The sequence below is a fragment of the Kitasatospora sp. NPDC089509 genome (assembly GCF_044749365.1).
GTDB lineage: Bacteria > Actinomycetota > Actinomycetes > Streptomycetales > Streptomycetaceae > Kitasatospora.
Window position 1 is genome coordinate 429,867 of record NZ_JBIVHS010000001.1, and the last position, 229,936, is coordinate 659,802.

A 229,936-nucleotide genomic window follows, 5' to 3' on the forward strand; every position below is an offset into this window, starting at 1 on the left:
TTGAGGGCGGCCATGTCGACGCCCAGCGGGCACTCGCTCTTGCACGCCTTGCACATCAGGCAGAGGTCGAGGATCCCGTGCAGGCGCTCGTCCCCCAGGGCCCGCCGGGGGTCCGGCTCGGAGAGCGCCTTCACCAGGGCGTTGGCGCGGCCGCGGGTGGAGTGCTCCTCCTCCCGGGTGGCCATGTACGAGGGGCACATGGTGCCGGTGCCGCTCTTGCGGCACAGCCCGATGTTCATGCACCGGTCGGCGGCCCCGCGCATGCCGCCGAGGACCTCGAAGGAGAGCCGGGTGCGCAGTCCGGGCGCGGGGGGCAGGGCGGGGTCGCGCAGGTGGTCGGTCATGGCGGGGGCGTCGACGATCTTGCCGGGGTTGAGCAGGTTGCGGGGGTCGAAGAGTCGTTTCGTCCCGCGCATCGCCTGGTAGAGGTCCCGCCCGAAGAGCAGCGGGTTGAACTCGCTGCGGGCCAGACCGTCGCCGTGCTCGCTGGAGTTGACGCCGCCGTACTCGGTGACCAGGTCGCGGATCTCCTCCGCGACCGCCCGCATGGTGGCCACCTGGGCGGGGTCGGTGAGGTCCACGAAGGGGCGGATGTGCAGGCAGCCGACCGAGCAGTGGCCGTAGAAGCCCGCTGTCAGGCCGTGGCGTTCCAGCACCTGTTGGAAGCGGCGGGTGTAGGCGGCGAGGTGGACCGGGTCGACGGCGGTGTCCTCGACGAAGGCGAGCGGCCGGCGGGTGCCCTCGCCCGCCGCCATCAGCAGGCCGAGGCCGGCCGAGCGGACCTTGAGCAGGGCCTGCTGCTGGTGCGGGGTCACCGCGTGCAGGGTGTGGTAGCCGTGGCCGTGGCGGGCCCAGCGGGTGGTCAACTGCTGGAGTCGGCTGCGTAGTTCGCCCTCGTCGTCGCCGCTGAAGCTGACGAACAGCAGCGCGCCGGGGTCGCCCGTCAGGATGGTGCCGAGCGGGGCGTACTCGATCTTGCGCCGGGACAGCTCCAGGATCGTCCGGTCCATCAGCTCCACCGCGGCGGGGTCGCAGGCGAGGGCGTCCTCGGTGGCGTCCACGGCGTGGGCGACGGAGGTGAAGTGGCCGACGGCGATGACCGTGTGGGCGGGCCGGGGCACCAGGTCGACCAGGGCCCGGGTGGTGATGACCAGGGTGCCCTCCGAGCCGACGACGAACTTGGCGAGGTCGAAGGGGGCGTCCGTGCGGGCGAGCCGTTCGAGGCGGTAGCCGCCGGAGCGGCGCCAGAACTCCGGGGTTCCCTCGGCGATGGCCTGGGCGTTCGCCCGGACGATCCGCGGGAGTTCGCGGTAGACGGCGCCTTCGAGGGTCGGCAGGGCGGCCCGGCGGCGGTGCTCGGCCTCGTCGACGGGGGCGAGGCGGGCCCGGGAGGCGTCGGAGAGCACGACGTCGAGTTCCCGGACGTGGTCGATGGTCATCCCGTGGCGCAGGGATCCGCTGCCGCCCGAGTTGTTGCCGATCATGCCGCCGATGGTGGCCCGGTTGGCGGTGGAGGTGTCGGGGCCGAAGACCAGGCCCAACGGGGCCGCGGCGCGGTTGAGTTGGGCCTGGACCACGCCGGGTTCCACCAGGGCGGTGCGGGCCTCGCGGTCCAGTGCCACGATCCGGTTCAGGTGCCGGGAGAGGTCCAGGACCAGGCCGGGGCCCACGGTCTGCCCGGCGAGGCTGGTGCCCGCGCCGCGCGGCACCAGCGGGACGCCGTGCTCGGCCGCGGCGGCGACCGCGGCCTGGACGTCCTCCTCGTGCCGGGGCAGGACCACGCCGACCGGGGTGATCGCGTACATGCTGGCGTCGCGGGAGTAGAGGTGGCGGGTGTAGTCGTCGAAGCGGACCTCGCCGTCGAGGTCGCGGCGGAGGCGCTGTTCCAGCGCGCGGGTGTCGGGGGTGGGGCGGTCGTCGGGGCCGGGGGGCGGGGTGTCGGGGGTGCTCGCGGTCATGTCCGGTCGGCTCCAAGGGCGGGGAGGAGGACGGGGTGTCGCGGTGCGGGGGAGCGGGAGGTGCGGGGAGCGGGGGTTACGGCCGCCGGAGCACGTCGAGTGCCGCGCCGAGGCCGGCCGGGTCGATCGGCACCCCGGCGAGCTCCAGGCCCAGCTGCACCCCGCCGAGGGTGCCGATGAGCGTCAGGTCGTTGAGGTGGCCGAGGTGGCCGATCCGGAATACCCGGCCGGCGAGCCGGCCGAGACCGGCGCCGAGGGACATGTCGAAGCGCTCCAGGACGAGTTCGCGGAACCGGTCGGCGTCGTGGCCCGGGGGCAGCAGGACGGCGGTGAGCGAGCCGGAGTACTCGCGCTCGTCCGCGCACAGGACCTCCAGGCCCCAGCCTCGGACGGCGGCGCGGGTGGCGGCGCCGTGCCGGGCGTGCCGGGCGTGGACGCGGGCGTGGCCCTCGGCGTCGAGGATGCGCAGCGCCTCGTCCAGGCCGTAGAGCAGGTTGGTGGCGGGGGTGTACGGGAAGGAGCCGGTCCGGTTCGCCTCGATGACGGGTTCCCAGCTCCAGAAGGAGCGGGGGAGTCCGGCGGTGCGCGAGGCGACCAGGGCCTTGCGGCTGACCGCGTTGAAGCCCAGTCCGGGCGGCAGCATCAGGCCCTTCTGCGAGCCGGAGACCGTGACGTCCACGCCCCAGTCGTCGTGGCGGTACTCGAGGCAGCCGAGTGAGGAGACCGCGTCGACCAGCAGCAGGGCCGGATGGCCGGCCTCGTCCAGGGCGCGGCGCAGCTCCGGGATCCGGCTGGTCACGCCGGTGGACGTCTCGTTGTGGACGACGCAGACCGCCTTGATGCTCCGGTCGGTGTCCGCGGCGAGCCGCCGGGCGAGCTCCTCGGGGTCGGCGCCGTGCCGCCAGTCGCCGGGGACCAGGTCCACGGCGAGGCCGAGGGCCCGGGCCATCTCCTGCCAGAGCGTGGCGAACTGCCCGGTCTCGAAGCAGAGCACCCGGTCGCCGGGGCTGAGGGTGTTGACCAGGGCGGCCTCCCAGGCGCCGGTGCCCGAGGCGGGGTAGATCACGACCGGGCCCGAGGTGCCGAACACCGGGCCGATCGCCTTCAGCAGACGGAACGTCAGTGCGGCGAACTCCGGGCCGCGGTGGTCCGTGGTGGGCGCGGCCATCGCCCGCAGCACGGGGTCGGGCACGTTGGTGGGGCCGGGGATCTGGAGGAAGTGGCGGCCGGTGCGGAAGGACATGGGCGTCGAACCTCCTGGAGGCTTGTGCCGTCTGACGGCACGCCGTATCGTGATGCGGCATAGCGGAGCGTAGGCGTCACCCTCGGAGGGGGTCAAGGATGCAGAGCGTGCTGAATGCGCTGCGGGTGCTGGAGGAGGTCGCCGCGCGGCAGCCGATCGGGGTCGCGGAACTGGCGCGGGTCATGGAACTTCCGAAGAGCTCCGTGCAGCGGGCGTTGCAGACCCTGCACGCCGCGGGGTGGTTGGGCCCGGCGGACGGGACGCCCACCCGGTGGCAGGTCACCGCCAAGGCGCTGCAGATCGGCCGGCAGGCCACCGGTGAACTGGGCCTGCGGGACGCCGCCGTGCCGGTGATGGAGGAACTGCGCCGGGAGACCGGCGAGACGATCCACCTGGCCGTGCCGGAGGGCGGCCGGGTGATCCTGGTGGAGCGGCTGGAGACCAGCCAGCCGGTGCGGATCGTCCTCCCGCTCGGGCAGGACCTGCCCGCCCACGCCTCGGCCAACGGCAAGGCGGTGCTCGCCGCGAGCCCGCCCGAGGTCCTGGAGCGCTACCTGGCCGACGGGCTGGCCCGGTACACCGACACCACGATCACCGAACCCCGGTCGCTGCTGGAGGAGTTGGCGGAGGTCCGGCGCCGCGGCTACGCCACCAACGGCGGCGAGTGGCGCTCCGACGTCTCGGCCGTCGCCGCCGCGGTCATCGGGCGGCTCGGTGTGCCGGTCGCCAGCCTCAGCGTCAACGTGCCCGCCAGCCGGGCCACCGACGCCTCGCGGGCGGCGCACGGGGTGCTGGTCAGCGCGGCGGCGAAGCGGCTCGGCACGGTGCTGGGGGCACGGGGTTGAAGGCCGATTCATCACTCCTGCAAGGAATGTGACGAAGCATCAGAAGTATTGCTCTCGCTTCCGGGGGTGCCCCCGACCTCTTGACGGAGGTGTCGACGCCTCCCATGCTTGGCGGCTGATGGAACTCTGATTCCATGATGCGAAAACATGCGTGCGCCGATCGTCCGCGCCCGGATGGATCGTGCGTTCTTGCCTTCGCAGTCATCGCCGACTGGAGAGAGCGAGACCCACCCGTGTACCGCCAAGTCTCCGACCCGCTCGGGCACCCCGCGCTCGCCGCCCTGCTCGCCTCGACCCCCCTGCTCGTCCTGCTGGCCCTGCTCGGCGTGCTGCGCCTGAAGTCGCACTGGGCCGCCCTCGCCGGGCTCGCCACCGCCTTCCTGATCGCCACCGCCGGCTACGGCATGCCGCTCGGCCAGGCCGCCGACGGCGCACTGGAGGGGGCCGCCTTCGGGCTCTTCCCGATCGTCTGGATCATCCTCGGCGCGGTGTGGATCAACCGCCTGCAACGCGCCTCCGGGCACTTCGACCTGATCGGACGGACCTTCTCCGCGCTGTCCGACGACGTCCGGGTCCAGGCCGTCCTGATCGCCTTCTGCTTCGGGGCGATGATCGAATCCCTCTCGGGCTTCGGCACCCCCATCGCGGTCACCTCGCTGATCCTGCTCGGCCTGGGCCTGGACCCGCTGAAGGCCGCCGCCGTCGCCGCCTTCGCCAACACGGCCCCGGCGGCCTTCGGTTCGGTGGGCAATCCGATCCAGACCCTGGCTAAGGTCACCTCCCTGCCGGGGGCCGACCTCGGCGCCATGGTCGGCCGCCAGTCCGCCGTCATCGCGGCGCTGGTGCCGTTCGTCCTGCTGCTCCTCCTCGACGGGCGTCGCGGGCTGCGGGAGGCGTGGCCGGTGGCCCTGGTCGCCGGACTCGGCTTCGCCGTCGGCCAGTTCCTCTGCTCGAACTACCTCACCTACCAACTCACCGACCTGGCGGCGTCGTTGACCTCGCTCGCTGCGGTGGTCCTGCTGCTCCGGGTGCGGGCGCGAGGGCGTGGCAGGGGTGGGCGTGGCGGGGTCGGGCGCGGTACGGGTGGGAGCGGCACGGGTGCTTCCGGTGCGGAGCGCGCCCCGCGGCGGGAGGTGCTGCTGGCCTTCCTCCCGTACGCGGTCATCACCGCGCTGTTCGCCCTGGTGTCCTACGGCGGCCCGATCGCCCGCTTTGTGAAGGGCCGGGACGTCTCCTTCCCCTGGCCCGGCCTCCACGTGGTCAGCGCCACCGGCCGGCCCGTGGCGGTCACCACCTTCGACTTCGGCTGGCTCGGCGCGGCCGGGACGCTGCTCCTGGCCACCGGCGTGCTGACCGCCCTCGCCCTCCGCGTGCCACCCCGGCGGGCCCTGCGCTGCTACCTGGACGCGCTGCACCAGATCCGCTGGGCGGCGTTGACCATCGCCTGCGTCCTCGCCCTCTCCTACCTGATGAACCTCTCCGGGATGGCCTTCTCGATCGGCGCCTGGCTGGCGGGACTCGGCGGCGCCTTCGCCCTGTTCTCCGGCTTCACCGGCTGGTTCGGCGTGGCCCTCACCGGCTCCGACACCTCCTCCAACGCGCTGTTCGGGGCGATGCAGGTCTCGGCGGCCCAGCACATCGGACTGTCCCCGCTGCTGGCCGCCGCGACCACCAGTACCGGCGGCGTCCAGGGCAAGGCCGTCGCCATGCAGAACCTGGTGATCGCCGCGAGCGCGGTGGGGACCTACGGCCGGGAGGGGGAGGTGCTGCGCAGGATCATCGGCTGGAGCCTGGCCGTCCTCACGGTGCTCTGCCTCCTCGCCTGGCTCCAGTCCACCCCGGTCCTCGGCTGGATGGTCCCCTGACCGGACACGGCCGTCGACGGGACGTTGCGATTGGTTTGCCTGCACTTTGCGAACCCTTTAACCTTCTGGTGTTGCCGACCACGGGTCACGCCCCGCCGTGCGGGTCCGACCCAGAACCCGAGGACACCAGTTGTCATGAACGACCGTGAGCGCGTAAGGGTGTCGGACCTTCTGGGCCTGACCGGTGCACCGAGGGCCGGCGGCCGGTGGGCCGGCGTCGTGGACGTCCTGGCGATCCTGGTCGCACTGGTCGTCACCTCCTCGGTCTGCCGGGCCCTGGGACTCGGCACCTGGCTCGCTGCCCTGATCGGCGGCTGCGCGGGAGCGCTCACCCTCCGGTTGGACCTCGGTGCGCGCATCGTCCGGGGTCGGCGGGACTGACCTGCCTGGCGAGCGGCGTGGGCGGGGCCGGGAAAATCGGGTGCCCGAGGTGCTTATGGCGGGCAGAATCGGCGGCGATGCCTCAGTTGACTGCCGACCGGCTGCTCGCCGCCGTCGAACCGCTGCCCCATTCGCTCCGCCTGCGCGAGGTGGCCCGGACCGCCGCCGCCCTCGCCCCTGCCGAACTCCGTACGCTGCTCGCGGAGTTGGACGCCCGTGGCCCGTACGAACGTCGGCTCGGCGTGCTGGCCGCCTTCGCCGGGCGGCAGGGGCGGTACCTGCTGGAGCGGATCGACGATCCCGACCCGGTGGTGCGGCGCTACGCGCACCGGGCGATCGGGCAGCTGCCCGATCCGGACGCGGAGATCGAGGCCGTGCTGCTCACCGCCTCGAAGGCGGTCCGGGACGAGCTGGCCCGCGCCGTCCTGCGGGGCGGGCGGGCGGCGGTGGCCGAGCGGCTGGTGCCCGCCGTCCGCGAGCGGTGGGGTGCGGCCGAGGCGGCCCGGCTGCTGCCGGTCTGCTCGGCCGAGGTGGTCGCCGCCGAACTGCCCGGGCTGGCGCAGGCGATCACCTTCTCCGCCTCGCTGGGCCACCGCCACCCGGCGGCCGTACTGGACCAGGCCGAACGCCAACTCGCCGACCTGCCCTACGGGTTGCGGCAGGGCTACTGGGAGCGTCAGGCCCGCGGCCTGGCGGCAGCCGCCATCCGCGAACCGGCCCGGCTGCTGGAGCTGCTGGAACGCCACCCCGTGCACGCCCTGCCCGCCCCGCTGTGCGACCGGCTCGCCGACCTCGCCGCCGTCTCCGCGGCCGCCGCCGCGCGGACCGTCCGGCTGCTGCTCGCGATCGAGCGGCACCGCCACGACCCGCCGCTGCGGGCCGACCTGGCCCGGCGGCTGGTCGCGGCGCGGCCGCTGCCGCCGAGCCTCGCCGAGCTGGCGCGCCGCCACCGACCCGACCACCTGCTCCTGCTGCGGACGCTGCCCCCGGCCCGGCGCGCCGCCTTCTACGACGAGGTGGCGGCGCTGCCCGGCTCGGACCGGGCCTGGGACGGCACCGACGTGCTCGCCGCGCTGCCGCTGCCGGAGCGGCAGCTGCGGGCGCGGGCCCGGCTGGCGGAGGACGGCGAGGAGGTCGACTGGCTGGTCCTGCTGCCGGTCGCCGAGGCCCGGCCGAGGCTGCTGGCCGAGACCCGGGCGGCCGACGTCTGGGACCGGGGCTGGGCCTGGTCGCGGCTGGTGTCGCAGGCGGTACTGTCCGGGGAGCCGGGCGCCCTGTCCGGGGCGCTCGACCTGCTCGGCCGGCTGCGCAACGAGCAGGACCTGGTCCGGATGGATGCGCTGCGCGCCGTCGCGGAGGTGCCGCCGGGGCTGTTCGACGACACGGCCGCCGGGGCGCTGGAGCGGCTCACCGAGGACGCCCTGACGGCCCGGGACTGCTCGCCGGCCAGCCGCGCCGCGCTGGTCCGGCTCGCCGGGGCCGTCCTCGGCGAGCACGCGGGCGGGCCGGCCCGCGAACTGCTCGGCTGGGCCGTCCGTACGGTCGAACACACCGGCGGAGTGGACCTGGTCGTGCCGCGGGGGCGGGAGGACGCGGTGGTCGGGGAGCTGCGGGCCGCGCTGGAACGCTCTTCACACTCCCCGGACGCCGCCCTGCTGCTCGCCGTGGCCGGGGCGCTCGGCGACCGGGCCCGACGGGCCCCCGCGCTCGCCGAGCTGCTGGAACGGGTGCTGCACACGGGCGGCGAGGCCGCCGTCGGACGGGCCGTCGCCCTGCTGCTGGGCGATCCGGCCACCGCGCCCGAGCGGGTGGTCCAGGTGCTCGCGCTCAAGCCCTCGGCCATCGCGCTGGCCCCGGTACGGGCCGTCCTGACCGGGGTCCGGACCGACCTGCTCGACCCGCTGCTCGACCCGCTGCTCGGCACCGCCCTGACCGTTGCCGACCTCGTCAGGGCCGACCGCTGGCACCCCGCCCAGCAGCGGGCCGCCGCCGAGCGGCTCGCCCGGACGGCCGGCGACCCCGACCGGCCGTGGCGCGAGCGCGTCGCCGCCCTGCACGCCGCCGCCCGGATCCCCGGCCACGGTGCGGCCCTGCTGCGCCGGTACGTCGACGCCGCCGAGCCGGGCGAGCCCGTCGAGGCCGCGGCCCAGCCCGCCCAGCCCGCCGAGCCCGCCCAGCCCGCCGAGCGCGTCGGCGGCGCCGGGACCGTTCTCGCCGAGGCCGCGCTCGGCGCCCTGCCCTGGACCGAGCACCCCGCCGAGGCCCTGCCCGTCCTGCTCGCGCACGCCGGCGACGACCGGGCCCGGGTCGCCCTCTACGCGGCCGGCCGGGCCGCCCGGTACGCGCCGAGCGGCGAACTCGGGCCGCGGCTGCGCCGGATCGCCCTCGACACGGGGGCGCCGGGGGTGCCGGGGACTCCGGGGACTCCGGGGACGTCGGGGACGTCGGGGACGCCCGAGGTGAAGGGCGCGCCGGGCGCGAAGGTGACCAGCCGCAAGCAGGCCGTCCGGCTGGCCGCCGAGCACCTGCCGCTCGCCGAGGCCGCCGAGCTGCTGCGGGCGGCGTACACCGCGCCCGAGCAGCACCCGGACGTCCGTGCCGCCGTGCTGACGGTGATCGGCGGGCGGATCGCCGACCTGCCGCTGTGGGACGTGCTCACCGATGCCGCCGAGGACCCGTCGGGGCTGGCGGCCGGGCTCCTGCCGCACCTGCGCGTGCACCAGGTCCCGGCCGGGCAACGCCCCGCGCTCGGCGAGCTGATGGCCCGGCTGGCGGTCGCCGACGACCACCTCACCGCCGTATCCGCCCGAGGACAGCTGATCGCCTGGGGCCGGTACGCGCCGGAGGCCGTCCGGGCACTCGTCCCCCTGGCGACCGACCTCGCCGAGCGGGAACGCGGGGAGGGCGCAGCCCAGGTGTTGACCGGAGTGGCGCTGACCGACGCCCCGCACCCGCTCGGCGGTTGCGCGCCCGGCAGCGTCCTGGCGGACGCCCTGACCGCGCTGATCGAGGCCGTGCGGGCCGGGGATCCGGCGCTGCCCGGCCGGGACCAGCCGGCCCGACGGCGGATCGACGTGCTCACCCGCTGGATGTGGAGCCGGAACGCCTCCTCGGAATCCGTCCGGAGCACCCAACGGGCGGTCGGCACGCTCCTGTTGACCGAACCGGCGCTGCTGCCCGAGGCCACCCGCCGACTGGTCGCGGCCCTCGACCCGGACGCCCCCGAGTTCGGTGAACGCCTCACGGAGCTGACCGCCCTGCTGGCCGAGCGGCCGGTGCTGGCGGTGGCCACCGCCGAGACCCTGCGCCAGAAGGGCAACGGACGACGGGAGGCCCCCGAACACACCCTGACCGCCGCCCGCCGGCTGGCCGCCGAGGACGGACTCGCCCCGGGCCTGTTCGCCGTCGCGCTCATCACGGCCGGGGCCGAGCTCGAATGGCCCGCCGCCTGGCGGGAGGTGCTGGACACGCTCCGCCGCCATCCGCTGCCGGACGTCCGGGACGCCGCGCTGGCGGTGTACACCGACCCGGCGTGAGAGCCGGGCCGCCCACGGACCGGCTCTCCTGACGCGGACCAGCTCTCTTGATCATGACTCGCCGAGCGTCCTAGGGTGATCGACATGGAGCTCACCCCGCGCCTGCTCGAACAGTTCGTGGTGCTCGCCGAGGAGCGGCACTTCGGCCACGCGGCCCAACGGCTGTCGATGAGCCAGCCCCCGCTCAGCCAGGCGATCCAGCGGCTGGAGCGCGGCCTCGGCGTGCTGCTGCTGGAACGCACCAGCAGGGGAGTGCGGTTGACGGCGGCCGGGGCGGCGTTCGCGGCGGACGCCAAGCGGCTGCTGGAGGCGCAGGAGTCGGCCGTGGCCCGGGTGCGCCGGATCGCCCGGGGTGCGGAGGGGACGGTCCGGCTCGGCTACGTGAGCAGCCTCGGCTACTGGCACCTGCCCCAACTGCTCGCGCTGGCCGCCCGGGAGGCGCCCGGCCTCGACCTGGTGGTCCGTCAGCGTGGCTCCGCCGAACTCGCCGAGCAGGTCCGGCAGGGGGCGGTGGACCTGGCGCTGGTGCGGCTGCCGGTCTCCGACCGTACGGAGTTGGAGGTGCGGGAGGTGGCCGAGGAGCGCACCGTGCTGGCCGTCCCGGTCGGCCACCCGCTCGCCGGTGCCGCCTCGGTGCCGCTCGCCCGGCTCCGCGACGAGGAGTTCGCGACCGCCGACGAGGCCGCCGTGCCCCGGATCCGCGAACTGATCGGGGCGGCCTGCCGGGAGGCCGGCTTCGAGCCGCGGATCCGGGCCCGGGCGGAGGACCTGACGAGCATGCTGGGCCACACCGCGGCCGGCGTCTGCGTCGCCTTCGTGCCCGAGCGGGTCGCGGCGCCGGGCCACGCCCTGGTGCGCTTCGTCCCGGTCGAGGGCGGGGAGCGGCTGGTCACCACGGTCGCGGCGCTGAGCCGACCGGACGCCGACCCGGCCGTCGCCACCCTGCTGGAGCTGCTGCGGCGGCACCGCGCCGAGTTCGAGGGCCCCGAGTTGGAGGGTCCCGAGTTGGAGGGTCCCGAGTTGGAGGGTCCCGAGTTGGAGGGTCCCGAGTTCGAGAGCCCTGGGGCCGGCGCCCCGCAGGACGGTCACCAGGCGAACGGGGAGGCGCCCAGCGGCTCCGCGGTGCGGGTCAGCCGGGGCAGCAGCGAGGAGTAGCCGACCTGGGTCGGCAGATAGCACACCTCGCCGAACGGCCCGTGCACGGTGGCCAGTTCGACCGCCGCGAGGGCCGGGTCGGGGGCCGGTAGCTCGACCACCTCGGCGCGGGGGAGCAGGCCGAGGTCCTGGACCCACATGCAGACCCTCGCCAGATCGACGTGGACCCGGTAGCTGCCGCCCTCCCGGGCCCGGCGGCGCAGCGCCTCCAACGCCCCGGCGGTGCCGAGCACGGCGGCGAGGTAGTCGTTCAGCAGATAGGTCGGGGGCAGCCGGGGCGCGTCGAAGGAGCCCTCCTCGGCGGCGAAACCGGTGGCGGCGGAGGCCAGTTGGTCGAAGCCACCGCGCCCGGCCCACGGACCCTCGGCACCCCAGCCCAGGAAGTCCAGCACGACCAGACCGGGCCGCTGTTCGACCAGCTCGGCCGGGCCGAAGCCCTTGGCCTCCAGGTTCAGGTAGTTGCAGACGTAGAGGTCGGCGCGGGACAGCACGGACCGGAAGGCGGCGGCCTGCTCCGGGTCGATCAGGTCGCAGAAGGCGGCCCGCTTGCCGATGCCGGTCTCGACGATCATCCCGACCGGGTCCGGATGCCCGGGGGCGGACACGTGCAGGACGTCGGCGCCCAGTTCGGCGGTGATCCGCGCGGCGATCGGGCCCGCGATCACATGGGTGTTGTCCAGCACCCGCACCCCGGCGAGCGGCAGGTCGGGCCCGGCCGCCGGGAACGGCTCCGGCGCGCTGTCACCGATCCGCTCGATCCGGATCAGCGGCCCGTCCGCCAGCAGCCGGCCCTGCGGGTGCCGTCGCCACTCCTCCTGGGTGCGCACCGCGATGGCGGTGCCGCCGCGCCCGCAGATCGCCTCCTCCAGCTGCAGCGCGTTCCACCGGGCGACGGCGGCGGCGATCCGCTCGCGGTCCGGCGGGCAGTCCAGCACCCGGCAGGCGATGTCCCGCAACTGCGGGTAGGAGAAGAGCAGGTAGACGAAGCGGCCGTCGGCGGCGCGGTAGAAGTCGTTGTGGCCCAGGAGGTTGGGGTCGTCCATCAACCGCCCGACCGGAACGCCCCGCATCCGGGTGAAGAAGACCGCCATCAGCTGGCTCACCGCCGCCTCGACCGAGACCGTGACGTCCTGCGCCGCACCGCCGCGCTCCCGGTGGACGGCCGCGACCTCGGTGCCCAGCGCCGCCAGCGCGGCGGCCGCGGCCTCGCCGATCCGGTGCACCGAGGGCGTCACCGGGTCGGCCCCGGAGATCGTCACGGAGCCGCCGGTCTCCGCCGCCGTGATCCCCAACTCGCGGTACAGGCCCGCCAGGGCGTCGTACCCGGTGCCGGTCTGCTCGATGTCCATGTCCGGTTCTCCTCGGAGGACGTGGTGAGCCGCGCGGTGCGCGGCGGTCGGCCCGATCGGGACGGCCTCGACCAGCACAACCGATGTCGGGCGACACCGTCCAATACCGATTGCCCTCAGCACCGATATCCCCTGTCATATACGGCGATTCGGAGGGCCGACATATCCTCCGCCCTATCGTTCCGGCGCCCGATTCATATTGGACGGAGCCGATTCCACCGGGGTTTTCTGGATGGCGGAACGAGGGCCGCGACACCGGCCCCGACCCGCACCGCGACTTTCAGGAGGTACCGGCAGATGACCGGTCAGCCGAACACCCCGTCCGGGCACGGGCTCCTCGCCGGAGTCCGCGTCGTCGAACTGGCCAGCGTGATCATGGGCCCCTACGCCGCCCAGCAACTCGGCGACCTCGGCGCCGACGTGATCAAGGTCGAACCGCCGACCGGCGACATGACCCGCCACTACCCGCCGCGCCGCCACCCCGGCATGGGCGGCGCCACGCTCAACCTCAACCGCAACAAACGCAGCGTCGCCATCGACCTCAAGGCCCCGCACGGCCGCGACGCCCTGCTCGCCCTGCTGCGCACCGCCGACGTCTTCATCACCAACCTGCGCCCCCAGGCGCTGGAACGGCTGCGGCTGGACCACGACTCGGTCGCCGCCGTCAACCCCGGACTGATCTACGCCAGCGCCCAGGGCTACCGCAGCGACAGCGCCTACGGCACCCGGGCCGCCTACGACGACATCGTCCAGGCCGCCAGCGGACTGGTCTGGCTCAACCACCAGGTCTCTGGCCGCCCGCACTACGTGCCCACCGTGCTCGCCGACAAGATCTGCGGGATGCAGATCGCCCAGTCGGTACTGGCCGCCCTGCACTACCGGGAGCACGGCGGCACCGGCCAGCACATCGAGGTCCCGATGGTCGACACCATGCTCGCCTTCAACCTGGTCGAACACCTGGGCGCGGCCGCCCTGGAGCCGGACGGCGCCTTCGGCTCGACCCGCTCGCTCAGCCCCGAGCGCCGCGCCCAGCGCACCGCGGACGGCTGGATGTGCATCCTGCCGCAGAGCGACCGCAACTGGCGGGACTTCACCGCCTTCGTCGACCGCCCCGAACTGGCCGACGACCCCCGCTTCACCAGCGGCCCCGACCGGGCCCGGCACGCCGACGAGCTCTACCGGGTGATGGCCGAACTGACCCCGCTGCACACCAGCGCCCGGTGGCAGGAGTTCTGCGACCGGACCGGCATCGCCGCGGCCCCGGTGCTCGACCTGGCGGCCGCCGCCACCACCGCCTACGCCCGCGAGGGCGGCCTGCTGCGCGAGGCCGACCACCCGAGCGAGGGCCGCTACCGGGTGATCGGCCGCCCGGTGCGCTACTCGGCCGACCCCGAACCGCCGCTGCGGCCCTGCCCGACGATCGGCCAGCACACCGACGAGGTGCTGCGCGAGGTCGGCTTCGACCCCGCGCTGCTCCGCCCGGTCGGCTGACCGGCGAGCGGCACCGCCTTTTCATATGGCCCATTCCGTCCCCGCCTCTTCCGTACTCGCCTCTTCCGTACCGAATTTCCGTACCGGCTTTCTCGGAAGCCCGCCGCAGTCCAGTAATTCACCGAATCCTGGAGCGAATGAACCATGTCCACCGCCACGCTTTCACCGACCGCCGTCCCCGAAGCCGCGCTGCCCGCATCGGCCCGCCGGCTCCGCGCCGAGGTCCGAGCCTTCCTCGACGAGGAACGCGCCCGCGGCACCGTGCTCGGCCGCCCCGATTCCTGGCTGGCCGGCTGGGACCCGGACTTCAGCCACCGCCTGGCCGAACGCGGTTGGGTCGGCATGGCCCTGCCCGCGGAGTACGGCGGTGCCGGCCGGGGCTTCCTGGAGCGCTACGTGGTGATCGAGGAACTGCTCGCCGCCGGCGCCCCGGTCAGCGCGCACTGGGTCTCCGACCGGCAGGCCGGCCCGTCGATCCTCCAGCACGGCACCGAGGAGCAGCGCCGCTTCTTCCTGCCCCGGATCGCCGCCGGGGAGTGCTTCTTCTCGATCGGGATGAGCGAGAAGAGCAGTGGCTCCGACCTCGCCTCGGTTCGCACCCGGGCCGAACGCATCGACGGCGGTTGGACGTTGACCGGCACCAAGATGTGGACCGGCGGCGCCCACGCCAACGACTACGCCATCGTGCTGGCCCGCACCGACGAGGCCGAGGACCGGCACGCCGGACTCAGCCAGTTCATCGTCGACCTGCGCGCCCCCGGGGTGCGGATCGAGCCGATCCACCTGATGAGCGGCGAACACCGCTTCAACGCCTTCCACCTGGCGGGCGTCGAGGTCCCGGACGACCGGCTGCTCGGCCGGCAGGGCGACGGCTGGCGGCAGGTCACCGGCGAGCTGGCCTTCGAACGCAGCGGCCCCGAGCGCTACCTCTCCACCTTCCCGCTGCTGGTCTCCCTCCTCCGGGAACTCGACCGGCGCGCCGTGACCACCGAACAGCTCACCCGGGTCGGCCTGTTGACGGCCCGGCTGCACGGCATCCGCCGGCTGTCCCTCGGCGTGGCGGCGGCCCTGGACGCCGGAGCCGCCCCCGACACCCAGGCGGCCCTGGTCAAGGACCTCGGCACCCGGCTGGAGGGCACCCTGGTCGACACCGTCCGCGGCATCCTGCCGACCCCGGCCGACCCGGAGGCCACCCCCGGCAGCCACGCCGAACTCCTCGCCTTCGCCCTGCTGCACAGCCCGGGGTACACCCTGCGCGGCGGCACCAACGAGATCCTGCGCGGCATCATCACGCGCGGTCTGGAGCAGAACCGATGAACACCACCCACCGCACCGACGCCCACACCATCGTCACGGACACCCCCGTGATCCCGGCCGACGCGTACGACACCGAGGCCTTCTTCGCCGACCCGGACGCCATCGCCGTCGTCGCCAACGCCACCGCTCCGGACGCCGTCGCCCTCCCCGGTCCCGACGCCACCACCGCCGAACTCCTCACCGCCGTACGGGAGGTGGGGCGCCGGGCGGTGCCCGGACCGTTCGCCGAGACCGCGCTGGTCGCCCGCCCGCTGCTGGGCCGCGTCGGACTGCCCGTCCCGGACGGCCCGCTCAGTTACGCCGTCGCCCCCGAGCTGACCGTGCGGTACGCCCACCCGGCCGCCTCGGCCGTCGGCTCGGCGGGCAGTCTGGGCGAGGACGACACCCTGCTGGTCGCCGGCACCCTGCGCCGGGTGCCCTGGGCCCGTACCGCCGAGGCCGTGGTCGTGCTCGCCACCGCGCCCTTCGGGCCCGTGCTGTTCACCCTCGCCCCGACGGAGGCCGCCTTCGCGCCCGGCGCCAACCTCGCGGGGGAGCCGCGCGACGACCTGTACCTGGCCGGGCTGGAGATCCCCGCCACTCGGGTCCGCCGGATCCCCCGGGAGCTGCTGGAGGAGGCCGGGCTGCGCGCGGCGCTGGCCCGGGCGGCCCTGATCGCCGGCGCCGCCGAGCGCTGCGTGGAGCTGACCGTCGCCCACACCACCGCCCGCACCCAGTTCGGCCGTTCGCTCAGCCACTTCCAGGCCGTCAAGCAGGAGGAGGCGCGGCTGATCGAGGAGACCGCCCTGGTCGGCGCCGCCGTCCGGGCCGCCGCCGAGCCGCTGGACGCCGGTGGCCCGGCCGCCCGGTTCGCCGTCGTCGCCGCCAAGACCCAGGCCTCCGCCTCGGTGGCCGAAATCGCCCGGATCGCCCACCAGTTGCACGGAGCCATCGGCATCACCCGGCTGCACCCGCTCCACCTCGCCACCACCCGGCTCTGGTCCTGGCGCGACGAGGACGGCGACGAGACCGTCTGGGCCGCCCGGTTGGGCCGGGAGGTCACCGCCGACACCCTGTGGCCGGCCCTCACCGCCACCCCCTGACCGCGGGACCGTCCTCTCCGCAGACGTCCGCCCCGCCGACCCGGCCCCCGCCCGGTCGGCGAGGCGGACCCGGTTCGTCAGGCAGGGAACGGGCCCGCTACGGTGAGGACTTCGCGGCCGGTGGCGCCGACCTGGGCGAACGCGCAGGGGCGTCCCGCGTTGATAGTTTGTCTACCAGTGCGATTTAGCGTCCCTTCCCGAAGCGGCCCGAATCCCGGGCCGTCGCCGAAGGGAGAACACGCGTGCTCCGCAAGACCCGCGCTCTGCTGGCCGGTTCGGCCGTCGCCCTGGCACTCACCCTCACCTCCACCAGCTTCACCGCCCAAGCCGCCGGGGACCAGAGCGGCATCGACGCCTGTGCCCACGAGGCGCAGTGGGCCGGCTTCGCGAAGGACAAGTCCGGCGAGGGCCGCAACGACGACGCGATCTACGCCGTCGCGATCGCCATGGCCGAGTCCGGCTGCAACCGCCTGGCCGTCCACACCAACCAGCCCAACGACCCCGACCCGGGCACCAAGGACCTCGGCGCCTGGCAGATCAACGAGCACTGGTACCCCGAGGTCCACGGCCACGACGCCGGGGTGGTCACCCCCGAGAACTGGCAGGACATGGGCTGGTCGGCCCGCAAGGCCTTCGCCATCGACAACGACGGCACCGGCCGCGGCTGGGCCTCCTGGGCGGCCTGGCACCTGGGCACCTACCAGCAGTACCTGGGCCAGGCCCGCGACGCGGTCTACCGCAACTGGCAGTGACGTCACACCGCGGGTGACCTCCCCGGACACCCGCTCCGCCGCCCCCGGTGCGCTGTCCGGCACCGGGGGCGGCGGCACGCGGCTAGGCTGCCGGGAGTTGCGCGGCAGGCGGAGGGGGCTCACTGTGAACGGTCCGGTCAGGCTTTCCGGTGGGCGATCGAGCGGCCGACCGGTGTCCGCGCCGCTGCGCGGCTGGTTCGGCGTGGTGGCCGCCCTCGCCGCACTGGTGGTCCTCGGGCTCGCCGTCCGCTACGCCGGCGCGAGCGAGCCCGGCCGGCTGGACGACCGGATCGGCACGGCGCTGTACGGCGTGGGGTCGCCGTGGCACGAGGTCGCGCGGACCCTGGACGCCCTGGGGGAGCCCGCCGGCTCGGGGGCGCTGATGACGGGCATCGTGGTGGCCTGCCTGGCGGCCCGGCGCGTCCGCGCGGCGGTGTTCGCCGTCGCCGGGGTCGGCCTGGCCGTGGGGGCGGCGACGCTGCTCAAGCACCTGGTGGGACGCACCATCCACGGCGACAACCTGTCCTACCCGAGCGGGCACACCGCCTTCGCCACCGCGCTCGCCCTCGTGGTGGCACTGCTGGCGACCCGGGGCCGAGGCCGCGAAGGCCTCGGCCCGGTACTCGGCGCGGCACTCCTCGCCGGTGCGGCCATGGGCTGGGCCCAGATCGCACTGGGCGCCCACTACCCGACCGATGTCCTCGGCGGCTGGTGCACCGCACTGGCCGTGGTCCCGGCCACCGCCTGGCTGGTCGACCGCTCCTTCGACACCGTCCGGCGCAAACGAATCTGACGAACTATCAGGTGGCGCATCACCGGCCGTCTACCCACCCACGGAGTGGGTTCCCCGGCGCCAAGCGTCCCATCACGGCTGTCACTCATCGGCCCTCCCCGTGTAGCGGTGGAGCAGAGCGTCGAGGTAGTCCGCGCGAGGGCCCTCCAACTCGGTGGCCGGATCACCGTCCACGACGGTGATCCGGTCCAACTCGGGTGTGCGGCCGGCGGTCTTCTCCGCCTGGACCAGTTCCTCGTATCGCTCGCGCACGGTCCGTTGCGGCAGCGGCGGTGCCTCGAAATGCACGCCGATGTTGCCGTTCTCGCCTCGGGTGATCGCCCACAGCGTCAGGTCCTTCGGCGCCGCGTGCACGCCGACCTCCTCGGCCAGCTCCCGGCACGCCTGACTGCGCAGTTCGGCCTCGTCCAGGACACCGGTGCCGGCGGGCGGTTCCACGTTCCCGCCGGGCAACTGCCAGCGTCCGGGCGCCGCAGTCGAAGCGGACATCCGGCCCACGACCAGACCGCCCGTGTCGGTCGGCTGCGCGACGGTCACGAACACCGACGACACCCGGGGCGCCCCCGGCACGCGGCGCAGCACGAAGCGCCGGTATGTCACCGGGGCCCAGGACAGGACGAGGGCGTCGCCGTCGTACCCGGTGGCGGTGCACACCACCGCCGGGCCGTCGAACAGGTCGGGGTTCGCGTGAACGGCCTTCGTCCACTGCTGGTCCATGGCGGCGCGGTGCTCCGGTGAGAGCGTCGGCGAGGGCGTCTCGACCAAGCGCAGGGTGTCGACTTCGAGGACTTCGAGACGGTTGGAGGGAGCGGGAAGCGAACTGGTCACAGCTGTGGGGTCCTTCCGGGGATGGTGTGCATCTGAACCTTCGTCGTGCTCAACGTGCTCGTCTGGAGGAAGTTGTCGGGTACGGGAGTCAACCGGTCAGGCCGGGGACCGTGCGCGGGAAAGTCAGCAGTTCCAGCGGGGTGAATCGACGGGTTGCTATCAGATGGCGGGAACGAGGGCCGGGGCGACGATGACCCAGACGAACTTCCCGATACCGCCGGCTCGGGGGCAACAGCCCCAGTGCTCGGCGAGTTCGTTGACAAGGAAGAGGCCGCGCCCACGCTCGTCGTCGGCACTGGAATGGCGGAGAGAGGGACGTCCGCTGCCGGCGTCGTGGACCTCAAGGCGCAGGCGGTCGCCGGTGAGGGCGAAACGGATCTCGATGAGACGGTCGGTGGGGGCGTCGGAGTGCTGGACGGCGTTGGCGAACAGCTCTCCGAGGAGGAGTTCCGCAACATCGCGGTAGCGATCACCCGCGGGGAGACCGGCGAGGTAGGCCCGGAGGAGGTGCCGGGCGAGGGGCGTCGACTCCGTGCGGGAGTTCAGGCGCACGGCGAACGAGCGGGGGAGGCGGGCCGCAGAGCAGGTTTTGAGCATGGTGAAGTACCTCAGGACGGCATCTCGGTGGGGTGCTCGGGCGCCACTGCCACTGCCCTGCACTGACGTGAACTCAGGCAGGCGTGGACGGGCCTGGTGCACGCCGGGGTCGACGCTCCAGATCCGGGCGACCAGACGGCAACGACTGCGATCTGTACGGAACCGATCACACACCGCCAGCGTCGTGGAGACAATGCTGTGGCGCGATCCAAAAGCGATCCCATCTGCGAGGAGCGCCTTGATGCCCGATCAACTGCGCGACGATATGAGGCAAGCCCGTCGCGCTTCCGGCATGAAATGGGCCGAGTTCGCTCGTGCGAGCGGGTTCGGCGTGGCGTACCTGCGTAACGTGGAGAACGGCAACCGCCGAGTGACCGAGCCGGTGGCTGCCGCCTACGACAGGCTCCTCGATACGGGCGGGGGCTTCACCGCCGCGCTTGCGGATACCGCAGTTGTGGACGTTCCTTGGAACCAGGCCGGGGCGACCCTGGCGGTTCTCACGAGCCTGATGGAAGGAAGACGAGTGGATCGCCGAGGGTTCCTCGCTGCCGGCGTTGCCCTGACAGCGTCAATGAACAACTGGGCCACAGCCATCGGGCGCACTCTCCTCGAACCGCGGGTCACGTCGGTGGACGGTTCGTCCCTGATGGCAGGTTTGGAGGGTCGGCTCAATCTTCTGCGCCGTGTGGATGACGAGCTCGGCAGCGGAGAGGTCTTCACGGCCGCGCGCAGCGATCTCGCTCTGGCAGTGGCAGCGATCAAGTCCGGGCGCTTCAAGGGCGATCACCTGTCGCGCTTGTATGCGATCACCACCGAGGCGACCCGCCAGGTCGGCTGGGCGGCCTTCGATCAGGGCCGCGTCGGCCTCGCCCAGTCCTACTTCGACGCCTCCTTGCGGGCCTCCGCCCAGTGCGGCGATGTGATCGCCGGCGCCTACACGCTGTCCTTCGCCGCGATTCAGTGCTACTCCTCCCCAGGCCTGGCGGGCCGGGCGGTGTCGTTCGTGGACACGGCTCGGACCCAGGTGCGTGGCCGTAGCACCCCGCGGATGGAGGCGATGCTCGCCGCCCGCGCTGCCCGTGCGTGGTCGAAGGGCGGAGCAAAGGAGGAGACCAAGCACCAGCTTCACCTGGCACGAGCTGCTCTGGACAAGGGACGGCATGAGGACGATCCCGGTTTCCTCTACTGGGTGGACTACGGCGAGATCGAGATGATCGCCGGCTCCTCCGCGCTGGAACTGGGGGACCCTGCGGAGGCGTTGCGGCGGTTCGAGGCCGGCATGCAGGCGTACCCCGGTGACGAGCAGTACCCCCGCAGCCACGCCATCTACCTCGCCCGCGCCGCCGAGGCGCACCTCGCACTGCACGACCTTGACGCGGCCGTCGCAACGGGTCGGCACGCGGCGGTCTGCCTCGGAGCGGTCGACTCCGCGCGTTCCGCATCCCAACTGCGCGGCCTGCGCGAGAAACTGGCTCCGCACACCGCCCACGCGGGGGTCCGCGATTTCCTAGAGGCCGGGAAGCCTCAGAAGTTCGCGTAGCCGCCGGACGACCACGTCCTCGTCAAGCCCCAGCACAGGGGTGAAGCCGAGCCGGTGGGCGGCGGCGAGGTTCTCCTCGCTGTCGTCCACGAACAGGCTCTCCTCGGCAGTGACGCCTAGGCGCTCCAGCACGACCCTGAATGCCTCGGGTTCGGGTTTGCGGACACCGAGTTCCGTCGACAGCACCACCGCATCGAAGGTGTGGTGCAGGTCGAAACCTGCGTACGGGTCGTAGGGCTGCCGCCCGAGGCTGTTGGACAGCACCGCCGTCCGCACGCCCGCTGCACGGATCTGCCGCGCGACCTGGAGAACCTGGTACGCCGGGAACGCATCGTGCAGGTACCTGGCCAGCAGGTTGTCCGGCTTCACGCCCATCAGAGCCGCGAACCCGGTGTTCCAGTCCTCCTGGCTGATCCGGCCGAGTTCGAGACTCCGGAACAGGTCCTGACCCCGGGGGTCGGACCAGGCACGCAGGAACGTCCCCGGGGCGATCCGCTCCCGGTTCTCGAACCACGTGATGACCTCGACCATGTTCGAGGTCAGGACGCCGAAGAAGTCGAAGACCACCGCACGAAACGAAGTCACTGAAGCTCGCTCCATCCGCACAGCGTACGGCCACTCGTGGCCGGTTGCGCCGAGGTTCAGTCAGGTCCGGCGACGCCGAGCGCGCACTACCCGATCGACGCGCTGGGCGGCTGGCGTGCCGTGTTGGCGGTCGATCGGGTAGTGGGGAACAGATGGTTCAGGCGTAGCGCCGGAACACAGGTTTCACGGGCCGGCCGCCCAGCCAGGGGGTGGGGTCGCCGGCGTCGAGGGCCTTGCGGTAGACGGTGCAGGCGGCGGCCACCGCGTCGACGGTGTGGGCGATGTCGGCCTCCGTCAGTGCGCTGCTGACCACGAAGGAGGGGGCCAGCACCCCGCCCGCCAGCAGCTGGCGGAGGAACAGGGTGCGGTACTCCTGGGAGGGTTGTCCGGTGGCGTCGAGGGTGGCGAAGACCAGGTTGCTGGCCCGGCCCCGGACCAGCACGTGCTTGTCGGTGCCCATCCCGGCGGAGGCCTCGCGGACCCCGGCGGCCAACTGCTCCCCGAGGGCGTGCAGGCGGGCGGTGATGCCCTCCTCGACGTAGGTGGTCTGCACGGCCATGGCGGCGGCCAGTGCGTGGGTCTCCGCGCCGTGGGTGGTGGAGAGCAGGAAGACCCGGTCCTCGGAGTGCCGCAGCCCGCCGAGTTCCATCAGGTCGCGGCGTCCGGCCAGGGCGGAGACGGCGAAGCCGTTGCCCAGTGCCTTGCCGAAGGTGGAGAGGTCGGGGACGACGCCGTAGAGGCCCTGGGCGCCGGCCTCGGACCAGCGTAGGCCGGTGATCATCTCGTCGAAGACCAGCAGGCAGCCGTGCCGGTCGGCCAGTTCGCGCAGCCCGGCCAGGTAGCCGGGCGGCGGCTCGGTGTGCCCGGCGGGTTCGAGGATCAGGCAGGCGATCTCGTCCCGGTGCCGGGTGAGCAGTTCCTCGGTGGCGGAGAGGTCCCCGTACGGGAACGCCACGGTGAGGTCGGTGATCGCCGCCGGGATGCCCGCGTCCATCGGGGTGGTGCCGATGAACCAGTCGTCGACGGAGAAGAACGGGTGGTCCGCGCAGACGGCCACCAGGGTGCGCCCGGTGGCGGCGCGGGCGAGGCGGACGGCGGCGGTGGTGACGTCGGAGCCGTTCTTGGCGAACTTCACCATCTCGGCGGTGGGCACGGTGGCCAGGAAGCGTTCGGCGGCCTCCAGTTCGAGGACGGACGGCCGGACGAAGTTGCTGCCCCGGTCGAGTTCGTGGCGCACCGCCTCGACCACGCGCGGGTGGGCGTGGCCGAGGCTGACCGAGCGCAGCCCGGAGCCGTACTCGACGTAGCGGTTGCCGTCGACGTCCCACACGTGGGCGCCGCGGCCGTGGCTGATGACCGGGGCGAGGCCCTCGGGGTACTGGTCGTCGCCCTTGGCGTAGGTGTGGGCGCCGCCGGGGATCAGGGCGTGCAGCCGCTCGTTGGCTGCCCGGGACTTGGGGAGCCGGAAGTCGTCAACGGCCATGGGGATCAGTTCTCCTCGGAGCGCAGGGCCTCGGCGAGGCTCGGCGCCTCCCGGTCCCGCTTGGACATCGACACGGCCGGCAGCGGCCAGGGGATGGCGAGTTCGGGGTCGTCGTGGGCGATCGTCACGTCCTCGGCCGGGTCGTGCGGTCGGTCGATCCGGTACGAGACGTCGGCGTCGGTGAGCGCCTGGAAGCCGTGGGCGCAGCCCGCCGGGATGTAGACGCTGGTCTGGGTCTCGCCGGAGAGTTCGAAGGTGGCCACGTTGCGGTAGGTCGGCGAGTCGGGGCGCAGGTCGACGACGACGTCGAAGACCTCGCCGTGCGAGCAGCGCACGATCTTGGCCTCCCCGGCGCCGGAGCGCAGGTGCATTCCGCGCAGCACGCCCCGCAGCGAGCGGGAGACGCTGTGCTGGACGAAGGCGTCCGGGTCGATGCCCACGGACCGGAGCACCTCGGCGTCGAAGGTGCGGCAGAAGAAGCCGCGTTCGTCGGCGTACGGCGTCGGGTCGAAGCGGAACGCGCCGGCGATCGCCGGCACTTCGGTCACCTTCAAGGGGATTCCTTCGGGAAGAGGGCCGTGGTCAGGGCGGTGAACTGGTGCTCAAGGCGTCGGCGGGCGGCCAGGTTCCGTTCGGTCAGGGTCTGCCGCAGCTCCGCCGCCCGCTTCTCCAACTCCCGGAACTGCTCGATCAGTCGGTCGGCGTCGACCTCGCGGGCCGGGTGGCGGAATTCGCCCAGCCCCATCAGCTCCATCAGGGCGTCGCTCTTGGCCGCGTAGCTGAGGGCGAGGGTCGGGGTGCCGGACTTCAGCGCGCAGACCAGGTTGTGGTACCTGGTCGCCACCACGGCGTCGGCGGCGGCGGTCTCCGCCATCAGCTCGGCCAGCGAGGACGCGTCGGAGGCGGTGACCAGCGGGGAGTCGACGGCCTCGATGATCGCCCCGACCACGGCGAAGTCGGCGCCGTCGCCGGTGAGAAGCCGCACCGGCCGGCCGTCCTCGACCAGCGCGCGGACGAACCGGGTGGTGCCGTCGACGTAGCGCCGGTGGATCTCCTCGGCCCGGTCCCGGTCGTCGTTGCCGCCGTGGAAGTCCATGACGCCCACGCAGACCCGCCCGGGCGCGGGCTCCTCGACGACCGGCGTCGGCAGCGAGAAGGCGAGGTCCGGGTAGACCTCGTCCCGCGTGGTGTCCACGCCCATCTCCCGCATCGCCGCGCGGGACAGCTCGTCCCGGTACGAGCGGTACGCGGCCAGCCGGGCCGACCGGCGCACCAGGGCCCGGACCGCCCGGTCGGCGATCGGGGCGGCGCCGACGCCGGCCAGCGCCACCCTGGTGCCGAACAGCCGCCCGGAGGCGCAGAGCAGGAACAGCGCGTACGGGAAGCCCCACGGCCGCAGCGGCAGGGTGGCCTCCAGGACGCCCATGCCGGGCACGATCACCACGTCGTGCCGGCGCACCCAGGCGGCGGTGCGCACGACGTCGACGAGTTTGCCCACCGCCTTGCCCGCGATCGAGCCCGCCCGGGAGGCCGTGCGGTACTCGCCGCGGTACCAGTGCAGCCGGGTCGCCGGGATCCGGTACCGGGCCCGCACCGCCTCGGGCCCGCCGCACAGCGCGTCCACGACCGCCGCCGGGTGCTCGGTCCGCAGGTAGCCGAGCACGGCCTCCAGCGACCCGTCGTTGCCGAGGTTGCCGGAGCCGAGCAGGCCGAACACCCCGACGCGCAGCGGGCGTCGGGCGGTCACGACCGCCTCCCTTCGCGCCCGGCCACCAGGTCGTCCACGGAGACGGCGAGCTCGGGCGGCACGACCGGTGCGCGGTCCTCGACCCGCTCGCCGGCGCCGGAGCGGCGGCGGCTGGTCAGCCAGGAGCGCAGGGCGCGGTAGCACTCGCGGCGGTCCTGCGGGGACAGCGGCGCCCGCTGGATCGCCTCGACGAAGCCCCAGACGTACTCGACGAGCAGCCGCGGCGTCGGGTGCAGCAGCCCGGCCCGGCGCGGGTCCAGGTTGACGCAGCGCGAGCGCTTGGAGGGGTTGGCCCGCTCGGCCCGGGTGGGGTGGTCGCGGCGGAAGTAGAGCAGCTCGGGCACCTGGTGGAACGGCCCGTGCAGGGTGATCTCGGCGACGAAGGTGCGGTCGGCGTGGTGGTAGCTGTCGTGCGGCTTGACGCGGCGCAGCACGTCGGCCCGCATCACCCCGTAGAAGTCGTCCCCGCCGGGCTCGAACAGCAGGCTGCGGAAGCGGACGGGGGCGGACGGCGAGTCGGTGGCCAGCCCGTACTCGTACGGCACCTTGACCTTGCCGGTCTCGTCGATGACGGCCTGGTCGGAGTGGGCGAGGATGACGTCGGGCCGTTCGTCCAGCGCCTCGACGCAGCGCAGCAGCAGGTCCCGGGCGTACAGGTCGTCGTGCGAGGCCCACTTGAACAGCTCGCCGCGGCACTGGGTGAACACGTAGTTGTGGTTGGGCGCCGCGCCGACGTTCACGGGCAGCCGGAGGTAGCGGATCCGGGAGTCCTTCGCGGCGTAGTCGCGGCAGATCTCCTCGGTGGTGTCGGTCGAGGCGTTGTCGGAGATGACCAGCTCGAAGTCCGCGTAGGTCTGGCCGAGCAGGGCGTCGAGGGACTCGGCGAGGTACTCCTCGCCGTTGTAGACGGGCAGCCCGATGCTCAACCGGGGAACGGCGGTCATTGCGTCCTCACATGGGAGTTGCCTTCACGTGCTTCGGAAGAGGTGCCGCGGTGGTGCTCGCGCAGGGCGGCCCGCAGTTGCAGCCACCACACGGCCGAGCCGCAGGCGGTCGCGGTGGCGACGCCCCAGGCCGAGCCGACGGTGCCGGCCGCGGCCGCCCCGCCGAGCCCGCCGGCCAGGTAGCAGGCGGAGGCGAACAGTTGGCAGCGCAGGCTGCGCCGGGCGGCGGCGAGCGCGCGCAGCCCGGCGGCGGCGCCGCTGCCGAGGCCGGCGCCGGCGACGCCGAGGGTGGCGGGCACGATGAGCGGGGCGGCGGAGTGCCAGACGTCGCCGAGCACCAGCTCGCCGGCCCGGTCCGGCAGCAGCAGCAGGGTCGCGCCCCACAGCAGGGCGGCGCCGGCCTGGCCGCCGCCCAGCAGGAGGCAGAACCGGCCGAGCCGCCGCGGTTCCTGCCGCAGCACCCGGGCCGCCTCCGCGACGGTGACCAGGGACAGTCCCATCAGCAGGGCCAGGAACGGCCCCTGCAGCAGTTCGGCGCCTCGGACGGCGCCCACCGCGGCGACCCCGACGATGGCGCCGAGCCCGTACGCCCGCAGCTGGCCGGCGCCGCTCAGGCTGACGTTCTCGACCAGGTAGCGGGAGCCGAGGTCGCGCTGCTCGCGCAGCCAGCCGCGGGCCTGGGTGACCCGGGGCCGGATGCCGGACTGGAGGAAGCCGTACCCGGCGGCGGCCGCGGCCGCCGCGCCCCAGGCCAGGACGAAGGCGGCCACGGTGCCGACCCGGGCCGCCACCACCATGGCCGGGATCAGCGCGACGCCCTGCACCAGGTCGTTGGCGAAGGCCTTCTGGCCGGTGCCGGCGGCGAAGAAGGCGAACCGCCGGGAGTCCTGCAGCAGCAGGAACGGCAGGGCGAGGCCGAGCGAGGCGAAGGCGGGCCCGACCTCGCCGCCGATGCCGAGCCCGACCAGCAGGCAGGCCGTCCCGAGGGTGCCGCCGACGGCGAGCGCGGCCCCCGAGGCCCGGCCCGCGGCGGCCCGCCAGACGGCCTCCGGTACCCCGCTGAACCGCACCATCAGCGGGTCGGTGGCCACCCCGCGGGAGACGTTGAGCACCACGCCGTAGGTGAGCCAGGCCAGGCTGAACACGCCGAAGGCGTGCACGCCCAGTTCCCGGGCGACGTAGGCGCCCACCACGAAGTTGATCATGCTGTTGACCGCCTGGTCGGCCAGCCCCCAGGACAGCCGCCCGAGCACACCCCGCTTGGCACTCCGCCCGGCCTGCGCGGGCGGGGCCGCCGTCCGCACCCCCTCGGTGGCCATCGGCGTCACTCCTTGATCAGTCCGGCGCCCCGGAGGGCGTCGGCCGCGACGGCGACGGTGTCGAAGGGCAGTGCGGCGCGCTCGGCGACGTCCAGCAGGCTGTGCTCCCCGTCGGACAGGCTGAGCACCCAGAGCATCGCCAGCTGCGCCTGCTTGGCGTCGCTGCGGCCGCCGAGCGAGTCGTACAGCCCGCGCCGGCCCAACTGCGGTTCGCCGTACGGGCTGAGGTTGCGGTAGCGGCGGTTGCGGTCGAGCACGGCGAAGGCCTCGCGGCAGACCGCCAGGGTGTCCGCCAGCGCCTCCGGGGTGACGAAGTCCGGGTTGTCCCCCGAGGTGTGGTACTCGGGGTACCCGGCGTACGGGGTGCGGCTGAGCGAGCCGACGCCGAGGTCGAAGCCGGGCGAGCAGTACTGCCGCTCGTCGTAGCCGTACGGGGTGAACTCGCGGATCTCGTGCGGCCGTTCGGAGCCGGCGAGGACGTGCCGGAGCACCCGGTCGATCTCCGCGTCGCCGCGCCGGCTCTGCTTGTACGTGAGCCGGCCCCGGTCGCCGGCGCAGGCCAGCACCAGGCCGTGCTGGACCTGTTCGATCCGCTCGGCGTTGCGGGCCAGCCAGGTGATCGCCCCGATGGTGCCGGGGGCGAAGACGAACCGGTAGGTGTACCGGTTGTCGCGCTTCGCCAGCTCCTTGGCCAGGAAGACCGCCACCGCCACGCCCGCCATGTTGTCGTTGGCGAGCGCGGGGTGGCAGACGTGGGTGGAGACGATGACCTCGTCGGCGACCCGGCCGGGCACCACGTGCTCGGCGTAGGTGAGGTGGCCGTCGGCGAGGGTGGAGTCGATCCGCACCTCGTAGTCGCCCTCGGGCAGGGCGTCCAGGGTCTCCTGCGCCAGGCAGAAGCCCCACTGGGGCTGGTAGTAGCTGGTGCGGTACGGCACCAGCGAGGGCTGGTCGGGCAGGGTGTACAGGTGCGGCCGCAGCTCGCTCAGCGGCATGGTCGCCGCCACCGGCACGCTGTAGCCCAGCACGTGCAGGCTGGAGGCGGCGAAGTCAACGACCCGCCGCCCGGAGGCGTCCGCCACGTACGCGTCGCGGATGTTCCACTCCTGCGGCACCGTCCAGTCCAGCACCTGGGTGCCGGTGGGCACCTCGTGGACCTGGAGCGGGAGGTGCTCGCCGACGATGTCGAGGGTCGCGCGCACGCCGTCGCCGGTGATGCTGCGGCAGATCGGGTAGAGCCGCTCCACCAGGGCGTGCATCTGCGCGCCGACCGCAGCCGCGGCCGTCTCCGCCCCGAACCCGTCCCCGACCACGTCGTCCCCGACCTCGGCCGTGCTCATCGGCGCCACCGCAGGGTGTCGTCGACGGTGCCGGCCTCGGACGCCGCGCGGAGCACCGCGAGCCGGGTGAAGCGCCGCTCGAAGTCCTCCCGGGTCAGCCCGAAGTTCCGGTAGGCCTCGGCGAGTTCGAGCGCGCCCCGCTTGACCGTCCACTCGCAGTCGAAGCCCGGCAGCGCGGCCCGGAAGCGGGCGAAGTCCACCCGGTAGGAGCGCGGGTCGGCGCCGTTCTCCCCGGTGATCCGCACCTTCGCGCCGTCCACCGCCTCGGCGACCTGCTCGGCGATCTCGGCGACCGTGACGTTGTTGGCCTCGCTGCCGATGTTGAACGCCCGGTCGTGCACCGCCTCGCGCGGCGCGCTCAGCGCGGCCGTGAAGGCCCGGGCGATGTCGGCGGCGTGCACCAGCGGGCGCCACGGGGTGCCGTCGGAGAGCACCAGCACCTCGCCGGACAGCAGCGCGTGGCCGACCAGGTTGTTCAGCACGATGTCGGCGCGCAGCCGGGGCGAGTAGCCGAAGGCGGTGGCGTTGCGCATGTACACCGGGCTGAAGTCGCCGTCGGCCAGCTCGTGCAGGTCGTCCTCCACCCGCACCTTGGACTCCGCGTACGGCGTCACCGGGCGCAGCGGCGCGTCCTCGGTGACCAGGTCGTCGCCGCCGGCGGCGCCGTAGACGGAGCAGGTGGAGGCGTACAGGAAGCGCCGCACCCCGGCCTCGCGGGCCAGCCGGGCCAGCCGCACCGAGGCGTGGTGGTTGATGTCGTAGGTGAGGTCCGGTGCCAGCGAGCCCAGCGGGTCGTTGGAGAGCGCGGCCAGGTGGATCACGGCGTCCACCCCGGCCACGTGCTCGGCCGTCACGTCGCGCAGGTCCACCCGGTGGCCGGGCGGGTCGGCGGGCGCCGGGCCGAGCAGGCAGTCGGCGAACAGGCCGGCGTCCAGGCCGACGACTTCGTGCCCGGCGGCGGCGAGGACCGGGGCCATCACGGTGCCCAGGTAGCCCTGGTGTCCGGTCAGCAGTACGCGCATGGGTCAGCCCTCCAGATCAAGAGTCAGTTTGGTGACGGCGAACGCCTCGGCGTAGCGGGTGTGGCATTCGATGCCGCGGATCCGCGCCAGTCCGAGGAAGGCCTCCCGGTCGTACCAGGGCCGGTGCCGCTGGGAGGGGTAGTGCTCCAGCAGCAGCCGGACCTTCTCCTCGGCGACCTCGGGGTCGAGCGGCTGGTAGGCGGTCGGGCGGCCGAGGTCGCCGTCCCACTTGACGATCTCGTAGCCGAGCACCAGGTGGTCGCGGAAGGCGGTGGTCATCAGCGTCGCCAGGCCGCGGTGGTCCTGGTGGGCGTCCTCGGTGCGCGGGGCGAGCACCAGGTCCGGTTCGGTCCGGGCGCGCAGCTCCTCGACCGCGGCCTTGGCCTCGTCCCAGTGCGCGGGCAGCCGGCCGTCCGGCAGCTTGAGGACGGTCAGCCGCAGGTCGGCGCCCGGGCAGAAGGCGGCCAGCGCGGCCTGCTCCTCCTGCTCGCGCTCACCGCCGCCGCCGGAGAGCACCAGCGCGTCCACCCGCAGCCCGGGACGCGCCAGGCACATCGTCAGCAGGGTGCCGCCGGCGCCGATGGCGAGGTCGTCGCAGTGCGCGCCGACGGCGACGACCCCGCTCAGGCCTGCGGCTCCGAGGCGGATCACGCGGTCCTCACGCCGGAGCCGTCCTTCTCCCACACGGCCCACGGCCGGTCGCCCCGGGCGTAGGCGGCGTCCAGCGCGGCCCGCTCCTTGACGGTGTCGGTCGGCTTCCAGAAGCCGCGGTGCCGGTGGGCCACCAGCCGGCCCTGCTTGGCCAGTCCGGCGCAGCCGTCGGCGACCAGGTCCCCGTTCTCCGGGATGTGGTCGAAGACCTCCTGGCGGAGCACGAAGTAGCCGCCGTTCTCCCACAGCGGCATGTCGCTCACCGCGGTGATCCCGCCGACCAGGTTGTCCTCGCCCAACTCCACGCAGTGGAAGGAGGACTGCGGCGGCACCACCATCATCGAGGCGCCCGCGTCGCGCCGGGAGAACTTCTCGATCATCTCCGGCAGCGGGGCGTCGGTGAGCACGTCGGCGTAGTTGGCGAGGAACATCTCGTCGCCGTCCAGGTGGTGGCGCACCCGGCGCAGCCGCTCGCCGATCGGCGACTCGATGCCGGTCTGGGCGAAGGTGATCGTCCAGGAGGAGATGTCGGTGGAGAGCAGTTCGGTCCGCCCGCCGCGCAGCACGAAGTCGTTGGACGCCGTCTCCTGGTAGTTGAGGAAGAAGTCCTTGATGTGCCGGGCCCCGTAGCCCAGGCACAGGATGAACTCGGTGTGCCCGTAGTACGCGTAGTAGCGCATCACGTGCCAGATCAGCGGCCGCGGCCCGACCATCGCCATCGGCTTGGGCACGTCGTCGGAGGCCCCGCTGCGCATCCGCAGCCCGTAACCGCCGCAGAACAGGACGACCTTCACCGCTGCACCTCGACAATGCTGAGTTCCGGGATGGGGAAGACCAGACGGCCGCCCCACTCGTGCACGAAGGACAGCTGCTCGGTCAGTTCGGCCCGCAGGTTCCAGGGGAGGACCAGGACGTAGTCCGGCCGGTCGGTCCTGATCTGCTCGGGCGGCAGGATCGGGATGCGGGTGCCCGGGGTGAACCGGCCGTGCTTGTAGGGGTTGCGGTCGACCGTGTAGGGGAGCAGGTCGGGCCGGATGCCGCAGTGGTTGAGCAGGGTGTTGCCCTTGCCGGGGGCGCCGTAGCCGACGACCGTCTCGCCGCGCTCGGCCGCCTCGATCAGGAAGCGCAGCAGGTCCCGGCGGACCTTGGCGACCCGGGCGGAGAACTCGGTGTACCCGGAGGTCTCCTGGAGCCCGGCGGCCTTCTCCCGGTCCAGCACCTCGGCCACCCGCCGGGTCGGCTCGCCGGCCACCGCGTCCGGGCGGGCCCAGAGCCGGATCGAGCCGCCGTGGGTGGGCAGCAGCTCGACGTCGACCAGGGTGAGGCCGCCGCTGGCCAGCGCCCGGGCGGCGGAGGCGACCGTGTAGTACTGGAAGTGCTCGTGGTAGATGGTGTCGTACTGGTTCTCCTCGATCAGGGTGAGCAGGTGCTGCACCTCGATCGAGACCCAGCCGTCGTCGGCGACCAGGGCGCGCAGGCCCCGGGTGAAGCCGACCACGTCGGGGATGTGGGCGTACACGTTGTTGGCCACCACCAGGTCCGCCGGGCCGTGTTCGGCCCGGACGGCCTCGCCGGTGGCCGGGTCCAGGAACTCGGTGAGGGTGGGCACCCCGGCCTCCCGGGCGGCGGCGCCGACGTTCACCGACGGTTCGATGCCCAGGCAGCGGATCCCCCGGTCCACCACGTGCCGCAGCAGGTAGCCGTCGTTGCTCGCCACCTCGACCACGAAGGAGTGCGGACCGAGTTCCAGCCGCCGCGCGGCGCCCTCGACGAAGTCGCGGGCGTGCTCCACCCAGGAGGTCGAGTAGGAGGAGAAGTAGGCGTACTCGGAGAAGGTCTCCTCCGGCGTGATCAGCGGGGGGATCTGCGCCAGCCAGCAGTCCGTGCAGACCCGCAGGTGCAGCGGGTACGCCGGTTCCGGCCGGTCCAGTTGGTCGGCGGCGAGGAAGCTCTCGCACGGCGGGGTCGCCCCCAGGTCGACGACGCTCCCCATCGCCGTCGAGCCGCACAGCCGGCATCGTGTCATCTACTGCTCCCGATTCCCGCCCGCGCGGGTGTCCCGCCGCGGGCCAGCGTGTCCGTTCCCTACCGGCGGCGCGCCGTTCGCGCCGCCGGCCCGCCGCGCGATCGCGCCGCGGTACCCCTCCACCAGGTGCTCCAGCCCGACGTCCGGGCTGAAGCCCTGCTCGTAGCGGAGCCGGGCCGCGCGGCCCAGCTCCCGGTTGAACTCCGGTTCGGCGGTGAGCCGTCGGACGCCCGCGGCCAGCGAGGCCGGGTCGCCCGGCCGGTGCAGCAGCCCGGTCACCCCGTCCTCGACCAGTTCGACGAAGGCGCCGTGACCGGCGGCGACGACCGGCACGCCGGCCGCCATCGCCTCCACCACCACCAGGCCGAAGGCCTCCAGCCAGGTCGACGGCGCCAGTACGGCCACCGACCGGGCGACGGCCTCCCGGCACTGCGCCGGGTCGTACAGGCCGACGTAGCGCACGTCCGCGCGCCCCGCCGCCCAGTCCGCGACCTCCCGCTCCAGCGGCCCGGTGCCGGCCACCACCAGCGGTACGCCCACCCCGCCCTCGGCGGCGAGCGCGTCCCAGGCGGTCATCAGCAGCCGTACGCCCTTGGCCTCCGCGAGCCGGCCGAGGTAGAGCACGTGCTCCCCGGCGCCGGTCCGCCGCACGTCCGGCTCGGGCACGAAGTTGTGCTTCACCGCCAGCCGGTCGGCCGGCAGCCCGGCCCGCGCCAGCACGTCGCGCTGCGCCGCGGAGATGCAGAAGAACCGCTCCACGCCGGACCACCAGCGCCGCCGGTTGACCGCCAGGCTGACCGCCAGCGGCACCGTCGCCAGCCGCGAGTTCCGGTAGCAGCCGTGCCGCACGGCGGGCAGCGGTGAGCCCCCGACGCACTCGGTGCACGGCCGGCCGTCCCGCTGCAGGGTGCCCGGCGGGCAGATCTGGGTGTAGTTGTGCAGCGTGGCGACCACCGGCACCCCGGCGTCGGCGCAGCCGGCCAGTACCGCGGGCGACAGCAGCGGGAACACGTTGTGGACGTGCACCACGTCCGGCCGTTCGCGGCGCAGCCGGGCGGCGAGCTCCGCGCGCACCGCCGGGTTCCACGGCACCAGCAGCGGCACCGCGGCCTTGGCCGGCAGGGACTTGGCGGCGATGGAGTCGCTGCGCCGCTCGAACAGGTCGACCCGGTGGCCGGCCCCGCGCAGCAGCGCGACCTCCTGGTCGACCACCCTGTTCTCCCCGCTGGGCTGCGCCGAGGCGTAGCGGTTGTGCACCACGAGGACGTGCATGGTCAGGTTCCCTCCGGTGTGCGGGCCCGGTGCGCGGTGCGCGGCCGGGGGACGTCGGGCGCCGGGAGGGGAGCCGCCGGGGCGGGCACCACCAGGAGAGAGGCGGCCACGGTCAGGTGCAGCAGGTACGGCGAGGCGTCGCCCAGCCCGGCCTCGGTGTAGGAGGCGATCGCGCAGTAGCTGATCAGGAAGATCGCGCAGGCCCGGGCCAGTGACGGCGGCCGGAGCAGGGCGACGCCGCCGAGCACCAGGAAGACCACCGCGACGATGGCGACCCCGGCCAGGCCCTGTTCGTTGTAGACGGCCAGCCAGCTGTTGTCGATCGGCAGCCCGCCGAAGGACTTGTCGCCCAGGCCCACGCCGAACAGCTGCTCGACGGTGGTCCGGGGGGCGGCCAGCAGGGCGTCCCAGACCTTGGCCCGGCCGGTGAGGTTGGAGAAGTTCTCCTGGCTCTGGCCGCGCAGGAACCAGGCCTGGAGCAGTGAACTGAGGCCCACCGCGGCCACCGTGGCGCAGACCACCGACCAGGTGAAGAACCGGCGGGCGGAGGCGCTGGTCAGCAGCAGCGAGCCGACCGCCAGCACCAGCCCGATGAGCAGGCCGAGGGTGGCCGTCCGGGTGTGGGTCAGCGCGAGCAGGAGGAGCGAGGGCACGATGACCAGCGCCGCGTCCCGCCCGGTGGTCCGGCGGCCCAGCAGGAGCAGCGCGGTCAGCCCGATGATCACCGCGGCGTACTGGCCGATCTGCGGCGGGGTGAGCGGCCACAGCGCGCCGACCAGCCGTCCGCCGTACACGTCGGGGAAGGCCAGGCCGGGGGAGGCGACCAGACCGGCCGCCACGGTGACCAGCACCAGGAAGTACGCCCGGATGTGGTGCCGGACGAACTCCTCCCCGCCGTCCCACCAGCGGCTGAGCAGCCACAGCGTGCCGACGAACAGGGCCAGCCGGAAGCAGCGGAACAGCGCGCCGAACCCGGACTCCAGGTTGGCGCTGGAGATCACGCTGAACACCAGCAGCAGGGTGAGCAGGAACAGGTAGGAGCTGGGCCGCAGGTGCAGCCGCAGGTTGACCAGCAGCGCCAGCACGAAGGCGGAGACCAGCGCGCCCATGGTGGCCATCTGGATCAGCGAGCGCGGCAGCGGCACGACGGTCACCGCCCCGGCGGAGCCCAGGGTGTTGAGGATCAGCAGCCCCCAGATCAGCCCGACGACCTTCGGGGTGGCGGCCGGCCGTGCTTCGTTCACCTCAACCACCGGCCCCGGGCCGCAGGGTGCTGCCCGCGTCCTGCTGGTAGGGCGCGCCCTGCCACTGACCGAAGTCGAGGGTGCGGCTGGGGTCGTGGGCGACGAAGCTCCACGGCCCGACGTAGGTGTTGTCGTGCCAGCGGTTCTGCTGCTTGCCGGTGATCGCGTCGGCCACCGGCTGGCCCTTGTACGGCGACCAGTCCGGGTAGCTGCCGTAGTTGGACAGCACCGCCATCCGTCCGCAGTCCACCGTGCAGCCGACCACCGACGGGTCGAAGGCGAAGCGGTTGTCGTGGATGTCCACCCGCTGGGTCTTCCAGCGGCAGTCGGCGTACAGCGGTGCGCTGGCGATCGTCGGCTGGGCGCAGCGGGAGGTGTCCTTCACCAGCAGGGTGCAGTCGCCGGAGGAGGTGTTGGCCGGGCTGTTGCAGAACCGGTCGGCGTTCTCCCACAGGGTGATCCCGGACCAGTTGTCCTCCAGCTGGTTGTGGTCGATCTCCAGCTTGTCGGTGCGGGCCGGGACCCTCGGCTCGCCGCCGGACTCGGAGATGTAGACGGTCGCGTACGGGAAGGTGTCGCCGCGGTCGGCGGAGCGGCGGCCCTCGACCCAGTCGTTGTGCCGGATGGTGTTGCCGCGGATGACGGCGTTGTAGCTGGTCTCGTAGATCAGCGCGGCACCGTCGTTGGCCTCCAGCAGGTTGTCCTCGATGCGGAAGTCGTTGTCGTTGGTGTCCGCCCACAGTCCGGGGCCGCGGTTGTCGTGCACCCAGTTGCCGCGCACGTCGGCGGTGTTGACGGCCCAGAACTTGACCCCGCCGGTGCAGCCGCAGCCCGGCTGGCGCTGCTCCCAGCCGTCGGTGTCGTTGCCGGTGATCTCGTTGCCCTCGACCACCAGGTTGGTGACCGGGGCCCCGGTCTTGTAGGCGTTCATCCCGTACTGCCCGTTGTCCCGCAGGCAGTTGGCGCGGACCTGCTGGTGGGCGCCGGCCATCAGCCCGGCGCCGGAGTTGCGCTGGATCGTGTTGTGCTCGATCACCCAGCCGTCGGCCGAGTCGTGGTTGACCACGCCCTCGTTCTGCGGGGCGACGAAGCCCTGCACGGTCAGGTAGCGGATGGTGACGCCGGTGGCGGAGCCGGTGAAGGCGTACTGGTTGGTCTTCCCGCCGTCGAGCACCGCGCCGGGCGCGCCGAGGTAGCTGTCGCCCTCCTTGGGGGCGACCTGGGCGTACTGGTCCGCTTCGAGCCGGTGGGTGCCCGGGGCCAGCCAGAACACGGTGTTCGGCGGGCTGTTCCTGGTCTTGACGGTGAGGTCGCCGACCACGGACGGGTCGACCGTGACCGCGCCCGCCGGGGCGGCCGACGGCCCGGCCGCGGGTTGGTCGCAGACCCGGGCCACGGCCACCGGCGCGGGCGGCGGGGTGGTCGGCGCCGGGCGGGCGCCGTCCGAGCCGCCGGAGCAGCCGGTCGCCAGCAGCGCCAGCGCCAGCACCGCCGCCGCCGTCGCCGGGAGCCGCCTTCTGATCCGCACCTCCGCCCCCTAGCCCCGGAACCTGAGCACGGTGGTGAACCCCTGCGCGCCGTCGGCGAAGCCGGTGCCGACCAGCGTGGTGGCGGGCTCCCGGCGGCCGAAGCCCTCCGAGTACCAGCCGAGCGGGGGCTCGTCCTCGCCGCGGTGCGCCCGCCAGGTCAGCTGTCCGGGCAGCTCCAGCACCGCGGAGCACAGCTCGCCGTCCCTGGTCCAGCTGAGCTCGACCCGGTTGCCGGTCAGCTCGGCGGTGACCGCCGGGCCGAGGTGGAAGGCCAGTCGGGCGGCCGCCCGGCGCGGGCCGCGCACCTCGTCGAGTACGCGCAACTCCCGTTCGGCGGAGTGTAGTTCGACCCGGCGGCGGTGCACCGCGGGCCGGTAGCCGTCGTGCTCGGCGCACCAGCGGGACACCTTGGGATCGGAGGTGTCGGCGACCAGGACCCGGCTGCGGGCGTGCCTGGTCCACAGGAACGGCCCGCCGGAGACGGACTGGTCCGCGCCGTCCAGCTCCAGGGTGTTGTGGCCCAGGGTGGAGCGGAAGTACCGCCGCCACTCGGGCTGGCCGTGGTAGCAGTACGTGCCCGGGTCGGCGAGCAGGTCGACGCCGTCCTGCCGGACCTCCAGGGAGAGCGCGTCGGCGTGGCCGTGCGCGGCGATGGACAGGAAGCCGTGCGGGCCGCCGTCGCAGCGGGCCCAGATCCCGGCCGGGCCGCGCAGGACGGTCATCCCCGCGTCGGGGAAGTGCACCGGGCGCTCCTTCGGGCGGCTCACCCCCCGGCCGTACGGGCGCAGCAGCGCGGCCAGCAGCGGGGTGCGCACATCGGTGCCGGTGACCTCCGGCCACCAGGGGAGCCGGCCGAACACGGCCGCGCCGGTGGCCAGCAGCGAGGCCCAGCGGTCGGTGCCCGCGCCGTCCAGGACCAGTCCGTGGCCGTCGTCGGCGTCGCCCTGGCGCGGCGGCCGCAGCCGGTCGTCCACCACGGCCGCGAGCGCGTCGCTCATCCGCAGCAGCACCAGCCGGACGGTCCGGGGGACGGGCACGGCGGCGGCGTCCGCCTCGGCCAGCGCGGCCAGGCCGAGTTCCAGGACCAGCCCGTGGTACTCGGTGGCCAGTTCGCGGTTGAGGCCGGAGGGGAAGGTGTTGCCGCGCAGGTGCCGCTCCAGCGAGCGCAGCGCGCCGGAGCGCCAGCGCGCCGAGGCGGGGAACCAGTCGAAGGCGCAGGCCGCGGCGAACTGCCCGGCCGCCTCGGCGATCACGTGGTTGTTCGCCGAGGAGCCCCGGCTGGGGAAGGCGGCCAGCCAGCGCTGGTGGTGCCAGATCTGCCGCACCGCCACCGGGTTGGACTCGAACAGGGCGGCCGCGCCCGGCCAGCCGTCCAGCAGCCGACGCACCCACACCCAGGACAGCAGCCGGATGCCCAGCTCGATGCCGCTGATCCAGTGCACCCCGCGCAGCGGCGGGTTGGCCTCCCACCAGGACCGCAGCTGCCCGGCGACCCGCTCGGCGTAGCGCTCGTCACCGGTGAGCGCGTAGGCGGCGGCGAGCACGGTCAGGTGCTGGTGCCGGGACGGCTCCCAGATCTGCTTGATGTCGCCGACCGCGTCCTCGTCCCGGTACGGCAGGTCGAAGGCGTAGCCGTCGGGGGCCCGGCGGCCGGTCTTCGGGTCGAGCGACCAGTCCGGGTCGGCCAGGTCCGTGCGGGCCACCCCGAAGTACTCGGCGTGCCCGGCCATCAGCCGGTCCGCGGCGGCGACCAGGCGCTCGGCGGCGTCGGCCGGGACCGCGGCGAGCGCCCCGGCGGGCAGCACGGCGGTGAACCGGGCGCCGGACACCGCCGGGCCGTGCGGCTGCGCCGAGCGCCAGCGCCGCCGGCGCAGCGCGTCGCCCGCCCGGCCGCCGACCTCGCCCGGCCCCATCCGGGACAGCCGTCGCAGGTACCAGCCCGCACTCATGGTCATCGCGGCCCCGCCAGCGTCACCGGCGCGCCGGCGGCCAGGCCGGCCCGCACCGCGAGGGTGGCCGCCGTGGTGGCCGCCAGCGACTCCAGCGGCACCGGCATCGGCCCGCCGGTGCGCACCGCCTTGACGAACGCGGCCAGTTGGGCGGACTGGCCCTTGTCCCGGGCCTTGGGCAGCCGCGAGCTGACCCAGCGCTTGTTCCCGTACACCGAGGCGCGGACGAAGTCGTCCAGCTTGAGCACCTTGCCGTCGGCGACCAGGTCCAGGGTCTCCTTGGGGAAGCCGGGGGCGCCGGTGGTGACGTAGCTGAGGGTGGCGGTGGAGCCGTCGGGGTAGCGCAGCACGATCTGGAGGTCCTCGTTGCCGGAGGGCGCGACCGCGTACACCGAGACCGGGTCGGCGCCGAGCAGCCAGCTCGCGGTGTCGATGAAGTGCCCGCCCTCGCCGGCGAACCGGGAGCCCTCGGTGCCCTGCTGGAGGTACCAGCTGCCGTGCTGCAGCCGGCCGGCGTTGACCAGGTAGCGCAGGCTGGCCGGGCCGGTGCGGGCGCCGAAGCGGGCCCGGGCCTCGCGCAGCAGCGGGGCGAAGCGGCGGTTGAAGCCGACCTGGAGGCGGTCGTTGCCGGACTCCTCCACCACCGCGAGCACCCCGGCGAGCTCCTCCTCGGTGAGGGCCAGCGGCTTCTCCACGAACACCGCCTTGCCGGCCAGCAGAGCCCGCTTGGTCAGTTCGGCGTGCGAGCTGTGCCGGGTGACCACGAACACCGCGTCGACGGAGTCGTCGCCGAGCACGGCGTCCAGGTCGGTGGTGGCCTGCGCGAAGCCGAACTTGCGCTGGGCGTTGGCGGCGGACAGCGCGGTGGTGGTGACGACGGTGGAGAGCGCGACGCCCTCGCGCTGGGCCAGGTGCGGCAGCAGCATCGAGCTGGCGTAGTTCCCGGCGCCGACGAACGCCAGCCGCACCGGGGTCCGGCCCGGCCGGCCCGGCCGGACCGGAACGGTCCGCTCGCCGCGGAGCACGGCGGGCACCGCCACCTTCGGGGCCTCCGTCGTCCCCGCGCCCTCCGGCTCCGGGTACCGGAACAGCACCGCGACGGCCTTCAACTCGCCCTCCTTCAGCCGCCGGTAGGTCTCGACGGCGTCCTCGAACTCGGCGACGTGGGAGACCAACGGCTCCACGTCGACCCGGCCGCGGGCCATCAGGTCGAGGAAGCAGGCCAGGTTGCGGCGCTCGGTCCAGCGCACGTAGCCGATCGGGTAGTCCCGGCCCTCCAGTTCGTACGAGGGGTCGTAGCGCCCGGGGCCGTAGGAGCGGGAGAACCGGACGTCCAACTCCTTCTCGTAGTAGGCGTTCCACGGCAGGTCGAGGCGGCACTTGCCGATGTCGACCACCCGGCCGCGGTCCCGGGCCAGGTGGGCGGCCAGCTCCACCGGCTGGTTGCTCGCGCCGCCGGCGGCCAGGTACACCTGGTCCACGCCGTGGCCGTCGGTGAGCTCGGCGACGGCCGTCTCCACGGCCGCGGAGCCGGGGTCGCCGCAGGCCACCGCGCCCAGCCGCTCGGCCAGTTCGCAGCGTGCCGGGTCGGGGTCGGCGCCGACCACCCGCACCCCCGCCGCCGTCAGCAGCTGCACCACCAGCTGCCCGATCAGCCCGAGGCCGATCACCAACGCCACCTCGCCGAGCTGAGGTTCGCCCTGGCGGACGCCCTGGAGGGCGATCGACCCGACGGTGCCGAAGGCCGCGTGCCGCGGCGCGAGGCCGTCCGGCACCGGGGTGTAGAGGTTCCGCGGCACCCAGTTCAGCTCGGCGTGCAGCGCGTGCTCGTTGCCCGCGCAGGCCACCAGGTCGCCGACCTTCACGTCGTCGATCCCGGCGCCGACCTGCTCGACCACCCCGCACAGCGAGTAGCCCAGCGGGGTGTACGAGTCCAGCTTGCCCATCACCTTGCGGTAGGTGGCGGGCAGCCCGTTGACGGCCACGCTCTGCATCACCTTGGCCACCTGGTCCGGCCGGGAGCGGGCCTTGCCCAGCATCGACATCCCGGCCTCGGAGACCTTCATCAGCTCGGTCCCGGTGGAGATCAGCGAGAAGGCGGTGCGCACCAGCACCCCGCCGGGCTTGCACCCGGGCACCGGCACGTCCAGCACCGACAGCTCGCCGCTCTTGTAGTTCTGCACAACCTGTTTCACCGAAGTCCCCTTGCTGCTGAGCCGTCATGTCGAGCGGTTGGATCGAGCCGTCGTGTCGGGCCCGTCAGTTCGAGCCGTCGTGTCGAGCCGTCGGTTCGAGCCGTCAGGTGGGCCGGCCGGAGCCGGAGGTCACGCCGCGGTACCAGTACTCCAGGGTGAGCACGTGCCAGAGGTGCTTGGAGTAGTCCTGCTGCCCGGCCGCGTCCTCGGCGACCAGCCGGGCCAGCGCCTCGCGGCGCAGGAACCCGGAGCGCACCAGCTCGCCGTCGTTGATCACCTCGCGCACCAGCGGCGCCAGGTCCCGGCTCATCCAGGCCCGCAGCGGGGCGCTGAACAGGCCCTTGGGCCGGTAGACGATCTCCCGGGGCAGCACCGAGGTGGCCGCCTCCTTGAGGACGGCCTTGCCCTGGCGGCCGACGATCTTGCGGTCGCCGGGCACCGTGAAGGCCGCCCGGACCACCTCGACGTCCACGTACGGCACCCGCACCTCGGTGGACGCGGCCATGCTGGAGCGGTCGGTGTAGGCGAGGTTGAGGCCCGGCAGGAACATCCGGGCGTCGCCCAGGCACATCCGGTTGACGAAGTCGTCCAGGTCGTTGTCCTGGTAGACGTCCGCGTGCTCGGTCAGCACGTCCTGGACCGTCCCGGCCAGGTCCGGATCGACCAGGCCGAGCAGTTCCTCCCGGTCGTACATGGTGTAGCTGCGCCGGAACGCGGTCTCCTCCGGCAGGTCGGCGAAGGACAGGAAGCGCTTGGCGAAGCGCACCGACCGCAACCCCCGGCGGGAGGTGGCCACCGGCAGCCGGTCCACCGCCGCGGACAGGCCGCGGCGCAGCGGCCGCGGGACGCGCTGGTAGCGCAGCGCCAGCCGGTTGGCCAGGTGCTTGCGGTAGCCGGCGAACAGCTCGTCGGCGCCCATCCCGGACAGCAGCACCTTGACCCCGGCCTCCCGGGCGGCCGTGCAGATCAGGAAGGTGTTGATCGCGGCCGGGTCGCCGATCGGCTCGTCCAGGTGGTACGTCATCCGCGGCAGCAGGTCCAGCACGTCCGGGGCGATCTCGATCTCGTGCAGGTCGACGCCGAACTGCCCGGCCACCTGCCGGGCGTAGCGCAGGTCGTCCGGCATCGCCTCGAACCTGGCGTCCTCGGCCCGGAAGCCGATCGTGTAGGCGGAGATCCCGGGGCGGTCGCGGGCCGCCAGCGCGGTCAGGTAGCTGGAGTCCAGCCCGCCGGAGAGGAAGGTCGCGACCGGGACGTCGGAGAGCAGGTGACGCCGGGTCGACTCCTCGACGATCGCGGCGAGGTCGGGCAGTTCGCCGGCCCGGGCCCGCTCCCGGCCCTCCGCGGCGACCTCCCGCAGGTGCCAGTACCGGCCGCGCTCCACCCGGCCGTCCGGTCGGCAGCGCAGCCAGCTGCCCGGCGGCAGCTTCTCCGCCCCGCGCAGCGCGCACCGGGAGTCCGGCACCCAGTAGTACAGCAGCGAGGCCACCATCGCCCCGTGGTCCACCTCCAGCGACCCGCCGGTGGCGGCGGCCAGCGCCTTGAGCTCGGAGGCGAACACCAGGCCCCCGCCGCGCCGGACCAGGAACAGCGGCTTGATGCCGAGCTGGTCGCGGGCCAGCACCAGTTCACCGGTGCGCTCGTCGAAGATCCCGAACGCGAACATCCCGCGCAGCCGGGGCAGGCAGTCGGTGCCCCAGCGCCGCCAGGCCTCCAGCAGCACCTCGGTGTCCGAGGTGCCGCGGAAGCGCACCCCGGCGGCCGCCAGTTCGGCCCGCAGTTCGGGCGCGTTGTACAGCTCGCCGTTGTAGGTCAGCACCAGGCCGTCGGAGACCATCGGCTGGGCGCCGGTCTCGGACAGGTCGATGATGGCCAGCCGGCGGTGCCCCAGCTGCACCTCGCCGTCGCCGACGGGGTGGCTGTACCGGCCCGACCCGTCCGGGCCGCGGTGGGCGAGGGTCTCGGTGAGCAGGTCGGTGACGGCCTTCCCGTCCGGCCATCGGTACGTGCCTGCGATGCCGCACATGGGCTACCTCGCCTCCTGATCGCTGTCCGGGACCCGTGCGGTCCACATCGGTAGTCGTTCCGTCCGCCGCCTGGCCGGGCCGAGGATCCGGGCCGGCCGTTCGCCCCGGCCGCGCGGCGCGGGGCGCGGGCCGTCCCACAGGGTGCCGTCGGTCCGGTCGCGCGGATCGGGGTCGATCAGCACCACACCGAGCACCGGGATGCGCTGTTCGGCGAGCTGCCGGGCCACGGTGTGCAGCCAGGCGGCGCTGCCGTGCCCGGCCCGGACCACCAGCACCGTGCGGGTGCCGAGGTGCTGGAGGTCGGTCCACGCCGTGCCGGGGGAGACCGAGCCGACGCCGATCCGGCGTTGGTGCCCGGGTACGGCCGCGGCGGGTTCGCCGCCGATCACGGTCGGGTCGCCCGGCCGGGCGCGGCGCTTGGCGAGCTGCGGGCCGGGCAGGCCGTCCACCAGCACCACCGGGCCGCCGGCCGAAGGCTCCCCGGCCACCGGCTCCCGGCCCGGCGACTCCAGGTCCGCCGATGCCCCGTCCGTCAGTTCCCGGGCGAGGTCCAGCGCGATCTCCACCGCGCTGTGCGCACAGCCCAGCTCCAGCACCGAGACCGCCTCCGTCGAACCGCGCACGGTACGGGCCAGGGTGGTGGCGAGCCTGGTCCGGGCCGCCCTGGTCCGCCGCCCCCGCCACCGTCCGGGCGGACGGCGGGGCACCCGGCGCAGCTCCGCGAGGACCGAGGCCCCGAGGTCGGCGGCGATCTCCCGGCGCAGTACCGGGCGGTCCGCCACCACCGCGCCGATCGCGGCCACCGCGAGGCCGAGCACCAGCCCGAGCACCAGTCCGAGCCCGCCGTCGGTGGCGGCCGTGGTGGGCAGCGACTGGCGCACCGCGCGCGGGGCGTCCACGATCTGGGTGCCGGCCACCAGCGCGGGCGTGCCGACCTGCGCCTCGGCCGCGCGCTGGCCGAAGTCGGTGATCCGGGAGGTGAGTTCGGCCCGGCTGGCGTAGAGCGACTCCAGGTTGGCGGAGGCGTTCGGCCCGGTCTGCTGCGCCCCGGAACCGATCGACTGGTTGACCTGGGCGAGTTCCTCGCGCATCCGGTCCCGCTCGTCGGTCAGGGCCTTGGCCTGGGCGTCCGCGGCCTCCTTGATCCGCCGGACGTGGTCCGCGACGAAGGCGTCGGCCAGCGCCTTGGCCCGGGACTGCGCCTCGGTGTCGGTGCGGCCGGTCGCGGTGATCTGCAGCAGGTTGTTGGTCAGCCCGGCGCCGGAGTACTCCTTCATGAAGTCCTCCGGTTTCTGGGGGGAGTTGAGGGTCTTCAGGGCCTGGTCGGCGATCCCGGTGGTCTGCAGCAGGGCGACGTCGGTGCGGATCAGCGTGCCGGGGTCGTTGGGCTGGTCCGCCTGGTGCGCGACCAGCACCTTGGCCACCGCGGTCGGCGGCGGCGGCTTCAGGACGGCCAGCGCCGCGCCGAGCAGCAGCCCGAGCAGCGCCGTGGTGCACCACAGCCGGCGGCGCCGACGCACCGCGACCACCAGCGCCTGGAGGTCAAGCAGCGGGGCGGGGGCCGGATCCGAGGCCGTACGGGTCGTCACCCCGCACCTCGCCCGGGGTCCTCGCCGCCCGCGAGTGCGGGCACCTCGCCGCCTACGAGCGCGGGGACGGGGGCGTCCGGGGCGGTGCCGGCGGAGCGTCCCGGACGGTCCCGGACCGGGCCGGCCACCAGGACGCCGACCAGCTCGTGCCCGCCGTCCGCACAGGCCTCGGCGAGCCCGGCCAGCTCCGCGGTGGTCCAGCCGCCGGGGCTGAGCACGACCAGGGCGCCGGACTCGTCCGTACGGTCCGGCAGCAGCGGCCGCTGCGCCGAGACCTCGACCACCCGCGGCTCCGGACCGTCCACCGCCTCGGCGGCGAGCAGTCCGGCGGCCCGGCGGGCCGGTTCGTCGCCGTCCGGGACGACCACCAACAGCGGCCGGAAGGACGGTAGTTGCTCCTGGAGCCGGGCGCACACCCGCCGGTAGCGCAGCTGCCGGCCGGCCTCGTCGCCGGAGGCCCGCGGCGGCGGGACGTCCCAGCGGACGTCGGTGCCCAGCAGCCGGGCGGCCAGCGCCCGCGGGCCCCGGCCGGTCGGCCGCCTGGCGGCCCGCACGCCGGGGACGTCGACGGTGCCGAGCAGCTCCGCGCCCAGCGCCGAGGCGATCTCCGGCCCGGTGCGCGGCCGGCGGCTCACCCGGGCCGCGGTGAGATGGCCGACGACCGCCAGCACCAGGGACAACAGCGCCCCGGCGGCGATGAGTTGGGTCCGGGTCGGCGGCGCCTCGCCGGTCGGCCGGGCCGCCGACCCCATCACCACCATGTTGGCCTTGTTGGCCGCCGGATCGACCTGGTCCAGCTTCTTGACGGCGTCCTGCAGCGTGGTGCGCAGCTTCTCCAGTTCGGTGCGGGTCTGCACGCTCTCCACGGACTTCCCCGGGTCGGCGGCCGCGGCCAGGTCGGTGATCCGCCGGCTGGCCTGCACCACCAGCTGCCGCAGCGCCTCGGGCTGCGCCGCCTCCGGGGCGGTGCTGTCGCCCGCGATCCGGGCGGCGAAGGAGACGAACTGGTGGGCCACCTGGTCGGAGAGCTGCTGGGCGCGCTCCGGGGTCTCCGCGGTGCCCGAGATCTTGATGATGTTGCCGTCCGCGGCCGAGGCGCTCACCCGGCTCTGCAGCTTGGTGCCGTCGACGCCGGACCAGTTGAGCGCGGCGGCGGCCCGGTCGACCACCACCGAACTGGTCGCGATCTCCGCCTGGGTCAGCAACTCGCGGTCCTGCCACACCCCGGGCAGCAGCACCGACGTCGAGGTGGTGTAGCTCGGCGGGAACAGCAGCGAGGCGCCGAAGCCGACCAGCGCACCCAGCGCGGCGAGGACGGCGAGCAGCCGCCACCGCCGGCGCAGGATCCGGCCGATCGTGACCAGGCGTATCGTGTCGTCGCTCAAGGGTGCGGCCTACTCCCGGCCCGGTCCGGGTCGCCGTCCGGCGCCGCGCCGCCCTCCCGGCAGGCGGCGGCGTAGGCGGCGAGCAGCGACCGCTGGGAGTTCCGCCAGGCGAGCGGACCGTTGATCCGCTCCTGGCCGACCTTGCCCATCAGGGCCCGCTTCTCCGGATCGTCCAGCAGCTCCGCGACGAGCCGCGCGAACGCGGACTCGTCGTTCGCGGGCGCGTACACGGCGGCGTCCCCGGCGGAGACCCGGGCCTCCCTCAGGTCGAAGGAGACGATCGGGCGGCCCATGACCATGTACTCCAGGACCTTGTTCATGGTCGACACGTCGTTGAGCGGGTTGCGCGGGTCGGGGGAGAGGCAGACGTCCGCGCTGGACAGGTAGCGCACCAGGTCGGCGTCCGGCACCCGCCCGGTGAACTCCACCTGCTCGGCGAGGCCGAGCGTCCGGGACAGCTCCACCATCGCGTCGAAGGTGTCGCCGCCGCCGACGAACACCGCGTGCCAGTCGGTCCGGCCGACCTCGTCGCGCAGCTTCGCCAGCGCCCGCAGGGCGTAGTCGACGCCGTCCTGCGGGCCCATCACACCGAGGTAGCACAGCAGATGGGGCTTGCCGCGCTTCAAATCCGGCTCCGCCGGCACCGGTTTGAAGCGTTCGGTGTCGGGCGCGCTGCGCACCACGAAGACGTCCTCGGGCCGCTTGCCGCCGCGGCGCAGCGCGACGTCCCGGTAGCTCTCGTTGGTGGCGAGCACCACGTCGGCGGCCCGGTAGGTCCGCCGCTCCAGGGCGCACACGGCCCGGTAGAGCAGGTCCTCGCCGCGGTCGAACCGGGACAGGTACAGCTCGGGCACCAGGTCGTGCTGGTCGAAGACGAACCGCGCGCCGCGCCGCTTCAGCCACAGGGCGGGCAGGAACAGCAGGTCGGGCGGGTTGCAGGCGTGCACCACGTCGACCGGGCCGACCTTCCGGGCCAGCCGCATGGTGTGCCACAGCGCCGAGCCGTACTCCTGGAGGTAGCCGGCCGGCCCGCCGGTGGCCGCGCGCAGCGGGTAGCGGTGGATCCGCACCCCGTCGATCACCGCCTCCGGCTCGGTGTCCCGCTTGGTGCCCTGCGGGCAGATGACGTCCACCGTCCAGCCCGCGTCGCGCAGCGTGGTGCACTCCTGCCACACCCGCCGGTCGAAGGGCACCGAGAGGTTCTCCACCAGGATCAGCGCGCGGCGGGTGCGCCCGCCGCCGCTCCTGTGCTTGGACGACGCGTCACCAGGCAAGGCCCGCATACCCCGGTTCGGTCCGACGCAGCTCGGCGTCGGGAAGGCGGACGAGATCGACGATCGCCGGGCCCGTGCCGTGCGGCAGCGCCGCCAGCACGGCCGGGTCCTTGGTCCCGACCACGCACACCTCGGCGTGGTCGAGCACCTCGGTGACCGAGTCGGTGAGCAGCTGGGCGAGGTGCGGGAGCCGGGTCTCGATGTACTCGCGGTTGGCCCCGAGCAGCCGGGAGAGGTGCACATTGGGGTCGTGGATCCGCAGGTCGTAGCCCTTGCCGAAGAGCCGCTCGGCGAGCTCGACCAGCGGGCTCTCCCGCAGGTCGTCGGTGCCGGGCTTGAAGGACAGCCCGAACAGGCCGACCCGGCGCTTGCCGGTGCGCTCGACCAGCTCCACCGCGCGCGCCAGGTGGTCGGCGTTGGACGGCAGCACGTGCGAGAGGATCGGCACCGAGACGTCGGCCCGCTTCGCCGCGTGCACCAGGCTGCGCAGGTCCTTGGGCAGGCAGGAGCCGCCGAAGGCGAAGCCGGGCCGCAGGTAGGCGGGGCTGATGTTGAGCTTGCGGTCGGCCAGGAAGACGTCGATCACCTGGTGCGAGTCCACCCCGAGCGCCTGGCAGACCGCGCCCAGCTCGTTGGCGAAGCCGATTTTGAGGCCGTGGAAGGCGTTGTCCGCGTACTTGATCGCCTCGGCCACCGGGACCGGCACCCGGAACACCTCGCCGGGCAGTCCCCCGTACAGCGCCGCCACCACGTCACCGCTGGCCGCGTCGAGTTGGCCGATGACGGTCTTGGGCGGGTCGAAGAAGTCCCGCACGCTGGTGCCCTCGCGCAGGAACTCCGGGTTGACCGCGACCCCGAAGTCCACCCCGGCGGTGCCGCCGGCGTGCTTCTCCAGGATCGGCACCAGCAGGTCCAGGCAGGTGCCCGGGAGCATGGTGCTGCGGAACACCACGGTCTGCCGCCCGCCCCGCTCGGCCACCGCGGCACCGATCTGCTCGGTGACCCGCTCCAGATAGGTGGTGCACAGGCTGCCGTTGGGCTCCGAGGGCGTGCCCACGCAGACCAGCGACACCTCGCTGCCCAGGATGGCCTCCCGGACGTCGGTGGTGGCGCGCAGCGCCCCGCTCGCCACCATCTCGGCGATCAGCTCGCCGATCCGCTCCTCGACCACCGGGGCCTTGCCGTCGTTGACCAGGTCGACCTTCACCTGGTTGACGTCCACCCCGATGACCTCGTGCCCCAGGCTCGCCAGGCACGCGGCCGACACGCAGCCCACGTAGCCGAGCCCTAAGACGCTGACCCGCATGACCCGTTCCTCCCCTCGGCCAGGCCGTTCCGGCCGGCCATCCGCGCGCCGATCGGACGGCGCACCCCACCCATCAGTAGGCCCCCTGCCCCTGGAGCACCGCGCGCAGCGTCTTCCAGAGGATCACCGCGTCCAGGGCCAGCGACCAGTCCTCCACGTACCGCAGGTCCAGTCGGACCGCCTCCTCCCACGGCAGGTCGCTGCGTCCGCTGATCTGCCACAGGCCGGTGAGCCCGGGCTTGACCAGCAGTCGGCGCCGGATGTCCGGGCCGTACGCCGCGGACTCCTCCGGCAGCGGCGGCCGCGGGCCGACCAGCGACATCGAGCCGGTGAGGACGTTGAGCAGCTGCGGTAGCTCGTCGAGCGAGTACCGGCGCAGCACCCCGCCGACCCGGGTCACCCGCGGGTCCCGGCGGAGCTTGAACAGCAGGCCGGCGCCCTCGTTGCGCTCGGCCAGGCCGGCCTTGGCCCGGTCGGCCCCGACCACCATGGTGCGGAACTTGACCAGGGTGAACGCGCGGCCGTCCTTGCCGATCCGGTGCTGCCGGTAGAACGCCCCGCCCCGGCTGTCCGCCAGCACGAGCAGTCCGACGGCCAGCATCAGCGGCGAGAACAGCACCAGCAGCACGGCGGCGCCCAGCCGGTCGACGACCTCCTTGACGGCCCGGGGGCCGCCGGTGAAGGTCGGCATGCTGACCCGCAGCATCGGGATGCCGAGCACCGCGTCGACGTGCAGCCGCGGGCCGGCCACCTCCATCAGCACCGGGGCGACCACCATCTCGGCGTCGCCGCCCTCCAGGTTCCAGGCCAGCCGCTGCAGCCGGTCCGGAGTCCAGTGCGGGTCCGGGGTGACCGCGACGACCCGGTAGCCGTCCCGGTGCACGTGGTTGGCCACGTCCGCCAGCCGGCCGACCACCGGCACGCCGTCCAGCCGGTCGGCACCCCGGCCGAGGGTGTACGGCGTGCACACCGCGTCCACCCGCCAGCCCAGGTGCGGGAACTTGCGGGTCCGGGTGATCAGGTCGCGCACCGTGGCCGGGCTCCCGGCGGCGAGCACCGGGCGCAGGCAGCGCCCCGCGTTGCGCTGCTTGTGCAGCCACAGGCGCAGCAGGTACCGCTCGGTCATGGTGACGGCCGTGATCGCCGGGATCGCGACGAAGATCCAGAGCCTGATGTTGTGCGAGCCCAGGGCGATCCCGCCGAGCGCCAGCACGACGGCCGCCGTGAACAGTGCCCGGCCGAGCCGGCGGAACTCCTCGGCGCCCTGGCCGAGTACCGGCGCGGCCCAGGAGCGGGTCATCGCCAGCGCCCCCAGCACCAGCAGTTCGGTGCCGAAGGCGAGGATGCCCCACTTCTCGTGCCAGTTGGCGGCGTCCCGCACGCCGAAGAAGCCGCCGATCGCCGCCACCACCAGGGCGGTGGCCGCGGTGTCGCTGACCATCACGGCCCGGCGGTACTGCTGTTCCCAGTCGATCGTGGACCGGCGCAGTCGTCGGTCCGCCGAACGCCCCCGCGTCGACGGGGACTGGGACCGGGACGGGGACCGGCCGACTAACTCCCCCTCCCCGTGCTCAACCGCTCCTTCCAAGTCGCCAGTGGGTTCGACGTGTTCGCTCCACACGGTTCCTCCCCCCGGGAGGCCGGGGCCTCCCGCACTGTTCCTCCCCTCGGGAGGCACCGCCTCCCGGTACCGCGCTGTTCCTACCTCCGGGAGGCCCCCGCCCCCGGCGCATGGCGAATCCACCTGTTGCAGCGCTACTCGAAAGAACCCCCATCGGGCGTCGGGGAACGACCGATCCCCACGCCTGCCGCCGGGGGCGCCACCGGTCGCTCGCAGCGTCGACCGGTGGATCACTTGAATGCCGCCTTGCGCCCATCCCTGCGGGGCGAAAATCAATGTAGAGCATCCGGGTCGCCCAAAGAGCTGGATGTGTGAAACACGTGCTCGACATTTGAAGAACGATCTTCGGAAGAAGATCGCCGAAGCCCGTTCCGAAAGCGCCCGCATCCCCGGTGACCTGCGGAATCGACGCTCACCGGGTGGCCGTGACGGTGTGAAGAAACGGACTGGTGGTGGGTGATTTACCGCTGGGGCCACTGTGAATCGTGAATTCCGGTGTGACGGAAGGGGAAGCGGAACACCCATGAGGTCCGGACCATCTCATTCCGGCCAGGGCCCGTTCGGTTCGCGTCGCCGTGCCCGGATCCGGCCTCCCCGGCGCCGTTGATCAGCCGTCTACCGGCGGCTCCTACGGTCGGTCCCATCGGCAAGTTCCGCACTGCTCAGAAGGACTCTCATGATCGACCCCGCCGTGTCGTCGCGCCGCGACACGTCCTGGATCGGCGACGATCCACGCTTCGGCGAGTTGCGCGCCGCGTACCGCCGGTTCGTGTTCCCGGTGACCGCAGCGTTCCTGCTCTGGTTCCTGACGTACGTGCTCTGCTCGGCCTACGCCCGTGACCTGATGGCGACCAAGGTCGTCGGCCACGTCAACGTGGCCCTGGTCTTCGGACTGCTGCAGTTCGTCTCGACCTTCGGCATCGCCCTGGCCTACGGCCGGTACGCCGCCCGGCGGTTGGACCCGCTGGCCGAGGCGCTGCGCAGTGCGGACGCGGCCCGTACCGACGCGGGCCGTTCCGACGCGGCCCATTCCGACCCCGCGGGCCGGACCGGCCGGGGCGGCGACCAGGAACCGACGGAGATCCCGGCATGACCCAGCACCTGCAACTCGCCGCCGAGGCGGCGAAGTCGAACTCCACCAAGGGCCTGACCATCGGCCTCTTCGTCGCCCTGGTGGCGGTGACCCTGGTCATCACCCTCTGGGCCCGGCGGAGCACCCGGGGCACCGGCGGCTTCTACACCGGCGGCGGCGAGTTCTCCGCACTGCAGAACGGCATCGCCATCTCGGGCGACTACCTCTCCGCGGCGTCCTTCCTCGGCATCGCCGGGATCATCGCGCTTGCCGGGTACGACGGCTTCCTCTACTCGATCGGCTTCCTGGTCGCCTGGCTGGTCGCCCTGCTGCTGGTCGCCGAACTGCTGCGCAACACCGGCCGGTTCACCATGGCCGACGTGCTGGCCGCGCGACTGCGCAGCGGGCCGATGCGGACCGCCGCCGGGGTGTCGACCATCGTGGTCTCGATCTTCTACCTGATCGCCCAGATGGTCGGCGCCGCCACCATCGTGGGGCAGCTGCTGGACGTCAAGGGCGCCGCCGCACAGGTCTGGACCATCGTCGGGGTCGGCGCCCTGATGATCGTCTACGTGGTGGTCGGCGGGATGAAGGGCACCACCTGGGTGCAGATCGTCAAGGCGGTGCTGCTGATCGCCGGCGCGGCCACCATGACCGTGTGGGTGCTGGCGAAGTACGGCTTCAACCTCAGCCACCTGCTCGGGGACGCCGCGGCGGCTTCCAAGAAGGGCGACGCCTTCCTCGAACCCGGCCTGAAGTACGGGGCGACCGACGGCTGGTCGAAGCTCGACCTGGTCAGCCTCGGCACCGCGCTGGTGCTCGGCACCGCCGCGCTGCCGCACGTGCTGGTCCGCTTCTACACCGTCCCGACCGGCCGGGACGCCCGCAAGTCGGTCAACTGGTCGATCGGCATCATCGGGGTCTTCTACCTGATGACCCTGGTGCTCGGCTTCGGCGCGGCCGCCCTGGTCGGCACGGCGACGATCAAGGCGAAGGACCCGTCCGGCAACACCGCCGCCACCCTGCTGGCCGAGCACCTCGGCGGCGGCGCGGGCACCACCGGCGGCTCCCTGATGCTCGCCTTCATCGCGGCGGTCGCCTTCGCCACCATCCTCGCGGTGGTCGCCGGACTCACCCTCACCTCCTCGTCCTCCTTCGCCCACGACCTCTACGCCAACGTGATCCGCAAGGGCCGGGCCACCGAACGGCAGGAACTGGTCACCGCGAAGATCGCCGCCGTGGTGATCGGCGCCGTCGCGGTCGCCCTGTCGATCTTCGCCCGGGACCTCAACGTGGCGTTCCTGGTCGCCCTGGCCTTCGCCATCGCCGCCTCGGCCAACCTGCCCGCCATCCTGCTGACCCTGTTCTGGAAGCGCTTCACCACCTTCGGCGCCAAGTGCGGCATCTACGCCGGCCTGGTCAGCGCGATCGGCCTGGTGCTGCTCTCCCCGATCTGCTGGGGCGGCGCGAGCGCCACCGTGCCCGCGGTGAAGCTGACCGCCGCCCAGGCGAAGGACTGCGGGGTGCCCGCCGCCAGCAAGGAGGTCGGCAACGCCACCGCACTGATCTCCTGCACCACCACCGCACCGGTCCCGCTGCAGAACCCGGGCATCGTCTCGATCCCGATCGGGTTCGCGGCCGCGATCGTCGGCTCGCTGGTCGGCGGTCGCCGCCGCCGCGACGAGGACCCGGACGGCCGTGGCTTCGAGCAGCTCGAAGTCCGCGCGCTCACCGGCGTGGGGCGGTAGACCATGACGACGGGATCCAACCTCGACGAGTTCCTCTCCGACCTCGCCCGCTACGCCGCCGCCGAGGTGCTGACCGCCCAGCTCACCGCGGACACCCTGCGCAAGTACCTGCGCGCCGGGCTGATCGTCCCGGACGACCTGTGCGCCGGCGACACCGACGGCTACTCCCAGCGGGTGCTGCACGCCGGGCGGACGTTCTCCGTGGTCGCGCTGACCTGGCTGCCCGGGCAGTCCACCCCGATCCACGACCACGTCGCCTGGTGCGTCTCCGGCGTGGTCGAGGGCGTGGAGGTGGACGAGGCCTTCCGGCTCTGGCGGCTGCCCCGCTCCGGGCGCCGGGTCCTGGTGCCGGCCGGCCGGACCACCTGCTCGCCCGGCCGGGTCCAGCTGCTGGTGCCGCCCGACGAGGACGTCCACCGGGTCTCCAACGGCGGCACCGGCCGCGCGGTCTCGCTGCACGTCTACGGCGCCGACATCACGCTGAACGGGAACAGCTCGATCAACCGGGTCTTCGGCCAGGAGGTGGTGCCCGTCCCGCCGGACGGCGCCCGCCTCGTGAGCTGGCGCCACCCGGACGAGCTGGGCCGCTGACCGGTCGACGGGCCGTCCGCTCCGGACGGCCCGTCCGCCGCGTCCCGGGCCCGGCGAGCGGTCGAGGCAACCACCCTCGGGCGTACGGCAGTTCGACCGCTTGCCGGGCCCCTTGCGCGGGACGGCCGATCGCGTACAGTCGATGGCGGTGTGCCGGGAAGCCTGGTCGGCGTGAAGGTCGCGTGCGCCTCCTCGCGGTCGGGAGGTGCCGTGGACACGGTTCCGACCGCTGGAGCGCGCCATGGACGTCGTCGTCCCCCTCGTGGTCTTCCTCGCCTTCGTCACGCTGGTGCTCACCGCGCCGCGCTTCGACGCGTTCCGCGGGCGACGCCGGTCCGCCGAGCTGGCCGGTGAACTGACGGAACGTCATGACTTCAGGCCCAGGCCGGAGTTCACCGCATCCCGGTTGCCGGTGGCCGGTCCGCCGTTCCACTACGGCGCCGCCCAGCGGCTCACCGACCAGGTGGGCGGCGTGCTCGACGGGCTGCCGCTCACCGTGGCCGGGTACAGCTGCCGGTACAACGGCGAGACCCACGTCTACGGCCTCGCGGTGCTGTCGCTGCCCTCCCCGGTGGACCGGGTCGAGGTCCGGCACGAACGGCCCTTCCACTCCGTCCTGGTCACCGAGCCGGTGCCCGAGGGGCGGGTCACCAGCGGGGAGAGCGACTTCGACGCCCGGTACCGCAGCTACGCCGCCGATCCGGATCAGGCCCGGCGGGTGCTGTCCGCCCCGCGGGTGCGCGAACTGGCCGCCGCACCGCAGCCGTTCAGCTGGCGGGTGGACGGCACCGACCTGCTGCTCTGGCGCTCCGGCGGCTGGGACTCGGCGGACGCGCTGCTCGGCTGCGTCCGGGTGGTGACCTCGGTGCTCCGGCCGGTGGACGCGTAGCGGGCCCCGGGGTCGGCGCCCCTACCCGCCCCCGTGCCCGTTCCCGCCCCTACCCGCCCGTCAGCGCCCGGCGAGGTGCCGGAAGCCCGGGTGCCCGTCCAGGAGTTCGGCGTACCGGCCGCTCGCGGTGGCCGTCCCGTCGGAGAGCATCACGACGGTGTCCGCCGCCTCGATGGTGGACATCCGGTGGGCGATGACCAGCAGGGCGCACTCCTTGCGGAGCCGGTTGAGGTTCACCGTCAGCGCGACCTCGTTGGCCGGGTCGAGGTGGGCGGTGGGTTCGTCCAGCAGCAGCAGCCGGGGCCGGGCCAGCAGCGCACGGGCGATGGCCAGCCGCTGGCGCTCACCGCTGGACAGGCCCAGCCCGCGGTCGCCGACCTCGGTGTCCAGCCCGGCCGGCAGGCCGTGCACCTTCTCGGCGAGGTTGACCAGGTCGAGGACCTCCCACAGCCGGTCCTCGGGCGCGTCCGGGGCGGCGTAGCAGAGGTTGTCGCGCAGGGTCCCGTGCAGGATCGGGCAGTCCTGCTCGACCCAGCCGATGTGCGCGCGCCAGTCCTGGAGGCTGAGCTCCTCGGCCGGCCGCCCGGCGAGGCTGATGCTGCCGCTCCACGGCTCGTAGAAGCGGTTGATCAGGGCGAAGGTGGTCGACTTGCCGGCCCCGGACGGGCCGACCAGGGCGACCAGCCCGTGCGGCGGGACGGTCAGCGACAGCCCCCGGAGGATCGGCGTGTCCGGGCGGTAGCCGAACCGGAGGTCGCGGATCTCCAACGACGGTGCCGCAGCCGGTGGTTCGCGGCCGTCGAGGGCGGCGGCGGTGCCGTCCTCGACCGGGAGGGCGTGCACCTCCTGGATCCGGTCGATGGAGCCCTTGGCCCGGTTCACCGAGGCGATGCCCTCCATCAGCTCGGTGACCGGCCCGGTCAGCTGGGTGGCGTACAGCAGCATCGCCACCAGCGCGCCGAGCGACAGGGCGCCCCGGTCGACCCGGGCCGCGCCGAGCAGCAGGACCAGCACGAAGGCGGCGTTGATGGCGAGTTGGGCGACCGGGGCGATCAGGGCGGTCAGCCGGGCGCCGCGCAGCGCCGCGTCGTAGGCGCCGTGGGAGAGCGCGTCGAGCCGGTCGATCTCGCGCTGCTCGGCCCGGTTGGCCCGGACCGTGCGCAGCGCCGACAGGGCCCGTTCCAGTCCGGCCGAGATCGCGCCGACGGTGCCCTGCAGCTCGGTCGAGGAGCGGCCGATCTCCGCCGACAGCCGGTGCACCACCAGGCCGCAGCCGAGCAGCACCCCCAGGATGAGCAGCATCAGGACCGGGTCCAGCACGAACATCGCCGCCACGCTGCCCAGGGCGACGCACAGGTTGGTGGAGATCTGGACCGACACGTGCGTCAGCGCCTCGCGCAGGACGACCACGTCCGTCGAGGCGCGGGCCATCAGGTCGCCGACCCGCAGCCGGTCGAAGGCCTCCATCCGGACCCGTAACAGCCGCGCGATCAGCCCGGTCCGCAGGCCCAGCACGAAGCGCTCGCCGGTGCGTTCCAGCAGGAACACGGCGACGGCGCCGATCAGGGCCTGGGCCAGCAGCAGCAGGACGAGGACGGTGACCGGGAGCAGCAGCGGCCGGTGCGCGGTGAGCGCGTCGACCACCCCCTTGGCGGCCAGGGGCTGGGCCACGCCCACGGTGGCTGCGATGAGGGTGAACACCAGGGCGGCGGCCAGGGCGGGTCGTTGCCCCTTGGTCAGGTTCCACAGCTGTCGAAGCATGGTGTGCTCGGCTCCCCTCTCGTGTGCCCGGCTCCCCCCGGAGGTGCGACGGCCGGCGGTGCGACGGCCGGGGGTCAGCGGGCCTCCACCAGCCCGGAGGACCGGAGTTGGTCGGTCATGGCGGTGAGGTCCTGCTGCGCCTCGCCCGCTTCGATGCCGAAGTGGGCGGCGAACTCCGCGGCCACCTCGTCCAGGCTGTGGCCGTCCAGCAGGCGCTGCAGGGCGTAGGCACCGGTCTGGTTGAGCTGCCAGTAGGCTCCGGTGCGCCGGCTGAGCAGCACGGCGCCGTCCTCGGTGTCGGTGGAGACCGTGTGGGTGGTCAGGCGGAGCGTCATGCGGCCCTCCCGGGCGTGGTCGTGGCGCGGGGCCGGTTGTCGTGGGTGCGGGTCCGGTGGTCAGGCGGTCGGCGCAGGCTGCTGTTCGGGGCCGTGCGACCCGCGCCTGCCCCGCTTGGGGGCGACGGTGACCATCGGCCGGAAGTAGCCGTCGGGGTAGGGCTCGTCGATGATCCGGCCCTCGGCCTCGACCCAGGCGTGGGCGCCGAACGGCGTGGTCCGCACCCCGGCCTGCCAGGTGGGCCAGGTGCCCCTGAACCGGCACAGCACGGCGGTGGCGATCGAGCGCTGGAGGCAGTTGTGGACGGCGCAGCGCAGGCTGACCGCGACGACCGCGCCGCGCGCATCGGAGGCCCCGGCGGCGGTGACCGGCCGGGCGCCGGTGCTCAGCACCCCGAGCACGGTGCTCAGGTGCCGGGGCGACAGCCTGGCCAGCGGACGGGCGATCGCCACGGCGGCGAGCGGGAGCAGGCGCCGGTGCAGGGGCAGTCGGGTGCGTGACTGGAGTGCGACGGGCGGGCTGGTCACGGCGTCTCCTCGGGGTCGGTGCCGGGGTGCGGGCGGTCGGCGCCACCGGCCGGGCCGACCAGGGCGGGCTGGGTGGCGGGGCGGGCCGCGATCTCCCGCAGCCACAGCTCGGCGCCGATGGTCGCCTCCAACTGGGCGGACCAGACGTCCCCGGAGCGCGGCGGGGTGACCAGGGTGGTGCGCAGCCGCCGCACGTCGATCAGGCCGCGACGGCCCAGTTCGGAGTCCGCGAAGAGGTCCAGCAGGTCGGGGACGTGCTCCTGGAGGGCACGGTCGACGGGCTCCTCGCAGTCGCCCTTGGTGGTCCGGTTGAGGATCACCTCGGGCACCAGGCCCTGCATCGCGGTGGCCAGCACCGGCTTGAACTGCCAGGGGCTGTAGCGCTCGTGGGTGCGGATCGACAGCACGGCCTCGACCACCCGGTCGTCCAGGTAGGGCAGTTCGAGCGGCAGCCCGGCGGCGGCGTACTCGCGGACGATCAGCCGGAGCACCGGGCCCGCGCTGCGCAGGGCGGTGAGCGCCTCGTGCTGGCCGCGGTCGGGCGCCAGCGGTGCGACCTGGCCGGCCACCTCGCGGAAGATCCGCTGGGTGGTCCGCACCGCGTCCGCGCTGGCCCACGGTGTCGCCGGGATGCGCTCGCCCCAGCCGAGCGAGGGGGTGCGGGGCGGCGGCGCGCCGCGGCCGAGGTCGTCGGCGGACTGCCGCCACCAGCCGCCGAGGTCGCCGCCGCGCAGCAGCCCGGCCACACTGGGCAGCAACGGCCAGTCGTTGAGCGCCTGGTGGGCACGCAGTTGCCGCCAGGCGTCCAGGGGGCTGCGGCGCAGCAGGGTGTGCAGGTAGGCCGCGCCGCCGGTGAACAGCTCGTCCGCCCCGTGCCCGGCCAGGTGCCGGGTGGCGCCGTGGTCGACCAGGTGCCGGATCCCGTAGCGGACCGCGTTCATCCCCCGGGTGGCCGCGCGCGGGGCCTCGGTGTCGATCGTCCAGTACGGCGGGGCGAACACCGGCGGGGCGTCGGTGTCCGGCACGGTCAGGTGCTCACCGTGCTCCAGCAGCCGGGCGGCCTGGCCGGCGTACAGGGGGTCGTCGTTGATCGCGCTGCCGCCGGTCCAGCAGAAGGTCAGCAGGTCGGGGGTGTGCTCGGCGGCGAGGAAGCAGAGCGAGGTGGAGTCCATCCCGCCGGACAGGTCGGCCGACAGCCGCCCCTCCTCCTGGCGGCGCAGGGCGACCGCGGCGCGCAGCCGCTCGCGCACCGCCTCGGCGCCCCGGGCCAGCGGGAGGTCCGGCTCGGGCGGCTGCCACCAGCGCACCGACCGGGCGGCCCCGTCGCCGGGGAGCACCAGGCAGGAGTCCGAGGGTACTTGGCGCACACCGCGCCACCAGCTGCGCTCGCTCAGCGGGGTGAAGAGCATCCCGTACGTCACGCTGGCGGCGATCAGGTCCTCGTCCGGTTCGGCACCGGTCAGCTCGGCCAGCACGTCGGCCCGGTCGGCGGCGACCGGCACACCGTCCAGCCGGGCGGTGAACACGAGGCGCGTCCCGGTGACGGTGCCCTGGAACCGCACCTGTCCGTGCACGGAGGCCACTACATGGGTGTTGCCGGGCAGGCTGCGGGCCAGCGCGTCCAGGTCCGAGAGCTCGCGCACGGAGGAGACCAGCGCGTCCAGCCGGGCCCGGTCGACCGGGCTGGGCCCGAACACCGCGACCCGGACCGGGCCGGCCTCCGCGACCACCAGTTCCTCGGGCGCCCAGGAGCCGGCCAGCCACGGTCGTCCGGAGGCGTGGTTCACCAGTCGCGGCGCCTCGCGCCGTGCCTCGTCGGCGATCTGACGGTGGGCCCGGGCGCCGCCCGGGGAATCCGGAAAGACCACGAGGTGGTCGTTCGGAGACTTCACCTCTCTCACCCCCCAGGTATCACGGTTATCAGGTCTTAATCAGCACCACAGGTGCTTCGCCCCAGAACCGTGCACCACTGGTGGAGGTCGCACAACCGGCTGAATCCGGCCCGGTTGCTGATCGCGCCATTTGATCGGGGGGTGGTTCACGCCATCGCGCGTCGATAATATGCCGATCATGGCGAAACTGAGCCCTGTTCTGATCGATTTTGATCGAGCTGAGTGCTGTCATGTCCACAACGCAGGATGATTCGATCACCCAATGATTTGGTGACGATCCACTCGTATGAATATCGAAGTCGCGGTGCAATGGCCGGATTCCCATCGTCCGTGTAGACACCATGGTCGGTTGACGGCTCAATGAATCCGAGGCCACGCCAGGCCTCGATCTCGATGGATTGGAGAGCACCGTGACCAAGAACCAGAAGCTCCCCGTGCGCTACACCCCGCCGGCGGCCGCCAAGGTCGGCGACTTCACCAAGGACACGGACGGCACCATCTACACCAAGAAGGACGCGACGACGTTCGGTTTCAAGAAGCCGCGTTGATGTCGGTCCTGCCTCGATAGACCCGCATGACCGGACGGCCCGCCAGCCCAGCTGGCGGGCCGTCCGCCCTTTTCGTCGCCCCGGCCACTCCCGCTCCGCCTGCGGCGTGCGCCGAGGTGTCGCGCCCCCTCGGCGCCGCGATCCACCATCGGAACGGCGGCCGTTCAGCGCCTCGCGTCAACTCACCCTACGGATAGGTAGGATGACCGACGGTCATCGCCCGTGCGCTGGAGGAGCCGTGCCAGAGCTGCAATTCACCGTCCTGGGACCACTGCGGGCCTGGCGCGCGGGCCGGGAACTGCGGTTCAACCGGGCCCGGGACCGCGCGGTGCTCGCCGTGCTCCTCGCCGCCGCCGGGCGGCCCGTCCCGGTGGGGGAGATCGTCGACGGGGTCTGGGGCGAGGAGGGCGACGAGGCGCCGGACCGGGTCGGCGCGCTGCCCGGCCATGTGTACCGGCTGCGCAAGGAGTTGGACGGTCCGGCCGCGGAGCGGTCCGGCGCGAGCGTCCTGCGGCACGAGGGCAAGGGGTACCGGCTGGACGTCGACCCCGACCTCGTCGACCGGACGGCCTTCCTGGCCGGGATCGCCGAGGCCGCCACCGCCCGCCGCAACTGGCAGCCGGAGCGGGCCCGTTCACTGCTCACCGACGCCCTCGCGCTCTGGACGGGCCGCGCCCTGGACGACGTCCCCGGACCGTTCGCGGCGCACGAACGACGCCTGCTGGACGGCCGACGGGAGGAGGCGCTGCGGCACCGCCGGGACCTCGACCTGGAGCTGTCCGGCCCGTCCGGCCCTGCGCCGGGTGCCCGGGCGGTCCACCGACCGTTCCAACTGCCGCCCGACCTGGCCGACTTCACCGGCCGGCAAGCGCAACTGGCCGAGATCGCCGAGGTGCTGACCGGGCCGCCCGGGGCGACGGCTCCGCTGATCCGTGTCACCGGCCCGGCCGGGACCGGCAAGAGCGCCCTGGCGGTGCACGCCGCCCACCGGGCCGAAGCCTCCTACCCGGACGGGCAGTTGTACGCGGACCTGCGCGGCGTGGGCTCGGAGGGGGTGCCCGGGATCCTGGCCGCCTTCGTCCGCGCACTGGGCGTCGAGGAACCTGCGGTGCCGGTCGACCCGGCCGACCTCCGGGCGCTGTTCCACCGGCTGCTGACCGGTCGGCGCGTCCTGGTCGTCCTGGACGGCGCCACCGCCGTGGAGCCGGTCCGCCCGCTGCTGCCGACGGCACCCGGCTGCGCCGCCCTCGTCACGCTCGCCGAGTGGGGCGACCCGGGCGCGGGCCCCGACGGTGGGCACACCGTCCGGCTGGGCCGGCTGAGCCCGGCCGACGCGCTGTCCCTGCTCTACCGGCTCCTCGGCCCGGCCCGGGCGGCCCGGGAGCCGCACTCCGCCCGGGCCCTGGCCGCCGCCTGCGACTACCTGCCGGGCCCGCTGTGCCGCGCGGCCGACCTGCTGCTGCGCCGGCCGTCCTGGTCGATCTCGGCCCTGGTCCTCCCGGTGCTGGAACGGCAGCGGTGCGGCAGCTGAGCCCGCGCCGGCGGAGCCCGCGGGGCGGGCGGCGCCGGGCCTCCCGTGAGGAGCGGTGAGCCGGACCGGGCCCGACGGCGGCGGGGCCGGGCTGGGCTTCAGGCTGCTGGGCCCGCCGGCCGGGTGGTGCCACGAGCACCCGCTCGACCTGGGGCGGCGGCAGCAACAGGCCTTCCTCGCCATGCTGTTGGCCCGGCCGGGCCGGGTGCTGACGGCCGAGGCGCTCGCGGCCGGGGTGTTCGAGGAGGACCGCCCGCCGGCCCGGCCCAGGTCCGTGCTGGCCACCCACGCCTACCGGCTGCGCCGGGAGTTCAAGAAGTTCGCCGCCGAGCACCTGCTGGTGACCGTCGACGGCGGTTACCGGTTGGACGTACCCGCCGGGGCGGTGGACGTCGGCACCTTCGACGCCCTGGTCGGGCAGGCCGACCGGGCCACCGCCGCCGGTGAACTCCCGCACGCCCGCGAGCTGTTGGACCAGGCCCTGGCCCTGCACCGGGGCGAGCCGCTGGCCGGCCTGCCGGGCCCGCACGCCGCCGAGCTGCGTCTTCGGCTGGTCCTTCGCCGGCTCACGGCCCTGGAGGCCAAGCTCGGCCTGGACGTCGAGCTGGGGGACAGCCCGACCTGCCTGGTCGACCTCGGCCGGGCCGTCTTCGCCCACCCGTTCCACGAGCGCTTCCGGGCCCTGCTGGCAGCAGAGCTGCACCGCGCGGGCCGGCCGGCCGAAGCCCGCGCGGTGCGGGCCGAGGCCCACCGTTTCTTCGAGGAACAGGGCCTGGGGCAACCGGAGTTGGACACCCCACCGGTCCGGACCGGGCGCACCGCCGCCACCCCGGCCGGCGCCCCCGCCACCGTCCAGGCCCCCGATCCGACCCGACTGCCCGCCGCCGTCGCCGACTTCACCGGCCGCCGTACGGCCGTGGCGCGACTGACCGCGGAACTCCGCCGACCCGACCCGGCGGCCGTGGTCGTGCTCGCCGTCAACGGCCTGGGCGGGGTCGGGAAGACCACCCTGGCCCTGCACGTCGCCCACGCGCTGCGCGACCACTACCCCGACGGCCGGCTCCACCTGGACCTGCGCGGCACCCGCACCGACCCGCTCGACCCCGCCGAAGCGCTCGCCGTGCTGCTCGGTGCCCTCGGGGTGGCCGAGCGGGCGATCCCCGCCGACCCGGCCGAGCGCGCCGCGCTCTACCGCACCACGGTGGCCGGGCGCCGGCTGCTGCTCCTGCTGGACAACGCGGCCGACGCCGCCCAGGTGCTCCCGTTGCTGCCCGGGACCCGGAGCTGTGCGGTGCTGGTCACCAGCCGGAGCTGGCTGAGCGGGCTGCCCGGGGCCCAGCACCTCCACCTCGACGCCCTGGCGCCGTCCGAGGCGCTCGACCTGCTGGCCGCCGAGGCCGGGCGGGCCAGGGTCGAGGCCGAGCCCGGGGCGGCCGCCGCGATCGTCGAGGCCTGCGGCCTGCTGCCGCTGGCGGTGCGGGTGGCCGGTTCCCGGCTGGCCGCCGACCCCGGGCAGCCGCTCGCCGGGCTCGCGGCGAGCCTCGCCGACGAGTCGACCCGGCTCGCCGAACTCACCTACCACCACACCGCGGTGGAGCCCGCCCTGGCGCTCTCCTACGCCCGGCTGGACGCGGCGCAGGCCTGTGCCCTGCGGCTGGTGGCCCTGCCGGACGCGCCCGAACTCGCGCTCCCGGCCGCAGCCGCGCTGCTCGACCGGTGCCCGGCGGAGACCCGCGACCTGCTGGAGGCGCTGGTGGACCTCAACCTGCTGCAGTCCCCGACCGCCGACCACTACGGCTGCCACGACCTGGTCCGGGTGTTCGCCCGGCAGCGGAGCGGTCGGCAGGACGCTCCCGGGGCGGTCACCGCCGCGTTCGCCCGGCTGCTCGACCACTGCCTGGCGGGCGCCCGCAACGCGGCGGCGGCGGCCCACCGCACCGACCTGGCCCGGCGCGGCGCGGCCCCGGTGGTGACCACCGGGGCGGGCCCGGCCTTCCGCAGCATCGAGGCGGCCAACACCTGGATGCGGGGCCAGAGCGCCCTGCACCACGCGGTGGTCCACCGGGCCTGCGGGGACGACGGGCTGTCGCTGGCCCAGGCCGCCGAGCTGGTGGACACCATGGGCGGGGCGTTCTTCGGCCGCGGCTACGCGGCCTCGGTGGCCGAGCTCGCCGGGCGGTTGGCCGAGGCCGCGCACCGGCGTGCCGAGCCGGCCGCCGAGGCCCTGGCCCGCTCGGTGCGCGGCGGCATGCTCTGGCACACCGGCCGCTTCGCGCAGGCCGGCGCCGAGCTGAACCGGGCGCTGCCGCTGTGCCGGGCGCGGGAGCTGCGCGGGCTGCGGGCGCGGGTCCTGCACCTGCTCGGGGCGACCGCGCGGCTGGAGCGGCGCTACCAGGAGGCGATCGGGGTGCTGGGCGAGGCCGCCGTGCTCTTCCACCGACTCGGGGACGAGGCGGCCGAGGGCCTGACGCTCGGCGAACTCGCCGTCTGCCAGGCGCAGACCGGCCGCTTCGCGCGGGCCCGGGCCACCGCCGTCCGGGGAGCCGAGCTGACCGGTCGGCAGTTCCGCGGCGCGGAGGCGGTCAGCCGGTTCTACCTGGCCCGGGTGCTGCACCTGGGCGGCGACCTGATCCCGGCGCTCGCCGAGGCCGAGCACGCGCGCAGGCGGCTGAGCAGCTTCGGCCTGACCGACTACCAGGTCGCCGCGGGCGTGCTGGTCGCCCAGGTCCACCTGGCGGCGGGGCGGGCGCGGGCCGCCGTCCGCTCGGCGGAGGCGACCCTGCCGTTGGCCCGGCAGGCCTCGGGCACGCTCGAAGGGTACGCGCTGGGCGTCCTCGGCGAGGCCTGCGCGATGCTGCGCCGCACCGACCGGGCTCGCGACCTCCTGAACGAAGCACTGCGCCGGTTCCGGCAGTTGGAGCTCCCGGTGCACGCGGCCGAGGTCGAACTGGCACTGCACGGGCTGGCCTGACGGGCGTGCTCATCGTTTGTCCATCGCGGTGTCCGAACCTTCCGGTGTGCCCGGTCGAAGGGCCGGGTCGCGATCGAGAGGGAGTACCGGGATGTTCGTCAACGGAGTCCGCAAGACGGCCGTCGCCCTGCTCGGCACGGCGCTGGTCGCCGGCCTCGGCCTGGCCGGCGCCGGCAGCGCCGCGGCGTCGAGCGGCGGCGGTTGCGGCGGCACCGACACCGAGCGGGCCTGCGTGAGCGCGGGGAACGGCCAGGTGACGGCGCAGGCGTACAGCAACTTCGGCAACGGCAACTGCAACGAGGAGGTGATCCTCTGGGACTACACCACCGGTGGCAAGGCGCTGGACACCACCTTCGGCTGTCACAGCGGTGAGTACACCTACTCCTACACCCTCACCAACCCGAGCGGCGGCCACGACTACAAGGCCGAGGTGCGCTTCTACTGGCCCGGCGGCAGCGGCTACGACTACCAGCTCAGCCCCGACCTGTTCTACTGACCGGCCTTCCGCCGGCCGGCGCTGACGGGCAGTCGCCCCCTCCCGGGGGCGGCTGCCCGTCAGCGCTGATCATCAGGTCGGCGCGTACGGAAAGCGTCAAGACAGCGGCCCGCGCATTCCGGTGCGGCGCCCGGGCCGTCAAGATCGTCCTCCGGGGGCGTCGCCCGCGCCCCCGTCCGAACGGTCATCACACGGGGGAACGGCCATGGCGCAGCTGCTCGTCGAAGAGAACTTCCAGCACCTGGACGGCGACGACGTGGAGTCGCTGATCGAGGCGCTCACCGAGCTCGGCTTCAGCGCCGAGCCCACCCAGCCGCGCACGGCGGGCCGGGGCCGGGAGTGGACGCTCTACCTGCACTGGCTCCGGGACGACCTCGGGCCGGTGACCGGCGACGACGTGGCGCTGGCGCTGGTCCGGGCCGTGACGGCGACGCTGGGTCAGGTGCACGAGGTCGGCCCGGGCGGGACGTGCGTGTCGGGCCGCACCCTGCCGGTCCGGATCGACATCCGCGGCCGGGCGGGGGAGCTGATCAGGTCCATCGAGCTGCCGGGCGCCCCGGCGAACGGCGCCAAGGCTGCCAAGGCGGCGGCGCCGCGCTGGTGGCGCGGCACCCAGCCGGCGGCCGCCGACGGTCCGACGCCCGGCTCGCTCGGCTTCAGCGGCTGAGCCCGGCCACCGACCCCCGGCCTCTGACCCCTGATCCCTGGCCTCTGACTCCTGACCCCTGGCCCCTGGCCACCGATCACTGACCCCGGGTGCGCGGGACGTCGGCCTTCCGACGTCCCGCGCACCCGTCGTTCGTGGGTCGTGCGCCGACGGGGGCGCCGGCCGGAACGGTGCTGGTCCGGGCCGTGCCCCGGAATTGGTCCAGACCTAAATGGTCCAGACCTATTGACCGGTTCGGCCGCCCCTCCTACGATCCGGTCCGGCACAGCCCCACATGTCCCCCACCTCATCCAGCCGGGCGGCACGCCCCCCACGCGTCGGTCATGTCCATGGCGCCCGGCCGGGAAGGGAGTTCAGCATGTTCCGTCGGAGGTCGCGCAACCCCCGTGCGTCGGATGGTCTCCGCCCCACTCCGGCCCCCGGCCGTCCCGCGGACGGCCGCCCCGGGAGCGAGCCGCCCCGGACGGCCCCGGAGCGCGCCACCCGGGTGCACCGGAGCGACCGCGCCCAGCCCGGCCCGACGGTGCTGCGGCGCTCGCTGGCCGTGGTGAGCGCGGCCGCGGTCATCGGGGCCGGGATCGCCGCCGTGGGCTCGGTCACCGCCGGCGCGGCGACCACCAACCTGGTGACCAACCCCGGGTTCGAGAACGGGCTCGCCGGCTGGACCTGCTCCGGCGGCACCGGCACGGTCGTCAGCAGCCCGGTCCACTCCGGCAACTCCGCCCTCCAGGCCACCCCGACCGGCCAGGACACCGCCCAGTGCAGCCAGACCGTCAGCGTGCAGCCCAACTCCCAGTACACGCTGAGCGCCTACGTCCAGGGCAGCTACGTCTACCTGGGCGCCAGCGGCACCGGCGCCGGCAGCGACCCGTCCACCTGGACGGCGAGCAACCCCTCGTACGGCCAGCTCAGCGTCGGCTTCACCACCGGGGCGAACACCACCTCGGTGACCGTCTACCTGCACGGCTGGTACGGGCAGCCCGCCTACTACGCGGACGACGTGTCGCTCACCGGCCCCGGCGGCAGCAGCCCCTCGCCGACCGCGACGCCGACCACCACCCCGCCCGCCACGCCCCCCACCACTCCGCCGACCACCCCGCCCACGACGCCTCCCACCACCCCGCCGACGACGCCGCCCACCACCCCTCCCACCACCCCGCCGGGCGGTGACACCTGCCCGACCAAGCCCCGGCCCTCCGGCAAGGTCCTCCAGGGCTACTGGGAGAACTGGGACGGCGCCTCCAACGGCGTCCACCCGGGCCTCGGCTGGGTCCCGATCACCGACAGCCGGATCGCCGCGCACGGCTACAACGTCATCAACGCCGCCTTCCCGGTGATCCTCTCGGACGGCACCGTGCAGTGGCAGGACGGCATGGACACCAACGTCAAGGTGTCCACCCCCGCCGAGATGTGCCAGGCCAAGGCGAACGGCGCGACCATCCTGATGTCGATCGGCGGCGCCGCCGCGGGCATCGACCTCAGCTCCAGCACCGTCGCCGACCGCTTCGTGGCGACCGTCGTCCCGATCCTCAAGAAGTACAACTTCGACGGGATCGACATCGACATCGAGACCGGCCTGTCCGGGAGCGGCGACATCAAGACGCTCTCCGCCTCGCAGGCCAACCTGGAGCGCATCATCGACGGCGTGCTGGCCCAGATGCCCGCCGGCTTCGGCCTGACCATGGCCCCCGAGACCGCGTACGTCACCGGCGGCAGCGTCACCTACGGCTCGATCTGGGGCGCCTACCTGCCGATCATCAAGAAGTACGTCGACAACGGCCAGCTCTGGTGGCTGAACATGCAGTACTACAACGGCAGCATGTACGGCTGCTCCGGTGACTCCTACCAGGCCGGCACCGTCCAGGGCTTCACCGTGCAGACCACCTGCCTGAACAACGGCCTGACCGTCCAGGGCACCACGATCACCGTCCCGTACGACAAGCAGGTCCCCGGCCTGCCGGCCCAACCCGGCGCGGGCGGCGGGTACATGGACCCGGGCTCGGTCGGCCAGTCCTGGAGCGCCTTCGGCGGCGCCCTCAAGGGGCTGATGACCTGGTCGCTCAACTGGGACGGCTCCAAGGGCTGGAGCTTCGGCGACAACGTCAAGTCCCTCCAGGGCCGTTGACGCCCCGCTGACCTCCACCCGACGGCCCGCCCCCGCACCCCGCGGGGGCGGGCCGTCGCCATGGGCGCGCGCTGGCCCCGGGCGGTCCGGCTGGACCGACGGAGGGACACCGGGCGAGCGGATGCCGGGAGCGGCGGGCCCGGTCGCATAGCGTTTCGCCCGGCCGCCGACCGGGTCCCGGGCTCCTCGCCGGAACCCCCGGGCCGGGCGGACCATGGACAGCGAGGCGGAAGAGGTGACGGGCAGACGGTGACCGGGAAGCTGCGGGTGTTCCTGGGGGCGGCGCCGGGGGTCGGCAAGACGTACGCGATGCTGCGGGAGGCCCGGCGGCTGCGCGGCGAGGGGCTGGACGTGGTGGTCGGCCTGGTGGAGACGTACGACCGGCCCGGCACCGCGGAACAACTGGGGGACCTGCCGGTGCTGCCCCGGCGCCCGGTGCCGTACCGGGGCGCCCGGCTGGCGGAGCTGGACCTGGACGGCCTGCTGGCGCGCCGCCCGGCGCTCGCGCTGGTGGACGAGCTCGCGCACACCGACGTGCCCGGCGGGCGGCACCGGAAGCGCTGGCAGGACGTTCAGGAGCTGCTGGACGCGGGCATCGACGTGGCGACCACGCTCAACATCCAGCACCTGGAGAGCCTCAACGACGTGGTCGAGCAGATCACCGGCGTCGCCCAGCGGGAGACCATCCCCGACGAGGTGGTCCGGGCCGCCGACCGGATCGAGCTGGTCGACCTGAGCCCGGAGGCGCTGCGCACCCGGCTGGCCCGGGGCGAGATCTACCCGCCGGACCGGATCGACGTCGCGCTGGACCACTACTTCCGGGCCGGCAACCTGGGCGCCCTGCGCGAACTGGCGCTGCTCTGGCTCGCGGACCGGGTCGAGGAGGAGCTCGCCGACTACCGCTCCCGGCACGGCATCCGGGCACCCTGGGAGACCAAGGAGCGGATCGTGGTCGCCCTGAACGGCGCCCCGCAGGGCGAGCACCTGATCCGCCGGGGCGCCCGGACGGCGGCCCGGGTGCACGGTGACCTGATCGGCGTGCACGTCCGGCTGGACGACGGCACGGCCCGGCACGAGCCGCCGGGCCTGGCGGCGCAGCGCGCGTTGCTCCAGGAACTGCACGGCAGCTTCGTCGAGGTGAGCGGCGGCGACGTGGCGCCGGCGCTGGTGGACTTCGCCCGGGCCGAGAGTGCCACCCAGATCCTGCTCGGGCCGACCGGCCGCAGCAGGCTGCGCGAGCTGGTGCACGGTTCGGTGATCAACCGGGTGATCCGGCTGGCCGGCCCGATCGACGTGCGGGTCCTGCCGGCCCGCGAGCCGGGACTGCTGACCGTACCGGCCGGGCCCCGGCGGCGGCGTCCGGCGCTGGTCCCGGTCCGGCGGCGCCGGCTGGCCTGGCTGCTCGGCCCGGCCGGCGCGGTCGCGCTGGCCTGGGCGCTGTCCCCGCTGCGGCACTCCCTGGGCCTGTCCGGCGTGCTGCTCTGCCTGCTGCTGGCGGTGGCCGGCACGGCCCGGCTGGGCGGACTGCTGCCGGCCGCCGGCGCCACCGCCGCCGGAGCGCTGGCGGCGGACTGGTTCTTCACCACGCCGTGGCACAGCCTGACGGTGGAGCACGGCGCGGACCTCGCCGCGCTGCTGCTGTTCCTCGCGGTGGCCGGGGTGATCGCCCATCTGATCGACGGCCTCACCCGGCGCTCCCAGCAGGCCGGACGGGCGCGCGCGGAGGCGGCCGTGCTGGCCCGGCTGGCGGGGGAGACGGTGGAGTCCGGGCCGCGGGTGCTGCCCGACCTGGTGGCCGAACTGCGGCAGGTGTTCGGGCTGGACGGCGCCGCCGTGCTGGTGCGGACCGGCGCGCTGTGGCAGTCGGCGGCCGCGGCCGGGGCGACGGTGCCGCAGGGCCCGGACGAGGCGTCGTTCTCCGTCGACCTCGGCGAGGGCGCGGTGCTGGTCCTGCGCGGCACCCCGCTCACCGAGGAGGACACCCGGCTGCTGGGCCCCTACGTCACCCAGCTGAAGCTGGCCCGGGAACGGGAGCGGCTGGCCGCCCAGGCCTCCGCCGCGGCGGCGCTCGCCCACACCGACGAGCTGTACACCGCGCTGCTGGAGGCCGTCGGCCGGGAGCTGCGGGCGCCGGTGGCGACGGTGCGGCGGGAGGCCGGGCGGCTGCCCGCTCCGGCCGGGCAGCGGATCGGCGCCGCGGCGGACCGGATGGAACGGCTGGTCGCCGACCTGCTGGACCTGGGCCGGCTGCGGGCCGGGGCGATGCCCGTGGTGCTGCGGCCGACCGACCTGGCCGAGACGGTCCGGGCGGCCGCCGAGGGGGCGCCGGGCGTCCGGATCGAGCTGGTGCCGGGGCTGCCCCGGGTGCTGGCCGATCCCGGACTGCTGACGCGGGCGTTCGCGGACGTGCTGGCCCTGGGCGCGGCGGGCGCCGGGCCGGTGGTGGTGGCCGCCGGCGCGGTGGCCGGCCGGGTGGACGTCCGGGTCACCGTCCAGGGCCACCGGCCCGCCGGCCGGGAGGGCACGGAGCCGGCCGTGCTGCGCGGCTTCGTGGAGGCGATGAACGGCGACCTGACGGTCGAGCCGGCGCCCGGCGGCGGCACCGCCTACGTGATCGGCCTGGCCCGGGCCACGGACTGACCGTGCGCCGCCGACCGAGGGCCCGCCGTCGTGACGCCGACCGGTCCGCGGTCCGGGCGTCAAGACCGCGTAGGGACGGCGGGCGTCGGCGTCAGGATCGCGTCAAGACGCCACGGCGGCGCGTCGGCCGTCGGGTTGGCTGGCGCCGAACGAACGTACGGCGAGGCTGGGACGGGACCATGCGCATGTACTCCGCCCGGCCCGGGGGCCGACGCTACCGGCCGGTGCTGGACCGGCTGCCGGTCCCGGTCTCCTTCACCGTGGCCCTGCTGTCCGGCGGGCTGCTCGCGCTCGGCCTCGACCGGGTCGGCGAACTCCACGCCGGCTGGTTCCCGTACGTCGCCTACCTCGGCCTGGCCGCCTTCGCCGGGGCGTTCTCCCGGCCGCCGGCCGCCCCGGTGGTCGGCCTGGCGGCCTGGCTGTGCTGCAACGCCTTCGCCGAGCACCACCACGCCGAACTCGGCTGGGCCGGGGCGGGCGTCGAGGGCGAGCACTTCGGGCTGTTCACCGCCGCCGCCCTGCTGCTCTCGCTGCCCGCCGCCCTGCCGCGCCGGACGATCCGGGTCTCCCGCCTCCCCGTCGACGGCCCGGCCGCCCCCTGACCCGGCCCGGGACCAGGGGGAGCGGACCTACAGCGCCGGGCCGGCCCAGTACACCAGCTCCTGCCGCACCGGCCGGAAGCCCGCCGCCGCGGCCAGTGCCCGGCTGGCCCCGTTGCTCCGGGGCGCCGACCAGGTCGGGGTGAGCCCCCGGTCGCGGGCGGCGGCGGTGGCGGCGTCCACGCAGGCGAGCGCGAGGTCGAGCCGGCGGAACGCCGGGTCGGTGGCCACCGCGAGGTCCAGGTGCTCCCGGCCGACCAGGTAGCCGCACACCAGCGAGGCCAGGTAGGGGCCGAGGAACGCGCCCCAGGCGAAGCCGCTCGCGGCGAGGGCGCGGTGGCCGCCCCAGGTCTCGGCGATCCAGTGCGGGCCCGGGGAGGGCACGGCGGTGCTGCGCCGGGCGAAGTGGTCGAGCCGGGGCTCGTCGCCCGCGTCCAGCGGACGGACCCAGGCGGCGATGTGCCGGGACACCGGCCGGGGCCGCTCCGCGTGGACGTGCAGCACCCGCACCCACGGGGTGAGGTGGCTGAAGGTGCGGCCGAGCAGCGGCAGGAAGCGTTCCGGGGCGTGGAACTGCCCCCGCCCGTACCGGGCCAGCACGTCCCGGTCCAGCCGCGCCGGGTCCCCGCGCAGCAGCCGCTCCGGCCCGCAGTGCACCAGCAGCGCACCCATCGCGCCGGGATCGTCCGCCCACCAGCCGCCGTGGCCGCTGCGGAGGACGTGGGCGGGGAGGAGGCCGGCGCCGGGCCGCTCGGCGGCGGACCGGACGGTGGCGGGAAGGGGGGCGACGGGCGGCGGGGTGGTGACGGACATCCGACCAGTACGCCGGAGTGCGGGCCCGGGCGGCGGCACGTTGACGAAAGCCTGGCAGCGGCGGGCCGGTTGCTGACGCGACCTTGGCGACTGCCGGTGGGCCGGGGCGAGTTGACGCGGGTCGACGAGGCGTCAAGACACGGCGTCAACGGGACGTCGGCAGCGTGTCAGGGGTTCGTCAGGGCGGGTGAACGGGCTTGCCCCGGGCCCCCGGGCAGGCTTTGATGAGGGACATGCACCGCTCGAACCGCCACCACGACCGCCCGCCGCATAGCCGGCCGCGGTTCGTCGTCGCGGTCGCGGTCGCCACCGCCGTCCGGTAGGCCCCAGCCCCTTCCCGCTTGGTCACCGGCCGCGCGCACGGGCCCGGGCTCCGATTCACCGGATCCGTGCCGTCATCGCCGCCCGTCCCCCGCCCCGTTCGGCTCCGAGGGCGGGGGCGGGCGAGCGTCCTCACCTCACCACCCTTTTCGCACCGGCGGCCCCGGGGCGGGCGGCCGCGTGCCGTCCCGTCTCCGCACCCCGCCGGTGCCGTACACCCTTGGATGGGTCATGTCCGACGCAGTTCTGTCCGCCCGCACCGCCCTCGTCACCGGCGCCTCCTCCGGCATCGGCTGGGAGACCGCCCGGCTGCTCTCCGGTCTGGGTGCCACCGTCCTGGTGCACGCCAGGACCACCGCCGAGGCCGAGGACGCCGTCGGCCGACTGATCGCCGCGGGCGCCCGCCGGGACCAACTGGTCGAGCTGGCAGCCGACTTCGGCAAGCTGGCGGAGGTCGCGGTGCTGGCCGGCACGGTCGTCAAGCACTACCCCGCGCTGGACCTGCTGGTGAACAACGCCGCCGTGATGGCGCCCGAGCGCTGCACCCTCACCGACGACGGCAACGAGGTCTCGCTGCAGGTCAACTTCCTCGCCGCGCACCTGCTGGCCAAGCTGCTGCGGGCCCCGCTCTCGGCGGCCGGCGACGCCCGGATCGTCAACGTCTCGTCCTCGCTGCACCGCACCGCGTCGATGAACTGGTCGGACCCGCACCGGGTGAAGAAGTACTCCCGGGTCGCCGCGTACGCCCAGTCGCAGCTCGCGCTCACCATGGCGACCGCCGAGATGGCCCCGGCCGGCTCCGGCATCACCGCCGTCAGCCTCAACCCGGGCCTGTGCGACACCGCGCTGCTCCCGCTGTACGGGCGGGTCGGCGCGCCGGCCGCCGAGGGCGCGGCGGCCGTGGTCCGGCTCTGCCTGCCGGACGTGGAGGTCGCCAACGGCGCCTACTACGACGGCGGCGTCGCCGCTCCGACGGCCCAGGTCGCCCAGGAGGAGCGCTCGCAGAAGCGCCTGGCCAAGCTCGCCGACCAGCTGGTCGGCCGGGCCGCTTGAACGTCCCCAACCCGACGACCCGAAGGAACAGCACGATGTCCAAGCGCGCGCGCAAGAAGAAGGCCCGGCGGAAGAAGGGCGCCAACCACGGCCGCAAGCCCGGGCAGTGACCCGCTAGACCCCCGCCCGGTGCCGCGTGCCACCGGCACCGGGCGGGTGCGCCGACCGGCGCGTGAGGTGGCACCGGTCAGGGCTTGCGGCCCAGGCCGCAGCTGATCAGCCGCTCCCACAGCGACAAGTCGCCCTCGCCCGTGGGGACTTGGGTGGCGGTCGGGTCGGGGCGCCACAGCGAGCAGGGGACCAGGCCCGGTTCGAGCAGGTCGAGGCCGTCGAACAGGGTCAGGATCTCCTCGTCGGTGCGCCAGCGGCCGCGGCCCAGGCTCTGCTGGAGCTTCTGCTCGGCGCGCCGGGTCTCCTGCTCCGCACCGGTGCCCGCGCCGGAGCGGAAGTGCGAGATGTACACCAGACTGCCCGAGGGCACCCGGTCCACCCACCAGCGGGCCAGGGCGGCGGGCCGTTCGGTGTCGTTGAGGTGGTGCAGGATCGCGCTGAAGATCACGCCCACCGGCTGGTCGAAGTCGATCAGGCGCTGCACCTCGGGATGCCGACGGATGGACTCCGGCTCGCGCAGGTCCGCCTCGACCAGCGCGGTGCGCTCGTCGGCGGCCAGCAGGGCACGGCCGTGGGCGAGGACGGTCGGGTCGTGGTCGATGTAGGCGACGCGCGCGTCGGGGACGTGCCGCCGGGCGACCTGGTGCACGTTGTCGGCGGTCGGCAGCCCGCTGCCCATGTCGATGAACTGGTGGACACCGGCGTCGGCCATCGCGCCCACGGCGCGCACCAGCGCCTGGCGGTTGGCGAGGGCCATGGCCGCCGAACCGGGCAGGTCCCGGAGGAAGAAGTCGCCGATCTCGCGGTCGACCGCGAAGTTGTCGGTGCCGCCGAGCAGGTAGTCGTACACCCGGGCGATGCTGGGCTTGGACTCGTCGATCCCGCTGCGCTGTTCGGTCATGGCGGAGCAACCCCGTTCCTGGCAACCGTTGTGTCCCCGATGCTAGGAGAGCCGTCCTGCTCCGCGGGTCCGCCGACGGGCGGTGTCGCGCGAACGGCCGGGGCGCACGCGGCATCCGACCCGCGCGCGCCCCGGCCCTTCGCGCCACCGGCCGGGCCGGCGAGGGCCGGGCCCCGTGAACCGGGGTCAGCCGGTCGGCGCCGGGCCCCGGGAGGACGTACCGGCGGACGGCCCGTCGGAGAAGGGCGTGCCGGACGAGGCCGTCCAGTCGGCGTCGCCGGGGAGGACGCCGAGCTGCTGGAGGACCGAGGTGCGGTCGTAGGCGTCCACCGACCGGGAGATCCGGCCGTCCTCGGCGAATTCGAGCAGGCTCATCAGGTAGAGCGAGAACCGCTGTCCCCGGCTGGATTCCGGGAGGCAGAGGAACGGCTGCCGGATGGTGGCGCTGTAGTGCACCTGGGCCACCGCGTGGTCCGGGCCGACCAGCACGCCCAGGCTGACCGAACGGATGTCGGAGAACAGCTGGTCGGCCCGGCTGAAGTACTCGTGCAGCTCCTGGTGGCCCCGGTAGGTGTGGTCGAAGGCCTTGTCCTCGATCACGGCGTCCTCGGTGTAGTACGCCATGGCGTCGGTGGGGGCCGTGGGGGAGTCCCACATGGTCACCCAGCGTTCGACGAACGCCTTCCGCTCGCTCAGGTCGGGGTCCGGCATGGGAGTCCTTCCTCTCTGTATCGTGGCGTTGCCGTGCGGTGCGTCGTGATCACCGGTGCCGGAACACGGCGGCGAGCACACCGGGCCGGGCGAGCTCCGCCGGGGAGCCGGTCAGGCTGACGGCGTTCCAGACGGCGGTGGCGACCCGGGCGTCCTCGGCCGCGGCGCGCATGGTGGCCCGGAAGGACGTCGCCAGCAGCCGGGCCAGGGCGGGGTGGGTGCCCGGGACCTGCGGCATGGACCGGTCGGCCATGGTGGAGAACAGCCAGGGGAGCCGCACCGCCCGCGCGGTCTCGCGGTAGAACCGGCGGGGCAGGCCCGCCGGACCGTCGTGGAGGCACCTCCGCAGCGCCTTCGCCTCCAGGGCGGCGACCGTCATGCCCGCCCCGTAGATCGGGTTGAGGCTGCACACCGCGTCCCCGATGGAGATCAGGCCCTCGGGGAGCCGGCGCAGCCGGTGGAAGTCCCGGCGGACGGCGGCCGGGTAGCCGAAGGAGGAGATCCCGGTGATCGGTTCGGCCGTCCGGAGCGCGGCCCGGGTGTCGGCGGGGAGCAGGTCCGCCGCGAAGTCGAGGAAGCGCTCCGGCGCGGTCGGCGGGTGGTGGTCCTTGCCGAAGCCGTAGAGCGAGAGCACCCAGGCGTCGTTCTCCTGCTGGGTGAGCACGGCGCCGCGCGGGCGGGCCTGGGTCGCCCCGATCAGCACGCCCCTGGCCGGGCCCAGGGTGCCCGGGGTGACCTGGTAGCGGCGGCTGGCGTAGGCGACGTCGACGTGTAGCCGGGCCGCGGAGGGCGCCCGGTAACCCAGGGAGGTGAGCCAGGCCGCGCCCCGGCCCGCGCGGCCCATCGCGTCCACGACGAGGTCCGCGTCGACGGCCTCGACGGAGTCGGGTTCGCCGGGACGGGCCAGCCGGACCCCGCTCACCCCGGCCGGACCGGTGGCGATCGGTGCGGTGGCCTCCAGCCCCGACCGCAGGCTGACGCCGGGCAGTGCGAGGACCCGCGTGCGCAGCCGGTCCTCCAGGAAGGGGCGGCTGACCTGGAGCACCCGGCCGAGCGGGACCTGACGCAGGCGCGAGCCGAAGAACACGATGTCGAGCTCGTCCAGCGCCCCGGCCAACGTGCCGCCCCCGGCCGCCAGTTCGGCGGTGAAGCCCGGGAAGAACTCGTCCAGGACCTGCGCCCCGCCCGGCGTGAGCGAATGGACGTGCGCCCCCTGAGGGACTCCGCGCCGGACATCGGAGGTCTCCGGGAAGGTGTCCCGTTCGACCACGGTGACGCGCTCGAAGAACCCGGAGAGCGCCCGGGCGGCACAGAGGCCGCCGATGCCCGCACCCAGGACGAGCGCGTGGCCGGTGCCGCGGTGACCACGGCTGGGCGCTGGATTCACGGTCGGCTCCGATCGCTTGCTGGGGGCCGTCGAGCGGGCGCGCCCACCTTCCCACCCGGCTTCCGGCCCGCACCAGCACGCTGTCACTCGTACGGGTGACGGTGGACGGCCCGGCTCACCCGATCGGCCGTCAGCCGGGGTCGCCGTCAGTCGGTGTGCGGGACGGTGGCCGGCTGGCGCTCCGGGTAGGCGGCGAGCAGCGCCAGCCAGAGCTGGAAGCGGTCCTGCAGCGACTGCAGCGACCGTCCGGTGAGCCGCTCGATCTGGTCCAGCCGGTAGCGGACGGTGTTGCGGTGGACGTACAGCCGGTCCGCGACCGCCTGGACCGAGCAGTCCGCGGCCAGGTAGGCGTGCAGGGTGGTGACCAGGTCGGCGCGGTTGGCCCGGTCGAAGCGGGTGAGCGGGCGCAGCACCTCGTCTGCCAGCTCCTTGAGCGGGAGGTCCGGGGTGGACAGCAGCAGCCGCGGCAGGTTGAGCGGGTCGCCACCGTGCACCCCGGGGCCCTTGGTGAGGGCGGCCTGCGCCTCGAACCAGCTCCGGCGCAGGCCGTCCACGCCCCGGTAGCAGCCGCCGATCCCGACCGAGGCCCCGGTGTCCAGGCCGGAGAGGGCGGCGCCGAACCGCCGGGCCGGCTCGTCCACCGGGACGGACTGCGGGAGCACCGCCACCAGGTACCGGTCGACCACGGCGGTGAGCACCGGTTCGGGGGAGTCCGGTCGGCCCGCGGACTGCCAGGACAGCCGGGCCAGCCGGGTCAGGCGCTGCTCGGCCTCCGGGCGGCCGTCCCGACGCCCGTCGCCGGGACGGTCCCCCGAGCGCTCGGCCTCCGGCGTCAGCCGGCCCAGGACGATCCGGTGGGCGCCCTTGGGGTCCAGCCCGAACGCGGCGAGCCGGCGTTCGGCGGCGGCCGGCGCGATCACGTCCCGCACGATGTCCTCGACGACCTGGCCGACCAGCTCCCGCCGTCCGGCCAGGTAGGCCTGACGGCGGGCCAGTTCCAGCCCGACCAGTCGGACGGCGTACGGCAGCACGTCCGCCGCCGGGCCCGCCGAGCGCAGGCACAGGTACGCCGTGACCACCCCGTCGACCCGCACCGGCAGTCGCACGGCCCCGGCGCCGCCGACTCCGTCCCCGGCCGGCCCGGGCTCCTGCCACTCCGGGACGGCCGGCTCCGGGACGGCCGGCTCCGGCGCCGCCCGCTCCGGCACGGTGGCCAGCACCACGCCGTGCCGGTCCACCACGGCGACCTCGGAGCCGCACGCGCGCCGCAGCACCCGCAGCAGGGCGGGCAGTCCCTCGCCGCTCGACAACGCCTGCACCAGCAGGTCGTGCTGGTCGACCAGCCGCCGCTGCGCACTGTGGTCCTCGGCCGTGACCCGCTCGGCGACCAGCCGGTTCACCGCGATGAACGGCGTCTCGTACGGCACCTCCAGCACCGCCAGGCCGAGCCGCTCGGCCTCGGCCACCGTCGCCCGCGGCACGGTGGGGTGGCTCAGCCCGGTGCCGAAGCCGATCGCCGAGGCGCCGGCGGCCGCCACCCGCCGGACGAAGGCGGTCTGGGCCTCGGCGGTGCGCTGCCGCAGGCCGGTGGTGAGCAGCAGCTCGCCGCCCGTCATCCAACCGGTGGGGTCGGCGAGTTCGGTCACCGCGACCCAGCGCACCACGCGTTCGACCCCGGCCGTGCCGGTGCACAGTCGCAGGCCGAGGCCCTCTTCCCCAAGCAGATCGCGCAGCGTCACCGGCATGCGCCGGACTGTAGCGCCGCACAATGCGGGGACGGAAGACCGTGCAGGCGTCCATAGCCGGACGGGGGGATTCCTCCCTACTGTTCCGAGCGAACCGATCGTGATCACCGAACCGAAGGGCCACCGGAGTTGAAGCCGGAGTTGAAGAGCGACGACCGTCCGCCCCGACCGGATCCGGCGCCCGGCGCGGTCCGGCTCGAAGGGCTGGCGAAGACCTTCGACGGCGGCCGGGTCCGGGCGGTCGACGGCGTGGACCTGGAGATCGGCGAGGGCGAGTTCTTCGCGATGCTCGGCCCGTCCGGCTCCGGGAAGACCACGGTGCTGCGCATGATCGCGGGCTTCGAGGAGCCGAGCTCCGGCCGGATCCTGCTCGGCGGCGCCGACGTCACCGGGCGTCCGCCGTTCGACCGGGACGTCAACACGGTGTTCCAGGACTACGCGCTGTTCCCGCACATGACGGTCGAACAGAACGTCGGCTACGGCCTGATGGTCCGCAGGGTGCCCAGGGCCGAGCGGGCCGAGCGGGTGCGGGCGGCGCTCGCGATGGTCCGGCTGGACGGCTTCGAGCGCCGACGCCCGTCCCAGCTCTCCGGCGGCCAGCGCCAACGGGTCGCGCTGGCCAGGGCGTTGGTGAACCGCCCGAAGGTGCTGCTGCTGGACGAGCCGCTCGGCGCGCTGGACCTCAAGCTCCGGCACGAGATGCAGGCGGAGCTCAAGCGGATCCAGCGCGAGGTCGGGATCACCTTCGTCTTCGTCACCCACGACCAGGACGAGGCCCTGACCATGAGCGACCGGGTGGCGGTGTTCAACGCGGGGCGGATCGAGCAGGTCGGCTCGCCCGCCGACGTGTACGAGCGCCCGGCCACCGCCTTCGTGGCCGGTTTCGTCGGCACCTCCAACCTGCTGGAGGGCGCGGCCGCCGAGCAGGTCGTCGGCGCGGCCGGGCTGTTCAGCGTGCGCCCGGAGAAGATCCGGATAGCGCACCCGGACGACCCGGCCGGTCCGGACGAGCTCTCGGCCACCGGCCGGGTCGCCGAGGTGGTCTACGCGGGCGGCCACACCCGCTTCCTGGTGGACCTGGAGGCCGGCGGCCGGTTGACCGCCGTCCGGCAGAACCTCGACGAGGGCTCGGCCGACGTGCTGCGCCACCGCGGCACCGACGTCGTGCTGGCCTGGCAGCGCAAGCACACCGTCCGCGTCGGCTCCTGACGCACCCCCACCCCCCCTGCACGGACGCACCTCCCCTCCACAGACGCGCCCCTACTCCCGCCACTCCACGAAGGAACAGCTCCCATGCGCCTCCCCAAGATCGCCCGCACCGCGGCCGCCGCCGGCGCCGCCGTCCTGCTCGCCGCGGGGTGCGGCAGCGGCGGTGGCTCGACCGGCACGGCCGGCGGTCACGGCCTGAACCCGCCGAAGCTGCCGATGCTCCAGTCCCTGGGCACCGGCGAGGGCCAGGTGAACCTGGTCGCCTGGGCCGGCTACGCCGAGGACGGCTCGGACGACAAGTCCGTGGACTGGATCCACCCGTTCGAGCAGCAGACCGGCTGCAAGGTCAACGCGAAGATCGCCGGCACCTCGGACGAGATGGTCTCGCTGATGAAGACCGGCCAGTACGACGCCGTCTCCGCCTCCGGCGACGCCACCCTGCGGCTGATCGCGGCGGGCGACGTCGCGCCGGTCAACACCACGCTGGTCCCGAACTACGCGGACGTCTTCGACGGGCTGAAGAACCAGCCGTGGAACTCCGTGAACGGCCAGATGTACGGCATCCCGCACGGCCGCGGCGCCAACCTGCTGATGTACCGCACCGACAAGGTCACCCCCGCGCCGGACTCCTGGCGGGTGGTCTTCGAGGGCGCGTCCGCCTATGCCGGTCACGTCACCGCCTACGACTCGCCGATCTCCGTCGCCGACGCGGCGCTGTACCTGATGAAGACCAGGCCGGAGCTCGGCATCAAGAACCCCTACGCCCTGGACGAGACCCAACTCAAGGCCGCCGTCGACCTGTTGAAGCTCCAGCACAAGTCGGTCGGCGAGTACTGGAGCGACTTCCAGAAGGCGGAGAACTCCTTCAAGACCGGTGACACCGTGGTCGGCACCAGCTGGCAGGTGATCGCCAACATGGCGCAGGCCGACAAGGCGCCGGTCCAGGCGGTGCTGCCGAAGGAGGGCGCGACCGGCTGGTCGGACACCTGGATGGTGTCGGCGAAGGCCGCCCACCCCAACTGCGCCTACCAGTGGATGAACTGGATCGTCTCGCCGAAGGCCAACGCCCAGGTCGCCCAGTGGTTCGGCGAGGCCCCGGCCAACTCCAAGGCCTGCGACCAGACCACGGACAAGAACTTCTGCAGCACCTTCCACGCCACCGACGAGGCCTACTGGAAGGACGTCTACTACTGGACCACCCCGGTCAAGAGCTGCCTGGACGGCCGCACGGTGGCCTGCACCGACTACGCCGCCTGGACCGCCGCCTGGACCGAGATCAAGGGCTGACCGATGGCGACCGAAGCGGCCGCCCCGCCGCGCCGGCGGGGCGGCGTGCGGCGTGCGGCCGCCGTCCTGCACCGGCACGCCGGGCTGCGGCTGGCGCTGCTGCTGTCCGCGCCGATGGCCTGGCTGGTGCTCGCCTACCTGGGCTCGCTGGCCGTGCTGCTGATATCGGCCTTCTGGGCGGTCGACGACTTCACCTACGACGTCGTCCGGGTCTGGAACACCGCCAACTTCCACACCGTCCTCACCGAACCGGTCTACCGGACGATCGCCCTGCGCACCCTCGGGATCGCCGCCGCGGTCACCGTGATCGACGCCGTGGTGGCCTTCCCGATGGCCTTCTACATGGCCCGGATCGCCCGGCCGCGCACCCGCCGGCTGCTGGTGGTCGCGGTGCTGACCCCGCTCTGGGCCAGCTACCTGGTCAAGGCGTACGCCTGGCGGGTCATCCTCGGCCAGGGCGGCGTGCTCGACTGGGCGGGTCGGCCGTTCGGGCTCTCCAGCCCCGGGTACGGCACGACGGCGGTGATCGTGGTGCTCGCCTACCTGTGGCTGCCGTACATGATCCTGCCGGTCTACGCCGGGCTGGAGAACCTGCCGGCCAACCTGCTCGACGCCTCGGCCGACCTCGGTGCCTCCGCCGGGCGGACCTTCCGCTCGGTGGTCCTCCCGCAGGTGCTGCCCGCGGTGTTCGCCGGTTCGGTGTTCACCTTCTCGCTGAGCCTGGGCGACTACATCACCGTGCGGCTGGTCGGCGGCAAGACCCAGGTGCTGGGCACCGCGATCGCCGACAACGTGACGCTCAACCTGCCGCTGGCGGCCGCGCTGTCCTGCGTGCCGGTGCTGCTGATCGTCGGCTACCTGCTCGCCGTGCGCCGCACCGGCGCCCTGGACTCCCTCTAGGAGGTCGAACACCGTGATCCTCTCCCGCCGTGCCCGGTTCGCGCTGCGCGCGGCCACGGCCGCCGGCCTCGCCGTGGTGTACCTGCCGCTGCTGCTGGTGCTGCTCAACTCGCTGAACCGGGACCGCTCCTTCGCCTGGCCGCCGACCGGGCTGACCACCGAGTGGTGGGTGCGGGCCTGGGAGTCCGAGGGCGCCCGCGACGCGCTGGCCGCCTCGCTGAAGGCGGGGGCGGGGGCCACCGCGGTGGCCCTGGTGCTGGGCACCATGACGGCCTTCGCCGTGCAGCGGTACCGGTTCTTCGGCCGGCAGGCGGTCTCCTTCCTGGTGATCCTGCCGATCGCGCTGCCCGGCATCGTCACCGGCATCGCGCTCAACGCCGCGTTCCGCACCGTGCTGGGCCCGGCGGGCGTCGGCTTCGGCCTGCTCACCGTGGTCGTCGGACACGCCACCTTCTGCATCGTGGTGGTCTTCAACAACGTGGTGGCCAGACTGCGCCGGATGTCCCCCTCGGCCGAGGAGGCCTCGGCGGACCTCGGCGCCCACACCTTCCAGACCTTCCGGTACGTCACCTTCCCGGCGGTCCGGTCGGCCCTGCTGGCGGGCGCGCTGCTGGCCTTCGCGCTCTCCTTCGACGAGATCGTGGTGACCACCTTCACCGCCGGCCCCGGCATCCGGACGCTGCCGCTCTGGATCTACGACAACCTGGCGCGGCCCAACCAGGCGCCGGTGGTCAACGTGGTCGCGGCGGTCCTGGTGCTGCTCTCGGTCGTCCCGGTGTACCTGGCCCAGCGGCTGTCCGCCGACACCGGCGGCGGCCGGCTGTAGGGCCGGTCCTCGTTCATGACGGAATGGTGAAGGCGCGACTTTTCATCGAATCTCGAAATTCCGAAACAGTCTTCTGACTCGCATTCAGTGAATGCGGAGGGCGCTTCCACGGCGTTCCGGCGAGGCCTCCACCTGCCGGAACGCCGCTCTTAATGTTTCCTTACCCGCGGCCGTTGACCTGCGTTCATCAAACCTGCTTTCCTTCATGCCCAGCAGGCACCCCCACCGAAAGACCGTCAATTCCGGTTGCCCGGAAGAAACGACCGGATTCGACGCCCGGTGGAATGGACCTGTCTCCCTTCCCCACAAAGGGATCGTTCGTCGGCCCCCAGCCGCCGGGCGATCGGTAACGAGAGAGGCACCCTCACCCCATGGGTCACTCCCGCAGAACGCGGCGTGCGAAGTACGCGGCGCTGACCGGCATCGCGTCCCTCGCCCTCGCCGCCGCCGGCCTCGCCGGCGCGGCCGCACCGGCCTCCGCGCAGTCCATCTCCAGCTCCTCCGGCAGCAGCGCCCCGGAGACCAACCCCTGGAGCCCGCAGAACGGCCACCCGTACCGCCACGGTGCGGTCCCGGGGACCGAGCAGCACGAGAACTACAAGAAGTGGGCGGCGGAGCACGCCGTCGCGGCGGCCACCGGCCAGCAGACGCTGTCCTACGGCGGCGGAGTCGACGGCATCGGCGTGCAGAGCGGTCACTCCAAGGTCTACCTGGTGTTCTACGGCAACCAGTGGGGCACCCAGTCGACCGACGCCAACGGCAACGCCAAGTTCTCCGGCGACTCGGCCGGCGCGGCCGGGGCCACCCAGCAGATGTTCAAGGGCATCGGCACCAACGGCGAGACCTGGTCGGCCGACCTGACCCAGTGGTGCGACGGCCCCAACGTCGCCACCGGCGCGGTCAGCTGCCCGTCCAACGCCAACTTCATCCCGTACCAGACCGGCGGTGTGCTCTCCGGCGTCTGGTACGACAACGCGGCCGCCTCGCCCGCCCAGGCCAGCGGCAACCAGCTCGCCCAGGAGGCCGTCAGCGCGGCCGGCCACTTCGGCAACACCACGGCCGCCGCCAACCGCGACGCGTACTACATCATCCTGTCGCCGCACGGCACCAACCCGGACGACTACCAGAACCCCACCACCGGGTACTGCGCCTGGCACGACTGGAACGGCGACACCACCCTCACCGGTGGCGCGGCGAGCTCGCCCTACGGCGACGTCGCCTTCTCCAACCAGCCGTACAACGTCGACCAGGGCAGCACCTGCGGCGTCGGCTTCGTCAACTCGCCCGGCACGCTGGACGGCTACACGATGACCCTCGGCCACGAGTGGCACGAGATGATGTCGGACCAGAACCCGGCCGGCGGCTGGACCAACCACGTGGCCGGCAGCTCCTACCTCAACCAGGAGAACTCGGACGAGTGCGCCTGGCTCCAGCCCGGCACGACCGGCGGCGCCGCGAACATCTCCTTCGGCTCCTACGGCACCTACGCCGAGCAGGCCAGCTGGTCGAACGACACCAACTCCTGCGCGATCTCGCACGCCATCCTGACCCACGGCAACCCGGGCAACACGGTCACCGTCACCAGCCCGGGCAACCAGTCCGGCACCGTCGGCACCGCGGCCAGCCTCCAGGTCAGCGCGAGTGACTCGGCCTCCGGCCAGACCCTGAGCTACGCGGCCACCGGCCTGCCGGCCGGCCTGTCGATCAACTCCTCGACCGGTCTGATCTCCGGCACCCCGACCACCGCGGGCAGCAGCAGCGTCACGGTCACCGTCACCGACTCCACCGGCGCCAGCGGTAGCGCCTCCTTCACCTGGGCCGTCGCGGGCTCCGGCGGTGGTGGCACCTGCGCCAAGCCCGGCCAGCTGCTCGGCAACCCCGGCTTCGAGACCGGCAGCGCCGCGCCCTGGACCGCCACCTCCGGCGTGATCGACAACAGCTCCTCCGAGCCCGCCCACAGCGGCAGCTGGAAGGCCTGGCTGGACGGCTACGGCGCCCCGCACACCGACACCCTGAGCCAGACCGTCACCGTCCCGGCCAACTGCAAGGCCAGCTTCTCCTTCTGGGTCCACGTCGACACGGCCAAGACCTCGACCACGGCCGACGACACCCTGACCGTCCAGGCCGGCTCCACCACCCTGGCCACCTACTCCAACCTCGACGCCGGCAACGGCTACGTCCAGAAGACCTTCGACCTGTCGAGCTTCGCGGGCAAGTCCGTGACCGTGAAGTTCACCGGTACCGAGAACGGCAACGGCCAGACCAGCTTCGTCATCGACGACACCGCCCTCAACGCCTCCTGAGGTAGCGCGCACGTCGAAAGCACGTCGTACGTCAGCACGTTGAACGCACCGGGGTGGGCCTTCGGGCCCGCCCCGGTGTGTTCTTCCGGTTCCGGGGGGCCTGCCCGGGGGATCCGATCCGACCTCCGCCGCGTCCAACCGGTACCCCTGGCACCTCGGCCCCAAGGAAGCACCGTGACCCTTCGCAGACCTGCCGCCCTCGCCCTGAGTTGCGCCGCCGCCCTGCTGGCCCTGGCCGGCTGCGGCTCGACCGGTGGTACGTCGACGGCCGAGTCCGCCACCGCCCTGGTGGTGAGCCGGCCGGCCCCGGTGACCGCCGACGAACACGCCGACCGCACCACGGTGAAGGCGGTCGTCGGCGCGACCGTCTCGGTCGAACTGCACAGCACCTACTGGTCCGCCGCCACCAGCTCCGCCCCCGACGTGGTCACCGCGACCGGCGCCCCGACCACCACGCCGGCCCCGTCCTGCCGCCCGGGCGGCGGCTGCGGTACCGTCACCACCACCTTCACCGCCCACAAGGCCGGGACGGTGCACCTCACCGCCTCCCGCAGCGTCTGCGGCGAGGCCCTCAGCTGCGCGCCGGACCAGCGGGTCTACGACGTCACGATCGAGGTCACCGGCTGAGACCCGGGCGCTCGGCCGCCCGTCGCCCCTCCGGAGGGGCGACGGGCGGCGGCTCACAGCTCCGGGGCCCCGGTCTCCGTCAACTCGCCGTCCGCCAGCCGTAGCCACCGGTCGACGCCGATCCCGGCCAGGAAGCGCTCGTCGTGGCTGACCACCAGGAACGCCCCCTGGTAGGAGTCGAGGGCGCCCTCCAACTGCCCGACGCTGACCAGGTCCAGATTGTTGGTCGGCTCGTCCAGCAGCAGCAGTTGGGGCGCGGGCTCCGCGCACAGCACGCAGGCCAGCGTGGCGCGCAGCCGCTCGCCGCCGGACAGCGCCCGGACCGGCAGGTGGGCCCGGGCGCCGCGGAAGAGGAAGCGGGCGAGCAGGTTCATCCGCTCGGCCTCGGGGCGTTCCGGCGCCGCCGCGGCGAAGTTCTCCGCGACGGTGCGGTCCTCGTCCAGCAGGTCCAGCCGCTGGGAGAGGTAGGCCACCCGGCCGTCGGCGCGCCTGACCTGTCCGTCGTCCGGGGCGAGGTCCCCGACGAGCAGCCGCAGCAGGGTGGTCTTCCCGGCCCCGTTGGCACCGGACAGGGCGATCCGCTCCGGGCCCCGGACGGTCAGGTCGATCCCGCCGTCGGCGAACAGCGGGGTGCCGTCGCGCAGCACCTGGAGCCGTTCGCCGATGAAGAGGTCCCGCCCGCTGGGCACCTTGGTCCCGGTGAGGTCCAGGGTGAGGCGCTGCTCGTCGCGCACCGCGCGCCCGGCCTCGTCGAGCCGGGCCCGGGCCTCGTCGACCCGGGCGGCGTGCACCTGGCCGGAGCGCCCGGCGGACTCCTGGGCGCCGCGCTTCATGTTCCCGGCGAAGATCCGGGGCAGCCCGGCGCTCTTGAGGTTGCGGGCCGCGTTTCCGGCCCGGCGCTCGGCGCGTTCGCGGGCCTGCTGCAGCTCCCGCTTCTCCCGCTTCAACTCCTGTTCGGCGGTGCGGACATTCTTCTCCGCGACCTCCCGCTCGGCCTGCACGGCCTGCTCGTACGCCGTGAAGTCGCCCCCGTAGAGGCGCAGTTCATGGCTGTCGAGCTCGGCGATGCGGTGCATCCGGTCGAGCAGGGCGCGGTCGTGGCTGACCACCAGCAGGCAGCCGGTGAAGTCCTCCAGGGCGTCGTGCAGCCGGCGGCGGGCCTCGACGTCGAGGTTGTTGGTGGGTTCGTCGAGCAGCAGCACGTCCGGCCGCCTGAGCAGCTGGGCGGCGAGGCCCAGTCGGACGATCTGACCGCCGCTGAGGGTGCCCAGCCCCCGGTCGAGCCCGAGCCCGCCGAGGCCGAGGCGTTCGAGCTGGGCGAGGGAGCGCTCCTCGATGTCCCAGTCCTCGCCGATGGTGGTGAAGTGCTCCTCGGCGACGTCGCCGGACTCCACGGCGTCGATCGCCCGGATCACCGCGGCCACGCCGAGCACCTCGGCGACCGTGAGCCCGGCCGTCAGCGGGAGGTCCTGGGGGAGGTAGCCGGCCGTGCCGCCGATCGTCACCGACCCGGCGGACGGGCGCAGTTGACCGGCGATCAGCTTGAGCAGGGTGCTCTTGCCCGAGCCGTTGGGCGCGACCAGGCCGGTGCGGCCGGTGCCGACGGTGAAGGAGAGGTCCTGGAAGACGGGGGTGTCGTCGGGCCAGGAGAAGGACAGCTGGGAACAGACGATGGACGCGAAGGACATGGAACGACCCGGGAGTTGGGCGGGCGGAGACGAGTCCGGCCCGAAAGAGACAGGGGGACTGGGTAGGACGACTCGGACCGCTGCACTGGGTGCCCTGCACCCGCAACGGCCTTCAAGCCCGGGATTCACCCGGAGATGTCGTCGTCACCCGCCATGTCTGCTGCACTCCTCGATAGGGGTAGGTCGATCGTCAGCGTAGCAGTCCGTCTTCTCCGGGGCCTCCCATTAATGAACGGACGGCGGTCGGCGTCACAGACGGTCCGCGTCGACGACGGCCTGGGCGAAGGAAGTCGGCGCCTCCTGCGGCAGGTTGTGGCCGACGCCGGGCAGCGCCCGGTGCTCGTACGGACCGGTGAACATGGCGCGGTAGGAGGAGCCGTCGCCGGGGGCCGCGGTGAACGGGTCCAGCACCGGGTCGAGGGTGATCGTCGGCACGCCGATGGTCGGCTTGCGGGCCAGTAGGTGCTCGTCGTGGTCGTAGCGGCGCTCGCCGTCGGCGATGCTCAGCCGCCAGCGGTAGTTGTGGATCACGATCGCGGCGTAGTCGGGGTTCTCGAAGGCGGCCTCGGTGCGCTCGAAGGTGGCGTCGTCGAAGTGCCAGGTGGGGGAGACGGTCTGCCAGACGAACCGGGTCAGGTCGTGCCGCAGCCGCTGGTCGTGCATCGCCCGTTCACCGCGCTCGGTGGCGAAGTAGAACTGGTACCACCAGGTGCGCTCGGCGGCCGGGGCGAGCGGGATCCGCTGGGCGTCCCGGTTGGTGACCAGGTAACCGCCCACCGACACCAGGGCCTTGACCCGCTCGGGCCACAGTGCCGCCAGGATGTCGCCGGTCCGCGCGCCCCAGTCGAACCCGGCCACCACCGCGCGGTCGATCCGCAGCGCGTCCAGCAGTGCGAGGACGTCCCGCGCGATGGCCGCCTGCTGCCCGTTGCGGGCGGTCCGCGACGAGCGGAAGCGGGTGGAGCCGTGACCGCGCAGGTAGGGGACGATCACCCGGTAGCCGAGGTCGGCCAGCAGCGGGGCGACGTCCACGAAGCTGTGGATGTCGTACGGCCAGCCGTGCAGGCAGAGCACCACCGGGCCGTCCGCAGGGCCCAGTTCGGCGTAGCCGACGTCGAGCACCCCGGCGGTGACCTGCTTCAGCGCCGGGAAGGAGGTGTGGGTGCCGGGGGCGATGCTGGGCACCACCGGAGCCGGGCCGGAGTGGGACGGGCCGGAGCGGGCGGGGCCGGAGCGGGCGGGGCCGGAGCGGGCCGGCGTGGCGCCGGCGACGCCGGAGAGGCCGGTCAGCGAGAGGGCGGCCGCGCCGGCGCCGAGCCCGAGGGACTTGTGGAAGCCACGCCTGTCGATCATGAGTTGCCTTCCGGAGCTGGGAGGACCGGCTCGGGAGGCCGAGCCGGGCAGGACGTTACTGGTCTGGACAGTGATGGAGACGGTGGCTCGACGGGGATGCGCGAAGACGGAGCAGGACGGAGCGGGGTACCGGGCATTGCGCCCCGAGGCGGTGACCGGTCAGTATGGTGACGTGATGCACGCCTTCCCCTGCGGGACCCTGCCCCTCGACTTCGTCGGCACGCTGCGCGCCCGGCGCAACGCCGCACCGCTGGAGAAGCTGGCCTCGCCCGCACAGCTGGACGCCTGGTTCGTGGAGTCCGGGATGCTGGACAGCGCGCCCGGCGCCGACGGGACCGACGTCGACATCGCGGTGGACCTGCGCGAGGCGATCTACTCGCTGGTCGCCGCCCGGCTCGACGGGCAGCCGATGCCGCCCCGGGCGATCGCCGAACTGAACCGGCACGCGGCCGGGTTGCCGGTCACAGTGCGGCTGCAGGCCACCGGTGCGACCCGGAGCGGATCCGTGTCCCAGGGCCTCGCCGCACTCGCCCGGGAGGCCGTCGGGATCCTCGGCGGCGACGACGCCGCCCTGCTCCGCGAGTGCTCCCGACCGGAGTGCACCCAGGTCTACCTCGACCGTTCGCGCGGCCACCGGCGGGAGTGGTGCGCCATGCGGACCTGCGGCAACCGGGTCAAGGCCGCCAGCTACCGCGCGCGCCAGCACGGCAGCGCCGAGGGCTGACGCCGAAGACCGAGGCCGAGCGCGGCTTCCCCGAACCCCCGTCCTGGTCGCTGTCGCGACGGCAGGGCGGGGGTTCGGCGTTCCCGGGGGTCCACCGGCCTCAGCCGAGCAGTGCGGTGGCCTTGACCGTCACCGGGATGTTGCCCCGGGTCGCCTTGGAGTACGGGCAGATCCGGTGCGCCGCCTCGCCCAGCTCGGTGGCCGTCTCCTGGTCCACCCCGCCCAGTTCGAGGTGGAGCGCGGCGCTGAGGCCGAACTCCCCGTCGTCGCCGTGGGTCAGCGTCGTCTCGACCGCGATCGAGGTGCTGCCGAGCCGGACCCCGCGCTCGGCGGCGGCGCGGCGGACGGCGCCCAGGAAGCAGGCGCCCCAGCCGGCCGCGAGGAGCTGCTCCGGGTTGGTGGCCCCACCGGCGCCGCCCAGCTCCGCGGGGATGGCGAGCGAGGTGGTCAGGTTGCCGTCGCTGGAGGCGACGTGCCCGCCGTTGCGGCCCTCGCCCGTCACGATGACCGTTCCGGTGTAGCTGACTGCCATGGCTGTGCCTCCTGATGAGTGTCCGTCTGGATGTCCGTTCGGTGAGCCGCTGTCGGCGTCACCGGTCTAACTGGTGATGAGTATTGGCGGGTTCCCGGGGGCCGTCAAGGAGCCCCATGGCTAATCGCCTCTCATGTCAGGGGGTTTGCCCCAGTAAAAGGGAAAAGTGACGGACGATCGGCAATGTGAGCTCGACCACGTCATAACCGTATTGAAAGGTTATGGAGATCGACGCTCAACCGCCGGAGCACTGTCGAAGATCAGACCGTCCGATGTTCCACCGGTGTTCAACCGCGGGCTCCTGACTCCACCCCGTCAAGCCCCTACCTTCCCTCGTGGACTGCGAGAAGGAGCCATGGAAGACACCCAACCTGCCGTACGGGCAAGCGGATTGACGAAGTGCTTCGGCGACGTGGTGGCGCTCGACGGGGTCGGACTGGAGCTGGTCCCCGGCCGGATCCACGGGCTGGCCGGCCCGAACGGCGCCGGGAAGACCACACTGCTCGGGCTGCTGCTCGGCCTGGCCGTCGCCGACGGCGGCGAGCTGGAGGTGCTGGGCAGACCGGTCGGACGGGCACTGGCGGCGCCGCGCGGAGTGGCCGGATTCGTCGACGGTCCCGGCCTGTACCCCACGCTGACCGCGCGCAGGAACCTTTCCGCCCTGGCCGCCCTGCGCGGACAGGACACCGGGTCCGACCGGATCGACGAGGTGCTGGCCGAGGTCGGGCTGACGGACGTCGCCGACGACCGGGTGCGCGGCTTCTCGCTGGGCATGCGCCAGCGCCTGGGCCTGGCCGCCGCCCTGCTCACCGAGCCGGAGCTGCTGGTGCTCGACGAGCCGTCCAACGGCCTCGACCCGGCGGGCAAGCTCCACGTCCACCGGGCGCTGCGCCGACTCGCCGACTCCGGCGTCACCGTCGTGCTGTCCAGCCACCGGATGGACGACCTGGAGTCGCTCTGCGCCGAGGTGACGATCCTGGCGACCGGGCGGGTCCGGTTCTCCGGCCCGCTGGGCGAACTTGCGGCCGGGGCCCGCGAGTTGGACCACCGCCTGCTGACCTCCGATCCGCCGGCCGCGCGCCGGGTGGCCGGGGCGACCGCGGGCGTCCGGGTGGTGGACGGCGCCGGGGCGTGGCGCGGGACGGAGGCGCTGGTGGTGCGCGCCGCCGGGCCCGCCGTCGAGCAGCTGGTGGCCGGATTGGTGCAGGAGGGCGTCCGGGTGCGCGAGGTGGCCCCCGTGGTGTCGCCGCTGGAGGCCGCCTACCTCGCCCTGACCGAGCAGCAGGAGGACGGGCGATGAGCACGATCGCAGCCGGCGACGCGGTGGCCGGAGCCGCCGCCGCGGCCGAGGAACGACGGGTCCCGGTCGGCCGGGTGTACCGCTTCGAACTGGTCAAACTCGTCTCGCAGTGGCGGATCCGGCTGCTGGTGCTGGCCTGTTGGGTGCTGCCCGGGCTGTTCGTCGCCGCCGTCGCCCAGCAGGGGACGCTGCCCTCGGACACCCTGTTCGGCCGCTGGATGCACGCCACCGGCTGGGCCGGTCCGCTGGTGGTACTGGGCTTCTCCGGCTCCTGGGCGCTGCCGCTGCTGACCTCCGTGGTCGCGGGCGACGTGTTCGCCGCCGAGGACCGGCTCGGCACCTGGCGGCACCTGCTGGTGGCGGTCCGCTCGCCGCGGCGGATCTTCCTCTCGAAGACCCTGGCGAGCGCGACCGTGATCGTCCTGCTGGTGGTCGGACTGGTCGCCTCCGGCATCGCGGGCGGCCTCGCGGCCGTCGGCAACCAGCCGCTGGTCGGCGTCGACGGGCACCAGCTGGCCCCCTCGGACGCGGCCACCGCCGTCCTGCTGGCCTGGACGGCCGCCCTGGCCCCCACCCTGGCGCTGGCCGCGCTCGGACTGCTCGGCTCGGTCGTCCTCGGCCGCTCCCCGATGGGGCTGCTGGTCCCCGCGCTGTCCGCGGTCGCGATGCAGCTCGCCCAGATGCTGCCGCTGCCCGTACCGCTGCGCCTCGCGCTGCCCGGCTACGCCTTTTTCTCCTGGAACGGTCTGTTCGCCGACCCCAACCGGCTGCCGGAGCTGCTGATCTCCGTGACGGTGAGCCTGGTGTGGGCGGTGGTGGCGACCCTCGCGGCCTACCGGCTGTTCGTCCGGCGGGACTTCACCAACGGCAGCGAGGACGGCGAGAAGCGCCGTGCGCTGACCCACGCGGTGCTGCCGCTGGCCGGGCTGCTCGCGCTGACCTCCGGGGCGGTCGCGGTGGCCGCGCCGTCCACCGGCTCGGGGATCTCGCAGGCCAAGGTGCAGCACTCGGTCGCCACCGTGTTCGCCCACCTCTACCGACTGCAGACCGAGCAGCTGCACCGCCCCGCCGTCACCGAGGCCGACCTGCGGGTCACGGCGGACTGCAACCGGGGCGACGGCCAGGTCGACCCGGAGGGGCCGGGCAACGACTGGCGCTGCGTGGTCACCTGGCACCTGCCCGGCACGGCCGCCCCGGGGACGGCGATCTACCAGCTGGACGTCGCCTCGGACGGCCGGGTGATGGCCGACGGCGACGGGCCGAAGGAAGTGAACGGCTACTTCCTGGTGCACACCCCGACCGGGGACGCGCCCAACCCGCTCTGGCAGTTCGACGGCCAGATCGACCTGCTCTCCGCCTCGACGGACTGACTCGACGGACCGACTCGACGGACCGAGCGGCGCCACCCCCTCCGAACGCTCCCAACGCACCGACCCCAGCAGGCAATCGATCCCCAGGAAGGGCTGACGCCATGCAGGTAACGCGTCGTCGACGCGCCCGGAACGAGCACCTCGTCGTGCTCGGCCGGCGCACGAGCCGCCGGGCCACCCTGGCCACGGCGTGCATCACGGCCGTGGCCGTGGCCACCGGCACCGCTTTCGCGAGCACCCAGCAGTTCGGCACCCAGCAGGTCGGCCAGGTCACCGCCGACGGCCAGGTGATATCCAGCGACCAGTACCTCGCCCCGTACGGCGACCGGCTGGTCATCGACAACGGCAAGATCATGGGCTCCCGGGTCAGCCCGGACGGCAGCCACCTGGCCGCCTCGGTGGCCGACGGCGACGCCTCGCTGGTCGTCGTGGACCTGAAGACCGGCAAGGTGCAGCAGCGTGCCGGCAAGGCCAAGAACGCCGATGTGCACCTGGCGGACGGCTCGGTCGGCCAGGAGGCCCCGGTCTACTCGCCGGACGGCAAGCAGCTCTGGCTGGGCCAGCTCGATGGCTACACCAGGTTCACCGTGAACCCCGACGGCTCGCTGGCCGACCCGGTGACGGTCGCCATCCCGGCCGACGGCGCCAAGCACGCGCTGGCCTCCGGCGCGGTGTTCTCCGCCGACGGCTCGACGGTCTACGCGGCGGTCAACGGGCAGAACCGGGTGGTCGCGATCGACGCGGCGACCGGCAGGCTCGGGCAGAGCTGGACCACGGGCACCGCGCCGCGCGGCATCGCCCTGGTCGGTCACAAGCTGTACGTCGGCAACGAGGGCGGCCGCGCCGCCACCCCCGACGACGACACCCTGAACTCCTACGGCACCCAGGTGCCGGCCGACCCGGACACCGGTGCCGCCACCTCGGGCACCGTCAGCGTGATCGACCTCTCCGACCCGGCCGCGGCCGTCGGGAGCATCGACGTCGGCCTGCACCCGACCTCGGTGTACGCCAAGAACGGCACGGTCTTCGTCGCGGACACCTCCTCCGACCAGGTGTCCGTGATCGACGCCGGCCGGGACGTGGTGGTGCAGCGGATCTCCACCCGGCCGTGGCCGGAGGCCTCGGTCGGCTACGAGCCCACCGCCGTGACCCTCACCGACGACGGCCGGCTGCTGGTCACCCTCGGCCGGGCCAACGCGATCGCGGTCTACCGCTTCAGCGGCGCCCAGGAGCCGGTGAGCTACGTCGGCCTGCTGCCCACCGACTACTTCCCGGCGGAGGTCACCACCGTCGGCAACCAGGTGGTCGTCTCCAACACCCGTGGCATCGACGCCCGGCGGCCCAACTCCACCGGCGCCCACAACACCCACGACACCACCTCCAGCGTGACCCGGTTCACCCTGCCCGGTGACAGGGAGATCCGCTCGCAGACCGACAAGGTCTTCAAGCAGAACGGCTGGACCAAGGGCGCGGTGCAGACCGCCGACCGCCACAAGGCGAAGGCGGTCCCGGTGCCGAGCCGGATCGGCGACCCGTCGACGATCAAGCACGTCTTCCTGATCGTCAAGGAGAACCGGACCTACGACCAGCTCTTCGGCGACATCGGCAAGGGCAACGGCGACCCGAAGCTGGCCCAGTTCGGCGCCAATGTGACGCCCAACCAGCAGGCGCTGGCCAGGCAGTTCGGGCTCTACGACAACACCTACGACATCGGCACCAACTCCGCCGAGGGCCACAACTGGCTGATGCAGGCGGACAACCCGGAGTACACCGAGTCCTCGGCGGGCGAGTACGAGCGCAGCTACGACACCGAGGACGACGCCCTCGGCCACCAGCGCTCGGGCTTCCTGTGGACCGGCGCCCAGGCGGTCGGCCAGGACGTGCGCGACTTCGGCGAGTTCCACCAGTTCCTGACCAAGCCCGACGGCGCGAACTGGCAGAACCTCTACTGCGACGCCAAGAACATGGAGGCGACCGGGGACGACACCGCGTACCCGCTCAACTCCTCCTCGCCGATCCCCTCGCTCAACGACGCCTCGGTGCCCGGCTTCCCGAAGTTCGACCTGGACGTGCCGGACCAGTACCGGTACCAGATCTGGAAGCAGGACTTCGAGCAGAACGGCCCGGCCAACCTCAACATGCTGTGGCTGTCCAGTGACCACACCGGTGGCCCGGCCAGCCCGGCCGCCCAGGTCGCGGACAACGACCTGGCGGTGGGGAGGATCGTCCAGGAGATCTCGCACAGCGAGTACTGGAAGGACACCGCGATCTTCGTGGTCGAGGACGACTCCCAGGCCGGCCTGGACCACGTGGACGGCCACCGCGCCCCGATCCAGGTGATCAGCCCCTGGGCGCAGCACGGGAAGGTCGACAGCCGCTACTACTCCCAGATCACCATGGTCCGCACCATCGAGCAGATCCTCGGGATCCACCCGATGAACCAGAAGGACAGCGCGGCCACCCCGATGGCCACGGCCTTCACCGACAAGCCGGACTTCACCCCGTTCGACGCGGTGCCCAACCGCACCTCGCTGACCGACGGTCTGAAGACCCAGCCCTCCTGCGGCTCGGACGTCCCCGGCGCCCAGGACCGCAGCGCGGCCGCGGCGCCCGTCACCACCGATCCGCCGGCCGCCGAGCGGAGCATCGCCGCCCAGTGGGACGCCTGGAAGGCCAAGCAGCACCTGACCGGCCCGGACGCCGCCCCCGACCGCGCCAACCCGGCCCAGATGAACCACCTCACCTGGTACCAGACCCACAACTGGAGCGCCCCGTACCCGGGTGAGTCCACCGTCCAGGCCCCGAACGACGTCCCCGGCGCCTACATCCCCTCCGCCGAGAACGACGGCTGATCCCCGCGGCGACGGCCCCGGTTCGGCAGCAGCGCCGAGCCGGGGCCGGCCCGTTCACAGCGTGAGCAGGACGGCGAGCAGCCGGTCGATCTCCTCGGGGGAGTTGTAGACGTGCAGGCTCACCCGGACCGAGCTGTCGGACTCGCCGGCCCGGGCCTGGCAGTGGCCGTCGGCGCGGACCATCAGGCCGTGGCTGGCGAGGACGAAGCCCAGGTCGTTGGAGGGGATCGCGCGGTGCCGGAGGGTGACGATGCCCTCCCGCCGCTGGACCGGTGAGTCGGCGGCCAGGCTCTGCTGGCACCCGAGGACCTGGTAGGCGTCGCAGCCGCGCAGACCGTCGGTGAGCCGGGTGGCCAGGGCACCGGTCCAGCGCTGGATGCGGTCCGGGCCGGCCGCGTCCAGCCAGTCGAGGGCGGCCTCCAGGCTGGCGATCCCACAGGTGTTGGGGGTGCCGCTCCAGCCGCCGGGGCGGAAGGCGGGGCCCCGGGTGTTGCGGGCCCAGACGGCGCCGGTGCCGGGCAGGGCCATCGCCTTGTGGCCGGAGAAGACCACGAAGTCGACGTCGAGGGCGCCGACGTCCACCGGCAGGTGGCCGACGCTCTGGGCCGCGTCCAGGCAGATCGGGACGGACGGGCCGACGGCGGCCCGGATCCGGTGGACGTTCATGTCCCCGCCGTAGACGTGGTGGACGTGGGTGGCGGCGACGAACGCCGTGCGCTCGGTGACGAGTTGCGGCAGGGCCCGGTGGTCGTAGTCGTGCGAGGCCGGGTCGTAGGGCAGTTCGCGGACCCGGACGCGCACGCCCCGCTCCGCCAGCAGCCGTTGGGCCTCCAGCCAGGGCAGGGCGTTGGCCTGGTGGTCGGCGAACGGCACGATGATCTCGTCGCCGTCCCGGAGGAGTTCGGTCAGCCAGTCCCGGGCGACGGTGCGCAGCCCCTCGGTGGTGCCGCTGGTGAAGTGGACGGCGGAGGGCCGCCCGGGGTCGGGGTCGCCCAGGAACGCGGCGACCCGGGTGCGGGTGCGTTCGACCAGGGCGGTGGTGGCGTTGGCCCAGGTGTAGGTGCCGCGGCCGGCGTTGGCGTTGGCGGTGGTCAGGTACCGCTGGACGGTGTCGAGCACGGCCCGCGGCTTCTGCGCGGTGGCCGCGCTGTCCAGGTAGACCTGGGACGGGTCGGCCGTGACGATGGGGAACTGGGCCCGCAACTCGCGGTGCCAGGAGTCGAGTTCCTCGAAGGTCTCCATGGTGGCCCCCGCTCAGTCCCGGACCAGCGGCGCGCCCGCGTCGCGCCAGCCGATGATGCCGCCCGCGAGGCTGCGGACGTCCCGGTGGCCCATCCGGGTGAGCAGGGCGGCGTACTGGACCGACTTCTCGCCGATCGGACAGGCCAGCAGCACGGGCTGCCGGGTGCCGAACGGCAGGCCGCCGTGCAGGAGTTCGTCGAACAGCTCGTCGACGATGTTGATCGAGCCCTCGATGTGCAGCGCGGAGTAGGCGAACGGGCCGCGCAGGTCGACCACCAGCGGGTGGTCCTCGGCGATCCACTTGCGGGCGGCGTCCACGTCGACGACCCGGGCGGCGGCGAGCTCGGCCGGGGTCAGGGTGCCCACCGAGTTGGGCCGCGCGGGCTGGTTGAACAGCTCCGGCCGCCGGTCGCGGATGTAGCCGAGGTAGCTCTCCACCCGGTCGCAGACGATGAACACGGCGGTCCGGCGCCCGGTCGCCCCGCCCGGCTGCTCGTCCAGGGCGCGCAGGTGGCGCAGCGCGCCGTAGTAGGCGCCGCCGCCGGTGGGCCCGGCGAGCAGGCCGCAGCGGCGGACCAGGGTGAGCATCCCGTCGATGGCCTGGTCGGCGGTCACCGACTCGATGCTGTCGTAGGTGCCGGGGTCGAACAGCCCGACCTCGTGCACCTCGTCGATGGTGCGGATGCCCGGGATGAAGTCGGACTTGTGGGCGACCAGCCCGACCACCTCGACCGCGGGGTTGTGGGCGCGCAGCACGGTGGCCACGCCGGTGGACGAACCGGCGGTGCCCACACAGGCGATGAAGAAGTCGGGGGCCCGGCCGTCCAGGTCGCGGACGATCTCCGGCCCGGTGCCGGTCAGGTGCGCCTGGACGTTGAGCCGGCTGTAGTACTGGTCGGTGTGCAGGTAGCCGGACTCGGCCTCGGAGAGCATCCGGTGGATCCGGGTGAGCGGGTCGTCGGTGTCGGTCGGGTCGAGGCACTCGGCCCGGCCGGGCAGTTCCTCGATCTCGGCGCCGAGCAGCAGCAACAGGTCCTTGATCTCGGGGACCTTCATCCGGTTGGTGACGCTGCGGAACGGCAGTCCGTGCATGCCCGCGATCAGTGCCAGCGCCTTGGCGGTGTTGCCGCTGGACAGTTCCACCACGGTGTCGCCCCGCTCGACGGCGGCGGCGAGGGCCTCGCGGGTCATGTTCCAGGCGGCGCGGTCCTTGACCGAGCCGAAGGGGTTGAGCAGTTCGAGCTTGGCGTACAGGTCGATGGTGCGCAGGCCGGTCACGGCCGGGTCGATCCGCAGCAGCGGGGTCTCGCCGATCGCGTCGGTGATGCTGTCGTACCTCATCCGCGGCTCTCCCCCTGGTGGTTCGTGGCCCCGGTGGTGTCCAGGGGCCAGTACTGCTCGTCGAGGCGCCAGTGCCAGGCGCCGTCCTGCCGGTAGGCGGCGACCTTGCGGGCGACGGGCTGCTGGATCGGCCCGCCGGCGTTGAAGTCCATCAGATAGCCCGCCGTGTTGGCGAAGGCGAGCAGGTCGCCGGGGGCGGGCAGGCGGGGCAGGAAGACCAGTCGACGGGTGATCAGGTCGGCCTCCAGGCAGAGGTTGCCGAGCAGGTAGACGCCGACGGGCTCGGCGGCGCCGGCCGGGGCGCCCGGGCGGGGGACCAGCACCGGGTCCATCAGCACCCCGTGGTCCTCCAGGGCGGCGTCCCGGGCGTTCAGTTCCAGCCGCACCAGGTGGTCGCCGTCCGGGGTGTGCCGGACCTCCAGGACCCGGGCGAGGGTGGCTCCGCACTGGTCCACCAGGGCCCGGCCGGGTTCGACGGCCAGCTCGTACATGTTCTCCAGCAGCAGGGTGGCGAGCGGGCGGCCGAGGGTGGGCGCGGGCTGGGAGAGCAGTTCGTCGAGGTAGGCCTCGGCGGCCACCGGGCGGTGCGCGGGGTAGAGGCCGAGCGTGCCGCGCAGGGTGCCGGACTCGTTGCGCAGCCCGTAGCCGTGGTCCTGCCAGGTGAGCGCGGGCCGCCGGCCGAGGACGGCGTTGGTCAGCTCGGTGGTGTACTGCTCCCACTGGGCGGCGTGGGCGAGGTAGTCGACCCCGAAGCCGCCGCCGATGTCGATGGTGCGGGGGCGCAGTCCGCGCCGGTGGCAGTCGTCCATCACCCGGAGGCAGGTGTCCAGGGCGACGGCCTTCTCGGCGATCCCGGTGGTGTCCAGGTGGTAGGCCACGCCGGTGAGTTCGACGGCGTCCCGGTGGCGGGCGAGGGCGTCCAGCAGGTGGTCGAGTTCGCCGACCGGGGAGCCGAACCGGCTCGGCCGGGTGAGCACGGTGACGCCGGGTGCGCGGAAGCCGGACAGCCGGGGCATGACGGGCACCCGGGGGAGGGCGTGCTTGCGCACCAGGTCGGCCAGGTCGTCGAGTTCGGCCCGGGAGTCCAGGTGGACGGTGGCGCCGGTGCGGGCGGCCAGCCAGAGGAACTCGCGGCTCTTGGGGCCGGTGGCGATGATCCGCTCGGGCGTCCAGCCGGCCCCGAGGGCGTGCTGGAGTTCGGCGAGCGAGCCGACGTCGAGGCCGGCGTCCAGTCCGGCGTCGGTGGCGGCGAGCCGGCGGACCAGCGCGCTGGAGCGGTTCGCCTTGTGGGCGAAGTAGATCCGGCCGGTGAGGTGGTGCTTGCGGAAGACGGACCGGAAGCGGGCCAGGTTGTCGGCGAGCTGTTCGGGCAGGAGCAGGTTGAGCGGTGACCCGAGCGCGTCGACGAGGGGGTGCAGGAAGTCGGGTGTCTCCAGGAGGGATCGGAGTCGGGGTTCCAGCCGTGGTTCCAGATAGAGCGGTGAGGGCCGCATCGGTGAGCTGCTCCCGTCGGAGGTCGGCGTGGGGCCGGGCGGCGCGCCGATCTCACTTCGGTGGGCGTCGCCGACCGAGGGAAACGGTAACTGTTTTCACATTGGATCAACAGGATTTTCTGTCACACCATCGCAAAGACTGTGCCAATCCGAAAGCAATCAATCCACTTGTGACAAAAGGGAGTTGGATCTCCGAGGGTGGTCAGGGAGGGGTCCGGGGGCGGGACGCTCAGCGCAGCGCCACCAGGACGGAGCTGGCGCCGTACTGCCACACCGACCCGGCCTGGCGGAAGCCCGCCATCCGCAGCAGTTCGGCGTGCTGGGTGGCCGACAGCCCGTTGCTGTCGCCCTCGGTCGGCGGCAGTTGGCGCTCCCGGGCGGCCAGCAGTTCGGCGAACTCGGGGATCAGCCGGGCGGCGTCCCACCACTGCGCCCAGTCCTCGGTGTCGGCGAGGCCCCGGCGCTGGGAGCGGCGCCGGCCGATGGCGAGCGCGAGTTCGGCGAGCGAGGGCTCCTCGGGGATCAGGTGGTCGCCGTTGACCAGGACGGCGCCGGGGCGCAGCGCGCCCGCCAGGTCGCGGTAGATCCCGAGCAGCGCCTCCGGCGGCGGGTAGTGCAGCGCGGTGGAGGAGATCACGGCGTCCAGCGGGCGGTCCAGCCCGAGGTCCGCGATCCAGCCCGGGCGGCCGATCATGGTCTCCACCCAGCGGGTGACCCGGGGGTGGCCGGCCCGGCCGAGGGCGAGCAGCAGCGGGTCGATGTCGACGGCGAGGACCTCGGCGTGCGGCAGCCGGTCCGCGACGCGGGCGGACAGCGAGCCGGGGCCGCTGCCGAGGTCGGCGATCAGCGGCCGTTCGTGGTGGCCGACGACCTGTTCCAGTACGTCGACGATGACGGTGAACCGCTCCTCGCGTTCGACCGCGTACTGCTCCTGCTGGCGCTCCCAGCGTTCCACCCAGGCTCCGGCCAGGGTCTCGTCGACCGGCATTCCGACTCCCGCAGTGTCCGTGCGCATGCGCACTCCCCGTTCGATTGCCAATGTCTGTCATGTCCATATGAATTGGCAACGAACCGGCGCGATCCACTGCCCGCACCATAATGATATCCGTTTTCATCTAATGCTGACGCCCACACGGAAACGGGGCGCACACACGGAAAAGCGGGGCGGGGCGCCATCGCGCCCCGCCCCGCTTCCGCGGACGGGAGTTCGAAGGCCGGACGGGGCCTAGCGGCCGGCGCCCGGGTCGCCGCCGGCCGAGCGGACCGCCGCGCCCGCCCAGGCGCGGTTGCCCAGCAGGGTCTTGACGTCCGAGGCGAGCCCGTTGTCGGGGTTCACCCGGAAGCCCAGCTCGTACAGGGTGTTCTTGTCCCAGTTGGTGGTGAGCAGCCGGATCGGGACGTCGCCGGGGTGGGCCTCCAGGGCGAGCTTGAGCTCGGAGACCAGCTGGGGGGTGATCCGGTGCACCGGCACGGTGATCTGGACCGGCGGCTTGGTGCCCAGCTCGGCGGAGGAGACGTCGAGGGTGGTGATCTCCTGGCCGAAGATGCTCAGCGAGCCGTCGCGCTCGTTGAGCCGACCGCGGACCGAGATCACGTTGTCCTCGATCATCTGGTCGGCCATCAGGTTGTAGGTGGCCGGGAAGAACAGCACCTCGACCGAGCCGTCCCGGTCGGACAGGGTGATGATCGCCCAGGCGTTGCCCGCCTTGTTGATCCGCCGGTCCACGCCGGTGATCAGCCCGGAGAGCCGGACCTCGCCCTCCGAGCGGCCGGAGCCGAGGAGTTCGGCGATCGAGGTGTCGCGGTTCTGGGAGAGGATGTGCTCGGCGCCGTCCAGCGGGTGGCTGGAGACGTACAGGCCGAGCATCTCGCGTTCCAGGGCGAGGAGTTGGCGCCGGGGCCACTCGTTGTCGGTGAGCTGGAAGTCCAGCCCGATGGTCGGCGAGCCGTCGCCGCCGTCGAGGGCGCCGAACAGGTCGTCCTGGCCGATGGCCTGCTGCTTCTTCACCCCGGTGACGGCGTCGATGGCGCTCTCGTGCACGCTGCTGAGCGACAGCCGGGAGTGGCCGAGCGAGTCGAAGGCGCCCGCCTTGACCAGCGAGTCGACGGTGCGCTTGTTGCAGACCACCAGCTCGACCTTGTCCAGGAAGTCGGCGAAGGAGGTGTACTTGCCGTTCTCCTCGCGGGTGCGCACCAGCGACTCGATCACCGGCACACCGACGTTGCGCACCGCCTTGAGGCCGAACCGGACGTCGCTGCCGACGGCGGTGAAGTCGACCACCGACTCGTTGACGTCGGGGGAGAGGATCTTGATGCCCATCTGCCGGCACTCGGCCAGGTAGACCGCCATCTTGTCCTTGTCGTCGGCGACGGACGTGAGCAGCGCGGCCATGTACTCGGCCGGGTAGTTGGCCTTCAGGTAGGCGGTCTGGTACGAGACCAGGCCGTACGCGGCGGAGTGCGACTTGTTGAACGCGTAGCCGGCGAACGGGACCAGGACGTCCCACACCGCCTGGATCGCCTCGTCGGAGTAGCCGCGCTCCTTGCAGCCCGCGTGGAAGGGCACGAACTCCTTCTCCAGCACCTCCTTCTTCTTCTTGCCCATCGCGCGGCGCAGCAGGTCTGCCTGGCCGAGCGAGTAGCCGGCCAACACCTGGGCGGCTCGCTGCACCTGCTCCTGGTAGACGATCAGACCGTAGGTCGGGCCGAGGACGTCCTTGAGCGGCTCCTCCAGCTCGGGGTGGATCGGGATGATCTCCTGCTGGGCGTTCTTGCGCAGGGCGTAGTTGGTGTGCGAGTTCATGCCCATCGGGCCGGGCCGGTACAGCGCCGAGACGGCGGAGATGTCGGCGAACTCGGTGGGCTTCATCAGCTTGAGCAGGGCGCGCATGGGCCCGCCGTCGAGCTGGAACACGCCCAGGGTGTCGCCCCGGGCCAGCAGCTGGTAGGTGGTGGGGTCGTCGATCGGGATCTTCTCGATGTCGACGTCGACGCCCCGGTTGGCCTTCACGATCTTGATGCAGTGGTCGATGATGCCCAGGTTCCGCAGACCCAGGAAGTCCATCTTGATCAGGCCCATGGCTTCGCACGACGGGTAGTCGAAGCCGGTGATGATCACGCCGTCCTTGTCCCGCATGTGCAGCGGGATCAGGTCGAGCAGCGGGGTCGAGGAGAGGATGACCGCGGCCGCGTGCACGCCGGTGCCGCGGATCAGGCCCTCGATGCCCCGGCCGGTGTCGATGATCTTCTTGACGTCGGGCTCGTTCTGGTACAGCGCCCGGATCTCGGTGCCCTCGTTGTACCGGGAGTGCTTCTCGTCGAACAGGTCGGCCAGCGGCACGCCCTTGCCCATGACGTCCGGCGGCATCGCCTTGGTGATCCGGTCGCCCATCGAGAACGGGTAGCCGAGGATGCGGTTGGCGTCCTTCACGGCGGCCTTGGCCTTGATGGTGCCGAAGGTGTTCACCTGGGCGGTGTACGCGGCGCCGTACTTCTCGGTCACGTAGCGGACCATCTGGTCGCGCTGGCGGTCGTCGAAGTCGATGTCGACGTCCGGGGGGTTGATGCGCTCGGGGTTGAGGAAGCGCTCGAACAGCAGGTCGTGCTCCAGCGGGTCCAGCTGGGTGATCCCGGTCAGGTAGGCGACCATCGAGCCCGCCGCCGAGCCACGGCCGGGGCCGACCGGGATGCCGTTGTCCCGGCCGTACTGGCAGATGTCGGCGACCACGAGGAAGTAGGCGTCGAACCCCATCGGGGTGATGACGCCCATCTCCAGCTCGATCCGGTCCAGCACCTCCTGGCTCGGGCTGTCGCCGTACCGGTGCTGGAGCCCGATCTCGATCTTCTTGCGCAGGAAGGACGCCTGGGTCTCGCCCTCGGGCACGTCGAACTGGGGCATCCGGTCGACGTAGGTGAAGACCTCCTCGTACGACTCGATCCGCTCGGCGATCGCCAGGGTGTTGTCGCAGGCCTCCGGCAGCTCGCGGAAGAGCTCGCGCATCTCCTCGGCGGTCTTCACGTAGTAGCCGGTGCCCTGGAACTTGAACCGGTTCGGGTCGTCCTTGTTCTTGCCCACGCCGACGCAGAGCAGGCTGTCGTGGGCGTCCGCCTGGTCGGCGGTCACGTAGTGCGAGTCGTTGGTGGCCAGCAGCGGGATGTTGAGGTCCTTGGCCAGGCGCAGCAGGTCGTCGCGGACGTCCTTCTCGATGGAGAGGCCGTGGTCCATCAGCTCCAGGAAGTAGTTCTCCTTGCCGAAGATGTCCTGGTAGGCGCCGGCCGCCTTGACCGCCTCGTCGTACTGGCCCAGCCGCAGCCGGGTCTGCACCTCGCCGGAGGGGCAGCCGGTGGTGGCGATGATCCCGGTGGCGTTCGCGGCGATCAGCTCGCGGTCCATCCGGGGCTTCATGTAGTAGCCCTCCATCGACGCGAGCGAGGAGAGCTTGAAGAGGTTGCGCAGACCGGTCGCGTTCTGCGCCCACATGGTCATGTGGGTGTAGCGGCCGCCGCCGGAGACGTCCTTGCCGCCCTCGCCGTCACTGCTGCTCGGGCGCTGGCCGCCCGGCGACCAGAACACCTGCTTCTTGTGGAAGCGCGACCCGGGCGCCACGTACGCCTCGATGCCGATGATCGGCTTCACCCCGGTCTTGGCGGCCGCGTGGAAGAACTCGTAGGCGCCGAACATGTTGCCGTGGTCGCTCATCGCGATGGCGGGCATGCCCTGTCTCTCCGCCTCGGCGAACAGCTTGCCGTTCTTCGCCGCCCCGTCGAGCATCGAGTACTCGGTGTGGACGTGCAGGTGCGCAAAGCTGTCGGACACGGCGCTGTGCTCCTCGGGGAACCTCGGTAGGGGAGCGGTCCAGGCTAGCGGGTCGACCCGGACGACGCGCCGGGCGGGGTGCCCGCCGCGGCGACTTTGACGTGTTCCTTCCGCCTCCCGGGGCGACCCGTGCTAGGCGCCGGACTCGGCGCCCAGCACGGTCGAGGGGCGCTCGGTCAGGACGCCGGGCCGGGGTCGGTGATGCTGTCCGTGCCGGTCTCCAGGTGGCCGGCCAGGCGGCGCAGGAAGCCGTCGGAGGTGTCCGCGGTGACGGTCAGGTCGTACCAGCCGCTCCTGGTCGCGAAGGTGGCGCTCACCGGGGCGCCGGCGGTGGTCCCGGCCGGGACGCTGTACGTCCAGGGGCCGCCGGTGCCGTAGGCGTTGTCGGTGACGGTCACGGTGGCCGCCGTGCCGCCGGTGTTGGTGAACGCCAGGGTGAGGGCGGCGTTCGCGGTGTCGTAGCCGGACGCGACCTCGACCAGGGTCGCGCCGCTGCCGCAGGCGGTGCTGCGGTTGCCGGCGAAGCGGCGGTGGAACCCGTTGGGGCCGTAGAGCGACAGGTCGTAGGCGCCGGTCGGGGTGCCGGCCGTCCAGTAGTCGGAGACGGTGGCGCCAGCGCCGACGGTGTACAGCCACGGGCCGTCGGTGCGGTAGGCGTTCGGGTAGACGTAGAAGACGACGCCCGCCGTCCCGGTGTTGGTCATGTCGATCCAGAACGTCCCGCCCGCGCAGTCGGTGCGGCCGTTGGCGTCGGGCTGCCAGGGCAGCGCGCGGGCCGGGCGGGTGCCGGGCTCCTGGACGGGCATCGACTGGACGGCCGGGACGCTCGGCGCCGGGAGGCTGCCGCACTGGTCGTCCGCGCCGGAGACGTAGCCGCTGGTGTCCGGCAGCGCGGGCCAGCTGCTGTCCTGGCCGGAGAAGCCGAAGACGGAGGTCAGGTCGCCGCTGACCGCGCGCCGCCAGGCGCTGATGTTGGGCTCCTTGACGCCGAACCGCTGCTCCAGGAAGCGGATCACCGAGGTGTGGTCGAACACCTGGGAGTTGACGTAGCCGCCGCGGGTCCAGGGGGAGACCACGATGAGAGGCACCCGCGGTCCCATCCCGATCGCCCGGCCGCCGGAGACCTCGCCGACGGTGGAGACCGAGCTCTTGCCCTGGGAGGAGGTGGCCGGCGGGACCGGCGGCGGGACGTGGTCGAAGAAGCCGCCGTTCTCGTCGTAGTTGAGGATGAAGGCGGTCTGCGACCAGACGGACCGGTTGGCGGCCAGCACCTGGAGCAGCCGGGCGCTGAGGTCCTCGCCGTAGGCGGGCCGGTAGTTGGCGTGCTCGGAGAGCGAGGCCGGCGCGACGATCCAGGACACCTGCGGCAGGGTGCCCGCGTCGACGTCCTTCCGGAAGGCGGCGACCAGGTCGGGGACGGTGGCCATGCCCTTGTCGTGCAGCGGTGAACCCGGCTTGGCGTTCTTGAACTTGGCGAACCAGGCGAGCGCGTTGTCGTCGAAGTTGTCGCTCTGCTGGTAGACCTTCCAGCTGATCCCGGCGGCCTCCAGCCGCTCCGCGTAGGTGGTCCAGCCGAAGCCGGCCGCGGGCTCGGTGTTGTCGAGGACGGCCGACTTGCCGACCGAGAGGCCGTTGGAGCCGGTGAACAGGTGCAGCCGGTTGGGGTTGGTCTGGGTCAGGGTGGAGCAGAAGTAGTGGTCGCAGATGGTGAAGGCGTCCGCGAGCGCGTAGTAGAAGGGCAGGTCGGGGCGGGCGAAGTAGCCCATGCCGAGGCCGGGGGTGCGGGCGGTGTTCCAGGCGTCGTACTTGCCGCCGTGCCAGATCGCGGTGTCGACCGGGTAGCTCATCGCCGGGGCGTCGGCACAGGTGGCGCTGGTCGTGGTGGTGTCCATCCGGAACGGCAGGATGTAGCCGTCGGAGTTCGAGTACGGCTGGTAGAAGGCCGGGTTGCCGCCGGGCAGGTTGATCGCGTTGCGGTCGCCGAAGCCCCGGACGCCGTTCATCGTGCCGTAGTAGTGGTCGAAGGCGCGGTTCTCCTGCATGAAGATCACGACGTGCTGGACGTCGTTGATGGTGCCGCTGGCGGCGGGGGCGGCCACGGCCTGCTGCAGGGACTCGGGGAGGGCGGAGAGGCCGGCGGTCGCTCCGGCGGCGGCTGCGGCGAATCCCATGAACGTTCGGCGGGACACGGGGGTCACGAGGGGCTCCTCTTGTCTGGACAAGTGCTTCCCGACTTGGCTGGACAAGTCTGGGGAGCGCGGGCCGCCCCGAGCCACTCCCGCGCAGTGAACGGCTCCGGTCCGGGCGATGACGCGGACATGGCCTCCCGGAGGGGTGGCCGGAGGGCGGCCCGGGACGCGAAAACGCCGACGCCATCGCCGTGGGGGCGGCGATGGCGTCGGCGGGTCCCGCGGCCGGGGAGAGGCCGCGGGAAGCGGTCAGACGGTCTGCTGGGCCTCGGGGAGGCCGGGGATCTCGGTGACGCCGGACAGCACGTGGGTCTGCGGGTGCCCGTCGAAGTCGGCCCGGCCGAGCTCACCGGTCAGCACCCCGACGACGACCCCGGCCCCGGCGTTGCGGCCGGCCTGGACGTCCACCACGGTGTCACCGGCGGTCAGCACCCGGCGGGTGTCGATCACGCCGGTCTTCTCCATCGCCCGGTGGATCATGTACGGCGCCGGACGGCCGCGCGGCACCTCGTCCGAGGTGACCACGGCGTCCAGGTTGCCGCCCTCGCCGGTGGACCAGCCGATCGACTCCAGCAGCGGGTAGGCGACGTCGTCGCTGAACCCGGTGGTCAGCGCGACCTTGATGCCGCGGGCGCGCAGCTCGGCCAGTGCGGCCTCGACGCCCTCGATGGCCTGCGGCGGCGTGGCCCGGTAGGCCTCGCGCAGGAACTCGGCGAAGGCCGCGTAGCTCTCCTCGACCAGCTCCGGGCTCGGGGTGCCGCCCCCGATCCGGACCAGGGCGGCGATGGCCTCGCGCTTGTCGGTGCCCATCCAGGTCTGCAGGTCGGCCTCGGCGACGGTCACCCCGTTCCGCTCGACGGCGGTGCGCAGCGCCCGGTAGACGGCGCCGGACTCGTTGATGGTGGTACCGGCCATGTCCAGGACGGCGAGCTCGATCACGGTGGTCAGTCCTCTTCGGTGCGGTAACGGCCGATCACGGTTCGGCCTTCGATGGTGTTCTCGATGGTGAAGGTGGCCATGGCCGGCAGGTAGCGGTCGTCGGCGTCCTCCAGCGGCACGCCCTGGCTGGACGTGGTGAGCCGGCGCACCCGCAGCAGCGGGTCCCCGGCGGCGACCCGGAGCAGTTCGGCGTCCTGCGGCCCGGCGGCGACGGCGTCGATGGTGTGCCGGGCGTGGTGCAGGTCGACCTCGCGGCGCAGCAGCTCCTGGTAGACCGAGCCGTGGTCCGGGTCGAAGTCGAACAGGATCCGGCCGACCTCGTGGACGAAGGTGGAGCGCTCCAGCATGGCCGGGACGCCGTCCAGCAGCCGCAGCCGGACGAGTTCGACCACCGGTTCGCCCTCGGCCAGGCCGAGTCGGGCCGCCGTCTCCGCGGACGCCCGTCGGCGGGCCACCTCGACGGTGCTCTGCCCGGGTTCTCGGCCGATGGTGCGGGCCCACTGGGTGAAGGACAGGAACGTGCCGAAGGGCTGGGAGGGCGTGGTGCGGCGGGCGACGGGCGGCTTGCCGCGCCCGCCGACCAGGCTGCCCGCGGTGCGCAGCATGGCCAGGGCCTGGCGGACCGGGCCGCGGGAGGTGCCGAACTCGGCGCAGAGCTGCGACTCGCTGGGCACCGGCTTGCCCTCGGGCCACTCGCCGGACTCGATGCGGCGCAGGAACTCGGCGCCGAGCCGTTGGTGGAGAGGGAGGTCCTCACTTGTCTTCACAAGTTGACTATGGCACCCCGGGGTGGAACTTCTCAAGGCCGCGCGACCTGCGGTTTCACTTGTTCATCTGTTCGTCCCCGAAGGCCGTCGCCTGGGTGAACAGATGGTAACTTGTACATACATCTCTTGACTCCAGCCGCCGGAAGCCCCTTAGCTGGCCCCATGAGCAGCAGCACCGCATCCGCACACACCCCCGCCGCGTCCTCCGTCTCCAGTGACGTGGTGATCGTGGGCGCCGGCATCGTCGGCCTGGCCCACGCCTTCGAGGCCCTCAGCAACGGACTGTCCGTCACCGTGGTCGAGCGCGACCGCGAGCCGGTCGGCGCCTCGATCCGCAACTTCGGCCACTGCTGCATCACCGCCCAGGACGGCGACCTGCTCGCCCTCGCCCGGCGGTCCCGGACCGGCTGGCTGCGCGCCGCCGAGGCGGCCGGCTTCTGGGCCGAGCAGGCGGGCGCCCTGGTGGTGGCCCGGTCGGCGACCGAGGCGGCCGTCCTGGAGGAGCTGAGCGCCGCACGCGGCGGCGACGCCGTGCGGTTGCGCACCGCCGCGCAGACCGCCGAAGCGCTGGGCCGCCCGCTCGACGCGGCCGGCGACCTGGTGGGCGGCGCGCTGCTGCCCGCCGACCTGCGGGTCAACCCGCGCGAGGCGGCGCCCGCGCTGGCCCGCTGGGTCGCGGAGCACCCGCGCGGCCGGGTGCTGTGGGGCACCGCCGTCACCGGCGTCGAGACCGGCGCCGTGCACACCACCCGCGGCCCGGTCCACGGTGACCGGATCCTGGTCTGCGTCGGCCACGACGTGGACTACCTGTTCCCGGACATCGCCGAGGACCACGGGATCGAGCGCTGCCGGCTGAGCATGGCGCGGGTCGAGGCCCCGGCCGGGTTCCGCACCAACTCCGCGGTGCTGACGGCGACTTCGATGCTCCGCTACGACGCCTTCACCGCCCAGCCGTCGGCCGCCCCGCTGCGCACCGAGGTGCTCGGCCACAGCGCGGAGCTGCTGGGGATCGGCGCCAATGTGATGTTCACCCGGCTGCCGGACGGTTCGGTGCTGGTCGGCGACTCGCACCACTACGACGCCACCACTCCGCCGTTCATCGACGAGCGCACCTACGAGCTGCTGATCGACGCCGTCGCCCGGGTGCTGGGCGTGCCGGAGCTGCGGGTGCTGGAGCGCTGGCAGGGCGTCTACGCCAGCAGCCCGCGCGGCCCGCTGCTGGTCCGCGACCTGGCCCCGGGCGTGCGGGCGATCTCGGTCACCTCGGGTGTCGGGATGACCCTCTCCTTCGGCCTCGCGGCCGCCACCTTCGACGGCACCCTGGCCGCGACCGCCTGAGCCCACTTGTCGCGACAACCGGGCACCCTGGATCACCTGGGTGAACTGACGGAACCGGCCGGACCTGCGAAGGTCCGGCCGGTTCCTTGTCCGGACAAGTGCCGGACGGGCGCTCAGAACGCCGAGTGCTCGAACCAGAGCGCCAGCAGCTCCTGGTCCCCGGCCAGCTCCACGCCGGCCGCGGTGCGGTCGAGCCGCCGGTAGAGGAGCAGCAGCAGCTCGGCGGCGGTGGCCCGGACGGTGGCGTCGGCGGCCGTGTCGCCCTCGGTGCCGTCGCCCTGGTCGAGGCCGAAGCCGTCGGGGCGCAGCCGGACCAGCCAGTCGCCTTCGCCGTCGGTGCGGGCGAAGCGGATGGTGCGGTCCTCGCCGCGCAGCTCGGCCGTCCCGGGGGCGAAGAAGGCGGCGAACGGCAGGTTGGTCAGGAACTCGTCCACGCCGTCGGCGGCGAGCTCCGGGTCGATCTCCGCCGCCAGGCCGAGCGCGCGCTCGGCGTCGACGCGGTGGACCAGGGTCTCGAACAGCATCCGGCGGACCCAGAACCGGGCGTGCTGGTCGGCGCCCCAGGCCCACATCGGCTCGTCGAGGTCGCCCTCGGCGAAGGCCGCGGCGGCCTGCGCGGCGGCCTCGGCCAGCCAGTCCGGGAGCTCCTCGGGCCGCTCGGGCAGCCGCAGGTCCACGTCCCGGCTGAGCGGGCGCTCCTGGATCCGCTGGCGGATCAGCACGGTGAACCAGCGCTGCACGCTGCCGGCGTGCCGGACGAGGTCGGCGAGCGTCCAGTCCGGGCAGTCGGGCACCGGGAGGGTGAGGTCGGCGTCCCGTACGGCGGCGACGAAGCGGGCGGTCTCGGCGGCGACGGCGGCGCCGCGGTCCTGCGGGGTCATGAGGGTGGTCTCCAGTGCTCCGGGGGCGCGGCGGCGCGGGCGGCCCGCGCCCGACGGCTTGTGCGCTCAATGTTTCATTTGCTGAAGCAATCGCGACGACGCTAGGCCTGAAAGGTTGAGCTTGTCAAGTAACTCTCCGGGGGCACACCGCTCCCGAGGAGCGGTCGTTGACCAGTGGACCGGCCGTCCCCAGCAGAGAGCGCGACCCCCTGTGTCCCAGCCCTTCGAACTTCCCGCCTTCTACCTGCCGCACCCCGCCCGCCGCAATCCCCACCTGGAACAGGCGCGCGAGCACTCCCGCCGCTGGGCCCGTGGGATGGGCATGCTGGAGGGTTCCGGCATCTGGGAGCAGCGGGACCTCGACGCCCACGACTACCCACTGCTGTGCGCGTACACCTACCCGGACTGCGACGGGGTCGAGCTGTCCCTGGTCACCGACTGGCACGTCTGGGTGTTCTTCTTCGACGACCACTTCCTGGAGACCTTCAAGCGCGCCCGGGACCGGGTCGGCGCCCGGTCCCACCTCGACCGGCTGCCCGCCTTCATGCCGCCGGACCCCTCGGCCGGGACGCCCGAACCGCGGAACCCGGTGGAGGCGGGCCTCGCCGACCTCTGGCGGCGCACCGTCCCGGGCACCTCGGCGGACTGGCGGAAACGCTTCGCCCTGAGCACCGGGCACCTGCTCGACGAGTCGATCTGGGAACTGTCGAACATCGACATTGGTCGGATCCCCAACCCGGTCGAGTACATCGAGATGCGCCGCAAGGTGGGCGGCGCGCCCTGGTCGGCCGGGCTGGTGGAACACGCGGCGGGCGCCGAGGTCCCGGCCGCGGTCGCGTACACCCGGCCGCTGCGGGTGCTCCGGGACACCTTCTCCGATGCGGTGCACCTGCGCAACGACCTGTTCTCCTACCAGCGCGAGATCGAGGAGGAGGGCGAACTGAGCAACGGTGTCCTGGTGCTGGAGACCTTCCTCGCCGTCTCCACCCAGGAGGCGGCGAACCGGGTCAACGACCTGGTGACCTCCCGGATGCAGCAGTTCGAGGACACCGTGCTCACCGAACTGGGCCCGCTGTTCGCCGAACACGGCCTCACCGCCGAGGAGACCGCCCGGGTGCTGGCATACGTCAAGGGGCTGCAGGACTGGCAGGCGGGCGGCCACGAGTGGCACCTGCACTCCAGCCGCTACATGAACGGCGGTGGACGCCACGGCAGTTCGGGCCTCCCGCTGGGCACCCTCGGCACCTCGGCGCTGGACGTCCGGCGGCTGGTCGCCGCCACCGGCGCGCAGCGGGTCCGGAACTTCACCTTCGTCCCGCACCGGCGGACCGGCCCCTCCCTCGTCCCCGAACTCCGCCTCCCGAGCGCCCCGCGCATCAACCGGCACGCGGACGAGGTCCGGCGCACGACGGTGGACTGGGCACGCCGGGTGGGCATGTTCGCTCCGGAACCCCTCCTCGGCGGCCGCCCGCTCTGGACCGGGGAACGGCTCGACGACTACGACTTCGGCGGGTTCACCGCCTACACCCTCCCGGAGGCCACCGCCGGACAGCTCGACCTGGTCGCGACCTTCGTCACCTGGGGCAGCTACGGCGACGACTACCTCTCCGCCGCCCACGGACACCGACGCGACCAGGCCGGCGCCGAAGCGGCCGTCGCACGCCTGCTGGCCATCACCGCGCCGGACCCGGTCGGGCCGGTGGCACCCGCGAACGCGCTGGAACGCGGCCTCGCCGAGTTCTGGCCGCGCGCCACCGCCCGACTGTCACCGGCCGACCGCGACACCGTCCGGACCCTGCTCGCCGAGCTGCTGGACGGCTGGCTCACCGAGATCGCCGGCCTCGCCCACCACCGCGTCCCCGACCCGGTCGACTACCTGGAGACCCGCCGCCGGACCATCGGCAGCGGCTTCTTCCTCGCCCTCCCCGGCCTGCTGCGCCCGGCACTGCCGGCCGCCGTGCTGGCGAGCGGCACGATGCGGGCGCTGGAGGACTCGGCCGCCGACCACGCCGGCCTGGTCAACGACCTGTTCTCGTACCAGCGGGAGATCGAGTTCGAGGGCGACTTCCACAACGCCTCCCTGGTCGTGCAGCACTTCCTCGACTGCGGGTACCCGGAGGCGGCGCGCATCGTCGGCGACCTGGTCACCGCCCGGCTCGACCAGTTCGAGCACCTGGCGGCCCGTGAACTGCCCGTGCTCTGCGCGGACCTGCGCCTCGACGGTGCCACCCGGCAGGCCGTCGACGACCACGTCCGCTACCTCCGGAACCTGATGACCGCCAACCTGCACTGGCACGGCGTCTCCCGCCGCTACCCGGAGGCCGACCTGCGCCGCCACCACGGCCGCGACCTGCCCCGGCCCACCGGCCTCGGCACCTCGGCCGCCCGGATCCCGCTGCCCACAGTCTGAGCCGGGGACGGGTCTACCCGGCCGGCGCCGGGCGGACGGTGAGGCCGGGGCGGCGGCGGTGGACGGTGAGGTAGACCAGGCCGTCCCCGCCCGCCGCCAGGGCCCGGCGGGCGCCGCGCGGGAGCCAGGCGGTGCAGCCGGGGGAGAGCGGCTGCCCGGTGCCGTCCGTCTCCAACCGGCCGCTGCCGTCGAGTACTTGGAGCAGCACGTCGAGGTCCGGTTCGACGTGCGCGGGGACCTCGGCGTCGGCCGGGAGGCGGATGATGTTGGCGTCCAGCTGGCGGCCGTCCTCCTGCAGCCGCCACAGCGCCCCGCCGCGGTCGGCGGGGGTCCGCCGGAGCAGGGAATCCAGCCGGGTGAGCACACCTGGTCCGGGGTCGGGCGTCAACGGGGCCTCCTGAGGGCGGGCGGGAGCGGCCCGAGGATTCTACGGAGGAGGGCGGGCGCCCGGCTCAGCCGGCGTCGAGCAGCCGGGCGAGCGCGCGGTCGAGGTCGAGGTGCTCGGACTCCGACCCGGCCGGCACCAGCGTGAAGGAGTCCGAGAGGAAGGCCGTGACCAACTCCTCCGGGGCGCTGACCACGGCCCGCCCGACCGGCCCCCGCAAGGTGATCAGCACCTCGCCCGCCGGACCCGGCCGGACCTGCACGTCGCCGCTGCCGACGGGGGTGAGCCGGCCCTCGTTCAGCAGCTCCCGGCTGAAGTACCAGCACACCCGGGCGGTGTCCCCGGTGCACCGGCACGGGGTGAGCGGGAACGCCAGGCAGGCGGCGTACGGCAGGCTCGCGTCGAAGCGCAGCTGGGCCTCGATCGGGACGTCGGGCGCCGCGCTGTCGGGGAAGGTGACGGGCACCGGGCGGACGGTGGACAACTGCATCGCGGCCTCCTGTGGTCACGGCGCGCCCGACCGGCACGCTCCGGCCTACCCGGGGGCGCCTACCCGGTGCGCCGCGTGGCAGCCGAGGGGGGAGGAATCTCCACAATTCCCGCGCATCGCCCGTCCGCGCGGACCACCCGCCGTCAACTCCGGGCCCGCTCTTTCACTCTCAGGAATGAAACGGCGGGCTGTCCGGAGCCCTCGGCCCGACCACGGCGGCACCGGGCCGACGGAGGCTGGAACCACGCCCCCGCACCCCTCCCGAACGGAGCCCGTCCGTGACCCGCCCCCGCCCCCTCCGGGCAGCCGCCGCGCTGCTGCTCTCCGCCGCCCTCGCGGGCTGCGCCGGCTCCGGCACCCCGTCGAACAGCGCCTCCGGCTCGGTGGCCGACGCGGCCCTGACCAGCCCCGCCGCGCCCAGCGGCAACGCCGCCGCCCAGGTCACCATCAGGAACTTCGCCTTCGCCCCCGCCGCCCTCACGGTCAGCCCCGGGCAGACCGTCACCGTGGTCAACCAGGACTCCGCCGCCCACACCCTCACCGCCGACGACAAGTCCTTCGACACCGGCCCGATCCAGCCCGGCGCCTCCGCCACCTTCACCGCCCCGCAGAGCGGCGCCCACCCGTACATCTGCACCATCCACCCGTTCATGCACGGCACCCTCACCGTCGGCTGAGCGGCCCGGGGCCGCCCGAGCGCCCGCCCCGCCGCCCGGGTGAACGGGCGGCGCGGCGGGACGGACGGGCCGGGGGCCGGACGGCCCGAAGGCGATGATCTGCGGGATCCCGGAGGCCCTCACCGTCGGAGGCGGACATGCGGATCCTGCTCCTCGCCAGCGCGTTCAACAGTCTCAGCCAGCGCCTGCACGCCGAACTGCGCGACCGACGCCACCAGGTGGACGTCCAACTGGCCGGTGACGAAGACGAGTTGACGGCTGCGGTGGACCGGCTGCGGCCGGACCTGCTGCTCGCGCCGATGCTGCGCAGCGCGATCCCGCGGGAGGTCTGGTCCCGGCTCACCTGCCTGGTCGTCCACCCCGGCCCGCCCGGCGACCGCGGTCCCTCCTCGCTGGACCGGGCGATCCAGGACGGCCGCACCGAGTGGGGCGTCACCGTGCTCCAGGCCGAGGAGGAGATGGACGCCGGACCGGTCTGGGCCTGGGCGCCCTGCCGTCTGCCCGGGCGCGGGAAGAGCGACCTCTACCGCAACGAGGTCTCCGACGCCGCCGTGGCCGCCGCCCTGCTCGCCGTGGAGCGGGTCGCCTCCGGCACCCACGCGCCCCAGCCGCAGCACGGCCCCGGCTGGCAGGGGACCGTCCGCACCCGGCCGGCACTGCGCCAGGCCGAGCGCCGGATCGACTGGACCGCCGACACCACCGAGGCGGTGCTGCGCCGGCTGCGCGCCGCCGACTCCCAGCCCGGGGTGCTGGACGACCTGTGCGGCGCCGAGTGGTACCTGCACGGCGGCCACCCCGAGCCGCTGCTGCGCGGCCGCCCGGGCGACCTGCTCGCCACCCGGGCCGGCGCCGTCTGCCGGGCTACCCCGGACGGAGCAGTGTGGCTCCCCGAACTTCGCCGCCGCCGCACCCCGGGCGGGCCCGCGACCTTCAAGCTCCCGGCCGTGACGGCGCTCGGCGCCCTGCTGCCGCCCGTCCCGGAGCGTTCGGCGCCGCTGATGCCGGAGCCGGGCGAGCGCGTCGGCTGGTCGGACCTGCGCTACCGCGAGGACGGCCCGGTGGGCTTCCTGCACTTCTCCTTCCCCGGCGGCGCGATGTCCGCCGACCACTGCCGCCGGCTGCGGGCGGCCTACCGCTTCGCGCTCGGCCGCCCGACCTCGGTGCTGGTGCTGGGCGGCGGCCGGGACTTCTTCTCCAACGGCATCCACCTCAACGTCATCGAGGCCGCCGAGGACCCGGCCGCCGAGTCCTGGGCCACCATCACCGCGATGGACGACCTGGTCGCCGAGGTGCTCACCACCACCGACCGGCTGGTGGTCGCCGCCCTCGGCGGCAACGCCGCGGCCGGCGGGGTGATGCTGGCGCTGGCCGCCGACGAGGTGTGGTGCCGCCGCGGTGCCGTGCTCAACCCGCACTACCGGCTGATGGGGCTGTACGGCTCGGAGTACTGGACGTACACCCTGCCGCGCCGGGTGGGCGCGGCGGAGGCCGAGCGGCTGACCCGCCAGGCCCTCCCGGTGTCCGCGACCACCGCCGAACGGCTCGGCCTGGTCGACCGGGTGCTCGACGCCGGGCCGGAGGGCTTCGGTCCCGCCGCGGCCCGACTGGCCGGGCTGCTCGCCGCCTCGCCCGGCGCCCAGCGCCGGATCGCGGCGAAGAAGGCGGCGCGCGAGGCCGACGAGCGGGTGAAGCCGCTCGCCGCGTACCGGGAGGAGGAGCTCACGGTCATGCACCGGCAGTTCTTCGCACCCGAATCGCCGTACCACGCGCTGCGGTCCGCATTCGTGCGCAAGCGCCCGGTGCCCGCCGGGCTCCGCGCCCGGCTGTGACCCGAACGGCCCCGCCGGCCTTGCGCGCACCGGGCGGTCCCGCCCGCCGCGCGGAGCGGCGGCCGTCCCCGAGCGTTGCTATGACTGGGTTCGAGCCACTCACCCCGGCTCCCATCCCCGAGGAGGCATCCTCATGGGTGCTGCAACAACCGACACCGACGTGGTGCACATTCTCTGGATCAACGCGGGCCTCAGCTGCGACGGCGACTCCGTCTCGCTGACCGCCGCGATGCAGCCCAGCATCGAGGAGATCGTCACCGGCGCGCTGCCCGGCCTGCCGAAGGTCGCCGTGCACTGGCCGCTGATCGACTTCGAGTGCGGCCCGGTCCAGGGCGCGGACAACTTCGTCGAATGGTTCTTCAAGGCCGACCGCGGCGAGCTCGAACCGTTCGTGCTGGTCGTCGAGGGGTCGATCCCCAACGAGAAGATCAAGAAGGAGGGCTACTGGTGCGGCTTCGGCGACGACCCCGCCACCGGCCAGCCCATCACCACCAGTGAGTGGCTGGACCGGCTCGCCTCCAAGGCGACCGCCGTGGTCGCGATCGGCACCTGCGCCACGTACGGCGGCATCCACGCCATGGCCGGCAACCCGACCGGCGCGATGGGCGTGCCGGACTACCTCGGCTGGGACTGGAAGTCCAAGGCCGGACTGCCGATCGTCTGCGTCCCGGGCTGCCCGATCCAGCCCGACAACTTCGCCGAGACCCTGACCTACCTGCTCTACCAGCTGGCCGGTTCCGCGCCGATGATCCCGCTCGACGACAAGCTGCGGCCCGCCTGGCTGTTCGGCGCCACCGTGCACGAGGGCTGCGACCGCGGCGGCTACTACGAACAGGGCCAGTTCGCCACCGACTACGGCACCCCCGAGTGCCTGGTGCGGCTCGGCTGCTGGGGCCCGGTCGTCAAGTGCAACGTCACCAAGCGCGGCTGGATCAACGGCGTCGGCGGCTGCCCGAACGTGGGCGGCATCTGCATCGCCTGCACCATGCCCGGCTTCCCGGACAAGTTCATGCCCTTCATGGACCCGCCGCCCGGCGCACGCGTCTCCACCGGCGCCAGCACCGTGTACGGCGCGGTGATCCGCCGACTGCGCGCGATCACCCAGCAGACCGTCGACAAGGAACCCAAGTGGCGCCGCACCGGCCGCCAGCTGACCACGGGTTACCGCCCGCCCTGGTGACAGCGGAGGGCCGCACACCGCCCCCGGTGTGCGGCCCCCGTCGGCCGCCGCCCGGCCAGTGGAACCCGCAGACCCCGTAGACAAGGAAACGCAGAGACGATGGCAACACCGACGACCAGGGCGGCCGGCGACGGCAGCGGCCTGACCGAGATGTCGTGGGATCCGATCACCCGGATCGTGGGCAGTCTGGGCATCCACACGAAGATCGACTTCAAGCAGAAGCGGGTCGCGGAGTGCTACAGCACCTCCTCGGTCTTCCGCGGCTACAGCGTCTTCATGCGCGGCAAGGACCCGCGCGACGCCCACTTCATCACCAGCCGGATCTGCGGGATCTGCGGCGACAACCACGCCACCTGCTCGGTCTACACCCAGAACATGGCCTACGGGGTGAAGCCCCCGCACCTGGGCGAATGGATCATCAACCTCGGCGAGGCCGCCGAGTACATGTTCGACCACAACATCTTCCAGGAGAACCTGGTCGGGGTCGACTACTGCGAGAAGATGGTCCGCGAGACCAACCCGGGCGTCCTCGAACTCGCCGAACGCACCGAGGCCCCGCACGCCGGCGACCACGGCTACAAGACCATCGCCGACATCATGCGCTCGCTCAACCCGATCGAGGGCGAGTTCTACCGCGAGGCGCTGCAGGTCAGCCGGTACACCCGGGAGATGTTCTGCCTGATGGAGGGCCGCCACGTGCACCCCTCCACGCTCTACCCGGGCGGCGTCGGCACGGTCGCCACCGTGCAGCTGTTCACCGACTACCTGACCCGGCTGATGCGCTACGTCGAGTTCATGAAGAAGGTCGTGCCGCTGCACGACGACCTCTTCGACTTCTTCTACCAGGCGCTGCCCGGCTACGAGGAGGTCGGCCGGCGCCGGGTCCTGCTCGGCTGCTGGGGCAGCCTCAACGACCCCGACCACTGCGACTTCACCTACCGCAACATGACCGACTGGGGCCGACGGATGTTCGTCACCCCCGGCGTCGTGGTGGACGGCAAGCTGGTCACCAACGACCTGACGCAGATCAACCTCGGCATCCGGATCCTGCTCGGCAGCTCCTACTACGAGGACTGGCAGGGCAAGGAACAGTTCGTCACCCACGACCCGCTCGGCAACCCGGTCGACCCCCGGCACCCGTGGAACCAGCACACCATCCCCCAGCCGCAGAAGCGCAACTTCGACGACAAGTACAGCTGGGTGATGTCCCCGCGCTGGTTCGACGGCAAGGACCACCTCGCCCTGGACACCGGCGGCGGCCCGATCGCCCGGCTGTGGTCCACCGCGCTCTCCGGCCTGGTCGACATCGGCTACGTCAAGGCCACCGGCCACAGCGTCGTGATCAACCTGCCCCGCTCGATGACCAAGCCCGAGGTCAGCTTCGAGTGGAAGATCCCGCAGTGGAGCAACGCCATCGAGCGCAACCGCGCCCGCACCTACTTCCAGGCCTACGCGGCCGCCGCCGCCCTGCACTTCGCCGAGAAGGCCCTCGACGAGGTCCGCGCCGGGCGCAGCCAGACCTGGGAGCGCTTCGAGGTGCCGGACGAGTCCATCGGCTGCGGCTTCACCGAGGCCGTGCGCGGCGTGCTCTCGCACCACATGGTCATCCGCGACGGCAAGATCGCCAACTACCACCCGTACCCGCCCACCCCGTGGAACGCCAGCGTGCGGGACAGCTACGGCACGCCCGGACCGTACGAGGACGCGGTGCAGAACACCCCGATCTTCGAGGAGAACTCCCCGGAGAACTTCAAGGGCATCGACATCATGCGCGCCGTGCGCAGCTTCGACCCCTGTCTGCCCTGCGGCGTGCACATGTACGTCGGCAACGGCCGCACCCTGAAGACCATGCACGTGCCCACCGGCCTGAGCGGGCTCACCGCATGACGGCCGAACAGACCGGGCTGCGGATCCAGCAGGCCCTGGACGCACTGGCCGGCAGCGGCGCCGAGCAGGCGGGCGAGCAACTCGTCCGCGACCTGATGGAGTTCTACGGCGAGGGACTGGCCAGACTCGTCCCGGCGCTGCCGCCGCCCGCCCTGGAACGGATGCTGGACGACCCGGCGGTCGCCGGGCTGCTGCTCCTGCACGACCTGCACCCCGAGGACGTCACCGCCCGGATCGGCCGGGCGCTGGCCGACCTGCCCGAGCGGATCGAGGTGCTCGGCTTCGACCCCGTGACCGGCGCCCTGCGGCTGCGCCGCACGGCCACCGGCTGCGGCTGCGGGGAACAGGAGGTGGAGGCCGCCCTCGCCCGCCACGTGCCCGAGGTGACCGCCCTGGAACTGGAGCGCGCCCCGCAACTGCTCCAGATCGGCAGCCGCCCGCCGCAGCCCGCGGAGGCCCGGTGAACACCCGCAGGGTCTCCCGGGACGGGACCGCCCTGCTGCGCCGACTGCGCGAGCCGGCCCCGCCGCGCCCCGAACAGTGCGGCCTGTGCGGCCGCGACCTGCCCCCCGGCCACCGCCACCTGGTCGACGTCGAGGACCGCGCGCTGGCCTGCAGCTGCACCGCCTGCGGCCTGCTGTTCGAGCAGCCGGGCGCGGCCGGCGGCCGCTACCGCACCGTCCCGGACCGGGTCCTCACCGACCCGGACGGAACGGTCGACGAGCGGGCCTGGTCGGTGCTGGGCGTCCCGGTCGGCACCGTCTTCCTGTTCCGCAACGCCGTGCTCGACCGGCTGCTCGCCTTCTACCCCGGGCCGGCCGGCGCCACCGAGAGCGAGGTGGACCAGGAGGCCTGGCAGCGCGCCCTCGGCGCGAACCGGCTGGCCGCCGCCCTGGAACCGGACGTGGAGGCGCTGCTGCTGCGCCGCACGGAGGGGCGGGTGTCCTGCTTCCTGGTGCCGATCGACGTCTGCTACGAACTGGTCGGCCGGCTCCGGCGGTGCTGGCACGGCTTCGACGGCGGAGCCGAGGCGCAGGCCGAACTCGACGCGTTCTTCGGGCAGTTGACCGTCCGGGCCCGCCCGCTGCCGACGGCGGTGACGGCGTGACGACGCTCGGCTTCGCCTGCACCGGGGTGCGCACCGACCCGTACGCGGCCGGGCCGACCCTGGTGTTCCGGCTGCGGATCACGGCGCCCGCCGACACCCGGGTGCACGCCCTCGCGCTGCAGTGCCAGCTGCGGATCGAACCCGCCCGCCGGCCGTACGGCGACGCCGAGGGCGAGCGGCTGACCGACCTGTTCGGCGGCCGGGAGCGCTGGGCGACCACGCTCAACCCGATCCAGTTCGCCACCGTGCCGCTGCTGGTGCCCGGCTTCACCGGGGAGACCGAGGCCGACCTCGTCGTCCCGGCCAGCTACGACCTGGAGGTGGCCGGCGCCCGGTACTTCCGCGCACTGGACGGCGGCGAGGTGCCGCTGCTGCTGCTGTTCTCCGGCACCGCCTTCGCCGGGCCCGGCGGCTTCCAGGTCACCCCGGTGCCCTGGGACAAGGAGGCCCGGGTGCGGATGCCGGTCCGGGTCTGGCGGGAGGCCGTCGACCGGCACTTCCCCGGCTGCGGCTGGCTGCGGCTGCCCGAGGACGTCCTCGACGAACTGCTGGCCTACCGCTCCCGCCGGGCCCTGCCCTCCTGGGAGGCGACGGTGCGCGAACTGCTGGCCGGCGCCGAGGTGGCGGAGGGGGCCCGGTGAACGGCTTCCCCGAGGGGATCGAGCGCGGCTTCGCGGCCGCCCGGCAGATCGCCGACGCGGTACTGCTGGAGGGCTACGTGCTCTACCCCTACCGTGCCTCGGCCGCCAAGAACCGGCTGCGCTGGCAGTTCGGCGTCCTGGTGCCGCCCGAGTACACCGCACAGGGCGGCGAGCACTCCCACCAGCGCACCGAATGCGTGATGGAGGCGCGCGCCGACGACCGGCTGGCGGTCGAGCTGCGCTTCCTGCGGGTCCAGCGGCGCACCGTCGAACAGGCCACTGCCAACGGGCAGTTCGAGCCGGTGGAGCGGCTGGAGCTGGCCGACCGGGTGCTGGTCGAATGGGACGAGGGCGTCGAGGAGCGGATCGAACTGCTGCTGCCGGTCGAGGAGTTGACCGGCACGGGAGGGCAGCAGCACGGGTTCCGGCTGCCGGGCGTCGGCAGCACCGAGCTGCTGCACGAGCACGGCACGGCGGTCGGCCGGCTGGTGCGACGGCGCGAACAGGTCGACGGGCTGGTGCGGTTGCGGGTCGAGGAACTGCCCGGCCCGTACCGGGCCCAGCGGCTCACCGTCGAGGTGGAGAACGCCTCCACCTGGACACCGCGCCGCAAGACCGGCCGCGAGGAGGCGCTGCCGCGCTCCCTGGTCTCCGTCCACCTGCTGCTCGGACTGGAGCACGGCCGCTTCCTCTCGGTCACCGATCCGCCCGAGTGGGCCCGCCCGGCCGTCCAGCGCTGCCGCAACAAGCACACCTGGCCGGTGCTGGCCGGCGCCGACGGCGACAACCGGGTGCTGCTCTCCTCGCCGATCATCCTGGAGGACCACCCGAGGATCGCCCCGGAGAGCCTCGGCACCCTCTACGACGCCACCGAGATCGACGAGATCCTGGCGCTGCGCACGGCGGCCCTGACCGAGGACGAGAAGCGCGAGGCCCGGGGCACCGACGACCGGGCCGGCGCGGTGGTCGACCTGGCCGAGTCGATGCCGCCCGAGGTGCTGGAACGGCTGCACGGCGCGGTCCGGGGGCTGCGCGAGATCACCGGCGACTCCGGCCCCGAGCAGCCCTGGTGGGACCCGGGCGGCGACCCGACGGTGGACCCCGAGCGGGACCGGGTGCTGGTCGACGGCCGGTCGGTCGGCGCGGGCAGCCGGGTGGTGCTGCGACCCGGACGGCGACGCACCGACGCCCAGGACCTCTTCCTGGCCGGGCGGACCGGCGTCGTCGAGGCGGTCCTGCACGACGTCGACGGCTCGGTGCACCTGGCCGTCACGGTGGAGGACGACCCGGGCGCGGACCTCTGGCGGGCCCAGGGGCGCTTCCGCTACTTCCAGCCCGACGAGGTCACCCCGCTGGAGGAGTCGTGACCGGCGGGAAGGTGCTGGTCGCCGGGGTCGGCAACATCTTCCTCGGCGACGACGGCTTCGGCGTCGAGACCGTCCGGCGGCTGGCCGCCCACCCGCTGCCGGCGGGCGTCGAGCTGGTCGACATCGGGGTGCGCGGCGTCGACCTGGCCTACCGGCTGCTCGACGGCTATCGCACCGCCGTCCTGGTGGACGCCACCTGCCGCGGCGGCGCACCCGGCACCGTCTACCTGATCGAGGCGGCCGCCGAACCGCTGGAGGTGCCCGTCCTGGACGGCCACCGGATGGGCCCGGACGCCGTGCTCGGACTGCTCGCCACGCTCGCGGCCGGCACCGGGGGCTCGGCGCCGGAACGGGTGCTGGTGGTCGGCTGCGAACCGGCGTCGCTGGAGGAGGGCATCGGGCTGAGCGAACCCGTCGCCGCCGCCGTGGAGCAGGCCGTTCGGATGGTGCTCCGGGCCGTGGCGGAGGAGAGCACGCAGCCGGAGAGGAGGACGACACCATGCTGAGGAAACTGTTCTGCGCGGCCCTGCTGACCGCGTTCGGCGCGCTGGTCTGGCAGAGCCTGCCGGATCTCAAGCGGTACCTGAAGATCTCCCGGATGTGAGTCGCGGATTGCTGCGAACGGTGCAGCCCCGGGTGCGGTGGCGGCGCGGCTTCGGGCCGTGGCCGCCACCGACCCCTGTAATGGGGCGCGTTGCCGCCCGCCGTGGGAAGGGACCGATGCACGAGATGTCGATCGCCGCCGCCGTCGTCGAGCAGGTGGACGAGGCCGCCCGGCGGCACGGGGCCCCCGGGGTGGCGCGAGTGCGGTTGCAGGTGGGCGAGTTGGCCGGGGTGGTCGCCGAGGCCCTCGACTTCTGCTTCGAACTGGCCTGCGCCGGAACCCTGGTGGAGGGCGCGGCGCTGGACACCGAGCCGGTGACGGCGCGGGCCCGCTGCGCGCCCTGCGCGGTCGAATGGGCCGTCGGCATGCCGCCGGACCTCGGCTGCCCGAACTGCCGCACCGGCGGCAACGTCCACCTGCTCGCCGGGCGCGAGCTCCAGATCCTCGACGTCGAGTGGGCCCGGTGCCCGCCGGCCGGGCAGAAAGGCTGATCCCGATGTGCGAGACGGGCCACACGGTCGACCTCCGGCGGGCGGTCCTCGCCCGCAACGACGACAGCGCCCGCGGCCTGCGGGCCGCGCTCGCCGCCCGCGGCACCGCCGCGGTCAATCTGCTCTCCAGCCCGGGCAGCGGCAAAACCGCCCTGCTGGAGGCCGAGTTGGGGCTCGCCCGGCGGCGCGGGATCCCGGTCGCCGCGCTCACCGCCGACCTCGCCACCGAGAACGACGCGCTACGGCTGGCCCGTTCGGGCGCGCCGGTGAAGCAGGTGCTGACCGACGGGCTCTGCCACCTGGAGGCGCGGATGCTGGCCGGGCACCTGGACGGCTGGCTGCCCGAGGACTGCCGGCTGCTGTTCGTGGAGAACGTCGGCAACCTGGTCTGCCCGGCCTCCTACGACCTCGGCGAGACGCTGCGGGTGGTGCTGGCCTCGGTCACCGAGGGCGAGGACAAGCCGCTGAAGTACCCGACCGCGTTCGGGCTGGCCAACCTCGTCCTGGTGACCAAGACGGACATCGCCGCGGCGGTCGGGTTCGACGAGGCGACGTTCCTGGCGAACGTCCAGCGGGTCAACCCCGGGGTGGAGGTGGTGCGCACCTCGGCGCGCAGCGGGGAGGGGATCGGGGCGCTGCTGGAGCGGGCGTCGGGCCTGCTGGACGGCGCGGTGCCGCACCGGCCGGTGATGGCGGCGGCCGGGCACGCGGGGCACGTCCACGACGGGCACGCGCACGCGCACGAGGGGCACGTCCATGACGGGCACACGGACGATGGGCACGCGTACGACGGGCATGGGCACGGGACACCCGCGGGGCACCAGCACGCGGCGCCGGAGGTCCCGTGACCGCGCTCGACCGTGAGCGGCGCCGGGTCGCCGTCCGCGGCCTGGTGCAGGGCGTCGGCTTCCGGCCGTTCGTCTTCGCGCTGGCCGGGGAGCTGGGGCTCGACGGCAGCGTCACCAACACCGGTGAGGGCGTGCTCGCCGAGGTCGAGGGCAGCCCGGCGGCCCTGGACGCGTTCTGCCACCGGCTGGCCGCCGACGCGCCCCCGCTGGCCCGGGTCGCCTCGGTCGAGCACGCGCCGCTCGCCGCCACCGGCACCCCCGGCTTCACCATCACCCCCTCCCGCACCGACGGCCCGCGCGCCACCCTGATCCCGCCCGACGTGGCGACCTGCGCCGACTGCCTGGCCGAACTCATCGACCCGGCCGACCGGCGCCACCGGCACCCGTTCATCAGCTGCACCAACTGCGGCCCCCGGCACACCATCGTGACCGGCCTGCCGTACGACCGCGGCAACACCACCATGGCCGGCTTCCCGATGTGCCCGGACTGCGCCCGCGAGTACGCCGACCCCGCCGACCGCCGCTTCCACGCCCAGCCCGTCGCCTGCCACGCCTGCGGCCCCCGGCTCACCCTGACCGTGTCCGGGCAGGACGCCCTCGACGGCGAGGACGCCCTCGGCGAGGCCCGGCGGCTGCTGGCCGACGGGGCGGTCCTCGCCGTCAAAGGCATCGGCGGCTACCACCTCGCCTGCGACGCGCGCGACACCGCGGCCGTCGCCCTGCTGCGCCGACGCAAGCGGCGTGGCGACAAGCCCTTCGCCGTGATGGCCCGCGACCTCGCCACCGTCGAGCAACTACGGCCGCTCGGGCCGGTCGAGCGGGAACTGCTCACCGGCCCGGTCCGGCCGATCGTCCTGCTGCGCCGCCCCGGCGGCTTCGCGGCGGAACTCCCGGCGGTCGCCCCCGGCAGCCCCGACCTCGGGGTGCTGCTCCCGTACACCCCGCTGCACCACCTGCTGCTCGCCGCCCCCGGGCCCGACCTGCTGGTGATGACCAGCGCCAACCTCTCCGGGGAGCCGATCGTCACCGACGACCGGCAGGCGCTCACCGCGCTCGCCCCGCTGGTGGACGGCTGGCTCAGCCACGACCGGCCGATCCACGTGCCCTGCGAGGACTCGGTGGTGCGGGTGGTGGACGGCGAACTGCTGCCGCTGCGCCGCTCGCGCGGGTACGCCCCGCTGCCGCTCCCGCTGCCGGTGCCGGTCCGGCCGGTGCTCGCGGTCGGCGGCGACCTCAAGAACGCCTTCGCGCTGGCCCGGGACGGCTACGCCTGGCTGTCCGGGCACATCGGCGACATGGACGACCTGGCCACCCTGCGCGCCTTCGACCGCGCCGTCGAGCAGCTCGGCACGGTCAGCGGGGTGCGGCCCGACCTGCTGGTCGCCGACCGGCACCCCGGCTACCGCTCGGTCCGGCACGCCGAGCGCACCGCCGCCGGCCGGCCGCTGCGCCGGGTACAGCACCACCACGCCCACATCGCCGCCGTGCTGGCCGAACACGGACTGGACGGCGGCCGCCCGGTGCTCGGGGTGGCCTTCGACGGCACCGGCTACGGCGAGGACGGCGCGATCTGGGGCGGCGAGGTGCTGCTGGCCGACTACGACGGCTTCCGCCGCCTCGCCCACCTCGGCTACGTACCGCTGCCGGGCGGGGACGCGGCGGTGCGGCGCCCGTACCGGACGGCGCTCGCCCACCTGCGTGCGGCCGGGCTGCCCTGGGCCGCCGGGCTGCCGCCGGTCCGGGCCTGCCCGGAGGAGGAACTGCGGCTGCTGGAAAGTCAGTTGGCGCGCGGGCTGAACTGTGTGCCGACCTCCAGCATGGGCCGGCTGTTCGACGCGGTGTCCTCGCTGGCCGGGATCTGCCACCGGGCCGGGTACGAGGCCCAGGCGGCGATCGAACTGGAGGCGGCGGCCGTGGAGTTCGGCCCGGCCGCGGGCTACGACTTCGGGCTGGACGCCCGCCGGGACGGCTGGACCGCCGATCCCGGACCGGTGCTGGCCGGGGTGGTCGCGGACGTGACCGCGGGCGCACCGGTCGGGCTGGTCGCCGCGCGCTTCCACACCGCGGTGGCCGACCTGGTCCGGCGGATCTGCGCGGTCGTCCGGGACCGGCACGGCACCGGCACGGTCGCGCTCAGCGGCGGCGTCTTCGCCAACGCGCTGCTCTCCTCGGCCTGCGCGCGCGGCCTCGGGGAGGACGGCTTCACCGTGCTGCGGCACCGCCGGGTGCCGCCCAACGACGGAGGGCTGGCGCTCGGCCAGCTGATGGTGGCCGGCCGGTCGTCGGCCGCCAGGGAGGAGTGAGAGCGGATGTGCCTGGCGGTGCCCGGCAGGGTGACGGAGATCGGGGAGCGGGACGGGACCCGGATGGCGGTGATGGATTTCGGCGGGGTGGTCAAGGACGTGTGCCTGGAGTACCTGCCCGATCTGGGGGTGGGGGAGTACGCGATCGTCCACGTGGGCTTCGCGTTGCAGCGCCTGGACGAGGAGTCGGCCCGGCGGACCCTGGCGCTGTTCGAGGAACTCGGGCTGCTGCAGGAGGAGTTCGGCGACCCGTGGGAGGCGGCGTCGGACGGGCCGACGGACGGGCCGGCGGTCGGGCCGGCGGGAGTGGCCGGCATGGTCGAGGAGGGCGGTGAGCGGTGAAGTACCTGGAGGAGTTCCGCAACCCCGAGCTGGCGGCGGGCCTGCTCGCCGACATCAGGGCGACGGTCACCCGGCCGTGGGCGCTGATGGAGGTGTGCGGCGGCCAGACGCACAGCATCATCCGGCATGCCATCGACCAACTACTGCCGGACGAGGTCGAGTTGATCCACGGCCCGGGCTGCCCGGTGTGCGTCACCCCGCTGGAGGTGATCGACCGGGCACTGGCGATCGCCGCCCGGCCCGAGGTGATCTTCTGCTCCTTCGGGGACATGCTGCGGGTGCCCGGCACCGACCGCGACCTGTTCCGGGTCCGGGGCGAGGGCGGTGACGTCCGGGTGGTGTACTCGCCGCTGGACGCGCTGCGGATCGCCCGGGAGAACCCCGACCGGGAGGTGGTCTTCTTCGGCATCGGCTTCGAGACCACCGCCCCGCCCAACGCGATGGCCGTCCACCAGGCCCGGAAGCAGGGCCTGGGCAACTTCAGCATGCTGGTCTCGCACGTCCGGGTGCCCCCGGCGATCGACGCGATCATGGCCTCGCCGGACTGCCGGGTGCAGGCCTTCCTCGCCGCCGGGCACGTGTGCAGCGTGATGGGCACCGCCGAGTACCCGGCGCTCGCCGAGCGCCACCGGGTGCCGATCGTGGTCACCGGCTTCGAGCCGCTGGACATCCTGGAGGGAATCCGGCGCACTGTACGGCAGTTGGAGCGCGGCGAGCACACCGTCGACAACGCCTACCCGCGGGCCGTCCGGCCGGAGGGCAACCCGGCCGCCCGGGCGATGCTGGAGGACGTCTTCGAGGTGACCGACCGCCCCTGGCGGGGCATCGGGGTGATCCCGCGCAGCGGCTGGCGGCTCGCCCCGGCCTACCGGGACCACGATGCCGAGCACCGCTTCGACGTCGCGGGCATCCGGACCAGCGAGCCCGCCCAGTGCCGGGCCGGTGAGGTGCTGCAAGGCCTGCTGAAGCCCCACCAGTGCGAGGCCTTCGGCACGGTCTGCACCCCGCGCACCCCGCTCGGCGCCACCATGGTCTCCAGCGAAGGGGCCTGCGCCGCGTACTACCTCTACCGGCGGCTGAGCGCGCCGAACCCCGCCCAGGAGGCGAGCCCCGTTGGCTGACACCGAGATCCTGACGGAACCCGCGCCCGACTTCTCCGGCTGGAGCTGCCCGCTGCCGCTGCGCGACCACCCCCGGGTGGTGATGGGCCACGGGGGCGGCGGGGCGATGTCCGCCGAGCTGGTGGAGAACCTCTTCGCGCCCGCGTTCGGCGGTCCGGCGCTGGCGGGCCTCGGCGACTCCGCGGTGCTGGAGCTGGGCGGCGCCCGGCTCGCCTTCTCCACCGACTCCTACGTGGTGCGGCCGCTGTTCTTCCCCGGCGGCTGCATCGGGGACCTCGCGGTCAACGGCACGGTCAACGACCTGGCCATGAGCGGGGCCCGGGCGGCCTACCTGTCCTGCGGCTTCATCCTGGAGGAGGGGGTGGAGATGGCGGTGGTCGACCGGGTGGCCCGGGCGCTCGGCGCCGCCGCCCGTACCGCCGGGGTGGAGGTGGCCACCGGGGACACCAAGGTGGTCGAGGCCGGGCACGGGGACGGCGTCTACCTGAACACCGCCGGCATCGGGCTCGTCCCGGCCGGGGTGGACATCCGGCCGCAGCGGGCCCGGCCGGGCGACGTGGTGATCGTCAGCGGGCCGATCGGGCTGCACGGGGTGGCGATCATGAGCGTCCGGGAGGGGCTGGAGTTCGGGGTCGAGGTGCGCAGCGACTGCGCGGCGCTCGGCGGCCTGGTCGGGGCGATGCTGGCGGCGACCCGCGATCTGCACGTGCTGCGCGACCCCACCCGGGGCGGACTGGCGGCGGCGCTCAACGAGATCGCGGCGGCGGCCGGGGTGGGGGTGGTGGTGAGCGAGCGGGCCGTGCCGGTCCCGGAGCCGGTGGCCAACGCCTGCGGCCTGCTCGGCCTGGATCCGATGTACGTCGCGAACGAGGGCAAGCTGGTCGCCTTCGTCCCGCGCGGCGAGGCGGAGGCCGTGCTCGCCGCGATGCGGGCGCACCCGCTGGGCGCGGAGGCGGTGGTGATCGGCGAGTGCGTCGAGGACCACCCCGGGATGGTCGTCGCCCGGACCGGCTTCGGCGGCACCCGGGTGGTCGACCTGCCGATCGGGGAGCAGTTGCCGCGGATCTGCTGAGTCCGGCGTGGGGGAGGGTGTTAACGATTTCTGTTTCGGCCGGGTTGTCGCCTACAGTGGTCTCACCGACGCGGGGTGGAGCAGCTCGGTAGCTCGCTGGGCTCATAACCCAGAGGTCGCAGGTTCAAATCCTGTCCCCGCTACTAGCAGAAGCCGGGGTCGACGCACTTGTTGCGTCGGCCCCGGCTTCTTTGCGTTGCGCGGGTGTGTGCCGACCCCGTGGTTTCCTCCGTCCGTCCCGTGCTCCTGAGCCTGTGTCAGGCCGAATCGGCAGGTTTGATGGGACCATGACGCCACATCAGGTTAACTTAAGGTAATTTAAAGGAGTCGTCCGGGTGAACGTCCCCGGCCTCCTTTGAAGGACTCGTACGTGCTCTCTCACCAGTCCCGCCGTTCCGGCCGCCGTCTGGCCGGTTCCGCGCTGGCCCTCGTCGCCGCCGTCGCCCTGCTGCCCGTCGCCCCCGCGTTCGCCGAACCGGCCCCCGCCTCCGCTGCCCAGGCGGATGCCACTCCCTACCTGGACGCGGTCGAGCAGGCCCTGCGCCAGGTGTCCCCCGGGACGGAGGGGACGGTGTGGCAGCGGACGGCCGGCAACCGGCTGGACGCGCCGGCCGGCGACCCGGGCGGCTGGCTGCTGCAGACGCCGGGGTGCTGGGGCGACGCCTCCTGCACCGAACGGGCAGGCACCAAGCGGCTGTTGGACAAGATGAGGGAGAACATCGGCCGGGCCACCCGGACCGTCGACATATCAACTCTCGCGCCCTTCCCGGACGGTGCGTTCCAGGACGCCATCGCGGACGGCCTCAAGGCGTCGGTGGCCGCGGGCAACACCCCGCACGTGCGGATCCTGGCCGGGGCCGCGCCGCTGTACAACATCACCGCGCTGCCCTCGAAGTACCGGGACGACCTGGTGGCCCGGCTCGGCGGCGCCGCGCGCAGTGTGACCGTCGAGGTGGCCTCGATGACCACCGCGAAGACGGCGTTCTCCTGGAACCACTCCAAGCTGCTGGTCGTCGACGGGCAGAGCGTCATCACCGGCGGGATCAACAACTGGAAGAACGACTACCTGGACACCGCCCACCCGGTGAGCGACGTCGACCTCGCGCTGACCGGCCCGGCCGCCGCCTCCGCCGGCGCCTACCTGGACACCCTGTGGGACTGGACCTGCCGCAACAGCGGCCTCCTCTCGGCCGCCTGGTTCGCCTCCACCAACGGCGCCGGGTGCACCCCGGACCTGGAGCAGCGGCTCAACCCGCCGGCCGCCCAGGTGCCGGCCACCGGCACCTTGCCGGTGATCGCCGTCGGCGGCCTGGGCGTCGGGATCCGCGACACCGACCCCGCCTCCGACTACCGTCCGGGCCCGCTGCCGGCCGTCGACGACGTCAAGTGCGGCCCGATCGGCCTGCGCGACCGCACCAACGACGACCGCGACTACGCGGCGGTCAACCCGGAGGAGAGCGCGCTGCGCGCCCTGATCGCCGGTGCCGGCAGCCGGATCGACATCTCCCAGCAGGACATGACCGGCACCTGCCCGCCGATGCCCCGCTACGACGTGCGGCTCTTCGACCAGCTGGCCGGCAAGCTCGCCGACGGCGTGAAGGTCCGCATCGTGGTCAGCGACCCCGCCAACCGGGGCACGGTCGGCAGCGGCGGCTACTCGCAGATCAGGTCGCTGAACGAGATCAGCGACACCCTCGCCGCCCGGCTCACCGCCCGCCTCGGCGACCCGGCCAAGGCCCGGACCACGATGTGCCGCAACCTCCAACTCGCCCCGTTCCGGGCCGCGTCCACCCCGACCTGGGCCGACGGCCACCCGTACGCGCTGCACCACAAGCTGGTCTCGGTCGACGGGTCGGCCTTCTTCATCGGCTCCAAGAACCTGTACCCGGCCTGGCTGCAGGACTTCGGTTACGTGGTCGAGAACCGCACCGCCGCAGCGCAGTTGGACGCCCAGCTGCTCGCCCCGCAGTGGCAGTACTCGCAGGCCGCGGCGACCTTCGACTACAGCCGGGGGATCTGCCAGGGCTGATCCCGCGGGCCGACCGGCCGTCCGGGGTGTCCGAAGTCCGGCACCCTGGACGGCCGGTCGACCGCTGAGCGAGCATGGGGGCATGCCCGAGACGCCGAAGTCCGCCCGCACGATCGCCGACGAGCACGTCGCACGGGTCGCCGAACTCGACCCGGCGACCGCGACCAGACTGGGTCTGCACCCCGGCGACGACCGGCAGCCGGACCTGTCGCCGGAGGGCTTCGAGGCGCGGGCCGAACTGGCCCGCAGGACACTCGCGGTGCTCGACGCGGCCGCTGCTCCCGGTGACGGTCCCGGCAACGATCTCAGCGGCGATCTCTGCGGCGATCCCGCCGAGCGGGACTGCGCCGGGCTGCTGCGGGAACGGCTCACCGCCGAACTCGCGGTGCACGAGGCCGGGGACCACTTCCGGGCGCTGCGCAACGTCAACTCGCCGCTGCACCAGGTGCGGGGAATCCTCACCATGATGCCGACCGACACCGAGGAGCAGTGGGCCGCCGTCGCCGGGCGGCTGCGCGGAGTGCCGGGCGCGTTGGACGGCTACCGGGCCACCCTCGCCGAGGGCATCGGCCGCGGGCTGCTGAGCGCACCCCGGCAGGCCCGCGCGGTGATCGCCCAACTCGACGCCTGGACCGGGCGGGAGAACGGCGGCGCGAGCTGGTTCACCGGGTTCGCGGCGGGCGGCCCCGCCGTACTGCGGAGCGAACTCGACACCGCCGCCGAGCGTGCGACCGCCGCGACGGCGGCCTTCCGCGACTGGCTGCACGACACCTACCTGCCCGCCGCCGACGGCACCCCGGACGCCGTCGGCCGTGAGCGCTACCTGCGTGCCGCCCGCTGGTCCAACGGCGCCGACACCGACCCGGCGGAGGCGTACGCCTGGGCCTGGGAGGAGTTCCACCGCACGGTCGCCGAGATGCGGGTCGAGGCGGAGCGGATCCTCCCCGGCGCGGGCGTCCGGGCCACCATGGCGCACCTCAACCGGCACGGCCACGCCGTCGAGGGCGAGGAGAACGTCCGCGCCTGGCTCCAGCAGGTCATCGACGAGGCGATCGACGCCCTGGACGGCACCCACTTCGACATCACCGGGGCGATGCGCCGGGTGGAGACCAGGATCGCGCCGCCGGGCAGCTCGGGCGCGCCCTACTACAACGGCCCCAGCCTGGACTTCAGCCGTCCCGGCCGCACCTACCTGCCCACCCTCGGCCGGACGTCCTTCCCCACCTGGCAGCTGGTCAGCACCTGGTACCACGAGGGCGTGCCGGGCCACCACCTGCAGACCGCCCGCTGGACGGCCTGCGCCGACCGGCTCAGCACGTACCAGATCACCCTCGGGGCGGTCAGCGCCGACAAGGAGGGCTGGGCGCTGTACGCCGAGCGGCTGATGGACGAACTGGGCTTCCTGACCGACCCGGCCCGCCGGCTCGGCTACCTGGACAAGCAGATGCTGCGGATCATCCGGGTGATCGTCGACCTCGGCATGCACCTGGAACTCGCCGTCCCCGCCGACGCGGCCACCGAGGAGTGGAGCGGCCACGCCGGCGAGCGCTGGACCCCCGCCCTCGCGGACGGGTTCATGGCCGCCCACCACGGCAGCGAGTTCCCGCGCCGCGCCTCCGAGATCGACCGCTACCTCGGCTGGCCCGGCCAGGCCATCGGCTACAAGCTCGGCGAACGCGTCTGGCTGGAGGGCCGGGAGGCCGCCCGGCGTCGACAGGGCGCGGACTTCGACCTCCGGGCCTGGCACTCCCGGGTGCTCGCCCACGGCTCCTTCGGCCTGGACGCGCTGGCCGCCCGCCTCGCCGAGGCCTGACCGGGAGCCCCCTTGGCAGGCCCAGGCGTGCGGGTGGATGCTCGTGCAGCTAGGGCAACACTGTTGCGCTAATACTGCAATGGGGGTGTAGTAAGTCGGCGGGCCGATCGTACGGCGAGGCGTCAGGATGGGCCCGGTGGGAACAGGCGGCCTCCGCAGTCCGGCGGGCGCCGCCGTGGAACGAGGAAATCAGGCGAGGTCCGTCATGCCCGTGCACCGTGTCGGACTGGTGGTCCACCAGGGCCGGGCCGCTGCCCGGGCCGCCGCGCGCGTCGTGCACGGCTGGTGCGAGGCGCACGGCGTCCGGTGCACCGAGATCGATGTGTGGTCCGCGGAGCAGCACCGCCGCTCCGCCCGCGAGGAGGCCCACGCCGCCGGGGACCCAGACCTGGTCGTCACCCTGGGCGGGGACGGGACCTTCCTGCGCGGCGCCCGGATCGCCGTCAAGACCGGCGCCACCGTGCTCGGCGTCGACCTCGGCAAGGTCGGCTTCCTCACCGAGGTGCCGGCCTGCGACATCGCCGCCGCGCTCGACGCCGTCCACGACGGCCACGCCCCGGTCGAGGAGCGGATGACCCTGACCCTGCGGGCCTCCCGGCCGCCGGAGGTGCCCGCGGAACTGGAGGCGTTCCTCACCTACGGCCGCGGCCCCGCCCTGCCGCCACCGCAGGTGCGGCCGGAGAGCACCGCGGGCGACGGCTGGGGCCTGCCCCTCGACGTCAACGCCCTCAACGACGTGGTGGTGGAGAAACTCGCCCGGGACCACCAGGTCAGCGCCGGTGTCTACATCTCCGGCCGGCTGCTGGCCGCCTACTCCGCCGACGCCCTCGTCGTCGCCACCCCCACCGGCTCCACCGCCTACAGCTTCGCCGCCGGCGGACCCGTGCTCTCCCCGCACATGGACGCCGTCGTCTTCACCCCGATCGCCGCCCACATGACCTTCAACCGCACCGTCGTGGCCGCCCCCGACGAACCGATCGCGCTGCGCGTCCTGCCGCACTCCGGCCGCGCCGCCGTCAGCATCGACGGCCGGCTGCGGGGCGTCCTCGACCCGGGCGACTGGATCGGCGTGTACCGCGCCCCGCAACGCGTACGGCTCGTCCGCCTGCGGCCCACCGATTTCTACGGGCGCCTCCGGGACCGCTTCCGGCTCACCGACGCGCCCGCCACCGCGACCGACGGGGAGGCGGCCCCCTACTTCTTCCGCCCCGACTCCTGCGTCCCCCCGGACCTGGCCGGCCTGCGGCTGCCGCCGCCGACGGCGGCCCGGTGAGCGGCGCGCCGTCAGGCGACCGGCCCAGCCCCGCGAGCGCCCGGACGGCCCGGCTGGTGAGCTGTGCCGGGAGTCCGCGACCCCGCCGGTCTCCCGACCGCTCCGAGTGAGGAACCCATGCCGGACCCGACGACGTCCTACACCGACCTGCGCGCCCTGGTGATCAACTGCACCCTCAAACGCTCCCCGGAGCGCAGCCACACCCAGGGCCTGATCGACGTCAGCACCGGCATCCTGGAGCGCCAGGGCGTCGCGGTCGAGGTCCTCCGAGCGGTCGACATCGACATCGCGACGGGCGTCTGGCCGGACATGACCGAGCACGGCTGGGAGACCGACGAGTGGCCGGTGATCTACTCCCAGGTGATGGCCGCCGACATCCTGACACTCGCGGGACCGGTGTGGCTGGGGGACAACTCCTCCGTGATGAAGAAGGTCATCGAGCGGTTGTACGCCTGCTCGTCGATCCTCAACGCCGAGGGCCAGTACGCCTATTACGGGCGGGTCGGCGGCTGCTTGATCACCGGCAACGAGGACGGCGCCAAGCACTGCGCGATGAACGTCCTCTACAGCCTCCAGCACCTGGGCTACACCATCCCGCCCCAGGCCGACGCGGGTTGGGTCGGCGAGGCCGGGCCCGGGCCGTCGTACCTCGACCCGGGATCGGGCGGCCCGGAGAACGACTTCACCAACCGCAACACCACCTTCATGACCTGGAACCAGCTCCACCTGGCCCGCATGCTCAAGGACGCCGGCGGCATCCCGGCCCACGGCAACCAGCGTTCCGAGTGGGACGCCGGCTGCCGCTTCGACTTCGAGAACCCCGAACACCGCTGAACCACCGACGTCGGACCGGTCGGTCAGCGGTTCACTGCCCGCATCCCGTCCTCGTCGTAGCGCTCGCCCGCCGCCTCGGGCAGCTCGGCGTCGATGCGGGCCAGGTCCTCAGCGGTCAGTTCGACGTCGACCGCGCCCGCGTTCTGCTCCAGATAGGTGCGGCGCTTGGTGCCGGGGATCGGCACGACGTTCTCGCCGCGGGTCAGGACCCAGGCGATCGCCAGCTGGGCCGGGGTGACGTCCTTCTCGGCGGCGATCTCCTTCACCTTCTCCGCGAGCTGCAGGTTGGCCGCCAGATTGGCCTCGGCGAAGCGCGGGTTGGTGCGGCGGAAGTCGTCCCGGTCCAGCTCGTCGGGGGAGCTGAAGCGGCCCGCGAGGAAGCCGCGGCCGAGTGGGGAGTACGGTACGAAGCCGATGCCGAGTTGCCGGCAGGTGGGGAGGACCTCGGCCTCCACGTCCCGGCTCCAGAGCGAGTACTCGCTCTGGACGGCGGTGACCGGGTGGACGGCGTGGGCGCGGCGGATGGTCTCCGCGCTGGCCTCGCTCAGCCCGATGTGCCGGACCTTGCCCTCGGCGACCAGTTCGCCGAGGGCGCCGACGGTTTCCTCGATGGGCACGTTCGGGTCGACCCGGTGCTGGTAGTACAGGTCGATGCGGTCGGTGCCGAGCCGCGTGAGCGAACCGTGGACGGAACTGCGGACGTGCTCGGCGGAGCCGTCCTGGCGGCCGACGGTCGACATGTCACCCGGAACCGCGCCGTCCATGCGGTAGTTGAACTTCGTGGCGATCACGTACTCGTCGCGGTGACCCCGGACGGCCTCGCCGACCAGGGATTCGTTGGTGAGCGGTCCGTAGACCTGCGCCGTGTCGAGGAAGGTGATGCCGAGGTCCAGGGCGCGCCGGATGGTTGCGACGCCCTCGTCCTGGTCGGCCGTGCCGTAGAAGGCGGACATCCCCATGCAGCCGAGGCCGATGGCCGACACCTGGAGGTCCCGCAGACTGCGCTGTCGCATGTGGCGTGTCAGCCCTTCGTCGTGTTGATCCCGTGGCACGACGCCTTCCGACGCCCCGGTTCGGGCGACCGGTCGGCCCCGTCTCTTCGAGGAGGACCCTACGGCGCCGGGGACCTCCGGAGGCGGACCGGCGCGGCCGGTTCGGTGTACCGGGGCCACGCCGTGTCATGGTGCCGCGGTCGGGTCCGGTGCCGGGGTCGACTTGTGTGCGCAGGGCGCTCATGTGGTCGGAGCAGTACCTGTGTTGACCCGCGACCCTGCCCGCTTCGGGCCGTGCGAGCATGGCCGGATGACTTCGACTTCCTACGACCTGCACCGGGTGACGACGCCGGTGCTGGAGATCGCCTACCACCGGGTCGGTGAGCGCGGACGGGCGTCCGACGTTCCGGTGATCCTGCTGCACGGCTTTCCGTACGACGTGCGGGCCTACGACGAGGTGGCGGGGCTGCTCGCCGGGGCCGGGCGGGAGGTGCTGGTGCCGTACCTGCGGGGGTACGGGCCGACGCGGTTCCTGGCGGAGGGGGCGGTGCGTAGCGGGCAGCAGGCCGCGTTGGCGCGGGATCTGGTGGAGTTCATGGACGCGCTGGGGATCGAGCGGGCCGTGGTCGCCGGTTACGACTGGGGTGGGCGGGCGGCCTGTGCGGCGGCGGCGTTGTGGCCGGAGCGGGTCGAGGGCCTGGTCGCGGCGGGTGGTTACACCGTTCAGGACATCGCCCGGGCGATGGAGCCGGCCTCGCCGGAGGCGGAGCGCAACCTCTGGTACCAGTACTACTTCCATTCCGAGCGGGGCCGCCAGGGGCTGGAGCGGAACCGTGAGGAGCTGTGCGGGCTGCTCTGGCGGCTCTGGTCGCCGACGTGGGCGGGGGTGGAGGAGGCGTTCGCGGCCTCGGCGGTCAGTCTGCACAATCCGGACTTCGTGGACGTCGTGATCCACTCCTACCGGCATCGCTTCGGATTGGTCGAAGGCGACCCGCGTTACCGGGAGTTGGAGGAGGTGTTGGCGGCCCGGCCGTCGATCGCGGCGCCCACGGTGGTCCTGGTGGGCGAGGAGAACGGGGTGATCCCCGCCGTGGATCAGACCGGTACGGAGCGGTTCACCGGGCCGTGCGAGGTCAGGACGCTGCCCGGGGTGGGGCACAACGTGCCGCAGGAGGCGCCGGGGGCCTTCGCGGAGGCGGTGCTGGGTCTGGGGTGAGGTGGCAGGGAGGCGTGGGGGCTTCCCCCCATGCCTCGGCGCGTGGCCGTCAGCCGTGCGTCACGCACTTGTTGGCGCTGTTGGACCACAGGCCCTGGAGGTCGAAGGTGCCGGTGCTCAGGGTGACGTAGGCGTCGAGGTTGATGCACTCGTCGCCGATCTCTCCGCCGCTGCCGTTCCAGCCGATGCTGGGCCAGAAGTCGGTGACGGTCTCGGCGTACTCGTGGGTCTCGGTGGACTCGATGCCGGAGAGCAGCCGGCCGTCGGTGAAGGTGGTGCAGGCGCCGGCGCCGTTGTCCGGGATGTACGGCAGGTTGGTGTAGGCCAGTTTGCCGTACGCGGTGCTGGTGAAGTCGTGCCAGGCGCAGAAGCCGGAGTTGGGGAAGCCGTCGGGGTGCGTTCCGGTGGGGGAGAGCACCACGTACTGGGCGTTGAGGTTGGGCGCCTGGGTGGTGTTGCCGAAGTGGGCGGCGGCCTTGCCGGCCTCGGCGGCGATCTGGGCGGCGGTCGCGTTGGTGGGCGCGGCACCGGACTTGTCGAACCAGACGCCGGCCAGCGGGGTGGTCGCCGGGTGCTGGACGTGGACGCCCTTGGTGCCGCAGGTGGTGGTGCCGACGGCGACGCCCTCGCAGTACTGGGAGAGGATGGTGCCCCAGGTGTCCTTGGCGCCGTAGAGGCCCTTGAACATGTTCTGCATGTCGGGGGCGACCTTCGCCGGGTCGGAGGACCACTGGGTGCCCCAGAACACCAGGTACACCTTGGGGGTGGGGGACACCACGCCCTGGCCGGCGGCGGAGCCGACCGAGAGGGTGTTGGTGGCGGCCGTGGCCGACCGGTGCCCGGCGCCGGGGGTGAGCGGTTTGGCGCCGAAGTGGGCGCCGGCCGGGGCGGGTTGCGCCTCGGCGCCGGTGGCCAGCGCGGTGGTGCAGAAGGCGGCCAGGGCCAGCGCGGTGAGGGTGTGGGCGGCGGCCTTGAGCGGTGTGCGCATGCGTCTGCTCCCGAGTGTGAGGGTGTGGGAGGTTTGTTGGTACGGGTTGAGCCCGGACACCACATCAACTCGGCCGGTGGTCCGTCCAGTTGGCGGACAGGGGGGTGGGAAGCCTTTGCCGTGCTCATACCAAGTCCTTGTCGGTGGGCCGGAGTCGGTGCCCTGTGGTGTGCCGGATACGTGGTGGAGGTGTTTTGGTCGCGTCACCGAACTGCCTCGCTGGCGGAGGCTGTTGGGTGTGGGCGGGGGCTGAACGGCGAAGCGTGCCCCGGCGGTCGGCGCCGGGGCACGCTCGGGGGAACGCCGTTCAGTGGAGGACGTTGAGGGTGTTGGTCGCGTCGTCGACGAAGTAGACCGCGTTCCGGTCGAGGTCGACCGCCAGGCCGAACAGCGCACCCGCGCCGGGCGGGGTGCCGCTGCTGTCGAGCGTACGGACCGCGACCTGCTCGCCCGTCGGGGTGGTCTCGACGATGTTGCCGTCCCCGGCGTTCACCGTGAGGACGTCGCCGCCGGGGGCGACGGCGAGGCCGAGCGGCCCGTTGAGGGCGCCGCCGCTGCTGACCACGGCGCCGGTTCCGGTGTCGCCGGTGCGGTGGAGGGCGTCGGGGATCGCGGTGATCCGGTTGCCGACGGTGTCCGCCACGAAGAGCGTGTCGTCACGGCCGAGGCCGACGCCGGTCGGGCCGACCACCAGGGCCGTGGGGTCGCTCCGCTCACCGAAGCCCGAGCCGATCCGGGTGGTCGCGACCCGCTGTGGCGGCTCGTCCCCCTGTCGGCACAGGGTGATCCGCAGCACGGTGCCCTGGTTGACCACGCTCCCGCCGCCGGCCACCGTCCCGTTGAGCACGTTGGTGACGAACAGCTCGTCGCGGTCGCCGAAGCTGACGGCGGTCATGTCCCACGGCCCGTTGATGCCGTCGCCGGCGATCGTCTCGCGCACCGCTCCGCTGCTGTCCAGCACCAGCAGGCAGCCGGCCTGGGCGGTGGCGGCGGTGCCGTCCAGGGTGGGCAGGCTGCCGACCACGACCCAGCCACCCGGCAGTACGGTCAGGGCGGTGGTGAGGCCGATCCCGCCGGGGCAGGGGCCCGGCAGGTGCGCCGGGTCGATCTGCGCGAACAGGCTGGTGGTGCCGTCCGGGCCGACCTGCACCAGGGTGGTGCCGGTGCCTTGCAGGTTGGTCGAGTTGTTGAAGTTGCTGACCAGCACGTTGCCGCGGTTCAGTCGGCCGACGCTGTGCCGAATGGTGAACGTGCCGTACGGGTTCACGTCGCCGTTGGCCGGGACGGTGGAGGCCACCGTGGAGACGGTGTTCAGCGGGCCGAGGAACGGGCCGGGGGTGGCGGGGCGGGCGACGGCGCCGCCGGGCGCGGTGGCGCCGAACAGCAGCGTGGTGGCGGCGGCGATGCCGACCCGTGCCCAGCGCCCGGCCCGGCCGCCGCGCGGGGCGGTCGAGCGCGAAGAGTGAGTTCTCATGAGCGCAAAGTTAGATCGTCACCGGAGTGCTCAGCGCGGGGCCTCGGCCGGATGGCGGCGGGGCGGCTCAGGTGGGTCCGTAGGTGAGGTCCGTCGGTCCTGGTTGGCCGACGCTGGTCAGTCGAGCAGGCCGAGGCGTGGGCCGCCCCGGTCGTGCAGGCGGCGGAGGAAGCCGAGCACGCCGGCGGAGCCGCCGGCCCAGGCGGCGGAGGGCCGGGTGAGGCCGGTGTCCGGGAAGACCGGGCGGGACGGGGTGCCGCCGCTGCGGCTCAGGATGACGGCGGCGACGGTCGTGGCGGCGTCCCAGAACTCCTCGGAGCAGGACCGGGACGCGACGGCGACGTCCACCAGCAGGTCGCCGACCCCGGCGAGGCCGCAGCACTGGGTGACCAGCGGCATCCGCGGCGCGAGCGCGGCACAGGTGCGGGCGGTCCGCTGGGCGAGGGCGAGGTACCCGGGCTCGTCGAGCCGGTCGGCGGCCCGGACCAGCACCGCCCCGACCCCGGCCAGGCCACGGCACCAGGAGCCGTAGCGCCGGGTCGCGCCCGGCGCGGTCGCCCGGGCGAGCAGGTCCGGGGTGACGGCGGCCAGCTGGGCGCAGGCCTGTTCGGCCCGGCGGCGGGCGGTCGGGTCGCCGCTCGAACTCCCGTACTCCAATAGGAAGTAGGCGATGCCCGCGGTGCCGTGCGCCAGGCCCTCGCGCAGGGCGGCGCGGCCGGGGGTGTCGGCGCCCGCGGGTGACAGCCGGGCCTGGCCGGAGGCCAGCATCCGGGCGCAGTCGGCGGCCACGGCGAGGTGCCGGGCGTGGTCGGTGCCGGGGTGCCGGGCGAGCAGCAGGCGGCCGATGCCGATGCCGGCGACGCCCTCGATCAGGTCCGCCTCGGGTGGTCCGCCGTCCGGGCCCCGGGCGGGCGGCCCAACGCTGTCGGTGATGTGGGTGGTGGTGATCCCGGCCTCGGTGAGGAACAGGTCGACGCCGGTGCGGCCGGAGTAGAAGCCCGGCGACAGGCTGCGGGACTGGCCCGCCGTCCAGTGCGCCAGCGCGTCGACGGCCTCGGGCACGCCGGGCCGGTGGAGGTGGCGGAGCAGCTCCAGGCCGAGGCCCGCGCTGCCGCCGTAGACGTCGATCGGGGTCGGGACGGCCGTTCGGGCGGCGAGCGCCGGGTCGGCGATCCGGTGGGCCTCGGCGACGCAGTAGGCGCTGGTGTGCGCGATGATCTCGGCGAGCAGGTCGTCGTCGACAAGCGATTGCCCGGGGCCGCGCGGCGGGCCGGGGTGGTGCGGGCGGCTCCCGGAGGGCGTCCCGGTGCGCAGCCGGTGTGCGCCGGCGGCTCGGACCGCCGGGTCGGCGCTGGTCAATTCGGCGATCAGGTCGCGCAGTTGACGGTGTTCGGCGCCGGGTAGGGCCCAGTCGAGACCGGTCAGGGTGCGGTCCCGGTTGACGGCGGGGTCCGGGTCGACGATCACCGGGTCCAGGCCGGTGGCGGCGAAGGCGAGGGTCGCGCCCAACGCGTGGTAGTCGTCGGCGGGTTGGGCCGGCTCTCCGGTCGGGCGCCGGACCGGTCCGCTGTAGCCGGGCGTCGCGCCGTCCGGGTCGGTGCCGTTCAGGGCGCTGATCCCGAAGTCGACCAGGTGGCACCGGCCTTCGGCGTCCAGGGCGACGTTGTCGGGCTTCAGGTCGCGGACCACCACGCCCCGCCGATGGATGCCGTCCAGGAGGCGGAGCAGCCGCCCGGCCAGGTCGGCGAGCCGGTCGGGGGCGTACGGGCCGTGCTGCTGGACCTCGCGGCGCAGGTCGCGGTCGCCGCAGCTGGTCATCACCAGGTAATCGTCCGCGCGGTGCCGGAAGCAGTCGAGGGCCCGGGGTACGCCGGGGAGGCCGTCGAGCGCGGTGAGGACGGCCCGTTCGTTGTGCAGTCGGGTGCGGGCGTCCGCGCCGGACTCGTCCTCGGCGACGAAGGCGCGGGCCTGCTTGACGACCACCGGCCGTCCGTCGGTCAGGTCGACCGCCCGGTAGACGTTGCCCTGGGGCTTGCGGGCGATGCCGACGGTGACCCGGTAGCGGCCGCCGCCGAGGCCGGGGGAGGCGCGGGTGGTGGCCGGGTCGGGGGAGGTGCGGGTGGTGGCCGCCCGCTGCGCGAAGGGGTCGGCGGCCCAGGGCGGGCAGCGGTAGGAGCCGACCGCCAGCCCGTCGAAGAGCCGGCCGTCCGGGCCGACCATGACCGACTCCAGCCGTCCGCTCCGGCCGGTCCGGTAGTCGCCGGTGAACGGCCCGTACCGGTAGTAGACGGGTGCGTCCGGGTCGACCTGCCGGTCGCTGACGACCTGTGGACCCTCCCGGCCGCGCAGCGCCGTGACGAGTTCGTCGGCGAGCGCGACCACGGTGTCCGGGGCCGGGTAGACGGTGACCGCCTTGCCGACCGAACCGTCGCCGCGCCCACCGGAGTTGAGCTCCCGCAGGACCTCCGGGCCAGCCGCCCACTTGGCGTGGCAGACGTGCCGCGCCAGCACCGGCAGCACCAGGGCGGTCAGCTCGGCCAGCCCACCGGGCCGCGCCGAGAGGTGCAGCTTCCAACCGTGTTCCACCGCCGGCATCCGCGGGTCGGTCAGGTACGACCAGGTGTCGTCGGACCAACCGCGGCGGCCGGCGGTGGAACCGGTCACCGTCAGGAGTTGAAGTCGCAGGCGAGTCGGGTGGTGGCCGTGACCCACGGGTCGGCGAGACAGGCCGTGGCCTCCCGGTCGGTGCGGTCGTCGTCCTCGAACAGGACGGCCTCGTCGTCGACCACCAGCGGACCCGCGTCGCGGATCTCCTCGATCATGGTTCCGGGCATGTGACGCCTCCAGATCTCTTGTCGTGCTCCGATGACACGCCATGGGTCGCAGCCCTCACGGACGCTCGGAGTGCGAGCCGCCCGGGATCCCGAACCACGAAGGTAGGGAGGAACCTTGGGCCTGACAAGGGGGCAGGACGCGTCGACTCCACTTTTCCCGCACATCCGTGGAGAACGTGGCGAAATCGTGGGCGGAGCCGGGTCGGGGCTCAGGAGCTGACGCCGACCGCGTGCCGGAAGCTCGTCGGGTCGGCGACCAGGTCCAGCATGGCCCGGGCGACGTCGGCGCGCGGGACGGCGGCCCCGGCCGGTCCGGCCTCGACGGCGTGCCGGTAGCGCCCCTGGCCGGGGTGGTCCGTCAGTCGCGGCGGCCGCACCGCCGTCCAGTCCAGGTCGCTCGCGCGCAGGATGCGCTCCATGGCCTCCAGGTCGGTGTAGACGTCCCGGAGCACGGCCCACAGCAGCGGGCCGAAGACCTTCGCGCTGAGCAGGGACTGCCCGGCCCCGGAGCGGTTGAGCGGGCCGGCGCTGACCACCAGGATGCGGCGCACTCCAGTGGCGGCCATGGCGGTGGCCGCCGCGCGGGCGGAGGTCGAGGCCGGTTTGCGGGGATCGATCCGGCCGATCGCGCCGATGCCGGAGAGGACGGCGTCGGCGCCCGCGATCACGGGTTCGAGGGAGACCGGGTCCAGGGCGTCGGCCCGGACCACGGTCAGCCGGTCGTGCTGGACGGGCAGTCGGGCCGGGTCGCGGACGGCGGCCGTCACCTGGTGTCCGTCGGCGAGGGCGAGGGCGACCAGGTGGCGGCCGATGCCGCCGGTGGCGCCCAGAACGGCGAGTTTCATGGCCCCTCCCGGGGGTGGGTGAGTGCAGGGCGGGTGCAGGGTGAGTGAGGGGTGGGTGAGTGTTCACTCCCCTCCTCTCCTCCATGGTGAGTGAGCACTCACCCACACGTCAAGGTAGGCTGGCGCCCATGACGGACGAGGGGAAGCGCGACGAGGCCGGGCCGCTCACCGGAGGGGCGCTGACCAGGGCGCGGGTGCTGGACGCCGCGGCCCGGCTGATCGGCACGGTCGGTCTGGTCAAGGCGACCACGAAGCAGATCGCCCGGGAGGCGGGCTGCTCGGAGGCCGCCCTCTACAAGCACTTCCGGGACAAGGAGGAGATCTTCGTCCGGGTCCTGCGCGAACGCGCCCCGCGGCTGGCCGAGGCCATCGCCGAACTGCCCGCCCGGGCCGGGCAGGGCACGGTGCGTGAGCACCTGGAGGCGGTCGTCCTGGTCGCGGTGCCGTTCTACCGGCAGTCCTTCCCGATGGCCGGCGGACTGCTCGCCAGCCCCGAACTGCTCGCCGCCCACCGCCGCAGGCTCGACAACGCCGGTCCGCACCACGTCAGTTCACGTCTGGCCGACTACCTGCGGGCGGAGCGGCAACTCGGCCGGATCGCCGACGTCGACCCGGACGCCACCGCGATGCTGCTGATCGGGGCCTGCTTCCACCGGGCCTTCCTGGAGGTCTTCTACGCCGGGGAGGGCCCGGCCGACGTGCTCAGACCGGGCGCCCTGGAGGACTTCGCCCGCGAGACCGTCCGGGCCCTGCTCGGCGGCATCGAGGAGACCGCCGGGTAGGGCCTCCCGGTTCGGTTCCGCCGGGCTTCCGGTCCTGCCGGGCGCCGCATGCCCGGCTGGATCGGAAGACGTGGAGTCGGCGCCGTCACGCGGGCGACATGACCTCGTAGAGGTTCCCCGCCGCGTCGGCGAAGTACAGGCCGCGGGCGCACAGCGGGTGGTCGATCCGCCCGTTGTCGGGTTCGCGCGGGTCGTCACCGTACGGCACCCCGGCGGCGCGCAGCCGGCCGAGGATCCCGTCGAAGGTCTCCGGGTCCACGTCGAAGGCCAGGTGGTGCCCCTCCGGGGTCGCGACGGACAGGAAGTCCAGCGTGAGCGCCTCGTTGACCCGTACCGGCGCGAAGTGCCGGTCGGCGCCCCGGTACTCCAGGCCCATGACGGAGGCGAAGAAGCGCGCCGCGGCCTCGTTGTCGTGGGCCGGGACGATGGTGTGGTTCAGCGTGATGGGCATGCGCGCCGCTCAGGGTTCGGTCGGCCGGGACAGGACGCCGTGCAGGACGAGGTCGACGAGCTCCTCGGTGGTCAGCCGGGCCGGTGAGTCCGCCGGCTCGTGGACCCCGACGAACTGGAGGCCGAGGAAGACCGCCGCCGCCTGATCCGGGGACAGCCGGAGCGCGTCGCGGTCCGGGGCGAAGAGTTCGGCCACGGCGGCCCGGACCGGCAGCGAGCCGGCCGCCCGGTCCGGCGGTGCGCCCGCGGTGCCGGTGCGGCCGGTCCGTTCGCGCCCGCCGGTCGCGTGGAGAGCGCCGATCAGGGCGCCGATCCGCTCCAGGTGGGCCTGCAGCGCCGTGGCGGCCTCGGCCAGCCGGGCGGCGAGCGGTTGGTCCAGGGGGACGAGGGCGAGTTCGGCGAGTGCGGTGGCCGGGCTGAGCGCCTCGGCCGTGCAGGCGTCGAGGAGTTCGTCCTTGTCCGCGAAGACGCGGAAGATGGTGCCCTCCCCGATGCCGGCGGCCTGGGCGATCTGGCGGGTCGTCACCGCGCTGCCGTGCTCGATCACGAGCGGGAGGGCGGTCCGGACGATCATCTCCCGGCGGCTGTCGGGATCCATTGCGGGTGCCCGTCGACGGGTGGGTTCCGGTGTCATGCTCGACAGTATCGGAGTGAGCACTCACTCCGGTCAAGGGAATACTCGCTCCGGTCGGGGGAGGCGGCCGAGGGCGGCTGACGGGCCCGGCCGTCAGGGGCCGGGGGCGAGGTAGTGGCGGCCCGGTATCTGCTCGAAGATCAGGTTGGTGCGGGTCTGGGCGACCGCGGGGTGGGTGGTGAGGTGGTCGACGACGAAGTCGCGCAGGGCCTCGGGGCCGGCCACGCCGACGTGCAGCAGGTAGTCGTCGGAGCCGGCCATGTGGAAGACGGCGAGGACGCCGGGCAGGTCGGGGGCGGTGCCGCGGAAGCTCTCGTTCTGCTCGCGGGTGTGGGCGCGTAGGCGGACCGAGATCATCGCCTGGAGCGGCAGACCGATCGCGGCGGGGTCCAGTTCGGCCCGGAAGCCACGGATCGTGCCGCGCTCCTGGAGGGCCCGGACCCGGGCCAGGCAGGTGGAGGGGGCGATGCCGACGGCGGCCGCGAGGGCGTTGTTGGGGAGGCGGGCGTTGTCGGCCAGGGCGCGGATGATCGCCCGGTCGACGTGGTCGATCGGTGCCCGGCGGGCCTGCGGATTGTTCGGCATGCCTGCCAGGATTCCAGCCGTTTCCGCAGGATCGCAAACCTGGTCGGGCATGGATCGAATGTTCTTCGGCGAGGCTTCCCAGGGGCGTCCGAAAGTTCCATCCTTACCGACGGTCCTTACCGACGACCGCGATCGACGAACGTGATCGACGATCGCGACCGACGGTGACGGCCGTCCGTCGTCGTGCCTGAAGAACCCGGAGCGCACCGCCCATGAGCCCGACCGCCTTCCCCCTCGCCGCGACCGCCGTCGACCCCGGTCCGGAGCTGGACGGCGGCGACTTCGCCCTCCCCGAGGGCGGTCTGGGCGAGGAGCGGCGGCTGCGCGCGCTGGACGCCGTGGACGAGTACCTGACCCGCAAGCGCAAGCACCTGGTGGGCTACCAGGCCACCCAGGACATGCAGGGCACCGCGCTGGACCTGGCCCGGTTCCTGCCGAACAACATCAACAACCTCGGCGACCCGTTCCAGAGTGGCGGCTACAAGCCCAACACCAAGGTCGTCGAGCGCGCGGTGCTCGACTACTACGCGAAGCTCTGGCACGCCGAGCGGCCGCACGACCCCGCCGACCCGGAGTCCTACTGGGGCTACATGCTGTCCATGGGCTCGACCGAGGGCAACATGTACGCCCTGTGGAACGCCCGGGACTACCTCAGCGGCAAGGCGCTGATCCAGCCGCCGACCGTCCCGCTCGACACCCTGCGCTACGTCAAGGCGGACCCGGACCGGCACAACCCGAACGCCCACCACCCGGTGGCGTTCTACTCCGAGGACACCCACTACTCCTTCGCCAAGGCCGTCGCCGTGCTGGGCGTGGAGACCTTCCACGCCGTCGGCCTGGAGCTGTACCCCGACGAGTGCCCGTTGGTCGACCCGGTGACCGGGCTGCGCAGCTGGCCCACCGAGGTGCCGTCCCGCCCCGGCCCGTCCGGGCTGTCCTGGGACGGTACGGGCGAGATAGACGTCGACGCGCTCGCCGTGCTGGTCGAGTTCTTCGCCGCCAAGGGGCACCCGGTCTTCGTCAACCTCAACCTCGGCAGCACCTTCAAGGGCGCCCACGACGACGTCCGGGCGGTCTGCGAGCGACTGCTGCCGATCTTCGAGCGGCACGGGCTGGTGGAGCGCGAGGTGGTCTACGGCAGCTGCCCGCGGACCGGCCGGCCGCTGGTCGACCTGCGCCGCGGCTTCTGGATCCACGTGGACGGCGCGCTCGGCGCCGGGTACGCGCCGTTCCTGCGGCTGGCCGCGGCGGACCCGGAGGCGTACGGCTGGACGCCGGAGGCGGAGCTGCCCGAGTTCGACTTCGGCCTGCGGCTGCCCACCGCCGGGCACGGCGAGGTCGACATGGTCTCCTCGATCGCGATGAGCGGCCACAAGTGGGCGGGCGCGCCGTGGCCGTGCGGCATCTACATGACCAAGGTGAAGTACCAGATCTCGCCGCCGTCCCAGCCGGACTACATCGGCGCGCCGGACACGACCTTCGCCGGCTCCCGCAACGGCTTCTCCCCGCTGGTCCTCTGGGACCACCTGTCCCGGTACTCCTACCGCGACCAGGTGGCGCGGATCCGCGGGGCCCAGGAGCTCGCGGCCTACCTGGAGCGGCGGCTGGTCGCGCTGGAGCGGGAGCTCGGCGTCGAGCTCTGGCCGGCCCGCACCCCGGGCGCCGTCACGGTGCGGTTCCGCAAGCCGAGCCCGGAGCTGGTGGCCAAGTGGTCGCTGTCCTCCCAGGACGTGCTGATGGTCCCGGGCGACGAGACCACCCGGCGCAGCTATGTGCACGTGTTCGTGATGCCCTCGGTCGACCGGGCCAAGCTGGACGCGCTGCTCGCCGAACTGGCGGAGGACCCGGTGGTCCTGGGGGCGTGACGGCTGCCGTGACAGCCGTCAGAGGTTGGTCAGCTGGTCGCCCTTGGCGTCCTCGATCACGTGGTCGACGCAGACCGCGAGGATGACCAGGATCAGGGCGTCCTGCTCGCTGAGCACGTCGACGGCGTAGGCGTCGCGGACGGTGAACCAGCGGCGGGATATGTGGGCGAGGGTGGTGCCCTCGTGCCGGATGTCGAACTCGCGGTCCCACAGGTTGCCGCTGACCTTGAGCCGGCGGCCGTCGCCGAGACGGACCTTGAAGCGGTCGCCGAACAGCGCGAACATCTTCTTGCTGATCTTGGCGGTCGGCTGGCCCTCCTGCTTGATCAGCAGGGTGTGGTGGATCGTGAAGGCCTTGCGGACGATGCTCGCGACGTGTTCGCCGCGGGTGTCGACCAGGGCGAAGGTGCGGCGCAGCCGGAAGAACCTCCGGTTCACCCGGTAGAGCCTCTCCCGGTGCTCGGTCTCGATCCAGGCCTCCTCGTGGAAGGCGAACATGCGGTCGCGGACCAGGTAACGCACTGTGGTTCCCCCCGTGGCGGATCCGCCGGCCCCCGTGGCGCGGCGCGGCCCAGAGCGTAGCGGCCGGTCAGCGCGGGGGTGGGGCGGGGGGTCAGGCTTTTACCGGTCCGCGACCTTCCGCCCACACGGCGGTGACATCGGCTGCGGGACGGTGACATCGGGCCGGGGGTCGGCGGCGTCCGAGGGGCGGGACGCCGGGCTCGACCCCGGGCGGCGGTGACGCAGGGTGGTGATGGCGCAGGGTGGTGATGGCGCGGGACGGTCAGGCGGGGGCCGGCGATGCCGGGTCAGGCGATGCCCTGCCCGTCGATGTCCGCGCCCCACTCGTCCTCGCCGACGGCGCCCACGCAGTAGCCGCCGCCCTGGACGGTGCCCCCGCCCGCCTCGCACTGCTCGCGGGTGACGTCGGCCGGGAGGGCCAGGGCGGGGGCGGCGCCGGTGAGGGCGAGGACGGCGGCGGTGGCGAGCGGGACGGCCAGGCGGGCCAGCGATGAGATGGTCATGCGCCTTACCAGAGCACGTGCCGGTCCTGACGGCGAGTCGGGAGCGGCCATTCGCAGGCGGTGCAGGCGGTGCAGGCGGTGCAGGCGGTGCAGGCGGTGCAGGCGGTGCAGGCGGTTCTCCGGTGCACCGGAGGACCGCCGAGTCCCCTGATGTGACGTGGCATCGGCTGCCCGGTGCGGCGGTAGCGGGTCCGCGCCCTGGGGGAGGAGGCCGACGCCAACCGCACCCCGGTCTACCGGGTCCGCCCCCGTCAGTGCGGGTGGGCCGGTTCCGGGGGCCAGGTGTCGGGGGCGAGGACGCCGAGGGCGTACGCGTGGGCGACCAGGGCGGTGCGGTTGGGCAGCTGCCAGCGGCGGGAGAGCCGGGTGAGGTGGTAGTTGACGCCGTCCGGGGTGAGGCCGATCTCCTTGGCGATCCGCGCGGTGGTGGCGCCCCGGGCGGCCGCGGCGAGGATCCGGGCCTCGATCGGGCTGGCCGTGGGCCGGGTGGCGGGGACCGGCGGCGTCGGGCGGGTGGCGGGTTCGTCGCGGGCGTGCAGGGAGAGCAGCAGGTTCGGGGTCTGCTCGGGGGTGTCGCTGACCAGGTCGACGGTCATCTCGCCCCGGCGCTCGCCGCGGCCGGCGGGCGTCCAGGAGACCCGGGCCGAGTACTGCGAGCGGCGGTGCAGCCGGACCGCCTCGCCGAGTGCCTGGAGCGTGGCGTCGTCCCGCAGGGTGAAGTACTCCAGGATGCGGCGGTTGCGCAACTGGCCCGGCAGACCGCCGAACTCGGCGGCCATCGCGCGGTTGACGATCAGGATCCGGCCGCCCCACTCGCACACCGCGATGGGCAGCGGCACGTGGTCCAGCAGGCGCAGCGCCCGGTTGCGCCAGATCACCGCGGCGTCCGGGCGGGTGCCCGGTGCCGGACCGAAGCTGTCGGTCGGTCGCATGCCTCGTCCTCCTCCCGCGGCAACCGCCCAGGTCAGAACTGACGGGTCGTAGGCAAGTCCCCTGATGCCGCTGGCACTACACAATCATGTAGTGAGGGCGGCCCGGACCGTTCGGCGGGGGCAGAGAGTGGAGATACCGAGAACTTTCCTGCCGTGGGAGGGACCCACCGATGACCGACACCACGACCGAGGCCAGGTCCGAAGCCGTCGACGCCGCCGCCGAGGCCATCCGCGACACCGTTTCCGGGGCCGTGACCGCGGCCGCCGACGGGACCGCGACCGCCACCGGGGCCGTGATCGACACCTGGGTGCCGGGGGTGCCGCTGGTGGACATCTCCGGCCTGCCGCCGGTCAACGTACCCGTGCTGCGGACCATGGACCTGGCCAGAGAGCACGGCTCGGTGTTCCTCCAGCGCCTGCACGGCCGGGAGGTGCTGATGGTCAGCAGCCTGGAGCTGGTGGAGGAGCTGGCCGACGAGGAGCGCTTCACCAAGGCGGTCGGCCCGGCGCTGGAGAACGTCCGGGAGTTCACCGGGGACGGCCTGTTCACCGCCTACAACGACGAACCGAACTGGGCCCGGGCGCACGACATCCTGATGCCGGCGTTCGCGCTCGGCTCGATGCGCACCTACCACCCGGTGATGCTCAGGGTGGCCCGTCGGGTGATCGAGTCCTGGGACCGCCGCTCGGCCGCCGGGCTGACGGTGGACGTGCCCGGCGACATGACCCGGATGACCCTGGACACCATCGGGCTGGCCGGGTTCGGCTTCGACTTCGGCTCCTTCGAGCGGGACGAGCCCCACCCGTTCGTGGAGGCCATGGTGCGCTGCCTGGAGTGGGCGATGACCAAGCTCACCCGCGACCCCGACCTCGACCACACCGAGCGGGACGCCGCCTTCCGGAGGGACGCCGACTACCTGGCCGGCGTGGTGGACGAGGTGATCGCCGCCCGGGTGGAGAGCGGTGCCGAGGCCGGGCCGGCCGAGGACCTGCTCGGCCTGATGCTCGGCGCGGTGCACCCCTCCGACGGCACCCGGCTGGACATCGAGAACATCCGCAACCAGGTGATCACCTTCCTGATCGCCGGCCACGAGACCACCTCGGGCGCGCTCTCCTTCGCGCTGCACTACCTGGCCAAGCACCCCTCCGAACTCCGGCTGGTGCAGCAGGAGGTGGACGCGCTCTGGGGCGACCAGGCCGACCCGGAGCCCTCCTACGAGGACGTCGGCCGGCTGCGCCGCACCCGGCAGGTGCTCAGCGAGGCGCTGCGACTGTGGCCGACGGCGCCCCAGTTCAGCCGGGAGGCGCGGGCGGAGACCCTGCTCGGCGGGCGGATCCCGGTCCGCCCCGGACTGCCGATCTTCGTGCTGACCCCGATGCTGCACCGCGACCGGGCCTGGGGCGACAACCCGGAGCTGTTTGACCCCTCCCGGTTCGACCCGAAGCGCGAGGAGGCCCGCTCGCCGCACGCCTTCAAGCCCTTCGGCACCGGCGAACGCGCCTGCATCGGACGGCAGTTCGCGCTGCACGAGGCGGCCATGCTGCTGGGCATGCTGGTGCACCGCTACCGGCTGATCGACCACGCCGGCTACCGGCTGAACCTCAAGCAGACCCTCACCATCAAGCCCGACGGGTTCACCCTCGCCCTCGCCCCGCGCACCCCCGCGCCGGTCCAGCCGCTCCGGTCGGACCAGCCGGACCAGGGGGTGCGGCGGGCCGGGGTCGCGCAGGTCGCCGAGCGCCCCGGCCGGGTCCGCCAGGGCACCGGACTGCTGCTCCTGCACGGCTCCAACTACGGCGCCTGCCGCGAGTTCAGCCGCCAACTCGCCGAGACCGCGGCCGACCTGGGCTGCGACACCGCGATCGCCCCGCTGGACGCGTACGCCGACGGCCTGCCCACCGACCGGCTGGTGGTGATCACCGCCGCCTCGTACAACGGCCAACCCACCGACGACGCCGCCGAGTTCTTCCGCCGCCTGGGCGAGGCCCCGGAGGGCGCCGCCGCCGGCGTCGAGTACGCCGTGCTCGGCATCGGCGACCGCACCTACGCCGCCACCTACCAGCGCGTCCCCGGCCTGATCGACGAGCGGCTCACCGCCCTCGGCGGCACCCGGCTGCTCGACCGCGCGGAGGCCGACGCCTCCGGCGATCTCACCGGCACGGTACGGGAGTTCACCGAGGCGCTGACCGACCTGCTGCTGACCCGGCACGGCGACGCCGAGGCGGTGGCCGCGCCGCGCGAGGAGGCCGGGTTCACCGTGACCGAGCTGGTCGGCGGCCCGCTGCACGCGCTGGCCGCCCGGCACGGCATGAGCGAGTTGACCGTCACCGCCGTCGACAGCCTGACCGACCCCGGCTACCACCGGGTGAAGCGGCTGGTCCGGCTCGCCCTGCCGGCGGGCACCGACTACCGGACCGCCGACCACCTGACCGTGCTCCCGGCCAACGACCCCGTCCTGGTCGAGCGGGCCGCCCGGCTGTTCGGCGCCGACCCGGAGACGCTGCTCGGCATCGTCGGCCACCGGCGCACCGGGCCGGCCGTCGACCGCCCGTTGACCGTCCGGGAACTGCTCACCCACCACGTCGAGCTGCAGGACCGCCCGACCGCCGAGCAGCGCGCCGCACTGGCCGCGCTCAACCCCTGCCCGCCCGAGCAGGCCGCGCTGCGGGCGCTGCCCGCGGACGACCCGCGCACCCTGCTGGACCTGATCGAGGACCACCCGGCGCTGCGGGAGGTGCTGACCTGGCCGGTGCTGCTGGAGCTGCTGCCGCCGATCCGGCCCCGGCACTACTCGATCTCCTCCTCACCGGCCGCCGGTGCGGGGGGCTCCGGAGGGGGCGGCGAGGTCGACCTGATGGTGTCGGTGCTCAGCGCCCCGGCCCGCTCCGGCCGCGGCACCTACCGCGGCACCGGCTCCGGCTACCTCGACCGGGTGGCCGTCGGGGACACCGTGCTCGCCCGGGTCCAGCCGTGCCGGGAGGCGTTCCGGATCGGGCACGGCACCCCGGTGATCATGATCGCGGCCGGTACCGGCCTGGCACCCTTCCGCGGTGCCGTCGCCGACCGCCGGGCGCTGCTCTCCTCCGGAACCGGGCTCGCCCCGGCGCTGCTGTACTTCGGCTGCGACGCCCCGGACGCCGACTACCTGCACCGGTCCGAGCTGGAGGCGGCCGAGCGGGCCGGCGCCGTCTCGATGCGGCCCGCGTTCAGCGAGCGGCCGCAGGACGGGCGGCGCTTCGTCCAGGACCGGATCGCGGCCGAGGCGGCGGAGGTCTGGGCGCTGCTCGCCGCCGGGGCCGAGGTGTACGTGTGCGGCGACGGCGCCCGGATGGCGCCCGGCGTGCGGGAGGCCTTCCGGGCGCTCTACCGGGAGCGCACGCCGGGGGCGGACGAGCGGCAGGCACAGGACTGGCTGCAGGGCCTGGTCGAGGCCGGCCGCTACGTCGAGGACGTCTACGCGGGCTGACGGGTCGACGGCCCGACGGCTGACCGCCCGACGGCTGACCGCCTGACGTCTGACCGACCGGGCCGTCCGTCCGCTGCGCCTCGACCGACGTGGCGGGCGGACGGCCCCCGGCGTCAGGCGTCAGGCGTGCAGCAGGGCGTCGACCCGGGCGGCCGCCGACAGCAGCGCCCGGTCGGCCAGCCGGGGGCCGATCAGCTGGACGCCGACCGGCGCCGATCCGTCGACCGGGAGGGGGAGCGTCACCGAGGGCAGGCCCGCGGTGGCCGCCGGGGAGGTGTTGCGGATCAGGGTGTGGAAGGTGGACACCTCGCGGCCGTTGAGCGGGAGGCTGTCCTCGTACCGGCGCAGCGGTCGGGCGCAGACCGGGACGGTGGGGCAGAGGATCGCGTCCAGCCCGTTCGCCGTGAACAGTTCGGCGTAGTCCGCCTGCAGGGCGCGGCGCCGGTCCAGCGCGGTGTCCAGGCCGGCGGGCCCCAGGAACCCGGGGGCGTCGGGCAGCGCGGTGGCCTTGAGCAGCTCGGCGATGTCCGGATCGCCGACCGCGTCCAGCACCTCGACGGGGGAGAGGCCGGTGCGGTGCTCGTTCAGGTAGCGGGCCAGCGCGGCGGCGAACTCGCCGAAGACGAGCGGGAAACCGATCCGGGCGTCGGCGGTCGCCAGGTGCGCGGTGTCCACCGGGACCCACTGGACCCGGGCCGGATCGAGCCGGTCGACCGCGACCTCCCAGGCGGCCTGGACCGGGCCCTCCAGGTCCTCGGCGAACACCTGCCGCGGCAGGCCCAGCCGTAGTGGACGCTCCGGATCCCGGTGGTCGGAGGTCTCCCCGGTGACCAGGGTGTCGAGCGCGGTCAGCCGGGCCAGGGTGCGGGCGATCAGCCCGGGGGTGTCCCGGGTGGTGGACAGCGGGGTGATCCCCGCCGAGGGGTAGCGCCCGGCGCTGGGGCGCAGGCCGTAGACCCCGTTCAGCGCGGCCGGGACGGTGACGGACCCGCCGGTGTCGGTGCCGAGGCCGGCCTCCGCGACGCCCGCCGCCACCGCGGCCGCCGTACCGCCGCTGCTGCCGCCCGCGAACAGGGCCGGGTCGGCGGCGTTGCCGACGGCGCCGAAGGTGTGGTTGCAGGAGGTGGCCCCGAGCGAGAGCTCATGCATGTTGGTCTTGCCCAGCACGATCGCCCCGGCCGAGCGCAGGGCCGTGACCACGGGTGCGTCGGCGTCCGGGACGAAGCCGGTCAGCGCGGGGGTGCCCGCGGTGTTGGGCAGGCCGGCGACGTGGATGTTGTCCTTGACGACCAGGCCCCAGGCCTTCGCCCGCACGCCCTCCGGGCCTCCCGCGTCCCGCGCGTCGCCCGCGTCCTGTGAGTCCCCTGCGTCCCGCCGGGCCGCCTCCGTGAGCGCCCCCTCCGCGTCGAGCGTGATGAACGCGTTGAGGTGCTCGACGGCGGTGGCCCGGTCGAGCGCGGCCGCCACGAGGGCCTGCGCCGTGGTGTGCTGCTCGGGCATGGGGCGGTTCCTCCGTGCGGCGTCCGGGTGACGGTCGATCACACCGTACCCGGGCCTGCGGGCCGGGATGCGGGGGTGCGACCAGGCAGGTCGGACGGCGGCTACGGGTGCGGGCGGAGCTGGATGACGGCGTGCCGGCCGTTGGTGCGCCAGGGGGTGCCGGTGGCGTCGAGGCGGGTGACGGTGGTGGGGGCGAGGCCGACGACGACGTCCGACTTGAGGGTGCGCAGGGCCGCGACGGGGGAGGGGAAGTGGCCGGCCGCGGTGGCGAAGGGGGTGGTCGGGGGCCAGTGGCGGTCGCCCACCAGGCGGCGGTAGTTGAGGTCGCCCTTGAGGATCGTCAGTGTGGCGCCGGCGAGTTCGGCGCGGAGGTCGGCGGGCAGGTCGTGGTAGGGCAGCGGGGCGCAGTGGAACGGGTGGGTGCGGATCGTGAGGGTGCCGCCGGTCAGCGCCTGCCAGAGGCGGCGGCCGATGGCCTCGGCGGCGGGTACCGGTGCGGTGCGCAGGCGTTGGACGGTGGCGAGGACGTCGTCCGTCGTCGCGTCCGACACGAAGTACGGCTGCGGTTTGACGTGGAGGACGACCTCGGCGGCGAGGTCGGCGGTCAGCAGGTGGTCGATCAGGACGAGGTCCGGCAGCAGTTCGCGGCCCGCGTTGTCGGCGATCAGGCAGACCCGTCCGGGTCCGGACCGGGTCAACTCGGCGTGCAGCAGTGCGCTGTCGTCGGCGGCCAGTGGGGAGGCGGCCGGTACGGAGGCGGCCGGTACGGACGGCCCTCGGTCGTCGGGCTCGTCGGGCTCGTCGGACTGGGCGGCCATGGCGAAGCTGAGGTCCGCGCGGTTGCCCCACAGGGCGGAGGCCAGCAGGGCGTCCGTCCGTCGGTCGGGCGGCAGGTCGGTGAGGCCGCTCAGGGCGGCCAACTCCCCGTCCACGGCGGTTCCGCGCAGTTCGGCGTCCTTGAACGGCGCGAACGGGTCGACGCCCTGCCAGGCGCCGGGCCGGAAGTAGCCGGTGGCGTCGAGCAGTCGGCGGTAGAAGTAGCTCTCCGCCCACAGGAACGGCGCCTCGCTCCAGGGCTCGCCCCACCGGCCCTCGCCCCAGGCCAGCCACTGGGCGGCGTCCGGGGCGTCCGCGGGGAGGGGCTCCAGGATGCCGCCGCCGGTGCTCTCGGTGAGCAGCCGCTCGATCGCCGCCCGTTCGGCGGGGCCGTACGGCAGGGCGTCGAGGACGCGCCGGATGAGTTCGGGGTGGCGCTCGTGGAAGACGCTCCGGGCGAAGGATCCGGGGACGTCGCTGCGGATCACGGGGGCGTCGGGCACGGTGGCGGTCTCCTGTCGGCGTCGCCGCCGGGGTGGGCGGCTTCCGCCGACAGTAGACGATCACGTGCCGTGGGGCGGGAGTGGAAGGGCGGCGCGGGTGGGGGCGAAAAAGTGTTATCGGCACCGCCGTCGGGCGGTCTCCTGGGCGTGGGAACGGACGCGGGAGGTCGCGGCAGAGGGTATGCGGCCGGAACGCGGGGTTCGAGATGGGGCGCTCCGCGCGGAGGTGAGGTCTCCGGCCGCGTCCGTTCCCACGGCGTCCGGCCGGATCGTCCCGTCCGGCGGGCGCCGCCCGGCGGTCCGTTCGCCTCCCCCACGGCGGCGGACCGTCGGGCCCCGCCCTGCCCGGGGTGGGGTTCTGCGGGGCCGGTCAGGCGTGTCGGAGCCGCCAGATCTGCTCCTCGCCGGTCTCGGCCGGGGCGAGCGCTTCGGCGGGGCGGCGGGCGTGCTCGGTGAAGCCGAGGCGGATCGGGACGGCGCGACTGGCGTGGTTGGCCGGGTCGTGGACGATCTCGACGAAGTCCACGCCGGGGAGTCGGAAGGCCTGCTCGGTCAGCGCCCGGGCCGTCCGGGTGGCGATGCCGCGACCGGTGGCGGCTGGGTGCAGCCAGAAGCCGATCTCCCGGCCGTTCTCGGCGGTGTCCTCGCGGCGGAACAGCCCGCATGCGCCGACGATGGCGCCGTCCAGCAGGATCGCGTAGGTGAAGTCCCGTCCGCTCTCCCACAGTTCGGCCCGTTCGGCCAGGAACTCGGTGGTCTTCGCCCGGCTGTGCTCGGCGACCCACGGCATCCAGGGCCGCAGGTGCTCCAGCGACTCCTCGATGACCTGGAAGAACTCGGGGAGGTCCGCCTCGCCGCGGAAACGGCGGAGCGTCACCTCACCGAGGACGATTTCCTGCTCGGCCTGTCGTACCTGGTCCATCACCGGAGGATGTCCGCTACCCTGCCGCCTCCGCAAGGGGATTACGACGCTTCCGCAGCAGGTGGAGCAGGGCGCCGAGGGTGGCGGCGCCGGCGGAGACGGTGAGCAGGGCGACGTCGGCGAGGCCGACCATGGTGACGTCGAAGCGGGGGTTCTCGGCGCTCGCGGTGAACTCCGGCTCCACCAGGCCGCCCGGGTCCTCGGTGACGCTGACCTGTTCGCCCACCGTGTCGAGGGAGCCGCAGGGGACGGAGTGGGTGCGCTCCGGGGCGTCGTGGTCGTAGTGCACCGAGCAGGTGTACGAGGTGCCTCTGCCGTGGCTGACCGTGATGTCGGTGACGGTGCCCTGGTGGACGGTGCCGCGGGCGGACAGCACGGCGGACTGCACGGCGTTCATGCTCATCAGCGGTACGGCGATCAGCGGGGCGATCAGCAGCGCCAGGGCCGCGCCGCGCAGCGGCCCGGACTGGCAGAGCGACACCAGGGCGTAGATCAGGCCGATCGCCCCGGCGAAGGCCAGGACCAGCGACAGGAGGATGAACCAGGCCCCGAACGCGCCGAGCGCCCCGCCGAGCGGCATCAGCACGGCGGCCGCCGGGATCCACAGCGCGGTCAGCCACGGGTGACGCGGCCACGGAGCGTCGTTCTTCTTGCCGCTCTTCGCCCCGCCCCCTTGGCCGCCCTGGCCGCCCGGCTGGTCCTGCGGCCCGGCGGCGGGCACGGGCGTCCCGGGCGTCTCGTTGTGCGTCATGGCGGGAGATCCTGCCAGGTCAGGACGGGGGTGGACGGTCGCGGGGGTGATCCTTTTGCCGGGGCGGGCGGTTTGTGGAGGACGGTGGGGGGAGCGGTGGACGTTCCGTTGCGGACCCCGGGCCGGAAGCGGTACCGGGACCGGGACCGGAGCGGTCAGTGGTCGCCGTCCTCCGGCGGCAGCCACCGGTCGGTGTCGACCTTGCCGGGGGCCAGCCGCTGGACGACCCGGGCCAGCTCGACGGTGGCCTGTTCGATCCGCCGGTAGGTGTTGCGCTGCTCGGCGACGATCGCGGACAGCAGCAGTCCGGTGAGCGCCGCGCAGCCGTTGAGCGCCTGCAGCATCACCATCGCGGCGACCAGCCCGTGCCCGGTGAACGGGCCGACTTGGTCGATGGCGGCCGTGATGGTGATGACCGAGACCAGGAGGACGCAGGGGGCCGCGCCGAGCAGTTGGAAGCGGAGCGCGGCCCAGATCAGGAACGGGAAGACCAGGAAGAGCACGCTCAGCGTGGTGGAGGTGGCGACCACGGTGACGGCGGCGGTGCTGGCCAGCAGCAGGACCGGTTCCAGCCAGGTGAACGGGCCCCGGTCGGCGGGCAGCCGGGCGGTGCGCAGCGCCAGCAGCAGCGGGGCGACCACCAGGACGCCCATCGCGTCGCCGGTCCACCAGGCGGTCCAGGTGGACCAGAACCCGTCGGCCGGCAGGGTGCCGTTGAGGACCAGGACCGCGCTGCCGGTGCCGGAGCTGATCAGCATCCCGGCGAACGCCCCCAGGAAGACCAGGGCCATGCCGTCCCGGAGCCGGTCGAGCTCGATCCGGAACCCGGTCCGGCGCAGCATCAGGTAGGCGGCGACGGGGGCGAGGGTGTTCCCGGTGACGATGCCGAGCGAGCCCCAGCGGGGCGGCCCGGTGACGACGATCACCAGGAAGGCGCCCAGCGCCACGCCCGGCCAGACCCGGAGCCCGAACAGCAGCAGGCAGGTGAGCGCGATCCCGGTCGGCGGCCAGAGCGGGGTGACCTTGGCCCCGCCGATCACCACCTGTTGCAGCAGGCCGATCCGCCCGGCCGCGAGGTAGACCGCGGTGACGGCCAGCAGCCGCAGGGCGGTCACGGCCAGCTGGCGGGGGGTGCGGGAAGGGGGTGTGGTGGTCGGCGGCACAGTAGTCATCTGACTACGTCCGGGCGGCACCGTGCGGGCGTGACACGCAGGGGCCGTCACCCGGACCGGCCGTCCGGGGGCCTCGGGCCCGGTCCCGTCGATCGTGGCGGGCAGGCGGCGGGCGGGTGGCGGGCGGGCGCTCGACCGGGGTCTCAGCCGTCGTGGCGCAGCACCAGCACGGCCGCGTCGTCGGTGTGCCCGGTCAGGTCGGCGACCCCCAGCAGTTCGGCGGCCAGGGTGTCCGGATCGTCCGAGACCCGCTCCCGCAGCACGGCCGCCACCCGGGCCAGCCCGGCCTCGATCGGGAAGGCCGGCCCCTCGACCACCCCGTCCGTGACCAGGGCGACGACCCCGGCCCCGGAGAGCCGGTGGTGGCTCACCGGGTACCGCTGGCCGGGCACCACGCCGAGCGGCGGACCGCCCTCGTCGGGGTAGTGCCCCCAGCGGCCCTCGCCGTCCGCCCAGACCGGCGGGACGTGCCCGGCCCGGGCGTGCGAGAGGTCCCCGGTGGCCGGGTCGTAGCGCAGGAAGCTGCAGGTGGCGAAGCGGCGGCTGTCCATGGAGATCAGCAGGTCGTTGGCCCGGCCCAGGACCTCGCCGGGGTCGGCGGCAGTGGCCGCCACGGCGCGCAGGCCGACCCGTACCTGGCCCATGATCGCCGCCGCCTCCACGTCGTGGCCCTGGACGTCGCCGAGCGAGAAGGCCACCGAGCCGTCCGGCAGCGGGAAGCCGTCGTACCAGTCGCCGCCGATGCTCAGGCCGTGCCGGGCGGGCGCGTACCGGGCCGCCACCCGCAGCCCGGGCGGCTGCGGCAGCGCGGCCGGCAGCAGCTCGCGCTGCAGCGCCTCGGCCAGCTCCACCCGGGCCTGCTGGAGCTCGGCCTGCTCCAGGGCGGACGCGGTCAGCCGACCGAGCTCGGTCAGCAGGTCGTCCGCGCTCGGGCGGTCGGCGGGGCGGCGTCGGATCATCGGCCCTCCGGCGGCCTGTGGGCGGGGTGATCAGAGCCAGCGTATGTCGGCCGAACGGGCGACGGCCGCCCGAGGCGTTGACGGCGGTGCGGGCGGCCCCGGGGAAGTGAACCGAAAGTGATGATCGATGCGCGAAGGGTCATCGGACGGGTGGCCGGAGCCCTCGCAGCCCCTCCGCTCGGCGGTACCGTGTGGCGGTACTCGGCGCTGCGCGGTACCGAGGGGCCGGCGGCCGGGGGCGACCGCGGTGTCCGGGGCGCACGAGAACGGTCTCGACGAACCGACGATCTCGACGAACCTCAAGGGGGGCGGATGCGGGTCCTGCTGTTGGACGCGGCTCCGGGGGAACTGCTGGACCGGGAGCTGACGCGGCTGGTCGGGCACGGGCTCGACGTCACGCTGAACCTGCGGCGGGTGGGCGATCCGGCGGGGGTGACCGGGCGGTGGGCGGGGCGGGTGGAGTTCACCGAGGTCGACCTGTTCGACGAGACGGCGTTGATCGGGGAGGCAGTGCGCGGCGGACGGGGGTACCACGCGGTCAAGTCCCGGGCCGGCGCGCCGCTGCGGGCCCGGTTCCTGGCGGCCGCGACCGACCGCGGGCTGGCCCACCGGCTTCGGGTGGTCGCACGGGCCGGGGCGGGCACCGACCACGTCGACCTGGCCGCCGCGGCCCGGCACGGGGTCGCCGTCACCCACACGCCCGGCTCCAACGCCAACGCCGTCGCGGAGTTCGCGCTGGCCCAGCTGCTCGCCCTGACCAGGGCGCTGGTGCCGTCCAACGAGGCCGCGCAGCAAGGTCGTTGGCTCGCACCGAGCGCCCCGGCGGTCGAGCTGTCGGAGCTGACCCTGGGCCTCGTCGGCCTCGGCCGGATCGGATCGGCCCTGGCGGAGCGCGCCACCGCACTGGGCATGACCGTCCAGGGGTACGCGCGGCGCTCCACCCACCCCGCCGTACGCCGGGTCGACTCCCTCGACGCCCTGCTCGCCACCAGCGACGTGGTCTCGCTGCACGTCCCGCTCACCCCGGACACCGAAGGGCTGATCGGCCGGGCGGAGTTGGCGCGGATGCGGCCCGGATCGATCCTGCTCAACACCGCCCGCGGCGGGATCGTCGACGAGCGGGCTCTCGCGGACGCCCTGCGCGATCCGGCGGGCCCGCCGGCGGCGGCGGCCGTCGACACCTTCGCCCACGAGCACGCCGCCTTCGCCTCGCCGCTGTTCGGCCTGCCCAACACCCTGCTCACTCCGCACATCGCCGGGATGACCAGGAGCGCCATGGCCGAGGCGGCGCTGCGCTGCGCCGACCACATCGCGGCGCTGCTCGCGGGGCGGGCGGAGGGGGTCCCGGTGGTCGGCCCGTCGTCCACCGCCCGGTAGCGGGCCGTGGGCGACGGGCGGGGGCGGACCGGTTGTCGGGCCCGTCAGGCCAGCGCGGCCTCGATCAGGTCGGCGGCCCGGCGCGCGCCCGCGCCCGCGCGGACCTCGGCCTTGAGCTCGGCCAGCCGGGCCGCCACCGCCGGGTCGGCGGTCAGCTCCAGTAGGGCGGAGCGGAGCGCGGCGGGGGTGGCCAGCTCGGTGTCCAGGCGGCGGGCGACGCCGAGTTCGACCAGTCGGTCCGCGTTCTGGAACTGGTCGGCGGCCTGCGGCACCGCGACCATCGGCAGCCCGCAGTACAGGCCCTCGCTGCACCCGCCCATCCCGGCGTGGGTGATGAACGCGTCGGCCTGCTGGAGCACGGCGAACTGCGGTACCCACGGGTGGACTTCGACGTTCGACGGAATCTCGCCCAGCTCGGCCTGGTCGGTCGCCCGGCCGACCTGGAGCACCACGTGCCAGTCGGTGAGGCCGCCGAAGGCCTCCAGGCAGGCGCGGTAGAAGGCGGGCCGGTGGGTGAAGGCGGAGCCCAGCGAGATCAGCAGCACCTTCCGGGCGTCCGCCGGCCGGGTCCAACTCCCTTGGTACTCGCGGTTGTCGAGGCAGGGCCCGGCGTAGGAGAACAACTCGGGGTCGACCTGCTCCGGTTCGGGCTGGAGCACGTGCGGGATGAGCGCGAGTCCGCGGTCGGGCCGCACCATGTACGTGAAGATGTCGTCGGTCGGCAGCCCGTTGTCGCTCAGCCACTGGGCGAAGCGCTCCGGGATGTTCTCCGACCGCAGGGCCTCCATCAGCGTCCGGAACGGCTCCCGCTCGGCGTCCTGCGGGGGGACCCTGGCCGGCGAGATCATCATGGACGGCACGCCCCAACTGTCGGCCAGGGCCCGTCCCGCGTACGCCATGAAGTCGTACAGGACGAGGTCGGGCCGGTCGTCCTCGAACGCCTCCCGCATCCGCGGCAGCATCACCCGGGCCTCCTCGAAGACCCGGGCGTGCATGTTGAACCCGGGCGTGACCGCGCCCTTGAGGATCGGCAGGCCCGTCTGGTGGGGCACGAACGCGGCGCCGGTGGCCTCGATCTGCTCGGCGAACGCCGGGTCGTTGACGTAACTGACCCGGTGGCCGCGGGAGACCAGTTCCCGGATGACGTCCAGGCTGGGGTTGACGTGGCCGTGTGCCGGTATGTTGACCATGGCGATGTGGGCTGAGCGGGGCATGGTGAATGCTCTCCTCGTGCGTCGTCGCGCGTGCAGTGTGCAACGATCTGACAGTACGTCATGTGACGCTCGGGGAGCGAGGACGGGGGTTTCGGCATGGAGGAGTACGCGGTGCCGATCCTGCCGAGCCGGGACCTCGACGAGACCCAGGAGTTCTACGGCCGCCTCGGCTTCGAGTCGCGCGGCCGCTGGGACGGGCCGGACGGCTACCTGATCCTGGTCCGGGGCACCGTGGAGCTCCACTTCCGGCCCGACCCGGGGGTGGATCCGCTGTCCACCGCGGGAAGTTGCTACCTCCAGGTCCGCGACGCGGACGCCCTGCACGGGGATTGGGCACGCCTCGGTATCCCGGCCGAGCCGGTCACCGGCAGCCGACTGACGGAGGTGGTCGACACCGCCTACCGGATGCGGGAGTTCGCCCTGGTCGACCGCAGTGGCAACCTGCTGCGCATCGGCAGCCCGGGGCGTGCCGGGGGCGCGTGACGGAACCGTCGGGGCGCGTCCGGTCGCTCAGGCGCCGGCGCGCTGCCAGAGCGCGGCCAGGTGGGTGTGCAGGAGTTCCTCGGCCTCCGTCGTCGTGCGGTGGCCGATGAGGACGTGCGCGGTGAGGCCGTCGGTGAGGGCGAGCAGGGTCCGGGCCTCCCGGCGGGCCGGGGCGGGGTCGAGGCCGGCCTGCTCGATCAGCCGGGCCAGGAGCGCTTCCAGGTCGACGTAGCTGGTCCGTAGGGCGGTCGCCAGCGGCGGGTTGACGGCGGCCGCGGCGAGGAAGGCCAGCCAGATCCGGGCCTCGGTGCGGTGCTCGTCCCGCAGCAGGGCCACCTCGCCGGCCACGTGGCCCACCGTGCTCGCGGCCGACTGCGCCGGGCCGGCCAGCACCCGGGCGTGCGCCCGTTCGGTGACGCGTTCGCCGATGTGGCCGAGGGCGAACCGCAGCATCTCCTCCTTGGTGCGGAAGCAGCGCTGGACGGCGCCCATCGAGACCTCCGCCCGGACGGCGACGTCCCGCAGGGTGACGCCCTCCAGGCCCTGGGTGTCGATCAGTGCGCACACCGCGTCGGCGATCCGCCGGCGCCGCTCCTCGTGGTCCACCTGCTTGGGCATCCGTTGCTCTCCTCCCATCCGTTAATCCGATGCGATCGTATCGGTTCCCCGGCTAGGGTTCCGATGCAAGCGCATCGGAAACGGTGGCGACCCCGCCGGGGGCAGCCCCACCGGATCCCGTGCGACCGCAGCCGACCAGCCAGGAGAAGCCCGTGTGGAAACTCAGTGCCGCCGCCATCGCCGCCGCCGTCCGCAGTGGTGAGGCGTCCGCCCTCGACGTGGTGGACGCCCACCTCGCCCGCATCGCCGAGGTCAATCCGCAGGCCAACGCCGTCACCCAGCTGCTCGCGGACCGCGCCCGCGCCGACGCCCGCTCGCTCGACCGCCGCCGCGCCGCCGGAGAGCCGCTCGGGCCGCTCGCCGGGGTGCCGTTCACGGTCAAGGAGTGCACCCGGATCGAGGGCGTCCCGACCACCTTCGGCACCCCGCGCCTCCGCGGGCTCACCGCCCCCGCCGACGCCGTCCCGGTCGCCCGGCTGCGCGCCGCCGGGGCGGTCCCGATCGGCCACAGCAACCTGCCCACCCTGATCCTGGCCGGGATGCACACCCGCAGTGAGCTGTACGGCGACACCCGCAACCCGTGGGACGCCCGCCGCACCCCCGGCGGCACCAGCGGCGGGGACGGAGTCGCGGTGGCCACCGGCATGGCCGCGCTGGGGCTCGGCAACGACTCCGGCGGCTCGGTCCGGATCCCGGCCGCCTTCTGCGGCGTCGCGGCGCTCAAGCCGACCACCGGCCGGTTCGCCGCCGACCAGCGGATGCTGGGCCCGGACGACCCCGGCCCGGCCTCCCAACTCCTCGTCACCGACGGCCCGTTGGCCCGCACTGTGGCCGACCTCCGGCTCGCCTACGAGAGCCTGGCCGGCCCCGACCTGCGGGACCCGCGGGCCGTCCCCGCCCCGCTTTACGGCTATCCGCTGGACGGCGCGCCGAGGGTCGCGGTGGTCGCCGACCCGGGCGGCCACGGCGTCCACCCCACCGTCCGCCGCGCCGTCGAGGCCGCCGCCGAGGCGCTGCGGGACGCCGGGTACGAGGTGTGCGAGGTCCCGGACGTCCCGCGGCTCGACGAGGCCCTGCACGCCTACCACCGGCTCACCGTCACCGAGTTCGCGCCCAACTGGCCCGCCGTACGACAGCTGCTGGGCGAGGGCGGCGACCGCTTCATCGAGCTGACCATGCGCAGCGCCCCGCCCCTCGACGCCGCCGGGCTGATCGCGCTCCTGGGCACCTGGATGAACATCCGCCGCTCCTGGGCGGAGTTCCTGGACGAGTACCCGCTCCTGCTCGGCCCGGTCTTCACCGAACCGCCGGTCGAACCCGGCCTGGAGTCCCGGGACCAGGCCGGCCGCGACCGGGTCGCCACGGCCATGCGGCTCTGCTCGGTCACCAGCTTCGTCGGCGTCCCGGCCGTCGCCGTCCCCACCGGACCGGACGCCGACGGCCTCCCCACCGGCGTCCAACTCGTCGGGCGCCCCTTCCGCGAGGACCTCTGCCTGGCCGCCGCCCAGCACATCGAGGACCGCCTGGGCACCCTCACCCCGATCGACCCGCGGCCGTGACCGGGCGGCCGGGGTGCACAGGGCCGGTGAGCCGGGCGGTACCCCCGGGCGTCATACTGCCCGGTATGGATCGTGAGGACCTGATCGCCGCTCTCGACGAGCACAGGACCGACGGCGCCGCTGGGGCCGCGCTGGCCCTGCGGGCCGGGGCCGGGTTCCAGGTGTGGCCCGGACCGACGGCGCCGGCCAGCCGACTCCTCGACACCTGGAGTTTCCGGGCCCAGTGGATGGCGGAGGACGGGGTCGTCACCTGCAAGGACTTCGCGCAGGGTCTGCCGGCCCTGCGGCGTGCGGGGAGCACCCCGGTCGCCCTGGGGCGGGTGGATATGGCGCCGGGGGACAGTCACCTCGTCTTCCTGGCCGCCGATCTGGGCTCCTGCGTCGCGGTGCTGTAGCCGCCGCCCGTTCGGGGCCGGCCGTCGGCGGGCGCTCGTTCGGAGGAACCGCCGTGCTGGTCAGGTGGCTTCGGGTAGGGCCCGCTCCAGTGCGTCGAAGGTGCGGTGCACCAGGGCCCGGTGGTCCTTCAGGACGGTGTGCTCCGGTGCGCCGGCGACGAGCCTGGCAAGCGAGTTCGTGGCGACGGTGCGGTAGGCCGCGACGGCGAGCGCGGCCGTCAGTCGGGGCCGTACGTCGTGGGCGCCCCCGTCCGTGGTCTCGGCGATCGTGGCGGCGAGTGCCGTCTCCAGCTCCTCCAGCGCCTCGCGTCCCCGGGCCCGCAGCGCGGGCGAATCGCCCACCACCCGCCAGAAGGGAAGGAAGCGCTCCTGGGCGACCGTCAACGGGTGTCCCCGGTCGATGAGTTCGAGGGTGACACGGCGCAGGGCGGTGAGCGGGGTCTCGTCGTCTCGGCGGTCCCGTACGGCGCCCGTGAACAGCTCGATGGCCTCGGGGATCCGGTCCAGGAAGAGGTCTTCCTTGCGCGGGAAGTAGTTGAAGACCGTCATCGTCGACACGTCGGCGGCCTTGGCGGTCTCGACGACCGTCACGTTGTCGAAGCCGCGTTCCAGGAACAGAGCCGACGCGGCGTCGGAGATGCGGCGGCGCGTCTCCTGCTTCTTCCGCTGGCGCAGCGACAGTTCGGGTCCCTCGGGTTCCGTGGTCATGCGAAAATTGTATACCGATCATAAATTTGTAGCCGCTATAGTGAACTCATGAAGAGCGACGTCCGTGCGGGCCGCGGGGGCGGTCAGCGCGCAGCGGGCCGGCGGGCGGCCAGCCAGCCGCGGTAGTCGCGCAGGGCCTTGCGCTGCTGGAGCTGTTCGGTGAGCAGGGCCACCGCCGGGCGGGTGTTCGGGGTGGGGGTGCGGCCGGCGGCGAGGCGGCGCAGCTGGTGGCGGACCAGGGCCATGCTCGCGGCGGAGGCCAGCGCCTTGTCGGACCAGGTGACCGGGCGCAGGGCGCGGTCGGCCTCGGTGCGGGCGGCCCAGCGGTGCGGCAGGTCGGGGGTGACGGCGAGGGCGGTGCCCATGCCGATCACGGCGACCCCGTCGGCGAGGGCCTGTTCGGCGGTCGCACGCCGGGTGATGCCGCCGGTGAGCATCAGCGGGAGCGGGCTGGTGCGGACCAGTTCGGTGGCCAGGTCGAGGAAGTACGCCTCGCGGGCGCTGGTGCGCTCGTCGGCGGGGCGGCCGGTCATCGCGGGGCTCTCGTAGCTGCCGCCGGAGAGTTCGACCAGGTCGACGCCGAGCGGGGCGAGCATGGCGATGACCTCGCGCGCGTCGTCGAGGTCGAAACCGCCGCGCTGGAAGTCGGCCGAGTTGAGTTTGACGGCGACGGCGAAGTGCGGCGGGACGGCGGCGCGCACGGCGCGGACCACGTCGAGCAGCAGCCGGGCGCGGTGCTCCAGCGGGCCGCCCCAGGCGTCGGTGCGGGTGTTGACCAGCGGGGAGAGGAACTGCGAGAGCAGGTACCCGTGGGCGGCGTGGATCTCCACGCCGTCGAAGCCGGCCTCGGCGGCGCGGCGGGCGGTGGTGGCGAAGCGCTCGACGGTGGCGGCGATCTGGTCGGGGGTCATCGCGGTGGGGCGGCCGAAGCGGCCGCTGTGCCGGCCGAGGTCGACGCCGCGGTCGGTGGGGCCCCAGACCACGCCGGGCTGGCCGGAGGGCACCTGGCGGCCGGGGTGGTTGATCTGCATCCACACCGCGGCGCCGCCGGACTTGGCGGCCTCGGCCCACGCGGCGAACGGCGCCAGGGGCGCGGCGGAGTCCAGCACGACGCCGCCGGGGCCGGTGAGGGCCTCGGCGTGGACCATCACGTTGCCGGTGATCAGCAGGCCGCTGCCGCCGGCGGACCAGCTGCGGTAGAGGGCGAGCAGTCGCCCGTCGGGGAGCTGGCCGGGCCCGGCGAGGTTCTCCTCCATGGCAGCCTTGGCGATCCGGTTGGGCAGTACCGCGCCGGAAGCCAGGCGCAGCGGCGTGAACAGGTCGTCGGCCATCGGGGTCTCCTCACCCTCGGCTAGAATGTTTGCACTGCTCACATTAAGTCGGGCATGTGAGCAGTGCAAACATTGCGGAGGGTGACGGATGCCACAGCAAGCCAGCACGTACCACCACGGCGACCTGCGCGCCGCCTGTGTGCGCGCCGCGCGCGAACTGCTGGAGGAGGACGGCAGTGCGGCGCTGTCGCTGCGCGCCGTCGCCCGCCGGGCCGGCGTCTCGGCGACCGCCCCCTACCGCCACTTCGCCGACCGCGACGCGCTGCTCTCCGCCGTCGCCGCCCAGGGCTGCCGCGAACTCGGCGAGCGCCTCGTCGCCGCCCACCCCGCCCCCCGCGCGCCCGAGGACCTGGCCGCCGTCGCCGCCGCCTACGTCCGCTTCGCGGTCGAGCGGCCGGCCCTGTTCCGGGTGATGTTCGCCGAACCCTGCGACCCCGCGAACGCGGAACGGGCCGCCGCGACCGAGGCGATGCGGGAGTACGTCGCCGCGATCGTCCACGACGTCTTCCCCGGATCCGACTGCGAGGCGATGGGCACGGCGGTGTGGGCGCTGGTCCACGGGCTGGCCTTCCTCCAGTTGGACGGCAAACTCGATGCGGCCGGGCCTGCGGGCGACCCGTCCGCCGACCCGGCCGACCCTGCCGTGACGGACGAGCGGGTCCGGGCGGCCGTCGACGCGCTGCTGGGCACCGTCCGGCGGTAGGAGGACGCCCGGCGCGGGGGTTCAGCCCGCCGGGCCCGGGGAGTCGTGGGGTGCGCGGGCGCGGATGAGCAGGAACGGGGGCAGGCCGGCCCGTCGGGGCTGGTGGGCGATGACCGGGGCGGTCGGTGCGGGCTCGTCGACGGTCTCCGGGGTGAAGCCGTGCCGCAGCAGCGCGGTCAGGTAGCCGGACAGCGTCCGGTGCCGATTGCCGGCCCGGCGGACGGCCCGGGGGTCGGCGGAGCGCCAGAACCCCTCGGCGAGGTAGTCGCCGACCACCCGGCGATGGGTGCCGTCGGCGAGCCGGGTCCAGGAGGCGTGGGGCGCCTCGAAGCAGGGGTGCGGGACGCTGAGGACCAGCGCGCCCCGGGGCGTCAGCACCCGTCGGACGGCGGTGAGCGCGGCATCGAGGTCGGGCACGTGGTTGAGGGAGAGTCCGGCGGTCACCCAGTCGACCGAGTGGTCGGCGACCGTGCCGAGTACGCACCCGTCGTCGACGGCGTAGGACACGGTGCCCGGCCCGGGTGTGCCGGCGGTCCGGGCATGCTCGATCAGCCGGGTGGACGGGTCGATGCCGTGGGCGGTGGCGCCGCGGGCGGCCAGTGCGCGGGTGATGATCCCCTCGCCGCAGCCGAGGTCGAGGACCTGGTGGCCGGACAGCTCGTCGGGCAGGTGGGCGAGCAGGGTGTCGCGGTTGAAGTCGTTCAACGGGGAGCCGGTGCGCAGGAGTTCGGCGTACCAGTCGGCGATGGTGTCCCAGGTCTCGGTCATCGAGACCCGGACCCTACCCGGCGCCCGCCGGGCGGATCCAGCGGGTTTCCCGTTCGGAGCCGCTACGGCAGGACCAGCCAGCCGGGCTCCAGTGGCACGGCGTGCCCGGTCAGCGCGGCGACGTCGGCCGGGACGTCCGCGCGGGCGAGCAGGGCGGGGAGGGCGTCGGCGACGTAGGCGGCGTGGGCCTCGGGGGTGGTCCAGAGGGTGGTGACCAGGTGGCGGGTGGGGGAGAGGCGGGTGACGGCGCCGGTGAGCAGGCCACCGGCCGCGGCCATGCCGGGGGCCCAGAGCTCGTGTTGGACGGTGAGGAAGTGTTCGGTGCGGCCCGGGTGCAGCTCGCAGTCGGCGACGCGGAGCAGGGCGGCCCGGCGCAGGGCCTCGGGGAGGGACGGCGCCTCGGGGACAAGCGGGACCTCGGGGACGGACGGGGCCGAGCCGGGCATGGTGAGGGCGACCGGGCCACTGGCGATCCGGATCGCCTCCCAACTGCCCTGCTGGGCGGCCCCGGTGGCGATCTCGTCGTGGCGCTCGCGCATGAAGCGGCGGTAGGCGGTCTCGTCCGTCCAGAGGGCGAGCAGCAGGGCCCGGTCGCCGGTTCGCGACCAGCCGCCCAGCTGGCCGATCAGCCCCGGCTGGTCCGCCATGGCCGACCAGCGGCGCTGTCCGGCGGCGAACGCCGCGCGTGCGTCCGGTCGTACTTGGCAGTCGATCCACTTGGCCCACATGCGGCCCATCCTGCTGCGCCGGGCCGGGGGAGGGGCAATCGGGCGCAGGTCGTGGGGGCGCTCGGACCATCGGCGTAGGGCGGACGGGGGGCAGGTGGCCAGGTGGCCCGATGGCGGAATCCTGCAGATTCCGGTCATTGCCGCCATGGTCACCCCCGGGCGAGGGTGGAGCCATGAACGACGGTGGAGCCATGAACGACGGTGGAGCGATGAACGACGCACCCCGCCTCCCGCATCTGGTGGTGATCCCGGTCTTCCCCGGGGTCAACGCGCTGGACGTGGCCGGGCCCGCCGAGATCCTGGCGCTCGCGGACCGGCTGCTGGGGCCGGAGCGGCCCGGGTACGAGGTGCGGCTGTGCGCCGAGCGCGGCGGGCCGGTGGAGACCTTCTCCGGGGTGCCGCTGCTGGTCGAGCGGACGCTGGCCGAGGCGCGGGTGCGGCCGGACACCGTGCTGGTGCCCGGCCGGGTGGAGCTGGGCCCGCACGGGCCGGTGCCGCAGGTGGATCCGGCGGTGGTGGCCTGGCTGCGGGAGGTGGGGCCCCGGGCGGGCCGGGTCGCCTCGGTGTGCGCGGGCGCGCACGTGACCGCGGCCGCCGGACTGCTGGACGGGCACCGGGCGACCACCCACTGGGCGACCGCCGACCGGCTGGCCGCCGACCACCCGGCCGTCGAGGTGGATCCCGACCCGGTGTTCATCCGCTCCGGGCGGATGTGGACCAGTGCGGGCCTGTCCACCGCACTGGACCTCACCCTGGCCCTGGTGGCCGAGGACCACGGCGACGACCTCGCCCTGGAGATCGCCCGGATCATGGTCATGTACCTCCAACGCCCGGGCGGACAGAGTCAGTTCAGCGTTCCCCTGGCCCACCAGGCCGGCGGCCGGGCCGACCTGCGCAGCCTGCGCCGCTGGATGGGCGAACACCTGGACGCCGACCTGTCGGTGCCCGTGCTCGCGTCCCGACTCGCCATGAGCGAGCGGCACTTCGCCCGGGTGTTCCGGTCCGAGACCGGCACCACGCCCGGGGCGTTCGTGGCGGAACTGCGGCTGGAGGCGGCCCGCCGGCTGCTGGAACGCACCGACCACCCGCTGCCCGGCGTCGCCCGGGCCTGCGGCTTCGGCTCGGTGGAGACCCTGCACCGGGTGTTCCGCGAGCACCTCGGCGCCACCCCGGGCGAGTACCGCCGCCGGTTCCGCGTCACCACCCCTTGAACCCCTGCAAGAAGAAGCACGAAGAACCGAGGAGAGCCATGAAGATCACGGCCACCCACATCGGCACCGCGACCGTCCTGTTGGAGATCGGCGGCCTGCGGCTGCTCACCGACCCGGTCTTCGACCCGGCCCCCGCCGAGTACCGGCACGACCCGGTGGTGCTGCGCAGCACCACCGGACCCGCCCTGGCCGCCGACGAACTCCCGCCCGTGGACGCGGTGTTGCTCAGCCATGACGAGCACCCCGACAACCTCGACGCGACCGGCCGCACCCTGCTCGCCGACCGCCCGGTGCTGACCACGGTCAGCGGCGCGGCCCGGCTCGGCGGCGGCGCGTTCGGCCTGGCGCCCTGGCAGACCCGCACCCTGACCGTGGACGGCCGCAGCCTGCGGATCACCGGCACGCCAGGCGAGCACGGCCCGGTCGGCGACGTCACCGGCTTCGTGGTCGAGGTGCCCGGCGAGGAGGAGGCCCTCTACGTCTCCGGTGACACCGTGCACATCCCCGAACTCGACGAGATCGGACGGCGGTTCACCATCGGCACGGCCCTGCTCCACCTCGGCGCCGCCCGGATCGAGGCCTTCGGCGGCGGCGGGCTGATCACCATGGACGCTGCCCAGGCGGCGGCCCTGACCGCCTCACTCGACGCCCGCCGGGTGGTCCCGGTCCACTACACCTCCTGGGAGCACTTCACCGAGGGCCGGGCGGAGACCACCGCCCACTTCCAGGCCGCCGGGCTGGCCGACCGGCTGCACTGGCTCACCCCGGGGGAGGCCGAAGTCCTGGCCTGAGAAAGGGCTCAGCGGGCGCCGACCGGGGGGAGGCGTTCCAGGATGCGTTCCATGCCGCTGGTCCAGTTGGCCTCCAGGGCGATGACGGCCCGGTCGACGTCGCCGTCGAGCAGGCACTGGGCGATCCGTTCGTGTTCCTCGGCGGCGCGTTCGAGGATCTCGTGGTCGCCGACCACCACGCGTTCGTAGCGGTGCAGGGTGAGCTTCAGCGACTCGATCATCTCGCGCAGGCGGGTGTTGGCGCAGCCGGAGAGCAGCAGGGCGTGCCAGGCGTCGTCGTGGCGCTCGATGGTGCCGTGCGGGGCCTGCGGGGCGGAGAAGGCGCGGGCCTCGGCGAGCAGGCGGGGGGCGATCGCGGAGAGGTGGGCGGGGTCGGAGGTGCGCAGGGCGAGCGACTCCAGGGCGATCACGATGGCCGTGAGGTCGAGGAACTCCTGTTTGCCGGTGGGTGCGAAGCGGAAGCCCTTGCCGCGTTCGCTGGTGATGATGCCCTCGCGTTCCAGGCTGATCAGGGCCTCGCGCAGCGGGGTGCGGCTGACGCCGAGTTCCTCGGCGAGGTGGACCTCGTTGATGGACTCGCCGGGGGTGAACCGGCCGCGGCCGAGCTGCTCCAGCAGTTCGTCCTTCACCTGCTCGCGCAGCGGCCGCCGCTCGATCGCCATCGGGCTTTCCCTTCCTCGTTCGTCCCGTAGGGTACCGGCCGCGGTCCGGCCTCTCGTGAGGCCGGACGGTTCGGCCGGTCAGGCGGTTCCGGCGCCGTCCACCGCGATGACGGCGCCGCTGACGAAGGAGGCGGCGTCGCTGGCAAGGAAGGCGACGGTGCGGGCGATGTCCGTGGGTTGGCCGATCCGGCCGAGCGGGCGGTCGGCCGCGTCGGCGTAGAACGCGTCGGCGCTCTCGCCGAGTTGGCGGGCCTCCTCGGCGAGCATGCCGGTGTCGGTGTCGCCGGGGCAGACGCAGTTGACCCGGATGTTGTCCGGGCCGTGGTCGATGGCCATCGCCCGGGTCATGTTGACCACGGCGCCCTTGGAGGCGCAGTAGGAGATGGCCCGGCCGCCGCCCTTGATGCCCCAGCCGGAGCCGGTGTTGATGATGCTGCCGCCGCCGTTCGCGGCCATCAGCGGGACGACGAGTCCGCTGAGCAGCATGATCGAGCGCACGTTGACGGCCATCACCAGGTCCCAGTCCTCGTCGGTGATGTCGCAGACGGTGGACCGGCGGATGATGCCCGCGTTGTTGAACAGCACGTCCACGCCGCCGTGTTGGCCGACGGCGGTGCGGACGAGCTGCTCGCAGTCGGCGCGCCGGGAGACGTCGCAGCGGACGAAGGTGCCGCCGATCTCCTTCGCCGCCTGTTCGCCGCGTTCGGCGTCGACGTCGGCGAGCACGACGGTGGCGCCGAGTTCGCCGAGCAGGGCGGCGGTGGCCCGGCCGATGCCGGAGGCGGCGCCGGTGACGATCGCGCGCTTGCCGTGGAGGTCGATCATGGGGGAGCTCCTCTGCGAATGCGAATCTGTGAATCTGCGAATCTGCGAAGGGTGCGGACGCTCAGGACGGGCGGGCGGACGGGCGTTCAGAACGTCGGACGGTCAGGACGTCAGGCGGTAGACGGCGCTGGAGCGGTGGCCGGTGATCACCCGGACGTGGCCGGAGAGGGCATCGTCCAGCTCCGGGTCGCCGGTGTCCAGCAGCAGCGGGCGGCCGGCCAGGGCGGCGAGTTTGGCCTCGGTGGCGAGGACCAGCAGCCGGTCCCGGCCGACCGTGCGCAGCAGGGCGGGGGTGAGCTGCTGGTTGCCGCGGCCGAGCAGGAAGCCCTGGCCGCCGATGGGGGAGAGGACGATCCAGGGGGTGCTGGGCAGGCCGCCCAGCTGGTCGGCGCGGGCGTCCCGGAGCTGGATCAGCGGGGGCCGGCCGGGCCGCAGGCGGAGCAGGTCGACGCCGGTCAGGCTGGTCCCGGTGGCGCCGAGCGCGGTGGCGACGGCGTGGGTGGTGCTGCCGGGGCCGAGCAGCAGCAGTCCGTCGCCGTCGACCCGGGCGGCGAGTCCGGCGGCGATCCCGGCGACGGTGGACGCGCCGGGGCCGCCGCTGCCGGTCTTGCGCTGCTGGACGCGGGCGGGCAGCACCGGGACGGTGAGCCGGCCGTAGAGCCGGGCCGAGACCAGGCCGGCCCGCAGCGCGGTCTCGTCCCGGTCCACCACCTCCGCGCTGTCCAGCCGGACGGCGCCGCACGCCCAGGCGTTGGCCACCTCGGCGGCGGCGCGGGGGTGGAGGGCGAAGACGGCGGAGTGCATCTTGACCCCGGCGGGGATGCCGAGGACCGGCACCCCGGGGCTCGGTCCGAGCGCGTCCAGGACGTCCCGGGCGGTGCCGTCCCCGCCGCAGAACAGCAGCAGTCCGGCGCCGGCCGCGACCAGGGCGCGCACCGCGGCCCGGGTGTCGGCTGCGGTGGTGGCCGCACCGGCGGGCCGGTGGACCACGCGTGCGGGCAGACCGGCCGCCCGTGCCGCGTCCTCCCCCATCGGGCCCGCCACGGTGAGCAGTTCGGCGCCGCCGAGCTGACGGAGCGTCAGAGTCGCCCGGCACAGGGCTTCGGGGACGGCTCCGAGGGCCAGCGCCCGGCGCTGGACGTCGTCGCCGTCGCTGCCCTTGAGGCCGACCCGGCCGCCGAGCCCGGCGACCGGGTTGACCACCAGCCCGATCGGCGATCCGGTCACGGCCGGTCGCCGAGGCCGAGCACCTTGCGGCGGTAGGCGCGCCAACTGACCGACCAGACCGCCGGGTCGTCCAGCGGCTCGGGCCGGATCCGGTGCACGGTGGAGCGGTGCGGGGCGGTGCGCACCGTCTCCGGGTCCTCGTACGCCTCGCGGGAGACCTCGGCGAGGATCGCCGCGTACTCGTCGAGGTCGGCGCGGGAGTAGGACTCGGTGGGCTCCAGGGTCATCGGCTCGGGGACGACGTACGGGTGGTGGCTGGTCCAGTAGTGGGTGCCGAAGTCGGCGGCGCGGTAGCCGAGGTCCTCGCTGTGCAGGCCGGTGTCCTCGTTGAGCTGCTGCCAGCTGTAGCGGACCTGCTCGACCCGCGGCCGCCCCTTGGCGTACGGGACGGAGACGCCGCGGATCTGCCGCACCCGGTGCAGCAGGTAGTTGTTGTTGAGCACCGCGGTCTCGGCGACCTCGCGCAGGCCTTCGGCGCCCAGCGACATGATCCAGGCGTAGGCGCGCACCAGGTTGGGGACGACGCCCAGGTACGGGCGGATCTTGCCGATCGACTCCGGCCGGTCGTACTCCAGCCGGTACCGCTCGCCGTCGAACTCGACGGTGGGGACGGGCAGATGGGGCGCCAGTTCGGCGGTGACGGCGCAGGCGCCGGCCGCCGGGCCGCCGCAGGCGTGCGGGGTGGAGAAGGTCTTGTGCAGGTTGAAGTGGCACAGGTCGAAGCCGGCCTCGCGGGCCCGGGTGATGCCCAGGATGCCGTTGGCGTTGGCCTGATCGTAGGCGCACAGGCCGCCGGCCTCGTGCACGATCCGGACGAACTCGGCGATCCGCGGGTTGTAGATGCCGGTGTCCTCGGGGTTGGTGATGAGCAGCGCGGCGGTGCGCGGGCCGACGGCGGCCCGCAGCGCCTCGATGTCGGGGTAGCCCTCGGAGTCCGGGTGGAGGGTGATCACCTTGAAGCCGGCGGTCTTGGCGCAGGCCGCGTTGGAGGGGTGGGAGAAGGCGGTGGTGATGATCTCGTCGCGCTGCTCGCCTTCGCCGCGGGCGGCGTGGTGGGCGCGGATCACCGAGACGTTGGTCCAGATTGCGGCACTGCCGGCGCCCGGCTGCAGGCTGACCCGGTCCATGCCGGAGATCTCCTTGAGCAACTGCTCCAGGCGGTGGGCGAGTTCGAGGACCCCTTGGACGGTGGAGGGGTCCTGGGCGGGGTGCAGGGCGGCGATCCGGGGGTCGCGGACGAAGGTGTCGTTGACCTTGGGGCTGTACTTCATGGTGCAGGTGCCCTGGCCGACGTCCACGTTGAGGTCGGCGCCCAGGTTCTCCTGGGAGAGCCGCAGGTAGTGCCGGAGCACCTGCTGCTGGCCGAGTTCGGGCAGCGCGGGCGGGGTGGCGCGGCGCAGCGCGGCGGGCAGCCGGTCGGCCGGGGCGCCGACGGCGGCGGTGACGCCGGGCTCGGGCAGCGGCGGCAGGACGCCGCGTTCGCCGGGGGAGCCCAGCTCGAAGACGAGCTTCTCGTCCCAGCGGGCCTGCTGGAAGCGGCGCAGTGCGGGCTTGGGGGCGATCCGCGGATCGGTTTCCGTGGAGGTGGCCTGACGGTCCGTCACTTCATGATCTCCTCAAGCGCGTCGGCGAGGTGGTCGAGGTCGGCCTGGGTGTGCAGCTCGGTGACGCAGTACCGGCCCTCGTGCGGGCCGGCCGGGGTGCCGCCGTGCAGGCCGCGGGCGAGCAGGGCGGCGGAGACCTCGGCGGCGGTGTGCCCGTCGCGGTAGCGCAGGGTGAAGTCGGCGAAGTGCACCGCCTCGGGCTCGGCGAGTTCGATCCCGGGCACCCGGGCGAGGCGCTGCCGGGCGTAGGCGGTGTTGGCGAGGACGGTCTCGCCGATCTCGCGCATGCCGTGCGGGCCCATCAGGGCGAGGTAGACCCCGGCGGCGATGCCGTGCAGGGCGGCGGCGGTGCCGACCCACTCCTTGCCCTCCTCGCGCAGCGCGAAGGAGGTGCGCTCGTACGCCACGTCGCCGAAGCCGTACTCGCCGGGCACTTCGGTCGGGGTGAGGCCGAACAGTCGGCTCGGGTACTCGGCGACCAGGTGCGGTTCGTCCGCGGAGCCGATGAAGCCCGCGTTGCCGCCGCCGAAGCTGGGGTGGATGCCGAGCGGCTGGAGCTCGCCGCAGGTGAGGTCGGCGCCGAAGGAGGCGGGCGGGGCGAGCACGCCGAGGCTCAGCGGGTTGACCTGGACGACGGACAACGCGCCTGCCATGCGGGCGAGTTCAACGTAATCGGGCAGGGCGGGGTCGACCCGGCCGGTGAAGTCGGTCAGCTGGGCGTACACGGCGGCGACGTCCCCGCCGGCGAGCGCGGCCCGGACGGCGGCCGGTTCGGCGGCGACCGGTTCGACCCGGTGCACGCCCCGCACGTAGTCGTGGATCCGGGAGAGCCGGTCCGGGTCGATGTCGCCGACCAGCAGCAGCCGTGGCCGTCCGGTCGCCCGGCCGGCCATCCGCAGGGCGGTGGCCGCCGCCTGGAAGCCGTCGTACGTCGGCACGTTGACCACGTCGACGGCCAGCAGTTCGGCCATCAGCGACTGGTACTCCCAGAGCGCCTGGAAGCGGCCGTGGTCCTCGTAGGGCTCCCCGGCGTAGGCGGTGAGGAACTCGCTGCGGTTGACGATCTCGTCGACCACGGCGGGTACGTGGTGCCGGTAGCAGCCCGCGCCGAGGAACGAACGCCCGGGCGGCACCGCGGTGTTGCGGGACAGCAGCTCCTCCAGGTGGGCCGTCAGCCGGGCCTCGGAGGTGAACGGCGCGGGCAGTCGCAGCGGGCGGTCGAGCCGGAGTTCGGCGGGGATGTCGGCGTAGAACTCCCCGACGTCCTGCGCGCCGATCGCCGCCAGCATCGAACTGCGGGCGTCGGGGGCGGAGTTGGGGATGTACGGGTGGGTTCGGGGAACGCGTGCGGGCATCCTGTCACCTTCCGCGATTTCGGTCGGAAGCCTTGACGGCACTGTGCATGCTGAGTTCTGTATACAGCATTCGGCATTCACCCGTCGGGAGGCAAGATGTCCGCACGAACCCGGCCCGAAGAACTCCCCCCACCAGCCCGCGAGCGGCGCGGATCCGCCCCACCGCTGGACCGCCGCCGCCTCCTCGGCGCCGGACTCGCGGGCGGCGCACTGCTGTTGACCGGTGCCACCGGCTGCGCCACCGGCGGGGCCGGCGGACCGGCGGCCAAGCAGCTCGGCGGCAGCGGCCCGAGCGCCACCCTCACCGGGAAGGTCACCATCTGGTCCTGGGACGTGGCCGCCAAGGCCATGCAGCGGCTCGGCAGGACCTTCGAGCAGGCACACCCCGGAACCACCGTCGAGGTGGTCGACATCGGCTACGACAACGCCTACGACAAGATCACCGTCGGACTCGGCGCCGGCAGCGGACTGCCCGACGTCCTCACCGTCGAGGGCGGCCGGATCCCCAGCTACATCGGCAACTTCCCGACCGGCCTGGTCGACCTCACCAGCCGCGCCCAGGGCCTCAAGTCGCAGTTCGCCGAGGCCACTTGGCGCACCGTGACGGACGCCAAGGGCCGGGTCCTCGCGCTGCCCTGGGACAGCGGACCGTGCGCCCTGTTCTACCGCCGGGACCACTTCCAGCAGGCCGGCATCGACCCCGCGACCCTCACCACCTGGGACGACTACCTCACCGCCGGCACCACCCTCAGGAACGCCACCGGCAAGAAGCTGCTCATCATGGACTCCAAGAAGGACACCCTCTTCGCCCAACTGCTCCAACAGCAGGGCCAGAGCTGGTTCACCGACGGCAAGGTGGCCGTCGCCACCCCCGCCGCCGAGCGCGCGCTCACCCTGATGAAGCAACTGGTCGACCGCGGCCTGGTGGACTTCGAGGACGGCTGGGACGGCCTGGTCTCCGGCACCCACGACGGCAAGGCCGCCACCACTCCCACCGCCGCCTGGTGGGACGGCACCCTCGGCTCCGACCTGGCCGACCTCTCCGGCAAGTTCGGCGTCGTCCCGCTGCCCGCCTTCACCCCCGGCGGCGCCCGCACCTCCAACAGCGGCGGCTCCGTCCTGTGCGTCACCGCCCAGAGCCGGAACCCCGAAACCGCCTGGGCGTTCCTGGACTTCCTGCTCGCCGACAAGGCCAACCAGGTCTCGATGATGCAGCACGAAGGCCTCTTCCCGGCCTACCTGCCCGCCCTGGACGACCCGTACTTCCAGCAGCCCTCCCCCTACTACGGCGGCCAGCCCGCCATGAAGCTGTTCGCCGACCTCGCCCGCGGCATCCCCACCGTCGAGCACACCGCCGACGACTCCAAGGCGGGCGACATCGTCACCACCGCCGTCAACCAGGTGCTGCACAACGGCGCCGACCCGGGCACCGTCCTGCGCTCCGCCGCCCGCCAGATTGCCACCGCGACCGGCCGCCAGCCGGTCTCCTAGGAGCGGGCGCCATGACCAGCAGCGTCCCGGCCGCCCTGCGCAAGCCCGCCCCCCGAACCGCCCGGGCCCGCAGACGCCGCTCCCCGCACACCGCCGCCTGGCTGTTCGCCGGCCCCGTCGCCGCCCTGTTCGCCCTCTTCTTCGCCTACCCCCTCGGCGCCAGCCTCTACCAGAGCCTCACCGCCCGCCGGGACGGCGTGGACGTCTTCGTCGGCCTGGACCAGTACCGCCGGATGCTCGACGACCCGGCCTTCCTGCACTCCCTGGTCAACACCGGGCTGATCCTCGCCGTCCAGGTGCCGGTCATGATCGGCCTCGCCCTGGTGCTCGCCGTCCTGCTCAACCAGTCCTGGCTGCGCTTCCGGGCCGGCTGGCGGGCGGTCTTCTTCCTGCCCGCGATCACCACCCTGGTCGCCTACGCGGTGGTCTTCCAGGTGCTGCTGCGCACCGACGGCGGCCTGGCCAACCAGTTCCTCCAGGCGCTCGGCCTCGGCCCGGTGGACTGGCTCAACTCGCCCACCTGGGCACGCATCTCGCTGATCGGCTCGGTCACCTGGCGGTGGACCGGCTACAACGCCGTGATCCTGCTGGCCGGCCTCCAGGCGATCGGCCGCGACCAGTACGAGGCCGCCGCCCTGGACGGCGCCGGCACCGTGCGCACCTACACCGGGGTGGTGCTGCCGCAACTGCGCCCGGTGGTGCTGTTCTGCGTCATCACCTCCACCATCGGCACCCTCCAACTCTTCGACGAGAACTACGTGTTGACCAGGGGCGGACCCGGCGACGCCACCCTCACCCCGGTGGTCTACCTGTACAAGGTCGGCTTCCAGCAGCTGGACTTCGGCTACGCGGCCGCCATCGCCTGGGTGGTGGTGCTGATCATCGCGGCGGTCTCACTGCTCCAGTTCCGACTCTACGGAAGGGAACGCCGCCGATGACGGGGACCGAGACGACTGGCCGGACGCCCGTCGCGACCACCGGCCGAAAGCCCACCGGGACGACCGGCCGCACGCCCACCGCGCCGACGGTCCGAACTCCGCCCCGGGGAAGGCTCCTGGCCCGCACCGCCGTCCTCGCCCTGCTCGCCCTCGGCGCCGTCCTCAGCCTGCTGCCCTTCGCCTGGATGCTGATCGCCGCCACCCACAGCAGCTCCGAACTCTTCCACTCCCCACCGCCGTTCCTGCCCGGCGGCGACCTGCTGCGCAACCTGGTCCACCTCCAGCAGAGCATCGGCTTCGGCCGGGTGCTGCTCAACAGCCTCGGCATCGCCGTCGTGCACACCCTGCTCAGCTCGCTGCTGTCCGCGATGTGCGGCTACGGGCTGGCCAAGTACCGCTTCCGCGGCCGGGGCCTGCTGCTCGGCCTGGTGCTCGCCACCATGATGATCCCGCTCCAGGTGCTGCTGGTCCCGCTGTTCCAGATGATGGCCAGCCTCGGCTGGATCGACAGCTACCAGGCGGTGATCCTGCCCTTCCTCGCCAACTCCTTCGGCATCCTGCTGATGCGCCAGAGCTTCCTGGACTTCCCCGACGAACTGCTGGAGTCCGCCCGGATCGACGGCTCCGGCGAGCTGCGCACCTTCTACCAGGTCGTCCTGCCCTGCGTGCGGCCGCAGTTGGGGGCGCTCGTCATCTTCACCTTCATGGGCCAGTGGAACAGCTTCATCTGGCCGCTGCTGATGCTCAACACCCAGGACAAGTACACCGTGCCGGTCGCGCTCAACACGCTGACCGGGCTGACCCACGTCGACTACTCCGGCCTGATGCTGGGCTCCTTCCTGGCCACCCTCCCGCTGATGGTGCTCTTCCTGGTCTTCCAGCGGCAGTTCGTGGCCGGCCTGCTCGGCGGGGCGTTGAAGGGATGAGGCACCAATGGACCGACTGACCCGCGTGCCCGGCCTGTTGTACGGCGGGGACTGGAACCCCGAACAGTGGCCCGAGGAGGTGTGGGCCGAGGACGTGAAGCTGATGGCCGAGGCCGGGGTGAACCTGGTCACCGTCGGCGTGTTCTCCTGGGCGCGGCTCCAACCCGACGCCCACAGCTGGGACTTCGGCTGGCTGGACCGGCTGCTCGACCTCGTCCACCGGCACGGCGTCGCCGTCGACCTGGCCACCGCCACCGCCTCCCCGCCCGCCTGGCTGGTCCGCGCCCACCCCGAGCTGCTGCCCGTCACCGCCGACGGCGTCCGGCTGGAGTTCGGCTCCCGCCAGCACTACTGCCCCTCCTCCCCGGTCTACCGGGCCGCCGCCGTCCGGCTCACCCGGATGCTCGCCGAGCGCTACCACGACCACCCCGCGCTCGCCCTCTGGCACATCCACAACGAGTACGGCGACCACGTCCAGGAGTGCTTCTGCGCCGAGTCGGCCGCCGACTTCCGCCACTGGCTGCGCCGACGGCACGGCACCGTCGAGGAGTTGAACCGCTCCTGGGGGACGGCGTTCTGGTCCCAGCGGTACAACTCCTTCGACCAGGTCGAGCCGCCGCGCACCGCGCCCGGCCCGGTCAACCCGACCCAACTGCTGGACTGGCGGCGGTTCTGCTCGGACGCCCTGCTCGCCCTGCACCGCGCCGAGAAGGCCGTCCTCGACGAACTCTCGCCCGGACTGCCGGTCACCACCAACTTCATGTCGATGCTCAAGGCCCTCGACTACTGGGAGTGGAGCCGGCACGAGGACGTCGTCTCCGACGACGCCTACCCCGACCCGGCCGACCCGCGCGCCCACGTCAACGCCGCCCTGAACTACGACCTGATGCGCTCCCTCAAACAGGGCCGACCCTGGCTGCTGATGGAACAGGCCCCCTCCGCGGTCAGCTGGCGCCCGGTGAACGTCCCCAAACGCCCGGGCCTGTACCGCCTCTGGTCGCTCCAGGCGCTGGCCCGCGGCGCCGACGGCGTGCTGCACTTCCAGTGGCGCGCCTCCGTCGCCGGCGCCGAGAAGTTCCACAGCGCGATGCTCCCGCACCGGGGCACCGCCGGCCGGGGCTGGCAGCAGACCCTCGCCCTCGGCGCCGAACTGCGCCGCCTCGGCGAGATCGCCGGCAGCCGCAGCCGCGCCCGGGTCGGCGTGCTGCTCGACTGGGACAGCTGGTGGGCGCTCGAACTGGACGACCACCCCTCCGCCCGGATGCGCTGGCTCGACCTGCTCCGCCCCTGGTACGCCGCCCTGTACGACCGCGGCACCAGCGTCGACTTCCTCCCCCCGACCGGACCGTACGACGGCTACCGGCTGCTGCTCGCCCCCAACCTCTACCTGCTCGACACCGCCACCGCCGAACGCCTCACCCACTACGTCCGGAACGGCGGCCACCTGGTCTGCGGCCCGTTCAGCGGCATCACCGACCGCCACGACCACATCCACCCCGGCGGCCACCCCGGCCCGCTGCGCGAACTGCTCGGCCTGGTCGTGGACGAGCACTGGCCGATCCCGGACGGGGAGACCACGTCCGTCCACCTCGACGGCCGGGAACTGCGCGCCGAGCGCTGGAGCGAGTGGATCGAGACCGAGGGCGCCGAGACCCTCGCCCGCTACGGCTCCGGCGAACTCACCGGCCGGCCCGCCGTCACCCGGCACCGCCACGGCACCGGCAGCGCCTGGTACCTCGGCTGCCACCTCGGCCCGGACACCGGCCGGGTGCTCGACCTCCCGCTCGCCGAGGCCGGGACCGGCCCCGAACTGCCAGGCCTGCCCGACGGCGTCGAGGCCACCCGCCGCCGGGCCGCCGACGGCACCGAGTACCTCTTCCTGCTCAACCACGGCCCCGCCGACCGGACCGTACCGCTGACACGACCGGGCACCGACCTGCTCACCGGCACCGCCACCGGCGACACCCTCACCCTCGCCCCGCTCGGCGCCGCCGTCCTCCGCCTGCCCGCCCCCGAGGAGCGCGCATGAACCCGCTGACCCGCCGCCACTTCCTCACCGCCTCGGCCCTCGCGGCCGCCGCCGGCCCGCTGGCGGCCCCGGCCATCGCCCACGCCGCACCGGAAGACCCCGCCGAGCCCGCAGACCTCGGCGCCGAACGCTACGCCGACGTCCTCGACCTGCACGGCACCCCCACCCGGGCCTACCCCGGCGACAACAACCCGATCACCGTCTTCGCCGACCTCGGCGCCTGGCACGCCTACGCCCTGCCCCGCCCCACCGACCCGCTCGGCGGCTTCACCGGCCCGCTGCACCTCGCCCAGGAGTACCCCTGGTGGCTCAGCGACGGCCTCACCCGCCTCCGGCTCACCGAGCAGGGAAAACCGCTGGACCTCGCCGCCGCCGGAACCCCCGTCCTCACCGCCCTGCCCGGACTGCTCCGCCAGTCCTACGCCCTCGGCGGCGGCCTCGCCCTCACCCTCGAACTGCGCTTCGCCGGCAACCGCACCGCCCTGCTGCGCGCCCGCCTGGCCAACACCGGCCGCACCGCCCGCACCCTGGGCGTCAGCTGGACCGGCACCCTGCTGCGCCCCGCGGACGGCCCCCAGCACGAAGCACCGCGGCTACGGGCCGCCGAGCACGGCGTCGAGGTGGACTTCGCCCGGGTCCGGCAGACCTGGGACTACCTCACCGACGGCACCGAGCGCTTCGCCGTCCGGCACGCCCAGCCCGTCCGGGTCACCGTGGACGGCGACACCCACCGCACCGAACTCGCCGAAGCCGTACGGCTGTCGCCCGGCACCACCCGCACCCTGGACTGGACCGAGAGCTACACCTTCACCGCCGCCGAGTACGACCGCGCCGCCCGCGAGGCCGGGGCGGCGCTGCGCACCCCCGAACGGATCGCCGCCACCGGAGCCGCCCGCTGGGCCGGATACGTCGCCCGGGCCACCGAGGGCGTCCCGGCCGACCGCCGCCGCACCGCCGTCAAGTGCGTCCAGACCCTGGTCACCAACTGGCGCAGCCCGGCCGGGCGGATCCGGCACGACGCCGTCACCCCCTCGCTCTCCAACAAGTGGTTCAGCGGGGTCTGGGCCTGGGACACCTGGAAACAGGCCGTCGGCACCGCCCTGTTCGCCCCCGACCTCGCCGCCGACCAGATCCGCGCCGTCTTCGACCACCAGGTCCCGGCCGGTTCCGCGGACCGTCCGCAGGACGCCGGGATGGTCCCCGACTGCGTCTTCTACAACGACCCGAGCACCGGCGGCGGCAACTGGAACGAACGCAACTCCAAGCCCCCGCTGGCCGCCTGGGCGGTCTGGGAGGTCTACCGGCACGGCGGCGACCGGGCCTTCCTGCGCGAACTGCTGCCCAAGCTCACCGCCTACCAGGACTGGTGGTACCGCACCCGGGACCACCTCGGCGAGGGGCTGTGCGAGTACGGCGCCACCGTCGACCCGGCCAACGCCGCCCCCGAGGACTGCCGGCAGGCGGCGGCCTGGGAGTCCGGCATGGACAACGCCCCGCGCTTCGACGCCGCCGGCGTCGTCCCCAACCGGGACGCCCGAGGCACCCTGCTCGGCTGGTCGCTCACCCAGCGCTCCGTCGACCTCAACGCCTACCTGGCCGCCGACCACCGCCACCTGGCCGCGATCGCCGCCGAACTGGGCGACCGCCCCACCGCGGACCGGCTGCGCGCCCGGGCCGGGCGGATCGACGCCGTGATCCGGGACACCATGTACGACCCGGCCGACGGCTGGTTCCACGACACCGACCTGACCTCCGGCGCCCGGCTCACCGCCCGCGGCCGCGGCATCGAGGGGGCGATCCCGCTCTGGTCCGGCACCGCCGACCCCGCCCAGGCCCGTACCGTGCGCGCCCTGCTGCTCGACCCGGCCGAGTTCGGGACCCCGATGCCCTTCCCGACCGTCGCCCGCAGCTCGCCCGCCTTCGACCCGGCCGGCTACTGGCGCGGGCTGGCCTGGCTCGACCAGACCTACTTCGCGATCGAGGGGCTGCGCCGCCACGGCTGGCACCAGGACGCCCGGGCGGCCGTGCGGCGACTGCTCGCCGCCGCCGAGGGCCTGGGCGGTGACGGTCCGGTGCGGGAGAACTACGACCCGTTGACCGGCGCCGGCCGCAACTCCACCAACTTCAGCTGGTCCGCCGCGCTGCTGCTGCCCCTGCTGCGGCAGTGAGCCCGCCACCCGGCCCGCTTCGGTTCCGGGCCGCCCCGTTTCCGGCCCGCTTTGGCTCCGGGCCGCCTGACCAGGCATGATCGGGGGCATGGTGGAACGAGTCATTGCAGCGTGTGACGGAGCGGCCAAGGGCAACCCGGGCCCGGCGGCCTGGGCCTACGTGGTGGCGGACGGCGCCGGGGCGCCCCAGCGCTGGGAGGCCGGGCCGCTCGGGCACAGCACCAACAACATCGGCGAGCTGACGGCCCTTCAGCAGCTGCTGTCCGCCACCGACCCGGCCGTCCCGCTGGAGGTCCGGCTGGACAGCACCTACACCCGCGACTCGGTCACCAAGTGGCTCAAGGGCTGGAAGCGCAACGGCTGGAAGACGGCCGCGGGCAAGCCGGTGGCCAACCGCGAGCTGATCCAGCGGATCGACGAACTCCTGGAGGGCCGGGACGTCACCTTCGTGTACGTCCCCGCCCACCAGGTGGACGGCGACCCGCTGAACGCCATCGCCGACAAGGCCGCCAGTGACGCCGCCCGCACCCAGCAGGCCGCCGCCGGGACGGCCGCCGACCTGCCGGTGCCCGACCCGGCCGCGGCGGCCAAGGCCCCGAAGGCGCGCACCACCTCCAGCGGCACCGGCGGCACCGGGGCCGCCGCCAAGCGCAGCGGCGGCACCTCGCGCACCCTGAACGCCCGTTTCCCCGGCACCTGCCCGTGCAGCCGCCCCTACGCCAAGGGCGACAAGATCACCAAGGTGGGCAGCAGCTGGGGCCACCCGGAGTGCGCCGCCACGCACGCCTGAGCACTCGCGCAGGCCTGATCACCCGGCACGCCTGAGCACCCGCGCGGCGGGGGGGGGGGGGGGGGGCGAACCCGGCGGCGCGGCCCGGCGGGGGGCGCGGCCCGGGCGGGCGGCGCGGGGGGGGGCGGACGGGGGGGGGGGGCCCCCGGGCGCCCCCCTCTCCCGCGCCCCGCGCCCCCCCCCCCCCCCCCCGCCCCCCCCGGGGGGGCGGGGGGGGGGCCCGGCCCCCCCCCCCGCCCCCCCCCGCCGCGGCGGTGGACGATACCGGGCATGACGAAGCGTGTGCGGAAGGACGGGCGGGGCCGCCGGACGGCCCTGCGGGGCGCGGTGCTCACGGCGGCCGTGGCCGCGGTGGTGCTCGGCGTCGTCGGCGGCGAGGCGGTGGCCGAGGGCTGGACGGGCGTCTGGGAAGGGAAGCCGTACCCGGTGGCCGACCCGGTCGCGGTCGCCGCGCACCTGGACGCCCGCACCCAGTCCGTCTACGACGCCCTCGACCTGCCGCCCGGGCTGACCCTGTCGTCGGAGCCAGACATCGACGACGGGATCACGGCGCGGATCTACGGCGTCTGCCGACCGCGCGGCCTCGCCCACGCCCTGGAGAACCTCAACGACGGCGGCGCCGACCAGCCCCGTACCGCCGTGCTGGGCGCCCGCTTCACCCTCGCCGGGGTCACCGGGGCCCAGCGGACGGAGGCGCTGGACCGGGCCCGGCGGACCCTGACCGCGCAGGGCTGGACGGTCGGCGCCGTCGACGACTTCGGTCATGGCCCCCGGCTGGCGCTGACGCCACCGGCCACCGGCCCGGGGGCCCTCGCCGAGACCGCCTCCGTCGGCTTCGACCCGGTCGGCCACACCCTCGTGGTGATGGCGACGACCGAGTGCGCGAGCTACCCCGGCTCCACCCCGGTGGACGCGCTGGGGATGCCGATCGGGCTGCCCACCGCCACCGCCCCGACCGGGCTGCGCGCCGCCCACTGAGTCCCGCGCCGCTCCCACCCGTACAGACCGTTGGGAGAGGAAGTGAGCACGGTGATCGTCTCGGAGACCCCGGAGTTCCACGTCGGGGACCAGGTGTGGGTCTACCGCGACTCCTCCTACGGTGCGGTCGAGAGCGCCGTCGTGGTGGCCGCCCCGGCCGACCACAGCCTCCGCCTGGAGTTCGCCGACGGCCACCGCAACCACCTCCGGCACGGCCGGGTCGAGCTGCACCTCGCGCCCGGCACGGGTGTTGACGGCGCGTTAAGAACGTCGTTCGTCCGCCTGCCGGGTCGGCCGACTGCTGGCATCATGAACCGGCCATGACCACGACTCCCGCGCCGATGCCGGAGTCGAGCGGGAGGAGCGGGCGTGACGGACGCCGGTACGGGGATCGACCAGCCGCGGCAGCAGCCGGTGGCGATGGCGGACGAACAGGTCGGGCTGAACGGGGCGATCGCGGCCGCGCTGACCCGGGCGGTGGGTTCGATGCCCGCCCTGTACGTCACCCTGGTGGTGGTCGGCGGGTGGATGGCGCTGGCGACCTGGGGGCCGCTGCACGCGATCGACCCCTACCCCTTCGGGTTCCTGCTGTTCCTCGACAACGTGGTCCAACTGGTGCTCTGCCTGGCGATCCTGGTCGGCCAACGGGTGCTCGGCCAGGCCGCCGACCGCCGGGCGGTGCAGACCTACGAGAACGCCGAGGCGATCTTCGCCAAGGTCGCCGACCTCCAGGAGCACCTGGACCGGCACGACCGGGCGCTCGGCCGGGGCGTCAGTCTGCTGGAGACCAGCGGGCACCCGTGGATCCACCGGCACCGGGTGCAGCAGCCGCCGCAGGCGCTGGACCAGGTCACCGGGGTCAACGGACGGATCGCCGCCTGGCTGACCGGACGGCTGGGCAGCATGTGGGCCTTCTACCTCGCGGCCGTGACGCAGGTGGTGTGGATCGGGATGTCCCGGCTGGGACTGCAGACCTTCGACCCGTACCCGTTCGCCTTCATGAGCTTCCTGTCCACCCTGGCCCAGCTGATCTTCATGATCGTGATCATGGTCGGCCAGGACGTGCTGGGCAAGGCCGGCGACCGCCGCGCCGAGCAGACCCTGCTGGACGCCGAGGCCGTGCTGTACGAGTGCGGCCGGATGAAGGACCGGCTGGAGGCGCAGGGGATGATCATCGAGAGCCTGGCCGACTACACCAACGCCCAGGTCACCCGGCAACTGGCCCGGGCCATCCACCGGAGCCGGGTCGCGGCGGCGGTCGAGGACGGCGAGGAGGCGGGCAGCCGGCCGGCCCTGCTGCCCTGGGAGGAACTGCCCGAGGAGCTGCGGACGGCCAACCGGCGCCAGGCCCGGCAGCTCGGCGACCGCCTCGCGGCGGTCGGCTGCCTGATGGTGCCCGCCTCCGAGCAGACCGCGCCCGAAGCCGTCGGCGGCTTCGAGGACTTCACCGAGGAGGAGGCCGAGGTGCTGGCCCGGCTGGAGCACGAGCACGAGCACCGCTACGGCACCGGCGCCGAGTCCGGGACGTCCGGCCAGGACGCACCGGTCCCCGGTCAGCGGGACGGCCGGGCGGCCTTCCTGCCCTGGGAGGAGCTGTCCGACCGGGCCCGGGCGCGGACGGTGGAGTCGGTGCGGCTGATCCCCGCCGTGCTCGCCGAGGTCGGCTTCCAGGTGGTGCGGATCGGCCGGGTCGCGGACGGGGTGGGGGAGTTGGACTTCACCCCCGAGGACTGGGCGACGCTCGGCCGGGCGCTGATGGCCTCCGGCGTGCTGGTCGCCCTCGCCGAGGGCGTCGCGGACCCGGAGGAGATCATCGCGATCGTCAAGCTGCTGCGCGAGGCGAGCACCGGCCACCCCCGGCGCTTCGTCCGCGAGCTCGCGGCCGCCTCCACCTTCGACACCGGGCTGCGCCCGGAGACCCGCTACGCCGAGTACCGCGGGCCCGCGCTGGAGACCGTCCGCTCGGCGGCACGGATCGTCGCGGAGCAGGCGCCGGACGAACTCGCCGAGTACCGCGCCTTCCTGCTGGAGATCGCCACCGTGGTCGCCGACGCCAACGAGGAGGGCGGCTTCCTCGGCCTGGGCGCGCGCACCCGGGTGCCCAACGAGCTGGTGGCGGTGGAGGCCGTCCGGACGGCGAGCGACCCGGAGGCGCCGATGCCGGTGCGGGCCGAGGTCAGCCTGCGCAAGCGGGGTTGAGCCCCGGGCAGCTAGGTCCTGTCCGGCCGATCTTGCCGGGCGCGCGACGCCGGATCATCCCGCCTGGACGCACGGCCGAACCGACCAAGTACGCCCAGTACGAGGACGGTCCGGCCGCACGCCCAGCCGGGCGCCCGACGCCGCGCGCTGATCCGACAAGATCGGCCGGACAGGACCTAGGCGGCCCCGACAACGCGACCGGCCGACCGCGGAGGCGGTCGGCCGGTCGCTGCGTCAGGAGCGCAGCCGTTCCTCAGACGGGGACGGTCACTTCTCCGTGGCGAGGGCCTTGATGTCCTCGAAGCCCAGACCCATCTTGTTGAACGCCTTGGCCTGGGCCTCCGGCACACCGAGCGCGGTCAGCTGCTTGAGCTGGGCGTCCGTCAGCGGCGCGGCGTCGGCGGGCACCGGCGGAACGCCGCCGTCCTCCGCGGAACCCGCGTCCGCGCCGCCCGAGGCCAGCGCGAGGAAGGTCTTCATCAGATCCTCGGTGGTCATCTTGGTGGCGTCGGCGGGGGCGTCGACCTTCGGCGCCTCCTGGTTGAAGGTCAGCTTGACCGGGAAGTTGACGCCCGGCTCGACCTTCTTCTCCAGCTGGGCGAGGTCGAAGGTGGCCGAGGAGAGCGCGCCGTTCTTCAGGTAGAGGTCGGCGCCGACCTTGCGGTCCGGGACGTCCTTCGGGGCCTCGGTCGGGAACTTCTTGAACTGCTGCGGGAACTTGCCGGAGAGCGGCTTGAGGGCCTTGTACAGCTCGTCCACGGCCTGCTTGGCCGGGGCGCTCATCCAGATGTGCTCGGCGCCGTCCTGCTTGCCCTTGTCCTCGAAGGTGACCGTCCGGTTGAAGACGTCCTTCAGCGAGTTGAAGAGCTCCTGGCCGGCCTGCGGGTCGACCGAGGGGACCGCCTCGGGCTTGCCGCCCTTGCCGTCCTCGGACTTCTTGGCCTCGTCGGCCAGCTGCTGGAGGTCGAGCGAGACCCACTTGCCGGTCAGCACGTCCTTGGCGGGGGCCATGTCGGCGGGCAGGTCCTTGGCGACCGTGTCGATCTCGGACGGGTCCTGGCCGGTGAGCTTGAGCACGCTCTTCATGTCGACGTGCAGGTACCCCTTGGCCTCGACCTGGCGGTACTCCAGGAGCGGGGTGCCCTTCTTGTCCGCGATCGTGTAGGCGACCCGCACCGACTTGTCGAGCGAGACGTCCTGCTGCGCCTTGGCGTCCTTGGCGGTCGCGTTCTTGAAGGCGTCGACGTCCTTGAGCGGCTTGTCGGCGGAGATCGCGACGGATATGGAGAGGCCGGACAGCCCCTTCGCGCTCTGCTCGTCGACGGGGTCGTCGCCGGTGGCCTTGGAGAAGGCGACGATCTGCTCCGGCGTGGCGTCCACGGAGAGCGTGAAGCCCGCCGACTTGCCGTCACCGACCTTGCCGAAGGCCTTCGACACCTTCTGACCGGCCGAGAGCTGCTCGACGGTGCCGCAGGCGGTGAGGCCGACGGCGAGGACGGAGGCGGTGACGGCGACGGGCAGCGCGCCGCGTGCGGCCTTGCGGATGGCGGTGTTGATGGTGGAACTCCTGTGTGACAGGGCCTGATCGAACGGGATCAGGCCGATCCCTCCCCTGCGGTGAAGTGCACCGCAGCGCAATACAATGTCAGCACAGTATCAGCAAGGATGCACACGATTATTTGACCCCGGCTTTAACGGATCCGGCCTGGATGACGACCCCGTGGCCGGGTTCCGCCCCCGCCCGGACCGGCGGGTGAACCCGGCCACCGGCCCCGTCCGTTACGGGACGGCGCGGCTGGACTCGGCTAGCCCTTCGAGGAGCCGGAGTTGGCGCCCCGGACGAAGTGCCGCTGGAACAGGAAGAACAGCAGCGCCACCGGCAGGGTGGAGACCAGCGCCGCCGCCAGCTTGAGCGGGTACTGCGACCCGGAGCCCAGCCCGCCTGCCACGAAGTGGGCGAGACCGGTCGTCAGGGTGTCGTGCTCGCTGGACTGGGTGGAGACCAGGAAGTGGGTGAACTCGTTCCAGGAGCTCTGGAAGGAGAGCACGGTGAGGGTGATCAGTGCGGGCCGGGCCATCGGCAGCACCACCGACCAGAAGATCCGGAACGTCCCGGCGCCGTCGATCCGCGCCGCCTCCTCGACCTCGCGCGGCACCGACTCGAAGAACTGCTTCATGATGAAGACCCCGGCGGCGTCGACCAGCAGCGGCAGGACCATCCCGGCGTAGCTGTCGAACATCCCGAAGCTCTTCAGCACCAGGAACTTCGGGATCAGCAGCACCACGCCGGGCACCGCCATCACCGCCAGCACGAAGGCGAACAGCGCCCGGCGGCCCGGGAACCTGAGCCGGGCCAGGGCGTAGCCCGCCATCGAGTCGAACAGCACCCGGCCGGCCGTGATCAGGACGGTCACCAGCACGCTGTTGCCCAGCCAGCCGAGGAACGGGACGTTCTCCACGCCCTCGGCCAGCCCGAACAGCCGCCGGTAGGAGGCGAGGGTGCCGCCGTCCGGCAGCAGCGTCATCGGGTGGGCGGCCGCGTCCGGGTCGGTCTTGAAGCTGTTCGCCAACTGCAGCAGGAACGGCAGCAGGTAGAGCAGCGCGAAGCCGAGCAGCGCGGCGTATCCGAGCAGGCGGGCCGGCCGGGGGAAGCGGCCGAGCACCGGCCGGTCCGCGGCGGCCTTGCGGTCAACGGGTGGCACGGGGGACTCCCTTCGGGCGCGGTTCCGGCTTCGGTTCCGGCTTCCCGCCCCGCTCCCGCAGCACCCACCGCTGCACGGCGGTGAACAGCAGGACCAGGCCGAGCAGGACGAAGGCGATGGCGGCGCCCTGCCCGTAGTCGGCGTTGTCGAAGCCGGCCGAGTAGGACAGGTAGGCGGGGCTGAGGGTGGTGTTGCCGGGCGCTCCCTTGCCCGTCACGTAGACCTGGTCGAAGACCTGCCAGGTGGAGATCAGGCCCAGCGTCAGCACCAGGAAGAGCACCGGCCGCAGCGCGGGCAGCGTGACGTTGCGCAGCAGTTGACGGCGGTTGGCGCCGTCCAGCGCGGCGGCCTCCTCCAGTTCGCGCGGGATGTCCTGGAGGGCGGCGAGGAAGATCAGCATGAAGCTGCCGGAGGTGGTCCACACCGCCATCAGGATCAGGACGCACATCGCGACCGAGGGCCCGGCGAACCACTCCGACCAGGGGAGTCCGAGCGGCCCGCCGGCGGTCGGCGCGGGCTGGTCCACGCCGAACCACCCGAGCACCAGCCAGACCAGGCCGCGCGGGTCGGCGAACCAGTTGGGGCCCTTCACCCCGAACCAGGACAGCATCCGGTTGACCGCGCCGCTGCCCTGGAACAGGAACAGGAAGATCGTCGACACGGCGATCGAGCTGGTCACGGACGGGAAGAAGAACACCGTGCGAAGCGCGCTCCGCCCGCGCAGCAGCCGCTGGTTGACGGCGATCGCGAGGGACAGCGCCAACAGGGTCTGCAGCGGCACGGTGAGCAGCACGTAGTAGAGGGTGTTGCGCAGCGAGGTGGCGAACAGCGTGCGGTCCAGGCCGTCCACGGCGAACAGTCGGCGGTAGTTGTCCAGGCCGACGAAGTCCGCGTCGCCGCCGAACGGGTTGGACTGGCCGTCCCAGTGCAGCAGGCTGACCCAGAGCGCCATCCCGATCGGCAGGACCATGAACAGGCCGAGCACCAGCACCATCGGGCCGGTGAACAGCCAGCCCCAGGCCCCCTCGCGGAGACGTCCGGGGGTGCGGTCACTTCGCATTCTTGAGGGCCTGCTCGCCGTTGCGCTGGAGGGCGCCGAGGATGGTCGCCGGGTCACCGGTGCGCAGCGACTGGAGGTCGGTGTTGAACTGGGTGAGCACCTGGTTGAACCCGGGTATGGTGACCGGCGGCTGGGAGTGGGCGACGCCGTCGACCCAGGCCTTGGACTCGGGGTACTTCTGGGCGTACTCGGCCAGCGCGCTGGTGCGCGAGGGCATCACGCCGAAGGCCTTGGCGAACTCCAGCTGCTGGTCGGCGCCGGTGAGGTGCTTGACCAGGTCCACGCCGGCCGCCTGGTGGCTGCTCTTCGCGGCTATGCCCCAGCAGTTGCTGAAGGCGAGGGTGCCGGGGCCGCCCGGCCCGGCGGGCAGCGGGAGCACCTTGTACGGGACGTTCGGGTAGTCCTTGGCCATCGCGCCCTTGAGCCAGTTGCCCTCGATGGTCATCGCGGCGCGGCCCTTGCCGAGCGCCTCGCCGCCCCAGCCGGCGTCCACCTCGGCCACGTACTTGGCGGAGCCGGCCTTCATCATCCCCTGGAGGTACTCCAGTGCCTGCTGGTCGGCGGGGCTGTCGGCGGTCATCGCGGTCTGCTCGGGGTTGGTGATCCAGCCGCCGGCCTGCTTCAGCAGGGCGCCGACCCGCTGGTAGTCGGGGGCGGTGACCAGGCCGGTGACGCCGTCCTTGGTCAGCTTGCCGGCGTCGTCGGCGAGTTGCTGCCAGGTGGTGGGGTAGTCGGCCTCGGTCAGGCCGGCCCGCTGCCACAGGTCGGTGTTGACGGCCAGCGCCAGGGTGGAGCTGTCCTTGGGCAGGCAGGTGAGCTTGCCGTTGTAGCTGAAGGCCTTGCGCAGCTGCTCGGAGAAGTCGGCGACGTCCGGGATCCGGTCGCCGTAGGCGTACAGCGAGCCGCCCTTGGCGTAGTTGGCGAACTGGTCGGAGTTGACGTAGAAGAGGTCCGGCGGGTTGCCGCCGGCGAAGGCCTGGCCGAGCTGCTGGTTGATGTTGCTGGCGATCTGCACGGTCACGGTGTTGCCGGTCCGCTGCGCCCAGTCGGCGGTGGCGGCCTTGACCGCCGCCGTCTCGGCCTCGCCGGAGGTGGCGATCAGCACGGTGAGGCTCTGGTGGGCGCCGGAGGACTGCTGGGCGGGGGAGGCGCCGAAGCCGCCGGAGGAGGAGCAGCCGGTGACGGCGCCGAGGGCGACGGCCGCGCAGACGGCGGCCGCGGCGAGGGTGCGGGAGGTGACCATGCGGGGTCTCCTTGCGGTGGGAGGGGTGGTGGAGAACCTTCGGGGGAAGGGCGTCACGCGCTTTCGCGGAGGACCAACTCCGGTTCCAGCAGGACGTGTTCGATGGGTCGTCGGTGGTCGCCGAGGCGTTCCAGCAGCAGCTGCATGCAGGCGCGGCCGACCGCGTCGAGCGGCTGGGCGAGGCTGGACAGCGAGGGGAACAGCAGGGGGGCGATCGGGGAGTCGTCGAAGCCGATGACGGCGGCCTCCGGGCCGGGGGTGCGGCCGGCCCGGCGCAGCGCCTGGTACCAGCCGAGGGCCAGGGTGTCGCTGGCGGCCACCACGGCGGTGGCGCCGGTGGCGAGCAGCCGTTCGGCGGCCTCGGTGGCGTGTCCCGGGTCGTCCGCGCTCTCCATCCGGCGGCCCCGGGTGGACAGGCCGAGTTCGCGCATCGCGCCCTGCCAGCCGCGGGCGCGGTCGTCGCCGACGCCGGAGCCCTTGGGCCAGCCGAGGAAGCCGATCCGGCGGTGGCCGAGCCCGGCCAGGTGGCGGACGGCGGCCGAGGTGCCGGCGGCGCCGTCGACGTCGACCCAGTCGCCGACGTCCCGGCCGCTCCAGGTGCGGCCGAAGGCGACGTAGGGGACGCCGCGTTCGTGCAGCCAGCCCTGGCGGCGGTCGCCGCGGTCGGTGCCGCTGAGCACGAAGCCGTCGGCGCCGTGCTCGTCCAGGAGTTGCTGGTAGCCGGTGAGTCCGTCGTCCTCGGGGGCGACGGCGAACAGCACCACCCGGTAGCCGGCCCGGTCGGCGGCCTCGGAGAGGGAGTGCAGGAACTGGTCCAGGACGGGGGTCGGCACGCCGGTGCTGCTGGAGCGGATGCCGTAGCCGATGAGTCGGCTGGCCCTGGTCTTGAGGGCCTGGGCGGCCCGGTGCGGCCGGTAGCCGAGTTCGTCGATGGCGCGGCGGACCCGCTCCAGCGTCTGGGGGCGCAGCAGGTCGGGTGAGTTGATCGCGTTGGACACCGTCTGACGGCCCACGCCGGCCCGGGCGGCGACCATTTCGAGGGTCACCGCGGACCCTGTCCTGGGCCTGGGGGATGAGTGTGCATGCATGACGGTGATCCTAGGTTCTGTCGCCCTCGACAAGGGTTTGTCGCCACGTTTGGAGCGTTCCAATACGGGGTTCCCTCCTGCCCACCAGGCGAGTTAATGTCTTGGAACGCTCCAATGGCAGAAAGGTTGCGCCCGGGTGGAAGCAACTGTCAAGACCCGAACCCAGAACGAGGAGACCATGTCAGCGATCGAGCTGCAGCCGTTCCTGCACGACGCCCGGCTCTCCGTGGCCGCCCCGAGCTTCTGCGCCGCCCGCCCCGACGGCCGGATCGCCGAAGGCGCGGACGGCTTCTACCACGGCGACCGCCGGATCCTCTCCCGCCTGGAGGTCGGCGCCCCCGGCATCCCCAACGTCCCGGTCGCCGCCGCCGACGGCGCCGACGGCCACACCGCCTTCGTCACCGTGCTGCGCGGACTCGCCGAACAGACCGCCGACCCGGCCACCACCCTGGAACGCCGCCGCGAACTCCACCCCGGCCGACTGGTCGAGCGCTACACCCTCCACAACGCCGGCGGCCGCCCCGCCCGACTGCGTCTGGAGGTGCGCGCCGCAAGCGACTTCGCCACCATGGACCACGTCAAGGCCGGCCGCACCGGCACCCCCGTCCGGCCCGAGGCCCACGGCGCCGGCCTGCGCTGGAGCGCCGGCCCGCTCACCGCCGCGCTCACCCTCACCCCGGCACCGGACCACCTCGACCCGGCCACCGGCACCCTCGGCTACGAGCTCGAATTCGCCCCCGGCCAAAGCTGGCAGGCCGTCCTGGAGTGCACCGCCGAGCACCGCGACGGCGACCTCTTCCCCGCCGCCACCAGCACCCCCTGGAGCACCCCCGAGATCACCGGCCGCGACCACCACCTCGCCCGCTGGCTCACCCGCTCCCACCACGACCTGCGCGGCCTGCTGCTCACCGACCCGCTGCGCCCCGCCGACGCCTTCCTCGGCGCCGGAGCACCCTGGTTCCTCACCCTGTTCGGCCGCGACTCGCTCTGGGCGGCCCGGATGATGCTCCCGCTCGGCACCGAACTCGCGGCCGGCACCCTGCGCACCCTGGCCCGCCGTCAGGGCCGCACCGTCGACCCGGCCACCGAGGAGCAGCCCGGCAAGATCCTGCACGAGGTCCGCCGCGCCGAACAGCACCTGGACACCGGCGCCCACCTGCCGCCCAGCTACTACGGCACCGCCGACGCCACCCCGCTCTGGCTCACCCTGCTGCACGACGCCTGGCGCTGGGGCCTGCCCGCCGACCAGGTCGAGGAACTGCTGCCGCACGCCGAGGCCGCCCTCGGCTGGCTGGAGCGGTACGCCGACGCGGACGGCGACGGCTTCCTGGAGTACGTCGACAGCACCGGCCGCGGCCTCTCCAACCAGGGCTGGAAGGACTCCTCGGACGGCATCCGCTTCCGCGACGGAAGGATCGCCGCCGCCCCGATCGCGCTCAGCGAGGTCCAGGCCTACGCCCACGAGGCGGCCGTCGGGACCGCCGACCTGCTGGAGGCCTTCGGCCGCCCCGGCGCCGCGCACTGGCGGCAGTGGGCCGAGCGGATGCGCGAGCGCTTCCGCGACCGCTTCTGGACCGCGGACGAGCAGGGCCGCTACCCGGTGGTCGCCCTCGACGGCGCCAAGCGGCCGGTGGACTCGGTCACCTCCAACCTGGGCCACCTGCTCGGCACCGGACTGCTGGACGCCGAGGAGAGCGCGCTGGTGGCGGGCCGGCTCACCGCCCCCGGTCTGGACAGCGGCTTCGGGCTGCGCACCCTGGACGCCGCCAGCACCGGCTTCAACCCGCTGGGCTACCACACCGGTTCGGTCTGGCCGCACGACGGCGCCATCGCCGTGCACGGCCTCGCCCGGGCCGGGCTGCACGGGGCCGCCGCGCCGCTCGCCGACGGACTGGTGCGCGCCGCCGCCGCCTTCGACCACCGGCTGCCCGAACTGTTCGCCGGTTACCCGCGCGACCAGTACGCCACGCCCGTCCCGTACCCGGCCTCCTGCCGCCCGCAGGCCTGGGCCGCCGCGGCCGCCGTGCTGGTGCTGCAGTCGCTGCTCGGACTGGACGCGGACGTGCCCGGCCGCCGGCTGTGGGTGCGCGAGCGGGTCCCGGCCGGGTACGAGTCGCTGCGGATCCGCGGGCTGAGGGTGGCCGGGCTGCCGATCGAGGTGACGACCGACCACACCGGGACAGTACGGCTGGACGCCCCGGAGGGGTTCACCGTCACCACCGTGCGCTGAGCCGGAACGGCCGCCGCCCGGGCGTCCGCAGGATGCTCCGTGTGCCGACTCACCCCCGCCGGGACCGGGCCCGGCGGGGCGCCGTCGACCGCGTGGGCGCTGGCGTTCGACGTGTCATCACCACCTGCTAACCTCAGCCGATTTCCCGCCGCACCGAGTCGGCGGACACGACGGGGTAAGAGGTACAGAAGACATGGCATTCCTCCGGGCCAAGCAGAAGGCCCAGGTCATCGAGAAGCTCTCGCAGGTGGCGCCTCCCGGCGAGACCTTCATCGCCTGCGTGCACGCGGAGAGCGGCCCCAGCCCGTGGCTCGCCGCCGCGCTCGGTGAGATTCCGCTCGTCGGCCTGATCATCGTGCTGACCCGCAGGTACTACTTCCTGACGCTCACCAACAGCCATGTGGTGATCAACTCGGCGAACCGCTGGAACAACCGCCCCGGCGAGGTGGTCGCGGCCTTCCCGCGGCACGCCTTCCCGGTCAGCCGGGTGAAGCGGGCCAGCATCTGGAGCTCGATGTACGTCCAGATGCCGGGCAACACCAACCCGGTGCGCCTGAACATCCACCGCATCTGGCGGGCCGAGATGGACCAGCTCAGCGCGGCCTTCCCGCCCGGGTCGATCGACCCGAGCTCGCAGCCCTTCGACACCCCGCAGAACCAGGGCTACCCGATGCCGGGTCAGCCGGTGCCGGGCCAGCCGATGATGGGCCACCCGATGGCCGGTCAGCCCGCGCCCGCCCAGCAGATGATCCCGCAGCAGCAGGGCTTCGGCGCCCCGCAGGGCCAGCCGTACCCGGCGCCGCAGGCCCAGCCGTACCCGGCCCCGCAGGCCGCCCAGCCGTACCCGCAGCAGCAGCCCTACCCGGCACCGCAGGCCGCCCAGCCCTACCCGGCACCGCAGGCGTACCCGCCGGCCCAGCCGTACCCGGCGCAGCCCGGCGCCCAGGTGCCGCCGCAGGCCCAGCCGTACCCGCAGCAGGTCCCGAACGTGCCCTACCCGGGCCAGCCGGGCTACCCCGGCCAGCACTGATCGCGGCCACCGGCCCCGGCTCCCCGCACGGGGGCCGGGGCCGGTGTGGTGCTCGCGGGGCGGACTCCGCCAGGTCTACGGCACGGCCGCCGAGAACGCCGGCCTCAGCGTGCCGAGCGGTGACGAACGGCCGAGCGGGCTGGGCCGGTGCTCCTCGGAACTCCCCTCCGTGGTCGGTGGGTTAGGGCCTGTCCGGGGCCCCTCAAGGTTCTTGGTGAGGAACACCCGGCTGGTGCCCGGCGGATCGCACCGGACCTCGCCGAGCACCGTCCACCCGTGCTTGAGGTAGAAGCCGGGGGCCTGGAAGCTGATCGTGTAGAGCACGGCGGAGCGGCAGCCGCGGTCCCGGGCCTCCTGCTCGGCCCGGCGCAGGACCTCGCCGCCCAGCCCGCTGCCGCGCAGCTCGGGCGGGAGGAAGAAGAGGTCGACGAAGAACAGCCCGAGCGAGGTGCGCCCGGTCAGCCCGCCGAGCACCCGGCCCGTCCCCGGTTCGTGGACCAGGACGGCGAGCGGCCTGCGGTCGTCGATCCCGGACCGCTCGACGTTGAAGCCGTCCAGGCCGTCGGAGACCAGCGCGAGGTCCGTGGCGGCGGGGGAGTCGGTGACGGTCAGTTCCGGGGTTTCCGGTGGACGGGTGGTGGACACGGTTCCTCCTGTTCACGGGCCCGGGTGGCCCGGCGGACCCGGGAACGCTACGGCGCGGACGCTTCGACGGGCGTCGAAGCGTGCCGGGCGAGAATGGAAGGCATGCACGACCGATCCGATGACCGATCCGCCGGTGGGTTCGCCGACCGATCCGTCGACCCGTCCGCCGACCGGGACGTGGGCGTGGACCTGGCCGCCGTGGCCAGGCTGCTGGCCGACGGCACCCGGCCCGGCTTCTGCCTGGCGCTGCTGGACGGCCGGGCCTGGACCGCGAACGAGCTCGCCCGGCACGCCGGGGTCGCGCCGTCGACCGCGACCTCCCACCTGAACCTGCTGGTCGGTGGCGGACTGCTGGCCGAGGAGCGGCACGGCCGCCACCGCTACCTCCGGCTGACCGACCCCCGGGTGGTGGCGCTGATCGAGAGCCTGGCCGAACTGGCCCCGCGCCGGAGCGCCCCGCCCCGCACCCTCGCGGCCTCCGGCCGCCGGCACGCCCTGGCCCGGGCGCGGCTCTGCTACGACCACCTGGCGGGCGCCCTCGGTCTGGCGGTCACCGAGGCGATGGTCGGGCGCGGCCTGCTGGAGCTCGGGCCCGAGCCGGCCCTGACCGCCGAGGGGCGGGACTGGCTGGCCGGACTCGGCGTCGCCCTGCCCGGCGGCCCGCGCCGCCCCGCGGTGCGGGCCTGCCTGGACTGGACCGAGCGCCGCCCCCACCTGGGCGGCGCGGCCGGGGCGGGCCTGTGCGCCCACGCCCTCGCGGCCGGCTGGCTCACCCGAGTCGGCACCGGCCGTGCCCTGGCGGTGACCCCGGCGGGCCGGGCGGCCTGGCGGGAGCACCTCGGGCTGGCCGTCGGCGACTTCTGAGGACGGCGGCGCGCCGGGAGCCAGGCCCGGCCCCCGGCTCAGGCCAGCTCGCGCAGCCGGCGGATCGGGCTGGCCAGCAGGATCAGCGGGCTCGCCACGCTGACCACCGCGACCAGCAGCAGCGCCGTGCGCGGCCCCCAGAGCGCGGCCGCGCCGCCGGCGGCGAGGGCACCGACCGGGATCGCGCCCCAGGAGACGAAGCGGACCGTGGCCATCACCCGGGACAGCAGCTCCGGCGGGGTGTGGGTCTGCCGGTGGGTGCGGGTGACGATGCTGGCGACCACCACCCCGGCCGAGAACCCGGCGTTGCCGAGGGCGAAGACCAGGGTGCCCCAGCCGGAGCCTGCGGCCGGGAGCAGCAGGGCGAACACGGTGGACACCGCGGCCGCCCAGCGCAGCGCGCGGGCGCCGCCGAGCCGGGCGACCAGTCGGGGCGTGGCGGCCGCGCCGAGCAGGCTGCCGAGCCCGCCGGTGGCCATCAGGGCGCCGACGGCGGCGGCCGGGGCGTCGAGGGTGCGGACCAGGAACACCGGGGTGAGGGTCATCAGGCCGCCGCAGACGAAGTTCAGGGCGGTGGCGTCCGCGACGCACGGCCGGATCACCGGGTGCCGGGTGACGAAGCGCCAGCCCTCGCGGATCTGCTCGCGCATCCCGGCGCCGCCGGTGCGCGGGGCGGCGGGCCGGGCGATCCGCGGCAGGCTGCCGAGCAGGGCGGCCGAGGCCAGGTAGCTGACCGCGTCCAGCAGCATCGAGGCGGCGCCGCCGACGAGTTGGACCAGCACGCCGCCGAGCGAGGGCCCGGCCAGGTCGGTGGCCGCGACGCTGCCGGAGAGCAGGCTGTTGCGGCTGGTCAGCTGCTCCTTGGGGACAACGGCGGGCAGGAAGGTGGAGTTGCCGACGTCGAAGAGCACGCCGGCGAAGCCGACCAGCAGGGCGACCAGCACCAGCTGCGGCAGCCCCAGCACGCCCAGCGCGGCGGCCAGCGGCACCGAGGTGACCGCTGCCGCGCGGAGCAGGTCCATCGCGACCTGGGTGCCGCGCAGGGGCAGCCGCTGGACCAGGACGCCGGCCGGCAGCCCGATGACCAGCCAGGCGACGTAGGCGGCGCCGGTGATCAGGCCGACCTGGAAGGCCGAGGCGTGCAGGGTGACCACGGCGATCAGCGGCAGCGCCACCGTGGTCACCTGGTCGCCGAGCCGGCTGACGGTCGAGGCGGTCCAGTAGCGCCAGAACGCCCCCGCCCCGCTCCGGCTCCCGCCCGCCCGGACCGGGTCCGCCGTTCTCGCCGTGTCCACCGTCTTCGTCGCCACGTCCACCCCTTCGCCGCCACCGGTCCACGACCGAGTGAGTTCCTTTTGGGAACTCACTATACTGGGTGACCATGCGGCACACCGAAGCGGCGGACCCCGACTGCGCGATCTCCCAGGCCCTGACCGTCGTCGGGGACACCTGGACCCTGCTCCTGATCAGGGACGTCGCCGGCGGCACCCACCAGTTCGACGCCCTGCAGCACGGACTCGGCATCAGCCGCAAGGTGCTCGCCGAGCGCCTGAAGGGACTGGTCGCCGACGGCGTGCTGGAGAAACGGCTCTACCACCCGCACCCGCCGCGCTACGAGTACCACCTGACGGACCGGGGCCGCGGCCTGCTGCCGGTGCTGGTCGCCCTCCAGGACTGGGGCGGGCGGTACGTCCTCGGCGACGGCTCGCTCACCGGCACCAGCACCCCCGACTCCGCCGAGACCCGCCGGGTGCACTCGCTCGTCGGCCACCGGCTGCCCGCACTGGAACTCGCCACCGCCTCCGGTGCGACGGTCGACCCGATCGCCGCCGACCGCGCCTGGACGGTGCTGTACTGCTACCCGGGCGCGTACGCCCCCGGCGGGGTCGACCACCCGCCCGGCTGGGGCGACATCCCGGGCGCGCCCGGCTGCACCCTGGAGTCCTGCACCTACCGCGACCGGATGGGCGAGTTCGCCGCCCGGGACACCGCCGTCCACGGCGTGAGCACCCAACGCCCGGACCAGCAGGCGGCGTTCGCCGAACACACCCGGCTCCCGTTCCCCCTGCTCTCCGACGCCGGACTGGAACTCGCCGCCGCGCTGCGGCTGCCCACCTTCCGCGCCGCCGGCGTCGAACGGCTCAAGCGGCTCACCCTGGTCCTCGACGCCGGCCGGACGGTCCGCGGCGTGCTCTACCCCGTCACCGACCCGGCGGGCTCGGTCGAGGAGGCCCTCGCGCTGCTGGACGGCCTGCGGCAGGAGTGACGAACGGGCGCGCCCTCCCTCACGGCAGGTAGAAGGTCAGCAGATCCGCCGTCAGCGGCGGGAACAGCGCCCGGTACAGCTCCTCCTCGCCGCCGGCGGTGTACACGTCCGGCCGGAGCCGGGCCAGGCCCTCGACCCCGAGCGGCCCGAACAGCAGCCCCGGCAGCTGGTCGGGCGCCACCGCGACGCCGCCCGCCGTGCCCTCCACCGCACCCGGGCGCTGCAGCGTGCCGCCGGTGACCACGTCGCCCAGGCCCTCCGGTTCGACCGGGATCCGGTAGTGCGCGCGGTAGGTCGAGAGCAGCAGGTCCCGACCGGCGCGGTCGATCCCGGCCGCCTCCAGCCGCCGGCGGAGCAGCGGGCGCAGCCGGTCCAGCAGGGCGGCCGGATCCGGGATCCGCAGGTAGTACTGCTCGGCCTCCTCGCGCGGGGCGTGCTTCAGCAGGTCGTGCCAGGCCTCGGCCGGCACCGTGCCGGGCCGGTGCACCACGTGCAGCCGCGCCTCCGGCGCCGACCCGGCCACCGCGCCCAGCAGGTGGAGCGCGGCGGCACGGTCCGTGGCGGCCGCCTCGGCGAGCAGGAACTCCCCGTCGTCCACCGGCGTGGTGCGCGCCGAGGCGACCACCCGGCCGGCCCGCTCGACCACCCGCAGGGTGGAGGCGTCATGGGCCAGCAGCCAGCGCCAGCACGCGGGGGAGTGCGGCATCGCCAGGTCGAAACCGCGCTGCGCCTCCTCCTGGAGGGCCGCCAGCGCGGGCAGGTCCGCGGCCCGAGCCGTCCGCAGCGCCGCCGCTCCCACGCCGTCCGGGACGGTGTGCAGGGCCAGTGGGGTCGGGATGTCGACGGCGTACTCGTAGCCGAACTGCCGGTAGAAGTACGGGATCCCGATCATCACCTGGAGCAGGTGCCCCCGGGCGGCGGAGCGGGCGTGTGCCCACTGCATCAGGGCCCGGACCAGGCCCCGGCCCTCGTACTCCGCGTCGGTGGCGACCAGTTCGACCTGTCCGGCCGGCAGCCGGACCCCGCTGATCCGGACCTCCTCGTCCAGCAGCGAGGCCGTCGACACCACCCGCCCGCCGTCCACCACCACCGCGCAGCCGGACCACCCGGCGTCCGGGTCCTCGCTCACCAGCCGGTGGTCCAGCGCGTCGTGCGCATCGCCCCGCTCGGTGAGCAGCGCACGGATCTGCTCACCGTCCCCGGGCCGGGCCTCCCGCAGCAGGAGGCCGTCGGCCAGCGGAACGGGCATGGCAAAGACTTGGTCAACGGTCATGACCCGACCATCACACCATCGGGCACACCGGGCCAACCGGTTTTGCCGGTACGGGGGATCGCCTGGTCACCGCGTGGGGGGAGGACGGCGAATCCGAGGAGGTGTCACCGGCGGCCCAGGGTGCGCCGCGCCGCGCCGAAGGTGAGGGCGGCCCAGAGGACGGCGACGGCGACCGCGACGTACGCCCCGGCGCCGCGGAAGGAGAGGTCCTCGTCGTGGGTGGCCGGCGGTGCCCAGCCGTCCGGGTCGGCCAGCACCGTCATCGTCCGGCCGACGGCCGTGCCGGAGCAGCCGATGCCCCCGATGGTGCCGTGCGGCAGTGGGCTGCCGTCCTCGTTCCGGACGCCGCAGGTCCAGCTGACCTTGCCCGTCTTGTCCTTGCCGCTGTGGGCCGAGGTGACCACCACCCGGGTGTCCACCCCGCGGTGGGAGAGCAGCTGGGCCCGGAAGGCGGCGGTGGGGATCACCAGCAGCAGCACGCCCAGCAGGACCGCGGGCCAGACCACCCAGCCGGTGCTGCGGATCAGCATCAGTCCGACGACCGCCGCCATCAGCACCAGGACCGCCAGGATCGTGCAGGGGGCCTGGTAGTCCGGGTTGGTGGCGAGCGCGAGCAGGCCCAGGATCAGCACCGGGGCGAGCAGCCCGACCAGCAGGGCGGTCCGGCGCACCGTGCGCGGGGCGAGCGGGACGTCCTTGCGGGGGCGCCGCCGGACCGCCTTGGCCGGCCGGGCCGCTCCCGCCGCGAGCGGCCTCTTCTGCTTCTTGTTCGGACGCCTGGCCATGCTGTCCCCGTCTTCCGGTGGTTCCGTTCGTGCTCGCGACAGTGTGACGGCAGCCCCCGTGGCGGTGGAAGGCCGGGGTGCCGCCCGACCTGCGGCCGGCCCCGGCCGTCTTCCCAACTCCTTTGCGTGGTAGGTACATTGACCGTTGTGTGGGTGGTGGATCTGTTCCTTCTGGTCGGGGCGGTGGTCCTGGCCGGCCTTGCCGCACTGTTCGCCTCGGCGAGCGGGACGGACCGCGCGCTGCGCCGGGAGGGCGTGTGCGTGGTCGGCCGGGTGCGGAAGGTCCGTTGGCACACCACCGCCGAGGGCTACGACCGTCGACGGGTGACCATCGAGTACGGCCTGCCGGACGGGCGGACCGTCGAGCTGGTCCGCTCCGACCAGCGGCCGGAGGGCGGCAGGTTCCAGGAGGGCGACGAGGCGGTGGTGCTCTACCACCCCGCCCGCCCGGGGCGCGGCCTGGCGGTCGACCCCGCGCGCCGACTCCCGCCGCCACCGGGACCGACCGGCCTCGCCGCGCTGTCGCTGCTCTGCGCGCTGGGCGCGGTCGGCCTGGTCCGGCTGATGTTCTGAATCCGGCGGGCCGGGTCAGGGCCGGCCCAGCGCCGCCTGTTCCAGGTCGAGGTCGCGCTGGAGCAGTCTCAGTGTGGTGTCGCTGATCCGGTGCTCCTCGTAGAGGCCGTGCAGCCGGGCGTTCTGCACCCCGATGACCTCGCGCCGCAGTTGGCGGTAGGCGTCGTCGGCGGTGGTGCCGTCCGGGGCCTCGGGGGTGCGGTCGAGCCGGGCGGTCAGGGCGCGGCGGATCCGGTCGACGGCGGTCTCCGGCACGGCCTCCAGCTCGGCCAGGCCCTCGACGTGGTCCAGGGCGACGCGGTTGAGTTCGTCCCGGGCGTCCTCCTCCTCGCGCGCGGTGTGCTCGGGTTCCAGGGCGAGCCCGGAGCGGTTGACCACGGCGGCCAGGGTCAGGCCCTGGACGACCAGGGTGAGCACCACGTTGGAGACGGTGAGCACCAGCACCAGCGGCCGTCCGTCCAGGTGCGAGCCGCTGTCGGTGAGCAGCGGGATGGACAGCGCGGCGGCCAGCGGCATGACGCCCCGGGTGCCGGCCCAGGTGACCACCCCGGCGACCCGCCAGGACAGCCGCCCCCGGCTGGGTTTGACCGCGCGGGTCAGCGGCAGGGTCCAGAGCACCCGGACGGCGATCAGCAGCGCGGCTATCGCCATCGACTGGAGCGGCCACCAGCCGGTGCCGGTCGGCAGTTCCCGGACCAGGGTGGGCAGTTCCAGGCCGACGATCGAGAACACGACGCTCTCCAGCAGGAACACCACCACCGCGTAGACGGCGTGCAGCTGCAGCCGGATCCGGGCGTCGGTCAGCCGGTGGCCGGAGCGGCCGAGCAGCACCCCGGCGACCACCACCGAGGTGACGCCCGAGGTGTGCGCGGACTCCGCCAGCACATAGGCCGCGTACGGGGTGACCAGGGCTATCACGGTCTCCAGCACCGGGTCGGTGGTGCGGCGGCGGAGCAGCCAGACCAGCCCGGCGACGGCCGCGCCGACCAGGCTGCCGCCCCCGCCGAGCAGCACCAGCTCGCCGCCCGCGGCGGGCAGGTCGACCGTCCCGCCGGCCGCCACCGCGACGCCCACGGCCACCTTGAACAGCACCAGCGAGGTGGCGTCGTTGAACAGGCTCTCGGCCTGGACCAGCACCTGGACCCGCCCGGGCAGGGCGAGCCGTCGGCCGAGCGCGGTGACCGCGACCGGGTCGGTGCTGGAGAGCACGGCGCCGAGCACGAAGGCCATCGCGGGCGGCAGTCCGGCGACGGCGACGGCCGCGAAGCCGACGGCCGCGGCGGAGGCGAAGACCAGGCCGAAGGAGAGGATGGTGACCGGCCGCCAGACCGTCCGCAGGTCGCGCAGCGACAGTTCCTCGGCGGAGGAGTAGAGCAGTGGCGGCAGCACCACCGCGCCGATGATCTGCGGGGGCACGTGCAGGGCGGGCACGCCGGGGACGAGGGCGACGCCGAGCCCGACCAGCACCAGCAGGGAGGGCGCGGGCACCCGCCATCGGCGGGCGAAGGTGGCCACGCTGGTGGCCAGGACGACCAGGACGAGAACGATCCCCACGGCGTGCATCTGCAGAAACGACCCATCGCGAACACCGGGGTCGCCGAAGCCCGATCGCCGCAGTCGTCCCCCGAGCCGACCAGACTTCCCGGCACACCGCCGGTCATCTTATCGGTCCTTTGGCGGTGGTCGAGAGGGATATCCGCGTCGGCGGCCCGCTGAGCGCGGGTCAGAACCGGGGGAGAGGGCAGGCCGCCGAAGGGCCGTTCTGTTCCGAACGAATTCACCGAATGCTCGCCGGAAGTCTTGCGGGCCGTGCACGCACCGAAGTTGGATGCACAACATCCCGCGACCCGCCGGGTCGCCAACTCCCCCACGGAGCCCAGATGCCCCTGCCGTCCCTCCGTCGCACCCTCGCCGTCGGCGCCGCCGCCACCGTGCTGGCCGCCCTCGGCAGCACCCCGGCCGGCGCCGAGAGCGCCCCGGCCACCGCGCCGCCGCTGGACGTCCTGAGCTACAACACCTTCCTGATGAGCACCTCGCTCTACCCCAACTGGGGCCAGCAGCACCGCGCCCAGGCCATCGCCGCGGCCGACTTCTTCCAGGGCCACGACGTGGTCGTGCTGGAGGAGGCCTTCGACAACGCCGCCTCCGACGCCCTGGTCGCCAAGGCCTCGGCCGCCTACCCGTACCACACGCCCGTGGTCGGCCGCTCCACCAGCGGCTGGGACGCCACCTCCGGCAGCTACAGCGCCACCACGCCGGAGGACGGCGGGGTCGCCCTGCTCAGCAAGTGGCCGATCCTGCACAAGGAGCAGTACGTCTACAAGGACGCCTGCGGCTCGGACTATTGGTCCAACAAGGGCTTCGCCTACGCCGTCCTGGACGTCGACGGCCGCCGCACCCACGTGGTCGGCACCCACCTCCAGTCCACCGACTCCGGCTGCGCCAGTGGCCAGGCCGCCGACATCCGGGCCCGGCAACTCGGCGCCATGCGGGCCTTCCTGGACGCCAAGCGGATCCCGGCCGCCGAACCGATCGTGGTCGCCGGGGACCTCAACATCGACTTCCACGGCACCGAGTACCAGGCCCTGCTGACCGGCGGCAACCTCGCCCCGGCCTCCGCCCGCACCGGCTGGCCGTACTCCTTCGACACCGCTGACAACTCCATCGCCGCGTACCGCTACCCGGGCGAGCCCAAGGAGGACCTCGACCACGTGCTCTACCGCGCCGACCACGCCCGCCCGCAGCAGTACACCAACGAGGTGCGGCGGGTGCACAGCGCGCCGTGGACGGTGAGCAGCTGGGGCAAGAGCTACACCTACACCGACCTCTCCGACCACTACCCGCTGATCGCGCGCTGAGCCCGGCGCCCCCGGGCCGTGCCGGACGGCCTGTGGGGCGCATCACAGCTCCCGGGGCGGTTCGGGCTCCTACGATCGTGATCGCGGACGCCGCCGACGCCTGGGCCCGGTGCGGCGCCCGCCCGGCACCACCCGCGATCCGTCCGAGGAGAAGCGCACCTTGACCAGCCCCACCGCCGCCCCCGAGAGCTACTACCAGCGCACCGGCGAGCACCGCTACAAGCCCACCGCCCATGCCCAGGGCGCCTGGCACCCCGACGAGCAGCACTTCAGCCCGGTGGGCGGCCTGATCGTCCACGCCATCGACTGCCACCGGGCCGGGCAGCAGGCGGCCGGCCGCCCGGCCGAGGGCCTGGCGCTGGCCCGGATCAGCTTCGACATACTGGGCCTGATCGCCCTGGACGAGCTGGAGATCACGGTGGAGACCCTCCGCCCCGGCCGCACCATCGAACTGGTGGAGGCGGTCGCCTCGATCGCCGGCCGCGCCGTGGTCCGGGCCCGGGCCTGGTTCCTGGCCGAGCAGGACACCAGCGCCGTCGCCGGCACCCACGACGAACCGCTGCCCGCGCCCGAGGAGTTCGAGCCCTGGCCGATGAGCGAGCAGTGGCCCGGCGGCTACATCGCCTCCGTCGAGGTCCGCCGCCGATCCACCGCGCCCGGCCGGGCCGCCGCCTGGCTGTCCACCCCGCTGCAGCTCGTCGCGGGGGAGCCCAGCGGCCCGCACGCCGCCTTCATCGCGCTGGTCGACACCGCCAACGGGATCGCCGTCCGGGAGCAGCCCGGTGCGTGGATGTTCCCCAACACCGACCTGACCGTCCACTTCCACCGCCGCCCCGGCGGCCGCTGGACCGGGCTGGACACCCGGGTCAGCTTCGGCCCCGCCGGCCACGGCGTCACCAGCACCGTGCTGCACGACGTCGACGGGCCGGTGGGCCGGGCCGAGCAGATCCTCACCGTCCGCCCGATGCCCGGGAGTTGAGCCGTGCGGTGGCGGCCCGCCCGGACCGGCGGGCCACCACCGGCCCGGTCAGCCCGGCAGCGAGTCCATGAAGGAGCTGACCGAGAACACCGCCTTGCCCGGCCCGGCCGGTCCGTAGCCGGGCGGGGAGGAGAGGCCGAACTCCTCCAGGGTGGCCCGGTAGGTCTGCAGCAGCCGGATGTGGTACTCCAGCGGGGCGCCCTGGGGGTTGGCCTTGCCGAGCGGGGTGGTGGGCTCGGGGCACCAGGTGGTGAAGCGCGGCACCACGCCGTGGGACATGAAGAAGCGCAGCCCCTCCCGGGTCGAGGCGATCGCCTCGTCGACGGTGGTGAACCCGAAGGGCTCGGCCATCTCCACGCCCGCCACGAAGTTGGGGATCACGTTCTCCGCGCCGAACACCTCGGTGGAGTCCAGGATCCGGCGGTGCCACTCGTCCCGGCCGACGTAGCGCTCCTTGCCGGGGCAGTAGAGCTCGAACAGCCGCTTGTCCCACACCTCGAAGTTGGGGTGGTAGATCTTCACGCCGTAGTCGTGGAAGCGCTGGACGTCGTCGCGCGGCAGCGCCTGGGCGACCACCTTGCCGATCCAGCGGTCGGGGAAGCGCTCCTCGATGGCCTTGGCGTACTGCCCGTAGAAGTCCGCCTCGTCCCGGCCGCCGACCTGCGAGGTGATCGCGCCGCCGGTGAGGGTGTACGCCCGGGAGGTTTGGGCGGTGTCGTGGCGGTCGATGATCTCCAGCGCCTCCAGCACCTCCTCGACCGGCTTGACCCCGGTGTACGGGCGGCCGGCGGCCTTGTGCTGGCGCCAGTTGTGGTTGATGTCGCAGTACTGGCACTCCTCCTTGGCGCCGAAGTACTGGCAGACCCGGAACACCGTGAGGTAGATCAGATAGCCCCACTGGATGGTCGGGGCGACCTCCATCACCGACTTCCCGTTGGCCAGGGTGTGCCGGTAGTAGTCGGGCATCGGCGGCAGGCCGACGTCGGCGATCCGCGCGCCGTCCAGGTAGAGGCCCAGGGTGCCGTCCTCGCCGGACCGTACCCGGTACGGCGAGTCCGGGTTGACCCGCACCGACACCACGGTGCGGCGCAGCCCGTACGGCCCGCCGGTCAGCACCACCTCCTCCGGCGGCCGGTTCAGCGCGGCCGCACCGAGCTCGGGCAGGGTGCGGTGGTCGAAGGAGAAGATGAAGTACGACTTCGGCTTGACCTCGCCGCCCCCGTCGGTGCCGGTGCTGCCGCTGAGCGCGGACTCGTCGAAGGCCATCCCGCCGCGCAGCAGGTCCTCCTTGATCACCGCCTCCCGGGGCACATCGGGGAACCGTTCCATGAGGTCCTCGACGAGGGCGGTGCGATTGCGGGGCTGGCTCTCCATGCGCTGTTCTTCCTTCCCGGCCCCGTTCCTCGCACGGCGCCCCGGCCATTCTTCTCCCCTTTATGCGACCGGCCGGAAGCCGGGCCGTGGGTGGGCGGCGCCGGCCCGGGCCGTCCGCGCTCGAACGGTCCCCGTCGCGGCGGGCGCGACGCCGCCGGGCGGGGCGGGACACGGGGGCGGGCGACAGGTTGACGCGGGGCCGGGGCGGGGCGCGTCGACGGGCGCGCGACCGGGCCCCGGGTGGTGGGGCGGAGTGCTGCACTACGAGGGCGCGTTTCAAACGCCGTACGCATGAACGTTCACCTAATCGGGTGTAGATGATCGTCCGATGCGTTTCGGAACGGGTCATCCCGCCTACGGTTGTGAAGCGAGCGAGACGGGGCCCGCGGCGTGGAGTTCCCCATCGCGGCGGGCGAGATGACGACCCGTCAATCCTGCGATCCCCTTCAGAGGAGGCTCCATGCCCCTGCGCACCGGAACGGGCACACCACCCGGGCCCGCCACCGCCCCGGCGGTGCACTCATGAGCTCCCCGGCGATCGAGCGGATCCTCGGCGGTCCCACCGGACTGGGCACCTCCGGGCTGCAGTTGAGGCCCCAGGCCCCGGCACCGCAGGCCCCGGTACCGCAGGCCCCGGCGCCCCAGGCCGTCGTGCCCGAGGTCGCCGCACCGGCGGTGACCGTGCCCGAGGCCGTCGTGCCGGAGGCCGCCCCCGCGGTCCCGGCCCCCGAGGCCGTGGCACCCGCCGCTCCGGCGGTCGAGGCTCCCGCACCCGAGGTCCCGACCGCGTCGGCCGCCGAGGCCGCGCTGGTCGAGGTCGTGGCCGTGGAGGCGATCGCGGCCAAGATCGGGGTCGGCACCGGGGCCGCGCCCGGGATCGGAACCGGGTCCGGGGCGCTGGACGCCCTCCTGGACGGGTTCCGGCTGCCCTCCGTCCCCTCGCTCGCCCAGCTGCTGCCGGCCTCGGCCGCCGCCGCGCCGCGCGGTGGGAAGCCGAGGACCGGCGACCCCATCCCCGGCCTCTACCACCACCCGATCGCCGAGCCCGACCCGGTCCGGGTGGAGGCGCTCAGCCAGCGCATCAAGGCCTGGGCGATCGACGAGATCGAGCTCTACCCGCCGGAGTGGGAGAAGGACTTCGACGGGTTCTCCACCGGGCGCTACATGGTGGCCTGCCACCCCGACGCACCGAGCATCGACCACCTGATGCTGGCGGCCCGGCTGATGGTCGCCGAGAACGCGGTCGACGACTGCTACTGTGAGGACCTCGGCGGCTCGCCGATCGGCCTGGGCAGCCGCCTGCTGCTCGCCCACACCGCGCTGGACCCGCTGCACACCACCGGGGAGTACCACCCGGCCTGGGAGGCCTCGCTCGGCGAGGACGCGGCCCGGCGCTCGTACCGCTCGGCGATGGACTACTTCGTCCGCGCCTCCACGCCCTCCCAGGCGGACCGCTTCCGGCACGACATGGCGCGGTTGCACCTGGGATACCTGGCCGAGGCCTCCTGGGCCCAGGACGAGCACGTCCCGGAGGTGTGGGAGTACCTGGCGATGCGCCAGTTCAACAACTTCCGCCCCTGCCCGACGATCACCGACACCGTCGGCGGCTACGAGCTGCCGGTCGAACTCCACGCGCTGCCCGCCATGCAGCGGGTGATCGCCCTGGCCGGCAACGCCACCACGATCGTCAACGACCTCTACTCGTACACCAAGGAGCTCGCCAGCCCGGGGCTCCACCTGAACCTGCCGGTGGTGATCTCCGAGCGCGAGGGCGTCTCCCGCAAGAAGGGCTACCTGAAGGCCGTCGAGGTGCACAACGAGCTGATGCACGCCTTCGAGGCCGAGTCGGCCGCGCTGGCCGTCGCCTGCCCGGTGCCGAGCCTGGTGCGGTTCCTGCGCGGCGTGGCCGCGTGGCTCGACGGCAACCACTACTGGCACCAGACCAACATCCACCGCTACAGCCTGCCCGACTTCTGGTAACCGCCTCCGGTTCCCGGCGCCGGCCACCGGCCGGCCGGGCAGTCGCCTGATTTTCCGCTAACCATCCGTGAGAACACTGGAGTTGACCCCCATGTCCCTGACCGACGACCTCACCACCCCCAGCGGCGCCATCCCCGGCCCGGCAACCCCGTACCAGAGCGACATCGCCCGCTACTGGAACAACGAGGCCCGCCCGGTGAACCTGCGCCTGGGCGACGTCGACGGCCTGTACCACCACCACTACGGCATCGGCGAGATCGACCAGGCCGCGATCGGCGACCCGGCCGACAGCGAGCGCGAGAAGAAGGTCATCACCGAGCTGCACCGCCTGGAGTCCGCCCAGGCCGACGTACTGCTCGACCACCTCGGCGACATCAAGCCCGAGCACACCCTGCTGGACGCCGGCTGCGGCCGCGGCGGCTCGATGGTCATGGCCCACCAGCGCTTCGGCTGCAAGGTCGAGGGCCTGACCCTCTCCACCCAGCAGGCCGAGTTCGGCAACAAGCGCGCCGGCGAGCTGGGCATCGGCGACTTCGTCCGCTCCCGGGTCGCCAACATGCTCGACATGCCGCTGGAGAACGGCTCCGTCGCCGGCTCCTGGAACAACGAGTCCAGCATGTACGTCGACCTGCACGACCTGTTCGCCGAGCACGCCCGGGTGCTGTCGGTCGGCGGCCGGTACGTGACCATCACCGGCTGCTGGAACCCGAAGTACGGCCAGCCGTCGAAGTGGGTCTCGCAGATCAACGCGCACTTCGAGTGCAACATCCACTCCCGCCGCGAGTACCTGCGGGCGATGGCCGACAACCGCCTGGTGCCCCAGGCCGTGATCGACCTCACCCCGGACACCCTGCCCTACTGGGAGCTGCGCAACACCACCTCGCTGGTCACCGGCATCGAGGAGGCGTTCATCGAGTCCTACAAGGACGGCTCGTTCCAGTACGTGCTGATCGCGGCCGACCGGGTCTGATCCGGCGCCGGTACCGACGGGCGGCCCCCCGCAGCGCATGCGGGGAGGCCGCCCGTCGGCCGTCGAGCGTTCGGCAGCCGTCAGCCGTCAGCCGTCAGCCGTCAGCCGTCAGCCGTCAGCCGGTCCGGGGCCGGGTGAAGGTGAGGTGGGTGACGCCGCTCGGGCTGGTCACCGCCTCGGTGTCGAAGCGCCGCTCCAGCCCTTCGAGCCCCTCCCAGAGCGACTCGCCCCGCCCGAGCAGGATCGGCACCACGACCACGTGCAGGTGGTCGATGAGGTCGGCCTCCAGGAAGGCCCGGACGGTCCGCGGACCGCCGCCGATCCGGACGTCCTTGCCGTCGGCCGCCTCCCGGGCCTGCCGCAGCGCCTCCTCGGGGGAGGCGTCGATGAAGTGGAAGACCGTGCCCCCTTCCATCTCCAGGCTGGGGCGCGGGTGGTGGGTGAGCACGAAGACCGGGGTGTGGAACGGCGGGTTCTCCCCCCACCAGCCCCGCCAGGCCTCGTCCTCCCAGGGGCCGCGCTGCGGGCCGAACTTGTTGCGGCCCATGATCTCCGCTCCGATGCCGTCACCCCAGGTGCGGGCCATCGCGTCGTCCACCCCGGTGTCACCGTCACCGGCGCCGTGCATCTGCTGGAAGGTGCGGGTCCTGAAGAACCAGTCGTGCAGCCGGTGCTCGGCGTGCCCGAAGGGGTTCTCCAGGGTCTGGCCCTCCCCGGTGCCGTACCCGTCGAGGGAGATCGAGAAGTTGTGGACCCGGACCAAGGACATGGTGCTGCCTCCACTTGCTGACCTGTGCCGTCACTGCGCTGTGCGGGCACGGTTCCGCGCCGCCCGCGGTTGTCCGTGCGCGGGCCACGCTAGCGCCCGGCACCGACAAAGCTGACGCTCCGTCAGTGCCGGGGCGTGGCGGACCGGGGCCGGGGCGGGGCCGGGGCGGAGCGCCGGAAGTCGTCACGCTATGGTCATGATCTCTTCACGAGGTGCACGCCCCGTCCGGCGATGCTGCCTCCGGCGACCCGCACCGGCGGCCGCCGCGACCGACCCGGGGGGACGATTCCGATGACCGTACGCCGCACCCTGGCAGGCCTGCTGGCCGCCGGTCTGCTCGCCACCGCGGCGGCCCTGGCGCCGCTGTCGGCGGCCATCGCGGTCGACGGTGACGGCACCGGCGCCCTGCCGTTCGGCTCGGCCACCACCGTCGGCCTGCACAACACCTACGAGCCGGCCGCCTACCGGTACCTCGCCCAGGGCCTGGACACCGGCACCGGCATGATCGAGCTGGACCTGTGGACCGACACGGTCACCCACGAGTGGAAGGTCAGCCACTCCAACCCGCTCGGCAACTCCAACAACTGCACCGCCGCCTCCACCCCGGCCCAGCTCTACGGCGGTGGCGCCGACAAGAACCTGGAGAACTGCCTCGACGACGTCCGGGTCTGGCTCGGCGCCCACCCCGGCGCCGGCCCGCTGGTGGTCAAGCTGGAGGTCAAGGGCGGCTTCGCCGCGAACCTCGGGATGGGCCCCGCCCAGCTGGACGAACTGATCGCCGCCCACCTCGGCAACGCCGTGCTGCGCCCGGCCGACCTGCTGGCCAGGCCCGACGGCGGCTCCTACGCCACCGTCGACGAGGCGGTCCGGGCGGGCAACTGGCCGAGCCGCTCGGCGCTCGCCGGGCGGGTGCTGCTGTACGCGATCCCGGGGACGGTCGAGGAGCACAACCCCTTCGACACCCTGCACACCGACGTCGAGTACGGCCGCCACCTGCGCGACCTGGCGGCGGCCGGCCGGATCGGCCGGGCCCAGCTGTTCCCGGCCGTGCACGGCGCGGCGGGCGGCGACCCGCGGGGCAGGTACACCGGCGGGGACGCCGGCATCCGCCCCTGGTTCGTGGTCTTCGACGGCGACGCGGCCGGCTACCTCAACGGGATCGACACCGGCTGGTACGACCGCTCGCACTACCTGCTGGTGATGACGGACGCCCAGAAGGTCGCGCCGCAGATCAGCGCCACCGACCCGACCGTCGAGGAGGCGAGCGACCGGACCGGACAGCTGGCCCGGGCGCACGCCAGCATCGTGTCCAGCGACTGGCGCCGGCTCCCCGCGGTGCAGTCCCTGGTGCTCGCCCGGGGCTGACGCCCCGGGCTCCCGGGCTCCCGGAGGCCCGGGGTTCAGCGGGCGGGGGCCGTGCCGATCCGGTCGATGTGGGCGAGGACGGCCCCGGCGCCGTCCTCCGCCGCCATCAGCCCGGCGACGGCGGCCGCGCGCCGGCGGACCGGCTCGTCCAGCGCGGCCGTGATCGCGGCGGCGAGCCGCTCGGCGGTGAGCTCCGCGAACGGCACCGGCTCCGGGGCGACGCCCAGTCGCTGCAGCCGGGCCGCCCAGAACGGCTGGTCGACCATGACGGGCACCGGTACGGCGGGGACCCCGGCGCGCAGCGCGGCACCGGTGGTGCCGGCCCCGGCGTGGTGGACGACGGCGGCGGTGCGGGGGAACAGCCAGTCGTGCGGGAGGTCGCCGACGGCGAGGACGCCGTCGCCCGCCGCCGCGAGTCCGGCCCAGCCCGCCTGGACCACCGCGCGCACCCCGGCCCGCCGCACCGCCGCCGTCACCAGCTCGCCGAGCCGTTCGCCCTCGTCCGGGGCCATGCTGCCGAACCCGATGAACACCGGGGCCGGACCGGCCTGGAGGAAGTCGACCAGTTCGGCCGGCGGCTGCCAGTCCAGCGGGCGGGCGGGCCACCAGAAGCCCGCGACCTCGACCGCGGCCGGCCAGTCCGCCGGACGCGGAAGCAGCAGGGGACTGTAGCCGTGGACGACCGGCCGGGAGCGCCCGAGCGGCTCCGGCCCGGGCGAGCCGGTGCCGGGCGAAGTGGTGCCGGGCGAGGCGGTGTCGGGAAGGCCGAGACGTTCGCGGAGCCGGGACACGGCCCCGGAGAACAGCCGCTCCGCGCTCCGCAGCCGCTCCTGACCGGCGGCGAGGTTGCCGGCCGGCCCCAGGTCCCCGGTGCCGGCCGGGCCGGGCAGCGGGAACTCGGCGGTGGCGAACGCGGGCGTGAGGTACGTGCCGAGCACCGGCACGCCGAGCGCCTCTCCGGCCGTCACGCAGAGCGGCGCGGGGGCGAACGCGGTGAGCAGCAGGTCGACCCCGCCCGTCACGGCGTCCGCCACGCCGTCGGCGAGCCCGTCGACGAAGGCGCGCATCAGGGCGCGGGTCTCCTCCGGGGAGGTCGCGCGGGCCCTGCGGAGGATGAGCTCCTTGGGATCCCCCGGCAGCGGCCGGTACTCCAGGCCGCAGGACTCGATCAGCGGGGCGAAGGTCGGATGGGCGAGCACGGCGACCCGGTGCCCGGCGGCCACCAGGCGTCGGCCGAGGCCGGTGAAGGGCGCGACGTCGCCGCGGGAGCCGGTGGTGACGATGAGGATGCGCATGGGGGTGATTCTGCCCGGCGACCCGGCCGACGGGCGCCGAAGCCGGTCCTTCGGTCCGGGCCGCGGCCCCTTCGCCGGTCCGGACCCCGGCCCGCCGCGGCCGCCGACCGGCCGGTTCAAGTCATCGACGGGTACGGCGAGTTGACCGGAGATGAAGACTCCGTACGGGCCTTCCGGGGAGCTCCGGGACTGGCCATCCTGGTTGGCATGACCAGAACTCTACGCGCGTGGAAGACCCGTGCCGCCACCGTCGCCGTGCTCTCCCTGGCCACCCTCGCACCCCTCGCGGTCGCCTCCGAGGCGCAGGCCGCGGTGAGCGGCAAGGTGTGTGTCTCTGCCCTGCCGTCCCAGGCCCGGACCACCCTCGGACTGATCGCCAAGGGCGGGCCGTTCCCGTACCGCCAGGACGGCGTGGTGTTCACCAACAAGGAGGGCGTGCTGCCCTCCCAGCGGTCCGGCTACTACCACGAGTACACCGTGGTCACCCCCGGCGCGCCGACCCGCGGCACCCGCCGGATCGTCACCGGCCAGCGCTCCCACGAGGACTACTACACCGGCGACCACTACGCGACCTTCCGCCTGATCGACTTCGCCTGCTGACGCCTGCAGATTTCTGCTGACGCCCGCCGACACCGTCGCCGGCGCTCCGGGCCCCGACCGGTTCACCCGGTCGGGGCCCGGGTCCTCGGGACCCGTCAGCGCCCCGTCCCCGCGTGGACGACGGCGAGTTCGGCGGCGCCGAGCTCGAAGGCGCCGTGCCAGGCCCGTACGGCCTCCGGCAGTTGAGCCGCCGGGCAGAACGCGGTGACGTGCAGGTCCGAGGTGGAGATGGTGTCCAGCTGCACCCCGGCGGAGGCCAGGGTCTCGGAGCAGGTCGCCAGGATGCCCGACTGGGAGAGCAGGCCGGTGCCGACGAGCGAGAGCTTGCCGACCCGTTCCGTGTAGTGCGGGTCCTCGATGCCGAGTTCCCGGCAGTGCGGCCGCAGCGAGCGCAGCACGGCCGGTCCGTCCTGCCCGGGCAGCAGGAGCGAGATGTCGGTGGTGCCCGTCGAGGTCCGGGTGGTCTCCTGGACGGTGAAGTGGAGTTCGGCCTCGATGTCGGTCACCACCTGGAGGACCCGGTTGGTGAGTTCGGGGGTGTCGGGCACGTCGCTGAGCGTGATCCTCGCCTTGGAGGCGTCGTGGGCCACGCCGACGACGTTGGAGTACTCGGCGGACGGGGCGGTCGCCGCGCCGGTGACCATGGTGCCGGGGCTGTCGGTGTAGGAGGAGCGGACCCGGATCGGGACCCCGTGCCGGCTGGCGTACTCCACGCTGCGCGGCGCCAGCACCTTGGCCCCGTTGACGGCGAGTTCCCGCATGATGTCGTAGTTGACGCTGGAGAGCAGCCGGGCGTCGGGGACGATGCGCGGGTCCGCGGAGTAGACGCCGTCGACGTCCGTGTAGATCTCGCAGAGGTCCGCCTTGAGGGCGGCGGCCAGCGCGACGGCGGTCGTGTCGGAGCCGCCGCGGCCGAGGGTGGTGATGTCCCCGGTCTCGCCGCTGACCCCCTGGAAGCCCGCGACCAGGGCGATCGCGCCCCGGTCGAGGCTCCGACGGACCCGGTCGGGCTGGACGTCGATGATCCGCGCCCGCCCGGCCGTCGGCGTGGTGACGATGCCGGCCTGCGCGCCCGAGAACGAGCGCGCCTCGGCGCCGAGGGACTCGATGGCGATGGCCATCAGGGCGTTGGAGATCCGCTCACCCGCGGTCAGCAGCATGTCCAGCTCGCGCGGCGCCGCGTTCTCCGTCAACTCGCCTGCCAGGTCGAGGAGTTCGTCGGTGGTGTCACCCATCGCCGAGACCACCACGACCACGTCGTGACCGGCCCTGCGGGTGGCCACGATGTGCTCGGCTATCTGCTTGATCCGCTCCGTGCTGTGCACGGAGGATCCACCGTACTTCTGCACGATCAGGCTCATCTGCTCACACCTCCGGTTGAGTGGCTTGCGCGGTGCGGATCGCGTCCAGCAGGATCGAGCAGGCCGTGTCCACGGTCGCCTCGGTGACGTTGAGCGGGGGCATCAGCCGGACCACGTCGTCGTCGCGGCCGCCGACCTCGACGATCAGCCCGCCCCGCAGCGCGGCGCGCTGGACCTCGGCGGCGAGGCGGCCCGCGGGGCGGTGGTCCGCGGGGTCGGCGAACTCGATGCCCCAGATCAGGCCGCGCCCGCGCACCTCGGCGACCCACGGGTCGTCCAGCAGCGGCTTGAGGCGGTCCGCGATCTGCTCGCCGCGCCGGACCACGTTGCCGAGGACGTCGTCGCGCTGGACGATGCGCACCGCCTCCACCCCGGCGGCGAAGGCCAGTTGGTTGCCGCGGAAGGTTCCGGTGTGGGCGCCGGGCGCCCAGGTGTCGAGCTCGGCGTCGTAGATGATGAGCGCGACCGGGGCGCCGATGCCGCTGAGCGCCTTGGAGGCGATGATGACGTCGGGCTCGATGCCGTACTCCTCGAAGGCGAACCAGGTCCCGGTGCGCCCGCAGCCGGTCTGCACCTCGTCGACCACCAGCGGGATGCCCAGCTCCCGGGTCAGCGCGCGCACCCGGCGGGCGAAGTCGGCGGTCGCGGGGACGATGCCGCCCTCGCCCTGGATCATCTCCATCACCACGGCGGCGGGCAGCGGCACCCCGCCGTTGGTGTCGTTCAGTGCCCGCTCCAGGTAGCTGACGCAGTTGGTGGAGCAGCTGTCGGGGGTCAGGCCGACGGGGCAGCGGGCGCAGTAGGAGTACGGGAAGAAGTGCACGCCGGGGACGCCGTTGGGCACCGGGCGCTTCTGGGAGACCAGGCCGGTGATCGCCATCGCGGCGTGGGTGCTGCCGTGGAAGCCGCCCTGGAAGGAGATGACGTCGCCACGCCCGGTGGCGGTCTTGCACAGCTTGAGGGCCGCGTCGACGGCGTTGGCGCCGGTGGGCCCGCAGAAGTGGATCTTCATCCGGGACCGCATCGACTCCGGCAGCATGGAGAGCTGCGCCTCGACGAACTCCTCCCGCACCGGGGTGGGGAAGTCCAGCCCGTGGGTGAGCACGTCGAGCTGCGCGGTGATGGCGGCCACCAGCTCGGGGTGGTTGTGGCCGAGCGAGAGGACGCCGGCGCCCGCCAGGAAGTCGATGAAGACGTTGCCGTCCACGTCCCGGACCAGGCTGCCGGACGCCTGCTCGATGGCGATCGGCAGCCGCCGGGGGTAGCTGCGGGCGTTGGACTCGTAGCCCGCCTGACGGGCGAGGAACTCGGCGGAGCGGGGGCCCGGCAGATCGCCGGTCACCTGCGGGCCGGTCAGTGCGTCGGGTTGCTGGAACGTGGTCACAAGAGCCTCCGTGGGTGGGTGGAGTGCGGGGAACGGGCAGGGCGAGGTGGTGTTCTCGCCGCGTGCGCGGCTGTGGCGGGATGCCGCCGCGGCCAGGGCCGGGCCGGTGAGGGCTCGGCCCTGGTACACCGCGCGGACGTGCGGGTCAGCAGCGGCGGCCGGGGATCCCGCGCCACTTGGTCCGGGGCGGCAGGTGCTCGCCCTTCATCACCAGGGACATCGCGTCCAGGGTGGTCTCGGCGCCGACCTCCGCGTCGTAGAGGACGACGCACCGCACGCCGATCGAACTGGCCGGTCCGACCACGACCTTGGACATCTTCATGACCCGGTCCTCGAAGAGGTGGGTCTGCAGCGAGGTGAACTCCCCGACGGCCGCGTCGTCGCCGACCTCGACCAGGTCGAACTCGGTGAGGTAGGTCGTGTTGAGCCAGACCCGCCGCCCGATCCGGGCCCCGAACAGACGCATGACCCAGGACGCCAGGGGGGTGCCGGTGAGGTAGTTGAGCAGCGCGGGCACCACGAGGTTCTCGAACAGCCCGGTGATCAGCTCGGTGCGCCGCACCCAGACGCCCCACAGCGGCTCCACCCGGGCGCGGTAGCGGCCGATGACCAGCCACTTGAGGAGCACGACCAGCAGGGTGGCGGCGACCCCGACGCCCAGCAGCAGGGCGGGGCCCAGCAGGAGGAGCAGCAGGGGCGAGGTGGTGCGGCCCAGCTCGACGCTCGCGTACAGGGCGCCGAGCACGGACAGCGCGGCGATGGTCGACGGGAGGGTGACCCGCAGGTACTCGATGGCCAGTCGGGCGGCGATCAGGCCCGGGCTGGGGTCGTAGGTGTACTTCGGCGGGAAGTTCTGGCTCTCCTCACGCCGGGGCAGGAAGATCGCCGGCGAGCCGAGCCAGGTCGTCTCGGGGTCGATCGGCTTGCTGGGCGCGATGGAGTGCACGCCGAGGAGGCTGTTGTCGCCCATCCGGCAACCGCCGGGCAGCATCCCGCCGTTGCCGATGAAGCTGCGCTTGCCGACCTCGGCCGGGGCCAGCGAGATCCGGCCGCGGTGGAAGACCGCCGGGGCGACCACGCTGACGTCGGCGACGAAGCTGCGCTCGCCGATGATGAGCATGTCCGGGTCGACGAAGCTGACCGTGGCGACCTCGGACCAGCGCCCGGTGCGGGCACCGAGCAGGCGCAGGAACGGCACCAGGTAGAGCGTCGAGTAGAGCGAGTGGGTCAGGGTCAGGCTGGTGGTCAGGAGACCGTCGGCGATCCACTTGCGCACCCCGAAGCCGCTGCGCTGGGCGTAGATGCCGGCCCGGGCCCGGGGCAGTACCGCCCGCTTGACCAGGACCACCAGGGTGCAGGTGGTCAGCACGAACAGCGGCCCGGCCACCAGGGTCGACAGCACTGCCCAGCGCGGGCCCGCCTCGTACCAGACCCAGCCGATCAGGGCCGAGCCGGTGGCGGCGATCACCAGCGGCACCAGGATGAGCGCGAGGGCGCCGACGGCGTAGCCGAGCAGCACCCCCAGCGGCCAGGGCCGTTCGTCCGGCTGCTCCGCCATGGTCTGGAGCACGGGCGGGGTGGCCTCCTGGGCGCGGGAGGGGGAACCGGCCCAGTGCTCGCCGGCCGGCACGACCTGGTCGGCGGCGATCAGGGACTGCTCGCCCACCGTGGCGTTCTCGCCGAGCACGGCACCGGGCAGGACGACGCTGTTGGTCCCCACGCAGCTGCCGGTCCCGAGCCGGACCGGTCCCAGCCGGAGCCAGCCGTTCTCGACCGCGTAGGACTGCACCCGCGCCCCGTAGCCCACGCTCACGTGGTCGCCGAGCTCGACGAACCGAGGCAGGGCGAAGGGGGCCGACACGTGGCAGCCGCGGCCGATCTTCGCGCCGAGCAGCCGCAGGAAGGGCGGCAGCAGCGGCGAGCCCGCCAGGAGCCCGACGGGCGAGGTGGCCATCACCTTGCCGTAGAGCCAGAACCGCAGGTAGGTGACGCCCCACAGGGGGTACCGGCCGGGGCGCACCCGGGCCAGCAGCAGCCGGCAGCCGACCACCGGGACCAGCAGCACGTCCAGCAGCAGCCAGCCGATCTCCAGCGGTACGAACTCGCCGTACGACAGGTGCGCGAGGTAGCCGAGCGGGCCGCCGGTGCCCACGCCGGGCGTCGGTTCGTTCCAGGTGACCAGCAGCCGGTAGAGCAGGACCAGGGCCGGCAGCCCGAAGACCAGCAACCAGCTGTACAGGAGGGTGACTTGGGCCACCCCGCAGGCGGCGACCCGAAGTGTGGAGTGCTTTCGCGGCGCCGGCCCCCGGACCTGGTCCGGCTTCGCTTCCGCGGCCTCGGCGGCGGAGCTGTCGATGAACCCGGCCAGGGCGCGCACCGTCGGGTGCGCGTAGAGGTCCGCCATGGCCAGGTGGGTCAGCTCCGGTCGACGGCGCAGGGTGGACATCAGCCTGGCCGCCACCATCGAGTGGCCGCCCAGGTCGAGGAAGAAGTCGTCCTCGACGGAGAGCTGCTTGGTGCCCAGGACCTCCTGCCACACGGTGGCGAGCTGACGCTCGGTCGCGGTGGCGGGGGCGGCGTGCGGTTGTGCGCGCTTGGCCAGCGGGGGAGAGGTGGGGGCGGGCAGCGCCTTCCGGTCGACCTTGTCCGCGGCCAGCAGCGGGAACTGCGGCAGCACCTCGACGAAGGCGGGGATCATGTACGCGGGCAGTCGGCCGCGCAGGGTGGTGTGCAGGCGCTCGCGCAGCGCCTCCTCGTCCGTCGCCCCGCGGTCCGTCAGCGTGACGTAGCCGACCAGGTCCTGGACGACGCCGTCGTGCTCGCGCGGGATGACCACGGCGTTCTCCACCGCCGGGTCCTCGCGGATCACCTCCTCGATCTCCGCCAGCTCGATCCGGTAGCCGCGGATCTTCACCTGGGTGTCGATCCGGCCCATGAACTCGATCTCGCCGGTCTGGGTCAACCGCCCCAGGTCGCCGGTGCGGTAGATCCGGGGGAACTCCTGCCGGTCGCGTGCGACCGGGTTGACGACGAACTTCTCCGCCGTCAGGTCGGGCCGGTTGAGGTAGCCGATCGCGACGCCGGGCCCGCCGATGCAGATCTCCCCGCTCTCGCCCTCCGGCACCGGGCGCAGTTCCTCGTCGAGGATGTAGACCCGGTAGCTGGGCAGCGCCTTGCCGATCGTGACCGGTCTACGGGGTGAGAGCTCGCCCCAGGTGGCGCTGACGGTGGACTCGGTCGGACCGTACACGTTCAGGAAGCGGCGACCCGGGCGGGACCACCGTTTGACCAGGTCGGGCGGGCAGGCCTCGCCGCTGACCAGCAGGCTGCGCAGGGTGTCGATCTCCGCCTCGATGGTGGTCAGCAGGGTCGGCACGCAGCACAGCACGGTGATGGCCTGCTCGATCAGGAAGGTGCCCAGCCCCTCGCCGACGCGCTGTTCGTTGGTCGGCCCCGCCACCAGCGTGGCGCCGACCACCCAGGTCGGCCAGATCTCCTCGACCGAGAAGTCGAAGGCGAGCGACAAGCCCTGGTAGACCCGGTCCTCCTCGCGCACCTGGTAGATCGGGGCCACGGACTGCAGGAAGTTGACGATGCTGGCGTGCGAGACGGCGACGCCCTTGGGACGGCCGGTGGTGCCCGAGGTGTAGATGACGTAGCAGACCGACTCGGAGTCGATCGCGGTGTCCGGACGTTCCCCGGACTGCGCGGCCACCTCGGCCGCCGACTCGTCCAACTCCAGGACCTGGCAGGGCAGATCGTGCGTCCGGTGCCGCATCGCCGAGGTGGTCAGCAGCACGCACAGCCCGGCGTCGCCGGCGATGAACTCGACCCGGTCGGCGGGGTAGGAGGGGTCCAGCGGCACGTAGGCGGCCCCGGACTTCAGGACCGCGAGCAGGGCGACGTAGCTCTCCTGGGATCTCTCCAGCAGGATCCCCACGCTCTGCCCGGGGCCCGCACCGCGCTGTTGCAACAGGCGCGCGAGCCGGTTGGCCCGGCGGTCCAGCTCGGCATAGCTGAGCGAGTCGGGACCGCAGCTGACCGCAATATTTCCCGGCACCCGGTCGCAGGTCCGCTCAAAGTACTGGGCCAGCCCCCGGACCCGGGGAAGTTTCCACTGATCCAGAGCCTCCGGATCGTCCGACCGATTGCTTGGTGTACTGACTGTTGATGCCGATTCCACTTCCGGCATAATCCCTCACATCCACAAGAGAACGAGAGCGATGGCGGTAGCCATTGAATTTGACAAGAGATTTCGTTGGGCAAATATTTGGGGAATATTTGCAAACGATTTGCCCTAGGCATGACAAGCGTGCGGGGTGCTTCATGGCGCCCATGTAACTGCAGGTCAACCATGGTCTGAGTCGAGCCGTTCCGGTGCCGGATGCTTCCCGTTCGCCGGAACGTCGAGCCGTGCATTCCCCCGTGCAGCCGCGGCGGTGTCGCGGTTGTCAGTAGCCTCGCCCCGGCGGGCGGTGACCGGCCGGTCCGCCCGTGCGCAGCGAAAGTTCCGATCATTCCCAGATCGGTCTGCTAACTCATCGGACCTTATGTCGCTACTCACGGACACCGCAAGGCCGATCGGTCCACTCAGCGGATTCTCATTTAACGCGAACGGTCCCCGGAGGGCGGCTCCGCCGATTGCCCCGGACCGGCTCCGGCGCATTGTTCGTTTCAAACCGATTCCAGACCCGGGGAGAGAAGGCCTGGTAGGGCATGCCCTTGTCAACTTTGGTCAAGAATTGCCGGGCTCCGGGGCGCGGGTGCTCGCGGCCCACTGCGCCCGCGCGCGCCTCCGTGCGGCGTCGACGTCACTGTTCACACCCCGTTCATCGGGGGCCGGGGCCTGGGGGTGGCGGTGGTGCGGTGCCGGTCACGCAGTAGGGTCGGCGGCGCCGTTCGCACCCTCCGGGAGGAACCCCGTGCCGCAGATCCTGGTCGACCACTCGGCCGAACTCGCCCTCGACCACGCCGCGCTGGCCGCCGATTTGCACAAGGCGGTCACCGAGGTGATCGACACCACCCTGCCGGAGTGCAAGACGCTCTTCCGCCCGGCCGCGCGGCACACCGTGGGGGACGGTGCGAGCGGAGAGGCCCTGGTGCTGGTGGAGTTGAAGATCCTGGCCGGGCGGACCACCGAGCTGCGCGCCGAACTGACCGCCCGGGTGCTGGCGGTGCTGCGCGCGCACCTCGCCGGGCCGACCGCGATCGGCGTCCAGGTCACCGAACTCGACCGCGACACCTACCGTTTCGTCCACCACGCCGGGCGCTGAGGGCCCGGTCCCTTCGCCGGCCCCTTGACCGACACCTCCGCCGGCCCCGCGTCGGCTACCGTCCGGTCGGACACCGACGGTATCGTGGCAGGCCGCGAAGGGGGGAAACCGATGGTGAAGGCAGCAGCGGGCGACGGAACGGGTGGGCCGGAGCAGCAGCGGGAGCAGGGGGAGCGCGCCTCGGCCATCGCCCGTCGACTGGACCGGTTGATGGCCCGTGAGGCGGCCCGCTCCGGCGGACGGCCCCCGGCGTACCGCGAACTCGCGGACCGGATCAACCGCTTGGCGGGCCGGGACGTGATCTCCCGCGACACCGTCCGCAACCTCCACCTCGGCCTGAACCAGCAGGGCAAGGCCTGCAACCCGACCGTGGACACGCTCGACTGGCTGGGCCGGGGCTTCGGGATCGGCGCGGGCGCGAGCTACTTCCTGGACGACGCCAAGGCCGCCGTGGTCGACGAGCAGCTCGACCAGCTGGAGCGGGCCGCCGAGTTGCGGCAGGCGCTCGGCAACGACGGGGTGGTCAACCTGGTCACGCGGGCCTCCGCACTCTCGGACGGCAGCCTGCGGGTGCTGCTCTCCCTCGCCGACAACCTCCGCAAGCTCGAACAGGACGCCGCCGGGACGGACGCCGCCGGGACGGGCGCCCCTGGGACGGGCGCCGCCGGGCAGTGGCCGGGCCCGACCGCCGGACGATGAGCGGGAGCGCCGTACCACCCCCCGAATTTGCTCCCGCCCGCCCCCGTCCCGAAGGAACACCCCCGCCTTGGCCTTCCCCCGTGGCCTGCGCCGACGCTGCGAACAGCGGCTCTCCGGCCTGAGCCTGCCCACCCCGTTCACCGTCGAGGGCTTCCGCGCCGCGCTGGAACAGGAGCGGGGCCGCCGCATCGTCATGGAGCCGCTGCCCGCGCTCGGTCCGGACCTGCCCTGCGGCCTGTGGATCGCGCTGCCCAGCATCGACGTCGTCTACTACGAGGAGCGCACCAGCCCCGCCCACCAGGACCTGATCAAGCTGCACGAGCTCGGTCACGTCCTGTGCGGCCACGCCGGCACCCTCGAACTCTCCCGGCTGACCGCGCTGCTGCCCGATTTGACCCCCGAACTGATCGCCCAGCTGCTCGGCGCGGGCCGGACCAGCTACCACAGCGCCGAGGAGCAGGAGGCCGAGATGATCGCCCTGCTGCTCGCCGACCTGGCGGGCGCCCCCACCGACCCGGACCCGGACTCCGGCCACCTGGCCGAGAGCCTGCTGCACCCGATACGCCGGCCCCGGTGGAGGAACCCCTGATGCGCCCGCTGTTCACCTGGCTGATGCCCACGCTGATCTGGGGCGTCGTGCTCTGGCGGGTCCCCACGGCCCTCACCACCCGGGCGAACCGGGCGCTCTGGGCCGGCTTCACCGCGATGGCGCTCGGACTGAGCTTCCGCCCCGCCTTCGTCGAGCACGCGCTGGGCGAGCTCACCGGCATCCGGGACGTCACCCAGCTGCTGAAGCACCTCGCCGGGGTGGCCGCGGCGTACTTCCTGCTGGAGTACGTCCAGGCGGTCCGCCACCGCGCCGAGCGGCCGGGTGCGGCCCGGGCCCGGCTGGTCGTCATGCTGGCCGCGGGCGTCGCGCTGACCCTGCTGTTCGTCTACGCCCTCCCGCACGACGCCGACGGCGCCTTCGGCATCGACGCCCACTACGGCCACCTCGGGGTCAAGGTCTACCTGTACGTCTTCAACACCGTCTTCGCGCTGGCCAGCGCCCGGGCGATGGTCCTGTTCTGGTCGAAGCGGGCCGCCGTCCCGCGCGGGGCGCTGCGGACCGGGGTGAGCTGTCTGACGGCCGGCAGCGCGACCGGCCTGGTCTACACGCTCTACCGGTACCAGTTCATCCTGGTCCACGGCGACGCCACCGAGTTCGACGCCCAGGGTCGGCCAGTACCGATCCAGGACCTGCTGTGCGAGCTGCTGCCCGCGGTGATGCTGGTGCTGTTCGTGCTCGGCGTGGTGATCCCGCCGGCCGGGAGGCTGGTCGGCCACCTGCGGGACCAGTACGCGCTGTGGCGGCTGCACCCGCTCTGGGCGGACGTGACGGCCGTCGTGCCGCATGTGGTGCTGGGCACCGCCAGCAGTCGGCTGCGCGACCTGCTGATCGGCCGTGACCGCTCGGTCGAGCTCGCCCACCGGGCCTTCGCCATCCGGGACGCCGTCCTGGTGCTGCGTGAGGACACCCCGGTCGCCGACCCGGACGGGGGCGTGGGCGGTGGCGCGGACGGGGGCGCCGGTGTCGCACCGGCGCCGGTCGGCGGGGACGAGGACCTCGCCCGGGTCGAGGCCCGCTGGCTGCGCGCGGCCGTCCGGCACCGGGCCCGGGACCTCCCCGCCCCGGCGCTGCCCGCGGCCCTGGCCACCACCACCGGCGGCCGGACCCCGCGCGAGGAGATCGCCTGGATGCTCGCCGTCGCGGCCGCGTACCGGCAGGTGGGCGCGGAGGAGACCGTTCGCTGACGGGTGGCCGGCCGCCCGACGACTGTTTTCGCCAGTCAGTCCCGCCCGGGAGGTGCAGTTTTCACTGGTTGGCGATTATGATCGTCACCGCAGTGGGGGAGCTCGCCGAGACCGATCAGGGGGTCGGGGGATGCGCGGCACGGACAGCACCGGTGTTCCACCGGGGGACGTCGGAGGGGACTCCCGGTGGCGCCGCCGGACGGCCCGTGACACGGGCTGGAGCCGGCGGAGCGCGCGGAGCGTGCGAAGTGTTCCGACGGGCCGTCGGCACGGGGGAGCGGTCGTGACGACCGGCTGCTGACGGCCCGTGGGGGGAGCGGCGCTCCGGGCGGCCGCGTTCCCGTCCCACGGGGGTGGGCGGGGGCGCGGCGCCCGGGGCTGTCCAAGGTTGCCCGGGCCGTCCGGGGGTGAGTTCGATCACGCGACCGGGGGCGGTCCTCCGCCGGACTCCAGTACAGCGCCCTGTGGGGAAGGTGAGGCGCGGGTGAGGGTTGGTGAGGTCTTGTCAAGGACTGGACAAACGATCAGGCTGGCGTCCAGTTCCACCCACCCTCACTGACAACTTGAATAACGGAGACCTGATGTCCCGCGACATCGAAGCCTCGACCGAGCCCGACCGGCAGCGGATACGCCGCGTCCGGCGGATCCTCCACGCGATGACCGCCGTCGCCGTCCTCCTCTCGGCCGCCGTCGGCGCCGAGGCGATGGCGGCCTCGCCCGCGGACGCCCCGAAACCCCTCTCGACCGCCGACCAGGAACACGGCATGCGGGCAGGCACGCCGTTCCAGGACCCGCCGGTCGCCGAGACGGGCGGCACCCGCGACCCGAACCTGACCATCACCCTGGACGCCGGCCGCAGCCGCTACCAGATCTCCGGGCGGGAGGTCTACGGAGCCTCCTACACCGGCTCGTACGTCGCCCCCACCCTGCACGCGGAGCCGGGCGCGACCGTCACCGTCCACCTCGTCAACCACCTGCCGGTGGCCACCAACCTGCACTTCCACGGCCTGCACGTGTCGCCCGAGGGGCAGTCCGACGACCCCTTCCTGTGCGTCGAGCCGGGAGCCGAGACCACCTACCGGCTGGCCATCCCCGCCGACCACGCCCAGGGCACCTTCTGGTACCACAGCCACGCCATGGGCACCAGCTGCCCGGCCCCCGGCGCCGCGGCCATGCCCGACATGGGCGCCATGACCGGCGACGTGGAGAACCAGATCTTCGCAGGCCTCTCCGGCGCCCTGGTCGTCGGCGACGACCGCACCCTGCTCCCGGCGGCGCTACGGCACGTCACCGCCCACACCCTGGTGCTCAAGGACGTCCAACTCGACCCCGCCGGGCACATCCTGCAGAACACCGACGCCACCTCGATCAACTCCGACGACCCGACCGTGCGTCTGGTCAACGGCCAGCTGCGGCCGGTGCTGTCGATGCGGCCGAACGAGACCCAACTGTGGCGCCTGGCCAACGCCGGGGCCGACATCTTCTACCAACTCCAGCTCGACGGCTACCGGTTCACCGTCGTCGGCGAGGACGGCGAACCGGTAGCCCGGGTCACCACCGCGGACCGCCTGCTGCTGCCCCCGGGCAAGCGCTACGACGTCCTGGTCACCGCTGGCGCCCACCCCGCCCGGACGGTCCTGCGCACCACCGCCTACAGCAACGGCCCCCAGGGCGACGCCTACCCGGACACCGAACTGGCCGCGATCAAGATCGCCGGCAGCGCGGTGCACCGACTCCCGGACGTCACCGGCGCCATCCCGACCGCCCCGGCCGACCTCGCCGCCGAACCGATCGCCCACCGGCGCACCGTCGACCTCGGCGAGAGCGCCGACGGCAACACCTTCTACCTCAACGGCAGCCAATTCGCGGCGGGCACCCCGGCCTTCACCACCCCGGCCAAGGTCGGCACCGTCGAGGAGTGGACCATCGTCAACCACTCCGGCGAGGACCACCCCTTCCACCTCCACACCAACGCCTTCGAGGTGCTCTCCGTCAACGGCACCGCCCAGCCCTACACCCACCGCCAGGACACCGTCGTGGTGCCGCACGCGACCGAGGGCGGCCCCGGCAACGTCGTCATCCGGGTCGCCTTCGCCGACTACCCGGGCAAGTGGATGTTCCACTGCCACATCGCCGCCCACGAGGACCACGGCATGATGGGTTACATCGACGTGGTCCCGTAGACGGGGTCTGACCTGCGGAAACCTCCGCAGGTCGTACCACGGGACCAACGGTTCCACCAAGTCGGGGGACCCGATCGACCATCCGGGGTCAGCAAAAGGTCAGCATCAGACCCGGGAGCCCGATCAGCCATGGCCACCGTCAACCTCATCCGCGGCATGGGGACGTTCTTCAAGGACTGCGAACACCCCATGCCGCGCTGGTCCAAGTGCCCGCACGAGTACAAGATCCGTTATCGCAACGCGGCAGGCAAGCAGGTCGAGGAGTCCGGGTTCGCCACCCAGGACAAGGCCAAGGCCCGCCTCGTCGAGGTGTACCAGGCGAAGAAGAGCACTCCGCAGACCCAGCGGAAGGCCGAGCGCATCCAGAAGTACGGCTCCATGAAGTTCGGCGACTACGTCGCCGAGTGGAAGCGAAGCCAGCGCCACCTCACCCCCGGCTCGGTCCGGCACCTCGACTCGCTGCTCGACAACCACCTCTACCCGGCCTTCGGCAGCCGCCGGATGGCCACCTTCGACCACAAGGTCGTCGACGCCTTCATCCAGACCATGGAGCGCAACGGCGTCGGCCTCGGTACCCAGTCCAACGCGTTCGACAAGCTGAAGTCGATCCTCCTCGATGCCCACCGGCTCGGCCTCTACGACGAGAACCCGCTGGACGGGGTCAGGCCTCCGCAATACGACGCCAAGCGTGCCGTCATCCCCTCGCGCGAGCAGCTCAGGGACATCCGCATGGCCGGCGACGACACCTTCCTTCTCATCGCCGACCTCATGAGCGGATGTGGCCTGCGCAACGGCGAAGCCTATGCGGTCAACATCAACAACATCGTCGCCGACGACATCTACCGGATCACCGAACAGGTCAACCAGACCACCAGGACCTACGGCCCGATGAAGCACCGCAAGGCCGACGACTACCGGGATGTCCCGCTCCCGGCCTACGTGAGGCGCAGCATCGAGCAGTACGCCGCCAAGTGGGGCACCGTCGAGGGCTACCTACTCCGCAACCCCAACGACATCACCAAGCCCTACCGGGGGTACCTACTTGAGAAGCAGTGGCAGCGCATCAAGAAGGCCGGAGCCGTCGAGATACCGGAAGGCATGACCGTCTACAGCTTCCGCCACTTCTTTGCGTCGAACTGCCTCAGCCACAACATCCCCATCACCGACGTCGCCGAATGGATGGGCCACCGCAGCGTCGACATCACCTTCAAGACCTACCGCCACCTCATGCCCGGCTCCATCAGCCGTGCTGCGGAGGTCCTCGACCTCGGTCTGGCCAGTTGAGTGAGCGAGGGGCCTGCTGTCACGGGTAGACCTCTCGCTGCCGCGCGGGTATCGGGCGGCAAGGGCTACGGTCTCGCAGCCTGAAGCGCACAGGGCCCTGTCCGTCGTCGGACAGGGCCCTGTGCGTTCCACTTTCTCCGACGTCAGTCGCCGGGCAGGCGCTGCTGCTTCACCCAGGCGTGGACGTCGGCGACCTTGAACTGCAGCTTCGCGTTGCGCCCGTTGCCGAACCGGTACGGGACGAGGCCGACCTTGGGCGCCTCGCGGTAGACCCACTGAACGGACATGTTCAGATACTCCGCAGTCTGCTTGGGAGTCATGAAGTACGTAGACACGGGCTCTCCTCTGAGTCGGCCGGTTGCAAGTGGTGCGTCCAGAAAGCCCAAAGGTGCCCTGACGAAGGCGGTTTGGGGGAACTGCGATCCCGTGGTAAGTAGCCAATCCTTTGTAGACCTGGGCTCAAGCGCTGGGCCTGACGGTTCCATCTGTGGATCGGTGCGTTCCTGCGCCTTGGGACCGACTTGCTCCCACTGATGCCCGGACCGCACCCTCGCGATCATCGCCCCGCAGGACCGTCAGGACGAGGTCGTCACCCGGCTCGCCCGCATCGGCTTCGACCACATCGCCGGCTACCTGCGCGACCCCGGCAACGCCCTGCCCGCCCTCGCCGACGACCTCACCCCCGCCAGCCGCCTCACCGCCGACCGGCTCCGGACCGCGCTCGCCGGAGAACAGCCCCCCACCGTCCTGGACGTGCGCACCTGCGGCGAACGCGAAGCGGGATCCATCGAGGGCTCCCTGCACATCGCCCTGGCCGAACTCCCCGCCCGCCTGGCCGAGATCCCCACCGACCGCCCTGTGGT

190 protein-coding genes, 1 tRNA gene and 2 pseudogenes (2 of these 193 only partly in view) are annotated in these 229,936 nt (G+C 73.5%); 97 read left to right on the forward strand and 96 right to left on the reverse strand.

The features are described from left to right. On the reverse strand, positions 1-1,958 hold the 5' portion of the coding sequence (locus ACIP4P_RS01550; RefSeq protein WP_400913589.1) for an FAD-binding and (Fe-S)-binding domain-containing protein. The gene continues 991 nt to the left of window position 1, outside the view; the window shows 1,958 of its 2,949 coding nt (coding positions 1-1,958); it begins with the start codon at positions 1,956-1,958; its stop codon lies beyond the left edge, outside the window. Positions 1,959-2,034: 76 nt separating this feature from the next. Then, positions 2,035-3,201: a pyridoxal-phosphate-dependent aminotransferase family protein gene (locus ACIP4P_RS01555; RefSeq protein WP_400913590.1), complete on the reverse strand. Its 1,167-nt coding sequence runs from the start codon at positions 3,199-3,201 to the stop codon at positions 2,035-2,037. Positions 3,202-3,299: 98 nt separating this feature from the next. On the opposite strand from ACIP4P_RS01555, the gene ACIP4P_RS01560 reads away from it, so the two are divergent. From ACIP4P_RS01560 to ACIP4P_RS01580, 5 genes are all read left to right on the forward strand, one after another. After that, positions 3,300-4,046, forward strand: a complete 747-nt coding sequence (locus tag ACIP4P_RS01560) for an IclR family transcriptional regulator (protein ID WP_400913592.1) — start codon at positions 3,300-3,302, stop codon at positions 4,044-4,046. 233 nt (positions 4,047-4,279) lie between these two features. Further along, positions 4,280-5,911: an L-lactate permease gene (locus ACIP4P_RS01565; protein ID WP_400913593.1), complete on the forward strand. Its 1,632-nt coding sequence runs from the start codon at positions 4,280-4,282 to the stop codon at positions 5,909-5,911. A 135-nt stretch (positions 5,912-6,046) separates the two neighbouring features. Then, a complete protein-coding gene (locus ACIP4P_RS01570) occupies positions 6,047-6,292 on the forward strand; it encodes a hypothetical protein (RefSeq protein ID WP_400913595.1) in 246 nt (81 codons plus the stop codon). 77 nt (positions 6,293-6,369) lie between these two features. Then, positions 6,370-9,828 (forward strand): hypothetical protein, encoded by a 3,459-nt coding sequence (locus tag ACIP4P_RS01575; protein WP_400913597.1) that lies wholly within the window; start codon positions 6,370-6,372, stop codon positions 9,826-9,828. 84 nt (positions 9,829-9,912) lie between these two features. Further along, positions 9,913-10,983, forward strand: coding sequence for a LysR family transcriptional regulator (locus ACIP4P_RS01580; protein WP_400913599.1), 1,071 nt, complete (start codon positions 9,913-9,915; stop codon positions 10,981-10,983). Here ACIP4P_RS01580 and ACIP4P_RS01585 read toward each other — a convergent pair. Then, entirely contained in the window at positions 10,914-12,332 is a 1,419-nt protein-coding gene (locus ACIP4P_RS01585) for a CoA transferase (protein WP_400913600.1), read from the reverse strand. The two genes, ACIP4P_RS01580 and ACIP4P_RS01585, sit on opposite strands and share 70 nt — an antisense overlap. A gap of 297 nt (positions 12,333-12,629) precedes the next feature. Here ACIP4P_RS01585 and ACIP4P_RS01590 point away from each other — a divergent pair, with 297 nt between their 5' ends. The 5 genes from ACIP4P_RS01590 (at position 12,630) to ACIP4P_RS01610 (ending at position 17,767) form a co-directional block, all read left to right on the forward strand. After that, positions 12,630-13,823 carry a CaiB/BaiF CoA transferase family protein gene (locus ACIP4P_RS01590; RefSeq protein ID WP_400913602.1) on the forward strand — a complete coding sequence of 398 codons (1,194 nt, stop codon included), beginning with the start codon at positions 12,630-12,632 and terminating at the stop codon, positions 13,821-13,823. Positions 13,824-13,967: 144 nt separating this feature from the next. Further along, positions 13,968-15,140, forward strand: coding sequence for an acyl-CoA dehydrogenase family protein (locus tag ACIP4P_RS01595; protein WP_400913604.1), 1,173 nt, complete (start codon positions 13,968-13,970; stop codon positions 15,138-15,140). Continuing rightward, positions 15,137-16,222, forward strand: a complete 1,086-nt coding sequence (locus ACIP4P_RS01600; RefSeq protein WP_400913607.1) for an acyl-CoA dehydrogenase family protein — start codon at positions 15,137-15,139, stop codon at positions 16,220-16,222. Before ACIP4P_RS01595 ends, ACIP4P_RS01600 begins: the two co-directional genes overlap by 4 nt. 242 nt (positions 16,223-16,464) lie before the next feature. Next, positions 16,465-16,974, forward strand: a complete 510-nt coding sequence (locus tag ACIP4P_RS01605) for a hypothetical protein (protein ID WP_400913609.1) — start codon at positions 16,465-16,467, stop codon at positions 16,972-16,974. 172 nt (positions 16,975-17,146) lie between these two features. Continuing rightward, complete coding sequence (locus ACIP4P_RS01610) at positions 17,147-17,767, forward strand: phosphatase PAP2 family protein (RefSeq protein ID WP_400913612.1); 621 nt, start codon at positions 17,147-17,149, stop codon at positions 17,765-17,767. Between the two features lie 81 nt (positions 17,768-17,848). Here ACIP4P_RS01610 and ACIP4P_RS01615 read toward each other — a convergent pair whose 3' ends face one another. Both ACIP4P_RS01615 and ACIP4P_RS01620 read right to left on the reverse strand, forming a co-directional pair. Then, positions 17,849-18,595 (reverse strand): NUDIX hydrolase, encoded by a 747-nt coding sequence (locus tag ACIP4P_RS01615; protein WP_400913614.1) that lies wholly within the window; start codon positions 18,593-18,595, stop codon positions 17,849-17,851. A 159-nt stretch (positions 18,596-18,754) separates the two neighbouring features. Beyond that, a complete protein-coding gene (locus tag ACIP4P_RS01620; protein WP_400913616.1) occupies positions 18,755-19,192 on the reverse strand; it encodes an ATP-binding protein in 438 nt (145 codons plus the stop codon). A gap of 241 nt (positions 19,193-19,433) precedes the next feature. On the opposite strand from ACIP4P_RS01620, the gene ACIP4P_RS01625 reads away from it, so the two are divergent. Further along, on the forward strand, positions 19,434-20,732 hold the full coding sequence (locus ACIP4P_RS01625) for a helix-turn-helix domain-containing protein (RefSeq protein ID WP_400913617.1): 1,299 nt from the start codon (positions 19,434-19,436) through the stop codon (positions 20,730-20,732). On the opposite strand, the gene ACIP4P_RS01630 is transcribed toward ACIP4P_RS01625, so the two are convergent. The 22 genes from ACIP4P_RS01630 to ACIP4P_RS01735 all read right to left on the reverse strand — a co-directional run bounded on the left by ACIP4P_RS01630 (position 20,700) and on the right by ACIP4P_RS01735 (position 49,060). Continuing rightward, positions 20,700-21,317: an HAD family hydrolase gene (locus ACIP4P_RS01630; RefSeq protein WP_400913618.1), complete on the reverse strand. Its 618-nt coding sequence runs from the start codon at positions 21,315-21,317 to the stop codon at positions 20,700-20,702. The two genes, ACIP4P_RS01625 and ACIP4P_RS01630, sit on opposite strands and share 33 nt — an antisense overlap. A gap of 157 nt (positions 21,318-21,474) precedes the next feature. Continuing rightward, positions 21,475-22,800, reverse strand: coding sequence for a glutamate-1-semialdehyde 2,1-aminomutase (locus ACIP4P_RS01635; RefSeq protein ID WP_400913620.1), 1,326 nt, complete (start codon positions 22,798-22,800; stop codon positions 21,475-21,477). Positions 22,801-22,805: 5 nt separating this feature from the next. Continuing rightward, entirely contained in the window at positions 22,806-23,354 is a 549-nt protein-coding gene (locus ACIP4P_RS01640; protein WP_400913621.1) for a dTDP-4-dehydrorhamnose 3,5-epimerase family protein, read from the reverse strand. After that, positions 23,351-24,547 carry a polysaccharide pyruvyl transferase family protein gene (locus ACIP4P_RS01645; RefSeq protein ID WP_400913623.1) on the reverse strand — a complete coding sequence of 399 codons (1,197 nt, stop codon included), beginning with the start codon at positions 24,545-24,547 and terminating at the stop codon, positions 23,351-23,353. Before ACIP4P_RS01645 ends, ACIP4P_RS01640 begins: the two co-directional genes overlap by 4 nt. Next, entirely contained in the window at positions 24,544-25,491 is a 948-nt protein-coding gene (locus ACIP4P_RS01650; RefSeq protein ID WP_350516473.1) for a glycosyltransferase family 2 protein, read from the reverse strand. The genes ACIP4P_RS01645 and ACIP4P_RS01650 overlap by 4 nt, the downstream gene beginning before the upstream one ends. Next, positions 25,488-26,810 (reverse strand): hypothetical protein, encoded by a 1,323-nt coding sequence (locus tag ACIP4P_RS01655; RefSeq protein ID WP_400913625.1) that lies wholly within the window; start codon positions 26,808-26,810, stop codon positions 25,488-25,490. Before ACIP4P_RS01655 ends, ACIP4P_RS01650 begins: the two co-directional genes overlap by 4 nt. 5 nt (positions 26,811-26,815) lie before the next feature. Continuing rightward, the gene (locus ACIP4P_RS01660; RefSeq protein ID WP_400914412.1) at positions 26,816-28,069 is read right to left on the reverse strand and encodes a DUF4910 domain-containing protein; all 1,254 of its coding nucleotides are present in this window, start codon (positions 28,067-28,069) and stop codon (positions 26,816-26,818) included. A 77-nt stretch (positions 28,070-28,146) separates the two neighbouring features. After that, positions 28,147-29,172: an NAD-dependent epimerase/dehydratase family protein gene (locus ACIP4P_RS01665; protein ID WP_400913627.1), complete on the reverse strand. Its 1,026-nt coding sequence runs from the start codon at positions 29,170-29,172 to the stop codon at positions 28,147-28,149. A gap of 3 nt (positions 29,173-29,175) precedes the next feature. Then, positions 29,176-29,823, reverse strand: coding sequence for a PIG-L family deacetylase (locus ACIP4P_RS01670; RefSeq protein ID WP_350516476.1), 648 nt, complete (start codon positions 29,821-29,823; stop codon positions 29,176-29,178). Next, positions 29,820-30,617, reverse strand: a complete 798-nt coding sequence (locus ACIP4P_RS01675) for a glucose-1-phosphate cytidylyltransferase (RefSeq protein WP_400913630.1) — start codon at positions 30,615-30,617, stop codon at positions 29,820-29,822. The genes ACIP4P_RS01670 and ACIP4P_RS01675 overlap by 4 nt, the downstream gene beginning before the upstream one ends. Continuing rightward, on the reverse strand, positions 30,614-31,849 hold the full coding sequence (locus ACIP4P_RS01680) for a methyltransferase domain-containing protein (protein ID WP_400913632.1): 1,236 nt from the start codon (positions 31,847-31,849) through the stop codon (positions 30,614-30,616). The genes ACIP4P_RS01675 and ACIP4P_RS01680 overlap by 4 nt, the downstream gene beginning before the upstream one ends. Continuing rightward, positions 31,850-33,121, reverse strand: coding sequence for a glycosyltransferase (locus ACIP4P_RS01685; RefSeq protein ID WP_400913634.1), 1,272 nt, complete (start codon positions 33,119-33,121; stop codon positions 31,850-31,852). 2 nt (positions 33,122-33,123) lie between these two features. Continuing rightward, the gene (locus ACIP4P_RS01690; protein WP_400913637.1) at positions 33,124-34,374 is read right to left on the reverse strand and encodes an O-antigen ligase domain-containing protein; all 1,251 of its coding nucleotides are present in this window, start codon (positions 34,372-34,374) and stop codon (positions 33,124-33,126) included. Continuing rightward, the gene (locus tag ACIP4P_RS01695) at positions 34,367-35,893 is read right to left on the reverse strand and encodes a right-handed parallel beta-helix repeat-containing protein (RefSeq protein ID WP_400913639.1); all 1,527 of its coding nucleotides are present in this window, start codon (positions 35,891-35,893) and stop codon (positions 34,367-34,369) included. Before ACIP4P_RS01695 ends, ACIP4P_RS01690 begins: the two co-directional genes overlap by 8 nt. Before the next feature lie 9 nt (positions 35,894-35,902). Continuing rightward, complete coding sequence (locus ACIP4P_RS01700) at positions 35,903-37,849, reverse strand: alginate lyase family protein (protein ID WP_400913641.1); 1,947 nt, start codon at positions 37,847-37,849, stop codon at positions 35,903-35,905. Next, positions 37,846-40,038, reverse strand: a complete 2,193-nt coding sequence (locus tag ACIP4P_RS01705; RefSeq protein WP_400913643.1) for a bi-domain-containing oxidoreductase — start codon at positions 40,036-40,038, stop codon at positions 37,846-37,848. Before ACIP4P_RS01705 ends, ACIP4P_RS01700 begins: the two co-directional genes overlap by 4 nt. Before the next feature lie 103 nt (positions 40,039-40,141). Further along, the gene (gene asnB / locus ACIP4P_RS01710; RefSeq protein WP_350516484.1) at positions 40,142-42,064 is read right to left on the reverse strand and encodes an asparagine synthase (glutamine-hydrolyzing); all 1,923 of its coding nucleotides are present in this window, start codon (positions 42,062-42,064) and stop codon (positions 40,142-40,144) included. 3 nt (positions 42,065-42,067) lie between these two features. Continuing rightward, positions 42,068-43,654 (reverse strand): Wzz/FepE/Etk N-terminal domain-containing protein, encoded by a 1,587-nt coding sequence (locus tag ACIP4P_RS01715; protein WP_400913646.1) that lies wholly within the window; start codon positions 43,652-43,654, stop codon positions 42,068-42,070. Then, positions 43,651-45,039 (reverse strand): Wzz/FepE/Etk N-terminal domain-containing protein, encoded by a 1,389-nt coding sequence (locus tag ACIP4P_RS01720; protein WP_400913648.1) that lies wholly within the window; start codon positions 45,037-45,039, stop codon positions 43,651-43,653. The genes ACIP4P_RS01715 and ACIP4P_RS01720 overlap by 4 nt, the downstream gene beginning before the upstream one ends. Beyond that, entirely contained in the window at positions 45,036-46,322 is a 1,287-nt protein-coding gene (locus ACIP4P_RS01725; protein ID WP_400913650.1) for a glycosyltransferase family 4 protein, read from the reverse strand. The genes ACIP4P_RS01720 and ACIP4P_RS01725 overlap by 4 nt, the downstream gene beginning before the upstream one ends. Further along, the gene (locus ACIP4P_RS01730; RefSeq protein ID WP_400913652.1) at positions 46,303-47,619 is read right to left on the reverse strand and encodes a nucleotide sugar dehydrogenase; all 1,317 of its coding nucleotides are present in this window, start codon (positions 47,617-47,619) and stop codon (positions 46,303-46,305) included. The genes ACIP4P_RS01725 and ACIP4P_RS01730 overlap by 20 nt, the downstream gene beginning before the upstream one ends. 73 nt (positions 47,620-47,692) lie before the next feature. Continuing rightward, entirely contained in the window at positions 47,693-49,060 is a 1,368-nt protein-coding gene (locus tag ACIP4P_RS01735; RefSeq protein WP_400914414.1) for a sugar transferase, read from the reverse strand. Between the two features lie 856 nt (positions 49,061-49,916). Between ACIP4P_RS01735 and ACIP4P_RS01740 the strand changes: the two genes are divergently transcribed. The 4 genes from ACIP4P_RS01740 (at position 49,917) to ACIP4P_RS01755 (ending at position 53,540) form a co-directional block, all read left to right on the forward strand. Further along, positions 49,917-50,333, forward strand: a complete 417-nt coding sequence (locus tag ACIP4P_RS01740) for a DUF485 domain-containing protein (RefSeq protein ID WP_400913654.1) — start codon at positions 49,917-49,919, stop codon at positions 50,331-50,333. Beyond that, on the forward strand, positions 50,330-52,060 hold the full coding sequence (locus ACIP4P_RS01745; RefSeq protein WP_400913656.1) for a cation acetate symporter: 1,731 nt from the start codon (positions 50,330-50,332) through the stop codon (positions 52,058-52,060). Before ACIP4P_RS01740 ends, ACIP4P_RS01745 begins: the two co-directional genes overlap by 4 nt. A gap of 3 nt (positions 52,061-52,063) precedes the next feature. Beyond that, positions 52,064-52,651, forward strand: coding sequence for a cysteine dioxygenase (locus ACIP4P_RS01750; RefSeq protein ID WP_400913658.1), 588 nt, complete (start codon positions 52,064-52,066; stop codon positions 52,649-52,651). 241 nt (positions 52,652-52,892) lie between these two features. Further along, positions 52,893-53,540, forward strand: a complete 648-nt coding sequence (locus tag ACIP4P_RS01755; protein WP_400913660.1) for a hypothetical protein — start codon at positions 52,893-52,895, stop codon at positions 53,538-53,540. Positions 53,541-53,600: 60 nt separating this feature from the next. Here ACIP4P_RS01755 and ACIP4P_RS01760 read toward each other — a convergent pair whose 3' ends face one another. The 4 genes from ACIP4P_RS01760 to ACIP4P_RS01775 form a co-directional block, all read right to left on the reverse strand. Next, the gene (locus tag ACIP4P_RS01760) at positions 53,601-55,301 is read right to left on the reverse strand and encodes an ABC transporter ATP-binding protein (RefSeq protein WP_400913663.1); all 1,701 of its coding nucleotides are present in this window, start codon (positions 55,299-55,301) and stop codon (positions 53,601-53,603) included. 74 nt (positions 55,302-55,375) lie between these two features. Next, positions 55,376-55,636: a lasso peptide biosynthesis PqqD family chaperone gene (locus ACIP4P_RS01765; RefSeq protein WP_400913664.1), complete on the reverse strand. Its 261-nt coding sequence runs from the start codon at positions 55,634-55,636 to the stop codon at positions 55,376-55,378. A 60-nt stretch (positions 55,637-55,696) separates the two neighbouring features. Beyond that, positions 55,697-56,164 (reverse strand): lasso peptide biosynthesis B2 protein, encoded by a 468-nt coding sequence (locus tag ACIP4P_RS01770; RefSeq protein ID WP_400913667.1) that lies wholly within the window; start codon positions 56,162-56,164, stop codon positions 55,697-55,699. Further along, entirely contained in the window at positions 56,161-58,056 is a 1,896-nt protein-coding gene (locus ACIP4P_RS01775) for an asparagine synthase-related protein (protein WP_400913668.1), read from the reverse strand. The genes ACIP4P_RS01770 and ACIP4P_RS01775 overlap by 4 nt, the downstream gene beginning before the upstream one ends. Before the next feature lie 410 nt (positions 58,057-58,466). On the opposite strand from ACIP4P_RS01775, the gene ACIP4P_RS01780 reads away from it, so the two are divergent. From ACIP4P_RS01780 to ACIP4P_RS01820, 9 genes and pseudogenes are all read left to right on the forward strand, one after another. Then, on the forward strand, positions 58,467-58,604 hold the full coding sequence (locus tag ACIP4P_RS01780; RefSeq protein WP_400913669.1) for a hypothetical protein: 138 nt from the start codon (positions 58,467-58,469) through the stop codon (positions 58,602-58,604). 238 nt (positions 58,605-58,842) lie between these two features. Beyond that, positions 58,843-60,135 carry a BTAD domain-containing putative transcriptional regulator gene (locus ACIP4P_RS01785; protein WP_400913670.1) on the forward strand — a complete coding sequence of 431 codons (1,293 nt, stop codon included), beginning with the start codon at positions 58,843-58,845 and terminating at the stop codon, positions 60,133-60,135. A gap of 55 nt (positions 60,136-60,190) precedes the next feature. Further along, the gene (locus ACIP4P_RS01790) at positions 60,191-63,106 is read left to right on the forward strand and encodes an AfsR/SARP family transcriptional regulator (protein ID WP_400913672.1); all 2,916 of its coding nucleotides are present in this window, start codon (positions 60,191-60,193) and stop codon (positions 63,104-63,106) included. A 91-nt stretch (positions 63,107-63,197) separates the two neighbouring features. Then, entirely contained in the window at positions 63,198-63,602 is a 405-nt protein-coding gene (locus ACIP4P_RS01795) for a hypothetical protein (protein WP_400913674.1), read from the forward strand. Between the two features lie 205 nt (positions 63,603-63,807). Beyond that, positions 63,808-64,269, forward strand: coding sequence for a hypothetical protein (locus ACIP4P_RS01800; protein ID WP_400913677.1), 462 nt, complete (start codon positions 63,808-63,810; stop codon positions 64,267-64,269). 358 nt (positions 64,270-64,627) lie between these two features. Then, positions 64,628-65,227 (forward strand): annotated as a pseudogene (locus ACIP4P_RS01805) (carbohydrate binding domain-containing protein); the annotation flags it as partial. Between the two features lie 207 nt (positions 65,228-65,434). Further along, a pseudogene (locus tag ACIP4P_RS01810) lies at positions 65,435-66,394 on the forward strand (chitinase); the annotation flags it as partial. Between the two features lie 249 nt (positions 66,395-66,643). After that, positions 66,644-69,034 carry a DUF4118 domain-containing protein gene (locus ACIP4P_RS01815; protein WP_400913678.1) on the forward strand — a complete coding sequence of 797 codons (2,391 nt, stop codon included), beginning with the start codon at positions 66,644-66,646 and terminating at the stop codon, positions 69,032-69,034. A gap of 179 nt (positions 69,035-69,213) precedes the next feature. After that, complete coding sequence (locus ACIP4P_RS01820) at positions 69,214-69,636, forward strand: hypothetical protein (protein WP_400913680.1); 423 nt, start codon at positions 69,214-69,216, stop codon at positions 69,634-69,636. A 27-nt stretch (positions 69,637-69,663) separates the two neighbouring features. Here the strand turns inward: ACIP4P_RS01820 and ACIP4P_RS01825 are convergent, their stop codons facing one another. Continuing rightward, positions 69,664-70,446: a GNAT family N-acetyltransferase gene (locus tag ACIP4P_RS01825; RefSeq protein ID WP_400913682.1), complete on the reverse strand. Its 783-nt coding sequence runs from the start codon at positions 70,444-70,446 to the stop codon at positions 69,664-69,666. Between the two features lie 552 nt (positions 70,447-70,998). On the opposite strand from ACIP4P_RS01825, the gene ACIP4P_RS01830 reads away from it, so the two are divergent. Then, the gene (locus ACIP4P_RS01830) at positions 70,999-71,820 is read left to right on the forward strand and encodes an SDR family NAD(P)-dependent oxidoreductase (RefSeq protein WP_400913684.1); all 822 of its coding nucleotides are present in this window, start codon (positions 70,999-71,001) and stop codon (positions 71,818-71,820) included. A gap of 35 nt (positions 71,821-71,855) precedes the next feature. Then, the gene (locus tag ACIP4P_RS01835; protein ID WP_400914417.1) at positions 71,856-71,930 is read left to right on the forward strand and encodes a 50S ribosomal protein bL37; all 75 of its coding nucleotides are present in this window, start codon (positions 71,856-71,858) and stop codon (positions 71,928-71,930) included. A gap of 77 nt (positions 71,931-72,007) precedes the next feature. On the opposite strand, the gene ACIP4P_RS01840 is transcribed toward ACIP4P_RS01835, so the two are convergent. The 4 genes from ACIP4P_RS01840 to ACIP4P_RS01855 all read right to left on the reverse strand — a co-directional run bounded on the left by ACIP4P_RS01840 (position 72,008) and on the right by ACIP4P_RS01855 (position 76,675). Then, positions 72,008-72,832, reverse strand: coding sequence for an SAM-dependent methyltransferase (locus ACIP4P_RS01840; protein ID WP_400913686.1), 825 nt, complete (start codon positions 72,830-72,832; stop codon positions 72,008-72,010). A 186-nt stretch (positions 72,833-73,018) separates the two neighbouring features. After that, complete coding sequence (locus ACIP4P_RS01845; RefSeq protein ID WP_400913689.1) at positions 73,019-73,543, reverse strand: nuclear transport factor 2 family protein; 525 nt, start codon at positions 73,541-73,543, stop codon at positions 73,019-73,021. Positions 73,544-73,592: 49 nt separating this feature from the next. Further along, a complete protein-coding gene (locus ACIP4P_RS01850) occupies positions 73,593-74,930 on the reverse strand; it encodes an NAD(P)/FAD-dependent oxidoreductase (protein WP_400913691.1) in 1,338 nt (445 codons plus the stop codon). 146 nt (positions 74,931-75,076) lie between these two features. Next, the gene (locus tag ACIP4P_RS01855; protein ID WP_400913693.1) at positions 75,077-76,675 is read right to left on the reverse strand and encodes a PucR family transcriptional regulator; all 1,599 of its coding nucleotides are present in this window, start codon (positions 76,673-76,675) and stop codon (positions 75,077-75,079) included. A gap of 129 nt (positions 76,676-76,804) precedes the next feature. On the opposite strand from ACIP4P_RS01855, the gene ACIP4P_RS01860 reads away from it, so the two are divergent. From ACIP4P_RS01860 to ACIP4P_RS01885, 6 genes are all read left to right on the forward strand, one after another. After that, the gene (locus ACIP4P_RS01860) at positions 76,805-77,884 is read left to right on the forward strand and encodes an ABC transporter ATP-binding protein (RefSeq protein ID WP_400913695.1); all 1,080 of its coding nucleotides are present in this window, start codon (positions 76,805-76,807) and stop codon (positions 77,882-77,884) included. 84 nt (positions 77,885-77,968) lie between these two features. Beyond that, entirely contained in the window at positions 77,969-79,171 is a 1,203-nt protein-coding gene (locus ACIP4P_RS01865) for an ABC transporter substrate-binding protein (protein WP_350510861.1), read from the forward strand. 3 nt (positions 79,172-79,174) lie between these two features. Continuing rightward, positions 79,175-80,071, forward strand: a complete 897-nt coding sequence (locus ACIP4P_RS01870) for an ABC transporter permease (RefSeq protein WP_400913699.1) — start codon at positions 79,175-79,177, stop codon at positions 80,069-80,071. 13 nt (positions 80,072-80,084) lie between these two features. Then, positions 80,085-80,897, forward strand: a complete 813-nt coding sequence (locus ACIP4P_RS01875) for an ABC transporter permease (protein ID WP_400913702.1) — start codon at positions 80,085-80,087, stop codon at positions 80,895-80,897. Positions 80,898-81,268: 371 nt separating this feature from the next. After that, positions 81,269-83,200, forward strand: a complete 1,932-nt coding sequence (locus ACIP4P_RS01880; RefSeq protein WP_400913704.1) for a putative Ig domain-containing protein — start codon at positions 81,269-81,271, stop codon at positions 83,198-83,200. 174 nt (positions 83,201-83,374) lie between these two features. Then, complete coding sequence (locus ACIP4P_RS01885) at positions 83,375-83,827, forward strand: hypothetical protein (protein WP_400913706.1); 453 nt, start codon at positions 83,375-83,377, stop codon at positions 83,825-83,827. A gap of 53 nt (positions 83,828-83,880) precedes the next feature. Here ACIP4P_RS01885 and ACIP4P_RS01890 read toward each other — a convergent pair whose 3' ends face one another. Both ACIP4P_RS01890 and ACIP4P_RS01895 read right to left on the reverse strand, forming a co-directional pair. Further along, entirely contained in the window at positions 83,881-85,515 is a 1,635-nt protein-coding gene (locus tag ACIP4P_RS01890; protein ID WP_400913707.1) for an ABC-F family ATP-binding cassette domain-containing protein, read from the reverse strand. A gap of 249 nt (positions 85,516-85,764) precedes the next feature. After that, complete coding sequence (locus ACIP4P_RS01895; protein WP_400913709.1) at positions 85,765-86,868, reverse strand: alpha/beta fold hydrolase; 1,104 nt, start codon at positions 86,866-86,868, stop codon at positions 85,765-85,767. A gap of 175 nt (positions 86,869-87,043) precedes the next feature. Here ACIP4P_RS01895 and ACIP4P_RS01900 point away from each other — a divergent pair, with 175 nt between their 5' ends. Continuing rightward, a complete protein-coding gene (locus ACIP4P_RS01900) occupies positions 87,044-87,592 on the forward strand; it encodes a CGNR zinc finger domain-containing protein (protein ID WP_400913710.1) in 549 nt (182 codons plus the stop codon). A gap of 100 nt (positions 87,593-87,692) precedes the next feature. On the opposite strand, the gene ACIP4P_RS01905 is transcribed toward ACIP4P_RS01900, so the two are convergent. Beyond that, entirely contained in the window at positions 87,693-88,124 is a 432-nt protein-coding gene (locus tag ACIP4P_RS01905; protein WP_350510853.1) for an Ohr family peroxiredoxin, read from the reverse strand. A 355-nt stretch (positions 88,125-88,479) separates the two neighbouring features. Here ACIP4P_RS01905 and ACIP4P_RS01910 point away from each other — a divergent pair, with 355 nt between their 5' ends. From ACIP4P_RS01910 to ACIP4P_RS01920, 3 genes are all read left to right on the forward strand, one after another. After that, positions 88,480-89,424 carry an ABC transporter ATP-binding protein gene (locus tag ACIP4P_RS01910; protein ID WP_400913712.1) on the forward strand — a complete coding sequence of 315 codons (945 nt, stop codon included), beginning with the start codon at positions 88,480-88,482 and terminating at the stop codon, positions 89,422-89,424. Beyond that, the gene (locus ACIP4P_RS01915) at positions 89,421-90,794 is read left to right on the forward strand and encodes an ABC transporter permease (protein ID WP_400913714.1); all 1,374 of its coding nucleotides are present in this window, start codon (positions 89,421-89,423) and stop codon (positions 90,792-90,794) included. Before ACIP4P_RS01910 ends, ACIP4P_RS01915 begins: the two co-directional genes overlap by 4 nt. A 101-nt stretch (positions 90,795-90,895) precedes the next feature. Then, positions 90,896-93,646, forward strand: coding sequence for an alkaline phosphatase family protein (locus ACIP4P_RS01920; RefSeq protein ID WP_400913715.1), 2,751 nt, complete (start codon positions 90,896-90,898; stop codon positions 93,644-93,646). 54 nt (positions 93,647-93,700) lie between these two features. Here ACIP4P_RS01920 and ACIP4P_RS01925 read toward each other — a convergent pair whose 3' ends face one another. The 8 genes from ACIP4P_RS01925 to ACIP4P_RS01960 form a co-directional block, all read right to left on the reverse strand. After that, positions 93,701-94,888: an aminotransferase class V-fold PLP-dependent enzyme gene (locus tag ACIP4P_RS01925; RefSeq protein WP_400913717.1), complete on the reverse strand. Its 1,188-nt coding sequence runs from the start codon at positions 94,886-94,888 to the stop codon at positions 93,701-93,703. 12 nt (positions 94,889-94,900) lie between these two features. Continuing rightward, positions 94,901-96,229, reverse strand: a complete 1,329-nt coding sequence (locus ACIP4P_RS01930; protein ID WP_400913719.1) for a pyridoxal-phosphate dependent enzyme — start codon at positions 96,227-96,229, stop codon at positions 94,901-94,903. Further along, positions 96,226-97,722: a Y4yA family PLP-dependent enzyme gene (locus ACIP4P_RS01935; protein WP_400913720.1), complete on the reverse strand. Its 1,497-nt coding sequence runs from the start codon at positions 97,720-97,722 to the stop codon at positions 96,226-96,228. Before ACIP4P_RS01935 ends, ACIP4P_RS01930 begins: the two co-directional genes overlap by 4 nt. 229 nt (positions 97,723-97,951) lie before the next feature. Then, a complete protein-coding gene (locus ACIP4P_RS01940) occupies positions 97,952-98,737 on the reverse strand; it encodes a class I SAM-dependent methyltransferase (RefSeq protein WP_400913722.1) in 786 nt (261 codons plus the stop codon). A 210-nt stretch (positions 98,738-98,947) separates the two neighbouring features. Further along, entirely contained in the window at positions 98,948-102,538 is a 3,591-nt protein-coding gene (gene dnaE / locus ACIP4P_RS01945; protein WP_400913724.1) for a DNA polymerase III subunit alpha, read from the reverse strand. A gap of 176 nt (positions 102,539-102,714) precedes the next feature. After that, entirely contained in the window at positions 102,715-104,736 is a 2,022-nt protein-coding gene (locus ACIP4P_RS01950) for a phosphocholine-specific phospholipase C (protein WP_400913726.1), read from the reverse strand. A gap of 240 nt (positions 104,737-104,976) precedes the next feature. Next, positions 104,977-105,666, reverse strand: coding sequence for a phosphonatase-like hydrolase (locus ACIP4P_RS01955; RefSeq protein ID WP_400913727.1), 690 nt, complete (start codon positions 105,664-105,666; stop codon positions 104,977-104,979). A gap of 5 nt (positions 105,667-105,671) precedes the next feature. Beyond that, positions 105,672-106,433, reverse strand: coding sequence for a GntR family transcriptional regulator (locus ACIP4P_RS01960; RefSeq protein WP_400913729.1), 762 nt, complete (start codon positions 106,431-106,433; stop codon positions 105,672-105,674). A gap of 162 nt (positions 106,434-106,595) precedes the next feature. Between ACIP4P_RS01960 and ACIP4P_RS01965 the strand changes: the two genes are divergently transcribed. Then, positions 106,596-107,771, forward strand: coding sequence for a TIGR03364 family FAD-dependent oxidoreductase (locus tag ACIP4P_RS01965; protein ID WP_400913731.1), 1,176 nt, complete (start codon positions 106,596-106,598; stop codon positions 107,769-107,771). A 113-nt stretch (positions 107,772-107,884) separates the two neighbouring features. On the opposite strand, the gene ACIP4P_RS01970 is transcribed toward ACIP4P_RS01965, so the two are convergent. After that, a complete protein-coding gene (locus tag ACIP4P_RS01970) occupies positions 107,885-108,652 on the reverse strand; it encodes a maleylpyruvate isomerase family mycothiol-dependent enzyme (protein WP_400913733.1) in 768 nt (255 codons plus the stop codon). Positions 108,653-108,863: 211 nt separating this feature from the next. Between ACIP4P_RS01970 and ACIP4P_RS01975 the strand changes: the two genes are divergently transcribed. After that, a complete protein-coding gene (locus ACIP4P_RS01975) occupies positions 108,864-111,062 on the forward strand; it encodes a germacradienol/geosmin synthase (RefSeq protein WP_400913734.1) in 2,199 nt (732 codons plus the stop codon). A gap of 13 nt (positions 111,063-111,075) precedes the next feature. Here ACIP4P_RS01975 and ACIP4P_RS01980 read toward each other — a convergent pair whose 3' ends face one another. Next, the gene (locus ACIP4P_RS01980) at positions 111,076-111,450 is read right to left on the reverse strand and encodes a cupin domain-containing protein (protein ID WP_400913735.1); all 375 of its coding nucleotides are present in this window, start codon (positions 111,448-111,450) and stop codon (positions 111,076-111,078) included. A gap of 64 nt (positions 111,451-111,514) precedes the next feature. Continuing rightward, entirely contained in the window at positions 111,515-111,937 is a 423-nt protein-coding gene (locus ACIP4P_RS01985; protein ID WP_400913736.1) for an SsgA family sporulation/cell division regulator, read from the reverse strand. Between the two features lie 278 nt (positions 111,938-112,215). Here ACIP4P_RS01985 and ACIP4P_RS01990 point away from each other — a divergent pair, with 278 nt between their 5' ends. The 21 genes from ACIP4P_RS01990 to ACIP4P_RS02090 all read left to right on the forward strand — a co-directional run bounded on the left by ACIP4P_RS01990 (position 112,216) and on the right by ACIP4P_RS02090 (position 133,356). Then, entirely contained in the window at positions 112,216-112,614 is a 399-nt protein-coding gene (locus ACIP4P_RS01990) for a cupredoxin family copper-binding protein (RefSeq protein WP_400913738.1), read from the forward strand. Positions 112,615-112,751: 137 nt separating this feature from the next. Further along, positions 112,752-114,443: a hydrogenase maturation protein gene (locus ACIP4P_RS01995; RefSeq protein ID WP_400913740.1), complete on the forward strand. Its 1,692-nt coding sequence runs from the start codon at positions 112,752-112,754 to the stop codon at positions 114,441-114,443. Positions 114,444-114,576: 133 nt separating this feature from the next. Continuing rightward, complete coding sequence (locus tag ACIP4P_RS02000; RefSeq protein WP_350510837.1) at positions 114,577-115,623, forward strand: hydrogenase expression protein HypE; 1,047 nt, start codon at positions 114,577-114,579, stop codon at positions 115,621-115,623. Positions 115,624-115,722: 99 nt separating this feature from the next. Next, entirely contained in the window at positions 115,723-117,510 is a 1,788-nt protein-coding gene (locus ACIP4P_RS02005) for a nickel-dependent hydrogenase large subunit (RefSeq protein ID WP_350510836.1), read from the forward strand. Beyond that, positions 117,507-117,974 (forward strand): thioredoxin, encoded by a 468-nt coding sequence (locus tag ACIP4P_RS02010; RefSeq protein WP_400913742.1) that lies wholly within the window; start codon positions 117,507-117,509, stop codon positions 117,972-117,974. Before ACIP4P_RS02005 ends, ACIP4P_RS02010 begins: the two co-directional genes overlap by 4 nt. After that, the gene (locus tag ACIP4P_RS02015) at positions 117,971-118,618 is read left to right on the forward strand and encodes a DUF5947 family protein (RefSeq protein ID WP_400913745.1); all 648 of its coding nucleotides are present in this window, start codon (positions 117,971-117,973) and stop codon (positions 118,616-118,618) included. Before ACIP4P_RS02010 ends, ACIP4P_RS02015 begins: the two co-directional genes overlap by 4 nt. Beyond that, positions 118,615-119,259 (forward strand): DUF6084 family protein, encoded by a 645-nt coding sequence (locus ACIP4P_RS02020; RefSeq protein WP_400913747.1) that lies wholly within the window; start codon positions 118,615-118,617, stop codon positions 119,257-119,259. The genes ACIP4P_RS02015 and ACIP4P_RS02020 overlap by 4 nt, the downstream gene beginning before the upstream one ends. Continuing rightward, the gene (locus ACIP4P_RS02025; protein ID WP_400913749.1) at positions 119,256-120,626 is read left to right on the forward strand and encodes a hypothetical protein; all 1,371 of its coding nucleotides are present in this window, start codon (positions 119,256-119,258) and stop codon (positions 120,624-120,626) included. The genes ACIP4P_RS02020 and ACIP4P_RS02025 overlap by 4 nt, the downstream gene beginning before the upstream one ends. Beyond that, positions 120,623-121,132 carry a hydrogenase maturation protease gene (locus ACIP4P_RS02030; protein WP_400913750.1) on the forward strand — a complete coding sequence of 170 codons (510 nt, stop codon included), beginning with the start codon at positions 120,623-120,625 and terminating at the stop codon, positions 121,130-121,132. The genes ACIP4P_RS02025 and ACIP4P_RS02030 overlap by 4 nt, the downstream gene beginning before the upstream one ends. Next, positions 121,126-121,230, forward strand: coding sequence for a DUF6893 family small protein (locus ACIP4P_RS02035; RefSeq protein WP_400913752.1), 105 nt, complete (start codon positions 121,126-121,128; stop codon positions 121,228-121,230). The genes ACIP4P_RS02030 and ACIP4P_RS02035 overlap by 7 nt, the downstream gene beginning before the upstream one ends. Before the next feature lie 116 nt (positions 121,231-121,346). Continuing rightward, entirely contained in the window at positions 121,347-121,721 is a 375-nt protein-coding gene (hypA, locus tag ACIP4P_RS02040; RefSeq protein WP_400913753.1) for a hydrogenase maturation nickel metallochaperone HypA, read from the forward strand. Positions 121,722-121,726: 5 nt separating this feature from the next. Beyond that, positions 121,727-122,569, forward strand: coding sequence for a hydrogenase nickel incorporation protein HypB (gene hypB / locus ACIP4P_RS02045; protein ID WP_400913755.1), 843 nt, complete (start codon positions 121,727-121,729; stop codon positions 122,567-122,569). Next, entirely contained in the window at positions 122,566-124,872 is a 2,307-nt protein-coding gene (hypF, locus tag ACIP4P_RS02050) for a carbamoyltransferase HypF (protein ID WP_400913757.1), read from the forward strand. Before hypB ends, hypF begins: the two co-directional genes overlap by 4 nt. Positions 124,873-124,878: 6 nt before the next feature. Beyond that, positions 124,879-125,214 (forward strand): HypC/HybG/HupF family hydrogenase formation chaperone, encoded by a 336-nt coding sequence (locus ACIP4P_RS02055; protein WP_400913759.1) that lies wholly within the window; start codon positions 124,879-124,881, stop codon positions 125,212-125,214. Further along, positions 125,211-126,335 (forward strand): hydrogenase formation protein HypD, encoded by a 1,125-nt coding sequence (gene hypD, locus ACIP4P_RS02060; RefSeq protein ID WP_400913761.1) that lies wholly within the window; start codon positions 125,211-125,213, stop codon positions 126,333-126,335. Before ACIP4P_RS02055 ends, hypD begins: the two co-directional genes overlap by 4 nt. Then, positions 126,328-127,407, forward strand: coding sequence for a hydrogenase expression/formation protein HypE (gene hypE / locus ACIP4P_RS02065; protein WP_350510826.1), 1,080 nt, complete (start codon positions 126,328-126,330; stop codon positions 127,405-127,407). Before hypD ends, hypE begins: the two co-directional genes overlap by 8 nt. A 69-nt stretch (positions 127,408-127,476) precedes the next feature. Beyond that, positions 127,477-127,550 (forward strand) — tRNA-Met (locus ACIP4P_RS02070). 227 nt (positions 127,551-127,777) lie between these two features. Continuing rightward, complete coding sequence (locus ACIP4P_RS02075; protein WP_400913762.1) at positions 127,778-129,436, forward strand: phospholipase; 1,659 nt, start codon at positions 127,778-127,780, stop codon at positions 129,434-129,436. An 82-nt stretch (positions 129,437-129,518) separates the two neighbouring features. Continuing rightward, positions 129,519-131,249 carry a DUF885 domain-containing protein gene (locus ACIP4P_RS02080; RefSeq protein ID WP_400913763.1) on the forward strand — a complete coding sequence of 577 codons (1,731 nt, stop codon included), beginning with the start codon at positions 129,519-129,521 and terminating at the stop codon, positions 131,247-131,249. 205 nt (positions 131,250-131,454) lie between these two features. Beyond that, entirely contained in the window at positions 131,455-132,522 is a 1,068-nt protein-coding gene (locus ACIP4P_RS02085; protein WP_400913765.1) for an NAD(+)/NADH kinase, read from the forward strand. A 117-nt stretch (positions 132,523-132,639) separates the two neighbouring features. Next, the gene (locus tag ACIP4P_RS02090) at positions 132,640-133,356 is read left to right on the forward strand and encodes a flavodoxin family protein (protein ID WP_400913767.1); all 717 of its coding nucleotides are present in this window, start codon (positions 132,640-132,642) and stop codon (positions 133,354-133,356) included. Between the two features lie 23 nt (positions 133,357-133,379). Here the strand turns inward: ACIP4P_RS02090 and ACIP4P_RS02095 are convergent, their stop codons facing one another. Beyond that, a complete protein-coding gene (locus tag ACIP4P_RS02095) occupies positions 133,380-134,369 on the reverse strand; it encodes an aldo/keto reductase (protein WP_400913769.1) in 990 nt (329 codons plus the stop codon). A 289-nt stretch (positions 134,370-134,658) separates the two neighbouring features. Here ACIP4P_RS02095 and ACIP4P_RS02100 point away from each other — a divergent pair, with 289 nt between their 5' ends. Then, a complete protein-coding gene (locus ACIP4P_RS02100; protein ID WP_400913772.1) occupies positions 134,659-135,564 on the forward strand; it encodes an alpha/beta fold hydrolase in 906 nt (301 codons plus the stop codon). 49 nt (positions 135,565-135,613) lie between these two features. Here the strand turns inward: ACIP4P_RS02100 and ACIP4P_RS02105 are convergent, their stop codons facing one another. The 5 genes from ACIP4P_RS02105 to ACIP4P_RS02125 form a co-directional block, all read right to left on the reverse strand. Further along, positions 135,614-136,552, reverse strand: coding sequence for a hypothetical protein (locus tag ACIP4P_RS02105; protein ID WP_400913774.1), 939 nt, complete (start codon positions 136,550-136,552; stop codon positions 135,614-135,616). 307 nt (positions 136,553-136,859) lie between these two features. Further along, entirely contained in the window at positions 136,860-138,026 is a 1,167-nt protein-coding gene (locus ACIP4P_RS02110) for a hypothetical protein (RefSeq protein WP_400913776.1), read from the reverse strand. 117 nt (positions 138,027-138,143) lie between these two features. Beyond that, on the reverse strand, positions 138,144-140,690 hold the full coding sequence (lanL, locus tag ACIP4P_RS02115; protein WP_400913777.1) for a class IV lanthionine synthetase LanL: 2,547 nt from the start codon (positions 140,688-140,690) through the stop codon (positions 138,144-138,146). Between the two features lie 2 nt (positions 140,691-140,692). Continuing rightward, positions 140,693-140,860 carry an SflA family class IV lanthipeptide gene (locus ACIP4P_RS02120; RefSeq protein ID WP_400913779.1) on the reverse strand — a complete coding sequence of 56 codons (168 nt, stop codon included), beginning with the start codon at positions 140,858-140,860 and terminating at the stop codon, positions 140,693-140,695. A 209-nt stretch (positions 140,861-141,069) separates the two neighbouring features. Next, positions 141,070-141,705, reverse strand: a complete 636-nt coding sequence (locus tag ACIP4P_RS02125; RefSeq protein ID WP_400913780.1) for an NAD(P)-dependent oxidoreductase — start codon at positions 141,703-141,705, stop codon at positions 141,070-141,072. A gap of 128 nt (positions 141,706-141,833) precedes the next feature. Here ACIP4P_RS02125 and ACIP4P_RS02130 point away from each other — a divergent pair, with 128 nt between their 5' ends. After that, positions 141,834-142,487 carry a TetR/AcrR family transcriptional regulator gene (locus ACIP4P_RS02130; RefSeq protein ID WP_400913782.1) on the forward strand — a complete coding sequence of 218 codons (654 nt, stop codon included), beginning with the start codon at positions 141,834-141,836 and terminating at the stop codon, positions 142,485-142,487. Positions 142,488-142,572: 85 nt separating this feature from the next. Here the strand turns inward: ACIP4P_RS02130 and ACIP4P_RS02135 are convergent, their stop codons facing one another. From ACIP4P_RS02135 to ACIP4P_RS02145, 3 genes are all read right to left on the reverse strand, one after another. Next, positions 142,573-142,938, reverse strand: a complete 366-nt coding sequence (locus tag ACIP4P_RS02135; protein ID WP_400913783.1) for a VOC family protein — start codon at positions 142,936-142,938, stop codon at positions 142,573-142,575. Between the two features lie 9 nt (positions 142,939-142,947). Then, positions 142,948-143,535 (reverse strand): TetR/AcrR family transcriptional regulator, encoded by a 588-nt coding sequence (locus ACIP4P_RS02140; protein ID WP_400913785.1) that lies wholly within the window; start codon positions 143,533-143,535, stop codon positions 142,948-142,950. 129 nt (positions 143,536-143,664) lie between these two features. Continuing rightward, complete coding sequence (locus tag ACIP4P_RS02145; protein WP_400913787.1) at positions 143,665-144,156, reverse strand: Lrp/AsnC family transcriptional regulator; 492 nt, start codon at positions 144,154-144,156, stop codon at positions 143,665-143,667. Positions 144,157-144,368: 212 nt separating this feature from the next. Between ACIP4P_RS02145 and ACIP4P_RS02150 the strand changes: the two genes are divergently transcribed. Continuing rightward, a complete protein-coding gene (locus ACIP4P_RS02150; protein ID WP_400913788.1) occupies positions 144,369-146,021 on the forward strand; it encodes a histidine decarboxylase in 1,653 nt (550 codons plus the stop codon). An 18-nt stretch (positions 146,022-146,039) separates the two neighbouring features. On the opposite strand, the gene ACIP4P_RS02155 is transcribed toward ACIP4P_RS02150, so the two are convergent. The 3 genes from ACIP4P_RS02155 to ACIP4P_RS02165 form a co-directional block, all read right to left on the reverse strand. Next, positions 146,040-146,543: an LURP-one-related/scramblase family protein gene (locus tag ACIP4P_RS02155; protein WP_400913790.1), complete on the reverse strand. Its 504-nt coding sequence runs from the start codon at positions 146,541-146,543 to the stop codon at positions 146,040-146,042. Positions 146,544-146,830: 287 nt separating this feature from the next. Continuing rightward, positions 146,831-147,046 carry a hypothetical protein gene (locus tag ACIP4P_RS02160; RefSeq protein ID WP_350510809.1) on the reverse strand — a complete coding sequence of 72 codons (216 nt, stop codon included), beginning with the start codon at positions 147,044-147,046 and terminating at the stop codon, positions 146,831-146,833. A 251-nt stretch (positions 147,047-147,297) separates the two neighbouring features. Next, the gene (locus tag ACIP4P_RS02165) at positions 147,298-147,978 is read right to left on the reverse strand and encodes a LuxR C-terminal-related transcriptional regulator (protein WP_400913792.1); all 681 of its coding nucleotides are present in this window, start codon (positions 147,976-147,978) and stop codon (positions 147,298-147,300) included. A gap of 170 nt (positions 147,979-148,148) precedes the next feature. Here ACIP4P_RS02165 and ACIP4P_RS02170 point away from each other — a divergent pair, with 170 nt between their 5' ends. Then, positions 148,149-151,445, forward strand: a complete 3,297-nt coding sequence (locus tag ACIP4P_RS02170) for a bifunctional cytochrome P450/NADPH--P450 reductase (protein WP_400913794.1) — start codon at positions 148,149-148,151, stop codon at positions 151,443-151,445. Between the two features lie 120 nt (positions 151,446-151,565). On the opposite strand, the gene ACIP4P_RS02175 is transcribed toward ACIP4P_RS02170, so the two are convergent. The 6 genes from ACIP4P_RS02175 to ACIP4P_RS02200 form a co-directional block, all read right to left on the reverse strand. After that, positions 151,566-152,945 (reverse strand): amidase family protein, encoded by a 1,380-nt coding sequence (locus ACIP4P_RS02175; RefSeq protein ID WP_400913795.1) that lies wholly within the window; start codon positions 152,943-152,945, stop codon positions 151,566-151,568. Between the two features lie 101 nt (positions 152,946-153,046). After that, complete coding sequence (locus ACIP4P_RS02180; protein ID WP_400913797.1) at positions 153,047-154,264, reverse strand: damage-control phosphatase ARMT1 family protein; 1,218 nt, start codon at positions 154,262-154,264, stop codon at positions 153,047-153,049. 370 nt (positions 154,265-154,634) lie between these two features. Continuing rightward, the gene (locus ACIP4P_RS02185) at positions 154,635-155,186 is read right to left on the reverse strand and encodes a GNAT family N-acetyltransferase (RefSeq protein WP_400913798.1); all 552 of its coding nucleotides are present in this window, start codon (positions 155,184-155,186) and stop codon (positions 154,635-154,637) included. Between the two features lie 16 nt (positions 155,187-155,202). After that, the gene (locus tag ACIP4P_RS02190) at positions 155,203-155,937 is read right to left on the reverse strand and encodes a hypothetical protein (RefSeq protein ID WP_400913800.1); all 735 of its coding nucleotides are present in this window, start codon (positions 155,935-155,937) and stop codon (positions 155,203-155,205) included. Between the two features lie 155 nt (positions 155,938-156,092). Further along, complete coding sequence (locus tag ACIP4P_RS02195) at positions 156,093-157,109, reverse strand: MASE1 domain-containing protein (protein WP_400913803.1); 1,017 nt, start codon at positions 157,107-157,109, stop codon at positions 156,093-156,095. Positions 157,110-157,252: 143 nt separating this feature from the next. Further along, positions 157,253-158,068: a PP2C family protein-serine/threonine phosphatase gene (locus ACIP4P_RS02200; protein ID WP_400913805.1), complete on the reverse strand. Its 816-nt coding sequence runs from the start codon at positions 158,066-158,068 to the stop codon at positions 157,253-157,255. Positions 158,069-158,380: 312 nt separating this feature from the next. Here ACIP4P_RS02200 and ACIP4P_RS02205 point away from each other — a divergent pair, with 312 nt between their 5' ends. Next, positions 158,381-159,445, forward strand: coding sequence for an NAD(P)-dependent oxidoreductase (locus ACIP4P_RS02205; RefSeq protein ID WP_400913807.1), 1,065 nt, complete (start codon positions 158,381-158,383; stop codon positions 159,443-159,445). Between the two features lie 44 nt (positions 159,446-159,489). On the opposite strand, the gene ACIP4P_RS02210 is transcribed toward ACIP4P_RS02205, so the two are convergent. After that, on the reverse strand, positions 159,490-160,659 hold the full coding sequence (locus ACIP4P_RS02210) for a macrolide family glycosyltransferase (protein WP_400913809.1): 1,170 nt from the start codon (positions 160,657-160,659) through the stop codon (positions 159,490-159,492). A 96-nt stretch (positions 160,660-160,755) separates the two neighbouring features. On the opposite strand from ACIP4P_RS02210, the gene ACIP4P_RS02215 reads away from it, so the two are divergent. Continuing rightward, positions 160,756-161,142: a bleomycin resistance protein gene (locus tag ACIP4P_RS02215; protein ID WP_400913811.1), complete on the forward strand. Its 387-nt coding sequence runs from the start codon at positions 160,756-160,758 to the stop codon at positions 161,140-161,142. Positions 161,143-161,169: 27 nt separating this feature from the next. On the opposite strand, the gene ACIP4P_RS02220 is transcribed toward ACIP4P_RS02215, so the two are convergent. Next, positions 161,170-161,760 carry a TetR/AcrR family transcriptional regulator gene (locus tag ACIP4P_RS02220; RefSeq protein WP_400913814.1) on the reverse strand — a complete coding sequence of 197 codons (591 nt, stop codon included), beginning with the start codon at positions 161,758-161,760 and terminating at the stop codon, positions 161,170-161,172. A gap of 152 nt (positions 161,761-161,912) precedes the next feature. Here ACIP4P_RS02220 and ACIP4P_RS02225 point away from each other — a divergent pair, with 152 nt between their 5' ends. Continuing rightward, positions 161,913-163,319: an amidase gene (locus tag ACIP4P_RS02225; protein WP_400913816.1), complete on the forward strand. Its 1,407-nt coding sequence runs from the start codon at positions 161,913-161,915 to the stop codon at positions 163,317-163,319. A gap of 65 nt (positions 163,320-163,384) precedes the next feature. Then, positions 163,385-163,714, forward strand: a complete 330-nt coding sequence (locus ACIP4P_RS02230; protein ID WP_400913818.1) for a hypothetical protein — start codon at positions 163,385-163,387, stop codon at positions 163,712-163,714. Between the two features lie 60 nt (positions 163,715-163,774). Here ACIP4P_RS02230 and ACIP4P_RS02235 read toward each other — a convergent pair whose 3' ends face one another. Beyond that, entirely contained in the window at positions 163,775-164,422 is a 648-nt protein-coding gene (locus tag ACIP4P_RS02235; protein WP_400913820.1) for a TetR/AcrR family transcriptional regulator, read from the reverse strand. Between the two features lie 83 nt (positions 164,423-164,505). Further along, positions 164,506-165,753, reverse strand: a complete 1,248-nt coding sequence (locus ACIP4P_RS02240) for an NADH:flavin oxidoreductase/NADH oxidase family protein (protein WP_400913822.1) — start codon at positions 165,751-165,753, stop codon at positions 164,506-164,508. A gap of 88 nt (positions 165,754-165,841) precedes the next feature. On the opposite strand from ACIP4P_RS02240, the gene ACIP4P_RS02245 reads away from it, so the two are divergent. Continuing rightward, on the forward strand, positions 165,842-166,456 hold the full coding sequence (locus ACIP4P_RS02245; RefSeq protein WP_400913824.1) for a TetR/AcrR family transcriptional regulator: 615 nt from the start codon (positions 165,842-165,844) through the stop codon (positions 166,454-166,456). Between the two features lie 21 nt (positions 166,457-166,477). Here ACIP4P_RS02245 and ACIP4P_RS02250 read toward each other — a convergent pair whose 3' ends face one another. Further along, complete coding sequence (locus ACIP4P_RS02250) at positions 166,478-167,224, reverse strand: class I SAM-dependent methyltransferase (protein WP_400913826.1); 747 nt, start codon at positions 167,222-167,224, stop codon at positions 166,478-166,480. A 62-nt stretch (positions 167,225-167,286) separates the two neighbouring features. Beyond that, entirely contained in the window at positions 167,287-167,952 is a 666-nt protein-coding gene (locus ACIP4P_RS02255) for a DUF4937 domain-containing protein (RefSeq protein ID WP_400913828.1), read from the reverse strand. A gap of 209 nt (positions 167,953-168,161) precedes the next feature. On the opposite strand from ACIP4P_RS02255, the gene ACIP4P_RS02260 reads away from it, so the two are divergent. Beyond that, positions 168,162-169,163, forward strand: a complete 1,002-nt coding sequence (locus tag ACIP4P_RS02260; protein ID WP_400913831.1) for a GlxA family transcriptional regulator — start codon at positions 168,162-168,164, stop codon at positions 169,161-169,163. A 38-nt stretch (positions 169,164-169,201) separates the two neighbouring features. Further along, positions 169,202-169,954 carry an MBL fold metallo-hydrolase gene (locus tag ACIP4P_RS02265; RefSeq protein ID WP_400913833.1) on the forward strand — a complete coding sequence of 251 codons (753 nt, stop codon included), beginning with the start codon at positions 169,202-169,204 and terminating at the stop codon, positions 169,952-169,954. An 8-nt stretch (positions 169,955-169,962) separates the two neighbouring features. Here the strand turns inward: ACIP4P_RS02265 and ACIP4P_RS02270 are convergent, their stop codons facing one another. The 5 genes from ACIP4P_RS02270 to gcvPA all read right to left on the reverse strand — a co-directional run bounded on the left by ACIP4P_RS02270 (position 169,963) and on the right by gcvPA (position 175,627). Further along, positions 169,963-170,616, reverse strand: a complete 654-nt coding sequence (locus ACIP4P_RS02270) for a GntR family transcriptional regulator (RefSeq protein WP_400913835.1) — start codon at positions 170,614-170,616, stop codon at positions 169,963-169,965. A 78-nt stretch (positions 170,617-170,694) separates the two neighbouring features. Then, positions 170,695-171,441, reverse strand: coding sequence for an SDR family NAD(P)-dependent oxidoreductase (locus ACIP4P_RS02275; protein ID WP_400913837.1), 747 nt, complete (start codon positions 171,439-171,441; stop codon positions 170,695-170,697). 102 nt (positions 171,442-171,543) lie between these two features. Beyond that, positions 171,544-172,668, reverse strand: a complete 1,125-nt coding sequence (locus ACIP4P_RS02280; RefSeq protein WP_400913839.1) for an ATP-NAD kinase family protein — start codon at positions 172,666-172,668, stop codon at positions 171,544-171,546. Beyond that, the gene (gene gcvPB / locus ACIP4P_RS02285; RefSeq protein ID WP_400913841.1) at positions 172,665-174,272 is read right to left on the reverse strand and encodes an aminomethyl-transferring glycine dehydrogenase subunit GcvPB; all 1,608 of its coding nucleotides are present in this window, start codon (positions 174,270-174,272) and stop codon (positions 172,665-172,667) included. The genes ACIP4P_RS02280 and gcvPB overlap by 4 nt, the downstream gene beginning before the upstream one ends. Beyond that, positions 174,269-175,627 (reverse strand): aminomethyl-transferring glycine dehydrogenase subunit GcvPA, encoded by a 1,359-nt coding sequence (gene gcvPA, locus ACIP4P_RS02290; RefSeq protein WP_400913844.1) that lies wholly within the window; start codon positions 175,625-175,627, stop codon positions 174,269-174,271. Before gcvPA ends, gcvPB begins: the two co-directional genes overlap by 4 nt. A gap of 96 nt (positions 175,628-175,723) precedes the next feature. On the opposite strand from gcvPA, the gene ACIP4P_RS02295 reads away from it, so the two are divergent. The 9 genes from ACIP4P_RS02295 to ACIP4P_RS02335 all read left to right on the forward strand — a co-directional run bounded on the left by ACIP4P_RS02295 (position 175,724) and on the right by ACIP4P_RS02335 (position 187,146). Beyond that, positions 175,724-177,118, forward strand: a complete 1,395-nt coding sequence (locus ACIP4P_RS02295) for an ABC transporter substrate-binding protein (RefSeq protein WP_400913846.1) — start codon at positions 175,724-175,726, stop codon at positions 177,116-177,118. A gap of 11 nt (positions 177,119-177,129) precedes the next feature. Next, positions 177,130-178,056: a carbohydrate ABC transporter permease gene (locus tag ACIP4P_RS02300; protein WP_400913849.1), complete on the forward strand. Its 927-nt coding sequence runs from the start codon at positions 177,130-177,132 to the stop codon at positions 178,054-178,056. Then, entirely contained in the window at positions 178,053-178,982 is a 930-nt protein-coding gene (locus ACIP4P_RS02305) for a carbohydrate ABC transporter permease (protein ID WP_400913851.1), read from the forward strand. The genes ACIP4P_RS02300 and ACIP4P_RS02305 overlap by 4 nt, the downstream gene beginning before the upstream one ends. Positions 178,983-178,989: 7 nt before the next feature. Next, the gene (locus tag ACIP4P_RS02310) at positions 178,990-181,011 is read left to right on the forward strand and encodes a beta-galactosidase (RefSeq protein WP_400913853.1); all 2,022 of its coding nucleotides are present in this window, start codon (positions 178,990-178,992) and stop codon (positions 181,009-181,011) included. Next, complete coding sequence (locus ACIP4P_RS02315) at positions 181,008-183,179, forward strand: MGH1-like glycoside hydrolase domain-containing protein (RefSeq protein WP_400913855.1); 2,172 nt, start codon at positions 181,008-181,010, stop codon at positions 183,177-183,179. Before ACIP4P_RS02310 ends, ACIP4P_RS02315 begins: the two co-directional genes overlap by 4 nt. A gap of 88 nt (positions 183,180-183,267) precedes the next feature. Further along, entirely contained in the window at positions 183,268-183,969 is a 702-nt protein-coding gene (locus ACIP4P_RS02320; protein WP_400913857.1) for a ribonuclease H, read from the forward strand. Between the two features lie 270 nt (positions 183,970-184,239). After that, a complete protein-coding gene (locus ACIP4P_RS02325) occupies positions 184,240-184,947 on the forward strand; it encodes a hypothetical protein (RefSeq protein WP_400913858.1) in 708 nt (235 codons plus the stop codon). 42 nt (positions 184,948-184,989) lie between these two features. Continuing rightward, positions 184,990-185,271 (forward strand): hypothetical protein, encoded by a 282-nt coding sequence (locus tag ACIP4P_RS02330; protein ID WP_400913859.1) that lies wholly within the window; start codon positions 184,990-184,992, stop codon positions 185,269-185,271. A gap of 45 nt (positions 185,272-185,316) precedes the next feature. Further along, positions 185,317-187,146: a DUF1003 domain-containing protein gene (locus ACIP4P_RS02335; RefSeq protein WP_400913860.1), complete on the forward strand. Its 1,830-nt coding sequence runs from the start codon at positions 185,317-185,319 to the stop codon at positions 187,144-187,146. 267 nt (positions 187,147-187,413) lie between these two features. Here ACIP4P_RS02335 and ACIP4P_RS02340 read toward each other — a convergent pair whose 3' ends face one another. The 5 genes from ACIP4P_RS02340 to ACIP4P_RS02360 form a co-directional block, all read right to left on the reverse strand. Then, complete coding sequence (locus ACIP4P_RS02340; protein ID WP_400913862.1) at positions 187,414-188,784, reverse strand: hypothetical protein; 1,371 nt, start codon at positions 188,782-188,784, stop codon at positions 187,414-187,416. 167 nt (positions 188,785-188,951) lie between these two features. Then, on the reverse strand, positions 188,952-189,848 hold the full coding sequence (locus ACIP4P_RS02345) for a carbohydrate ABC transporter permease (protein WP_400913863.1): 897 nt from the start codon (positions 189,846-189,848) through the stop codon (positions 188,952-188,954). Continuing rightward, a complete protein-coding gene (locus ACIP4P_RS02350) occupies positions 189,835-190,908 on the reverse strand; it encodes a carbohydrate ABC transporter permease (RefSeq protein WP_400913864.1) in 1,074 nt (357 codons plus the stop codon). Before ACIP4P_RS02350 ends, ACIP4P_RS02345 begins: the two co-directional genes overlap by 14 nt. Then, positions 190,898-192,151 (reverse strand): extracellular solute-binding protein, encoded by a 1,254-nt coding sequence (locus ACIP4P_RS02355; RefSeq protein ID WP_400913866.1) that lies wholly within the window; start codon positions 192,149-192,151, stop codon positions 190,898-190,900. Before ACIP4P_RS02355 ends, ACIP4P_RS02350 begins: the two co-directional genes overlap by 11 nt. Positions 192,152-192,204: 53 nt before the next feature. After that, positions 192,205-193,197 carry a LacI family DNA-binding transcriptional regulator gene (locus ACIP4P_RS02360; protein ID WP_400913868.1) on the reverse strand — a complete coding sequence of 331 codons (993 nt, stop codon included), beginning with the start codon at positions 193,195-193,197 and terminating at the stop codon, positions 192,205-192,207. Between the two features lie 220 nt (positions 193,198-193,417). On the opposite strand from ACIP4P_RS02360, the gene ACIP4P_RS02365 reads away from it, so the two are divergent. After that, a complete protein-coding gene (locus ACIP4P_RS02365) occupies positions 193,418-195,469 on the forward strand; it encodes a glycogen debranching N-terminal domain-containing protein (protein WP_400913871.1) in 2,052 nt (683 codons plus the stop codon). A 193-nt stretch (positions 195,470-195,662) separates the two neighbouring features. Continuing rightward, positions 195,663-196,499, forward strand: a complete 837-nt coding sequence (locus ACIP4P_RS02370; protein WP_400913873.1) for a hypothetical protein — start codon at positions 195,663-195,665, stop codon at positions 196,497-196,499. Positions 196,500-196,574: 75 nt separating this feature from the next. On the opposite strand, the gene ACIP4P_RS02375 is transcribed toward ACIP4P_RS02370, so the two are convergent. Then, positions 196,575-197,144, reverse strand: a complete 570-nt coding sequence (locus ACIP4P_RS02375) for a GNAT family N-acetyltransferase (protein WP_400913875.1) — start codon at positions 197,142-197,144, stop codon at positions 196,575-196,577. Between the two features lie 102 nt (positions 197,145-197,246). On the opposite strand from ACIP4P_RS02375, the gene ACIP4P_RS02380 reads away from it, so the two are divergent. Further along, a complete protein-coding gene (locus tag ACIP4P_RS02380; protein ID WP_400913877.1) occupies positions 197,247-198,008 on the forward strand; it encodes an ArsR/SmtB family transcription factor in 762 nt (253 codons plus the stop codon). 38 nt (positions 198,009-198,046) lie between these two features. Here the strand turns inward: ACIP4P_RS02380 and ACIP4P_RS02385 are convergent, their stop codons facing one another. Further along, complete coding sequence (locus tag ACIP4P_RS02385) at positions 198,047-199,318, reverse strand: MFS transporter (protein WP_400913879.1); 1,272 nt, start codon at positions 199,316-199,318, stop codon at positions 198,047-198,049. A gap of 71 nt (positions 199,319-199,389) precedes the next feature. Here ACIP4P_RS02385 and ACIP4P_RS02390 point away from each other — a divergent pair, with 71 nt between their 5' ends. Further along, positions 199,390-200,274, forward strand: coding sequence for a winged helix-turn-helix transcriptional regulator (locus ACIP4P_RS02390; RefSeq protein ID WP_350510763.1), 885 nt, complete (start codon positions 199,390-199,392; stop codon positions 200,272-200,274). 19 nt (positions 200,275-200,293) lie between these two features. Here the strand turns inward: ACIP4P_RS02390 and ACIP4P_RS02395 are convergent, their stop codons facing one another. Continuing rightward, entirely contained in the window at positions 200,294-201,547 is a 1,254-nt protein-coding gene (locus tag ACIP4P_RS02395) for a GNAT family N-acetyltransferase (RefSeq protein WP_400913882.1), read from the reverse strand. Between the two features lie 104 nt (positions 201,548-201,651). Continuing rightward, positions 201,652-202,332 carry a hypothetical protein gene (locus ACIP4P_RS02400; protein WP_400913885.1) on the reverse strand — a complete coding sequence of 227 codons (681 nt, stop codon included), beginning with the start codon at positions 202,330-202,332 and terminating at the stop codon, positions 201,652-201,654. Between the two features lie 153 nt (positions 202,333-202,485). Here ACIP4P_RS02400 and ACIP4P_RS02405 point away from each other — a divergent pair, with 153 nt between their 5' ends. After that, positions 202,486-202,905, forward strand: coding sequence for a DUF3592 domain-containing protein (locus tag ACIP4P_RS02405; protein WP_400913887.1), 420 nt, complete (start codon positions 202,486-202,488; stop codon positions 202,903-202,905). Between the two features lie 15 nt (positions 202,906-202,920). On the opposite strand, the gene ACIP4P_RS02410 is transcribed toward ACIP4P_RS02405, so the two are convergent. Then, on the reverse strand, positions 202,921-204,468 hold the full coding sequence (locus tag ACIP4P_RS02410) for a Na+/H+ antiporter (protein WP_400913889.1): 1,548 nt from the start codon (positions 204,466-204,468) through the stop codon (positions 202,921-202,923). A gap of 317 nt (positions 204,469-204,785) precedes the next feature. On the opposite strand from ACIP4P_RS02410, the gene sph reads away from it, so the two are divergent. Continuing rightward, the gene (gene sph, locus ACIP4P_RS02415; protein ID WP_400913892.1) at positions 204,786-205,763 is read left to right on the forward strand and encodes a sphingomyelin phosphodiesterase; all 978 of its coding nucleotides are present in this window, start codon (positions 204,786-204,788) and stop codon (positions 205,761-205,763) included. A gap of 160 nt (positions 205,764-205,923) precedes the next feature. Next, positions 205,924-206,742, forward strand: coding sequence for a thioesterase family protein (locus ACIP4P_RS02420; RefSeq protein ID WP_400913893.1), 819 nt, complete (start codon positions 205,924-205,926; stop codon positions 206,740-206,742). A 48-nt stretch (positions 206,743-206,790) separates the two neighbouring features. Here the strand turns inward: ACIP4P_RS02420 and ACIP4P_RS02425 are convergent, their stop codons facing one another. Continuing rightward, positions 206,791-208,116, reverse strand: coding sequence for a radical SAM protein (locus ACIP4P_RS02425; protein WP_400913895.1), 1,326 nt, complete (start codon positions 208,114-208,116; stop codon positions 206,791-206,793). Positions 208,117-208,638: 522 nt separating this feature from the next. On the opposite strand from ACIP4P_RS02425, the gene ACIP4P_RS02430 reads away from it, so the two are divergent. Both ACIP4P_RS02430 and ACIP4P_RS02435 read left to right on the forward strand, forming a co-directional pair. After that, complete coding sequence (locus tag ACIP4P_RS02430) at positions 208,639-210,096, forward strand: family 2 encapsulin nanocompartment cargo protein terpene cyclase (protein ID WP_400913896.1); 1,458 nt, start codon at positions 208,639-208,641, stop codon at positions 210,094-210,096. Positions 210,097-210,187: 91 nt separating this feature from the next. After that, the gene (locus ACIP4P_RS02435) at positions 210,188-211,066 is read left to right on the forward strand and encodes a geranyl diphosphate 2-C-methyltransferase (RefSeq protein ID WP_350510755.1); all 879 of its coding nucleotides are present in this window, start codon (positions 210,188-210,190) and stop codon (positions 211,064-211,066) included. A gap of 115 nt (positions 211,067-211,181) precedes the next feature. Here ACIP4P_RS02435 and ACIP4P_RS02440 read toward each other — a convergent pair whose 3' ends face one another. After that, the gene (locus ACIP4P_RS02440) at positions 211,182-211,835 is read right to left on the reverse strand and encodes a dihydrofolate reductase family protein (protein WP_400913898.1); all 654 of its coding nucleotides are present in this window, start codon (positions 211,833-211,835) and stop codon (positions 211,182-211,184) included. A 291-nt stretch (positions 211,836-212,126) separates the two neighbouring features. On the opposite strand from ACIP4P_RS02440, the gene ACIP4P_RS02445 reads away from it, so the two are divergent. Then, positions 212,127-213,200 (forward strand): phosphatidylinositol-specific phospholipase C domain-containing protein, encoded by a 1,074-nt coding sequence (locus ACIP4P_RS02445; RefSeq protein ID WP_400913900.1) that lies wholly within the window; start codon positions 212,127-212,129, stop codon positions 213,198-213,200. A 35-nt stretch (positions 213,201-213,235) separates the two neighbouring features. Here the strand turns inward: ACIP4P_RS02445 and ACIP4P_RS02450 are convergent, their stop codons facing one another. Beyond that, the gene (locus ACIP4P_RS02450) at positions 213,236-214,495 is read right to left on the reverse strand and encodes a glycosyltransferase (protein WP_400913903.1); all 1,260 of its coding nucleotides are present in this window, start codon (positions 214,493-214,495) and stop codon (positions 213,236-213,238) included. Positions 214,496-214,702: 207 nt separating this feature from the next. On the opposite strand from ACIP4P_RS02450, the gene ACIP4P_RS02455 reads away from it, so the two are divergent. Beyond that, a complete protein-coding gene (locus ACIP4P_RS02455; RefSeq protein WP_400913905.1) occupies positions 214,703-215,095 on the forward strand; it encodes a ribonuclease domain-containing protein in 393 nt (130 codons plus the stop codon). A 95-nt stretch (positions 215,096-215,190) separates the two neighbouring features. Here the strand turns inward: ACIP4P_RS02455 and ACIP4P_RS02460 are convergent, their stop codons facing one another. The 3 genes from ACIP4P_RS02460 to ACIP4P_RS02470 all read right to left on the reverse strand — a co-directional run bounded on the left by ACIP4P_RS02460 (position 215,191) and on the right by ACIP4P_RS02470 (position 221,966). After that, positions 215,191-216,456: an aspartate kinase gene (locus ACIP4P_RS02460; protein ID WP_400913907.1), complete on the reverse strand. Its 1,266-nt coding sequence runs from the start codon at positions 216,454-216,456 to the stop codon at positions 215,191-215,193. A 4-nt stretch (positions 216,457-216,460) separates the two neighbouring features. Beyond that, positions 216,461-217,840, reverse strand: coding sequence for an aspartate aminotransferase family protein (locus tag ACIP4P_RS02465; RefSeq protein ID WP_400913909.1), 1,380 nt, complete (start codon positions 217,838-217,840; stop codon positions 216,461-216,463). 145 nt (positions 217,841-217,985) lie between these two features. Beyond that, entirely contained in the window at positions 217,986-221,966 is a 3,981-nt protein-coding gene (locus tag ACIP4P_RS02470) for a Pls/PosA family non-ribosomal peptide synthetase (protein WP_400914420.1), read from the reverse strand. A gap of 796 nt (positions 221,967-222,762) precedes the next feature. On the opposite strand from ACIP4P_RS02470, the gene ACIP4P_RS02475 reads away from it, so the two are divergent. From ACIP4P_RS02475 to ACIP4P_RS02500, 6 genes are all read left to right on the forward strand, one after another. Beyond that, a complete protein-coding gene (locus tag ACIP4P_RS02475) occupies positions 222,763-223,113 on the forward strand; it encodes an isomerase (protein WP_400913910.1) in 351 nt (116 codons plus the stop codon). A gap of 111 nt (positions 223,114-223,224) precedes the next feature. After that, the gene (locus ACIP4P_RS02480) at positions 223,225-223,812 is read left to right on the forward strand and encodes a hypothetical protein (protein ID WP_400913912.1); all 588 of its coding nucleotides are present in this window, start codon (positions 223,225-223,227) and stop codon (positions 223,810-223,812) included. A gap of 67 nt (positions 223,813-223,879) precedes the next feature. Then, positions 223,880-224,401, forward strand: a complete 522-nt coding sequence (locus ACIP4P_RS02485) for a regulator component (protein WP_400913914.1) — start codon at positions 223,880-223,882, stop codon at positions 224,399-224,401. Continuing rightward, entirely contained in the window at positions 224,401-225,606 is a 1,206-nt protein-coding gene (locus ACIP4P_RS02490) for an MAB_1171c family putative transporter (protein WP_400913917.1), read from the forward strand. Before ACIP4P_RS02485 ends, ACIP4P_RS02490 begins: the two co-directional genes overlap by 1 nt. A 581-nt stretch (positions 225,607-226,187) precedes the next feature. Then, entirely contained in the window at positions 226,188-227,789 is a 1,602-nt protein-coding gene (locus ACIP4P_RS02495; RefSeq protein WP_400913919.1) for a multicopper oxidase family protein, read from the forward strand. A 129-nt stretch (positions 227,790-227,918) separates the two neighbouring features. Further along, the gene (locus ACIP4P_RS02500; protein ID WP_400913921.1) at positions 227,919-229,073 is read left to right on the forward strand and encodes a tyrosine-type recombinase/integrase; all 1,155 of its coding nucleotides are present in this window, start codon (positions 227,919-227,921) and stop codon (positions 229,071-229,073) included. A gap of 143 nt (positions 229,074-229,216) precedes the next feature. Here the strand turns inward: ACIP4P_RS02500 and ACIP4P_RS02505 are convergent, their stop codons facing one another. Beyond that, the gene (locus tag ACIP4P_RS02505; RefSeq protein WP_400913922.1) at positions 229,217-229,633 is read right to left on the reverse strand and encodes a helix-turn-helix domain-containing protein; all 417 of its coding nucleotides are present in this window, start codon (positions 229,631-229,633) and stop codon (positions 229,217-229,219) included. Between the two features lie 94 nt (positions 229,634-229,727). Here ACIP4P_RS02505 and ACIP4P_RS02510 point away from each other — a divergent pair, with 94 nt between their 5' ends. Beyond that, positions 229,728-229,936: the 5' portion of a rhodanese-like domain-containing protein gene (locus ACIP4P_RS02510; protein WP_400914422.1), read on the forward strand. The gene runs 133 nt beyond the window's last position; 209 of the gene's 342 nt are visible here — the first part of the coding sequence; the start codon lies at positions 229,728-229,730; the stop codon falls past the right edge of the window.

Coding starts and splice junctions, on each gene's coding strand:
- ACIP4P_RS01555 (WP_400913590.1), bottom strand. CDS start 3,201: ATGTCCTTCCGCACCGGCCGCCACTTCCTCCAGATCCCCGGCCCCACC.
- ACIP4P_RS01560 (WP_400913592.1), top strand. CDS start 3,300: ATGCAGAGCGTGCTGAATGCGCTGCGGGTGCTGGAGGAGGTCGCCGCG.
- ACIP4P_RS01570 (WP_400913595.1), top strand. CDS start 6,047: ATGAACGACCGTGAGCGCGTAAGGGTGTCGGACCTTCTGGGCCTGACC.
- ACIP4P_RS01575 (WP_400913597.1), top strand. CDS start 6,370: ATGCCTCAGTTGACTGCCGACCGGCTGCTCGCCGCCGTCGAACCGCTG.
- ACIP4P_RS01580 (WP_400913599.1), top strand. CDS start 9,913: ATGGAGCTCACCCCGCGCCTGCTCGAACAGTTCGTGGTGCTCGCCGAG.
- ACIP4P_RS01585 (WP_400913600.1), bottom strand. CDS start 12,332: ATGGACATCGAGCAGACCGGCACCGGGTACGACGCCCTGGCGGGCCTG.
- ACIP4P_RS01590 (WP_400913602.1), top strand. CDS start 12,630: ATGACCGGTCAGCCGAACACCCCGTCCGGGCACGGGCTCCTCGCCGGA.
- ACIP4P_RS01595 (WP_400913604.1), top strand. CDS start 13,968: ATGTCCACCGCCACGCTTTCACCGACCGCCGTCCCCGAAGCCGCGCTG.
- ACIP4P_RS01600 (WP_400913607.1), top strand. CDS start 15,137: ATGAACACCACCCACCGCACCGACGCCCACACCATCGTCACGGACACC.
- ACIP4P_RS01620 (WP_400913616.1), bottom strand. CDS start 19,192: ATGCTCAAAACCTGCTCTGCGGCCCGCCTCCCCCGCTCGTTCGCCGTG.
- ACIP4P_RS01625 (WP_400913617.1), top strand. CDS start 19,434: ATGCCCGATCAACTGCGCGACGATATGAGGCAAGCCCGTCGCGCTTCC.
- ACIP4P_RS01635 (WP_400913620.1), bottom strand. CDS start 22,800: ATGGCCGTTGACGACTTCCGGCTCCCCAAGTCCCGGGCAGCCAACGAG.
- ACIP4P_RS01650 (WP_350516473.1), bottom strand. CDS start 25,491: ATGACCGCCGTTCCCCGGTTGAGCATCGGGCTGCCCGTCTACAACGGC.
- ACIP4P_RS01655 (WP_400913625.1), bottom strand. CDS start 26,810: ATGGCCACCGAGGGGGTGCGGACGGCGGCCCCGCCCGCGCAGGCCGGG.
- ACIP4P_RS01660 (WP_400914412.1), bottom strand. CDS start 28,069: ATGCACGCCCTGGTGGAGCGGCTCTACCCGATCTGCCGCAGCATCACC.
- ACIP4P_RS01665 (WP_400913627.1), bottom strand. CDS start 29,172: ATGCGCGTACTGCTGACCGGACACCAGGGCTACCTGGGCACCGTGATG.
- ACIP4P_RS01680 (WP_400913632.1), bottom strand. CDS start 31,849: ATGACACGATGCCGGCTGTGCGGCTCGACGGCGATGGGGAGCGTCGTC.
- ACIP4P_RS01685 (WP_400913634.1), bottom strand. CDS start 33,121: ATGCACGTCCTCGTGGTGCACAACCGCTACGCCTCGGCGCAGCCCAGC.
- ACIP4P_RS01700 (WP_400913641.1), bottom strand. CDS start 37,849: ATGACCATGAGTGCGGGCTGGTACCTGCGACGGCTGTCCCGGATGGGG.
- asnB (WP_350516484.1), bottom strand. CDS start 42,064: ATGTGCGGCATCGCAGGCACGTACCGATGGCCGGACGGGAAGGCCGTC.
- ACIP4P_RS01725 (WP_400913650.1), bottom strand. CDS start 46,322: ATGCGGGCCTTGCCTGGTGACGCGTCGTCCAAGCACAGGAGCGGCGGC.
- ACIP4P_RS01730 (WP_400913652.1), bottom strand. CDS start 47,619: ATGCGGGTCAGCGTCTTAGGGCTCGGCTACGTGGGCTGCGTGTCGGCC.
- ACIP4P_RS01735 (WP_400914414.1), bottom strand. CDS start 49,060: ATGGTCAGCGACACCGCGGCCACCGCCCTGGTGGTGGCGGCGATCGGC.
- ACIP4P_RS01740 (WP_400913654.1), top strand. CDS start 49,917: ATGATCGACCCCGCCGTGTCGTCGCGCCGCGACACGTCCTGGATCGGC.
- ACIP4P_RS01745 (WP_400913656.1), top strand. CDS start 50,330: ATGACCCAGCACCTGCAACTCGCCGCCGAGGCGGCGAAGTCGAACTCC.
- ACIP4P_RS01750 (WP_400913658.1), top strand. CDS start 52,064: ATGACGACGGGATCCAACCTCGACGAGTTCCTCTCCGACCTCGCCCGC.
- ACIP4P_RS01755 (WP_400913660.1), top strand. CDS start 52,893: ATGGACGTCGTCGTCCCCCTCGTGGTCTTCCTCGCCTTCGTCACGCTG.
- ACIP4P_RS01760 (WP_400913663.1), bottom strand. CDS start 55,301: ATGCTTCGACAGCTGTGGAACCTGACCAAGGGGCAACGACCCGCCCTG.
- ACIP4P_RS01765 (WP_400913664.1), bottom strand. CDS start 55,636: ATGACGCTCCGCCTGACCACCCACACGGTCTCCACCGACACCGAGGAC.
- ACIP4P_RS01795 (WP_400913674.1), top strand. CDS start 63,198: ATGTTCGTCAACGGAGTCCGCAAGACGGCCGTCGCCCTGCTCGGCACG.
- ACIP4P_RS01800 (WP_400913677.1), top strand. CDS start 63,808: ATGGCGCAGCTGCTCGTCGAAGAGAACTTCCAGCACCTGGACGGCGAC.
- ACIP4P_RS01820 (WP_400913680.1), top strand. CDS start 69,214: ATGCGCATGTACTCCGCCCGGCCCGGGGGCCGACGCTACCGGCCGGTG.
- ACIP4P_RS01825 (WP_400913682.1), bottom strand. CDS start 70,446: ATGTCCGTCACCACCCCGCCGCCCGTCGCCCCCCTTCCCGCCACCGTC.
- ACIP4P_RS01830 (WP_400913684.1), top strand. CDS start 70,999: ATGTCCGACGCAGTTCTGTCCGCCCGCACCGCCCTCGTCACCGGCGCC.
- ACIP4P_RS01840 (WP_400913686.1), bottom strand. CDS start 72,832: ATGACCGAACAGCGCAGCGGGATCGACGAGTCCAAGCCCAGCATCGCC.
- ACIP4P_RS01845 (WP_400913689.1), bottom strand. CDS start 73,543: ATGCCGGACCCCGACCTGAGCGAGCGGAAGGCGTTCGTCGAACGCTGG.
- ACIP4P_RS01855 (WP_400913693.1), bottom strand. CDS start 76,675: ATGCCGGTGACGCTGCGCGATCTGCTTGGGGAAGAGGGCCTCGGCCTG.
- ACIP4P_RS01865 (WP_350510861.1), top strand. CDS start 77,969: ATGCGCCTCCCCAAGATCGCCCGCACCGCGGCCGCCGCCGGCGCCGCC.
- ACIP4P_RS01870 (WP_400913699.1), top strand. CDS start 79,175: ATGGCGACCGAAGCGGCCGCCCCGCCGCGCCGGCGGGGCGGCGTGCGG.
- ACIP4P_RS01880 (WP_400913704.1), top strand. CDS start 81,269: ATGGGTCACTCCCGCAGAACGCGGCGTGCGAAGTACGCGGCGCTGACC.
- ACIP4P_RS01890 (WP_400913707.1), bottom strand. CDS start 85,515: ATGTCCTTCGCGTCCATCGTCTGTTCCCAGCTGTCCTTCTCCTGGCCC.
- ACIP4P_RS01895 (WP_400913709.1), bottom strand. CDS start 86,868: ATGATCGACAGGCGTGGCTTCCACAAGTCCCTCGGGCTCGGCGCCGGC.
- ACIP4P_RS01900 (WP_400913710.1), top strand. CDS start 87,044: ATGCACGCCTTCCCCTGCGGGACCCTGCCCCTCGACTTCGTCGGCACG.
- ACIP4P_RS01905 (WP_350510853.1), bottom strand. CDS start 88,124: ATGGCAGTCAGCTACACCGGAACGGTCATCGTGACGGGCGAGGGCCGC.
- ACIP4P_RS01910 (WP_400913712.1), top strand. CDS start 88,480: ATGGAAGACACCCAACCTGCCGTACGGGCAAGCGGATTGACGAAGTGC.
- ACIP4P_RS01915 (WP_400913714.1), top strand. CDS start 89,421: ATGAGCACGATCGCAGCCGGCGACGCGGTGGCCGGAGCCGCCGCCGCG.
- ACIP4P_RS01920 (WP_400913715.1), top strand. CDS start 90,896: ATGCAGGTAACGCGTCGTCGACGCGCCCGGAACGAGCACCTCGTCGTG.
- ACIP4P_RS01925 (WP_400913717.1), bottom strand. CDS start 94,888: ATGGAGACCTTCGAGGAACTCGACTCCTGGCACCGCGAGTTGCGGGCC.
- ACIP4P_RS01930 (WP_400913719.1), bottom strand. CDS start 96,229: ATGAGGTACGACAGCATCACCGACGCGATCGGCGAGACCCCGCTGCTG.
- ACIP4P_RS01935 (WP_400913720.1), bottom strand. CDS start 97,722: ATGCGGCCCTCACCGCTCTATCTGGAACCACGGCTGGAACCCCGACTC.
- ACIP4P_RS01940 (WP_400913722.1), bottom strand. CDS start 98,737: ATGCGCACGGACACTGCGGGAGTCGGAATGCCGGTCGACGAGACCCTG.
- ACIP4P_RS01965 (WP_400913731.1), top strand. CDS start 106,596: ATGAGCAGCAGCACCGCATCCGCACACACCCCCGCCGCGTCCTCCGTC.
- ACIP4P_RS01970 (WP_400913733.1), bottom strand. CDS start 108,652: ATGACCCCGCAGGACCGCGGCGCCGCCGTCGCCGCCGAGACCGCCCGC.
- ACIP4P_RS01985 (WP_400913736.1), bottom strand. CDS start 111,937: ATGCAGTTGTCCACCGTCCGCCCGGTGCCCGTCACCTTCCCCGACAGC.
- ACIP4P_RS01995 (WP_400913740.1), top strand. CDS start 112,752: ATGCGGATCCTGCTCCTCGCCAGCGCGTTCAACAGTCTCAGCCAGCGC.
- ACIP4P_RS02000 (WP_350510837.1), top strand. CDS start 114,577: ATGGGTGCTGCAACAACCGACACCGACGTGGTGCACATTCTCTGGATC.
- ACIP4P_RS02005 (WP_350510836.1), top strand. CDS start 115,723: ATGGCAACACCGACGACCAGGGCGGCCGGCGACGGCAGCGGCCTGACC.
- ACIP4P_RS02010 (WP_400913742.1), top strand. CDS start 117,507: ATGACGGCCGAACAGACCGGGCTGCGGATCCAGCAGGCCCTGGACGCA.
- ACIP4P_RS02035 (WP_400913752.1), top strand. CDS start 121,126: ATGCTGAGGAAACTGTTCTGCGCGGCCCTGCTGACCGCGTTCGGCGCG.
- hypA (WP_400913753.1), top strand. CDS start 121,347: ATGCACGAGATGTCGATCGCCGCCGCCGTCGTCGAGCAGGTGGACGAG.
- hypB (WP_400913755.1), top strand. CDS start 121,727: ATGTGCGAGACGGGCCACACGGTCGACCTCCGGCGGGCGGTCCTCGCC.
- ACIP4P_RS02055 (WP_400913759.1), top strand. CDS start 124,879: ATGTGCCTGGCGGTGCCCGGCAGGGTGACGGAGATCGGGGAGCGGGAC.
- ACIP4P_RS02080 (WP_400913763.1), top strand. CDS start 129,519: ATGCCCGAGACGCCGAAGTCCGCCCGCACGATCGCCGACGAGCACGTC.
- ACIP4P_RS02085 (WP_400913765.1), top strand. CDS start 131,455: ATGCCCGTGCACCGTGTCGGACTGGTGGTCCACCAGGGCCGGGCCGCT.
- ACIP4P_RS02090 (WP_400913767.1), top strand. CDS start 132,640: ATGCCGGACCCGACGACGTCCTACACCGACCTGCGCGCCCTGGTGATC.
- ACIP4P_RS02095 (WP_400913769.1), bottom strand. CDS start 134,369: ATGCGACAGCGCAGTCTGCGGGACCTCCAGGTGTCGGCCATCGGCCTC.
- ACIP4P_RS02100 (WP_400913772.1), top strand. CDS start 134,659: ATGACTTCGACTTCCTACGACCTGCACCGGGTGACGACGCCGGTGCTG.
- ACIP4P_RS02105 (WP_400913774.1), bottom strand. CDS start 136,552: ATGCGCACACCGCTCAAGGCCGCCGCCCACACCCTCACCGCGCTGGCC.
- ACIP4P_RS02110 (WP_400913776.1), bottom strand. CDS start 138,026: ATGAGAACTCACTCTTCGCGCTCGACCGCCCCGCGCGGCGGCCGGGCC.
- ACIP4P_RS02120 (WP_400913779.1), bottom strand. CDS start 140,860: ATGCCCGGAACCATGATCGAGGAGATCCGCGACGCGGGTCCGCTGGTG.
- ACIP4P_RS02125 (WP_400913780.1), bottom strand. CDS start 141,705: ATGAAACTCGCCGTTCTGGGCGCCACCGGCGGCATCGGCCGCCACCTG.
- ACIP4P_RS02130 (WP_400913782.1), top strand. CDS start 141,834: ATGACGGACGAGGGGAAGCGCGACGAGGCCGGGCCGCTCACCGGAGGG.
- ACIP4P_RS02135 (WP_400913783.1), bottom strand. CDS start 142,938: ATGCCCATCACGCTGAACCACACCATCGTCCCGGCCCACGACAACGAG.
- ACIP4P_RS02140 (WP_400913785.1), bottom strand. CDS start 143,535: ATGGATCCCGACAGCCGCCGGGAGATGATCGTCCGGACCGCCCTCCCG.
- ACIP4P_RS02145 (WP_400913787.1), bottom strand. CDS start 144,156: ATGCCGAACAATCCGCAGGCCCGCCGGGCACCGATCGACCACGTCGAC.
- ACIP4P_RS02150 (WP_400913788.1), top strand. CDS start 144,369: ATGAGCCCGACCGCCTTCCCCCTCGCCGCGACCGCCGTCGACCCCGGT.
- ACIP4P_RS02160 (WP_350510809.1), bottom strand. CDS start 147,046: ATGACCATCTCATCGCTGGCCCGCCTGGCCGTCCCGCTCGCCACCGCC.
- ACIP4P_RS02165 (WP_400913792.1), bottom strand. CDS start 147,978: ATGCGACCGACCGACAGCTTCGGTCCGGCACCGGGCACCCGCCCGGAC.
- ACIP4P_RS02170 (WP_400913794.1), top strand. CDS start 148,149: ATGACCGACACCACGACCGAGGCCAGGTCCGAAGCCGTCGACGCCGCC.
- ACIP4P_RS02175 (WP_400913795.1), bottom strand. CDS start 152,945: ATGCCCGAGCAGCACACCACGGCGCAGGCCCTCGTGGCGGCCGCGCTC.
- ACIP4P_RS02185 (WP_400913798.1), bottom strand. CDS start 155,186: ATGGACCAGGTACGACAGGCCGAGCAGGAAATCGTCCTCGGTGAGGTG.
- ACIP4P_RS02190 (WP_400913800.1), bottom strand. CDS start 155,937: ATGACGCACAACGAGACGCCCGGGACGCCCGTGCCCGCCGCCGGGCCG.
- ACIP4P_RS02195 (WP_400913803.1), bottom strand. CDS start 157,109: ATGACTACTGTGCCGCCGACCACCACACCCCCTTCCCGCACCCCCCGC.
- ACIP4P_RS02200 (WP_400913805.1), bottom strand. CDS start 158,068: ATGATCCGACGCCGCCCCGCCGACCGCCCGAGCGCGGACGACCTGCTG.
- ACIP4P_RS02205 (WP_400913807.1), top strand. CDS start 158,381: ATGCGGGTCCTGCTGTTGGACGCGGCTCCGGGGGAACTGCTGGACCGG.
- ACIP4P_RS02210 (WP_400913809.1), bottom strand. CDS start 160,659: ATGCCCCGCTCAGCCCACATCGCCATGGTCAACATACCGGCACACGGC.
- ACIP4P_RS02215 (WP_400913811.1), top strand. CDS start 160,756: ATGGAGGAGTACGCGGTGCCGATCCTGCCGAGCCGGGACCTCGACGAG.
- ACIP4P_RS02220 (WP_400913814.1), bottom strand. CDS start 161,760: ATGCCCAAGCAGGTGGACCACGAGGAGCGGCGCCGGCGGATCGCCGAC.
- ACIP4P_RS02230 (WP_400913818.1), top strand. CDS start 163,385: ATGGATCGTGAGGACCTGATCGCCGCTCTCGACGAGCACAGGACCGAC.
- ACIP4P_RS02235 (WP_400913820.1), bottom strand. CDS start 164,422: ATGACCACGGAACCCGAGGGACCCGAACTGTCGCTGCGCCAGCGGAAG.
- ACIP4P_RS02240 (WP_400913822.1), bottom strand. CDS start 165,753: ATGGCCGACGACCTGTTCACGCCGCTGCGCCTGGCTTCCGGCGCGGTA.
- ACIP4P_RS02245 (WP_400913824.1), top strand. CDS start 165,842: ATGCCACAGCAAGCCAGCACGTACCACCACGGCGACCTGCGCGCCGCC.
- ACIP4P_RS02250 (WP_400913826.1), bottom strand. CDS start 167,224: ATGACCGAGACCTGGGACACCATCGCCGACTGGTACGCCGAACTCCTG.
- ACIP4P_RS02255 (WP_400913828.1), bottom strand. CDS start 167,952: ATGTGGGCCAAGTGGATCGACTGCCAAGTACGACCGGACGCACGCGCG.
- ACIP4P_RS02260 (WP_400913831.1), top strand. CDS start 168,162: ATGAACGACGCACCCCGCCTCCCGCATCTGGTGGTGATCCCGGTCTTC.
- ACIP4P_RS02265 (WP_400913833.1), top strand. CDS start 169,202: ATGAAGATCACGGCCACCCACATCGGCACCGCGACCGTCCTGTTGGAG.
- ACIP4P_RS02270 (WP_400913835.1), bottom strand. CDS start 170,616: ATGGCGATCGAGCGGCGGCCGCTGCGCGAGCAGGTGAAGGACGAACTG.
- ACIP4P_RS02275 (WP_400913837.1), bottom strand. CDS start 171,441: ATGATCGACCTCCACGGCAAGCGCGCGATCGTCACCGGCGCCGCCTCC.
- gcvPA (WP_400913844.1), bottom strand. CDS start 175,627: ATGCCCGCACGCGTTCCCCGAACCCACCCGTACATCCCCAACTCCGCC.
- ACIP4P_RS02295 (WP_400913846.1), top strand. CDS start 175,724: ATGTCCGCACGAACCCGGCCCGAAGAACTCCCCCCACCAGCCCGCGAG.
- ACIP4P_RS02300 (WP_400913849.1), top strand. CDS start 177,130: ATGACCAGCAGCGTCCCGGCCGCCCTGCGCAAGCCCGCCCCCCGAACC.
- ACIP4P_RS02305 (WP_400913851.1), top strand. CDS start 178,053: ATGACGGGGACCGAGACGACTGGCCGGACGCCCGTCGCGACCACCGGC.
- ACIP4P_RS02310 (WP_400913853.1), top strand. CDS start 178,990: ATGGACCGACTGACCCGCGTGCCCGGCCTGTTGTACGGCGGGGACTGG.
- ACIP4P_RS02315 (WP_400913855.1), top strand. CDS start 181,008: ATGAACCCGCTGACCCGCCGCCACTTCCTCACCGCCTCGGCCCTCGCG.
- ACIP4P_RS02320 (WP_400913857.1), top strand. CDS start 183,268: ATGGTGGAACGAGTCATTGCAGCGTGTGACGGAGCGGCCAAGGGCAAC.
- ACIP4P_RS02325 (WP_400913858.1), top strand. CDS start 184,240: ATGACGAAGCGTGTGCGGAAGGACGGGCGGGGCCGCCGGACGGCCCTG.
- ACIP4P_RS02350 (WP_400913864.1), bottom strand. CDS start 190,908: ATGCGAAGTGACCGCACCCCCGGACGTCTCCGCGAGGGGGCCTGGGGC.
- ACIP4P_RS02355 (WP_400913866.1), bottom strand. CDS start 192,151: ATGGTCACCTCCCGCACCCTCGCCGCGGCCGCCGTCTGCGCGGCCGTC.
- ACIP4P_RS02365 (WP_400913871.1), top strand. CDS start 193,418: ATGTCAGCGATCGAGCTGCAGCCGTTCCTGCACGACGCCCGGCTCTCC.
- ACIP4P_RS02370 (WP_400913873.1), top strand. CDS start 195,663: ATGGCATTCCTCCGGGCCAAGCAGAAGGCCCAGGTCATCGAGAAGCTC.
- ACIP4P_RS02380 (WP_400913877.1), top strand. CDS start 197,247: ATGCACGACCGATCCGATGACCGATCCGCCGGTGGGTTCGCCGACCGA.
- ACIP4P_RS02390 (WP_350510763.1), top strand. CDS start 199,390: ATGCGGCACACCGAAGCGGCGGACCCCGACTGCGCGATCTCCCAGGCC.
- ACIP4P_RS02395 (WP_400913882.1), bottom strand. CDS start 201,547: ATGACCGTTGACCAAGTCTTTGCCATGCCCGTTCCGCTGGCCGACGGC.
- ACIP4P_RS02400 (WP_400913885.1), bottom strand. CDS start 202,332: ATGGCCAGGCGTCCGAACAAGAAGCAGAAGAGGCCGCTCGCGGCGGGA.
- ACIP4P_RS02410 (WP_400913889.1), bottom strand. CDS start 204,468: ATGCACGCCGTGGGGATCGTTCTCGTCCTGGTCGTCCTGGCCACCAGC.
- sph (WP_400913892.1), top strand. CDS start 204,786: ATGCCCCTGCCGTCCCTCCGTCGCACCCTCGCCGTCGGCGCCGCCGCC.
- ACIP4P_RS02425 (WP_400913895.1), bottom strand. CDS start 208,116: ATGGAGAGCCAGCCCCGCAATCGCACCGCCCTCGTCGAGGACCTCATG.
- ACIP4P_RS02430 (WP_400913896.1), top strand. CDS start 208,639: ATGAGCTCCCCGGCGATCGAGCGGATCCTCGGCGGTCCCACCGGACTG.
- ACIP4P_RS02435 (WP_350510755.1), top strand. CDS start 210,188: ATGTCCCTGACCGACGACCTCACCACCCCCAGCGGCGCCATCCCCGGC.
- ACIP4P_RS02440 (WP_400913898.1), bottom strand. CDS start 211,835: ATGTCCTTGGTCCGGGTCCACAACTTCTCGATCTCCCTCGACGGGTAC.
- ACIP4P_RS02445 (WP_400913900.1), top strand. CDS start 212,127: ATGACCGTACGCCGCACCCTGGCAGGCCTGCTGGCCGCCGGTCTGCTC.
- ACIP4P_RS02450 (WP_400913903.1), bottom strand. CDS start 214,495: ATGCGCATCCTCATCGTCACCACCGGCTCCCGCGGCGACGTCGCGCCC.
- ACIP4P_RS02455 (WP_400913905.1), top strand. CDS start 214,703: ATGACCAGAACTCTACGCGCGTGGAAGACCCGTGCCGCCACCGTCGCC.
- ACIP4P_RS02460 (WP_400913907.1), bottom strand. CDS start 216,456: ATGAGCCTGATCGTGCAGAAGTACGGTGGATCCTCCGTGCACAGCACG.
- ACIP4P_RS02480 (WP_400913912.1), top strand. CDS start 223,225: ATGGTGAAGGCAGCAGCGGGCGACGGAACGGGTGGGCCGGAGCAGCAG.
- ACIP4P_RS02490 (WP_400913917.1), top strand. CDS start 224,401: ATGCGCCCGCTGTTCACCTGGCTGATGCCCACGCTGATCTGGGGCGTC.
- ACIP4P_RS02495 (WP_400913919.1), top strand. CDS start 226,188: ATGTCCCGCGACATCGAAGCCTCGACCGAGCCCGACCGGCAGCGGATA.
- ACIP4P_RS02500 (WP_400913921.1), top strand. CDS start 227,919: ATGGCCACCGTCAACCTCATCCGCGGCATGGGGACGTTCTTCAAGGAC.
- ACIP4P_RS02505 (WP_400913922.1), bottom strand. CDS start 229,633: ATGATCGCGAGGGTGCGGTCCGGGCATCAGTGGGAGCAAGTCGGTCCC.